This is a genomic window from Sorangium sp. So ce124 (assembly GCF_051525235.1).
In the GTDB taxonomy this organism is placed as follows: domain Bacteria; phylum Myxococcota_A; class Polyangia; order Polyangiales; family Polyangiaceae; genus Sorangium; species Sorangium atrum.
This window is the reverse complement of the sequence record NZ_CP150312.1, coordinates 10663137-10893822: the sequence shown is the minus strand read 5'-3', so window position 1 is coordinate 10893822 and position 230686 is coordinate 10663137. Positions and strand designations below refer to the sequence as shown.

General features: G+C 70.6%; 159 protein-coding genes and 1 pseudogene. 75 read left to right on the top strand and 85 right to left on the bottom strand.

Annotated features, from left to right (window positions below):
• Nucleotides 1-166 precede the first annotated feature (166 nt).
• The 5 genes and pseudogenes from WMF19_RS40880 to WMF19_RS40860 all read left to right on the top strand — a co-directional run bounded on the left by WMF19_RS40880 (nucleotide 167) and on the right by WMF19_RS40860 (nucleotide 10404).
• Nucleotides 167-697, top strand: a complete 531-nt coding sequence (locus tag WMF19_RS40880; protein ID WP_437895329.1) for a CAP domain-containing protein — start codon at nucleotides 167-169, stop codon at nucleotides 695-697.
• 59 nt (nucleotides 698-756) lie between these two features.
• A complete protein-coding gene (locus WMF19_RS40875; RefSeq protein WP_437895328.1) occupies nucleotides 757-1896 on the top strand; it encodes an acyl-CoA dehydrogenase family protein in 1140 nt (379 codons plus the stop codon).
• 225 nt (nucleotides 1897-2121) lie between these two features.
• Nucleotides 2122-4176 (top strand): M3 family metallopeptidase, encoded by a 2055-nt coding sequence (locus tag WMF19_RS40870; protein WP_437895327.1) that lies wholly within the window; start codon nucleotides 2122-2124, stop codon nucleotides 4174-4176.
• A gap of 187 nt (nucleotides 4177-4363) precedes the next feature.
• Nucleotides 4364-4480, top strand: a pseudogene (locus WMF19_RS40865) (ISAs1 family transposase); the annotation flags it as partial.
• 266 nt (nucleotides 4481-4746) lie between these two features.
• Nucleotides 4747-10404 (top strand): AAA family ATPase, encoded by a 5658-nt coding sequence (locus tag WMF19_RS40860; protein ID WP_437895326.1) that lies wholly within the window; start codon nucleotides 4747-4749, stop codon nucleotides 10402-10404.
• A gap of 189 nt (nucleotides 10405-10593) precedes the next feature.
• Here WMF19_RS40860 and WMF19_RS40855 read toward each other — a convergent pair whose 3' ends face one another.
• Nucleotides 10594-12498, bottom strand: a complete 1905-nt coding sequence (locus tag WMF19_RS40855; RefSeq protein WP_437895325.1) for a hypothetical protein — start codon at nucleotides 12496-12498, stop codon at nucleotides 10594-10596.
• A gap of 812 nt (nucleotides 12499-13310) precedes the next feature.
• Complete coding sequence (locus WMF19_RS40850) at nucleotides 13311-13487, bottom strand: hypothetical protein (RefSeq protein WP_272104317.1); 177 nt, start codon at nucleotides 13485-13487, stop codon at nucleotides 13311-13313.
• Nucleotides 13488-13646: 159 nt separating this feature from the next.
• On the opposite strand from WMF19_RS40850, the gene WMF19_RS40845 reads away from it, so the two are divergent.
• Nucleotides 13647-13976 carry a PilZ domain-containing protein gene (locus WMF19_RS40845; RefSeq protein WP_272104316.1) on the top strand — a complete coding sequence of 110 codons (330 nt, stop codon included), beginning with the start codon at nucleotides 13647-13649 and terminating at the stop codon, nucleotides 13974-13976.
• 442 nt (nucleotides 13977-14418) lie between these two features.
• Here WMF19_RS40845 and WMF19_RS40840 read toward each other — a convergent pair whose 3' ends face one another.
• Together WMF19_RS40840 and WMF19_RS40835 are read right to left on the bottom strand one after the other, a co-directional pair.
• The gene (locus WMF19_RS40840) at nucleotides 14419-17106 is read right to left on the bottom strand and encodes a hypothetical protein (RefSeq protein WP_437895324.1); all 2688 of its coding nucleotides are present in this window, start codon (nucleotides 17104-17106) and stop codon (nucleotides 14419-14421) included.
• Between the two features lie 16 nt (nucleotides 17107-17122).
• Entirely contained in the window at nucleotides 17123-17728 is a 606-nt protein-coding gene (locus WMF19_RS40835) for a 5-formyltetrahydrofolate cyclo-ligase (protein WP_437895323.1), read from the bottom strand.
• Nucleotides 17729-18161: 433 nt separating this feature from the next.
• Here WMF19_RS40835 and mscL point away from each other — a divergent pair, with 433 nt between their 5' ends.
• The gene (mscL, locus tag WMF19_RS40830; protein ID WP_272104310.1) at nucleotides 18162-18611 is read left to right on the top strand and encodes a large conductance mechanosensitive channel protein MscL; all 450 of its coding nucleotides are present in this window, start codon (nucleotides 18162-18164) and stop codon (nucleotides 18609-18611) included.
• 136 nt (nucleotides 18612-18747) lie between these two features.
• On the opposite strand, the gene WMF19_RS40825 is transcribed toward mscL, so the two are convergent.
• Nucleotides 18748-19977, bottom strand: a complete 1230-nt coding sequence (locus WMF19_RS40825) for a phospholipase C (RefSeq protein WP_437895322.1) — start codon at nucleotides 19975-19977, stop codon at nucleotides 18748-18750.
• A gap of 207 nt (nucleotides 19978-20184) precedes the next feature.
• Here WMF19_RS40825 and WMF19_RS40820 point away from each other — a divergent pair, with 207 nt between their 5' ends.
• Both WMF19_RS40820 and WMF19_RS40815 read left to right on the top strand, forming a co-directional pair.
• A complete protein-coding gene (locus WMF19_RS40820; protein WP_437895321.1) occupies nucleotides 20185-20904 on the top strand; it encodes a DUF885 family protein in 720 nt (239 codons plus the stop codon).
• Nucleotides 20892-21485, top strand: coding sequence for a DUF885 family protein (locus tag WMF19_RS40815; protein ID WP_437901724.1), 594 nt, complete (start codon nucleotides 20892-20894; stop codon nucleotides 21483-21485). The genes WMF19_RS40820 and WMF19_RS40815 overlap by 13 nt, the downstream gene beginning before the upstream one ends.
• Nucleotides 21486-21631: 146 nt before the next feature.
• Here the strand turns inward: WMF19_RS40815 and WMF19_RS40810 are convergent, their stop codons facing one another.
• From WMF19_RS40810 to WMF19_RS40795, 4 genes are all read right to left on the bottom strand, one after another.
• Entirely contained in the window at nucleotides 21632-22102 is a 471-nt protein-coding gene (locus WMF19_RS40810) for a hypothetical protein (protein WP_437794227.1), read from the bottom strand.
• Between the two features lie 326 nt (nucleotides 22103-22428).
• Nucleotides 22429-23451: an RHS repeat-associated core domain-containing protein gene (locus tag WMF19_RS40805; RefSeq protein ID WP_437895320.1), complete on the bottom strand. Its 1023-nt coding sequence runs from the start codon at nucleotides 23449-23451 to the stop codon at nucleotides 22429-22431.
• A 146-nt stretch (nucleotides 23452-23597) separates the two neighbouring features.
• The gene (locus WMF19_RS40800; protein ID WP_437895319.1) at nucleotides 23598-23954 is read right to left on the bottom strand and encodes a hypothetical protein; all 357 of its coding nucleotides are present in this window, start codon (nucleotides 23952-23954) and stop codon (nucleotides 23598-23600) included.
• Between the two features lie 12 nt (nucleotides 23955-23966).
• Nucleotides 23967-25913, bottom strand: a complete 1947-nt coding sequence (locus WMF19_RS40795) for an RHS repeat domain-containing protein (protein WP_437895318.1) — start codon at nucleotides 25911-25913, stop codon at nucleotides 23967-23969.
• Between the two features lie 216 nt (nucleotides 25914-26129).
• On the opposite strand from WMF19_RS40795, the gene WMF19_RS40790 reads away from it, so the two are divergent.
• Nucleotides 26130-26489, top strand: coding sequence for a transposase (locus WMF19_RS40790; RefSeq protein ID WP_437894425.1), 360 nt, complete (start codon nucleotides 26130-26132; stop codon nucleotides 26487-26489).
• Nucleotides 26489-27619, top strand: coding sequence for an IS3 family transposase (locus WMF19_RS40785; protein WP_437894424.1), 1131 nt, complete (start codon nucleotides 26489-26491; stop codon nucleotides 27617-27619). Before WMF19_RS40790 ends, WMF19_RS40785 begins: the two co-directional genes overlap by 1 nt.
• Here WMF19_RS40785 and WMF19_RS40780 read toward each other — a convergent pair.
• On the bottom strand, nucleotides 27614-36244 hold the full coding sequence (locus WMF19_RS40780) for a SpvB/TcaC N-terminal domain-containing protein (protein ID WP_437895317.1): 8631 nt from the start codon (nucleotides 36242-36244) through the stop codon (nucleotides 27614-27616). The two genes, WMF19_RS40785 and WMF19_RS40780, sit on opposite strands and share 6 nt — an antisense overlap.
• Before the next feature lie 373 nt (nucleotides 36245-36617).
• Here WMF19_RS40780 and WMF19_RS40775 point away from each other — a divergent pair, with 373 nt between their 5' ends.
• The 3 genes from WMF19_RS40775 to WMF19_RS40765 all read left to right on the top strand — a co-directional run bounded on the left by WMF19_RS40775 (nucleotide 36618) and on the right by WMF19_RS40765 (nucleotide 39623).
• Nucleotides 36618-37400: a hypothetical protein gene (locus WMF19_RS40775; protein ID WP_437895316.1), complete on the top strand. Its 783-nt coding sequence runs from the start codon at nucleotides 36618-36620 to the stop codon at nucleotides 37398-37400.
• Nucleotides 37401-37581: 181 nt separating this feature from the next.
• On the top strand, nucleotides 37582-37917 hold the full coding sequence (locus tag WMF19_RS40770; RefSeq protein WP_437895315.1) for a hypothetical protein: 336 nt from the start codon (nucleotides 37582-37584) through the stop codon (nucleotides 37915-37917).
• Nucleotides 37918-37928: 11 nt separating this feature from the next.
• Entirely contained in the window at nucleotides 37929-39623 is a 1695-nt protein-coding gene (locus tag WMF19_RS40765; protein ID WP_437895314.1) for an adenylate/guanylate cyclase domain-containing protein, read from the top strand.
• A 106-nt stretch (nucleotides 39624-39729) separates the two neighbouring features.
• On the opposite strand, the gene WMF19_RS40760 is transcribed toward WMF19_RS40765, so the two are convergent.
• The 3 genes from WMF19_RS40760 to WMF19_RS40750 all read right to left on the bottom strand — a co-directional run bounded on the left by WMF19_RS40760 (nucleotide 39730) and on the right by WMF19_RS40750 (nucleotide 43490).
• Complete coding sequence (locus tag WMF19_RS40760; protein ID WP_437895313.1) at nucleotides 39730-40539, bottom strand: class I SAM-dependent methyltransferase; 810 nt, start codon at nucleotides 40537-40539, stop codon at nucleotides 39730-39732.
• Between the two features lie 588 nt (nucleotides 40540-41127).
• Nucleotides 41128-42111, bottom strand: coding sequence for a phosphotransferase enzyme family protein (locus WMF19_RS40755; RefSeq protein ID WP_437895312.1), 984 nt, complete (start codon nucleotides 42109-42111; stop codon nucleotides 41128-41130).
• A gap of 11 nt (nucleotides 42112-42122) precedes the next feature.
• The gene (locus WMF19_RS40750; RefSeq protein WP_437895311.1) at nucleotides 42123-43490 is read right to left on the bottom strand and encodes an MFS transporter; all 1368 of its coding nucleotides are present in this window, start codon (nucleotides 43488-43490) and stop codon (nucleotides 42123-42125) included.
• Nucleotides 43491-43502: 12 nt separating this feature from the next.
• On the opposite strand from WMF19_RS40750, the gene WMF19_RS40745 reads away from it, so the two are divergent.
• The 8 genes from WMF19_RS40745 (at nucleotide 43503) to WMF19_RS40710 (ending at nucleotide 71473) form a co-directional block, all read left to right on the top strand.
• Entirely contained in the window at nucleotides 43503-44330 is an 828-nt protein-coding gene (locus tag WMF19_RS40745) for a glycosyltransferase family 2 protein (RefSeq protein WP_437895310.1), read from the top strand.
• Between the two features lies 1 nt (nucleotide 44331).
• Entirely contained in the window at nucleotides 44332-45792 is a 1461-nt protein-coding gene (locus WMF19_RS40740) for a C45 family autoproteolytic acyltransferase/hydolase (protein ID WP_437895309.1), read from the top strand.
• Nucleotides 45793-46195: 403 nt separating this feature from the next.
• Entirely contained in the window at nucleotides 46196-48724 is a 2529-nt protein-coding gene (locus WMF19_RS40735; protein WP_437895308.1) for a cytochrome c peroxidase, read from the top strand.
• Between the two features lie 47 nt (nucleotides 48725-48771).
• Nucleotides 48772-49422: a LolA family protein gene (locus WMF19_RS40730; RefSeq protein WP_437324827.1), complete on the top strand. Its 651-nt coding sequence runs from the start codon at nucleotides 48772-48774 to the stop codon at nucleotides 49420-49422.
• Between the two features lie 600 nt (nucleotides 49423-50022).
• Entirely contained in the window at nucleotides 50023-56646 is a 6624-nt protein-coding gene (locus WMF19_RS40725; protein WP_437895307.1) for an amino acid adenylation domain-containing protein, read from the top strand.
• Between the two features lie 3 nt (nucleotides 56647-56649).
• Nucleotides 56650-62079: an SDR family NAD(P)-dependent oxidoreductase gene (locus tag WMF19_RS40720; RefSeq protein WP_437895306.1), complete on the top strand. Its 5430-nt coding sequence runs from the start codon at nucleotides 56650-56652 to the stop codon at nucleotides 62077-62079.
• Nucleotides 62080-62117: 38 nt separating this feature from the next.
• Nucleotides 62118-70580 (top strand): amino acid adenylation domain-containing protein, encoded by an 8463-nt coding sequence (locus WMF19_RS40715; protein WP_437895305.1) that lies wholly within the window; start codon nucleotides 62118-62120, stop codon nucleotides 70578-70580.
• A 65-nt stretch (nucleotides 70581-70645) separates the two neighbouring features.
• On the top strand, nucleotides 70646-71473 hold the full coding sequence (locus WMF19_RS40710) for an FkbM family methyltransferase (RefSeq protein ID WP_437895304.1): 828 nt from the start codon (nucleotides 70646-70648) through the stop codon (nucleotides 71471-71473).
• A 55-nt stretch (nucleotides 71474-71528) separates the two neighbouring features.
• Here WMF19_RS40710 and WMF19_RS40705 read toward each other — a convergent pair whose 3' ends face one another.
• Both WMF19_RS40705 and WMF19_RS40700 read right to left on the bottom strand, forming a co-directional pair.
• Nucleotides 71529-73511 carry a carbamoyltransferase family protein gene (locus WMF19_RS40705; RefSeq protein WP_437895303.1) on the bottom strand — a complete coding sequence of 661 codons (1983 nt, stop codon included), beginning with the start codon at nucleotides 73509-73511 and terminating at the stop codon, nucleotides 71529-71531.
• 185 nt (nucleotides 73512-73696) lie between these two features.
• Nucleotides 73697-74536 (bottom strand): hypothetical protein, encoded by an 840-nt coding sequence (locus WMF19_RS40700; protein ID WP_437895302.1) that lies wholly within the window; start codon nucleotides 74534-74536, stop codon nucleotides 73697-73699.
• Nucleotides 74537-74731: 195 nt separating this feature from the next.
• On the opposite strand from WMF19_RS40700, the gene WMF19_RS40695 reads away from it, so the two are divergent.
• Nucleotides 74732-75796: an amidohydrolase family protein gene (locus WMF19_RS40695; protein WP_437895301.1), complete on the top strand. Its 1065-nt coding sequence runs from the start codon at nucleotides 74732-74734 to the stop codon at nucleotides 75794-75796.
• A gap of 30 nt (nucleotides 75797-75826) precedes the next feature.
• On the opposite strand, the gene WMF19_RS40690 is transcribed toward WMF19_RS40695, so the two are convergent.
• The 6 genes from WMF19_RS40690 to WMF19_RS40665 all read right to left on the bottom strand — a co-directional run bounded on the left by WMF19_RS40690 (nucleotide 75827) and on the right by WMF19_RS40665 (nucleotide 85312).
• Nucleotides 75827-77410 carry a hypothetical protein gene (locus WMF19_RS40690; protein ID WP_437895300.1) on the bottom strand — a complete coding sequence of 528 codons (1584 nt, stop codon included), beginning with the start codon at nucleotides 77408-77410 and terminating at the stop codon, nucleotides 75827-75829.
• 75 nt (nucleotides 77411-77485) lie between these two features.
• Nucleotides 77486-78559, bottom strand: a complete 1074-nt coding sequence (locus WMF19_RS40685) for a hypothetical protein (protein ID WP_437895299.1) — start codon at nucleotides 78557-78559, stop codon at nucleotides 77486-77488.
• Between the two features lie 98 nt (nucleotides 78560-78657).
• Nucleotides 78658-79941, bottom strand: coding sequence for a FecR domain-containing protein (locus WMF19_RS40680; RefSeq protein WP_437895298.1), 1284 nt, complete (start codon nucleotides 79939-79941; stop codon nucleotides 78658-78660).
• Nucleotides 79938-80570 (bottom strand): RNA polymerase sigma factor, encoded by a 633-nt coding sequence (locus WMF19_RS40675; protein WP_437794294.1) that lies wholly within the window; start codon nucleotides 80568-80570, stop codon nucleotides 79938-79940. Before WMF19_RS40675 ends, WMF19_RS40680 begins: the two co-directional genes overlap by 4 nt.
• A gap of 112 nt (nucleotides 80571-80682) precedes the next feature.
• Nucleotides 80683-82548: an ABC transporter ATP-binding protein gene (locus tag WMF19_RS40670; protein WP_437895297.1), complete on the bottom strand. Its 1866-nt coding sequence runs from the start codon at nucleotides 82546-82548 to the stop codon at nucleotides 80683-80685.
• 265 nt (nucleotides 82549-82813) lie between these two features.
• Nucleotides 82814-85312, bottom strand: coding sequence for a penicillin acylase family protein (locus WMF19_RS40665; protein ID WP_437895296.1), 2499 nt, complete (start codon nucleotides 85310-85312; stop codon nucleotides 82814-82816).
• A 467-nt stretch (nucleotides 85313-85779) separates the two neighbouring features.
• Between WMF19_RS40665 and WMF19_RS40660 the strand changes: the two genes are divergently transcribed.
• Nucleotides 85780-86952 carry an SUMF1/EgtB/PvdO family nonheme iron enzyme gene (locus WMF19_RS40660; RefSeq protein WP_437895295.1) on the top strand — a complete coding sequence of 391 codons (1173 nt, stop codon included), beginning with the start codon at nucleotides 85780-85782 and terminating at the stop codon, nucleotides 86950-86952.
• Nucleotides 86953-87024: 72 nt separating this feature from the next.
• Here WMF19_RS40660 and WMF19_RS40655 read toward each other — a convergent pair whose 3' ends face one another.
• The 6 genes from WMF19_RS40655 to WMF19_RS40630 form a co-directional block, all read right to left on the bottom strand.
• Nucleotides 87025-88023, bottom strand: a complete 999-nt coding sequence (locus WMF19_RS40655; protein WP_437895294.1) for a HupE/UreJ family protein — start codon at nucleotides 88021-88023, stop codon at nucleotides 87025-87027.
• A complete protein-coding gene (locus WMF19_RS40650) occupies nucleotides 88020-88838 on the bottom strand; it encodes a peptidyl-prolyl cis-trans isomerase (RefSeq protein WP_437895293.1) in 819 nt (272 codons plus the stop codon). Before WMF19_RS40650 ends, WMF19_RS40655 begins: the two co-directional genes overlap by 4 nt.
• 137 nt (nucleotides 88839-88975) lie before the next feature.
• Nucleotides 88976-90211 (bottom strand): polysaccharide deacetylase family protein, encoded by a 1236-nt coding sequence (locus WMF19_RS40645; RefSeq protein ID WP_437895292.1) that lies wholly within the window; start codon nucleotides 90209-90211, stop codon nucleotides 88976-88978.
• 459 nt (nucleotides 90212-90670) lie between these two features.
• Nucleotides 90671-91558 (bottom strand): phosphotransferase family protein, encoded by an 888-nt coding sequence (locus tag WMF19_RS40640; protein WP_437895291.1) that lies wholly within the window; start codon nucleotides 91556-91558, stop codon nucleotides 90671-90673.
• Between the two features lie 143 nt (nucleotides 91559-91701).
• Nucleotides 91702-92745 (bottom strand): NAD-dependent epimerase/dehydratase family protein, encoded by a 1044-nt coding sequence (locus WMF19_RS40635; protein WP_437895290.1) that lies wholly within the window; start codon nucleotides 92743-92745, stop codon nucleotides 91702-91704.
• 49 nt (nucleotides 92746-92794) lie between these two features.
• The gene (locus WMF19_RS40630; protein ID WP_437794317.1) at nucleotides 92795-93832 is read right to left on the bottom strand and encodes a deoxyhypusine synthase family protein; all 1038 of its coding nucleotides are present in this window, start codon (nucleotides 93830-93832) and stop codon (nucleotides 92795-92797) included.
• Between the two features lie 897 nt (nucleotides 93833-94729).
• Between WMF19_RS40630 and WMF19_RS40625 the strand changes: the two genes are divergently transcribed.
• Nucleotides 94730-98788: a hypothetical protein gene (locus WMF19_RS40625; RefSeq protein ID WP_437895289.1), complete on the top strand. Its 4059-nt coding sequence runs from the start codon at nucleotides 94730-94732 to the stop codon at nucleotides 98786-98788.
• 468 nt (nucleotides 98789-99256) lie between these two features.
• Here the strand turns inward: WMF19_RS40625 and WMF19_RS40620 are convergent, their stop codons facing one another.
• Nucleotides 99257-99943 (bottom strand): TetR/AcrR family transcriptional regulator, encoded by a 687-nt coding sequence (locus WMF19_RS40620; RefSeq protein WP_437895288.1) that lies wholly within the window; start codon nucleotides 99941-99943, stop codon nucleotides 99257-99259.
• A gap of 120 nt (nucleotides 99944-100063) precedes the next feature.
• Here WMF19_RS40620 and WMF19_RS40615 point away from each other — a divergent pair, with 120 nt between their 5' ends.
• Nucleotides 100064-100834 carry an SDR family NAD(P)-dependent oxidoreductase gene (locus WMF19_RS40615; RefSeq protein WP_437895287.1) on the top strand — a complete coding sequence of 257 codons (771 nt, stop codon included), beginning with the start codon at nucleotides 100064-100066 and terminating at the stop codon, nucleotides 100832-100834.
• Between the two features lie 24 nt (nucleotides 100835-100858).
• On the opposite strand, the gene WMF19_RS40610 is transcribed toward WMF19_RS40615, so the two are convergent.
• The 4 genes from WMF19_RS40610 to WMF19_RS40595 all read right to left on the bottom strand — a co-directional run bounded on the left by WMF19_RS40610 (nucleotide 100859) and on the right by WMF19_RS40595 (nucleotide 104114).
• A complete protein-coding gene (locus tag WMF19_RS40610; protein WP_437895286.1) occupies nucleotides 100859-102031 on the bottom strand; it encodes an MbnH family di-heme enzyme in 1173 nt (390 codons plus the stop codon).
• Nucleotides 101995-102528 carry a carboxypeptidase-like regulatory domain-containing protein gene (locus WMF19_RS40605; RefSeq protein WP_437895285.1) on the bottom strand — a complete coding sequence of 178 codons (534 nt, stop codon included), beginning with the start codon at nucleotides 102526-102528 and terminating at the stop codon, nucleotides 101995-101997. The genes WMF19_RS40610 and WMF19_RS40605 overlap by 37 nt, the downstream gene beginning before the upstream one ends.
• Nucleotide 102529: 1 nt before the next feature.
• Nucleotides 102530-103378, bottom strand: a complete 849-nt coding sequence (locus WMF19_RS40600; RefSeq protein WP_437895284.1) for an MbnP family copper-binding protein — start codon at nucleotides 103376-103378, stop codon at nucleotides 102530-102532.
• Between the two features lie 244 nt (nucleotides 103379-103622).
• The gene (locus WMF19_RS40595; protein ID WP_437895283.1) at nucleotides 103623-104114 is read right to left on the bottom strand and encodes a cytochrome c-type biogenesis protein; all 492 of its coding nucleotides are present in this window, start codon (nucleotides 104112-104114) and stop codon (nucleotides 103623-103625) included.
• Between the two features lie 385 nt (nucleotides 104115-104499).
• Between WMF19_RS40595 and WMF19_RS40590 the strand changes: the two genes are divergently transcribed.
• The 3 genes from WMF19_RS40590 to WMF19_RS40580 are packed head-to-tail and all read left to right on the top strand — an operon-like array spanning nucleotide 104500 to nucleotide 105969.
• Nucleotides 104500-105120: an SCO family protein gene (locus tag WMF19_RS40590; RefSeq protein WP_437895282.1), complete on the top strand. Its 621-nt coding sequence runs from the start codon at nucleotides 104500-104502 to the stop codon at nucleotides 105118-105120.
• A complete protein-coding gene (locus WMF19_RS40585) occupies nucleotides 105117-105464 on the top strand; it encodes a copper-binding protein (RefSeq protein ID WP_437895281.1) in 348 nt (115 codons plus the stop codon). Before WMF19_RS40590 ends, WMF19_RS40585 begins: the two co-directional genes overlap by 4 nt.
• Nucleotides 105465-105489: 25 nt before the next feature.
• Nucleotides 105490-105969: a hypothetical protein gene (locus WMF19_RS40580; protein ID WP_437895280.1), complete on the top strand. Its 480-nt coding sequence runs from the start codon at nucleotides 105490-105492 to the stop codon at nucleotides 105967-105969.
• Nucleotides 105970-106031: 62 nt separating this feature from the next.
• Here WMF19_RS40580 and WMF19_RS40575 read toward each other — a convergent pair whose 3' ends face one another.
• The 5 genes from WMF19_RS40575 to WMF19_RS40555 all read right to left on the bottom strand — a co-directional run bounded on the left by WMF19_RS40575 (nucleotide 106032) and on the right by WMF19_RS40555 (nucleotide 111734).
• Nucleotides 106032-107348 carry a c-type cytochrome gene (locus WMF19_RS40575; protein WP_437895279.1) on the bottom strand — a complete coding sequence of 439 codons (1317 nt, stop codon included), beginning with the start codon at nucleotides 107346-107348 and terminating at the stop codon, nucleotides 106032-106034.
• A gap of 34 nt (nucleotides 107349-107382) precedes the next feature.
• Nucleotides 107383-108825, bottom strand: coding sequence for a c-type cytochrome (locus WMF19_RS40570; RefSeq protein ID WP_437895278.1), 1443 nt, complete (start codon nucleotides 108823-108825; stop codon nucleotides 107383-107385).
• A 237-nt stretch (nucleotides 108826-109062) separates the two neighbouring features.
• On the bottom strand, nucleotides 109063-109629 hold the full coding sequence (locus WMF19_RS40565; RefSeq protein WP_437895277.1) for a response regulator transcription factor: 567 nt from the start codon (nucleotides 109627-109629) through the stop codon (nucleotides 109063-109065).
• Nucleotides 109626-110930 (bottom strand): sensor histidine kinase, encoded by a 1305-nt coding sequence (locus WMF19_RS40560; RefSeq protein WP_437895276.1) that lies wholly within the window; start codon nucleotides 110928-110930, stop codon nucleotides 109626-109628. The genes WMF19_RS40565 and WMF19_RS40560 overlap by 4 nt, the downstream gene beginning before the upstream one ends.
• Nucleotides 110931-111008: 78 nt before the next feature.
• Nucleotides 111009-111734 carry a cytochrome c peroxidase gene (locus WMF19_RS40555; RefSeq protein ID WP_437901723.1) on the bottom strand — a complete coding sequence of 242 codons (726 nt, stop codon included), beginning with the start codon at nucleotides 111732-111734 and terminating at the stop codon, nucleotides 111009-111011.
• On the opposite strand from WMF19_RS40555, the gene WMF19_RS40550 reads away from it, so the two are divergent.
• From WMF19_RS40550 to WMF19_RS40540, 3 genes are all read left to right on the top strand, one after another.
• Nucleotides 111733-113322, top strand: a complete 1590-nt coding sequence (locus WMF19_RS40550) for a cytochrome B6 (protein ID WP_437895275.1) — start codon at nucleotides 111733-111735, stop codon at nucleotides 113320-113322. The two genes, WMF19_RS40555 and WMF19_RS40550, sit on opposite strands and share 2 nt — an antisense overlap.
• A gap of 86 nt (nucleotides 113323-113408) precedes the next feature.
• Nucleotides 113409-113648 carry an addiction module protein gene (locus WMF19_RS40545; protein WP_437895274.1) on the top strand — a complete coding sequence of 80 codons (240 nt, stop codon included), beginning with the start codon at nucleotides 113409-113411 and terminating at the stop codon, nucleotides 113646-113648.
• Entirely contained in the window at nucleotides 113645-113944 is a 300-nt protein-coding gene (locus tag WMF19_RS40540) for a type II toxin-antitoxin system RelE/ParE family toxin (RefSeq protein ID WP_437895273.1), read from the top strand. Before WMF19_RS40545 ends, WMF19_RS40540 begins: the two co-directional genes overlap by 4 nt.
• A gap of 48 nt (nucleotides 113945-113992) precedes the next feature.
• Here WMF19_RS40540 and WMF19_RS40535 read toward each other — a convergent pair whose 3' ends face one another.
• Both WMF19_RS40535 and WMF19_RS40530 read right to left on the bottom strand, forming a co-directional pair.
• A complete protein-coding gene (locus tag WMF19_RS40535; RefSeq protein WP_437895272.1) occupies nucleotides 113993-114649 on the bottom strand; it encodes a peptide chain release factor-like protein in 657 nt (218 codons plus the stop codon).
• Nucleotides 114646-115881 (bottom strand): RtcB family protein, encoded by a 1236-nt coding sequence (locus tag WMF19_RS40530; RefSeq protein WP_437895271.1) that lies wholly within the window; start codon nucleotides 115879-115881, stop codon nucleotides 114646-114648. The genes WMF19_RS40535 and WMF19_RS40530 overlap by 4 nt, the downstream gene beginning before the upstream one ends.
• Nucleotides 115882-116081: 200 nt before the next feature.
• On the opposite strand from WMF19_RS40530, the gene WMF19_RS40525 reads away from it, so the two are divergent.
• The 3 genes from WMF19_RS40525 to WMF19_RS40515 all read left to right on the top strand — a co-directional run bounded on the left by WMF19_RS40525 (nucleotide 116082) and on the right by WMF19_RS40515 (nucleotide 119466).
• Complete coding sequence (locus WMF19_RS40525) at nucleotides 116082-117716, top strand: sigma-54 interaction domain-containing protein (RefSeq protein ID WP_437895270.1); 1635 nt, start codon at nucleotides 116082-116084, stop codon at nucleotides 117714-117716.
• Between the two features lie 167 nt (nucleotides 117717-117883).
• Nucleotides 117884-119035 carry a zinc-dependent alcohol dehydrogenase gene (locus WMF19_RS40520; protein WP_437895269.1) on the top strand — a complete coding sequence of 384 codons (1152 nt, stop codon included), beginning with the start codon at nucleotides 117884-117886 and terminating at the stop codon, nucleotides 119033-119035.
• Between the two features lie 26 nt (nucleotides 119036-119061).
• A complete protein-coding gene (locus WMF19_RS40515) occupies nucleotides 119062-119466 on the top strand; it encodes a hypothetical protein (RefSeq protein ID WP_437895268.1) in 405 nt (134 codons plus the stop codon).
• 36 nt (nucleotides 119467-119502) lie between these two features.
• On the opposite strand, the gene WMF19_RS40510 is transcribed toward WMF19_RS40515, so the two are convergent.
• The 3 genes from WMF19_RS40510 to WMF19_RS40500 are packed head-to-tail and all read right to left on the bottom strand — an operon-like array spanning nucleotide 119503 to nucleotide 122632.
• On the bottom strand, nucleotides 119503-120564 hold the full coding sequence (locus WMF19_RS40510; RefSeq protein WP_437895267.1) for an imelysin family protein: 1062 nt from the start codon (nucleotides 120562-120564) through the stop codon (nucleotides 119503-119505).
• 60 nt (nucleotides 120565-120624) lie between these two features.
• Complete coding sequence (locus tag WMF19_RS40505) at nucleotides 120625-122034, bottom strand: hypothetical protein (RefSeq protein ID WP_437895266.1); 1410 nt, start codon at nucleotides 122032-122034, stop codon at nucleotides 120625-120627.
• The gene (locus tag WMF19_RS40500; RefSeq protein WP_437895265.1) at nucleotides 122024-122632 is read right to left on the bottom strand and encodes a hypothetical protein; all 609 of its coding nucleotides are present in this window, start codon (nucleotides 122630-122632) and stop codon (nucleotides 122024-122026) included. Before WMF19_RS40500 ends, WMF19_RS40505 begins: the two co-directional genes overlap by 11 nt.
• 338 nt (nucleotides 122633-122970) lie before the next feature.
• Here WMF19_RS40500 and WMF19_RS40495 point away from each other — a divergent pair, with 338 nt between their 5' ends.
• From WMF19_RS40495 to WMF19_RS40480, 4 genes are all read left to right on the top strand, one after another.
• Nucleotides 122971-124095: a metallophosphoesterase gene (locus tag WMF19_RS40495; RefSeq protein WP_437895264.1), complete on the top strand. Its 1125-nt coding sequence runs from the start codon at nucleotides 122971-122973 to the stop codon at nucleotides 124093-124095.
• A 37-nt stretch (nucleotides 124096-124132) separates the two neighbouring features.
• Nucleotides 124133-125788, top strand: a complete 1656-nt coding sequence (locus WMF19_RS40490; protein WP_437895263.1) for a tetratricopeptide repeat protein — start codon at nucleotides 124133-124135, stop codon at nucleotides 125786-125788.
• A gap of 275 nt (nucleotides 125789-126063) precedes the next feature.
• A complete protein-coding gene (gene zwf / locus WMF19_RS40485) occupies nucleotides 126064-127458 on the top strand; it encodes a glucose-6-phosphate dehydrogenase (protein ID WP_437895262.1) in 1395 nt (464 codons plus the stop codon).
• Nucleotides 127455-128270, top strand: a complete 816-nt coding sequence (locus WMF19_RS40480; RefSeq protein WP_437895261.1) for an HAD hydrolase family protein — start codon at nucleotides 127455-127457, stop codon at nucleotides 128268-128270. The genes zwf and WMF19_RS40480 overlap by 4 nt, the downstream gene beginning before the upstream one ends.
• Nucleotides 128271-128310: 40 nt before the next feature.
• Here the strand turns inward: WMF19_RS40480 and WMF19_RS40475 are convergent, their stop codons facing one another.
• Both WMF19_RS40475 and WMF19_RS40470 read right to left on the bottom strand, forming a co-directional pair.
• Nucleotides 128311-129021, bottom strand: coding sequence for an HdeD family acid-resistance protein (locus WMF19_RS40475; protein ID WP_437324871.1), 711 nt, complete (start codon nucleotides 129019-129021; stop codon nucleotides 128311-128313).
• A gap of 247 nt (nucleotides 129022-129268) precedes the next feature.
• Complete coding sequence (locus tag WMF19_RS40470) at nucleotides 129269-129658, bottom strand: hypothetical protein (RefSeq protein WP_272104191.1); 390 nt, start codon at nucleotides 129656-129658, stop codon at nucleotides 129269-129271.
• Between the two features lie 217 nt (nucleotides 129659-129875).
• On the opposite strand from WMF19_RS40470, the gene WMF19_RS40465 reads away from it, so the two are divergent.
• On the top strand, nucleotides 129876-133049 hold the full coding sequence (locus tag WMF19_RS40465) for a right-handed parallel beta-helix repeat-containing protein (protein WP_437895260.1): 3174 nt from the start codon (nucleotides 129876-129878) through the stop codon (nucleotides 133047-133049).
• Between the two features lie 49 nt (nucleotides 133050-133098).
• Here the strand turns inward: WMF19_RS40465 and WMF19_RS40460 are convergent, their stop codons facing one another.
• Nucleotides 133099-133500: a hypothetical protein gene (locus WMF19_RS40460; protein WP_437895259.1), complete on the bottom strand. Its 402-nt coding sequence runs from the start codon at nucleotides 133498-133500 to the stop codon at nucleotides 133099-133101.
• A 150-nt stretch (nucleotides 133501-133650) separates the two neighbouring features.
• Here WMF19_RS40460 and WMF19_RS40455 point away from each other — a divergent pair, with 150 nt between their 5' ends.
• Entirely contained in the window at nucleotides 133651-134934 is a 1284-nt protein-coding gene (locus WMF19_RS40455; RefSeq protein WP_437895258.1) for a PAS domain-containing protein, read from the top strand.
• Nucleotides 134935-135136: 202 nt separating this feature from the next.
• Nucleotides 135137-136216 (top strand): cyclase family protein, encoded by a 1080-nt coding sequence (locus WMF19_RS40450; RefSeq protein ID WP_437895257.1) that lies wholly within the window; start codon nucleotides 135137-135139, stop codon nucleotides 136214-136216.
• A gap of 117 nt (nucleotides 136217-136333) precedes the next feature.
• Here the strand turns inward: WMF19_RS40450 and WMF19_RS40445 are convergent, their stop codons facing one another.
• Complete coding sequence (locus WMF19_RS40445) at nucleotides 136334-136813, bottom strand: GNAT family N-acetyltransferase (protein WP_437895256.1); 480 nt, start codon at nucleotides 136811-136813, stop codon at nucleotides 136334-136336.
• 621 nt (nucleotides 136814-137434) lie between these two features.
• Here WMF19_RS40445 and WMF19_RS40440 point away from each other — a divergent pair.
• From WMF19_RS40440 to WMF19_RS40430, 3 genes are all read left to right on the top strand, one after another.
• Nucleotides 137435-137842, top strand: a complete 408-nt coding sequence (locus WMF19_RS40440) for a hypothetical protein (RefSeq protein ID WP_437895255.1) — start codon at nucleotides 137435-137437, stop codon at nucleotides 137840-137842.
• A 759-nt stretch (nucleotides 137843-138601) separates the two neighbouring features.
• Nucleotides 138602-139924: a glycosyltransferase gene (locus WMF19_RS40435; RefSeq protein WP_437895254.1), complete on the top strand. Its 1323-nt coding sequence runs from the start codon at nucleotides 138602-138604 to the stop codon at nucleotides 139922-139924.
• Between the two features lie 67 nt (nucleotides 139925-139991).
• Complete coding sequence (locus WMF19_RS40430; protein WP_437895253.1) at nucleotides 139992-141122, top strand: polysaccharide deacetylase family protein; 1131 nt, start codon at nucleotides 139992-139994, stop codon at nucleotides 141120-141122.
• A 124-nt stretch (nucleotides 141123-141246) separates the two neighbouring features.
• Here the strand turns inward: WMF19_RS40430 and WMF19_RS40425 are convergent, their stop codons facing one another.
• Complete coding sequence (locus WMF19_RS40425) at nucleotides 141247-142122, bottom strand: helix-turn-helix domain-containing protein (protein ID WP_437895252.1); 876 nt, start codon at nucleotides 142120-142122, stop codon at nucleotides 141247-141249.
• A gap of 394 nt (nucleotides 142123-142516) precedes the next feature.
• Between WMF19_RS40425 and WMF19_RS40420 the strand changes: the two genes are divergently transcribed.
• Together WMF19_RS40420 and WMF19_RS40415 are read left to right on the top strand one after the other, a co-directional pair.
• Nucleotides 142517-143425, top strand: a complete 909-nt coding sequence (locus WMF19_RS40420) for an SGNH/GDSL hydrolase family protein (RefSeq protein WP_437895251.1) — start codon at nucleotides 142517-142519, stop codon at nucleotides 143423-143425.
• A gap of 80 nt (nucleotides 143426-143505) precedes the next feature.
• Nucleotides 143506-144042, top strand: a complete 537-nt coding sequence (locus WMF19_RS40415) for an adenylate/guanylate cyclase domain-containing protein (protein WP_437895250.1) — start codon at nucleotides 143506-143508, stop codon at nucleotides 144040-144042.
• Between the two features lie 239 nt (nucleotides 144043-144281).
• On the opposite strand, the gene WMF19_RS40410 is transcribed toward WMF19_RS40415, so the two are convergent.
• Nucleotides 144282-145874 (bottom strand): FAD-dependent monooxygenase, encoded by a 1593-nt coding sequence (locus tag WMF19_RS40410; protein ID WP_437895249.1) that lies wholly within the window; start codon nucleotides 145872-145874, stop codon nucleotides 144282-144284.
• Between the two features lie 97 nt (nucleotides 145875-145971).
• Between WMF19_RS40410 and WMF19_RS40405 the strand changes: the two genes are divergently transcribed.
• The gene (locus WMF19_RS40405; RefSeq protein ID WP_437895248.1) at nucleotides 145972-146748 is read left to right on the top strand and encodes a TetR/AcrR family transcriptional regulator; all 777 of its coding nucleotides are present in this window, start codon (nucleotides 145972-145974) and stop codon (nucleotides 146746-146748) included.
• A 12-nt stretch (nucleotides 146749-146760) separates the two neighbouring features.
• On the opposite strand, the gene WMF19_RS40400 is transcribed toward WMF19_RS40405, so the two are convergent.
• From WMF19_RS40400 to WMF19_RS40385, 4 genes are all read right to left on the bottom strand, one after another.
• Nucleotides 146761-148101, bottom strand: coding sequence for a cytochrome B6 (locus tag WMF19_RS40400; RefSeq protein WP_437901722.1), 1341 nt, complete (start codon nucleotides 148099-148101; stop codon nucleotides 146761-146763).
• A gap of 604 nt (nucleotides 148102-148705) precedes the next feature.
• The gene (locus tag WMF19_RS40395; RefSeq protein WP_437895247.1) at nucleotides 148706-149407 is read right to left on the bottom strand and encodes a thermonuclease family protein; all 702 of its coding nucleotides are present in this window, start codon (nucleotides 149405-149407) and stop codon (nucleotides 148706-148708) included.
• A gap of 367 nt (nucleotides 149408-149774) precedes the next feature.
• On the bottom strand, nucleotides 149775-151082 hold the full coding sequence (locus tag WMF19_RS40390; protein WP_437895246.1) for a hypothetical protein: 1308 nt from the start codon (nucleotides 151080-151082) through the stop codon (nucleotides 149775-149777).
• 248 nt (nucleotides 151083-151330) lie between these two features.
• Complete coding sequence (locus tag WMF19_RS40385) at nucleotides 151331-151849, bottom strand: hypothetical protein (RefSeq protein ID WP_437895245.1); 519 nt, start codon at nucleotides 151847-151849, stop codon at nucleotides 151331-151333.
• Between the two features lie 611 nt (nucleotides 151850-152460).
• On the opposite strand from WMF19_RS40385, the gene WMF19_RS40380 reads away from it, so the two are divergent.
• The 3 genes from WMF19_RS40380 (at nucleotide 152461) to WMF19_RS40370 (ending at nucleotide 159048) form a co-directional block, all read left to right on the top strand.
• A complete protein-coding gene (locus WMF19_RS40380; protein ID WP_437895244.1) occupies nucleotides 152461-156789 on the top strand; it encodes a VIT domain-containing protein in 4329 nt (1442 codons plus the stop codon).
• Nucleotides 156786-158039, top strand: coding sequence for a hypothetical protein (locus WMF19_RS40375; RefSeq protein WP_437895243.1), 1254 nt, complete (start codon nucleotides 156786-156788; stop codon nucleotides 158037-158039). The genes WMF19_RS40380 and WMF19_RS40375 overlap by 4 nt, the downstream gene beginning before the upstream one ends.
• Nucleotides 158040-158172: 133 nt before the next feature.
• Nucleotides 158173-159048, top strand: coding sequence for a Uma2 family endonuclease (locus tag WMF19_RS40370; protein WP_437895242.1), 876 nt, complete (start codon nucleotides 158173-158175; stop codon nucleotides 159046-159048).
• Nucleotides 159049-159114: 66 nt separating this feature from the next.
• On the opposite strand, the gene WMF19_RS40365 is transcribed toward WMF19_RS40370, so the two are convergent.
• The gene (locus WMF19_RS40365; RefSeq protein ID WP_437895241.1) at nucleotides 159115-160011 is read right to left on the bottom strand and encodes a dienelactone hydrolase family protein; all 897 of its coding nucleotides are present in this window, start codon (nucleotides 160009-160011) and stop codon (nucleotides 159115-159117) included.
• Between the two features lie 63 nt (nucleotides 160012-160074).
• Entirely contained in the window at nucleotides 160075-160482 is a 408-nt protein-coding gene (locus WMF19_RS40360; protein ID WP_437895240.1) for a response regulator, read from the bottom strand.
• A 1178-nt stretch (nucleotides 160483-161660) separates the two neighbouring features.
• On the opposite strand from WMF19_RS40360, the gene WMF19_RS40355 reads away from it, so the two are divergent.
• From WMF19_RS40355 to WMF19_RS40345, 3 genes are all read left to right on the top strand, one after another.
• The gene (locus WMF19_RS40355) at nucleotides 161661-162581 is read left to right on the top strand and encodes a protocatechuate 3,4-dioxygenase (protein WP_437895239.1); all 921 of its coding nucleotides are present in this window, start codon (nucleotides 161661-161663) and stop codon (nucleotides 162579-162581) included.
• 210 nt (nucleotides 162582-162791) lie between these two features.
• Complete coding sequence (locus WMF19_RS40350; RefSeq protein WP_437895238.1) at nucleotides 162792-164075, top strand: diaminopimelate decarboxylase; 1284 nt, start codon at nucleotides 162792-162794, stop codon at nucleotides 164073-164075.
• A gap of 91 nt (nucleotides 164076-164166) precedes the next feature.
• Nucleotides 164167-166194, top strand: coding sequence for a bifunctional metallophosphatase/5'-nucleotidase (locus tag WMF19_RS40345; protein WP_437895237.1), 2028 nt, complete (start codon nucleotides 164167-164169; stop codon nucleotides 166192-166194).
• Nucleotides 166195-166346: 152 nt separating this feature from the next.
• Here WMF19_RS40345 and WMF19_RS40340 read toward each other — a convergent pair whose 3' ends face one another.
• From WMF19_RS40340 to WMF19_RS40330, 3 genes are all read right to left on the bottom strand, one after another.
• The gene (locus WMF19_RS40340) at nucleotides 166347-167462 is read right to left on the bottom strand and encodes a hypothetical protein (protein WP_437895236.1); all 1116 of its coding nucleotides are present in this window, start codon (nucleotides 167460-167462) and stop codon (nucleotides 166347-166349) included.
• A gap of 616 nt (nucleotides 167463-168078) precedes the next feature.
• Entirely contained in the window at nucleotides 168079-170091 is a 2013-nt protein-coding gene (locus WMF19_RS40335) for a PPC domain-containing protein (RefSeq protein ID WP_437895235.1), read from the bottom strand.
• Nucleotides 170092-170478: 387 nt separating this feature from the next.
• On the bottom strand, nucleotides 170479-171396 hold the full coding sequence (locus tag WMF19_RS40330; protein ID WP_437895234.1) for a prephenate dehydratase: 918 nt from the start codon (nucleotides 171394-171396) through the stop codon (nucleotides 170479-170481).
• 651 nt (nucleotides 171397-172047) lie between these two features.
• Here WMF19_RS40330 and WMF19_RS40325 point away from each other — a divergent pair.
• Entirely contained in the window at nucleotides 172048-172596 is a 549-nt protein-coding gene (locus tag WMF19_RS40325) for an RNA polymerase sigma factor (RefSeq protein WP_437895233.1), read from the top strand.
• 12 nt (nucleotides 172597-172608) lie between these two features.
• On the opposite strand, the gene WMF19_RS40320 is transcribed toward WMF19_RS40325, so the two are convergent.
• Nucleotides 172609-173055 carry a helix-turn-helix domain-containing protein gene (locus WMF19_RS40320; RefSeq protein WP_437324901.1) on the bottom strand — a complete coding sequence of 149 codons (447 nt, stop codon included), beginning with the start codon at nucleotides 173053-173055 and terminating at the stop codon, nucleotides 172609-172611.
• 382 nt (nucleotides 173056-173437) lie between these two features.
• Between WMF19_RS40320 and WMF19_RS40315 the strand changes: the two genes are divergently transcribed.
• Nucleotides 173438-174058, top strand: coding sequence for a hypothetical protein (locus WMF19_RS40315; protein ID WP_437895232.1), 621 nt, complete (start codon nucleotides 173438-173440; stop codon nucleotides 174056-174058).
• Between the two features lie 49 nt (nucleotides 174059-174107).
• Here WMF19_RS40315 and priA read toward each other — a convergent pair whose 3' ends face one another.
• A complete protein-coding gene (gene priA, locus WMF19_RS40310) occupies nucleotides 174108-176555 on the bottom strand; it encodes a replication restart helicase PriA (RefSeq protein ID WP_437895231.1) in 2448 nt (815 codons plus the stop codon).
• Between the two features lie 480 nt (nucleotides 176556-177035).
• On the opposite strand from priA, the gene WMF19_RS40305 reads away from it, so the two are divergent.
• Complete coding sequence (locus WMF19_RS40305) at nucleotides 177036-177632, top strand: DUF2231 domain-containing protein (RefSeq protein WP_437895230.1); 597 nt, start codon at nucleotides 177036-177038, stop codon at nucleotides 177630-177632.
• A gap of 61 nt (nucleotides 177633-177693) precedes the next feature.
• On the opposite strand, the gene WMF19_RS40300 is transcribed toward WMF19_RS40305, so the two are convergent.
• Nucleotides 177694-179160, bottom strand: coding sequence for a serine/threonine-protein kinase (locus WMF19_RS40300; protein ID WP_437895229.1), 1467 nt, complete (start codon nucleotides 179158-179160; stop codon nucleotides 177694-177696).
• A 164-nt stretch (nucleotides 179161-179324) separates the two neighbouring features.
• Between WMF19_RS40300 and WMF19_RS40295 the strand changes: the two genes are divergently transcribed.
• The 4 genes from WMF19_RS40295 (at nucleotide 179325) to WMF19_RS40280 (ending at nucleotide 184271) form a co-directional block, all read left to right on the top strand.
• The gene (locus WMF19_RS40295) at nucleotides 179325-180323 is read left to right on the top strand and encodes a helical backbone metal receptor (RefSeq protein WP_437895228.1); all 999 of its coding nucleotides are present in this window, start codon (nucleotides 179325-179327) and stop codon (nucleotides 180321-180323) included.
• Between the two features lie 104 nt (nucleotides 180324-180427).
• Nucleotides 180428-180694 carry an acyl carrier protein gene (locus tag WMF19_RS40290; RefSeq protein WP_012239660.1) on the top strand — a complete coding sequence of 89 codons (267 nt, stop codon included), beginning with the start codon at nucleotides 180428-180430 and terminating at the stop codon, nucleotides 180692-180694.
• Nucleotides 180691-182496 (top strand): fatty acyl-AMP ligase, encoded by a 1806-nt coding sequence (locus tag WMF19_RS40285; RefSeq protein ID WP_272104110.1) that lies wholly within the window; start codon nucleotides 180691-180693, stop codon nucleotides 182494-182496. The genes WMF19_RS40290 and WMF19_RS40285 overlap by 4 nt, the downstream gene beginning before the upstream one ends.
• Nucleotides 182497-182873: 377 nt before the next feature.
• Nucleotides 182874-184271 carry an MFS transporter gene (locus WMF19_RS40280; RefSeq protein ID WP_437895227.1) on the top strand — a complete coding sequence of 466 codons (1398 nt, stop codon included), beginning with the start codon at nucleotides 182874-182876 and terminating at the stop codon, nucleotides 184269-184271.
• Nucleotides 184272-184457: 186 nt separating this feature from the next.
• On the opposite strand, the gene WMF19_RS40275 is transcribed toward WMF19_RS40280, so the two are convergent.
• From WMF19_RS40275 to WMF19_RS40250, 6 genes are all read right to left on the bottom strand, one after another.
• Complete coding sequence (locus tag WMF19_RS40275; RefSeq protein WP_437895226.1) at nucleotides 184458-185063, bottom strand: HAD family hydrolase; 606 nt, start codon at nucleotides 185061-185063, stop codon at nucleotides 184458-184460.
• Between the two features lie 111 nt (nucleotides 185064-185174).
• Entirely contained in the window at nucleotides 185175-186482 is a 1308-nt protein-coding gene (locus WMF19_RS40270) for a hypothetical protein (RefSeq protein ID WP_437895225.1), read from the bottom strand.
• Nucleotides 186479-187396, bottom strand: a complete 918-nt coding sequence (locus WMF19_RS40265) for a hypothetical protein (protein WP_437895224.1) — start codon at nucleotides 187394-187396, stop codon at nucleotides 186479-186481. Before WMF19_RS40265 ends, WMF19_RS40270 begins: the two co-directional genes overlap by 4 nt.
• Nucleotides 187393-188226, bottom strand: coding sequence for a hypothetical protein (locus WMF19_RS40260; protein WP_437895223.1), 834 nt, complete (start codon nucleotides 188224-188226; stop codon nucleotides 187393-187395). Before WMF19_RS40260 ends, WMF19_RS40265 begins: the two co-directional genes overlap by 4 nt.
• Nucleotides 188201-189010: a ParA family protein gene (locus WMF19_RS40255; RefSeq protein WP_272104085.1), complete on the bottom strand. Its 810-nt coding sequence runs from the start codon at nucleotides 189008-189010 to the stop codon at nucleotides 188201-188203. Before WMF19_RS40255 ends, WMF19_RS40260 begins: the two co-directional genes overlap by 26 nt.
• A 93-nt stretch (nucleotides 189011-189103) precedes the next feature.
• The gene (locus WMF19_RS40250; RefSeq protein WP_272104084.1) at nucleotides 189104-189520 is read right to left on the bottom strand and encodes a hypothetical protein; all 417 of its coding nucleotides are present in this window, start codon (nucleotides 189518-189520) and stop codon (nucleotides 189104-189106) included.
• A gap of 196 nt (nucleotides 189521-189716) precedes the next feature.
• On the opposite strand from WMF19_RS40250, the gene WMF19_RS40245 reads away from it, so the two are divergent.
• From WMF19_RS40245 to WMF19_RS40230, 4 genes are all read left to right on the top strand, one after another.
• Nucleotides 189717-192344 carry a TonB family protein gene (locus tag WMF19_RS40245; protein ID WP_437895222.1) on the top strand — a complete coding sequence of 876 codons (2628 nt, stop codon included), beginning with the start codon at nucleotides 189717-189719 and terminating at the stop codon, nucleotides 192342-192344.
• A complete protein-coding gene (locus WMF19_RS40240; protein WP_437895221.1) occupies nucleotides 192341-193093 on the top strand; it encodes a hypothetical protein in 753 nt (250 codons plus the stop codon). The genes WMF19_RS40245 and WMF19_RS40240 overlap by 4 nt, the downstream gene beginning before the upstream one ends.
• A gap of 10 nt (nucleotides 193094-193103) precedes the next feature.
• Nucleotides 193104-193580: a hypothetical protein gene (locus tag WMF19_RS40235; RefSeq protein WP_437324915.1), complete on the top strand. Its 477-nt coding sequence runs from the start codon at nucleotides 193104-193106 to the stop codon at nucleotides 193578-193580.
• 119 nt (nucleotides 193581-193699) lie between these two features.
• Nucleotides 193700-194638, top strand: a complete 939-nt coding sequence (locus tag WMF19_RS40230; protein WP_437895220.1) for a hypothetical protein — start codon at nucleotides 193700-193702, stop codon at nucleotides 194636-194638.
• 72 nt (nucleotides 194639-194710) lie between these two features.
• Here the strand turns inward: WMF19_RS40230 and WMF19_RS40225 are convergent, their stop codons facing one another.
• The 4 genes from WMF19_RS40225 to WMF19_RS40210 all read right to left on the bottom strand — a co-directional run bounded on the left by WMF19_RS40225 (nucleotide 194711) and on the right by WMF19_RS40210 (nucleotide 198776).
• Entirely contained in the window at nucleotides 194711-195283 is a 573-nt protein-coding gene (locus WMF19_RS40225) for a DUF4215 domain-containing protein (RefSeq protein WP_437895219.1), read from the bottom strand.
• A 106-nt stretch (nucleotides 195284-195389) separates the two neighbouring features.
• Nucleotides 195390-196631 carry a hypothetical protein gene (locus WMF19_RS40220; protein WP_437895218.1) on the bottom strand — a complete coding sequence of 414 codons (1242 nt, stop codon included), beginning with the start codon at nucleotides 196629-196631 and terminating at the stop codon, nucleotides 195390-195392.
• Entirely contained in the window at nucleotides 196628-198139 is a 1512-nt protein-coding gene (locus WMF19_RS40215) for a tetratricopeptide repeat protein (protein ID WP_437895217.1), read from the bottom strand. Before WMF19_RS40215 ends, WMF19_RS40220 begins: the two co-directional genes overlap by 4 nt.
• Entirely contained in the window at nucleotides 198132-198776 is a 645-nt protein-coding gene (locus WMF19_RS40210; protein WP_437895216.1) for an RNA polymerase sigma factor, read from the bottom strand. Before WMF19_RS40210 ends, WMF19_RS40215 begins: the two co-directional genes overlap by 8 nt.
• Nucleotides 198777-199595: 819 nt before the next feature.
• Here WMF19_RS40210 and WMF19_RS40205 point away from each other — a divergent pair.
• Complete coding sequence (locus tag WMF19_RS40205; RefSeq protein ID WP_437895215.1) at nucleotides 199596-199802, top strand: hypothetical protein; 207 nt, start codon at nucleotides 199596-199598, stop codon at nucleotides 199800-199802.
• 323 nt (nucleotides 199803-200125) lie between these two features.
• Here WMF19_RS40205 and WMF19_RS40200 read toward each other — a convergent pair whose 3' ends face one another.
• The 6 genes from WMF19_RS40200 to glgC all read right to left on the bottom strand — a co-directional run bounded on the left by WMF19_RS40200 (nucleotide 200126) and on the right by glgC (nucleotide 205726).
• Entirely contained in the window at nucleotides 200126-200560 is a 435-nt protein-coding gene (locus tag WMF19_RS40200) for a hypothetical protein (protein WP_437895214.1), read from the bottom strand.
• A 119-nt stretch (nucleotides 200561-200679) separates the two neighbouring features.
• Nucleotides 200680-201723, bottom strand: a complete 1044-nt coding sequence (locus WMF19_RS40195) for an alpha/beta hydrolase (protein WP_437895213.1) — start codon at nucleotides 201721-201723, stop codon at nucleotides 200680-200682.
• A complete protein-coding gene (locus WMF19_RS40190) occupies nucleotides 201723-202481 on the bottom strand; it encodes an RsmE family RNA methyltransferase (RefSeq protein ID WP_272104065.1) in 759 nt (252 codons plus the stop codon). Before WMF19_RS40190 ends, WMF19_RS40195 begins: the two co-directional genes overlap by 1 nt.
• Nucleotides 202478-203431, bottom strand: coding sequence for a 50S ribosomal protein L11 methyltransferase (locus tag WMF19_RS40185; RefSeq protein ID WP_437895212.1), 954 nt, complete (start codon nucleotides 203429-203431; stop codon nucleotides 202478-202480). The genes WMF19_RS40190 and WMF19_RS40185 overlap by 4 nt, the downstream gene beginning before the upstream one ends.
• Before the next feature lie 123 nt (nucleotides 203432-203554).
• On the bottom strand, nucleotides 203555-204250 hold the full coding sequence (locus WMF19_RS40180) for a metallophosphoesterase (RefSeq protein WP_272104061.1): 696 nt from the start codon (nucleotides 204248-204250) through the stop codon (nucleotides 203555-203557).
• A 207-nt stretch (nucleotides 204251-204457) separates the two neighbouring features.
• Nucleotides 204458-205726, bottom strand: coding sequence for a glucose-1-phosphate adenylyltransferase (glgC, locus tag WMF19_RS40175; protein ID WP_437331207.1), 1269 nt, complete (start codon nucleotides 205724-205726; stop codon nucleotides 204458-204460).
• A gap of 502 nt (nucleotides 205727-206228) precedes the next feature.
• Between glgC and WMF19_RS40170 the strand changes: the two genes are divergently transcribed.
• Nucleotides 206229-206933: a hypothetical protein gene (locus WMF19_RS40170; protein ID WP_437324930.1), complete on the top strand. Its 705-nt coding sequence runs from the start codon at nucleotides 206229-206231 to the stop codon at nucleotides 206931-206933.
• 30 nt (nucleotides 206934-206963) lie between these two features.
• Here WMF19_RS40170 and WMF19_RS40165 read toward each other — a convergent pair whose 3' ends face one another.
• Nucleotides 206964-207350 (bottom strand): hypothetical protein, encoded by a 387-nt coding sequence (locus WMF19_RS40165; RefSeq protein ID WP_437895211.1) that lies wholly within the window; start codon nucleotides 207348-207350, stop codon nucleotides 206964-206966.
• Between the two features lie 99 nt (nucleotides 207351-207449).
• Nucleotides 207450-207818 carry a hypothetical protein gene (locus WMF19_RS40160; RefSeq protein WP_437895210.1) on the bottom strand — a complete coding sequence of 123 codons (369 nt, stop codon included), beginning with the start codon at nucleotides 207816-207818 and terminating at the stop codon, nucleotides 207450-207452.
• Nucleotides 207819-208055: 237 nt separating this feature from the next.
• On the opposite strand from WMF19_RS40160, the gene WMF19_RS40155 reads away from it, so the two are divergent.
• The 5 genes from WMF19_RS40155 to WMF19_RS40135 all read left to right on the top strand — a co-directional run bounded on the left by WMF19_RS40155 (nucleotide 208056) and on the right by WMF19_RS40135 (nucleotide 215234).
• Nucleotides 208056-209954: a chloride channel protein gene (locus tag WMF19_RS40155; protein WP_437895209.1), complete on the top strand. Its 1899-nt coding sequence runs from the start codon at nucleotides 208056-208058 to the stop codon at nucleotides 209952-209954.
• A gap of 327 nt (nucleotides 209955-210281) precedes the next feature.
• Nucleotides 210282-210749 (top strand): response regulator, encoded by a 468-nt coding sequence (locus WMF19_RS40150; protein WP_437324934.1) that lies wholly within the window; start codon nucleotides 210282-210284, stop codon nucleotides 210747-210749.
• Nucleotides 210750-210802: 53 nt separating this feature from the next.
• The gene (locus tag WMF19_RS40145) at nucleotides 210803-212431 is read left to right on the top strand and encodes a circularly permuted type 2 ATP-grasp protein (RefSeq protein WP_437895208.1); all 1629 of its coding nucleotides are present in this window, start codon (nucleotides 210803-210805) and stop codon (nucleotides 212429-212431) included.
• Complete coding sequence (locus WMF19_RS40140) at nucleotides 212428-213465, top strand: alpha-E domain-containing protein (protein WP_437895207.1); 1038 nt, start codon at nucleotides 212428-212430, stop codon at nucleotides 213463-213465. Before WMF19_RS40145 ends, WMF19_RS40140 begins: the two co-directional genes overlap by 4 nt.
• A 23-nt stretch (nucleotides 213466-213488) precedes the next feature.
• Nucleotides 213489-215234 (top strand): class II glutamine amidotransferase, encoded by a 1746-nt coding sequence (locus WMF19_RS40135; protein ID WP_437895206.1) that lies wholly within the window; start codon nucleotides 213489-213491, stop codon nucleotides 215232-215234.
• A 214-nt stretch (nucleotides 215235-215448) separates the two neighbouring features.
• Here the strand turns inward: WMF19_RS40135 and WMF19_RS40130 are convergent, their stop codons facing one another.
• Nucleotides 215449-217584, bottom strand: a complete 2136-nt coding sequence (locus tag WMF19_RS40130) for a glycosyl hydrolase (RefSeq protein WP_437895205.1) — start codon at nucleotides 217582-217584, stop codon at nucleotides 215449-215451.
• 279 nt (nucleotides 217585-217863) lie between these two features.
• Complete coding sequence (locus tag WMF19_RS40125) at nucleotides 217864-218499, bottom strand: peroxiredoxin (protein ID WP_437895204.1); 636 nt, start codon at nucleotides 218497-218499, stop codon at nucleotides 217864-217866.
• A gap of 615 nt (nucleotides 218500-219114) precedes the next feature.
• On the opposite strand from WMF19_RS40125, the gene WMF19_RS40120 reads away from it, so the two are divergent.
• Both WMF19_RS40120 and WMF19_RS40115 read left to right on the top strand, forming a co-directional pair.
• A complete protein-coding gene (locus WMF19_RS40120) occupies nucleotides 219115-220299 on the top strand; it encodes a thiolase family protein (RefSeq protein ID WP_437901721.1) in 1185 nt (394 codons plus the stop codon).
• On the top strand, nucleotides 220296-221171 hold the full coding sequence (locus tag WMF19_RS40115; RefSeq protein ID WP_437895203.1) for an MBL fold metallo-hydrolase: 876 nt from the start codon (nucleotides 220296-220298) through the stop codon (nucleotides 221169-221171). Before WMF19_RS40120 ends, WMF19_RS40115 begins: the two co-directional genes overlap by 4 nt.
• Before the next feature lie 24 nt (nucleotides 221172-221195).
• Here WMF19_RS40115 and WMF19_RS40110 read toward each other — a convergent pair whose 3' ends face one another.
• From WMF19_RS40110 to WMF19_RS40100, 3 genes are all read right to left on the bottom strand, one after another.
• Nucleotides 221196-221924, bottom strand: a complete 729-nt coding sequence (locus WMF19_RS40110) for a hypothetical protein (protein WP_437895202.1) — start codon at nucleotides 221922-221924, stop codon at nucleotides 221196-221198.
• Between the two features lie 371 nt (nucleotides 221925-222295).
• Nucleotides 222296-223771 (bottom strand): ATP-binding protein, encoded by a 1476-nt coding sequence (locus WMF19_RS40105; protein ID WP_437895201.1) that lies wholly within the window; start codon nucleotides 223769-223771, stop codon nucleotides 222296-222298.
• 326 nt (nucleotides 223772-224097) lie between these two features.
• The gene (locus tag WMF19_RS40100) at nucleotides 224098-227901 is read right to left on the bottom strand and encodes a M23 family metallopeptidase (protein WP_437895200.1); all 3804 of its coding nucleotides are present in this window, start codon (nucleotides 227899-227901) and stop codon (nucleotides 224098-224100) included.
• A 492-nt stretch (nucleotides 227902-228393) separates the two neighbouring features.
• Here WMF19_RS40100 and WMF19_RS40095 point away from each other — a divergent pair, with 492 nt between their 5' ends.
• Complete coding sequence (locus WMF19_RS40095; protein WP_437895199.1) at nucleotides 228394-229236, top strand: PfkB family carbohydrate kinase; 843 nt, start codon at nucleotides 228394-228396, stop codon at nucleotides 229234-229236.
• Nucleotides 229237-229278: 42 nt separating this feature from the next.
• On the opposite strand, the gene WMF19_RS40090 is transcribed toward WMF19_RS40095, so the two are convergent.
• Both WMF19_RS40090 and WMF19_RS40085 read right to left on the bottom strand, forming a co-directional pair.
• Complete coding sequence (locus WMF19_RS40090; protein WP_437895198.1) at nucleotides 229279-229791, bottom strand: hypothetical protein; 513 nt, start codon at nucleotides 229789-229791, stop codon at nucleotides 229279-229281.
• 267 nt (nucleotides 229792-230058) lie between these two features.
• Nucleotides 230059-230298, bottom strand: coding sequence for an MbtH family protein (locus WMF19_RS40085; protein ID WP_437895197.1), 240 nt, complete (start codon nucleotides 230296-230298; stop codon nucleotides 230059-230061).
• Nucleotides 230299-230686: the final 388 nt, after the last annotated feature.

The window sequence follows — 230686 nt, the reverse complement described above, 5'->3', positions numbered from 1 at the left end:
GGTGGGAAGAACGCCCGGACGCGGCCGTCCAGGGACGGCTGCGGGCGCGCCATGACACGGCACGTCGTGGGTACAAGCAGCCTTCATCGAATCGCCGTTGCAGAGCTCGGCCGAGCCGTAGGACAATGGCCCCGTGATGACGCTCGGCCCACAGCTTCCCCGGTTCATGCAGCTCTCTCTCATGCTCGCCCTGACGGTCGGTTGCGGCGCCTCGTCCGACGACGACGCGGGCCCGACGAGCGGCCAGGCCGCCGGCGAGCCGCCGAGGATGATCGGGATGACGGCGGCCCACAACGCCGCGCGCGCCGCGGTCGACCCGCCCGCCGAACAGGGGGTGCCCCCTCTCTCGTGGTCGCCCGAGATCGCCGCGGTGGCTCAGGCCTATGCCGCCCGGTGCACGTTCGGCCATAGCGCGAGCAACTATGGAGAGAACATCTTCGCGTCGACCGGCTCGTCCCCCACACCGGAGGACGTCGTCGCCTCGTGGGTCGACGAGGCGGCCAACTACGATCTTGCGAGCAACGCCTGCAGCTCCACCTGCGGGCATTACACTCAGGTGGTATGGGCCGATTCCCTGCGCCTCGGCTGCGGGGTCGCCGATTGCACGACCGGCTCGCCGTTCGGCAGCGGCACCTGGCAGATCTGGGTGTGCAACTACGATCCTCCCGGCAATTTCGCCGGAGAGCGCCCCTACTGAGCCGGCGCGCCGTCCTCGTCTCCTCCCCGCCCCTCGCCGGCTCTGGTATCGCAGCGGCGATGGACTTCGGGTGGACCCCTTCCCAGCGTGCCGTCCACGACCGCATGCGCGCCCTCGGCGCCGAGGCCGACGCCGCGGCGCCGGACGATCGCATGCGCGTCCTCGCCCGGGGCGGCGCCCTCGGCCTGCCGATCGCCCGCGATCTCGGCGGCGAGGGCCTCGACCTCGTCACGACGGCGCTCGCCTACGAGGGCCTCGGCGCGACCCTGCGCGACGGCGGCGTCCTGCTCGCCGCGGGGGCGCACCTCTTCGGCGTGGCGCTCCTGCTCGCGCGGGTGGGCACCCCCGCGCAGCAGCGCGCGTGGCTGCCGCGCATGGCGAGCGGCGCGTGCATGGCGACGGTCGCCGCGACCGAGGCCGGCGCCGGCTCGGACGTCGCGTCGGTGCAGGCCAGGGCCGACCGCACGGACGCCGGCTACCGGCTCACCGGCGACAAGCGGTACGTGACCTGGGCCGACCGGGCCGACGTGTACCTCGCAATCGCGCGCGACGGCGGCGGCCGCGACGGAGGGGCCCCGGCGCGCGGCCTCACCGCGCTGCTCGTCCCCCGCGCCGCGGGCGAGGGCGCCGCGCGCGTCCTCCCCGGCGCGCCGCTCGCGACCGCGGGCCTCCGGGGCGCGCGGCTCGCGCCCGTCTCGTTCACCGGCTGCGAGGTCGGCCACGACGCGCTCCTCGGCCGCGCCGGCGCCGGCCTCGCCGTCTTCCAGATCGCGATGACCTTCGAGCGCGCGCTCATCCTCGCCTTCCGCCTCGGCGCCATGGAGCGCGCCCTCGGCGAGGCCGTCCGCTTCGCCCGCGAGCGCGAGATCGGCGGCCAGGCGATCGCGCGCCACCAGGCCGTCGCGCACCGCCTCGCGCAGATGAAGCTGCGGCTGGAGACCTCGCGGCTGCTCATCTACCGCGCCGCGTGGGCGCTGGATCAGGGCGAGCGCGGCCAGGCCGAGGCCGCGCTCGCGAAGTGGCACACGGCGGACTCGGCCGTGGCGTCCGCGCTCGACGATCTCCGGCTCCGCGGCGGCGCTGGCTACCTCGAGGACAGCGGCCTCCCCTCCGCCATCGACGACGCCCTGGGCGGCAGCATCCATTCGGGGACGTCCGACGTGCTCGCCACGATCGTCGCGCGGTGGCTGGGCGTCTAGCCGCTCGCCCGCGCTTCACCTCGTCTCACCAAGCTCTTCCCTCGTCGTGACGTCAGGCCCCGGGGAGGGTGCTCGGCGCCCCTCCCACGCAATGAGAAAGAACTTGGACGACGAACTACTGGCCAACCCTCGCCGGCGCCTTTACCAAGGTAGGGCTGCGCGGACCGGCCGAGGGTCGCCGGCCCGCGCCCGTCCGCCGGCCCTTCAAGCCCAACCAGGAACGATATGACCGAAGCGACCGACAATCCCCTGCTCACTCTCGGCTTCGAGATCCCGTTCGATCGCATCCGGAGCGAGCACGTCGAGCCCGCGGTGCGCGCGCTGCTCCAGGACGCCCGCGCCCGGCTCGACGCGCTCGTCGCGGCGCCCGGCCCCCGCACCTACGACAACACCCTCGCCGCGCTCGAGGCCGTCACCGACCGGCTCGACCGCGCCATGAACGTCGTCTCGCACCTCGAATCGACGTCCACCACGCCCGCGCTGCGCGCCGCGTACAACGCCGTCCAGCCGGAGGTCAGCGAGTTCCTGAGCGGCATTGCCCTCAACGAGGGCGTCTACGGCGCGCTCAAGGCGTACGCGGCCACGCCCGAGGCCGCGGCGCTGACCGGCCCGCGGCGCCGCTTCTTGAAGAAGACCCTCGACGATTTCCGGAGGAGCGGCGCCGAGCTCGACCCGGCTGGCAAGAAGCGCCTCTCCGAGATCGACGTCGAGCTCGCCACGCTCACCCTGCGCTTCTCGCAGAACGTGCTCGACGCGACGAACGCCTTCGAGTTCGTGGTCGAGGACGCTGCCCGCCTTGCCGGCCTGCCGCCGAGCGCGGTCGAGGCGGCCCGCCAGGGCGCCAAGGACAGGGGCATCGAGGGCTACCGCTTCACGCTGCAGGCGCCGAGCTACATCCCGGTGCTCACGCACCTCGACGACGCCACGATCCGCGAGCGCTTCTACCGCGCCTTCAACACGCGGGCGACCGAGGGCGACCACGACAACCGCCCGCTCATCCGCCGCATCCTCGAGCTCCGCGGGGAGAAGGCGAGGCTGCTAGGCTACGCGAGCTTCGCCGATCTCGTGCTCGAGGACCGGATGGCGAAGACGGGCGCCGCGGCGCGCCGCTTCGTCGACACGCTGCGGGCGCGCACCGAGCCGGTCTTCGCCCGCGAGAAGGAGGAGCTCGCTGCCTTCCGCCGCGAGATCGAGGGCCCGGACGCGCCGCCGCTCGCGCCGTGGGACGTCGCCTACTACGCCGAGAAGCTCCGCCGCGCCCGCTACGATTTCGACGACGAGGCGCTCCGCCCGTATTTCCCCCTGGATCGCGTCGTCTCCGGCCTGTTCGAGATCGCCCACCGCCTTTACGGCGTGCGCATCGCGCCCTGGCAGGCCGCCCCCACGTGGCACCCGAGCGTCCGCGCCTACCAGCTCGTCGAGCCGGACGGCGCCCAGAGCGCCGCCTTCTATCTGGACTTCGTGCCGCGGGAGCAGAAGCGCGACGGCGCCTGGATGCACGGGCTCGTCACGGGCGCGCCGAGCGAGGATGGGCGCGCGGCCGGCGAGGACGCGCGCCACCTCGAGGTCCTCGCGGGCAGCTTCACCCCGCCGGTCGGCGGCCGCCCCGCGCTGCTCAACCACCGCGAGGTCGAGACCCTGTTTCACGAGTTCGGCCACATGATGCACCACGCCTCGAGCCGGGTGCCGATCCGGAGCCTCGCCGGCACCAACGTCGCCTGGGACTTCGTCGAGCTCCCCTCGCAGATCATGGAGAACTGGTGCTGGGAGCGGGAGGCGCTCGACCTCTTCGCGCGCCACCACGAGACGGGCGCGCCCGTCCCGGATGACCTGCTCCAGCGGATGCGCGCGGCCCGCACGTTCCGCGCGGGTGCCGTGACGATGCGGCAGCTCGGCTTCGCCGAGATCGACCTCGCGCTCCACATGGACTGGACCGGAGAGCAGGGTGATGTCGTCGAGTTCGCGCGCGAGGTCCTCGGGCGTTACTCGCCCGTCCCGTTGCCCGAGGGCTACGCCATGATCGCCGGCTTCTCGCACCTCTTCTCGAGCCCGGTGGGCTACGCCGCGGGCTATTACTCGTACAAATGGGCCGAGGTGCTGGACGCCGACGCCTTCTCCCGCTTCCAGGAGGAGGGACTGTTCAGCCGGAAGGTGGGCGACGCGTTCCGGGGCCAGATCCTCGCGCTCGGCGACACGCAGGACCCGATGGATCTCTACAAGAGCTTCCGCGGCCGCGAGCCCACGCTCGACGCCCTGCTCCAGCGCAGCGGCCTCGCCTGAGCCTCCCTGGGCGGGCCCCTGAGCCTTCGGGCGGCTCCCCGGGCCCCCCGAGCGCCGCGGTCCTCCACGACGCCCCCACGGCCCCTCACGGGCCGCGGGCCCGCTCCCAAGGCGCTCACGGCCCCCCCACGGCTCCCCGACACCTTGGCCCCAGGGCACACGCTACCGGAGCGCGCAAGCACACTTCTTCATCAGCTCCCGCGCCCGGGCCGGTGCAAAAACGATGGCATCCCTGATCCGTGACCACTGGTCTATCGAGAACCAGTGCCATTGGGTGCTCGACGTCGCGTTTCGCGAGGATGAGAGCTGCATTCTGTGACGATGGTGCGGCTGATGACGCGTCGGCTGTCCCACCCGGCGGCGGAATCCGCCCTGCTGCCCACCACGGAACCCACCATCCCGCCGCTGCTGCCGCTCCCATCAGCCCGCCCGATGTTGGCGTTTCCGCCGGCCGGGTTCAACAGCATAAATCAGGCTACTTACTGCTAGACGCGCTCTCAGGGGATCGCGACGATACTCACGGATACACGGGGCAATGCCGGCCGAGGTGGCTCCTGGGCGGGGGAAAAGATGGACGCGACGTACGTCATCAAGGAGGTCCTCTCCACGAGCAAGAGAGCTGTGCTCTATCGCGGAGTCCGCGCCGCAGACGGGCAGCCGGTCGTCCTCAAGGTCCTCGCTCCGCAGCACCGCTCGCAGCACCTCACGTGGTTGAAGAACGAGTATTCGATCCAGAGCGCGCTGAATATCCCGGCCGCCGTGATGCCCATCGCCCTCGAGACCTACGAAGGCAGGCCGGCCCTCGTCATGGAAGACTTCGGCGGCGAGTCGCTCGATCGAGCGGTCGGCCCGCCGATGGACGTCGCGGAGTTCCTGCGGCTCGCGATCCGGATCGTCTCGGCTGTGGCGGATATCCATCAGCGGAACGTCGTCCACAAAGACATCAAGCCCGACAACATCCTCGTCCACCCCACGACGGGCGAGGTCAAGCTCATCGATTTCGGGCTCGCCTCGACGCTGCCGTGCAATTGGCGGGCGAGCGCTGGCCTCCGGCAGATCGAGGGCTCGCTGCCCTATATGTCGCCCGAGCAGACCGGACGAATGAACCGAGCGCCCGACGAGCGGAGCGACCTCTACTCGCTGGGGGTGACGTTCTGCCAGATGCTCACCGGCAAGCTGCCCTTCCAGGCGGCCGACCCCATGGAGTGGGTGCATTGCCACATCGCCCGCTCGCCCATCCCCCCCGCGGAGAGCGCGCCCTGGGTGCCGGACGTCGTCTCGGCCATTCTCATGAAGCTGCTCGCAAAGGAGGCCGACGACAGGTATCAGAGCGCTCGCGGGCTCCGGCACGATCTGGAGAGGTGCCTCGAGCCATGGAGCTCCCGCGGCACGATCGAGCCGTTCCCCCTCGGCGAGCGGGACGTATCCGACCGCTTCCAGATCCCGCAGAAGCTCTACGGGCGCGACAAGGAGATTTCCGGGCTGCTCTGCGCCTTCGAGCGCGTCGTCCGCGATGGAGTCCCCGAGCTCTTGCTGGTCTCCGGCTACGCCGGCGTCGGTAAATCGGCGCTGGTGCGTGAGCTTGAGAAGCCCATCGTCCGCGAGCGGGGCTTCTTCGCCTCGGGGAAGTTCGAGCAATACAAGCGCGACGTCCCCTATGCCACGATCGTCGCGGCGTTCACCGGGGTCGTTGACGAGATCCTCGCCGAGAGCGAGGAGAAGATCGCCGCCTGGAAAGAGCGGCTCCTCTCGGCCCTCGGCGCGAACGGGCAGCTCATCGTGGACGTGATCCCGCCGGTCGAGCTCATCATCGGCCGGCAGCCGAACGTCCCTTCGCTGCCGCCGGCCGAGGCGCAGACCCGGTTCAAGCTCGTGTTCCGGCGCTTCATCGGCGTCTTCGCCCGGAGGCCGCACCCGCTCGCGCTCTTTCTCGACGATCTCCAGTGGGCCGGCCCGGCGAGCCTCGAGCTCCTTCAGGATTTGATGACCCACGCCGAGGCACGCCATCTCCTCGTCATCGGGGCATACCGTGACAACGAAGTGCCCCCCTCGCACCCGCTCACGCTGGCGCTCGACAGGGTGCGGAAGGAGGGCGCGCGCGTCGCCGACATCGTGCTCGGCCCGCTCTCCAGCGAGCACCTCACCGCGCTCGTCAGCGATACCCTCCATTGCTCCCGCGAGCGCGCCGCGCCGCTCTCGCGCCTCGTCGAGGAGAAGACGGCCAGCAACCCCTTCTTCGTGATCCAGTTCCTCACCGCGCTCCACGACGAGCGCCTGATCGAGCTCGACGCGCTCGCGGAGGCGTGGCGGTGGGACATGCGGAAGATCTACGCCAAAGGCATCACCGACAACGTGATCGACCTGATGGTCGAGAAGCTCGCGCGGCTCCCTGAGCGAACCCAGAAGGCGCTGAGGCAGCTCGCCTGCGTGGGGAGCACCGCGGAGATCTCCATCCTGACCCGCGCCTTCGGCCGCTCGGAGCAGGATCTCTACGAGGATCTCTCGCCGGCCGTGCGAACCGGGCTCATCCTCCGCCTGGAGGGCGCATACCGATTCCCCCACGACCGCGTCCAGGAGGCAGCCTATTCGCGGATCCCGGAGCGGCTGTGCGCGGAGGCGCACCTCAAGATCGGCCGCATCCTCCTGTCTCTGCTGTCAGAGGAGACAATCGCAGAGCAGGTCTTCGAGGTCGCGAACCACCTCAACCACAGCGTCGCGCTCATCACCGACCCCCGCGAGAAGGACGCGCTCTACAGGCTCAATTTCCAGGCGGGGAAGAAGGCGAAGGCTTCAATCGCATACGCGTCGGCCCGGCGCTACCTGACGCGGGCGGCGGCCCTCTTGCCGAAGGACGCCTGGACCGCTCGGTATGAAGACACGTTCGCCCTCTATCTGGAGCTCTCCGAGTGCGACTACCTCGTCGGCGAATTTCAATCGGCGGACGAGCTGTTCACGATGCTCCTCGGCCGCGCCCGGAAGGCCGCCGACCGTGCCAAGGTCTACAGCTTGCGCATGAGGCACTACCTGGTCTCGGGGCGATGCGCCAACGCAGCGACGGTCGCGGTCGAGGCGCTGGGGCGCTTCGGGGTGAAGCTCCCCGCGTCGAACGATGAGATAGAGGCGGCGTTCGCCGCCGAGCACGAAGAGGTCCTGTCCCTCCTGCGCGGCCGGCGCATCGCCGACCTGGCCTCTCTGCCGGTGGTCGAGGACCCCGACGTGCGCGCGATCCTCGGCCTGCTCGTCGACGCCATGCCGTGCTTCTTCCTCTCGCGGCCGAAGATGTTTGGCCTGCTCGTCACCAAGATTTTGAGCTTCTCTCTGCGATATGGGAACACCGAGGAGTCGTGCGCCGGCTACACGGGCTATGCCATCATGCTCGTGGCGGTCTTCGGCGACATCCCGTCGGGCTTCGCGTTCTCTGAAATGTCGCTGCAGCTGAACGAGAAATTCGACGATCGCAAGCGGCGGGGGATGTTCCTTCATGTCCACAGCAATCTCAGCTTCTGGCGGAGGCACATCGCGAGCTCGCTCTCGATTCGGGAGCGGGCGTTCCTCGCCTGCCTAGAGGTCGGTGATCTGGTCATGGCCGGGCACTGCGCCTTCGGGCTCGTGTGGCATCTTTTCGAGAAGGGCGACCCGCTCGAAGAGGTCCTCGACACGTCGCGGAGGTATGCCGCCTTCGCCAGGCAGAGCCACAACGACGCTGTGTTCCATACGATCCGGCTCGAGCAGCAGTTCGTGCTGAGCCTGGAGGGCGTGACGCCCTCGTCGGCTGGGCTCGACGACGGCCCCTTCGACGAAGCCGCCTCTGTCGCGGCGATCGTGAGCGCGGCGTTCGGCGGCGGGCTGGCTGTCTACTACGTCATAAAGCAGATATCCGCGTTTCTCTCCGGGCAGTATGCCGAGGCGCTGGAGGCCTCCGCGCTCGCCGCGGGCGTGCTGGCCACCGTAATGACCCTGCCGATCGAGGCCACCCACCATTTCTATCTCGCGCTTACGCTGGCCGCGCTCTACCCCGAGGCCCCGGCGGCGCGGCAGCAGGAATTCGCGCAGACCCTCGAAAAGGAGCTCCAGAAGCTCAAGCTCTGGGCGGACAACTGCCCCGAGAACTCGCTGAACCGCTATGCCCTCGTGGCGGCCGAGGTGGCCCGCATCGAAGGCCGGGAGCTCGAGGCCGAGCGCCTTTATGAGCAGGCCATCCGGTCGGCCGGGGAGAATGGTTTCATCCAGAATGAGGGTCTTGCCTATGAGCTCGCGTCCGCGTTCTACCGCGCGCGCGGGTTCGACCAGATCGCGGATGGGTACCTGCGCGAGGCCCGCGCCCGCTACGTGCGCTGGGGGGCCGACGGCAAGGTGAGGCAGCTCGACAGGCTCTACCCAGGGCTCGTCGAGCGGAGGTCGCTCGCGCCCACCGCCACGCTCGCGGTCGGGGCCGAGCGGCTCGACGTGCTGTCGGTCGTCAAGGCGTCGCAGGCCATCGCGCGCGAGATCGTGCTCGACGACCTCTTGAGGAGGCTCGTCGAGGTCGTGATCCAGCAGGCCGGGGCGCAGAAGGGATACGTGATCCTTTGCCGAAAAGGCAGCCTCATGATCGAAGCCGAGGCCCTCCTCGACGAGAAAGAGGCGGCCTCCGTGAAGCTCCTCGGCTCGCTGCCGGCGACGCCCTCGCCGCTCTTGCCGGCCTCGATCATCAGCTATGTGTCGCGGACAAAGCAGCACGTGCTCCTCGCGAACGCCGCCGAGACGCCGACGTTCTCTTCGGACGAGCACATCGCCCGGACCCGGCCCAAATCGGTTTTGTGCTTGCCGATCCTCAAGCAGGCTGAGCTCGTCGGTATGCTCTATCTCGAGAACAACCTCGTCACCGGCGCCTTCACGAGCGAGCAGACGGAGGTGCTCGAGCTCCTCGCCGCCCAGGCGGCCATCTCGCTGGACGCCGCCCTGTGTCTTGCCGAGGAGCAGGCGGCGCGGGCGGCGGCGGAGGAGGCGGAGCGCCGTATGGCCTTCCTCGCCGAGGCCAGCGTGCTCCTCAACGCGTCGATCGATTACGAGCAGGTCCTGGGAAGGCTCGCCTCGCTGTCTGTCCGCGAGCTCGCCGACTCCTTCGTGATTGACGTCATCGAAGAGGGCGAGGTGAAGCGGATCTCGGGGACGCACGCCGATCCGGCCAAGCAGGTGTTCCTCGAGGAGCTCGCGAGGCGCTATCCGCTCCGGCCCGGCTCGCCGAGCCCGGCTGCCCGCGCGATCCGGACGGGAAAGCCGGTGCTCCTGCCGACGCTCACGGACGCCGAGATCCGGGCCATATGCGCCGACGGCGAGCATGCGAGGCTCATCCGCGCGACGGGGATTCAATCCGCGCTCTCCGTTCCGCTCATCGCCAGGGGAGGGCCGATCGGGGCGATCACGTTCGGCTCCGCCAAGCCGGGGCGCTATGAGAGCGCGGACCTCCGCCTCGCGGAGGAGCTCGCGCGCCGCGTGGCGATCGCGATCGACAACGCGCGCCTCCACCGCCAGACCGTGGAGGCGCTGCGCCTGCGCGAGGAGTTCCTATCGGTGGCGTCCCACGAGCTGCGCACCCCGATGACGTCGCTCACGCTCGCGCTCCAGGCGATGCTGAAGGCAGGTCGCGCCGCAGAGCCTCTCGAGTCTTCGACCCTGCGGAACCGCATCGAGCTCGCCCTCTCGCAGGGCCAGCGGCTGAACCGCCTCATCGACGAGCTCCTCGAGGTCTCCCAGATTGACACGAACGAGCTCTCCCTCGACCTCGCGGAGGTCGATCTCGCGGCCGTCGTCCGCGAGGTCGTCACGCGCCTCGAGCTCAACCTCGCGCGGGCCGGGTGCGAGGTGTCGATCCACGACGAGGGGCCCGCGGTGGGCTTCTGGGATCGGTCGCGGCTCGATCAGGTGGTGACCAACCTGCTCTCCAACGCGATCAAGTTCGGGGCCAGCAAGCCCATCGAGATCCACATCGGTCACCACGCAGGGATCGCGCGGCTCATCGTCAGGGATCATGGCATTGGCATTGAGACGGCCCATACGGCGCGCATCTTCGAGCGCTTCGCGCGCGCCGTCTCCACCAGGCACTATGGTGGGTTCGGCCTGGGGCTCTACATTTCCCGCTCGATCGTCCAGGCGCATGGCGGCTCGATCCGCGTCGAGAGCCAGCTCGGCGAAGGCGCTGCGTTCACGGTCGAGCTCCCATGCGCCGGTCCGCAGAAGGACGGCTGAGCTCTTCGACGCCTGGCGAGGAGCCTCTCGACGTCGCTAGCGGCCGGAGCCGCCCGATCAGGAACCGGGTGAGCGCGTACCCCGGCGGGGCCCCCGCGCCGCGCGAAGAGCACCGTCTCCTCGCGCCGGGCCCCCTTGGACGACCGCCCCGAGGAGGCGCCGGCGCTCATCGCGCCGGCCCCCGTGGGATCACTGTATCTTGAAGTTGCAGGCCGACAGCGTGGCCGTTCCGATCGTCTGCGTCATCGCCCAGTTCGCGAGCGAAGCGACGCTGGCCTGCTCGGACCTGAACGCGTAGTTGTTCGCGAGCTGCACCTCGGCGCCGTTCTTCGGCCGGATGTACACCGAGTACCGCTTCGCCGCCACGTCGACCACCATCCGGACGGTATAGGTCGTCCCGCCGGTGTACGGGAACACCTGGAGCGCCTGGTATCTCGCGCCGTTCCGGACGCGGACATTGCCTTCCTCGTCGAAGATGACGATCGCGGCGAGCTGGGTCCACTGGCTCGCGGAGCTGGTCGAGAGGCCGACCACGGCGTCGATCTTCGACGCGCTCGGCGTCACGTCCCAGGTCGCCGTGAAGGTGCCCCGCTGGGTCGACGGAAGCGACGTATTGAACCACTGGCCAGCGTTGACGACCGAGCACACAGGCGCCGTCGGCGTGGGCGTGGTCGGCGTGGGCGTCGGCGTCGTGGGCGTCGGCGTGGGTGTCGTGGGCGTCGGCGTCGTGGTCGTCGTCCCGAACTCGAACGCGCCGATGTCGACCGCGCCCACGGCCGTCCGCCGCTGCGCGGTGCCGACGGCCTGGAGCGCCGCCCTCGGCGGGTGGTACAGCGGCATCGCCAGCGGCGACGGGAACGTGCGCCCCGAGATCCCCGTCGTCGAGCTGACACCCGTGTTCCGCAGCGGGCTCGTCGAGAGCAGCGTCACGTCGCGGTTGCCGATGCTCGTGAAGCCGGGATCGCTCACGATCAGCGTCCCCGTGAAGCCGGAAGGCACCGTCGTGCCCGTGGGCACCGCGTTGTTGACGCCCTTGATGAGCGGGCTGCCGGTCGTCCAGCTCGCGTCGTCACGGAAGACCTGAACGCTCCCGCCCCCGACGCGATAGAAGATGTTGTTGTGCAGCTCGATGCTCTCGATGCCATCGAACAGGTGGATCGCCGCGCTCGACCCCGCCATCAGCAGGAACGTGTTGTTCACGAACCGATAACGCCCGTTGGTGTCGCCGGTGCCGTCGCCGCCGACGCGGATCACGTACTGCGTGTGCGTCTTGCGGAAGACGTTGCCGACCACATCGGAGTCCTCCCGCGCGAGCCCCGGATCCTGCCCGTCGGGGCCGATGAGCTCGAGGTCCTTGTAGAGCCCGCCCTCGATCCAGTTGTAATAGATCTCGTTCCGCTCCGCGCGGGTCTTCACCGCGTTGCCACCGATTGCATCGTGGACATAGCTGTGCTGCATCCGGAACACGGAACCCGGGTAGGCGGACTCGTCCGTTGCGATGTAGATCGGGTGCTTCTGCGTACCGTTACCGCAGTTATAGACCTCCACGTATTCCACCGTCAGCGAACCTGAATCGCTGTCGGCGCCCAGGATCCCGTGCGATGGGCAATCGTGGATCACGGAGTCACGGATCGTGACATCGTGCCCGTGCTGGAAGATGCACCGCGAGGTGCCGCCCGTCACATCGAACCCCTCGAAGACGATGTGGTTGGCGTTGAGCTCGATCGTGTTGGTCCCGCCCTTCAGGACGGGGCGCTTCCCGCCGACCCGCACGCCGCGGATCGTGATCTTCGAGGTGGGCGTGCCCCATTTCGTGAGCCTGATGTCACCCGAGTACGTCGCGTTGCCGTCGACCTCCACCACGTCGCCCGCCTGCAGTCTGCTGGCTACCTCACCGATGGTCTTGTAGGTGCGCGTGGGACCGACTTGATACGTCGTGCCGGCCGCCTGCTCCTCCGCGTCCAGCTCCTCTGCGGTCACGTCCTCGTCGAGCGGCGCGCAGCCGAAACCGACGATCGACACCGCCACGAGCGAAGCGATGAACTTACCGGCGGCAAACGACCGCGACCCAAAGCCTTGAGAAATCGAATGCATGGCTTTTTCTCCCCCGGCGTCGTCGAACCCCTGTGGTGAACAGGACCGTAACGGGCGAAAGCATCAGGGGGCAGAAGAGGAGCCTCCCGCTGCGTGCCTTCGCGCCGCGAACCATCGGTGCAGACCATTCAGCACCAGAGGGGCGGATACCGGCGCTCTCGTGAAACAACTTATTCCCGGATTAACACGACGGGTCAAGACGAAATGCTTTCGAAAACGAAACGAACACCCAATTAGGTCGCACACCTCGGCCGCTTTTCACATCGCGGTTGCAAATTTTCGATGCAGAACTGCAATGCGCAGTCCGTCCGCTGATGTAAGGAAGGTATAGAGAAGTGGTCGTCCGCTCGCTTGAATCCAGACGAAATCCCCGGGAAATGTGGGTAAACCTCCAATGCGACTGGGTTCTCCATGTCAGTCAACGACCTTTGCCTACCTTCCCCCGCATTCGCTATCTCGGCCGCGGCGCCTGTGAACCGAGCGAGGTCGCGCTTCCTCGGCGCACCGCTGCGCTGCAAGCAAGAAACAGCTCGCAGTCCTGCTCGATTGCTTGGCGGACGGTCCGCTATCCGGGTCGCGGCTGGCCTGCGCCGGTCGAGCGCCGATCGCCGTGTCCTTCGTCCGCGCGGTCGTGAGCCGCGCCGCCGGGGTCCATGCGCGCGACGCGGGCTCGCGGGAGATCGTGGAGAGGGACGACGGGCCGGCGCTCGACGGGGAGATCGGGGCGTCCGCGCGGCGCGCGCGGCTCGCCGAGCGCGGGAGATGGGCGAGAATCGGTGGGAATTGGCGGGAATCGGCGGGCAGGAGAGCGCTCAGCGCCTCCCCTTGAAGCCCATCATCTGCTGCACCACCGCCTCGCTCTCCTCGGCGATCGCGCCCTCCTGCGCCGCGCGGTCGGCGCAGTCCTCACAGACCTTCTTCTTCTTGCTTCCGACCTTGATCGTCTTGAGCTCGTCGACCTCGCTATTGCATTCGCGGCACGTGGGCATCGCCACACCTTCCTTTCGCCGCGCCAGCATATCGCACCGATCCCGCGCGCGCCGAGATCGCGCCGCGAGCGGACCGCGGGGCTCGCCCGCCCGATGTTTGGCCCGGACGAGCCCCGCGACCTAGGCTCGCCGCGTCACGAGGACACCAAGGAGGCTCCCATGGATCGGAGGCAGGGCGCGCGCGCTCAGGTTGACTTCCCCGTCTCGGCGCTCGTCGATGGCCACCGGCACCGGTGCCGCGCGATCGATCTCTCCCCCACGGGTATGGTCGTCGAGCGCGCGCCCGCGCTGGCGGGCCGGGCGCTGCCCGCCGTGACCCCGTTCGAGCTCGACCTCGGGGTCGGGCGCCCCATCCGGCTGCGCGCCCGCCCGGTCTGGGACCGCGACAACCTGCTCGCCGTCCGCTTCGTCGTCATGAGCGACGCCGACAGGCTCACCATCGCCGAGCACCTCGATCAGCGCGCCCACCGCCGCGAACCCCTCCATTAGAGCGGCGGTCTCCCGCTTCGGATACGGGCCCACCTCGACGTTTTCGGTGCTCAGCGCACCGGAGTGCGCTTGCGCGCCGAAAACGCCGATCTGGGCCCGTCTCCTGTGCGGGAGACCGCCGCTCTGCTCGGCATGGGGCAGAGGGGGGCGGAAACCGCTGGAGATGGGGTAGACGCCTGGGGCGTGGAGGCCTTGAGCTGGATCGGGGGGGTACGTCCTCGACACGATGCTCGCCTGCAAGGATGAAATCGCAGGATTGCAACACTGGGAGGATGCGCCCGGGACATCTATGCGAAATTTAAATCTATTTCCATCTTCTCGCAGTGGCATGTGAGCTGCTAATTCACGGACGAGCGTTGCTGGTGTGGCCTCTCCCCCCCGGGCCCCGGCGACGCTTTTTTCTTTTTGTCGCTCGATGGAACGACGAGCGGTGGACCACGCTCTACGTGCGTGGCTCTCTTCGCCGCCGCGCAGCGGAGATCGACGCCCGCGGAATGCTGGCGGCGGAGCGGCGAAGCTCGTCGAGCGCGTGCTCGGGCAGGCGCGGCGCGCGCGGCTCGGCCGCGCCTGGGTCGGGAGGGACGGCGCCTGGGTCGGGAGGGGCGGCGGGCGCGCGGGCGCCCAGGTACGGCCAGAGGCTCTCGCGGATGGGCGCCGGGAGGACGTTCTCCAGGTACTCGAGCGCGGTCCCGCGGAGGTGGGCGTCGTCGGCGTGGAGCGCCCTGTAGGCGATCTCGAGCGGCTCACGCTCGAGGCAGAGGGAGAGGACGCGGAACACGTGCTCCAGGCTGCGGCTCGTCCGCTCGACGAGCAGGCGCTCGGCCAGCGGCGCCTCGACCGGGGGCGCGACGTTGGGGGGCTGGGCGTCCCACACGCGGCGACCGATCGCGATCTCCCGCATCGCCGCCTCGATCACGTCGTCGCGCCGCAGGTGGACAGGCGCGCGCTGCTGGAGGAGCCGCGCGAGCGCGACGCCGCACTGATAACGCACCTCGAAGCGCTCATCGGTGAGGCCGAGCATCAGGCCTTCGGCGGCGCGCTGGGTGGGACAGGCCTGGAGCACCCGCGGGATGCGGCGCCGGAGGGCGACGCTCACGGACGGGTCGAGGAGCGCGTCGAGGAGCTGGCCGGTCGCGCGGGGGGCGACGGCGCGGAGCGCCCGGATCGCCTCGGAGGCGAGCCCCTCGCGCTCCAGGAGCGGGAGGAGGTGCGGCACGAGCGCGGGATCCGGCTCCCGGACGAGCGCACGGCGGATCCGCTCGGGATCACCGGAGCGGAGGTCGGCCGTGGCGGCGAGCACCGGATCCGACGCCAGCGCGGCCGAGGCGGCGCGCGCGGACAGCGGCCCGTCGACGCCCCTGCGATCGCCCGCCGGAGGCCGCGGCGAGCCCCCGGGGGCGGGGCCGGAGAGCGGCGCGGGGCCGGAGAGGGGTGAGCGGCCGGAGAGCGGTGAGCGGCCGGAGAGCGGCGGGCCGGGGTGCGACGTGCGCTCGCCGTCGGCAGGGCCGCGCCCGACGTCGGGCCGCGCCGCCGCGTTCCGGAGCGCAGCGAGCTCGGCGAGGACCTTGTCGCGGCTGAGCGCGTCGACGGTGCCGCTCAGGGTGCGGCGGGTGGTCGCATCGACGACGTTCGTCGGGTCGAGCGAGACGGCGCCGGAGCGCAGGCTGCCCTCGAGCGCGGCGACGTAGCCCCGGTGCAGCCGCGGCGTGAAGAGCAGCGTGACGCCCGCGGCCGCCGCGCCGAGGCCGAGCAGCAGCGGGAGCGACCCGCCCGGGGCGAGCACGAGCAGGCCCATCGCGAGGCCGCTGCCCGCCGCGGTGCCGATGCGGTCGAAGCCGACGTCGATGAGCGTCTTGATCGACCGCTTCTGGTCCGGGGGCAGGGGCGTGTAGAGGAGCTCGTAGCCCGACCGGAACAGCGAGTTCCGGAGCACTGCCTCCGTCGCGCGGACGATCGAGGCGGCCCAGAGCCGCGGCGCGACCACGAGGGAGAGGGTGCTCGTGACGACCGCGGCCGGGAGGATGCCGATGGTGGCGGCGAGCCCGAGCCGGTCGAGCGAGAAGGTGGCGGCGAGCGACTGCACAAGGAAAGAGAGCACGCTCACCGAGAGGTGGAAGAGCGCGAAGAACGAGAGCAACGCGTTGTGGTCGGTCATCGCGGCGGCCGCCTCGGCGCTGAGAGCCACGTCGAACAGCGCGCCGCTCACGGCGCCGAGCCCGACGAGCAGGCCGAGGTCGCGCAGGTGGCTGCTGTCGCGCAGCGCGGCGAGCCCTGACCCGCCGGCCCCAACCTCGGTGCGCCCGGCCCCAACCTCGGTGCGCGCCACCTCAACCTCGGTGCGCGCCACCTCAACCTCGGTGCGCCCGGCCCCAACCTCGGTGCGCGCCACCCCAACCTCGGTGCGCCCGGCCTCAACCTCGGTGCGCCCGGCCCCAACCTCGGTGCGCCCGGCCTCAACCTCGGTCCGCCCGGCCCCAACCTCGGTGCGCGCCACCTCAACCTCGGTGCGCGCCACCTCAACCTCGGTCCGCCCCGCCCCGCCGGCGGCGCCAGCCGCGCGCGCCAGCCCGGCGCCCAGGTGGTGGGTGGCCCAGGCGGTGAGCGCGCTCACCGCGGAGAGGGCGAGGAGCATCGTCGGGGCGTCGATGAGGCGGCTGGCGCGCCAGGCGAACAGGCCGCCGATCACCCCGCCGACCGTCCCGCCGCCCGCGATGCGCCCGATGGAGTGGCGGGCGGTGTGGGGGTCGAAGCGCTCGTTGACGAGCGACCAGAAGGCGGAGATGAGGGTCGCGCCGAAGACGGCGATGTGCAGGTAGAAGACGAGGGCGGCGGCGCCGGGCGCCCGCCGGGCGAGGCCCCACTCCAGGGCGAGGAGCGCGGAGCTCGCGGCGAACGTGGCCGGGACGACGCGCGCGGGAGAGAGCTGGAGGAGCGCGCGCGAGAGCAGGACGACGGCGCCGAACGACAGGACCGCGCCGGCGGCCATGACCTTGGGGACGTCGGCCGCGCCGAAGCTGCCGAGGAAGAGGGCGTCGCGGGTCGCCCGGCCGGCGACCTGCTGGGCGATCATCGCGCCCGAGGCGATGGCCGCGAGGAGAACGGGCCTGTCGCTCGCGATGTCCTCTCCCACCTGTGCCCCGGGCATCCTAGGCCGGTTCGGCGGCGAGCACGCGGGCGTCGGTGACGATGGTCCCGAGCGGGACGTCGCCCGGGGTCGCCGGCACCTCGGCGACGAGCTGGAAGTCGAACACGACGCCCACGGCATGCGCCGGCGGGCAGAAGCGCGGCAGGGTGCTGTCGTAGTAGCCGGCGCCATAGCCGATCCGGTGCCCTCGCGGGTCGATCTGCAGGGCGGGCACGACGATGACGTCGAGCGCAGCGGCCTCCTCGTCGGTCGCGTCGGGCTCGCGGAAGCCGAGGCCGCGCTCCTGCATGGCCTCGGGGTCCTCGACGAAGCGGAAGGTCATGGCGCGCGACTCGGGGTCGATGGATGGGTAAGCAACCCGGGCGCCGCGGGCCCGCAGGAGCGGATCGAGCCCCCGGAGGTCGACCTCGTTGCGCCCCTCGATCGGGTAGAAGAGCGCGACCCGCCGGGCCGCGGCGAGGGCCGGCAGCTCCGCGAGCGCGCGCTGGATCCGGCGCGATCGCTCGAGGATGGCGTCGGCCGGGATGGAGCTGCGGACGGCCCGGGCGCGCTTCCGTAGCTCGGCTTTGGCGCGGTAGCGCAGGGCGGCCTCGGCATCGGGGTCCATGGCTCGGTGGTTCCTCCGGCGCGCATCCTAGAGAGCCGCCCCGGGCCGGGAAACCGCCATGTGCGAAATCGATGGGAGGTGGCGCAGTTGGCCCCAGGTGTGGCGCTCTTGCACCGAGCGCGGGCGCAGCGGCTCGCGCTGCGAGCGCGGGGGAGCGGGACGGCCGGGGGCTCGGTGCGCGCAGGGAGCGGACGGAGAGAGCGGGAGCGACCGCGCGGAGGGCGCAATTGCGAGCGGCTGGCCGGGGTGAGCCCACGGACGAGTCCGGTGGCACCGTTCGTGCTGCTCGCGGCGACCGCGGCGCCTGCGTGGATGGCGGCGACCGCCGCCACCGCGCGATCCGCGCAGGCAGCTGGCAGCACCCTGATCACGGAGAGGCGACTGCGGAACGGGGCCACGGCGAGAGCAGCAGCCCCAGACGCCGGAGGAAGCGATGTTCTGGGAGGATTTCAAGAAGTTCGCGATTCGTGGCAATGTCGTCGACATGGCCGTGGGCGTCGTGATCGGCGCGGCGTTCGGCAACATCGTCAAGGCGCTGGTGGATAACCTGATCATGCCGCCGATAGGCCTCCTGACGGGCGGAATCGATTTCAGCCGGCACTACATCGTCCTGAAGCCCCCGAGCGGCCCCGGTCCGTACGCGACCCCCGAGGAGATGGTGAAGGCCGGCGCGGTGCTCCTCCAGTACGGGGTCGTCATCAACAACCTGGTGAGCTTCTTCATCGTCGCGCTCTGCGTCTTTCTCCTGGTGCGGCTCATGGGGAAGCTTCACAGGCAGCGCGCGGAGGAGGTGACGACGAAGGAGTGCCCCGAGTGCGCGATGAGCATCCCCATCAAGGCGGTGCGCTGCGGGCACTGCACGGCGGCGCTGAAGGGCGCATAACGCATAACGGAGAGAGCACCGCGCGGGCGGCGCTGCGGGCGCGGCTCGCCGGCGAGCGGGCTCCCCGTCGACGCAGCGCCCGTTGACGCCTGTATCGTCCGGAGGAGAGCGCGGCCGCGGAGTGCCGCGCTCTGGCTCAATGGTTCTCGACGGGCACGCCGGCCTCGAGCACGGCCTTCTTCAGCGTCAGAATCTCTTGCTGGCTATCGGTGAGCTCCATCGAATGAAAGCCGGGTGGAGCGGTCGGACCCATGTGGATCGGGGCGACCGCGGTCTCCAGGATCGGGATGCCATCGAGCCGGCGCTGGTCGGTGCGGGGCCTCGGCTCGGTGAGCACGGGGAGCAGGCTCGGAGACGCCGTGACCCGAGGGCTCAGCGCGTTCACGCGATCGGGCGCGAACAGCTCGAGCGCGGTGCGCGCGATGCACGTATGATCGAGTGTGCCGTGGAACGGCACGCCGCGCGGAGCCCACGGCGAGATGACCAGGGCCGGCACGCGAACGCCGAGCGTATCGAACGGCGCCGCCTCGCTCCCGGGCGACGGCGGCGGGCGCACGTGGTCGTAGAACCCGCCATGCTCGTCGTAGGTCACGACCAGCGCCACGTGCGGCCAGGCCGGGCTCGCGATGAGGTGGTTGTAGATGCGCGCGATCAGGTTCTGACCGCGCGCCACGTCGGCCGGCGGATGGTCGTCGTTCGCCCAGTTCAGCAGCGCGTCCACGTCGACCAGCGTGAAGTTCGGGTCGATCCACGAGACGCTGGGCAGCGTGCCTTCGCGGCAGGCCTTGTAGAACGAGGAGATCTTCGCGATCGGCAGCCCGCGGTGGCCCTTGTATTTCTCGACGGTGCGCAAGAACGCGATGTCGTGCGAGTAGTAGCGCCACGAATCGGCCGGCAACAGGTCGAAGAACGTCGCGCGGTCGATCCATTGCAGGTTCCCCGTGCGCCCGGCGCTGGTTCCGCAGAGCGCGAAGAACCGGTTCGGCCACGTCGGGCCCGCGAACGAAGCGAACCACCGGTCGCAAACGACGTACTGGCGCGCGAGGCTATCGTACGTCAGCAGATCGCGCTGGTCGTACCAGCTCATGATCTCGGCGACGTGGCTGTTCGTGCTGTAGCCCTTCACGAAGCCGTCCATCGCGCCGCCGTTGATCTGCCGCACGACGTCCGTTCGGAGATGATGCGGGCGGATCCGGGCTCTCGTGCTCTCGAGATGATATCCCGTGATCGGCGTACCGTTATCGTCCGAGTTCGTCGCGCCGATCACCCCATCGACGTCCATGCCTGTGCTGCGCAGGTAGCCAATCATGTGATCGAAAGAGCGGTTCTCGAGCATCACGATGACCAGATGACGGATGTCTGCCATGTTCCACCGCTCGCTTTCCCATGCGGCTCAGCGCGCTGTCGGCCGACACGGCCGCGCAGGGCCGGTTTCACTATCTTGAATTCATCTACCGCAATCTGCCAGGGGAGAAGAAAATCCAAACATTTCGAAGACGTCAAGCCCCAGCTGCGGGGCCCCGCCCGGGTCGCCCGAACGTTTTCCATGCGCTCCGACATCCCCTGAAAAGCGGTGTCACTTCAACGACTTATCAGGCTCTCGCCAGAGCGCGCCAGCGCGCTGGGGGTCGAGCGCGCCGACCAGGAGATCTCCGATCTGTCGCCCGGCGTCGAGGCGCGCCTGCGCGCGGCGTACCGCGAGGCCATCGCGGAGCTGGAGAAGCGCCGAGCGGCCGAGAAGGACCCGGCGGTCGCCGAGGATCTTCAGATCTTGCTGGACGCTGCGGACCGGGCCGTCCGCGGGTCCGAGCTCGAGGAGAGGACCAGGGTCACCTACGTGCACGCCACGGGGCTCGTGTTCGAGGGCCTCTCGACCCTGCTCGACGACCGCATCCCGCCGCCGCGCCGAGCCACGGCCCTCGCGCGGCTCCGGCGGTACGCCGGGCTGGAGGCGGGCGACGCGCCGATCGCCGAGCAGGCGAGGAAGATGCCCGACCAGGAGCTCGGGAAGCCCGGCTTGCTGGCGCCCTCCAGGATGGAGATCGAGCGGCACCTCGCCACCAGCGCCCGCGTGCGGGAGGGTATCGGTGAGCTCTTCCGAAAATACGCCATCAGCGGCCACGAAGAGCCGCTGGCAGCGCTGAATCGTCAGCTCGAGGCGTACGACGCGGCGCTGCGCAAGGACGTCCTGCCGAAGGCGCGGACCGACTTCGCGGCCGCCGCCGCTCTACGCGTACCTGCTCGAGCTGCACGGCGTCGACATCCCGCCCGCCGAGCTCCCTGGGCCCTCTGACGAGCTGCGGAGGGATCGACGACTTCACCCACGCCGCGGCGTCATGGCCCCTCAGCGCCCACGAGGCGCGCCCCGGGCACGAGCTCCAGTTCGCCTCGCTCGTCGAGCGGGGCGTCTCGCTCGCCCGGGCCGTCTTCGCGGAGAACAGCGCCAACATGGAGGGGTGGGCTCTTTACTCGGAGGCCATCCTGCTCCCGTACATGCCGCCCGAGGGCCAGCTCGTCTCCCTGCAACACCGCCTGGTCCGGGCTGCCCGCGGCCTCCTGGACCCGGAGCTCCAGGCGGGCAAGATCACGCCGGCCGCCGCGCGGGCCTTCCTGGAGAGAGAGGTGGTCCTCTCGCCGCCCCTCGCGCAATCCGAGGTGGAGCGTTACACCTTCCGCGCACCGGGGCAGGCGACGTCGTACCTCTACGGGTTCACCCGGCTGATGGATCTGCGGCGAGAGGTCGAGTTCAGGATGGGCCCGCGCTTCGACGCGCAGCGATCCCACGACTTCGTGCTCGCCCAGGGCATCCTGCCGCCGAAGCTGCTTCGCAAGGCGGTCATCGAGCGCTTCGTGCCGGCACAGCCGGCGCGCTGAGCGGCGGAGGGAACCCGCGCTCGTTTCACTCATGCCCCGCGATGGCGAGGTTCTCGGTGAGCGCGCCGTAACCCATGAATTTCTTGGGACTACTTAATCGGATGCATCAGGCGGTGCCCCTCACCGGCGCCCGACCCCCTGCCGGGTTAGGGAGCGGATTTCAAAAGCGCGTCTACCCGCTCCTCTTCACCGAGCAATCTAAGAACATCGCGAGCGGCCTCTCTTTCACCGTGCATGGCTTCGTCGATGAGAATCCATAGCCCCTCACGTGCCGCGCGGTGACATCGTTCAACGATGTCACCCGGAGTGAAGCTCGAGGATGACGCATACCCCCCGAGAATCTGAAACAGAAGATCGAGCACCGCTATCCTCACGAATCGTGGGCGCAGATCTACGAGACAGGCAACCAGCACGGAGGTACACGCCTCCGCGATCTCATACAACTCGCCCTGAATGACAACGTGATTCTCTATCCCCCAGTAAGCCTTCGTAGACTCCTCAGGACCCTTTGCGTTCAGTAGACCAAGCAACGCATCTCTCACCCTTTCTCCGGTCCCCTCCGCCTCATGAACGCTAGTCCAGTCAATGGCCCCAATGAGACGCTCCGCGACGTTCATATTTTTCATTTGGAACCCGACGTGCCGCCAGGAGCTCGCAGCGTCCCCGGAACGAATCTCTCAGGCGAAAACTTCTGTTGACACGAATTACACACAGGGATCTCGATCCACTCTAGCTTCCCTGTCGATTGATTCCTCCGCCAGCCATTCACCTCGGTCATTGTTCCCCCTGGGAGCTTCCGGTCGGCATCAACTTCCGCGTGAACACGTGGACCAGATCGTCCTACCTCCACTTTCCCGTCACGTGCAATTCCCACGTATGCGGCGCTGCTTCGATCAGGTCTTCCGTCTGGGAGTCGCCCAGCCGCATCGCGAGCGGCACGAGCCTAATCGATCCCTGCAGCTTCTTTGGATGGTGCTGCCTGCTTCACAGGCGTTTTCGCCGCCTCCGCCCCCTGCGGCGGCTTCGCCGCCGGCGCCGGCTGCGGGCCTTTCGCCGGCTGCACAGCCTGCGGCGGTTGCGCCGGTGCGGCGGCTGGCTGCGCCGGCGGCCGAGCAGTTTGCTGCTGCATGACGAACCTGAACAGCAGCCGGCGCATGCCGTCCCCGATACCGCGAGACGTGCGTCCCGCCGCCGCAGCGCCAGCGTTCATCCGCTGCAGCATCTGCTCCTGGTGGAACTTGCCGCCCTCCGGCCCGTTGAAGCAGCTCGGGTGCCGGCACCCATTGGCCCCGGGAGGGAAGTTCCGGCTCGCCCCTTGCGTCTGCCGCCCATCCGGGTCGACGAGGTTCACCGGGTTGTTCAGCGTGTAGCTGTACAGCCCGAGGTTCCCCGGGTTGAACACCCCTCCGCTCGTCCCCCCCTCCATGTACTCGTCCAGGATCGGATCCGGGCTCAGCCACACACTGCTCCTCGGGTCGTAGTACCGCGCCCCGAAGTAGTAGAGCCCCGTCGCTTGGTCGAGCTCCTTCCCGGTGAACACGTACGCCCGCCTGAGCTCGTACCGCGAGTCCGACGCGTCGATCCACAGCTCCCCGCTCGGGAAGTACTCGTCCCGCTGCGTCAGCGTCTGCTCGTTGTTCGACGCGAAGCTCGTGCTGCCCAGGTGGTCCGGGTGGTAGTACAGCGTCGGCGGGTCACGGAACCAGTCCGGATCCATCTTGCTCGCGATCCGCGTCTGCCCCGCATAGATGTGCTTCGTCACGAACCGCCCATCGCGCAGCGTCAGGTGCTGGTCGTGGTACGCCGTCTCCTCCTCGCCGCTCACGTGGTGCAGGTGCACCCGCCGCTCGCCGTCGCCGTCGTACAGCATCCGCGACAGCACCTGACCGTTCTGGCTCACCCGCGTGACCCGGTTCTCCTCGTTCCAGTCCGTCGTCCGCGTGTCCGGCTTCGAGTATGTCTCCAATCCAGGCAGAACGCTTCTCGCTGGCAACTGAGCGGAACAACTCAGCGCCAACCGTCAGAATCCTACTTTCATCCGTAGAACCATCCAATCCTGACACTGCCCTCACCGAGCTGCTACGCCACGACGTCACCCATCTAGCCAGCACCTCAGTCCGATGGTCCCTGGATAGCCAGTACCCCCAGAGCCTTCTGTGCCTCGGCACAAAGCCGCCTCCACGCCTCTGTTTGCATGAATTCTTCCAGCGGAGGAAGCATCTGAGGGGTCTCTTCGGCGATGGCATCGATGATCTTCGAGAATTCTCCGAGCGCACGAATTTCATCGACAGAGAACAGAGCACCAAATTGTGGATTATCTGGCCTGTACCAGTCATCCCATTGATTAAACAGCTCTTCTGCCACGTTCACAGCAGGAACCCGCGCTTGGTATGCGCGCTGCAGCTGCAAGCTCGACAGCAGCGCCAAAACCTCCCGGACACGCTCCCGCACATGCTTTCCGTCACTCATTGACACCACCGCTCAAGGCGCATTCCAGTTTTTCCACTTCAACCAGTCCGACAGTGGGATATGAGCATTGGGATGCTCGCTCAGCGGACCAGGGATCGGCTTTCCGTCAGGCCCAATAATCCGCCCATTCGAATTAACCACGACATGATCTACCTGTTGTAGCGATTGGCTATTGTTCGGGTTACCACGATCGATCCGGACTCCGTTCCCCTGGTTCTTCGGATCTTGCCATCTCACGCCTACCCCCTTCTTTGTCGGATTCCCCGCCCCCCACGAGCCTGGGATTTTGCCTGCAGCCTCGGCCGGCGGAGCCCATCCTCCCCCCTTTGGTGCCGCCTGCGGCGGCTTCACCGCCTCCGCTCCCTGGGGCGGCTTCGCCGCTGGCGCCGGCTGCGGGCCTTTCGCCGGCTGCGCAGCCTGCGGCGGTTGCGCCGGTGCGGCGGCTGGCTGCGCCGGCGGCCGAGCAGCCTGCTGCTGCATGACGAACCTGAACAGCAGCCGGCGCATGCCGTCCCCGATACCGCGAGACGTGCGTCCCGCCGCCGCAGCGCCAGCGTTCATCCGCTGCAGCATCTGCTCCTGGTGGAACTTGCCGCCCTCCGGCCCGTTGAAGCAGCTCGGGTGCCGGCACCCATTGGCCCCGGGAGGGAAGTTCCGGCTCGCCCCTTGCGTCTGCCGCCCATCCGGGTCGACGAGGTTCACCGGGTTGTTCAGCGTGTAGCTGTACAGCCCGAGGTTCCCCGGGTTGAACACCCCTCCGCTCGTCCCCCCCTCCATGTACTCGTCCAGGATCGGATCCGGGCTCAGCCACACACTGCTCCTCGGGTCGTAGTACCGCGCCCCGAAGTAGTAGAGCCCCGTCGCTTGGTCGAGCTCCTTCCCGGTGAACACGTACGCCCGCCTGAGCTCGTACCGCGAGTCCGACGCGTCGATCCACAGCTCCCCGCTCGGGAAGTACTCGTCCCGCTGCGTCAGCGTCTGCTCGTTGTTCGACGCGAAGCTCGTGCTGCCCAGGTGGTCCGGGTGGTAGTACAGCGTCGGCGGGTCACGGAACCAGTCCGGATCCATCTTGCTCGCGATCCGCGTCTGCCCCGCATAGATGTGCTTCGTCACGAACCGCCCATCGCGCAGCGTCAGGTGCTGGTCGTGGTACGCCGTCTCCTCCTCGCCGCTCACGTGGTGCAGGTGCACCCGCCGCTCGCCGTCGCCGTCGTACAGCATCCGCGACAGCACCTGACCGTTCTGGCTCACCCGCGTGACACGGTTCTCCTCGTTCCAGTCCGTCGTCCGCGTGTCCGAGCCACGGTACGTCCAGCCGGTCTGGTTGCCGCTCGCGTCGTACCGCATCTCCCGCGGCCACGGCATCGACTCCGCCACCAGGTGCTCGTCGATACGCCTCGGCGCGTGCGGCTGCGGGCCCGCGTACTGGTACTCCGACCGGTACGTCTGCTCCCGGATCGCGTGGTCCTCGCGCCATCCGTCGCACCCAGCCGGAACCGGCGTGGGGCACGTCTGCGGCACGTACCGGTAGCTCGCCTGGTCCTTGGTCAGGATGTTGCCAATCTCGTCGTACGAGAACGACAGCCGGTACCGGTACTGCCAGTCTCTCCGGTCCTGGTACGTCCCGCTCGCCGAGAGCAGCTGATACAGATCATCGTACCCGTACTGCTGCGTCGTCGGCCCCACCAGGACCGAGCCCGGCATCGACTGGTCGTACGGCACCTCGTTCCGCACGCGCTCCAGGTTGCCCGCCACGTCGTACTCGTACCGCATCCGCTGGAACGCCCTCGCCGGCTGCCCGCGCTCCACGAGGTACCGGTCGCGGTGGTCCGCGTTGATCTGCTGAAGCCGCCGCGACTTCTCGTAATACCGATACGACGTCGCGATCCCGTTGCCGTGCACCACCCTCACCCGCTGCTCGAACTCGTCGTACCCGATGTGCAACAGGTACTGCGTCACAGCCGGCTCGTCCGGGTGCTGCGGGTTGATCTGCGTGTTCGTTCCCCTCTGTGCCAACGTCTGGTGAGACAGGCTCCCCCTGGAAATCTGTGGTGAGAGGGCGGAGAATGGACCTGACCCGTGCCGAAGCCTTCCCATCTCCGATCCGTCGATCCTACCCTCGCCCCAGCGGCGCAGGGCGCTGCTCCACGCGCGAGTGGCGTCGCCGTCGAGACCATGCCGAAGGCGGGCAAGAGGCGGAAGTTCTCGGCGGCTGAGAAGCTGCGCATCGTTCGTGAGGCGGCCGCATGCACCCAGCGCGGCGACATCGAGGCGCTGCTGCGCCGCGAGGGCATCTACAGCTCCCTCCTAACGGCGTGGCGCAAGCAGCTCGCCCTCCACGGCAGCGAGGCTCTCGCGGGGCGCAAGCCCGGCCGCAAGCCGAAGCAGGACGCGAAGGACCGGCGCATTGCCGAGCTCGAGAAGCGCTCGGCCCGACTCGAGGAGAAGCTCGCGCTCGCGGAGAAGCTCATCGATCTCCAAAAAAAAGTCTCTGCCATTCTGGGCATCAATCTCACGAGCGACGAAGAGCGCTGATGGACGCCATCGAAGAGCTCGATGACCCGCACGTCCCCATCGCGCAGGCGTGTGCGACACTCGGCATCAGCCGCGCTACGCTCTACCGGCAGACGCAGCCCGCGAGGCCACCGGCGTTGCAGGGGCCCGTTCCGAGCCCACGCCGGCTCAGTGACCCCGAGCGGCAAGCCGTGCTCGATGTGTTGCACAGCGACGAGTTCGTCGACCAGCCCCCGCCGGAGGTCTACGCGACGCTGCTGTCGCGCGGCGTCTACCTTGCCTCCATCCGCACGATGTACCGCCTGCTCGCGGCGTCCGGCGAGAGCGGCGAGCGACGCGCGCAGCGCGGGCCGATGAAGCATGCCAAGCCGACGCTCACCGCCACAGCCCCCAACCAGATCTGGACGTGGGATATAACCAAGCTGCGCGGGCCGCTGCCCGGGGTCTTCTACTGCCTGTACGTCGTCCTCGACCTGTTCAGTCGCATGACCGTTGGCTGGCTGCTCGCCGAGCGCGAGAGCGCGAAGCTCGCCGAGCACCTCTTCGCAGAGACGGTCGCCCGCCACGGCGTCGAGTTCGGCTCGCTCACGGTGCACGCCGACCGCGGCTCCGCGATGAGGTCGGAGGGGCTCGCTCAGCTCCTCGGCTCGCTCGGCGTCGTTCGTAGCTTCAGCAGGCCTCACGTCAGCGATGACAACGCCTTCTCCGAGTCGCAGTTCAAGACGCTCAAGTACCAGCCCGACTATCCGGACCGCTTTGCCTCGCTGGCGCATGCACGAGCGTGGTGCCAGGAGTTCTTCAGCTGGTATAATGACCTTCACCAGCATTCTGGTCTTGCTCTCTTCACACCTGCTGATGTATTCTACGGCCGCGTCGAAGATATCGCGGCTCGGCGCCAGGTCGCCCTCGACACGGCCTACGCCGCGCATCCGGAACGCTTCCCGAACGGTCCGCCTGTCGTCCGCAGGCCGCCCGCTTCGGTAGCCATCAACCCGCTGTCCGTCGACGACGCTGCCGACGAGGCCGCGGCGCCGCCACACACGGCAACGACCAGCGTCGCGCCCGAGCCCGTCGCTGCGCCAACCGCCGAGACGCAGCGGCCGCTCGGGTGCCAGAGCCGGAACGCGTCCCTCAACGCGATCCACTCATAGAATTCCCGTCCGGCCTGTCTCAAACCTGTTGGCATTTTCCGTTCCCACGGCCGACCGGACCAGGCCACCTCGGTCGTAGCCGTACGTCACCACCTCCGCCCCGGAGCCAGGGAACTTCATCGACAGCAGCCGCCCGAGCCCGTCGAAGTCGTACTCCATCGTCGCCTGGTACGGCCCTCGGTGCGGCTCCCGCAGCCGGGGGAACTCCGTCGTCAGCTTCGCCACGTTCCCCAGCCGATCATAGGAGAACGTCCTCTTCCCCGCCTCGCTCTGCTCCTCCACCAGCCGCCCGGCCCGGTTGCCGTGCTCGTCGCCCGCCTCGCTGGGCGCGCCGTACACATAGGTCACGTCCGCCGAGTCCGGGTAGTTCACCCGCCTGAGCCGGTTGAAGTCGTACTCGTACCGGATCAGCTTGCCCGCGCCCTCCGCCAAGAGCTTCGCCGTCTGCCGCGCCCCGACGTTGCCCGATCGGTCGTAGCGCCACTCCGTACGCCCCATATCCGGGCTCGTCAGCGTCACCATCCGCCCCAGCGTGTCGTACGCCGCGGTCGTCACGTTCCCGCGCGCGTCCATCACCCGCACGAGCTCGTCGACCGCGTTGTACCCGTACCGCGTCATCAGCGTCGTCCACGCCTCCGACCCGCGCAGCCGATTGCGCTCCTCGACCGCCACGATCGCGTTGTCCACGTCCTGGTACGCCTTGCGCACCTTCCCCTTCGGGTCGACCTCCGTCGCCACGAACATCGCCACGCCATCGAGCTCGTCGATATCGTAGCTCGTCGTCGTCACCGCCTCGCCGGTCTCGGCCTCCTCGTCCGGCTCCCTCTGCTCGACGATGCGCGAGAGCACGTCGTACTCGAACGTCGTGGGGTGCTTCAGCGGCACGTCCACGAACGCCGTCGCCTCGCCCGTCGCGAACACCGGCTGCCCCTGCTGCCAGACGCGCCCCCGCTCGTCCAGCACCCTCCGGCCGCTCACGCTCATGCCCACGACCGGCGCGGCCCCCGTTCCCGGGTCCCTTTCCAGATCCTTCTTCGTCTGGATCACCCGGTCCAGCCCGTCCACGAACGTCACCGTGTCGATCGGATCCCCCAGGTGCTGCACGTCCTTGTGCCGCGTCCGCGCCCACGCCGGCACGGCGACGCTCTCCCCTGGCTGGAGCGCATACTCGAACGCGATCGTCGCCTCCGCCGCCGTCAGCGGGTCGTCCGGACCGAACACGGCCCGCAGCCGCCCGAACGCGTCGAAGTCGTAGTGGACCTCATGGCCGTTGACGTCCCGCGCGGCGCTGACCGCGCCGTAGCGGTAGTCCGACGACGTCTCCGAGAAGTAACCGAACGAATCGTCCACCCGGGAGAGGTACGTCTCCGCGACATCGTCGTACTCGTACGTCAGCCTGAAGCCCCGCGGCTCGATCACCTGCTCCAGGTTTCCATACGCGTCGTGCGAGAACTCCCATGTTGGATTCGTCGACGCGTCTCCCGTGTACGGCGCGCCCGTCGCCGGATCCTTGCCGCCGATCACCGTGTTCGTGATCCACTCCACCGCGCCGGTCGCCTCGTTGTACCCGGCGGTGCGCTCCCGCAGCAGCCTCCCTGCACTGTCGCGCACCTCGACGCTGTCCGCCCGCACCACGTGCGGCCCGTCGTACGTCACGTAGTGGATCGTGGTCGTGACGTCGTCCTCCAGCGTGCCTGGCTCGCCGTGCTCGATCACCCCGATGAGGTTGCCGCGGTCGTCCCAGTCCCGCTCCTCGCTCGTCTGCTTGCCAGGCGCGCTCGGGTCCGTCGTCTTGCCCTCATACCACGACATCGTCCGCAGCTCTTCCCTAGGGAAGAACGAGCCCGTCAGCGTCGGCTGCGCCCCGGGCGCGCGGTACGCCACCTGCTGACGGCTGAACAGCCGCCCCTCGGCATCCTGCTCGATCACCTCGGCCACCAGCCCGCGCCGGTAATAGTCCTGGTTGTGGTAACGCGTCACGATCTGCGAGCCGTCCTCGCGCGTGGCCGTCACCTGCGCGAAGCCGTAGTCCTCGCGCTCCGCCCGGTCGTAGAACCCGCTCTGGTGGTAATCGAACGTGTGCACGTAGGCGGGCGTGCCCATGCCGTCGTCCACCTCCACCCGCGACAGCACCCACTTGCTGCCGGGCATGTCCACGCTCAGCTCGCCCGGCCCGCTCGCATAGGCCACCTTGTTGCCCTCACGGGCATAATCCAGCCGGATGCTGCCGCCAAGCGGACGGACCACGCGCGACAGCCGGTTGGTCTTGCCCGTCAGGTTCAGCCGCGCCCGCAGCGCCGTGTCGCTCTCGCGCAGCATCCCCTCGCTCAGCTTCAGCACGTGATCCGCCGTCCCGTCGCCGTCCAGGTCCTCCCATCCGAGCTCGCTCCGTCCATCGCTCAACCCGAGCTGCGCCGCGATCTCGAGCACGATGCACACGTACGGCGTCGTGATCTTGATCGGCACGCCATACCCCGCGTTGAACGCCGTCGTCTCCGAGAACGACAGCGCGTCGTTGCTGCCGTTGATCTCCTTCGTGAACTCCTTCTCGAGCACGACCCCCCACGGCAGCCCGCCGCTCACCGCCGGCGCGCTCCACCTCTCCTCGGGCCCGAAGCGGTCGCCGAGGTTGAGCCGGACCCGGTAATAACCCTGTCCAGGCTGCTTGATCACCCGGTCGGGCAGCCTGTCGCCGTTCAGGTCCACGAAGTCGACGAGCGTCCGGCTCACCGTGTGCGCGATGCCGCCGCCGATCCCCGCATAACCCACCTGCAGGCTGTTCGTGGTGTTGTCCTGCACCCGCACCGACGAGAGCTGCTCCGGAGACCAGACCCGGCTCAGCGCGGTCAGCGGGTCCCCTTCGACCTCCGGCAGCGGCTCGAACGGATCGCCGCTCCGATCGAGCGCCGCCCAGGGGCGCTCGTCCCCGAAGCGGTAGCCGAGGTTCAGCTGCACATGGAGCACGCCGCCCGCGCTCCTCACCTTGTCCGGAAGCCCGTCGCCGTTCACGTCGAGCAGGTCGTGCGTCGTCTGCGACGTGCCCCAGCTCTTGCCGAGCGAGGGCAGCACGCTGAGCACCTCCTTGGTCTCGGCGCTCGCCTCGATCTTCTCCGCGATCGCGGACGCCGCGGATCCGAAGCCGAACCCGAACCGCGCGCTCATGCTCTCGATGACCCGGAAGTCCCCCGGCTCATCGATGGTCAGGGCGCCATACTGCCCCGGCTGCTGTCCGTCGCACCGCCCGCCGCCGCACGTCTGGATGCGCACGCCGCCCTGCGTGACGGCATCGGGCCGCCCATCGCCGTTGACGTCGACGAGCTCCAGCTTCGACTCGGTGGTCCCGGTCGTCACCTGGAACGACCCGATGAGCGCGAGGTCCGCCGAGGCCGAGCCGTTGTGGCTCTTCCTCAGCCCGGGGACGTTGGCCACGTCCTCCGGCCGGACGCCGCCGACGCGCGACGGCTTGAGCTCCCCGGCCCGGATGTACATGTCCGCGCCCGAGCCACGGAACACCGGGCCGCTGACGCTGCCCACGAGAGGAAACCCGGCGTCCCCCGGCGCCCAGCCCGCATGGTACCCCTCCCAGTGCGGCTCGACGCGCGTGAAGTAAGGCGGCCTGTTCGCCTCCGGCCTCCGGCGGAGCTGGTTCTCGTCGAACGGGTACTCCGTCGTCCACTCGCCATAGCTGAAGCCGCGGAACCCGCCCACCATGCGGGCTTCCAGCTTCCCATCCGGGATCGCTCGAGCGTTCACGGCGGGCACGTCCAGCACCGTCCCCGTCTCGTTGAACACGAGCTGCGGCAGCCACGACACCGACGCTCCGGGATCCGACAGCGATGTGTCCATGTCCGCGTCGCTCTCGAAGAACCTCGTGAAGGCGAGCTCCTCGCCCTCCATCACCGGGAACACCACCGGATCGCCCGGGTCAGGCACGCTCCTGGCCGGGGAGATCGCCTCCGCTCCGAGCAGCTCCCGGAACAGCCGCTCGCTCCCGCGATCCACCCGCAGGGTCACCGGCCCCTGCGTCGCTCGCTTGGAGGCGGAGCCGAGCAGGCTGACCGGCCCGCTCTCGGGCATGACCACCCGCGACAGCGAAAGCGCCGTCCCGCCGGTCGTGCTGTCGCTCAGCTGCACGGGCGCCACGATCGACTCCTCGGGCACCGAGATCGGCCCGCGGTCGCCGGGCAACGCGTCGAGCCCGCAAACCCTCTTTCCGGACGGACCACCGGACCTGGGCGCGCACTCGCCTACCGCGCGGCAGGTCCCCGGATCCCCGTCGTGGCCGCACACCTCGGTGTACCGGGCAAACCCCTGGTACTGCACGCGCGACGGGTCGACAACGTTCTCGCCGAGCTCGGCGTACAGGAACAGGAGGTCGCCCTGGAGCACGGACACCGGCCACGCGATCTCGGTGCCGAGCTGCGCGCCCGACACCCTGGTCCGATGGAGCTCGATGCTCTGCCCCGAGTCGACGTCCTGGCGCAAGAGGCGCACATCGAACGCATCGTCCGCGTCGGTCCGGACGAAGCTCGCCTGCACCGTGACCTGCCCGTCTGCCCCCGCGACCCAGCCCGGCACGCTCCGGTCGAGCACGGAGAAGTCGTCCGCGAAGGTGAAGGTGAAGACCGGACGCCCGAGCGCGTTGACGCGCGTCCTCTCGCCCGGAAGCAGCGGTATGCAGAGCTCCGACGAGCAGAGCTCCGTATAGCGGATGCGCGGGTTCCAGCGCGTGATGTCGCCCTCGATGTCCTCCTTCGGGTCCACCCGGAAAAAGAGCGCGTCGGTCCGACGGACCTGGAGGCGGATGCCGCTCCCGCAACCCGCCTGGCCCTCGGGAACACACGCAGGATCGCTCGGCCCGATGTCCCTTTGCCAGAGCGGCTGGTGCTCGCGGTGCGCCCTGTCATTCGCCCGCGGTGCCAACGTCGTCTTCGTGATCGACGCTGTCACCCCGTCTCCCGCGCCGCCCCCGGCCAGCGACACGCCGCCGTCGATGATGACGACACCGTCGTACGGCGGCGCCCATTTTACCAGCGGGCTGGTCCGGTAGAACGCGTTGCGGAGCGCCTCGACCTGCTCGCCATCGCTGAAATCCTCGTCGATCGTGAACCCGGCGCCCCGGGCGCCCGGCCCCAGCCGCGCGTTGTTCGGGTTCAGCGTCGCCCCGCCCCCATCGAGCAGCTCCGGGAAGCCATCCCCGTTGATGTCGAGCAGCAGGCTCTGCGCGGTCGCGGTGCTCCAGGCGCGGTTGAGGCCGACACCTCCGAGCTCCTGGAACAAGTGCACCGCCCCCTGCAGACCGACCGTGATCTGGTGCGTGCTGCCCACGCTCTCCGGCGAGAACGCGTTTCCGCTCGACCGATCCGGGAGCGAGTTCAGCCAGACGCCGTTGCTGCCCACGAAATCCGGGAGCCCGTCGCCGTTGATGTCCGTGAACGCGACGTCCTCGTCGTCCGCCCCGAACGAGACGGAGACCCCCAGCCCGGCGTGCGGATCACACACCGTCGGCCCCACGCCGACGAACGCGCTGAGCCCCCCTTCGATCGAGCTCGTGGCCCCGAGGCCATCGCGCCCTTCCGCAGGCCGGCCCCACTCGGTCGGTGCCGAGAACACCTGCAGCTCGCCGTCGTCTTGCTGGAGGCCGAAGTACTCGAAGCCGTGCTCGTAGAGCGGCTCCTCACCGCCGTTCCCATGGACAGCGATGCTCTTCAGCAACGACTTGTGATGGTGCCGCGGGTCCGGCGTGTCGTATGCGAAATGATAGCTCCGGATGATCTCCTCGGCATCGGGCGCCTGGCCCATGGTCACGTCGATGCGCTCCAGCCTCCGCGTTGTCCGCACCTCGAAGCCAGCGCGCGCCGAGCTGACGACGTCTCTCCGCTGCGCTCCGTCGTCCACGGAGAAGACCACGTGATAGTGCGCTCCAGGGAAGCCGCTCTCGTGCTCCGTGTAGTCGATCCGCCGCGGATAGAGCTGCACCCAGTCCTCGCCCTCGGGCGCGTCCTTGAAGTACGAGATCCGCATCCGGTTGCCGAACGTGTCTTCTACTCGCTCCAGGTTCCAGCGGAAGATCCCGGCGTCGCCGGACCGGTCCTCCAGGCGCGCATCCGCGCTGTCCCCGTAGGTATACCGGGTGCCGTCCTTGTCGGTGACCACCCAGTGAAAGCTTCCGGGATCGGCCCCGAGGCGCTCGATGCGATCGAAGGCACCCTCGACGCGCCGTTCGTACCTGCCCGGCTGCCCGGGGATGGCCCGCAGCATCTGGCCGTCGAGCGTGTAGAGCTCGTCGCCCGTGTACCGCGGCACGCCGAACCGCGTGTCGATCTCGATCGCCGAGACGCGCAGATCCCACCCCACGCCGAGCCAACCATTGCCCAGCTCGCTCTCGTACGTGACCGCCAGATCCGGCGCGATGCCGCGCCGGCCCGGCGGCACCTCGATCGGGAACGACAGCTGCGCCGTGCCCCGGCCGTTCGCCTCCGGCGGCTCGATGAACGACACGCCCGCGGACGGGCTCGCGAGCTGGATCCCCTTCATCGCGTTGGGATCGAACGACTGCGCCCCCGGCTGGTCCGGCATGGAGATCGCCGCGTTGACGAAATCGGTGAAGTGATCCGTCAAGCTCGTGAGCTCCCGGGCCCCGCCCTGCTCGACGCGCCCGAGCTTCGTCCATCGCTGGACCGCCTCGTCGAAGTAGAAGCCGAAGATCTCCCTGGCCCTGGCGCCGCTCGGGATCGCCGCGGCGTCGACCGGCAACGTCAGCTTCACCGGCTTCTTGAACTTGAGCCCGTGCGGCCCGAAGCGGAACGCGCGCCCCTCGGGCGTCACATTGCGCATCGCGCGCCCCATCGGCTGTACCTGGACGGGCATCAGCGGGCGGATCGTGATGCGCGTCGTCTCTTCCAGCGCGTCAGGCGGGATATCGAGCGTGGCGCCCGCGAACGAGAGCACCGCGCCCTCGCCCGGGCTCACCACCGCGCCATAGGGCGCGCCGTGGTCCACGACGAGCCCGCTCGGGGCGGCGCCCGCGGCGCACGGACCGAGCTGGAGCTCGCGACCGAGGCGCGTACCGTCCTCGAGGCGCGCCTCGAGGCGCGCCGTCCACGCGCGGTGACTCGCCCCCTCGGGCTCCGGGAGCGTGAGCTCGAAGCTGCCGTCGTCGCCCAGCGCAACCGGCTCCGGGCCGGCGAACAGCCGTGCTCGCGACGCGTCCTCGCCGGCCAGATCGAGGAACCCGCGCACATGGGCTCTTCCCTCGGCGCACTCGCCGTGCAGCGGCGTGCTCAGCCCGATCCGCCGCGCGCGGGAGGGGACGGAGCTCGCCACCACGGCGACGTCCGACACCTCGGCGTGGCTCCCCTTCACCCGCGCGATCTGCACGGAGGCCGCCCCCGGCCATGTCGCTGACTCCGGGAGATTGAACCGGTGCCAGCCCGGCGGCAGGTCCTTCAGGTCGAAGCGCAGCCCCTTCGCTCCTTCGCCGGGCGCGATCTGGAGCTCTCCTGCGCCCGTGCTGGTCAGCTGGAAGAGGAGCGCGTGCGGCGCCACGCGGGCGCCGAAATCGAGGCTCAGCGCCTCCGTGCGACGCGCGCGCTCGCCGCCGACCGGCAGGGCGCGCGCCTCGGCAGCGGAACGCGCCTCGACCACACCGGCGTGCGGGATCCCGACCACCCGGAGAGCGCTCACGGTGAATCCGTGCTCGTGCTCGGCGGAAGGCCGGAACCGCACGACGTTATCGCCGCGCCTCAGCCATGCGGGCGCGATCTCCTCGACTTGCAGGCCTCCGGTCGCGGCCGCTGCCGCCAGAGAGCCGCCGCGCGGCGCTGTTCCGTTGATCTGCCGGCTCACGCTCGACCAGTGCCCGCGGCCCTCGAGCTCGTAGACGAGGAACGCGCGCGCGAGCGCCCGGGGATCGGTGTCCACGTGGAACGACAACGATCGCTCTCCGCCCGTGCGCGTCACGGTCGCCCGCTCGGACGTCGCAGCGAACCGGTAAGCCCCGGCGAGCTGCCCCGCGAGCACACGATCGGCGAGCTCCACCTCGGAGAGGGCACGCGTGGGCGCGCCGGCGGTCCAGAACAGGATCTCCTGCGGCCCGCGCTCGCCCGAAGGAAGCCACTCGATGACGACGTGCTGGGCCGTGAGCGCCATGGGAAGACGCGTCCAGCGCTCGCCCGTGTCGTCGAGCGGCACGTCGACCAGGCCGGAGGCGGCCTGAAGCTCGGCGGCCTCCTCCGCACGGACCGTGAGCACGCCCTCGCTGCGCCCGTACAGCGAGAGCGCCTCGAACGCGATGGGCTGCGGAAACGAGACCCGGATCCGCACCTTCTCCCCGGTTTCGCTGCGAAGGCCCGTATCGCCTCGGCCATCGAACAGGACCCACGGGTCCGCCCCTGGGCCGGCGCCGGCGGCGCGAACGTCCGCTGGCAAGGCCACCATCGGGACCACGGCGAGGCCGCCAGGGCCGCCGGCGGGGCCGCCCACGCTCGCGAGCACGGCGGCGTCCCCGGCGAGCGCTGCCGCGAGCTCGGCGCCGCCGCGAGCGCCGGTGAGCCGCGCGCGCAGGGGATCGCCTATCCGGCGCAACGTCAGCGCTTGAGCCCACGCGCCGAGGGGCGCGCTCACCACCATGACCAAGAGAACGCAACCCGCGCACCGCCGCCACACCCGTCTCATCCACCCGGACGTCATCGCTTGCCTCCGCGGCCGCGAAGGGAGCAAACGACATCGTAAATAGCAATTACAACCGATAACAGGCGGCGCGTTCTCGCCGCGAAAAGCGCCAGTTTCGGCCGGGTTCCAGCACGATTTCAGCGCATCCTCAGGCGCTCCGTCTCCGAGCCATCGAATTCAGACTACCGGATGCCGAGAAGTTCGTTATCCTGTCACGCTCAAGCAACAATCCTTGGCTCGCCCTCTCGACCGCCCGTGCGGCGTGGGGGGGTGGCCGATCACGCCGTTCACGGAGGTGACCTTGCGCAATCTCACGATAGGGGACATGAAGCTCGCCTTGCGCGATCTCTTGACCGACAAGGCCGATGAGCTGCGCCTGTCGGCGACAGGCAAGCTGTATGAGCCCCGGCTCAGGGCGAAGCAGAAGGAAATCGACGCGATCCCCGACGCCGCGGGCACGCAATCGCCGCTGGCCAGGGAGCTCGCCGAGGCGGACGCCCGGCACGACGGCCTCGGGGCGGCCGTCTTCTTCCTGTGCAAGGCCGTCGAGGCGCACCCCGCCTTGCCGGCGGCGCTCAAGGAAGCGGCGGCGACCGCGCAGCAGGCGTTCGTCCCGAAGCTCGACGTGCTCCGCGCCCCCTACGCGGACGAGGCGTCGGCGGCGCTCGACAACCGGCCCGAGCTGACCCGGCTCAAGGCGGAGCTGAAGGCCGCCGCGACCCCCGGCGGAGGGACCCTGCACGACTGGGTGAAGGCGTTCGTCGCCGCCGGAGACGACATCGACGGCCTGCTGCGCAGGCGCGCCACGCTCCTCGCGACGGGCGAGAACGCCGCGGCCACCGGCCCGCTCCGCGGCGCCGCCGTCGGGCTGCTCGGGCGGTTCCGGGAGGCGCTCCGGGACGAGATCCAGGAAGAGGGCAGCAAGCTGCCGGCCGACCACGAGGCGCGGCTGTTCGCCTACGTCGACAAGCTCAACGCCGATCGCGAGCGGGTCGGGCGCGGGCGCGCGGCGCCCGAGCAGGCCCCGCCCACGCCCCCCAGCCCGCCGACGGTGCCCGGCGCGTCAGCGCCGACCGCGCCGGAGGTGAGCGCCGATCCCGAGCTGTAGCCGGACCGCTCGCGGCGACATGCCGGGGGCGTGAGCGGCGAGGCACCTACCCATGTCCGATATCCCCGGGGGCCTGCTCGGCGAGGCTCCCGCCCATGTCCGACATCCCCGGGGGCCTGCTCGGCGAGGCTCCCGCCCATGTCCGACATCCCCGGGGGCCTGCTCGGCGAGGCTCCCGCCCATGTCCGACATCCCCGGGGGCCTGCTCGGCGAGGCCCCCGCCCATGTCCGACATCCCCGGGCGCATCAGCCAGCAGGCACCTCCCCCTGTTCGACACACCGCCGGAAGGCCCAGCAGCGCCCGCGCCGGATCCCTGCCGAAACACCCCTTCGTGACCTCGGCTCGCTCAGCGCGTTCACGGATGTGCTGACGCGCACCGCTACGTTCATCACCAATGCCCGCTACATCTTGGCCGTCTACACCGAGGCCCTGCTGGTCTCCGTCAAGGAGCGCTCGAACTTCGACGTCAGCTCGACATGTCGAATCGCTGTCCACCGGAAGCCGACTTTGCTTTGATGAAGGCCTTCATGTTCCGCCTCAGCACCGTTCGCGCCAAGCTCACCGTCCTCGTCGCGCTCTCGTCGCTCGCGACCCTCGCGGCCCTCCCCGTGTTGTCCTGGGTGATGCACCGGCAGCTCCTCGCGCAGATCAGCGAGCGCGTGCCGCAGGCGATCCGCAACTTCCGGCTGGAGCTCAGGCAGCAGCAGCGCGCCATCTCGGCGACCTCACGCCAGGCGTCACGAACGCGCGAGCTGGTCGAGGGGCTCCGGCTGCGCAGCGAGACGGCCGTGGGGACGGCGCTCGAGGCCGTCATCGCCGCTCATCCCAACGTCGCCATCGTCGCCTTCGATGAGCTCGGCGAGCTGGTCGCGGCGAGGGGGCTCGACGCGCCGCCGCCGAGCACGGACGAGGTCCCCGGGCTCACCGAGGGCCTCTCGAGCCTCGCCGAGATGGACGACCTGCGGGACGTGCTCGTCCATGGGTGCGATGGACAGCAAGGCTCGCCGCCTGCGTACATGATCGCCCAGCATGCGAGGAGCGACGCCGGATCGCTGCTCGCGTGCATTCCCATCGATCACACCTACTTCGACGAAGTGGCGACGAAGCTCGGCGTGGAGATCGCGCTCGTCGACCCGTCGGGCAAGAGGGTCACGGGCACGGCGCGCTTCCCGACCGAGCTGCTCCAGGGCGCCGCCATCGGCGACGAGACCCACCCCACGATCGTCGAGCACGCGAGCTCGCTGTGGGCACTCTCCCGCTTCGCGCCCCGATCGCTCCGGGGCAAGGCCGGCGATTTCTCGATCGTCATGGCGCTCGACGTGAGCGACGTCAGGAACATCGTGCGCCAGAACCTGATGTTCGCGGCGGGCGTGCTCACCGTCGCGGCGCTCTTCTCGCTGCTCCTCGGCGCGCGCCTCGCAAGCACGATGTCGCGCGCGCTCTCCCGCGTGAACGTCGCCCTCAAGCAGCTCGAGCAACAGCGGTACGTCCACGTGGAGGCGGTGAAGACCGGCGACGAGCTGGAGGATCTCGCCACGGGCTTCAACTCGATGGTCGACGGCCTCAAGGAGCGCGACAAGCTCCGCAGCACCTTCGGCAAGTACATGACCGAATCCGTGCTCGAGCACCTGCTCTCCGGCAAGGTGCAGCTCGGCGGCGAGACGCTCACCGTCTCGATCCTCTTCTGCGATATCCGGAGCTTCACGACGATCAGCGAGCGGATGAACGCCCATGAGCTCGTGGGGCTCCTCAACGAGTATTTCACCGAGATGGTGGCCATCATCCTCGACGAGGGCGGGGTCGTCGACAAGTACATCGGCGACGCGATCATGGCGGTGTTCGGCGCGCCCGTCCCCAGGCCGAACGACGCCGTGCGCGCCGTCCGCGCGGCCGTCCGCATGCGCGCCGCGCTCGAGCGCTTCAACGAGCGACTCACCAGGCGGGGAATCCCGGCGCTGAAGACCGGGGTCGGGATCCACACCGGCGAGGTCGTCGCGGGCAACATCGGCAGTGAAGCGCGGATGGAGTACACGGTCATCGGCGACGCCGTGAACCTCGCCTCGCGCCTGGAGAGCGCGACCAAGGAGCTCGGCGTGAGCGTGCTCCTCAGCGAGGACACTCACCTCCTCGTGAAGGACGTCTTCAACACACGCCCCGTCAGCGAGATCACGGTCAAGGGCCGAGTGCAGCCGGTGATGACCTACGCGGTGGCGGATCTCTGACGAGCGCAAAGGGGCGCAGGGGCGTGCGCGAGGCGCACGTCGTGCATTGTTCGCGGCGACCCGCCGAGGGCCGCCGCCAGGACCACGAGCAAGCGGCTCCGCCGGGTCAGTCGGCCAGCACGTCGCGCGGGCGGCGGGCGATCAGCGCGTGCCCCTCCAGGACCTCGCGAACGGTGCCGTCCGCGCCGGCGTACTTCGCGATGGCGTTGCGGACGTCGACGGCCAGGTCCTCCTCGCGCGACCCCGGCCGGCCGTGCCATGTGGCCGCGAACGACAGGGCGCGGTCGACGAAGCGCTCCACGGGAGTCTCCCGCTGCTCGAGGACGGAGACGCGCTCGAGATGGCTGAAGGCCGAGTCGAGCAGCACGGCTTCGTTCTTCGCGGACTCGCGGATCTGCGGGCGCGCAGGGTCATCGGTTGAGTACTGGTCGATGAGCGCCTGGAACTCCTTGTGCCACGCGTTCGCCGGGACCTCGGGGTAGCTCTCTCCGAACAGCGCCACCGCGCCGCCTCGCTCGAGCAGCGCGTCCAGCGACTTGATGGTCTCGGCGCGATCCATCCAGTGGAAGGCGCGACCGATGGTGACGAGCTTGAATCGGCCGAGGTGGGGTCCGAGCTCATACGAGCTGCCATGAACGAATCGGATCGACACGTCCGCTCGGGCGGCGTTCTCCTTGGCCGCAGAGAGCATCTCGGGCGATGGATCGACCGCGGTCACCGGCCCGGCGAGCGGCGCGAAGTCGATCGCGAGGAAGCCTGGGCCGGTCCCGAGATCGAGCACGCTGGCGCCCCGATCGAGCCCGACCAGCTGGGCCACCCGGCGGCTGAGGAGCTTCGGATAGGAAGGGCGGCCAGTCGTGTAGTACCGCGAAGCGGTCTTGAAGCGTTCCGGGTAGAAGAGTTTGCGTTCTGACATGGCGATGGCACCTCTCCTGGCCTCTGGCCAGCGTCGCGGGCAGCGAGCCCGGCCGCCGACGCTGCTCCTCTGCGAGCACAGGGCCAGCAGCCGAGCGCGTCGGCAGCGCGGATGCGCGGCAGCGGATGGCGCAGGCACAGGGCGTACCACCGGCGAAAGCCGCGCGCTCGCCAGCGCCGCGGCGCGACGCTGCTGCCTCCGGAGCAGCGCTTCAGCAGTGCAGCCGGCCTGGCGCGGGCGGCCGGAAGTCCTCGCACTTCCGCTGTCATGGGTGTGACACGACATTCCCGCGGCGTGCTCAGCGGGTGGTAGTCGTGAACGCGGTCGTGGTCGTTAACGTGGTCGTGGTCGTTAACGTGGTCGTGGTCGTGGTCGTTAACGTGGTCGTGGTCGTGGTCGTCAACGGCTCAGTCGTGAACGTGAACGTCGACCGGAAGTCGACCAAAGATTCGGCAGAACGTTCACGTCCACGGTCGTGTCGTCGACGACCACGACCACGACCACGACCACGTTAACGACCACGTTCACGTTAACGACCACGTTCACGTTAACGACCACGACCACCTTCGTGGCCGCGAACAGGTCCGCTCACCCCCCGGCTAGCAGCCGCGCAAGCTCCCCGCGCTGCCGCCGCGCCGAGCGCGCCAGGGAGAGCTGCCCCGCCGCCCGGTACAGGTTGTGCGCGACCCGCGTCGGGAAACGCGACGGATCCCAGCCGAAGTACCGGTCCTCGAAGGCATCCCGGCAGAACCGCGCCGCGAGCTCCAGCGCGATCCGCTCCGCCGCGTCCACGAGCGCTTCCTGCTCCTCCGCGCCGAACGGCCTCGCCTCGCGGTAGCCAGCGACCGCCGCAGCGAAGACCTCGAGATCGAAGCGCGTCTCGGTCGAGTCCTCCCCGACCGGATTGCACCACGACCGCCACGCGTCGCCGAGCTCCACGTCGATCGACTGGAGCGCCAGCGTGTCGAGATCGAGCAGGCAGATCCCCTCCCCGGCCTCGGAGAAGCGCAGGTTCGAGATCTTGAGGTCGCCGTGGCAGTGCCTGACCGGCAGGTCGAGCCGCCCCCGCCACGTGCGAAACGCGTCGAGGATGGCGTCCGCCAGCCGCCGCCCGTCCCCGCCCGTGGCCGCGCCGTCCAGCCGCTCCATGTGGAGCGCCGTGTCGTGCGCGCCCGCGCGGACGTGGCGGTACACGTGCTCGAGATCGTCCACCGCCCGGTGGAACCGGGCCGCGAGCTCCCCCGCGGCGCGCGCCAGCGCCGGAGAGCCGACCCGGTGGTGCGTCCGGCCAGGGACGAAGTCCATCACCCGCCACACAGCGCCCTCCGCGTCGCGCGCGCACAGGGCGCCGTCGCCGGCGCGCAGCAACCGCGGCGTCGCGAGGCCGCGGGCGGCCAGGTGAGCCGTCACCGCCTCGATGTCGTCGTGGACCTCCGGGGCGAAGATAGGGCTCACCCGCTGGACCACGTACCGCGGAGGGTCGCCGGCCAGCCAGGTGCCGTTGATGAGGCCCTCGTCCTCGCAGCGGCGCACGGAGAGGCCGCTCAGGGGCGCCCACACGTCCGGGATCATCGGGCGGGAGGCTAGCTGCGCTCGGTCTCGGGGGGCAAGGGAGGCGGCGCCGAGACCGCCGAGACCGCCGAGACCGCCGAGACCGCCGCCGAGACCGCCGGGACCGCCGAGACCGCCGAGACCACCGCGGCCCGCCGGCGCAGCATCCACTGCGCCCCGAGCCACGTGACGACGCCGGCCCCGAGGCCGAGCCAGGCGGAAGCCGCGGGGACGCCGGCGCGCTCCACCAGGACCGCACCGCCGAGCAACGTCGCGCACAGGCCCACCGTGAGGGCCAGGTTGTCGACGGCCGAGAGCCGGCCGACGAAGCGATCCGGCGAGAGCCGCTGGATCTCCGAGCTCGACAGCACCCAGTTCGCCCCGCTGCCCAGGCCCCAGACGAGCACGACCGCGAGCAGCGCCGCCGGGTGGCGGGTCACCGCGAACACCGCGATCGCCCCGAACGTCACCCAGACGGCCCCCGTCGCCGCGCGCTCGCCCCGCAGTCCGCGGCGGACCAGCGCGACGCCGACCAGCGGGCCGACCCCCGTGCCCGCGCCGCGCACGCACTGGAGAACCCCCAGCGTGAGCGCGCCCGTGCCCGCGAAAGGGAGCTGCGTCGCGAGCAGGTTGAGCAAGAGGAGCGCCCCGCCGTTCGCCATGTGGACCGGCGTCTTCGCGAGCACCGCGTCGAGCAGCGGAGGACGCTCCCACGCGTGCCGCCACGCGAGCACCATGTCGCGGCGCACCGACGCGAGCGCCGACAGCATGCCGCCCTCCGCCGGCCGCCCCTCCGCCACCATCGGGGGGAGCCCCCGGAGGAACAGCGCCGACAGGCCGAACGACGCCGCGTCCAGGGCGAGCGCCGCCGCAGGGCCGAGCCCCGCGATCAGGCCGCCGAACGCCATCCCGACCGCGAACATGACGCTCCACGTCGCCGACGCGATCGCGTTCGCCTCGAGCAGCTCGTCCTCCTCGACGACATGGCGCAGCACCGCGCTCTGCGCCGGCAACCGCAGCGCGCCCACCGACGCGCGCGCGAAGACGAGGACCTGCAGCCCGACCACGTTGCCGGCGACCGCGGCGCCCAGCATCCCGACCGTGAGCGCGCCCTGCACGACGCTCGTCGCGATGAGCAGCCACCGCCGATCGAGCCGGTCCGCGAGCACCCCCGCCACCGGCGCGAACAGCGCGATCGGGAGGTGATGCCCCACCATCACCAGCGCGAGCGCCACGACCCCGCCCCCCTCGCCCCCGAGCGCGAGCAGGCTCACAGCGACGAAGCTCATCCAGTCGCCGAGCAGCGAGACGACCTCGCTCATCCAGACGCGACGGAACGCAGGACGGCAACGGAGCAGGAGCAGGCCAGGACGGCGCTCCGGGCGGCTGCCGCTGTTCATCCAGGGCACACCATGGTAATCGCGCTCTGTCTCATGCGGATCTGCGCCATCATTCCCGCCTACCAGGCCGAGCGCAACGTGGGGGACGTCACACGGGAGGCGCTCCGGGTCCACGGCGTTGCCGGCGCCGTCATCGTGGTGGACGACGGATCGACCGACAGGACGGCCGAGCGGGCGCGCGCGGCCGGCGCCACGGTGCTGAGCCACCCGGAGAACCAGGGCAAGGGCGCCGCCCTGCGCACAGGGATGGAGTTCGCCCTCGCCTCAGGCTTCGACGTCGCGATCACCATCGACGCGGACGGACAGCACCCGCCGGAGGAGGCGCGGCGCCTCATCGAGGCCGACGCCGACCCCGAGGCGCTGGTGCTCGGCATCCGGGATCTCGTGGGCGCAGGCGCGCCGCGCGCGAACCAGATCTCGAACCGGATCTCGAACTTCTTCCTCTCCCTCTTCGCCGGCCGCCCCTTCGCCGACACCCAGTGCGGCCTGCGCCGCTACCCGCTCCGGAAGACACTGTCGCTCGGCGCCCGCGACGAGGGGTACGCCTTCGAGGCGGAGATCCTGCTGCGCGCGGTGGCCGCCGGCGTCCGCCTCGTCGAGGTGCCGATCCGGGTCATCTACCCGCCCGAGGGCGAGCGGCTCACCCACTTCGACAGCGTGCGCGATCCGGCGCGGATCATCCGCCGGGTGGTGGCGACGCTCGCGCTCACGCGCGGGCTCCGCCACGTGCCGGCCGCGCCGACGCTGTCGCCGGACGACCCGGTCCGCCCGGCCGCGGCGAGCGCGCTCGCCACGGAGCTCGACCCCCACCCGCGGCAGCCGGCGACGGCGCCTCCCTGATTTGCGGCCGTCGCGCCTCGCACGCCACCGCCGCAAGCTCCTCGCGGCCGCCGCGCTCCTCGCCGCGCCGGCCCTCGCGCACCTCGGCATCGCCGCCGCGACGCGGATCGAGCCGCCCCCGATCCGGGCGGCCGCCGGCGAGCCCGAGGCGGGGCCCGGAGGGCTGCGCGTGCTCGGCCCGGCCTACGTGCGCCGCCGCGGGCGGATCCTCGAGGCGCGCCTCTCGGGATCGCCGGAGGAGATCGGGCACCAGCACGGGCGGCTCTTCTACCCGGAGATGGTGAAGAACGAGGGGACCCTCTACGAGCAGTTCCACCACTACGTGCCCGTCGCCCCGCTCCGGTGGCTCATCATGGACCTGTCGCGCCTCGAGTTCCGCGACGTGGACCAGGGCATGACCGAGGGCGTGCGGCGCGAGATCGCCGCGCAGGCCCGCGCCTTCTCGCCCGACCCGTTCGACGGCGTCCTCCCCACGTACCACCGCTTCGTCTTCCTCCAGTCGCTCTACGACATCGCGCTCTCGTTCGAGCACTCGCCGCTCATCGGCTGCACGAGCTTCGCGCTCACCGGGACGGCGTCGGCGGATGGGCACGCGGTGCTCGCCCGCAACTTCGACTTCGAGGCCGGGCCCGTCTTCGACGAGGGGAAGGCGGTGTTCCTCGTCCACGAGCAGGGGAAGATCCCGTACGCCTCGGTGTCCTGGCCCGGCCTGATCGGCGCGGTGACGGGGATGAACGCCGCGGGCCTCGCGCTCGTCGTCCACGGCGGGCGGGCCGGCGAGCCGCGGGCGGCAGGAGAGCCGGTCGTCCACACGATGCGCGAGGTGCTCGGCCGCGCGCGCAATGTCGACGAGGCGCTCGCGATCCTCGAGGCGCGCGCGCCGATGGTCTCGCACCTCGTGATGCTCGTCGACGCGGGCGGCGAGGCGGCGATCGCCGAGCGGGCGCCCGGCGCGCCGCTGCACGCGCGCCGGGGCCGCGGCAAGGTGCCGCTCACCAACCACTTCGAGGGGCCGCTCGCCAGCGATCCGCGCAACCTCCGCGTCCTGGCCGAGACCTCGACCCGCCCGCGGCGCGACCGCCTCGACGAGCGGCTCGCGGCGCTGCCCGAGGGCGCGACGGTCGAGGCGGCGATCGACGTCCTGCGCGACAGGCGCGGGCGCGGCGGCGCGCCGCTGCCGCTCGGCGACCGGCGCGCGATCGACGCGCTCATCGCCACCCACGCGGTCGTCATGGACGCCACGGCGCGCGTCCTCTGGGTCAGCGAAGGCCCGCACCTCGCCGGCCGCTTCCTCCGCTTCGACCTCACCCGGCTGCTCGATCCGGCGTTCGACCCGGCGCTCGACACGGCCGAGCCCGACGCCATGCCCGAAGATCCGCTGCTCACGAGCGGCGACTACGCCGCCTGGGAGCGCGCCGGCTCCCCCCACGAAGGCGGTGAGCGCGGCAACGACAATCCTTAAATAAACAGACGCAACTAAATAACCGCTCCGTCCCTCGCGCAAGCGCGGCGGCGCCGTCTCCATACCGTGACGCCGTTGTGGCGAGCGTGGCGAGCGTGGCGAGCGAGCGCGACAGCCGCGCGCCCGGGATGCGCCTCATCCCGCGGCGAGCACGAAAGCGCCGCGCCGCCGCGATGACGAGGGCCCTCCCCGCAGCGCAGCGGCGACACACCCGACGCGAAATCGCAATTATTTCGGCGTGGTTTCGGGGTGCCATCTCTTCACACGCCCGTACACCGGAGGTGGGACACCTCTCGTCCGGCGTGGCCTTACCGCAAGATTGCCTAGCGCGACCTTCCGTCCGACAATGCGATTCGGGGCGCCAAGGTCGCGGCATCGGAGCGGCGACCGGGTCGACCAGACCATGACGGACATCAACCTGATCAACACGACCCTCGATCAACGGTACCTCATCCTCGGCCTGCTCGGGGAAGGCGGGATGGGGGCAGTCTACGAGGCTCGGCACCTGGGCACGGGCCGCCGCGTCGCCGTCAAGGTGATCACGAGCAAGCTCGCGCAGGACGAGGCGGTGATGGCCCGCTTCGAGCGCGAGGCCAGGGCGGCCGGCGCGATCGACAGCGAGCACATCGCGAGCGTGCTCGATAGCGGCAGGGACCGCGCGACCGGCCTGCCCTTCCTCGTGATGGAGCTGCTCAACGGCGAGGACGTCGACCAGATGCTCCGGCGGCTCGGCCCCCTGCCGCCCGAGCTCGCGCTCTGCATCGTGGCCCAGGCGTGCATGGGCCTCATCAAGGCGCACGACGCGCGCGTCCTCCACCGCGACATCAAGCCCGCCAACCTGTTCCTGGCGCGGCGCGACGGGGGCGAGTACTCGGTCAAGCTGCTCGACTTCGGCGTCGCCAAGATCCAGGCCGACGACTCGTTCGAGCACCACCAGGAGCTCACGGCCACGAGCAACCTGATCGGCTCGCCCATCTACATGTCGCCCGAGCAGGCGCGCAACATGCGGGACGTCGACGGCCGGACCGACGTCTGGTCGCTCGGCATCGTCCTCTTCAAGATGCTCGCCGGGCGCACCCCCTACAGGAACTCGCGGGGGCTCGGCGAGCTCATCGTCGCGATCTGCTCGACCCCGGCGCCGCCCATCCAGAGCCTGGCGCCCTGGGTGCCGTACGAGGTCTCCGAGATCGTGGCGCGCGCGCTCCAGATCGACAGGAACCTGCGCTTCCAGAGCGCGGCGGAGATGCTCGACGAGTGCCGGATGCTGCTGCCGCACGGCATCTCGATCCACGAGAGCATGCTGCGGCCCCTGCCCGACTCGGTGCAGGCCGACGCCCCGCCGCCCTCGCAGGGGCCGCCGAACCCCGACGCCCCGACGCGGCGCCCGCCCACGCCCGTGGGGACGCCCCGCAGCTGGCAGAACAGCGCGGAGCTCTCCCGGCGCACGCCGACGCCCGCGGGCACGTCCCGCAGCTGGCCGGACCCCGGTGACCTCTCGACGCGGCGCCCGCCCACGCCCGTGGGGACGCCCCGCAGCTGGCCCGAGCACGTCACGCACAGCGGGCCCCTCGGCCAGAGCGGTCACCACCACGCGACCCAGAGCGGCCACCACGCGACCCAGAGCGGCCATCACGCGACCCCGCACGGCCTCCTGATCCGCGGGCGCCCGGACGGCCCGCCCTCGTCGACGACCGGCGCCGGCACCTCCGTGCCGTTCCAGAGGACGATCATCGTGGCGGGCGATCCGCCGACCGCCCCCGTGCGGCAGCGCAGCAGGGCGGCCCCGCTCGTGGCGGCGGCGGCGCTGGTCGCGGCGACGGGCGCCGGCGTCGGCGCCTGGCTCGTGCAGAAGACGACGGCGGCGGCGTCCGCCCCGGCGACCGGCGGGACGCAGCCCGCGCCGGCGGCCGCCGCCCCGGCCGCGGCCACCGCGGCGCCGGGGGCGGCCGAGGCGCCGGCCGAGCCGGCCGTGCAGATCGATCCGGAGCGGCTCGGGAGCTTCAACCCGCTGCCGGCGGTCATCACGTCCTCGAGCAACCCGCTCACGGACGAGAAGATCAACCTCGGCCGGATGCTCTACTACGACACGCGGCTCTCGAAGAACCACGACCTCGCGTGCAACTCGTGCCACCCGCTCGACCGCTACGGCGCGGACGGGGCGAAGGTGTCGATCGGGCACGCCCACCAGAGCGGCCGCCGCAACACGCCGAGCGTGTACAACTCCGCGGGGTTCTTCTCGCTCATGTGGGACGGGCGCTTCGACAACGTCGAGGCCCAGGCCAACGGGCCGATGATGAACCCGAGCGAGATGGCGATGACGCCGGTGCGGCTGGAGGCGACGCTGCGCTCGATCCCGGAGTACGTGAAGGCGTTCGGCAGGGCGTTCCCGAACGATCCGTGGCCCGTCAACGCCAACAACACCGCGAAGGCGATCGGCGCGTTCGAGCGCAAGCTGATCACGCGCGGGCGGTGGGACCAGTTCCTGGAGGGGGAGCCCGAGGCCCTGACCAACGCGGAGAAGGAAGGGTTCAACACGTTCGTCGAGGTCGGCTGCGTGACGTGCCATTTCGGCCCGCACGTCGGGGCGACGATGTTCCAGAAGCTCGGCCTCGTGCGGTCGTGGCCGGACACGATGGACCGCGGCGTCTTCGAGATCACGAAGAAGCAGGCCGATTTCATGGTCTTCCGGGTGCCGACGCTCCGCAACGTGGCCATGACGGCGCCGTACTTCCACGACGGGTCCGTCTCGTCGCTGCAGGAGGCGGTGCGGCTCATGGGGAAGCACCAGCTCGGCAAGGAACTTTCCCATGCCCAGGTCGAGCAGATCGTTGTGTGGCTGAAGAGCCTGACGGGCGAGCTCCCGAAGGAGTACATCGCGAAGCCGGACCTGCCGGAGAGCGGGCCCAACACGCCGAAGCCCATTGCGGATTGAGCGCGGCCCGCTCGTCTGACATGAACATGTCAGAGGACGAGACGAGGATGCAGCGACGATCTTTCTTGATGGGGCTCGCGGCGTGCGGCGGGGCGCTGTCGGTCGGCAGCCACGCGCGCCGCGCGCGCGCGGACGAGGTGGGCGACGCGCTCGCCGAGATCACGCGGGCGCGCGCGTCGGTGAAGACGCTGGTCGCGCCGTTCACGCAGGAGCGGAGCATCGGCCTGCTGGCGACGGCGGTGAAGAGCGACGGCGAGATGACGCTGGTGCTGCCCGACCGCCTCCGGTGGGAGCTGAAGCCGCCGGACGCGATCACCTACTGGATCACGCCCGAGGGGTTCGGCTTCGCGACGCCGAAGGGCGCGACGGGCGCGGGGCGGGGCGCGGCGGGGCGCTTCGGGGCGGTGCTGTCGGACCTCCTGGTGCTGCTGGGCGGCGACCTCGGGAAGCTGCGGGCGCGCTACGATCTGTCGATCCCGAGCCGCGCGGACGGGATCACGCTGGCGGCGCGGCCGCGGGCCGAGGAGGTCGCGAAGCACGTGCGCAGCCTCGAGATGACCTCGGGGCCGGAGCTGTGGTCGGTGCGGCGCGTGGTCATCGAGGAGCGGAACGGCGACCGGAGCGTCATCGCGTTCGGCAAGGTGGCGCGCGACGTGAGCGTGGATCCGGCGCGGATGAAGGCGCCGAAGCAGGGCTGAGCGGACGCGAGGGCAACGAGCACGCGGGCGCGCTCGAAGCGCGCGCGGGCGGCGCGCGTGGCGCCGAGGACGCGCGCGCCGCCCGACCAGGAGCAGCGCCTCGAGAGGCCATCGTCGCTCGGCCCGAGGGCGGCTGTGCGCCGCGCGCGGACCATTCGCCAGTTTGCGACAGATCGAGCGTGTGATCTCGTCATGCGACCGCGCTCGTCGGTCGGCGTCGTTCTCAACAATAAATAACACTACTTAACGATTGCTCCCCTGCGAGGCGTTCATGCGGTGAGCGCGCCTAGCACATCACCGCGCCACAGGCCTCTTCCGCATCATCGGGAGACGTCATGCTCCGTCGATGGGTGGGCTAGACAAGCCCTCTCCTTCGTGTCATGACCTGCGCCCGTTGCTCGAGCGTTCCCCGTAACCCACGATCCTCTCGGGCTCGCAGCGAAGCGAGCGCCGAGCCCGGTGAATCACCTCGACCGTTGGCGCACACTGCATCTCCCGCAAAGCATTCGATGCGCTGCGGGCCGCATGCATCGATTCGATGGGTGAAGCGCCTGGGTGCGCGCAGGCGGTCTTGCGTGCTTGAATCGAAAGGAACCGTTCGTGACACTTGGCATGACTTTTTCTGGGCATGCGCCCGGCGCCGCACAGGACGACCTGTCTGGATCTCGGAGCGCCCTGACGTCACTGCCTGAGCTGCTCGCTCGCCGCGCGGAGGAGCTCGGCGACGCGCCCGCGTACGTCCATCTCCACGAAGGCGAAGAGGAGACGGCGGCGCTCTCGTTCGCCGCGCTCCACGCCCGCGCTCAGGCGATCGCCGCCTTCCTCCGCGCGCGTTATCCAGCGAAGAGCCGCGTCCTCCTCCTGTTCGCGCCTGGGCTCGAGTTCATCGAGGCGTTCTTCGGCTGCCTGCTGGCGGACATGGTGGCTGTCCCGACCTCGCTCCCGCGGCCGAATCGGACGGAGTCTCGGTTCGACGCCATCACGGCCGACTGTGCCCCTGCGTGCGCGCTCGCCGCGGGAGCCGCGCCGCGGGAGCGGAGCGCGTCGACCTCGCGCTCCGGGCTCGCGGTTCACACGCTGGAGGAGCGCTCCTCGGGCGCGGAAGCCGGACGCGTGAGCGGAGCCCCCGGCACGACAGACGACGTCGCGTACCTGCAATATACCTCCGGCTCGACCTCCAGCCCCAAGGGCGTGATGGTCAGCCATCGCAACGTCCTGCAGAACTGCCGCATGCTCGCCGAGGGGTTCGGGATCGCGCGCGGCGACACCTTCGTCAGCTGGCTGCCCCACTTCCACGATCTGGGGCTGATTCACGGGATCATGCTGCCGCTCTTCGTCGGCGGCAGATGCATCAGCATGCCTCCGGCGTCGTTCATCTTCCGGCCCATGCGCTGGCTCGAGGCGCTGTCGCGCCACCGCGGCCACCACAGCGCGGCTCCGAACTTCGCCTTCGATCTCTGCGTGACGAGCTCGACCGCCGAGCAGCGCGCCCGGCTCGATCTGTCCGCCTGGAAGACGGTGATCAACGGGGCCGAGCCCGTCCGCGCGGGGACCCTCGCGCGCTTCATCGAAGCCTTCGCGCCGAGCGGATTCCGGCCCGACGCGCTGCGGCCCTCCTACGGCCTGGCCGAGGCGACGCTGGGGGTCAGCGTCTCGCCGAGGCGCCCGCCGCGCGTCGTCCAGGTGAGCTCCACGGAGCTGCAACAGGGGCGGGCGCGCGCCTGCGCCGCGGCGGAGCCCGACGCACAGGAGATCGTGAGCTGCGGCCGGCCCCTGCCCGGCACGCGCGTCGCGATCGTCGATCCAGCCAGCGGAGCGCCCGCGCCGGATCTGCAGGTGGGCGAGGTGTGGGTCGAGAGCAGCGCGGTGGTGGGCGGCTACTGGAAGAACCCGGAGGCGACCAGCGCCTCGTTCGGCGCGCGGCTGCGCGGCGCGGGCGACCTGCGCTTCCTGCGGACCGGCGATCTCGGCTTCTTGCAGGAGGGAGAGCTGTTCATCACAGGGCGGCTCAAGGACGTCATCATCGTCCGGGGGCGCAATTACTATCCGCAGGACATCGAGCTCGCTGTGTGCTCCGCCCACGAGGCCTTTGCGCCCGACGGGGGAGCAGCCTTCTCCGTGGGCCTCGAGGATGGGCTGAGCCTCCCCGCCGAGGAGCCCGAGGCGATCGTCGTCTGCCAGGAGATCAAGCGCGGGCAGCGCGGGCTCGATCTCGAGGCGCTCGCGCGCGCCGCTCGGCGCGCCGTGGCGCAGCAGTTCGGGCTCCCGGTGCACGCGGTCGTGCTCCTCCCCCCGCGCCGCCTCCCCAAGACAACGAGCGGGAAAGTGCAGCGGAGGGCGTGCAAGGCGGCCTTTCTGCGCGGCGAGCTGGAGCCCCTCGGCGTGTTCCACGGCGCGAACGCGCGCGACGGCGCGGCCGCGGCCCAGGATGGGCCCTCCGCGACGGGAGGCGCGCAGCCCGGCGGATCGAGCTGTACCGCGCGCCTCGGGGCGCTCGTGGGAGACGTCCTTCAGGTGGACAGCGCGCAGCTGCGCTGGGACGTGCCGCTCGTCGAGATCGGGCTCGAGTCGGTCAAGGCGATCCGGCTGGCGGAGCGCATCGCGGGGCTCAGCGGCAGGCAGATCTCGCCGGCGAGCTTGATCGAGGGAATGACGTTGACCGAGCTGTCGCGCCTGCTCGCGGGGCCGCTCTCGCCCGGCGGCCGCGAGGGAGAGGCCCCCGTCGTCAGCCCAGCCGACGACGACCCGGGAGCGCCCTTTCCCCAGACCGACGTGCAGCGGGCGTATCTGGTCGGGCGCGAGAGCGCCTTCGACCTCGGGGGCGTCGGCTGTCACGGCTACCTCGAGCGGGAGTGCGATGGGCTGGATCTCGAGCGCTTCGAGCGAGCGTGGAATCGGGTCATCGCGCGGCACGGGATGCTCAGGGCCGTGTTCACCGGAGACGGGCTCCAGCGGGTGCAGCGGACGGTGCCCCGCTTCGAGCCGAAGATCTGGGATCTCCGCGCGATGACGCCGGCCGACGCCGGCCGGGCGCTCGACGATATCCGTCATCGGCTGTCCCACCGCGTGTTCGCGCCCACGGAATGGCCCCTGTTCGACGCCGGCGTGTCGCTCCTTCCGGACGGCCGGCGCCGCGTGCACATCAACCTGGATCTCCTCGCGCTCGACGCCTGGAGCTGCGGGATCGTCTCGCGCGATCTGGAGCGCTTCTACGAGCAGCCCGAGCTCGAACTGCCGCCGCTCGGCGTGACCTTCCGCGACTGCATCCTGGATGCGGAGCGCCATCGGCAGACAGCGGATCACGAGCGCTCGCTCGCGTTCTGGCGCGAGCGCGTGGCGAGCCTCCCCCCGGCGCCCGACCTGCCGCTCGCCAGGAAGCCTCGAGACGTCACGCCGCCCCGGTTCGTGCGGCACAGGGGGCGCCTCGATCGGGCCGCGTGGGGATCGCTGAAGAGCCGGGCGAAGGCGAGCCGCCTCACGCCTTCGGCCGTCGTCCTCGCGGCGTTCGCCCAGGTGCTCGGGAAGTGGAGCGCTCGCCCGGAGTTCTCGCTCACGCTGACGTCGTTCGAGCGCCCGCGGCTGCACGAGGACGTCGCGGCGATCGTCGGCGACTTCACCACGGTGGTGCTGGTGGGCTTCGACGTCGGCGGGCGCAAAGCGGTCTCCGAGCTGGCGCGCGCCACGCAGGACCAGATCTGGAGGGCGATCGAGCACCGGCGCGCGGGGGCGATCCCGGCGCTCCGCCAGGCGCACGCGCCGAGCGTCCCCGTGGTGTTCACGAGCCTGCTGGGCCAGGGAGGGGTCGAGCCGCAGTCGCTGTTCTCCTGGCTCGGCAAGGAGGTCTTCATGGTCACCCAGACACCGCAGGTGTGGCTCGATCATCAGGTCACCGAGGACCAGGGAGAGCTCGCGTTCTCCTGGGATGTCGTCGAGGGGCTCTTTCCCGAGGGGATGGTCGGCGCGATGCTCGAGTCCTATTTGGATCTGCTCACCCGGCTGGCGCGCGGCGACGAGGCGCTCCAGCGGGCGAGGGTCGCGCTCCCGGTCGCGCAGCAGGAGGCGCGCGCCCGGATGAACCGGACGCAGCAAGCCGCGCCGGAGGAGCTGCTCCACGCGGCGTTCCTCCGGAGCGCGGCGGCCCGCGGCGGGGCGCCCGCGGTGATCGCGCCCGAGGGGAGCATCACGTACGGGGAGCTCGACCGGCAGAGCAACGCCCTCGGCCGCGCCTTGCGGGCCCGCGGCGCGCGCCCCGACACCCTCGTCGCCATCGCCTGCGAGAAGGGCATCGCGCAGGCGCTCGGGGCGCTCGGCGTCCTCAAGTCCGGGGCTGCCTACCTGCCGGTGGATCCGGCGTGGCCCAGAGAGCGGCTCTGGGGGATCCTGGCGCAGGGCGAGGTGCAGATCGTCCTTACCCAGGCGCGGTTCGCGGAGCCGGCCCGGTGGCCCGCGGGGACGATCGTCGTGCCCCTGGACGCGCCGGGCGGGCCGTCAGAGGACGAGTCGCCCCTCGAGGCCGTTCAGCGGCCCGACGATCTGGCCTACGTCATCTTCACCTCGGGCTCGACGGGGAAGCCGAAGGGCGTGGCGATCGATCACCGCGGCGCCGTGAACACCCTCGCGGACGTGAACGCGCGCCTCGGCGTGAACGCCTCGGATCGTGTCCTGTCGCTCTCGTCGCTCGCCTTCGATCTGTCGGTCTACGACCTCTTCGGCCTGTGGGCGGCGGGGGGCGCGGTGGTGCTGCCCGAGCCGGGCCGGCTGCGCGATCCCGGACACTGGGAGGAGCTGATGTCCCGGCACGGCGTGACGCTGTGGAACACCGTCCCGGCGCTCATGCAGATGCTCGTGGAGCACCGGGCGGAGCGCCCGGGCGCCCTCGCGCCCCTGCGCGCCGTGCTCCTCAGCGGAGACTGGATCCCCGTGACCCTGCCCGATCGCATCCGCGAGGCGTTCCCGGGCGCGTCGGTGCTGAGCCTCGGCGGGGCGACGGAGGCGTCGATCTGGTCCATCGCCTATCCGATCACCCGCGTGGATCCGAGCTGGAAGAGCATCCCTTACGGCAAGCCGCTCGCGAACCAGCGGTTCCACGTGCTCGACGGGGCGATGGAGCCGTGTCCCGACGGGGTGCCCGGGCGCCTCTACATCGGCGGCGTGGGCCTCGCGCGCGGCTACTGGCGCGATGAAGAGAGGACGCGCGAGCGCTTCGTGACACACCCGGAGACCGGAGAGCGGCTGTACTGGACCGGCGACCTGGGACGCTGTCTGCCGGACGGGAACATCGAGTTCCTGGGACGAGAAGACTTCCAGGTGAAGATTCAAGGGCACAGGATCGAGCTCGAGGAGATCGAGGCCGCGCTGCTGCAGCACCCCGACGTGGCGAGCGCCGCTGTCTCGGTGGGGAGCACGGCGAGCGGTGGAAAGCGGCTCATCGCCCATGTCGTTCCGGCCCCGGGCAGGGCGCTCGAGGCGCCCGGGCTGCGGGCGTTCGTCGCCTCGAAGCTCCCGGACTACATGGTGCCGAGCGCCTTCGTGGAGGCGCGCCGCCTCCCCCTCACCAGCAACGGCAAGGTCGATCGCAGCGCCCTTCCGGATCCAGCGCGGGACCCCGGCGTGGAAGAGCAGGTCATCGCGCCTCCGCGGGACACTGCGGCTGATCCGGGGCGCACGCCCGGGATCGAGGAGCTGCTCCGTGAGCACCCGAGCGTCGCGGCAGCGAGGGTGGAGCGCGCCGCGGGCGAGCGCGCCGGGCTGGTCGCGTACGTGACGGCGCGGGAGGGCGCGGCGGACCCGGAGCTCCCCTTGCTGCAGGATCCGATCGCGAAGCTGAAGTTCAAGCTGAGCAAGCCGGCGCAGCGCGACGATCTCTCCGGGGCCGCCATCCCCCTGATCGCCCGCGCGCGCACGGACGAAGATCTCTCGGCGTTCGCGCGGCGGCGCAGCTATCGCCAGTTCCGGAGCGAACCCATCGCCTTCGAACGTCTGGCGCGCTTCCTGAGGCAGCTGTCTCCGGTGCGGCTGCCGGGCTATCCGCTCGCCAAGCAGCTCTATGCCTCGGCGGGCAACCTGTATCCGGTGCACGTGTACCTGTATGTGAAGCCGGATCGGATCGAGCGGGTCCCCGGAGGGACGTACTACTTCCACCCGGAGCGCGAGCAGCTGGTCGCGATCCAGCCCGGCGCGGACATCGACCGCTCGGTCCACGGAGGCCCCAACGGGCAGGCGTTCGACAGCTCGGCGTTCAGCGTGTACCTCGTGGCGGATCTCGGCGCCATCGAGCCGGTGTACGGCAGCCGGTCGCGGGATCTGTGCCTCATGGAGGCCGGCGTCATCGCCCATCTGCTCGAGTCGACGGCGCCGGATCACCAGATCGGCCTCTGTCAGACGGGCGGATTCGACTTCGCGCAGGTCGCCCACCTCTTCCATGTCGGCCCGCGCCACGAATACCTCCACGGCCTCGTCGGGGGGGCCATCTCGGACGCGGACACCACCCTCGAGGCGCTGGCCCGCGAGTCGGCGGCGCTGGCGGCCATGGTCGACGCCGCGACGCGCGCCGCGCCGCCGCAGGGAGTTGCCCTGGCGAGGCCGGAGCGGCCGCGCGATGGGCTCGCCCGAACGCTCTCGTCGTACGTCGCGGAGCGCTGGACGGAGGAGCCCGTCAGGGTGGTCGTCGTCGACAGGCTCCCTGGCCCGACGGAGGGCGCGCAGCGGTCGGTCCCGGAAGGCGCGCAGCGGTCGGTTCCGGAGAAGGCGCAGCGGTCAGCCCCGGAGGACGCGCCGCCGCCCGCGGAGCGAGCCAGGGTGAGGCCCGCCGCGGTGGAGAGCGACGGGCTGGAGAGCGCCATCGCCGGCATCTGGGCCGAGGTGCTGAGGCGCCCGCGCGTCGGTCACGACGACAACTTCTTCGACCTCGGGGGCGACTCGCTCCTGCTCGTCAGCATGGCGCGCAGCCTCCGCGAGCGCTTCAGCCGCGATGTTCCCCTCGTGCACCTGTTCGAGCATCCGACGGTGTCCCAGCAGGCGGCGTACCTGAGGGCGCTCGGGGTCAACGCGCCCCCCTCGGCGAAAGGCGAGGAGGCGGCGGCGGTCGGGGCCGCGGCGGGCACGGCGGAGGGCGCCCGGTTCGACGCCATCACCGCGCGCGCCCGGCGGCAGCGCGAGCGCGGCCTGGAGCGGCGCGGGCTCGCGCCGGAACAGGCCTCACGCCAGGGCAAGCCGGAGGATTGAGCGATGCAGGACCTCGGAGATCTGCGCGACGCCGTCGCGATCGTCGGGCTGAGCGGGCGGTTCCCGCAGGCGAACGATCCGGAGGCGTTCTGGAGGAACCTGCGCGATGGCAGGGAGTCCATCGCCCGCTTCACGGAAGAGGAGCTGATCGCCGCCGGGGTCCCTCGCGCCCAGGTGAGGGATCCGGGCTACGTCAAGGCGCGACCTTGCCTCGACAGGCCGGAGTGGTTCGACGCCGACTTCTTCGGATACAGCGAGCGGGAGGCGCAGTGGATCGATCCGCAGCAGCGGCTGTTCCTGGAGTGCGCGTACGAGGCGCTCGAGGACGCGGGTCACGACGCCGAGCGGTTCCCCGGCTGGATAGGCGTCTTCGCCGGCGCCAAGATGAACTCGTATCTCCTCTCGCACCACCGCGCGCTGCTCCAGAAATTCGAGTCCTCCGAGGCGATGCAGCTCCTGATCGCGAGCGACAAGGACTACCTGACGACGCGCGTCGCGTACAAACTCAACCTCAAGGGACCGAGCATCAGCGTCCAGACGGCCTGCTCCACAGGGCTCGCGGCGGTCCATCAAGCATGCCAGAGCCTGCGCGCCGTCGAGTGCGACATGGCGATCGCGGGCGCTGCGTCGGTGATGTTCCCGGAGCGGCGCGGGTACTTCTACGAGAAGGGCGGGCCATGCTCCCCCGACGGCCACTGCCGTCCTTTCGACGCCGACGCCGCGGGGACCGTGTTCGGCGACGCGGTCGGGGTCGTCGTGCTGAGGCGGCTCGAGGACGCGCTCGCGCAGGGCGATTTCATCCACGCGATCGTCCTCGGGTCCGCGACGAACAACGACGGCTCCGCCAAGGTCGGGTACACCGCCCCGAGCGTCGACGGGCAAGCCTCGGTGATCGTGATGGCGCACGAGGTGGCCGGCATTCGGCCGGACACCATCGACTACGTCGAGGCGCACGGGACCGGCACGTCGCTTGGCGACCCCATCGAGGTCCGCGCCCTGGAGCAGGCCTTCCGGCGCGCCGCCGCCCCGCTCCGCCGGTGCGCCCTCGGATCGGTGAAAGGGAACGTGGGCCACTCGAACACGGCGGCCGGCATCGTCGGTCTCATCAAGACCGTGCTGGCGCTCCGGCACGCGCAGATCCCGGCCACGCTCCACTACCGGCGGCCCAACGCGGAGATCGATTTCGACGGCTCCCCTTTCTACGTGAACACGGAGCTCCGCGCCTGGCCGAGGGACAACGGCCCTCGGCGAGCCGGCGTGAGCTCGTTCGGGATCGGGGGGGCCAACGTGCACGCGGTCCTCCAGGAAGGGCCGGCGTACCAGCCGACCCCCGCCGGAGAGAGCGAGATCCTGGCGCTGTCGGCCCGGAGCGAGGCGGCCCTGGCAGCGATGCGATCGCGCCTCGCGGAGCACCTCGAGGGACACCCGGAGATCTCCTTGCGCGACGCGGCGTTCACGCTGCTCGAGGGGAGGCGGAGGTTCTCGCACCGCGATTTCGTCGTCGCGTCGTCGTCGCCCGACGCCGTCGCGCGGCTGCGCGAGCCCAGGCCGGGGCGAGGGGCGCGGACGGGCGCCGCCGGCGTGGTGATGCTGTTCACCGGCCAGGGGAGCCAGCACCCCGGAATGGGCCGGTCGCTGTACGAGGAGCACGCCGTCTTCCGGGAGACCCTGGACGAGTGCGCCGAGAGGCTCCGGCCGCACCTTGGCCGCGATCTGCGAGCGCTCCTGTTCAACGGCCCGGCCGAGGAGCTCCGGGAGACGGAGGTCGCTCAGCCAGCGTTGTTCGCCGTCGAGTACGCCGCGGCACGACTGCTGGAGGAGTCGTGGGGAGCGCGCGCCGAGGCGCTCCTCGGGCACAGCGTCGGGGAGCTCGTGGCGGCCTGCGTCGCGGGGGTGTTCTCGCTCGAGGACGGGCTCCGGGCGGTCGCGGTGCGCGCGAGGTTGATGCAGTCGCTGCCGCGCGGGGCGATGCTCGCGGTGCCGCTGTCCGAGGGGGCGACGCTCGAGAGCCTGACGCCAGGTCTGTCGCTCGCCGCGGTGAACGGGCCCGAGCTGTGCGTCGTCTCCGGCCCCGAGGCGGCCATCGCGAGGTACGAGGCGCAGCTCGGCGCGCGCGGGATCAAGGGCCGCCGGCTCCAGACCTCCCACGCGTTCCACTCCGCCGCGACCGAGCCGATCCTGGACGAGTTCCGCAGGGCCATGGCGGGGATCACGCTGCGCGAGCCCCGGATTCCCCTCCTCTCGAACGTCACCGGCGGGTGGATGACGGGCGCGATGGCGCGGAGCGCCCAGTACTGGGCTGACCACCTGCGGCGCGCGGTCCGCTTCGGCGACGGCGTCAAGGCGGCGCTCGAGGGCGAGGGACCGCATCTGTTCGTGGAGGTCGGGCCCGGCTCGACGCTGTGCTCGCTCGTGCGCGCGCAGCTCGGGGGGAGCGCGGAGAGCGCGGCCGTTCCGCTGCTGCCCGGGCCGGGCGACGCCGGGAAGGGCCGCCGCGTGCTGCTCGAGGCGGCCGGCGAGCTGTGGGCGCGCGGCGCCGACCTGCGCTGGCAGGCGGTATTCCCGGACGCCCGGGCGCGCCGCGTCCCGTTGCCGACCTACCCCTTCGAGCGGAGGCGCCACGCGGTCGAGGACGGGCTGCCGGAGCCGTCCACGGGCACGGCGGAGACGACGGCCCCCAAGGGCGCGGAGGACACAGGGGGCGCGGAGGACACAGGGGGAGCGCGGCTGTTCCGGCTCCGCTGGTCTCGTCTCCACGAGGCCGCCCCGGTATCCCGGATCGAGAACGGGGCGCCGTGGCTGCTCCTCACCGACGCAGACGAGGGCGCGGCCGCGCTGGAGGCGCACGTCCGCGGCTCGGGCGCTCGCGTGATCACCGCGCGCCCAGGGCCGGCGTTCGCTGCGTCGGGCGACCTCGCGTTCGTCCTGCGCCCTGACAGCGAGGAGGACTTCCGGGCGCTGCTCTCGACCCTCGACGGGCAAGGCCTCTCTCCCCGGCGCATCGTCCACCTGTGGAGCGCGCTTGGGGGGCCGGGCGAGGGCCCTGGAGCGATCTTGCGGAGGGGCTTGCTCAGCGTGTGCGCCGTCTCGCGGAGCCTCGGCGCCGCGCCGCCTGGGGCGGGGATCGAGCTCGCGATCGTGACCCGGGGAGCCCACGCGATCGCCGGCGAGACGATCCCTTCGCCGGACCACGCCGCGCTCGTCGGCCTTTGCCGCAGCCTGGGCAACGAGCTGGCCGGCGTCCGCTGTCGCGCCGTCGATGTGATCCCGCCGCGCGACGGGGAGGCCGCCACGTCGTGGGCGCGGGCCCTCTTCCGGGAGCTCGCGGGCGAGCCGGAGCACGACCTCGTGCTGCTGCGCGCGCAGCAGCGCTGGGTGCCCGCGTTCCAGGCGATCCTCCCTCCATCGCCGGCGACGGAAGCGTCGCGCCTGCGGCGCGGAGGCGTCTACCTGATCACGGGCGCCTTCGGCGGGATCGGGCTGCGCCTTGCCGAGCACCTCGCGCGCGCCTGGTCGGCGAAGCTCGTGCTGATGGGGAGGACGCCGCTCCCGCCGCGATCGGAGTGGTCGAGCTACCGGGAGCGCGACGGGGCGCTGGCCGCGACCGCCGAGATCCTCGAGGCGCTCGGGCGGATGGAGGCGGAGGGCGCAGAGCTCGTCGTCGCCGCCGGTGACGTCGCCGAGCCGCAGGACGTGGCGCGCGTCTTCGCCGAGGCGAGGGCCCGCTTCGGGCGCATCGACGGGATCTTCCACGGCGCCGGGGTCCCTGGCGCCGGCCCGCTCGAGGCGCGGACGAACGAGGAGATCTGCCGGGTGCTGTCGCCGAAGACCACCGGGACGCGGAACCTCGCCGACCAGCTCGGGCAGGAGCGAGAGCAGCCCTTCCTCGTGCTGTTCTCATCGACGTTCTCGCACCTCGGGGCGATCGGACAGGCCGACTACGCCGCCGCGAATGCGTACCTCGACGCCTTCGCCGGGGCGCACCAGAGCGCGACCGGCAACCCGAGCTTCGCCATCGCCTGGGACGGCTGGGAGCAGATCGGGATGGCGGCGCGGGCCGGGCTCACCCGGCCAGGGCCGTTGCCGCCTGGGCCAGGGTCGAGCCTCCGGGGGCACCACCCGCTGATCGACCGGGTGGACGGCGCGGCGCCCGGGCCGCGGGTGTTCCACAAGCGGTTCAGCCTGGCGCGCGACTGGCCTGTCGCGGAGCACCGGGCGCAGCGCGCCGGGCTGGTCTCCGGCACGACCCTGATCGAGATGGCGCGGGCCGCGGCCACGCTCGCGGGGATGAGCGCCGTCGAGCTGCACGAGGTCCGCTTCCACGCGCCCTGCCGCGTGGAGGACGGAGCGCCGCAGGACGTTTATCTGGAGAGCGAGCGGAGCGGAACGCGGACCGAATTCTCGATCTTCGCCCCAGGCCCCGCCGGGGCCAGGGAGCGGCTCGCGTCGGGCACCTGGACGCCCGCGCTCGACGAGGCGCGCGAGCGCGCGCCTGTCGCGTCGATCCGGCGGCGCTGCCGCCCGGCGGCCGCGCGGCAGCTCTTCGAGGCCGTCAACGCGAGCGGCTTGCTCCGGTGGGGACCTCGCTGGGACTGCATCGAATCGCTCCATGTCGGGGAGGACGAGGCGCTCGCCGAGCTCCGTCTTCACCCGGAGTTCGCGGAGGACCTGTCCGTGTACGGCCTGCACCCGGCGCTGCTCGACGTGGCCACCTCGGCGACCGCCGTGCTCGACCCTCGAGGGATCTACCTCCCCGCGGGGTACGGCCGCGTGGTCTGCCTGGCGCCCACTCCATCGAGGCTGTTCAGCCATGTTCGCCTGCGCCGGGAGGAGACCGAGCCTGGCCGTGTGCTCTCCGCGGACGTGACCCTGCTCGACGAGCAGGGGCGGGTCATCGCCGATGTGACCCGCTTCGTCCTCCAGCGCGTCCACGGCGGCGCCGCCCTCGCCGCGCCGTCGCGGAGGGCGTCGCGCGGCATCGACCCGGAGGACGGGATGGAGGCGCTCGAGCAGATCCTCGCGCTCGCCGGGCCCGAGCAGATCGTGGTCTCGCCGCGCGACTTCCCGGCCCTCGCCGAGCAGCAGCGCCGCGCCCGGCTGGAGCCCTCCGCGAGCCCGCGGCGGCCCCTCGGCGACGACGAGCGGCCTCGCGACGAGATAGAGCGCGTTGTGTGCGCGCAGTGGGAGGAGCTGCTCGGCCGGCGGCCGATCGGCATCCACGACGAGTTCTTCAGCCTCGGCGGCCACTCGCTCCTGGCGATCCAGATCCTCTCGCGGATCAACGACGCGTTCGACGTCGAGCTGCCGAAGCAGGACATGTTCGAGGGGGCGACAGTCGCCCGGCTCGCCGAGAAGATCACGAGCGCTCTCGCCGAGCGCCTCGCGGTGCTCGAGTCGATGACAGACGCGGCCGCGCCCGGCGAGCCGTCCTGAGCCGTGAACGCGCTGGAACCTGGGAGAGGAGCGTCGAGGTGAGCGAGCTAGAGCAGCGGATCAAAGGCCTGTCGTCCCAGGAGCTCAAGGCGCTCGTCGCGAAGCTGAAGGGACAACGTCCGTCCGGCGACGGCGCGGCGGCGGGGCCGCAGCGGACCGGGACGCGGTCGAGGTTCCCCCTGTCGTTCGCGCAGCAGCGGCTCTGGTTCCTGTACCGATATGAGCCCGACAGCCCTGCCTACAACCTCCAGGGGGCCGCGCGGCTCCGGGGCTCGCTCGACGTGGCCGCGCTCGAGCGGGCCATCTCGCTCCTCGTGGAGCGGCACGAGATCTTGCGGACGCGCTTCGGCGAGGACGCCGAGGAGGCTTACCAGGAGGTGCTGCCGCCGTCCGGCGTCGCCGTGGCGGTCACGGACCTCTCCACGGTGGATCCGGCGGCGCGCGAGCGCGAGCTCGCCCTCCGGTGCGCAGAGATCGCCCAGGCGCCCTTCGTCCTGGAGCGAGGCGACCTCCTCCGGACAGCCCTCTTTCGCCTGGCCGCAGAGGAGCACGTCCTGCTCATGGCGACTCACCACATCGCCAGCGATCACTGGAGCTGGGGCGTGCTGCTCCGGGACCTCGGCGCGCTCTACAATGAGCTCGTCGCGGGGCGCGCCCCGCGGCTGGCCGAGCTGCCCGTCCGGTACGGCGATCACGCCGTCTGGCAGCGGAGCCAGTGGAGCCAGGAGCGCCTTCAACGGGCGCTCGCGTACTGGAAGGAGCGGCTGCGCGGCGCGCCGGCGCTCCTCGATCTTCCGCTGGACCGCCCGCGCCCGGCCTCGCAGGCGCACCGGGGGGCGAAGGCGTCGCTCACGCTGTCACCCCGGCTCGGCGCGGCGGTGAAGGCGCTGTGCCAGCGGGAGGGCGTCACCCTCTTCATGGCGCTCCTCGCCGCGTACCAGATCCTCCTCTGTCGCGTCACGCAGAAGCTCGACGTCGTCGTCGGGTCGCCCGTCGCCGGGCGGACGCGGCGAGAGATCGAGCCGCTCGCCGGGATGTTCGTCAACAACCTCGCGCTCCGCGCCGACCTCTCGGACAACCCCAGCTTCGTCGAGCTGCTCCGCCGCACGAAGCGCGACGTGCTCGACGCCTTCGCGCACGACGATCTGCCGTTCGAGCTGCTCGTGGAGGCGCTGCAACCCGAGCGGAGCACGTCCCACGCGGCGCTGTTCCAGACCCTGTTCATCCTGCAGACCGCGGCGGCCGATCTGCCGGCCTTCACGGGGCTCACGGTCGAGCCGGTCGAGGTGCCGGTGACGACATCGAAGTTCGACTGGACCGTCGAGGCCTGGGATCGCCCGCAGGGCCTCCGGCTCGATCTGGAGTACGACACCGACCTGTTCCGCAGCGATACGGCGGAGCGGATGCTCAGGAGCTACGAGGCGCTCCTGCGCGCGGCGGCGGCGCGCCCCGACACGCGCGTGCTCCACCTGCCGGTCGTGCACGAGGCCGACGCGCTGCACCTCGATCAATGGAACCGGACGGAGCGACCTTTTCCCGAGGAGCTCTGCGTCCACGAGCTCTTCGAGCGGCAGGCGCGGCGCCATCCGGGGCGCGTCGCGCTCGCGTTCGGTGAGGACGAGATCACGTACGGAGAGCTCGACCGCGCCTCGTCCCGCCTCGCGCGCCGGCTGCGCGCGATGGGCGTCGGCCCGGACGTCCCGGTCGCGATCTGCATGGAGCGATCGATCGATCTCGTCATCGGGCTGCTCGCGATCCTGAGATCGGGCGGCGCCTACGTGCCCCTGGATCCCGCGCTGCCGGGCGAGCGCATCGCCTATATCCTGCGCGACGTCGGGGCCGCCGTCCTGCTCACGCAGCGCGCGCTGCGGCTCCCGCTCGCCGGCGAGCCGCAGAGGACGGCGTTCTTCGAGGATCTCACCGAGGATTCCGGCCTGGCCGAGGAGCCGCTCGCGGCGCCGCCCTGCAGCCGGAACCTCGCGTACGTCATCTACACGTCGGGCTCGACCGGGCACCCGAAAGGCGTGCAGGTCGAGCACCGCAGCGTCGTGAACTTCCTTGAGGCGATGCGGGAAAGGCCCGGCCTCGACGCCGGCGACGTGCTGCTGTCGGTGACCACGGCGTCGTTCGATATCTCCGTCCTGGAGCTGTTTCTGCCGCTGAGCGTCGGCGGAAGGACGGTCCTCGTGTCCGCCGCCGAGGCGCGGGACGGCGCCGCGCTCCTGCGCGCGCTCGAGCGCTCGGGGGCGACGGTCATGCAGGCGACGCCGAGCACGTGGCGCCTCCTGCTCGCGGCGGGGTGGACGGGCAGCCCGCGCCTCCGCGCGCTGGCAGGCGGGGAGGCGCTGCCGCCGGACCTCGCCCGGGAGATCGGCGCGCGCGCGGGCTGCCTCTGGAACCTGTATGGCCCGACGGAGACGACCGTGTGGTCCGCCGCGGCGCGCGTCGACGATCCGGACAGGATCACCCTGGGATCCCCGATCGCCAACACGCGCATCTACCTCCTGGACGAGCGGCGCGAGCGGCTCCCGATCGGCGTGGCCGGGGAGCTGTACATCGGCGGAGCGGGCCTCGCCCGCGGGTATCACGGCCGGCCTGACCTGACCCGGGAGCGGTTCGTGGAAGACCCGTTCTCGCCGGCGCCGGGCGCGCGGATGTACCGCACCGGCGACCTGGCGCGGATCACGCACGACGGGCGGATCGAGTTCCTCGGCCGGATCGATCATCAGGTGAAGATCCGCGGCTTCCGCGTCGAGCTCGGCGAGATCGAGGCGACCGTGGCGCGCCACCCCGGCGTCGAGGAGTGCGTCTGCGCGGCGCACCGGGACGCGGTGGGCGAGGCGGTGCTCGTGGCCTATTACGTGCCCGCGGCGGGGCCGGTGAGCCCCGAGGCCCTCCGGGCGCACGCGCGCGCGTTCTTGCCCGAAGCCATGCTCCCGGCGCGCTTCGTCGAGCTGCCCCGGATGCCGCAGACGCCGAACGGCAAGATCGACCGCAAGGCGCTCCCGGGCCTGGACGCGCTGGAGCGCGCGCCGGCGCGCGATCGGCAGGAGCCGGCGACCGAGATGGAGAGGCTCGTGGCCGCCGTGTGGGAAGAGCTCCTCGGGCGCGCGCCGGGCAGGACCGACCATTTCTTCGAGCTCGGGGGCCATTCGCTGCTCGCGATGCGCGCCGTCTCCCGCATCCGCGAGCGCGCGGGCGCCGAGGTGCCGCTCCGGTGGCTGTTCGACACGCCGGCGCTCGCCGATCTGGCTCGGCGGATCGAGCAGATCGCGCGTCCGTCGACGCGTCCGGCGCTGCGCCGCCGCGACCCGGGCGGGGTGATCCCGCTGTCGTACGCGCAGACGCGGCTCTGGTTCCTGGATCGGCTGGCGCCCGGAACAGGGGCCTACAACGTCGGCGGCGCGGCCGAGATCGCGGGGCCCCTGTGCGTGCGCTCCCTGGAGCGCGCGATCCACGCCGTCATCGAGCGGCACGAGGCCCTCCGCACCGTGTTCCGCGTCGTGGACGGGGCTCCCGTCCAGATCGTCCAGCCATCGGCGCAGCTCGACTTCGAGGAGATCGATCATCGCGCGCTCGCCCGGGACGCGCGCGAGGCGGCGGCGCTCGCGCGGCTGCGGCGGATGGCCGGACACCCGTTCGACCTCGCCCGAGGCCCCCTGGTGCGGGCCGAGCTCGCGCGGCTCGACGACGAGCGGTACCTGTTCGCGTTCGCGATGCACCACATCGTGACGGACGGCTGGTCGCACGAGATCTTCGTGCGCGAGCTCGCCGCCGCTTATGAAGCGATCTCGGCAGGCGAGCGCCCGCGCTGGGAGCCGCTCCCGGTCCAGCACGGCGACCACGCGGTCCACGAGCGGCAGCGCTGGGACGAGGCGGCGCGCGGCGAGGAGATCGCCTTCTGGAAGGCCGAGCTCGCGGGGGCCAGCCAGACGCTCGATCTCCCGACGGATCACCCTCGCCCCGCGGAGAAGCGGTATCAGGGGGCGCGGCACCACTTCCGCTTTTCGCGGGCGCTGACCGAGGCCGTCGAGGACCTCGGCCGCGAGCGCGGCGTGACGCCGTTCATGGTCCTGATGGCCGGGTTCCTCGCGCTGCTCCACCGGCTCAGCGGGCAGGCGGACCTCCTCGTCGGGACGCCGATCGCTGGGCGCGATCACCGCGAGCTCGAGGGCGTCATCGGGTGCTTCGTAAACACTCTTGTATTCCGCGGCGATCTCGGGGACGACCCGCCCTTCGGCGCGCTCCTCGCCCGGGTGCGCGGCACCGCGGTGCGCGTGTTCGCGCACGCGGACATCCCCTTCGAGCGGCTCGTCAACGCCGTTCGACCGGAGCGAGATCTCGGCCGGACTCCGCTGTTCCAGGTGATGTTCGCCTTCCAGCCCAAGGTGCCAGCGCCGGTCTCGCTGGGCCGGGCGCGGGTGACGCCGATCGACCTGGATCCCGGCACATCTCAGTACGACATCACCCTGTCGATGCAGCGCGATGAAGCGACCCTGAGCGGTCATATCGAGTACGACACGGCGCTGTTCGGCGAGGCGACGATCGCGCGCCACGCCGAGCTCCTCCAGCGCCTCCTCACCGAGGCGGCGCGTGAGCCCGACAAGAGGGTCTCGGCGCTCCTCCGCCGCGAGGCGCTCGGACCCGCGGCGGCAGCGGCCGCGCGCCGGGGGCTCTCGGCGCCTGCGCTCCCGTTCGTGCGGAGCGACCTCGCGGGGGAGCCTCCTCGGCTCGTCCGCCGCGCCCGGCGCGTCGACGCCGGGCTCATCCGCGGGCTCGAGGCGCGCGCGGCGCTCCTCGGCGTGGCCCCGGGCGCCGCCGTCGCTGCCGCCTTCGCGCAGACGGTCGCCGCGTGGAGCACGTCGCCGCTGGCCGTCGTTGTCGGCGCGCCGGGCGAGCCGCCGAGCGGAATGGTGTCCGTCTCCATCGGCGCGGGGAGCGGGCACATCGAGGTGAGCCGCGGCGGCGAGGCGCCGTTCGTCGACCTCGCCCGGGCCTTCGACGAGGCCATCGCGCGCGCCGCACCCGGGGCACCAGCGCCGGACGAAGCCGAGCGGCACCCCGGCGCGACGGCCGCCCGGCTGCGCGTCTGTGCGCCCTTCCGAACCGAGGGAGGAGGACAAGGCACGCAGGCTCCCTGCATCGAGCACGAGATCCAGCAGGACGACGGGGGCTTCGTGCTGCACTTCGGCTCCGCCGACGATCTGTTCCCTGAAGGCCTCGCGGCGGATCTCCTGGACGCGTACGAGGCGCTCCTGAGCCGCCTCTCCCGGGACGGCGCGCCCTGGACCAGGGCGGCGACGGTCGAGCTCCCGGGGCGGCAACGCGCCGTCCGCGCCGGCGTCAACAGCACCACCCGTGAGGTCTCGAGCGATCTCCTGCACAGCGGGTTCATGCGGCAAGCGGCGCTGAACCCCGCTGCGCCGGCGGTCATCAGCCCCGAGAGGACGCTCACCTACGGGGAGCTCGATCGGAAGAGCAGCGCGCTCGCCCGGCGCCTGCGCGCGCTCGGAGCCCGGCCGAACGCGCTCGTCGCGGTGGCCGCGGCGAAGGGATGGGCGCAGATCGTGGCGATCCTGGCGGCCCTCAAATCGGGGGCAGCGTACCTGCCCGTCGATCCGGAGTGGCCCATCGAGCGCATCCGCGCGGTCCTGGATCAGGGGCAGGTGGAGATCGTCCTCACGCAGGAGCGTCTGACCTCCTCGCTGGCCTGGCCCGGGACCCTGCGCCTGATCGCGGTCGACGACGACAGCGCGTCCGCGTCGGAGGACGACAGCCCGGTCGCGGCGGTCCAGGGGCCGGACGATCTCGCCTATGTGCTGTTCACGTCGGGCTCGACGGGGAAGCCCAAGGGCGTGGCGCTCGACCACCGCGGTCCGCTGAACACGATCCTCGAGATCAACGAGCGCTTCCAGGTCTCCCCATCGGATCGCGCCCTCGCGCTCTCCGCCGTTCACTTCGATCTCTCGGTGTACGACGTGTTCGGCCTGCTCGGCGCGGGAGGCGCCCTGGTCATCCCCTCGCCCGAGGCAGCGCGGGATCCGGCGCACTGGCGGCACCTCATCGAGAGCCACCGGGTCACGGTCTGGAACTCGGTGCCTGCGCTGATGCAGATGTTCGTCGAGCACGTCGGCGGCGCTCCTCTGGCGTGCCCCTCGCTGCGCTGGGTCATCCTGAGCGGCGACTGGATCCCCGTGCCCCTGCCCGATCGGATCCGCCGCGCTTGCCCCGGGGCGCGGGTCATCGGCGCGGGGGGGCCGACGGAGACGTCGATCTGGTCGATCTTCTATCCCATCGGAGAGGTGGACTCGACCTGGAGGAGCATCCCTTACGGAAGGCCCCTCCCAAACCAGCGAGTCCACGTGCTCGACGAGCGCATGCAGAGTTGTCCCGACTGGGTCGTCGGCCGCATGTACGTCGGTGGGATCTGCCTCGCCCGCGGCTACTACCGGGATCCTGCGCAGACCGCGGAGCGCTTCCTCGAGCACCCGGAGACGGGCGAGCGGCTCTACTGGACCGGCGATCTCGGGCGATTCCTTCCGGACGGGAACATCGAGTTCATCGGGCGGGAAGACTTCCAGGTGAAGATCCAGGGAAACCGCATTGAGCTCGGGGAGATCGAGGCCGCGCTGGCGCAGCATCCCGAGGTCGAGCAAGCGGTTGTGTGCGTGGAGTCGACCCCGAGCGGGGCCAGGCGCCTCGTCGCCTGCTATGTGGCGGAGCGGGGCGCCGCGCTCGAGCCTCGCGCCCTGGAGAAGGTCGTCGCCGCGAGGCTGCCGCAGTACATGGTGCCCAGCGCGTGGGTCGCGCTGGAGCGCATGCCGCTGACGGCCAACGGCAAGGTCGATCGGAGCGCGCTCCTCGAGCTCGCTCGCCGCCACCCCCAGGGGGCCAGCCCGGCTTACCGGGCGCCGTCGTCGGAGGCAGAGCGCCGCATGGCCGCGCTCTGGGCCGGCGTCCTCAAGCTGGATCGGGTGGGCGTCGACGACAATTTCTTCGCGCTCGGAGGGGATTCGCTCCTTGGCATTGCGCTGGTCGAGCGGGCGCGGGAGGCGGGGCTCGATGTCACGCCGAGGCAGCTCTTCCAGCACCAGACGATCGCGCGCCTTTCGGCCGCCTGCGCCTCCCCGGACCGCGCGGCGGTGGACGTCGAACCAGAGAGTGGGGAGCGGCCGCTCACCGTCCTCCAGCGCTGGTATCTGGAGGAGGCCCGCGGGCGCACCCGCCCGGCGCGCTGGAACGTGAACCTGCTGCTGGAGGCCGTGGCGCCGCTCGATCTCGACAGGCTCGCGCGCGCTTCGCTCGTCCTCGTCAACCACCATGAGGCGCTCCGCGCGCGCTTCGAGCGCGCCCCGAGCGGCTTTCGCCAGGTGATCGACGCGCCGTGGACCGAGGCGCCGTTCGCCTGCGTGGATCTGTCCAGGATCCCGGAGGATCGGCGCCGGGCCGAGCTCGAGCGGCATTGCGACCGCATGCAGGACGAAGTCGAGCTCGAGCGCGGGCGGCTGTTCCGGATCGTGTTTTTCCGGTGGGACGAGCAGGGGCGAGGCCGGTTGTGGCTCAACGCGCACCACCTCGTCGTCGACTGGATGTCGATGATGATCGCCGCGCTCGATCTGCAATCCATCTACGATCAGCTCGCGACGACGGCCACGCCCCGCCTGCCGCCCACGGGCGCCTCGGCCGGCCGCTGGACACGCGCGCTCGAGCGGTGGGTGAGCGACGAGATCCTGCCGAACGAGCGCGCCTACTGGCTCTCGCTGCCCTGGGACGAGATCGATCTCCTCCCGGCGGACCACCCGGCGACGCGTCATCTCTATACGGTGGAGTCGGTCCGCGATCACTGGGCGTCGCTCTCGGAGCAGGAGTCTCAGGTCATCTTGCGGGACTTGCCGGCACGCTTCGGGGTGAGCACGGAGCACGCCCTCATCGCGGCGGTCCTCCGCGGCGTGACCGCCTGGACGGGCCGCGATTGGCAGGACATCATGGTCCTCAACTCGGGGCGTGATCTGATGCCCCATCGCCCGGAGCTCGACGCGTCGCGCACGGTGGGCTGGCTGAGCGCCGAGCGGGTGCTCGTGCTCCGGCGATCGAGCCAGGAAGAGCCGCTCGCGGCGCTGCTCGAGACGAGCCGGCAGATCGATCGCATCCCGAACGGGGGCCACGGCTACAACCTCCTCAAGTACCTGGGCGGCGACGCCCCGCTCAGCGCGGAGCTCGGGCGGCTCCGGAATCGACCGGGGATCCTGTTCAACTACCAGGGGCGCGTCGAGCCGCCTGCGCAGGGCTCGATCCTCCGCGTGGCGACCGAGTCCACGGGGTACGACGAGGCGGCGACGAACCTGCGGTTCAACCTGTTCGAGTGCCACGTCCTCGTCCGAGGAGGGGCCCTGACGTTCCGGTGGCGCTACAGCGCGAACGTGCATGCGCCGGCGACCGCGCAGCGGGTCGCCGGCTGCGTCATCGACGATCTGCGGGCGATCGCGCGCGCGTGCGGGTGAGCGGAGTCCGCGCCCGTGCGCGCGGCGGCGCGAGGGATGAACACACAACGTTTGGATGAGCCCCTATGAAGACGTTCGCAATCGAGTTGCCAGACCAGAGGGTCGTTCACGATCGCGTCCCCGACATGGCGAGGACGCTGCATCTCCAGGTGCAGGGCTACTTCAGGCCTCACGTGCAGAGCCTCCTGGCCAGCGGAGAGGTGACCGTGATCGACGTCGGCGCGAACATCGGACTCTTCGCGCTCGAGGTGCTGGAGCGCACCGGCGGACGGGCGCGGATCCACTGCTTCGAGCCGATCCCCGAGACGTTCGAGCTCCTCCGGATGAACCTGAGATCATCCGGATCGGAGCGCGTGCGCCTGCACCGCGCGGGCCTGGGTCGGGCCGCGGGCACGGCGACGTTTCACTACGCGCCACGCCAGGGCGCCATCTCCAGCATGTACGACATGATGGCGAGCGACGACAAACAGGCCACGCTCGCGGCCATCTACGACGAGCGGATCCGGGAGAAGCACCACGCGGATCTGCCGGCCTACATGAGGCACCTCCCGCGCGCGGTGAACTCGGTGCTCATCGACTGTCATGCCTGGTGGATGAGGCGTGGAATGAGGCGCGTGGAGTGCGCGCTCGAGACGCTGTCCGAGCTCATTGAGCGGGAGCAGATCGGGCAGATCGATTTGCTCAAGATCGACGCCGAGAAGGCCGAGATCGACGTGCTGGAGGGCATCCGCCCCGACGACTGGGGGAGGATCCGGGCCGTCGTCCTCGAGCTGCACGACTTCGGCGGGAGAGGTGAGCGTGTCCGGCGGATGCTGTGTGATCACGGGTTCGAGGTGGAGACTGACCAGATCTGCCCAGAGGACGTGATCATCACCATGGCGGGGTACCGGTAGAATGCGGGGGAGCGCCGTCCGCGGGGCGCTCGGCGGCTCCCCCCCTGCTCCGCCGTCAATCGCCGGTGGCAGGCAGCAGTCGCACTACACGCTGCGACCAGAGCTCGATCAGCTCGGCGATCACCGCCTCCCGATCCTCCACGCCGTCGAGCAGCTCGCGGAGCCGCTTCCGGCCGTCGGCCCGCCAGAGGACCTCGAATGCCTCGGCGGAGACAGGGGTTCGTGCGTCATTGTAGGTCGTGACGATCGCTCGCTCGACCTCGTAGCCGCCCGGCGTGGGCCCTCGCAGCGAGAGCAGCTTCACGAAGGTCGGAAACGAAGGGACGAGCTCCGCATAGGCCGACAGCGGCACCGGCTTCTTGTGGACGAGGTGGTCGCCGACGACGAGCTTGTCGAGCCGCGTCGTCAGAAAACAGGTCACGCAGTCGTCGACCGAATCGACGATCGGCTCGGCGTTGTTGTTGAAGGAGGTGTTGAGCACCACCGGCACGCCGGTGATGTCGCCGAAGGCCCGGATGAGCTGCCAGAAGCGCGGGTTCGTGCGCCTGGAGACCGTCTGGACCCGCGCGGTCCCGTCCACGTGCGTGACGGCGCCGAGCAGCTGTCGCTTCTGTTCGTGGACGGGCACGGTGAAGATCATGAACGGCATGGTCTCCGCGCCGCCGAGATCGAAATAGTCGCGCGCGTCCTCCTCCGTCACCGCGGGGGCGAAGGGCCGGAACTCCTCGCGCTTCTTCACCATGGCGTTGATGATGTCCTTGTTCGCCGCCGGCCTAGGATCCGCCAGGATGCTGCGGTTGCCGAGCGCGCGGGGGCCGAACTCGGAGCGGCCCTGCGCCCACCCGATCACGCTGCCCGCCGCGAGCAGCTCGGCGGCGGCCTTCGGCGCGTCGGCGAGCTCCTCCACGCGGACGAAATCGCGCCACGCGTCGAGCGCTCTCCCGACCTCGCCCCGCTCGCCGATGTGCCTCCCCCAGTACAGGTGGCTCATCGCGGGCATCCGCCGCGCCGGGGCCTTTCGCGCGTGCACGGCCATCGCGGAGCCGAGCGCGCAGCCGGCGTCGTGCGCGGCCGGCTGGACGAACACCCGCTCGAACAGCCCGGAGCGGAGGATCTTCCCGTTCAAGGTGCAGTTGTGCGCGACGCCGCCCGCGAAGCAGAGGCTCCCCTGCCCGGTCTCGCGCTGGAAGTGCCGCAGGCAATGGAAGACGATGGTCTCGAGCGCCTCCTGGAGCGAGGCGGCGATGTCCTTGTGGTCCTGCGTGATCGGCTCCCGCGGCGCGCGCGGCCGGATCGCGCCGTGGAGATCGACGATCTTGTCGAAGTCGATGGCCCAGGCGCCCTCCGGGAGCAGCGCGACCATCGCCTGGAACAGCGCCCGGTACCTGCGCGGATCGCCGTAGGGGGCGAGACCCATGACCTTGTACTCGTCGAAGAGCGAGAACCCGAGGAACCGTATCACCTGGACGTAGAAATTGCCCAGCGAGTCGCGCTCCGGGATGTCTCTCAACGGGTGAAGCTCTCCGCCGGAGCCGATGGAGACGGATCCCGACTCGCCGTCGCCGCAGCCGTCGAGCGTCAGGACCAGGCTGCTCTCGTACCCCGACCCGGTCAGGGCGCTCATCGCGTGGGCCGTGTGATGCTTGACGAACTGGATGCGCTCGGGCCCCACGTCGACGCCGAACTCGGCGAGCACGAGGCGCCTCATGACGTCGTTCGCCGTGCGCAGCTCGGGGCCGGCGGAGAAGAGCCCGCGCTTCACCTGGGCGTCGCACCATTCTTCGCTGATGTAAAAGCAGAGGTGGTCGACCTCGTCGACGCGGAGCCCCCGGCTCTCCAGGCAGAAGCGGGCCGCCTGGAACGGGGCCTTGTTCGAGTGCTTGAGGCGGTTCAGCCGCTCCTGCTCGATCGCCGCGACGACCTCGCCGTCCTCGAGGAGGACGGCGGCGCCGTCATGCGACGTCGCCGCGTTGAATGCTGGTCTCGGATAACCGAGATGGTCCGGCTCGTGACCCCCGCTGATTCCAAGGATTCGCATGAATGGAGGGTAGCCTTCGAATGCGATAAGTAAAGCTCGCTCACGCGCAGATCGACGCGCTGACACGGCGATCCATGCGAGATTCGAGCGGCGCGTTCGACGGGCCGAGCGGGGCTTCTTTTATTTTGCAGGAGGCAATCCGCACGACGGGGTCGTAGAGCGGGCGCCGCGGCGCCAGGCGAAGCTCAGCACTCGCACTCGTCCTCCCCTTCATAGGACTTGGCGACGAAGCTCATGTCGTACGGGTAGTTGGCCTCGGGCGGTCCATAGACGCGGAGCAGCAGATCGTTCGCCGAATCCGCGCCCCCTCCATCGAGCCATACCCGTCCATGATCGCTCTCCTCGGCCCCGAGGAGCTCCATCGTGGCAGCGCTGTAGACCTCCACGATCAACGTGTTCTCTGGGCCGGAGGGCGGAGTATACTGCTCACAACCCGAGCCGCACAGCCCTGCCCCAGAGGCCAGGACGCGAAGGCTCCAGTTGACCTCCTCGATCCCGAGAGAGGTGGTGTCGAGCAGGTACCAGTCCTCGTCGCCCTGGCAGAGGACGAGATCGAGCTTCGAAAACCACGCGCTGGGACCGAGGCTGTCGTCGGTATGGTCATAGGCGAGCGGGGCCGCCGAGGTGGACGCGTCGTTCGCCTCGTAGGCGTCGTCCGCGCAAACAGACGCTCCGCCGCTCCCGGTCGCGGCCCCGCCCACACCAGCCCCACCACTGCCGCCGCTGCCGCCGCTGCCGCCGCTGCCGCCGCTGCCGCCGCTGCCGCCGCTGCCGCCGCTGCCGCCGCTGCCGCCGCTGCCGCCGCTGCCAGCGCTGCCAGCGCTGCCAGCGCTGCTACCGCTGCCGCTGATGCCGCTGCCGCTGATGCCGGTACCGCCGCTGCCGCTGGCATCGCTGCCACCGCCTCCTTCGGCGCCTGGGCCTACGGCATCGTCCAGCCAGCGCGAGCAAGACGGCGTTGCAAACAAAGACGCGTAGAGCGCTGCGACCCCCATGAGACGAACCGAGCTACGAATGAGCGACATAATAACTCCACTGGGCACAGGTGAACGACGAACTCCAGGACAGAACCTCGCCCTCGAGGCGCGAACATCGAGCGTTCGCACGAATCCGCACGAATCAGGCTCAGAAGCCAATCATCAGCTCACATCATTTTCACATGCTCGCGACTCCTTCCTTTTTCATGGCGCCATCCCTGTCACCGCGTATCCTTGTCGGCGATGGATCCGCATCGTTTGATCGTCCCTCATCGCTCTCGTGATCGCCGCCGTCCTCGTCGCCCTCATTCGATGCGCTCGCGCGCCGATCGCGGAGCTCGCTTCCGGAGCATCGCGTGGGGCGCCGCGCTCGCCGCCGCCCTGGGGTGCCGTTCGTCGCCTACTCCGCCGGCCCGTCAGGAAGTCATCGACATCCATGTGCACCTGACGGAGGCCAACGCGGTGGCACCATTGCTCGCGCACATGGCCAAGCATCACATCGATCGCACCGTCATCCTGGCGAGCCCGGACCTGACAAGCGGCCGCGGCGGCTCGGGCCTCTCCGGCTACCGCGCAGGCAACGACATCGTCCTCGACGCCGCAGCGGCTCACCGTGGAAAGCTCATTCCCTTCGTCACCCTGGATCTGGGTCACGACGACCTCGCGTACCTCGCCGAGCTGCGCAGCCGAGGCGCCTGCGGCGTGAAGCTTTACCAGGGGCACAACCTCTTTCACGAGCGTCCCCTCGACGACCCCTCGCACCAGGCGATGTGGCAGGCGCTCGCGGATCAGGCGATTCCGGTTCTCCTTCATGCCAACACCGTCCGTTACAGGAGCGAGCTCGAGGCGGTCCTGCGCGCCTTCCCCGACCTGCAGCTCGTGTGCGCGCACCTCTGCGGCAGCCGCACCGACCTCGCGCGCATGGAGTCCCTGATGGAGGCGTTTCCGCGCCTCCTCGTCGACACGAGCCATGGCTCTGCCGGCCCGGCGACAGAGGGGTTCGCGAGCCTCGAGCGGGATCGCGCCCAGCTCCTCAGGCTGTTCTCTCGCTGGCCCGAGCGCTTCCTGTTCGGGACCGACCTTGTGACCAGCGGACTGGACCCCATGTCCATGGAGCTGTGGGACCTGCAGGCGGAGTCGAACATGGGTCTCTTGAAAGAGGACAAGTTTCGCTTCTTTCGTCAAACCGCCGATCGTCAATCGGCCCGCACCATCGGCACCTATCAGGGCCTTCACCTGCCCCCCGAGCTCCTCGGCCCCGCCCTCGGAGGGAACGCCGCGCGATGGCTCGGCGCCTGCCTGCGCTGAGGGCCATCTCGCGGACCGCCGTCCGCGGCCTCAGGGGCCGAAATTCGCGAGGAAAATCGCCCGGGTAGGCGCCGGAGCCACCAGCGGCCCGGTGCCAAAGTCGATGGTGCCGAAGAACGGGCCGGCGGCGTACACATCGCCGGTCGCGTCCATGGCCGTGGAGTAGCCGTACTGTTGCTCCCTGCCGCCTGTGTGCTTCACCCAGCGGACCGTGCCCGTCGCATCGAGCTTCGCGACGAAGGCATCGCCGTAGGTGCAGTCCATCAGGCCCGTGCCGAAGTCGACGTCGCCGTACATCAAGCCGGTGATCGCGATGTCGCCGTCCACGGTCGCCGCGGCGTCCAGCGCCGACTGCGGGCCATACTGCCCGAGGCGCTTGGCCCAGAGGAGCTCGCCTGCCGGGTTCAGCTTGGTCACGAAGGCGTTGCCGCCCCACGTGACAGAGCCGGACTCGAGAGGACCGTACCCTCCTGCGCTCACCAGCGGACCTGCGCCGAAATCCACGATCCCGAGGAACGTCCCGCTGATGACGACGTTTCCAGCGCCGTCGACCGCGACGCCGTACGCCCGCTGGAGCGCCTCGTCGCCGAACCGTTTGCTCCAGACGTGCTCACCGGCAGCATCGAGCTTCGCCACGAAGATATCCTCGCTGCCCGCGGTGGTCAGCGGCCCGCCGCCGAGGTCGATCGTCTCGGCGTAATAGTCGCCGAAGCTGCCGGCGAGGACGACGCTGCCCGACGCGTCGAGGGCGACGTTGTGGATCTCCGTGTAGCCGAGCTGCTTGCTCCAGAGGCAATTCCCCGCAGGGTCGAACTTCGCGATGAACGAGTCGATGTCACCGACGCTGGTCAGTGAGGCGCCGCAGACGCTGATCTGGCCCATGAACGTCCCTGTCACGACGACGTTCCCGGCTGCATCCATGGCGAGGCTGTCGGCCCATTGATCGCCATCGACGCCGATTCGAGCCGACCAGACGTGATCTCCGTCTGCCGTGAAGACGGCCACGAAGGCATCGCCGTCCGACTCCTGCCCCGCGAGCAAACCACCTCCGAAATCGACGCCGGTCCCGTAATACGTACCCGCCGTGGCAATGAGCCCTGCCTCGTTGACCGCGACGTCACGCGGGTAGGCGGAACCGGAGAATTCCTTGTGCCAGAGGGGTTCTCCTTCGCCGTCGAATGTCGCGAGGGAAAAGACCAGGTTGCCCCCGGTCGAGAGCGGACCGTCGCCGAAGTCGACGCCATCGGCGACCGCCGTCGCGACGACGAGGTTGCCGGCCTCGTCCGCGGCGATGCGGCTGCCCGTCCAGACCAAGGGTTGGCCTCGGTCCGCGGCGAAGTGCCGGCTCCACAGAGGATCGCCGCTGCCGACGGCGCCGCCGGCGCCTGCGCCGCCACTGCCGGCGGCGGCGTCGCTGCCGCCCGCGCCGCCGCTGCCGCCCGCGCCGCTACCGCCGGCCCCACCGCTGCCACCTGCGCCGCCGCCGCCGGCCCCGCCCTCTCCCGTCGCGCCACCTCCGGCGCCATCATCGCGTATGGGATCGAGCGGGATCCTGTCGCATGCGGCGACAAGCGTCATGAGCACGGTGCATCCAGGTACGAGGAGCTGTTTCAAGGAGGTCTCTCCGATCGCGATTGAAGAAGCGCGCGTGGCCTGCTCCTATGAATGGCCGCCTGTCGTGGCGGCGGCTCACCGCTGGACGACGACGCCGAACGAGAACGACGCGAGCGGGCTGAACGTCGAGATCACCCGTCCTGCAAAGCGGATATCGACAGGCGGGATCGCCGCGCCGCCGAGCGCGCCCGCCGTGAGAACCACGGAGTCGATGAGCCGGAAACGCGCCTCGCCTCGCCCGTACACGAGGGCGGTGAACGTGGACTCGTCGCTGTCGATATAGGGCGGTCTCGCATCGCCGGACGCGCTCACGTAGCTGAGACCCACGCCGGGGGAGAGGACGAGTCCGAAGCGACGGCTCCTCTCGATGGGCGCGAGGGCGAGCTCGGCGCCGAAGAGCGAGCGGCGAAAGCGAACCTTGCCTTCCGCCGCCTCGATCTCCGGACCGATGATCGACAGGTCCGCCAGGAGCCCGGCGCCGATCCGGGCCGATGGCCAGATGCGGAGCGAGGCATCGAGCGCCAGCGAGGCGCCGGGCGCCTGCCATCCCAGGGCGATCGCGACACCCACCTCGACGAGCGGGGCCCTGGGCGCCGCGGGCAACGCGAACGGCGGCGAGGGCGGCGCCCAGGCGCGGAGCGGCGGGCTCCCCCACGCCTCGCCGGGCAACGCGGCAGGAGGCGCGACGGGAGAGGGCTGGACCGGAGCCGGCGCGACGGCCGCCGGCTCCGGTCCGACGGCCGCCGGCGCTGGTCCGGCGGCTCCGGCGGGGGCCCCGGCCGTCGACCGGAGCGCCCGCACCAGCTCCGCCGCGCGGAGCACCCGGGTGTCGAGCGGGCCGTCGGGCGCCACGCTCGCGACCAGGTCCGCGCGCCCGCTCGAGTCCGACCAGATCTCGATCGCTCCCTGCTCGCCTTCAGGGATGACGATGAGCAGCCCGCCGGAACCAGCCGCCGCCGGGCTCGCCTCGACCCGTACCTGCAGGCCCGCCGCTTCGAGCTCCTGCGACAGGCGGTACGCCAGCGCCCCGCGCGCGCCGGCGACGACCGTGATCGGCGGCGCCTCGTCGGCGGAGCACGGGGCCGCGAACGCCGCGAACGCCGCGAACGTCAGCGAAGCGACGAGCGCGCAGCAGATCGAGCTCGCCACGGCGCGCGCTCCCGGCGAGCGCAGGCGGCGCCGGCGTGGCGGCAGCGACCTCCGCGGGCGAAGGCTCGATCCAGCGTGCAGGCTGCCGAGCGGAGACCTCAATCGGCCCCATGGACGAGCGTCGCCGCGAGCCCGGCGTGGGCGCCGTTCGGGTACGCCGCGAGGTAGCGCGCGGCGAGCTCGCTGGCGCGCGCGCGGAGCTGGAGGTTCCTCGCGCACTCGATCGAGCGGCCGAGCGCCTCCGGCGCGAGCGCGCCGCGCGGCCTCTCCGCGAGGTACACGGCGAACCAGCGCTCGGCCTCCGCCCAGGCGCCGCGCCCGTCGAACGCCATGCGACCGAGGTGGTACGCCGCTGCGGCCGCGGCGTCGCTCCCGGCAAACCGCTGGCGCGCGGCCTCGTAGAACCGGGCCGCGACGCTCGGCTTGCGCGAAAGCCGCGCCGCGGAGCCGAGATCGACGAGCTCCGCGCCGCTGGCGCGCCCGAGCACCGTGTCGATGCCCAGGAGCTCCACGTCCGCGAGCGCCTCGCCGAGCTTGCCCGCGGCGAGGTGCGCGCGCCAGCGCTCGGCGGGAGAGTCGGCCAGGGGCTCGCCCGCGCGGGCCCGCGGCGAGCCAAGGGACGGCGGCGCGGGAGCGGACGCGGCCGCGCTCGGGCTCGGGAGGGGGGCGGGAGGCCGAGCCGACGGGCTTGCCTCCGGATCAGGCGCCGGCGACGACGCCTGCGGCGCAACGGGTCGAGGAGCCGCGCACGTCAGCCGCGTCGCTTCGGGGGCGGCGACCGCGCGCCCCGATGGGTCGACGCACGGGCCCAGGATGCGCACGCGGCCGGTGATCATCGAGACCGTGAGCTCCTCGGCCTCCGTGTTCCACGTGACGTCGAACTCGGTGCCGATCACGTGGACCTCGAAAGGCCCCCCGGCCACGACCCACCGGGTGTCATCGCGATGCACGACGCGCACGCGCAGCGAGCCGCGCTCGAGGAGGACGCTCGCGCCCCGGGGGCCGACCTCGGTCACGCGGGCGCGCGTCCCGGGCGCGAGGTCCACGCGCGACCCGTCGGAGAAGTCGAGCCCGACCTGCGACGCGTCCGCCGCCACCCACCGGCCGACGGCGCCCGGCGCCCCTGCGACCCGGTAGGTCAGCGGGTCGCCCGGCCGGAACAGCACGAACCAGAGGACCGAAGCGGCGACGCACGCCGCGGCGAGCGCGACGCCGAGCCGCCGTGAGAGGGGAGCCGCCCCGGCGTTCAGCGAGAGCGCGGCCTCCTTGCGGTAGATCGCCTGGAGCCGATCCGTGGTCGACGGCCGCACCAGCCGCTCGAGCGCGGCGTCCTGGTGCGCGGCGACCCGGCGCCCCACGGCCGCGACGTCTTTGGTCCTCACGTCCATCGGTCGCCCTCCGCGAGCCAGGTAGAGAGAACTTCGTCCTTCTTGCAGCGCTCGACGAACGCGAGCTCCGCGCGCTGGATCCGGCGCTTGACGGTGGCGAGCGACACCTTGCACGCGGCGGCCACCTCGGTGAGCTCCTGGCCCTCGACGATGCGCAGCGTGAAGGCCAGCCGATCGTCGGCGTCGAGCGTCTCCAGGGCGCGGTAGAAGGCACGCACGCCCTGCCGGGCCTCCGGGTCGGCGCTGGCCGCGACCTCCGGCATCTCGTCGCTCGCGAAGAATGCGAGCCAGCGGTGCCTGCGCTTCTTGCGGAGCGCCTCGCGCGCGACGAACACGGTGACGCTGGTGATGAAGGCCTTCAGCGCCTCGGGCTCGCGCACGTCGTCGATGCGGGAGAACACCCGGGCGAACACGTCCTGGACCAGATCCTCGAGGCTCCGGACGTCGCCAAGGATGCGAAACAGCATCCGCTCGACGAGGCCCGCGTAAGCGTCGAGCAGGCGGCGCTCCGCCGCGGGGTTCCTGGCGTGCAGGCCGCGCAGGATGTCGGCTGAGGTGAGCTGCGCGCCGGCAGGGCCGTCCGGTGGACGGGGCTTTCGAACGACGCGGAGGTGCGCGGACATCGGGTAGCCTCTAGATGGCCGGCCCCCGCCGCGACGGCTCAGATCGGGCGTGCGGCGTCGCCGTGCGCCCCCGCTCCTGGATCATGCTTCGACCCGGCGCCTCGGGATCCGCTCACGCGCCGGGCACGGCCGCGGCCTCGAGCAGCTCCAGCCCACCCGCTCGGCGGCCGAGGCCTCTCGCCCCGGAGGGCTCGTGCGCCCGCCAGAGATCCATCATCCGGCGGTACGCCCCGCCGCGGCGGAGGAGCGCCGCGGGCGGGCCCTGCTCGACGACGCGCCCGCCGTCGATGACGACGACGCGGTCCGCGCGCGTGGTGGTGGAGAGGCGGTGCGCGATGAGCAGCGTGGTGCGGCCCCGCGAGAGCCCCTCGATGGCCCGCTGCACCGCCGTCTCGCTCGCGATATCGAGGCTGCTCGTGGGCTCGTCGAGGATGACGACCGACGGGTCCTTGAGCAGCGTGCGCGCGATCGCGAGGCGTTGCCGCTCCCCGCCGGAGAGCGCCACGCCGCCGCGGCCGACGAGGGTCTGATACCCAAGAGGGAGCCGCTCGATGAACTCGTCCGCGCAGGCGGCGCGCGCCGCGGCGCGGAGCGCCTCCTTCGTCGCGTCGGGCGAGCCATACCGGAGGTTCGCCTCGATGGTGTCCTCGAAGAGGAACGGCTCCTGCGTGACGATCCCGAGCTTCCGCCGGAGCGCGCGCTGCGACAGCGCCCGGAGATCGTGCCCGTCGATGCGGATCGCCCCGGAGGTCGGATCGTGCAGCCGCAGGAGCAGATCGGCGAGCGTGCTCTTCCCGGCGCCGCTCGGGCCCACGACCGCCACGAACTCGCCGGCCCGGATCGAGAGCGAGATCCCGTCGATGACCGCCCGCCCGGCGGCGCGCTGATAGCGGAAGCTCACCTGGTCGAGCTCGAGGTCGCCGCGGATGTGCTCCGGGCTCACGGCGCGCTCCGGATCGGCGACCGCGACCTCGGCGTCGAGCACGCCGAAGATCGCCGCCAGGCCGACCTCGGCGCGGCGCGCCGTCTCGTAGACGCCGAGGAGCGTCTGCGCAGGGCCGTAGAGGCCGCCGACATAGCCGAGGAACGCGACGAGCGTGCCGACGCCGAGCTCCCCGCGGAGGACGAGCAGGCCCCCCACGCCGAGCAGCACCACGCGGCCGATGTTGACGCACACGCTCCGGCCCGCGGAGAGCCGCGTCTGGAGCCCGATGCTCCGGAGCACCTCGCTTTGTGCCTCCTCGACGGAGCCGATGAACCGGGCGTGCTCGTCCGCCTCGCGCGCGAACGCCTTGACCGTCTTGATGCCCGAGAGCACCTGCTGAAAGCGGTTGTAGATACCGCACCAGCGGTCGAGCACCTCGCGCTCGCGCTCCACGAGGCGCGCGGTGGTCGCCCTGCCGAGGAGCAGCGGAGGCACGATGAACCCGACAGCGACCAGCGCGAGCAGCGGGCTCAGCCGGAGCATGATCCCGAGCGAGACCACGAGGTAGACGAGCGCCGGGAAGAGCTGGAACGCGACAGAAGAGAGGCAGTCCATGAGCGACGTGATGCCGCGATCGACCCGCGTCATGGTCTCTCCGACGCCCCTCTCCTGATGGTACGAGAGGGGCAGCGCGTGCAGCCGCGCGGTGGTCTCGTCGAGCAGGTCCCGGTTGATGCGGAGCCGCACCCGCCAGACGGAGAGCGCCCCCAGGCCCTCCGCGATCTGCCGGAGGACGACGAGCGCGCACAGGGCGAGCGTCATGCCGGCGAGGGCCCGGGCGCCCAGCTCCCCGGGCGCGGCCGGCCCGCTCCCGGGGCCGAAGACACCGGCGCTCGCCGAGATCTGGTCGAAGATCGCGCGGTGCGCGAGCGGCTCGAGCGCGGGCAGGCCGCCCGAGACGAGGGTGAGCGCGAGGCACACGGAAAGCCGGCCACGGTGGGGAGATAGGTAATTCAGACTCCGGCGCAGGTCACGAATCAGGGATCGCTTCACGGCCAATGCTCATTCGCGCCTCATCGCAGCGCAGGAGAAGCGCGCCAGGCGCGCCCCGATACGAGCAGGGGATAGCCCTAGGCGCAACGGCGTTCTCTGCACATTGGAATGGAATCATCGGTGTCCCAAGAACCCGCGGATCCGAGGGAGCCTGGGAGTCTGGATCACGCGCCTGCGCGGGCGGCGGTCGCGATGACCCGCACGCTCGCGCCGGCGGCGACCGGCGACGTGGCGCCGCCGGGGCCCGCCGCGCGATCGCGCAGGGTCAGCGCGCCGGCGAGACGTCCACCACGCTCGCCGGATCCGTCACCGCGCCCGGCCCGAAGTGGAACTCGAGCGGCTCGTTGTCGAGCCATTGCGGAAGGAGGTTGTTGTAGAACGCGCTCTCGCGGTGGAGGTCCGACCCGCCGGGGAGGCCGAAGCGCATCTTCGGGCCCTCCGGATCCGCGTCGATGACGAGGCGGATCGACGGCCCGTTGGCGAACGCGAAGCTGGGCTTCTCGCCGTCCGGCGGGAGCGCGCGCGATCTCGGGCTGGCGACGTTGACGGTGAAGAGCCCGCCCGGCGCGGCGTAAGGCCCCGCGTTGTACACAGCGAGGCCGAAGTTATCGAAGATGCTGCGGAGCGAGAGCGTGTGGACGCGGCCCCAGCGCCAGTCGTCCGCCGGGCCGATGACAGCGAGCGAGGCGGCCGCCTTCGTGAGCGCCCGGAGCACGATGTCGTCCTGCGTCTCCGCCACGCCGTCGGTGGTCACGTCGTCCCAGAGCAGGGGGCCCGAGCTCAGGCGCGCCGGATCGCGCAGCGCGCGCGCCACGACGGCCAGCCCGAACCCGGGCTCATCGACGCCCGCCGCCGCTGCCTCGTCGCCCAGCGCCTCGCTGACGATCGCATAGAACGTCGCGTGGAACGCCGTGCAGCCGATCGACTCGGCGGCGAGCGTCGCGTCCTCCACCTTGCCCGCGCGCGCCGGATCGTGCCCGTCGAGCCCTGTCGGACACGTAGAATCCCAGGCGGCGAGCGCGTCGACGACGGCCTGCTCCTCGTCCGTCAACGTCGCCAGCTCCGCCGCCGAGAGCACGGCAGGCACGACGAAGCTGCCATAGAGCGAGTACGTGTCGCCTTGCATCGCCGTCATGGTGTCGGGCGAATGCGCGTCGCCGCCTTCGTCGAGCAGATCGAGGATCCGCTGCTCGCGCGTCCCGTCGGCCTTGCCCCACGCCTGGAGCGCGCCTTGCCCGTCGTTCGTGGGATCGCCGTCGGCTGTCGCGCCCGTCATGTCGCCGTTCGCCGTCGCGATCGCGGCCGCAGGCGGGTTGAGGAGCTGCGGCAGCTCGGCGAACGGGATCGGGTCGCCCCACTCGGCGCTCCCGTCACCCGGGAGCGGCAGCCACGCGGGCACCTCGGGCGACGCCCAGGGCCGCGCCGGCACCTTGCTGTACGGGAACCAGCCGATGTTCCCCTCGGTGTCGACAACGACGAAATTCTGGCTGACGGTGCTGGTCGCCTCGAGCCCCGTCCTGGCTTCGGCGACGCTCCCGGCGCGCCCGAGGGCGAAGAACGCGTCGAGGTCCGTCCCGCCGTCGTGCCCGCGCCACCGGATGGTCACGGCGGTGCCGGCGTCCGCGTCCTCGCTCACGATGGGCCCGTGGTGCGGGACCCAGCGGAAGGTCTTCTCGATCGTCTCGCCGGAAGCCGCGTCCTTGAACGAGAACTTCTTCTCGACGATCGCCACGTCTTCCCCCTTGAAAGCGACCGACGCGCCGCCCCCTGTGAGCGTCTCCAGGTAGACGTCGGCCAGGTCGTAGTACGCGGTGGTCACGCCCCAGCCGATGGACTCGTTCTGCCCGACTATCACGCCCGGCATGCCCGGAATCGTGGCGCCGGCGACGTGGTATTCGCCGTCGCCCCTGCTCTTGGCGTCGAGCTCGACGGGGAACCAGATGCTGGGATTGCCGAGCAACAGGTGCGGATCGTTCGCCAGGAGGGCGTGGCCGCTCCCGGTGCGGCCCGGGCCGACAACCCAGTTGTTCGACCCGACGTCGCCCGCCATCTTGCTCCGGCCGTCGCCGACCTTCGCCGCGCGCTCCGCCGCGCCCGTGAGGAGCGCCCGGTGCGGCGAGAGCCGCGACACGGCCACCGGCGCGAAGGGCCGCACGAGGTCCGCCGTCTGCGCGGCGGGCACGGTGGACGCGTCGAACACCGGCGCGGGCGAGAACAGATCGGCGGCGAGCGCCGCGTCGAACAGCGGTATCTGCGCCGCGAGCTCGAGCTCTTGCCCGCTGTTGTTCGAGAGGTCGTTGAGCACGTAGAGGCCGACGGCGGTGCTGTCTTCCGGCCTCCAGTCGCGGATCGCCTCCTTCACCATGAGCGCGAGGTTGTACTCGACGGTCAGCGTCGCGCCGTTCCTCTTGTTCCGCATGTCGGCGAGCCAGGCGTTCACGCCGCGCGTATACGCGTCCAGATGCCCTTTCACCTCCGGGCTCGCCTGCTCGTAGAGCGCCCTCTCGAGCGGCTCGCCCTCGCGCGTCGTGAAGAAATGGCGGTTCCGATAGTCCTGCTCGAGCACCCGCGCGCCCGCCTTCACCAGCCCGCCGAGCGATCCCTCGACGAGGTTGCGGATGAAATCCATGAAGAAGAAGCGGTTCTGAGCGTGGAAGTAACCGAGCGCGGCGAAGCAGTCGTCATCGGACGCGCACTCGAGGTGGAGGACCCCGAGCTCGTCGGTCACCGCCCGGACATCCCCGTCGAGATCGGGAATCGTCACGCCGCCGGCGTCCGATCCCCCGGCGCCGCCGCCCGCTGCGCCCTCGCCACCCGCTGCTCCTCCGCCGCCTTCACCGCCATTGCCACTTGCCGCGCTGGACGGGGCTTCGCCGTCGTCGCCGCATGAAACGGCGGCCGCCGAAGCGGCAAAGACGAACGCAAGAACCAGCGAACCGAAACGAGCCGTACGCATCATCAGCGATACTCCTTCTGCCTTCGGGCGCACGATATCACGCGCCTTCGGCGGGAACGGCGATCTGTGCGCGTCGATAGCCTGCCGGAGCAGAGGGCGAGATCTGCAGCGCCACATCGCGGAGCCGGGGCTCCCGGAGAGCGCCCGGCGCGCCGCCGCCCGGAGTTCGCGCGGACCCCCGCCGGACCGCCGCCGGCACGGCCGGAGCGCACGGCGTCGATCCGGGGGCGCGACGCCTGGTTCCCCTCGCCGCGATCTCGACTATGACGCCGGGCATGCGACGCCTCCTGCTCCCCCTCTCCCTCCCCGCCCTCACGCTCGCCGCCGCCTGCTCCGGCGCGCCCCCGGAGCCCGCTCAGTCGGTGCCCTCCCCGCGCGCGCACGACGGCCGACCGCCCGCGGCCGCGGCGCCCCCCGCCGAGCCCGGAGCCGGCGCGCCCCCCGCCCCGGAGGCCGGCGCGCCCCCCGCCCAGGCGGGGACGGCCGGCGGGGAGACCGCCGCCGCCGAGGAGCAGGCGTGCCCGGCCGACATGAAGCTCGTCGAGGGCGAGTACTGCAGCGAGGTCGAGCACAGCTGTCTCCGCAGCTGGTACGACAAGTCGAACAAGAAGACGATCTGCGAGGAGTTCGCCCCCACCCCGGCCCGCTGCACGGGCGACAAGACGAAGAAGCGCTATTGCATCGACACGTACGAGTGGCCGAACAAGAAGGGGGAGCGGCCCGAGGTGATGAACCGCTTCCACCAGGCGCAGGTCAAGTGCGCCGCCGTCGGCAAGCGCCTCTGCACCGAGTCGGAATGGACGCTCGCCTGCGAGGGCCCCGAGATGAAGCCGTTCCCTTACGGGTACTCACGCGACGCGACGAAGTGCAACGGCGACCACATGTGGGACGATCCCGACATGAAGAAGGTCGCGAAGCGCGACCCGACCGAGCTGGCCCGCCTCTGGAAGGGGGTGCGGAGCGGATCGCAGCCCCAGTGCATCAGCGACTATGGCGTCGCCGACCTGCCCGCGAACACCGACGAGGTGGTGGCGAGCGAGACGAGCGGCGGCTGGCGCGGCAAGTTCGACAGCGTCCACACCGGCGGCCCCTGGTACAAGGGCGTGCGCAACCAGTGCCGGCCGAAGATCTACACCCACGACGAGGGGTTCTATTATTACTTCCTGAGCTTCCGCTGCTGCGCCGAGCCCGACGGCAAGGCCACCGAGCCACGGACGCCCCGCCAGGTCCAGGAGGGGTGGGACATGGCTCGCGTCGAGCGGATGGCGCAGTTCACGGTCGAGGAGATGCGCGGGAAGCTCGAGCTCAAGCAGCAGGGCAAGTGCGAGTGCAAGGCGACCGACATCCTGTGCAAGACGATGTGCGGCACGCTGCTCGGGCCGGGCGCGGTGGACGCGACGCCGGGGGGCGGCGCGCCCGCTGCGCCGGGGAACGGCGAGAAGCGGTGAGCGGCGAGGCGCCTGCCGGGCGCTGCGTGGAGCGCGAAGGGGCCGCCTCCACGCCGCAGCCTGCGGGATCCGCTACATGCGGGCGTCCGTCAGCATCGCCACGACGCGCTCGATCGACCAGTAGCCTGCCATTGCGCCCATCGCATACACAACGCCGCGCCTCACCGTCGCCGGCTGCGTGGGGACCCGCGCGGCCAGCAGGCGCAGCGCGACCACCAGCGCGATCACGCCGAGCTGGCCGATCTCCACGCCCACGTTGAAGAACAAGAGCGCGATCGGCACATGCCTCTCCGGCAGTCCGATGTCGAGCAGCGACGAAGCGAACCCGAGCCCGTGAAGCAGCCCGAAGGCGAACGTGACGGCCCAGGGGGCCCGGCGCGTGAGCGAGTCGGTCGACCGTAGGCACTCACCGCAGATCAGCACGATCGAGAGCGCGATGGCCGCTTCGACCGGCGGGGCAGGCAGCGTCAACCAGCCGAACACGGCGCAGGCGAGCGTCAGGCTGTGCGCGACCGTGAAGGCCGTGACCGCGCCGAGCAGCTTCCGGCCGCCGCGCACGAGGAGCGTGAGCGCGATGACGAAGAGGAGATGGTCGAACCCGGTCAGGATGTGCTCGATGCCGAGCCACGTGTAATCGACCATGATAGGCCGGAGCGCGCGGAGCCCGGCGGAGGCGGGGATACCGTAGACCACCAGGCTCGGATCGTTGCCTGTCAACACCCGGACGAGCCGGCTTCCGTTCCGCCACTCGACAACCACCATCACGTTGGTCTCGGTCCCCTCGAGCCAGGGAAGCTCGATGGTGCCGACCAGGCCGTCGTGACCGCAGTCGAGATACGCTCCTTCGACCTTGCAGGCCGGGGGGAACACGGCGGGCGTCGCGAGCTCGGCCGCCAGCGCGGACGAGCTCGCCTGCCAGCGCACGAGGAACCGCCCGTCATGACCTTCCACCTCCGTCAGCGAAAGGAGCGCTGAGTTGAGCGCGTGGCCAGCCGCGGGGACAGGCGCCAGGAGCAGGGCCAGCAAGAACGGCAGCGACCGAGCCAGCCGGAGCAGACGCGAACGATTCAAGGGCTCTCCTTGAATCTGTACTGCGCAAGGAGGCTCTTGACGAACTCGTCGACGGCTTCCTTCTTCCTCGCGGCGGCCCAGTCGGTGGTGAGGATCGCGCGGATCGCCTCGCGGCCGGGCAGCCCCCCGCTTACCTGGTTGACCCGCACGAGCAGCAGGCTGTCCTGGGTCTCCAGGGGCTGCCACGTCGCGAGCGGCGAGCTGCCAATGCTCTCGGAGACCGCCGGTCCGAACTTGTCTGTGAGTGAATCGCGGGTGAGGTTGCCACCCACGATCGGACGACCGAGCGTCCTCGGGTCCGCACCGTCGGCCAGCGCCCGTCGATACGTCGACCGCTGCTCCTCTGCAGCCGGATCGCTCCTGGGAAAGGTCACGACCTCGAAATCGTACCGCAGCGGCGTCTCATACTTGCTCCGGTGAGAAGCCAGCCACGCGTCCAGCTCTGCATCCGTGGGCTCCCGCGCCGCTATCGGCTGAGCCGCCCGTGTCCGCAGCTTCTCGGCCAGCGCGACCCGCACCGTCGCATCCTGCCGATCGAGCCCCTCCCGCAGCGCCTCACGGTAGAGCACCTCGTCCCGCTTCCACCCGTCGAGCGCCTCCGCCAGCTCCGCCGGCGTCGGCGCCCGCCCCATGTTGTCGCGGAACTGCCGTTCCAGGTCCGTCTTCAGCCCCGTGCTGACGACGATCTCCCTGGGATCGCCGGCGACGAGCCGGTGGCCGAGGAACAAGAGCGCGCCGATGAAGAGGAAATGAATGACCGGTTCGCGGAGCAACCGAGCGAAGCTCCCCATCGTACTCCCGCTGGTGTCAGGCATGAAACGCGCTCTCGCTGGAGGAGAGGAGACCCAAACGCTTCGGAGACGTCAAGCTCCAGCTGCGGGACCTGCCGCGGGTGGGGCCGGCTACGCCCGAAGCCGCGCCGGTGACGGCGCGCGGCTTCGGGCGGCTCGCGTCACGGCGAGAGCGTGACGGACTTCGCGTCGAGCGCAACTTCGTAGTAGCCGTGCGGATCCCACTTGAGCGGGGCGCCGTTCTGCTTGAGCGTGCCGCCGGTGACCGTCACGCGCACGTACTTGCCCGGCGGGAAGTTGGTGGGGAGCGTCCAGTTGTAGGTCGTGTCGTTCCCGTTCTTGGTGTTGGTGCCGTCGGTGATCGCCTTCTGGCCGCGCCAGTAGGCACCGATGGTCTCCATGGTGCCGATCCACACGTCGCCGTATGCCTTGACGGCCTTGACGTGATCGACCCAGGCCTGGAACGGGATGGGCTGATAGGCGCCGTCGTTGCCGCCGGTGAAGCCGTGGATGCAGAACGTCCGCCACTTCTTGCCGCTTCGCGCGCTCGAGACCTCCGAGTCCATCTGCGCCTTGGAGGCGTTGGTCGGGGGAATGTAGGTGGGCAGAACGAACGGATTGCTGTTGTCGTTCGGGCCGATCAGGGCGTTGGACACGCCGCGATTGATCATGAAGCGCGTCCGGGCGATGCCCTCGTAGACACCCGCGCCGTTCGGGGCCGCCATCGTGTACGGCGTGACGTCGTACTTGTCCTTCATGTCCTTCGTCGCGGCGTCCGTATCGGAGCCGTTGTCGTTGCTCGAGTGGCTCCTCGTGTGGTTGGCCAGCTCGTGCCCGCGCGTCAGCGCCTGTTTCCAGACCGCGTTGTTCGCTTCCTGCTTACCGGTCCAGACGTAGAAGGTGAACGGCACGTCGAGCGCCATCATCTCATCGAAGTGCTGGATCTGGGTCTGGTTCACGTCGTCGAAGCTGTACGTCACGGCGCCCGCGAAGCCGGCCCAGTCGATGACCTTGAACCCGCCCGCCGCGCCGGCCGGCTTCGGCACATTGCCGCCGCCGGGCGCCGGCGGAATGCCGGAGTCGGGCAGCGATCCTCCATCGCCGCCACCGCCCGTCCCTCCTCCACCCGCACCCGCTCCGCCGGTGCCAGCCGGGTCCGAGCCGCCCGTGCCGGCCGGCTCCGAGCCGCCCGTGCCGGCCGGGTCCGCGCCGCCATCGCCCCCGGTCGACGCCGAGGTCGTGCTGGGCTCCCCGCCGCTGGAGGAGGAGCTCCCCGGCGTGCCGCCGCTGCTGCTGGTGCTGCTCGTCGTCTGCTGGCCACCGGTGGTGCCGCTGGAGGTGTCCTCCCCGTCATCACCGCCGCAGCCGCTGACGTGCAGCGTGCCCAGCAACAACATCGCACCGAGCGCCAAGGACGATGACGCAGGAAAATTTTCGAAGTGGAGGAATCGCAAAGATTTCGGCATGAGGTGAGGATACAAATTCCCGGAAGGCGCTCAAAGGATTATGCACGACGCACGCGGGTCGACGCATCGCACGAATGGCTCACATGTTACCAAAAGTAGCGAGCGGCTCACGTTGCCAAACGTAGCGAGCGGCCCACGTGTTACCAAAAGTAGCGAGCGGCCCAGATGTTACCGAAAGTAGCGAGGGCCGCGTCGGAGCGCTCCGCCGTATCTTTCTAGCGGCGCGGCGACTGCCGAAGCGTACCGGGCTTCGCGTCGGCCTCATGTGCAGCGCTGTCCCCCTGACTCGCCAGGTGTATTCCAACCCGCCTGGACGATCGGCAAAGCAGACGAGCGGCCCCGTGTAGACGGCCGGAGGAACCGCCCGCCGCGTGGGTCCACGGGTCCGCTTCACGGATCCCCCTGGTGTCCGAGCAACACGCGTCGACACCATCGATGCAGGCGCGCGTCGTCGGTCGCGAACGACCAGCGGGCCGCGAGCCATCGCTCTGCAGGCGCGAACAGCGCGTCGAGGTGCTGGGCCAGCAGCCACTCCCGGGCGAGGCGTCGGTCGCGATCCGTGGCGGTCGTGGTGATGAACGGCGTGAGGTAGATAACGGCCGACAGCGGATCGAGTTGAGCGTCTCCCACGATGGGTAGGCCCCCGAAGTCGATCACGGCGCTCACCTCCTGGCCTTCGACCAGCACATTGCCTGGATAGAAGTCCATGTGCACGAAGCTCGGTCGCTCCGGCTCGGGCAGCGCGGCGGCCAGACGCGCCGGATCGATGCCGTCGAACGCGCTCCCGGCGCAGGTCAGGCTCTTCCTTGCGCGCAGCTCGAGGTAAGAGCGGTAAGAGGGCGTCCGGATCGGCTCGGCTTCGCAGAGATCGCCGTACAACGCAGCGCTCACCCGCAGGGCTCTCAGCTGCGTCGAGGCCTCGAGATAGCGGGTGATGAGACGTTCACGCTCGGCGCCGGCCGCCTCGCCGAGCACCTGCAAGAGGGGTCGCCCGGGGAACCGCGGCTCGAACGTGATGAGGCGGCCGTGCAGCTCGGTCATCTCCAGGACACGGGGGATCGAGAACGGCACCGCGCTCGCGGGCTCGTGGAAGTCCTCGAGCAGCTGGGCTCGTCGAACCACCGTCTCCCGGACGGTCCCGGGATGGTGGACGCGCACGACCCGCTCGCCGCCCAGCGCGAACACGCAGGCTTCACCGCCGGTGCCGAGCAGCGCATCCCGGGTCAGGCCGAGATGGCTCATCACCTGCAGCAGGGGGGCGTCGTCCTCGATGCTCATTCCGGGGCCCAGCCTAGCAGCCTCCGCGCCTTCGCGATGTCGGCGACGCGCGAGCTCCCAGCCGTCCAGCCCGGCGGCTCGACGAGCTTCGGGAGCCCGCGCCCTGAGATCGAGAGAACGGCGTTCACCACGCCGCGCGCCCGTCAGAAGAACGTCTTCAACAGGCCGATCGCGCCCTGCTTCCAGGGCACGCGATGGGTCACGCCCGAACGGCTCTCGAACTCGCTCCGGTGCGCCCGGTACCACTCGAGGTTGCGCACCAGCGCGTCCTTGTTCGAGTACTTCGGCGCGTAGCCGAGCACCCGCTCGGCCTTCTCGATCGACACGAACGAGTCCTTCGATGCCGTCTCGTAGACCCATTTGTAGAGCGGCGACACGCCCATCGCCTCGAGCGCGCGCAGGCCGAGCACCGCCGGCGCCGCCGGGAAGGGCACGATCTTCTTGCCCTTGCCCACAGCGTCGAGCACCGCCTGGTAGTCCTCGCCCATGGTGGTGAACTCCTTCGCGCCGATATTGAACGTGTCGTTGGCGACCGACGCATCCTTCGTCATGCACAGGTAGATGGCCTCGCAGAGATCGGCCACGTCGAGGAGCTGGTAGCGGTTCTTGCCGTCGCCGATCATGGGGAAGCCCTTGCCGTCGAGCGCCCAGTCATAGAGCAGGGCGAAGACCCCGAGCCGCTCCGGGCCGATGAAGGACTTGGGCCGGATGATGGGCACAACGAGCCCCCGGCCGCGCTCCTCCAGGCACACGACCTCGGCCTGGATCTTCGCCTGTCCGTACGGACCCACGCCGTCGAGCCGGTCGTCCTCGCAGAGCGGGTGGTGGTCGGGGATGCCGTACACGGCCGTGGAGGAGATGTGCACCGCGCGCTCGACGCCGTGGCGGCGCGCGGCGCTCATGACCACGCGCGTGCCGATCACGTCGGTCGTGTAGATCTCCTCCGGCGTATACAGAGGCAGCGCGGCCGCGGTGTGCACGACAAAGTCCTGCCCCTTCACCGCCGCGTCGACGGTCGCCGCGTCACGGATATCCCCACGCACCTCGCGGATGCTGGACCGCTCGGGGTAATCGAAGTCCAGGAGATCGAGCGACGTGACTTCATAGCCGCGCTCGAGCAGGTGCCGCACCAGATTGATCCCGAGGAAGCCCGCGCCGCCCGTGATCAGGACCTTCTTCTTGCTCATCGTCTTGCAACCTCGCTTCAGGGATACGAACAAGGAAAGCGGCCGACGCTCACGCGCCGCGCGCCTCGATGATGGCCCGAGCCTCGGCCGGGTGGCGCTTGCACTCGAGCAGCGCTCCGAGCAGGAGCGGCGCCACGATGGTGGCGTCCGACTCGATCACGAACATGGGCGTGTCCGCGGTCAGCTTGTCCCAGGTGATCTTCTCGTTGGGCGTGGCGCCGGAGTACGAGCCGTAGGACGTTGTCGAGTCGGAGATCTGGCAGAAGTAGGCCCAGGGCCGGGCCGGTTCGTCGAGATCGTACTTGAGCGACGGCACAACGCAGATGGGGAAGTCTCCCGCGATCCCCCCGCCGATCTGGAAGAACCCCACGCCCGCGCCTGCGCTGAGCGCGCGGTATTGATCGTAGAGCTCGGCCATGTACTCGATGCCTGACTTCACGATGCTCGCGCTGCACTCGCCCCGCTTCACGTAGGACGCGAAGATATTGCCGAAGGTCGAGTCCTCGTGGCCCGGGACGACCAGCGGCAGCCCGGCCTCCGCGGCGGCGAGCAACCAGCACTCCTCGGGCGGTCCACGGTGGAGCGCGGGCTCCACCGCCCGGACCAGCTCGTAGAAGTACTCGTGCCAGAAGCGGCGCTCGCCGCTCGCCGTCGCCCGCTCCCACCTGGGGACGATGTGCTTTTCTACCGCGCGGAAGGCCTCGTCCTCGGGGATGCTTGTGTCGGTCACGCGCCGCATCCGATTGTCGAGGATCCGCGTGTCGTCCTGCTTGGTGAAGTAACGGTAGTCGGGGAAGTCACGGTAGCCGTCGTGCGCCACGAGGCGAAACAGCGACTCTTCCAGGTTGGCGCCGGTCACGGACATGCCGTGGATCAGGCCGGCACGGATGGCCGGCGCCAGCGTGATGCCGAGCTGGGCCGAAGACATGGCTCCGGCCACGGCCCAGAACATCTTCCCCCCTCGCTCGATGTGCTGCCAGTAGGCGAGGAGCGCGTCGCGCGTCGCGCGGGCGTTGAAATTCTTGTAATTGCGGAGAACAAACGTGAGGAGGGGCAGCGTCGTGGCCCCCGAATCCGTCTCAGCCATGTTTCGCCGAGCCTCAGCGACCACAACGGTCGTCCCGGTGGTCTCGGGTCGCGCAGGCCACCAGGGACGCGCTACGGACCGACGCAGGCCGGGCCGCCATCGCAACGTCGGGTGGCTTCGGGGGTACCGTAGCACAAATCGCGTGGATCGTGTCAAGCCCGTCTGAACGGGCGGGAGACGGTCAAGGCCCGGGAGTCCGATTTTAGCGACGTAATCCGCGTGGAATCGTCGTTCTCACGCCCCCACGTCGTGCAGTTGAATCCCCCGAGGAGATCCACGCCGGTCGGCAGCGAGATGGGAGCACGGAACGGCCGGTTGCACGCGAAGACGCGTCCTCGCCCGGTACGTGCGAGCTCGACGCCGCGGTCCAGGCTTGTGACCGGCCTGGATCTCGTGCCGGGTGTTACGTCATCCGCCCCAGGGGTGTAGCCAGCGACGAACACGCCGAAGCCAACCTCCGGAATACCGGCGGCGAGGCGCTCGATACAGCCTGGACGGTACGACCGCTGGCCCTCGTCGTGATCTCGTCGAGATTCCGTTTGACGCCGACCTTGTGATCAGAAGAGTGGCCTGCACGGCGCTGCAACAGGCAGCGGTAGCGGCGGGTGGTCACCGAGATCAGCTCCGGTGGTTGTCCCGGCCTTAAGGGGCCCCAGACCTGCCGCTCGCGCCTGCCGTGGCCTTGGAGCCGGATGGCGCCCCCAGCGGGCAGCTCGCGGTGCCGCGGACGGGGCACAGCGCAGGCCGCGCTTCGACGGCCGTGGGCGGATGCTGCCGCCAGCGCTTGATGTCGATGGCGCTTTGGATGACACTGCGCCCGCTTCGACTCCTGGGCACAGCAACAGGAACACGAGCTCGGACGATTCATCAGCGAATCGACATTGGAGGAGGTAAATCATGGGTAGCGGCATAGTCAAAACCAGCGCTTCTCTGGTCAAAGACACGGTCAGTCTGTGTATTGGGATCATGACCGGGGACGTCCCAAAAGTCGTAAAAAGCATCGCGGGGATCATCAACGATACCTGGTCGCTCACAGATGAAATTGAAAACCTGATCTTTACCCCTTATGTAGAAATCCCGGGGGTGGGCGCGGTGTACTCACGGCCTGCCGTCAACGTGAACGGCAATGTAACGCAAATCTTCTACCAGGGGGCAGCCAACACGCTCTACTGCATCACCAGCACCTCGAGCGTGGCAACCCCAAGCCAGTCACTGCCGGGCCTCATGCCCGTCCTTTGGTCTCCGCCTGCCGCCATCATGTTCAACAACCAGCTGTACGTGTTCTATCAGGGCACGCAGAATGACGGCGAGATCTGGTGCAGCGTCTACGATGGGACCTCCTGGTCGGCGGTGACCGTGATTGGCAACGGGATAGCGCCTGGGACCGCGCCGGCGCCCGTCGTATGGACTTCTCCAGACGCGTCCGGGCCGCAGCTCTTCGTCTTCTATACCACGACCGGCATCGCCTCCCCATCTGGGCCGCCGCTGTCTGCTGTTCAAGGGTACTCCACGAGTGACGGCAAGACGTGGACCTTTTGCGGAGAAGTAATCAGCAACAACTTGCTTTCCACTTGCAGCCCGTCCGCTGTTGCTTATCAGGGGACGTTATACATCTTCGCCGTGGGCGCGGATGACCCGACCTCCCCGCAGGTCGCCTATCCCATGGTTGCGACTTACAGCACGTGGTCGAGCTATGAGTTCGCACAACTGCCAGACCCGCAGCCGCAGGTCGCCTGGGGTGGGAACGTCTTCGCTTTGACCTGTACTCCATCCGGCTCTACTACGCCGCTCCTCTACATATTCTATCCATGGGGAGGCGTTACCGCTTATATGACCTTCGATGGCTCCAATTGGTCGAGTCAGCAGATGGTGAACGCGGCGGTCAACAATGGAAATTCGCCGGCAGCGGCCGTCTTTACGCCGGAAGCATTTTCTGGCGACATGGCTTCTTCGACCGACATCTACATCGGGGCGCCCATTTACAACAACACCATCATGGGCGGCACGATTCAGGTGGGGAGCATGTCCCAGTATGCCGCCGATGATGCGCCATCCCAGGTCGTGAGTTTCGCCCAGTATTCAGGGCCCAGCAACTGCGCCATGTTGCCTGTCTCCTTCTCCTCGGACGCCCAGCCTCAGGCGTGGGTCGTTGCTCAATGGACGTCGCCGCAGTTCGAAGGCCTGGGATACGCCATCTATACCCCCAGCGGATGGGTTATCTACACCATACCGACGACGGCCCCTGCTGGATCACCCTCGGCCGCCACCGTCCCCGGCAGCGGAGCGCTCTGCCTGGCGTACAACACGGCTTCCGGCGCGATTGTCGCTACGTCCTTGGACCCCACCAGCTATGCCTGGGTTCAGCCCACACCCACGAACGTTGCCGCCGTCGAGTCTCCTTCGTTGATCGCCTTCAACAACCTTCTGTATCTCTTCTATCAAGGCAGCGGCAGCCAGGTTTGCTACGCCACATCATCGAATGGTGGCACGAGCTGGACCGATTGTGGAGCGATCACCAACGGCTTGCTGACGGGTTCGCCTTCGGCGGTTGTATTCAATAATGAGCTGTATGTGTTCTACCAGGGTTGCGACAACGCGGGCACACTCTGGTACAACTGCCTCTCCGGCTCCGGGTGGGGCTCGTCGACCCGAGCGACCCCTGTGGGAGCCAGCGGAGTGATCATGACCGGCTCGCCCGCGGCAGTGAGCCTCTATGACAATGCCACCGGCGGAAGCCAGTTGGCTGTCTTCTATGCCAGCCCAAGCGGACAGCTCACCGGCTGCGTGCTGGGGGCAGACAATACCTGGAGCCAGTTCGAGGTCCCCGGCGTGACCATAACCGGATCGCCCTCCGCTTTTGTCGCTCCGGGCAGCAACAAGACCAACATCTTCTATCAGCCATCCACCAATCCTGGCTATTTGTGGTATTCGGTCTTCGACGGCTCGGACTGGAGCCCATCGGCAGCGCTCCCGGTGTCCACCATCAGCGGTACCGTAACGGGCGCGATGTTCCAGGCCGAGAGAGAGCCGGGGCAGGGTCTATTTCTCTTCTACAACAGCAACTATCCTGGATCTGCCGGCGGGCAGCTCTGCTATTGTCAGTGTACACCGCCCACCCGGAGCAATGTCCCGGTCGAGAACGCCTCCTTTATGACCGGAGCGCCGACCGCAGTCACGTTCAATAACTCGACCTGTGTGTTTTACCAGGGCGCGTTTGCCACAGCCGGCATCGTGTGCTATCAAGTGACGCAGTCGCTTTCGCTGTCACCAGCCCTTGCGGCGACGTCAGCGCCTAGCTGGTCCACGACTGGTGCGCTCCCCAATTCTGCCGGAAACGCTGATGGGGCTTACATGACGAATTCGCCGTCTGCGGCCGTCCTTTCATCCTCGGTGTATGTATTTTATGCCGGTTTGAATGGGCAGTTGTTCTGCAGCAGCTCTCCTGAAAGTCTTCAATGGAGCTCCGGTCAGATCCTCTCTATCACCATGAACAGCGCGTGCTCGCCTTCCGCGGTCAATTACAACAACACGCTCTATGTGTTCTATGTAGGAAGCGGCGCCGCCAACTTGGCTTACACCACCAGCACGGATGGCTCCTCTTGGACCGCGCCCTCCCTGACCCAGATTGTCCCCACAAACGAGGGAGTATCTTCCTTTGTATATAACGGGACGCTCTATCTGTTTTATGAAGGTGGAAATAGTAGTGGGGGTGGAACCGGCGAATATTTCTATGCGCCATTTCCCGGAACTGGCACGCCGACCCCTACCCAGATTGGCGCGCTGGCTGTAAGCACCGGCGCTGCCATGGCCGCGTTCAATGGCAGGCTGTGGTGCATGTCGCAGGGCGCAACTTCATCGGGAGGGGGCAGCCAGCAGCTCTGGTACGCGCTTTCTCCGAACGGAGCGCAATACTGGAGCTGGAACAGCAGATTCAACAATGCCGTGATTTCGTCTACAGCCACGCCCGCGGCGGCGGTCTTCCCGCCACAAGGCCCAAGCAGCACCGCCGGCTCGTCGCTACTCTACGTTTTTTATCAGAACAACGGACAGATCTTCTACCACGCCACCGCGGGCAGCGGGACATCCACCACCCCCCAGAACCAGGTGGCGCCCTCCAACGCCGGCGCCAGCACGGCGATTGCGCAGGGCAACCCGTCCGCCGTTGCTTTCCCGCCGTTGGACTCGCCGACAGGCGCGGTCCAGCTCTATGTCTTCTATCAAGGCGCCACTGCGGGACAGTTGTGGTATGTCGTTTATGACGGGTCGAGCTGGGGTGCGCAGACCCAGCTGGTGCCGTCCGGTATAGCCGCCAGCGCCGCCATCATGTCGGGATCACCCGCAGCCGTGGTCTATCCGGCGCTGGGCGCTTCCGGGGGCAGCTCCCCGCAGCTTTATGTCTTCTATCGCGGGCCCGGCAGCGGCTCCGGGGCAGCCACGGTTCCGCTCTTCTACAGTGTCTACGCTGCTGGCTCCTGGACGCAGTCCCAGGTGCCCATCACCTATCAATCCAGCTCAGGCATGGGCGCGGAGTGGCCGCCGCAAGCGGTAGTTTTCAATGACGTGCTGTATGTGTTCTATGTTTGTCCTTACGCGCCGTCCAGCTCGGGAGGGTTGGCGTTCAGCACATTTGATGGCTCGAGTTGGTCTGCCATAACATTCCCGAACGCCGGCGGAACCGCCAACTTTGCCAGCTTCCCATATCCAGTCGTCTTTAATGGGGTGCTGTATGTCTATTTCCAGAACACGCAGGAGGCAGGCGAGCTTTGGTATACGTCAACCTCCGACGGAAGCACATGGTCCAACATTGCTCAAGCCGCCGGCGCGCAGCTCGTGACCTCCAGCGCAGCGGTGCAGATCTCGGAACAGGTTCAGAGCGTCGTCGATAACGCTGCATCGGTGGCGGACGATCTGGGCATACCGGATTTGATCTTTGGCGATGACGACGAAGACGAATGACCCCTCTGTTGATGGCCATCCCGACCCGCAGATTTTTGTCCTTCTCATCGTGACGCCGGGGGCGGGCACAGATCGGCTCGGCTGGATCTGACCGGCGGGGGTCGTGTCGGCGCGGCGGGCGGGCCCTTGGGCCCGCCTCCGCCTCTTGCTCACTCAGCCCTCCCGCGGTGAGCCAGCATCGCTGCCAAGCGCGAGTTCGAAGCTGCCACGCGCGCGCTCGAAGCGCTGGTCGCCTCGTGGGACGGCGAGGCCGAGATCGCCAAGAGGAGCGCGCGAGGCCGGTCCCGGAATGGTCCCTCCTACTCCCATGGTTTCCTGGCGTCAGAAGACGCAGGGCTACCTCTCTCTACGCTCTACAGGCGACGCACAAAGGCCATCGGTGCGCTGCGCGACATCATCGGGCTTCGGGTGACCATGGAGGACTTCGCCCGGAGAGCAAGGTCGCGATGAGCATCAGCGGACACCTCCTCAACCTGGTTTGCCTTTCCTTCTCTCGCCGGCCCGCTGGCGCGGCTCCCCGCCAGCGGCGCGCCGCCCTGTCCGCGCCGCCCGTTTCGCCGGGTCGACCTTGCCCATCGCTGCGCATGCGAGCTCGGGCAGGGTCTCCTTCATCCACGTGGGGTCCACGGCGCCTGAACCGGAGAGGTAGGCGCGGCAGGCCTGGTGCGCCGGCCCGAGCAGCACGACGTCGACCATCGCCTCGGACGAGCACGCCCCGGAGAGGACGCCGAGCTCCGAGAGGTGCGCGACCGTCTCCGCCTTGAGCCGCGCCTTGGTCTCCCGGAGCGCGGCGCGGTGATGCCCGTCGAGCTCCAGCGCGAGCGCCTGGTACATGAAGCGCGCCTCGGCCTCGTGGTCGAACACCCAGGTCAAGTGCGCCTCCACAAGCGCCCGCACCGCCGAGCGCGCCGTCCTCGCGGCGAGCACGCGCGCGGTCACGTACCCCACCAGCCGCTCGAAGGTCCGCTCCAGCAGCGCCGCCACCAGCGCCGGGAAGTCCTCGAACAGGTGGTACACGCTCGAAGGGCTCGCGCCCGCCTCCTTGCGGACGTCCTCGATGCCTGTGCGCAAGAGGCCCCGCTGCTCGAAGCAGCGGAGCGCCGCGTCCAGCAGCGCCTCCCGGCGGGCCACGCCGTTCTGTCGAGCCACGGCCATGGTCCTCCCCTACCCCAGCCGCGCACCGCTGGCCAGCAGGCCCAACTGGAAGATTCTTCCAATTTTATCTTGGAAGTTTCTTCCATTTTGTTTACCTTCCTGTCGAAAGCGAGGTGTCACATGGATCTGGGGCTGGAGAAGAGAGCCGCGCTGGTGACCGGTGGCTCGCAGGGGATCGGCAAGGAGGTGGCGTTGCAGCTCGCGGCCGAGGGGGCCCGCGTGGCGCTCACTTACCGGAGCGAGCGGGAGAAGGCCCGAGAGGTCGTGCAGGAGATCGAGCGGCGAGGCGGCGAGGCGCTCGCGCTGGAGCTCGACCTCGGATCGGTCGAGTCCGCCAAGGGGGCGGTCGCGGCCACGCTGGCGCGCTTCGGGCAGATCGATGTGCTCGTCAACAACGCGGTCCGCTGGAGCGAGCGCTTGCCCTGGGAAGCGCCGCGCTTCGAGGACATCCCGCTCGCGGAGTGGCAGGGCGTCATCCACGACAACATCGACGGCGCCTTCGCCGCTATCCAGGCCGCGGTGCCCTCGATGCGCGCGCGCGGATGGGGGCGGATCGTCAACATCTCCTCGGGCGTGGCGCTCGACGGGGTGGTCGGCGCAGGGCCGTACGCCGCCGCCAAGGCGGCGCTCCACGGGCTCACGTCCGTGCTCGCGCGCGAGCTCGGGCCGCACGGGATCTTGACCAACGTGGTGGCGCCTGGCCTGACGCTGACCGACAAGGTGAGCGCGCATGTATCACCGGAGTTCGTCGCGCAGCGCGGGAAGGCCTATCCCGTGGGGCGGCTGCTGCGGCCGGAGGAGGTGGCGCGGACCATCGTGTTCCTGTGCTCGGCGGCGAACACTGCGGTCACGGGGGAGATCGTCCGCGCGAGCGGGGGCCGGCCGATGTGACCGATGTAACTGCCACCCACCCGGCTACGGCGCCTGCGCGCCGTCCACCACGGCTGCGAACTCCGGATCGGTCAAGCTCTTCATGAAGGCCACGACGTCCGCCTTCTCCTCTGGCGTGATGGTGAAAGCCCTGACGAGCGTGCTCTTGTTCGGGTTCTCGCTGCCCACGCCGGCGAACGGCCCGTCGTCGATGGTCCTGCCTCCCGCGGCGTAGTGGTCGACGACCTCCTCCAGGGTGGCCACGCTCCCGTCGTGCATATAAGGCGCCGTCAGCTCCACGTTGCGCAGCGAAGGCACGCGGAATTTCCCCTTGTCCGCCGGGTCGCCGGTGAACTCGAACAGCCCCTCTCCGCCGGGCGGATAGTCCCCGTCCGAGCCGAGGTTGTAGAGACCGGTGTTGTGGAAATCCATCTCCGCCTGCTTCGTCTCGGCGCTCCGGAAGGCGGTCGTGAGGTTGATCCCGCTGTGGCAGTGATAACACTCGAGCCGCTCGGAGAAGAAGAGGTCCATCCCGCGCAACGCCGCGTCGGACATCGCTCCCGCCTCTCCGCCGTACGTGTAACGATCGTACGCGGAGCGCCCGGAGAGGAGCGTCCTCTCGAACGTCGCGATCGCCTTCACGACGGTGTCGAACGTGATCGGCTCGCTCTCGCCGGGGAACGCGGCGACGAACGCGGCCTTGTACGCCTCATCGTCGCGGAGCCGGCCGAGAACGACGTCCTCGGCCCCGGTGATCCCGAGCTCGACCGGGTTCTCGCCGAACATCGGGACGAGCGCCTGCTCCTCGAGCGACGACAGCGTGGGGTTGCCCCACGTGAGCAGCGGGAAATAGGCGACGTTGGCCAGCCCCATCGCGTTGCGCGGGATCGCGTCCCCTGTCGAGCCTGTCGGGGTAGGCTTGCCGTCGGCAAACCCCCTGTCGCGCTCGTGACACGAGGCGCACGCCATGGTCCCGTTGCCCGACAGACGTTCGTCGAAGAACAGGGCGCGCCCGAGCGCGACCTTCGCCTCGCTCATCGGGTTATCGGGCGGCACCCACGGCTTCGGGAAGCCGACCGGCAAGGCGAGCTCGTAGCTGTCGACCGGCAAGGTCGCTTCCGTCTCGCTCCCACACGACGCCGCCGCGAGCGCGACGAGCGCCGCCGACGTGCTCGCGCGGATCACTCCAGCAGAATGCGGCGCTGTTCGTTGTGACACAGGTTACACGCTCCAGAGATGGATGGAAACGGCATCTCGTTGGTCCCCTCGCCGTCCTGGGACCGCACGAAGAAGAACAGCGCTTGGTCCGGGAAGGGCAGCGGCTCGGTCGTGAAGAAGTTCCCGTTCCCGTCAATGGCAACGGAGAGCACGAGATCTCCCTCGCCTCCCCCGGCCGTGCGGAGCTCGACCGCTCCGCCTGTCACCGGCGCGCCCGACGGCGCGTACACCGTCCCGGCCGTGGTGAAGATCCCCTTGCCAGGCCCGTGGGGCTGATGGCAGCCGAAGCAGTTCTGTCCCATGTTGTGGCTGCGCTTCTCCGCAGCGGCGCTGATGTTCTCCACGTCGAGCGCCGGATCGCGCTCGAAGCGAGGGTCGCCCGGGAGGATCTCCGCGTCGCTCGGGCCATCCATGCCCTCGTCGGAGGCACCGCAGCCGGCAAGCGCACAGACCAAGAGCGGTGCGAGCAGGCAGGTCCCTGTTCTGAGGATGTACATCTCACTCCACCCGGAAGGCGGTCTGCGCAGCGGACGGGTTCACGCCATCGAAGCCCATTCCGAGCGCCTTGAAGACGGGCGGGCACTCCGGGTCGCCCTCGAAGGACATGCAACCGGAGGTTCGATCCGTCTCGCCGTCGATCTGGTGGTCGAGGTCGGACTCAGCATAGAACCTGGCGATGTCGAAGACGATGGTGCTCGACTCCGGGTCGACCCCGTCGATACGTATATCGGCGAGGTTGTCAGCGGCGCACGAGTACCCCTCGCTCACGGTCCCCTCGCACTTCGTACCCCCGAGGTGGAAGAAGTACGTCGGGTTCATCGTCGAGAGGAGGTCGAGGCGCACGAACTTGTAGCCGCCCTTCCACGACCACCACATACCGGGAATGTTCAGGGGCGCCGGGGCCGTCGCCGCGTCCAGGTGGTTCATCTCCGGGGGCAAACCCACGTTGAACCTGACACCGGCGTAATCGCCGGCGGGGGCAGCGCCAACGACCTCGGTCCTCGTCTCCGGGCTGCCGGTCTCGCAGGAGCCCGTGCCGTCCTCGAAGTCGAGGAACGCGATCTTGTCACGCTGCCACTGGCCATCCTGCTCGAGCGAGAGGGGCTCCTCGGACCCGTCGCCGCGAACGAGCCGCACGTCGTAGACGTACATGCGAAAATCGAGCGCATTCACCGACGATCCGGTCGTGCCGACTCCATCGAATGTGTCGGTGCAGGAGAACGGCCTGTCGGCGACCTTGGCGGCGAAGCGCAGCGCGAACGTCTTCGAGATGACGTCCTCATCGCTCCCGCCGCATCCGCTCAGAGCCGCGAGACAGGCCACGCCGAGGAGCGTGACACGAGCCATTGAACAAACCATCAGGCAACCTTTCAAGCTACGAAGCCACAACGTCGTCACCACCGCACCGGAGCGGAGCTTACTCGAAATTCGGCGCCCCTGGGTGCAGCAATTTGTCGCACCTCGTGGCCATCCTTCAAGGGAAACCGGCCGAATCCGGGAGAAGAGTTTTCCGACGCGGCCACTGCGCCGCGGTCATAACGAGATGTCCCTGCTGAGCCTCCTCTCCAATCAACCGGGATGGCAGGTGCACTCACGCGTCGCGCTCCCGGAGCTCGTCGTCGAGGCGCTCGTCGTACTCGTCACGGACAGCGGCAATGGTGCCTCCGGACGGAGCGGCCTGCGCTGCGTTGCTCCGCCACGATCGCAGCAGGGCGAAGATCCCGAGGAAGGTCGCTGCGATGGCCAGCAGCAATCCAAGCGCGACCTTGCCGAGCGTGCCTGACGAGGGCGCCGCGCGGAGGCGCTCGCCGTAACGCGCCACGAGGTCCTGCTCGATGGCGTCGACCGCCTCCCCCCGCCGGAGCCGCGCGTGGATTTCGCGACGAAGATCGCGCGCCACCTCCGATTCGTGGACATCGAGCGTCTGATCCCAGCAACAAGGCGCGAGCAGACGCGCTGCGAGCGCCCTCTCGCCGGGCGCCGGGGTCGAATCGACGAGCTCGGAGGCGGCCTGGCTGGGCGGCGCGGGCTCGGCCCTGCCGGTGAGCGCCACGCCAGCGAGGGCGACGACCAGCGCTGCCAAGCGGCGCCAGCGCGAGCTCCACGGCGATCGGACACGCAGAGGCGAACTCACGTCGCGCGCGCCGTGAGGGGGACGGACCGAGGCATTCGCAGCGCCGCGGTGCTCTCGCTGGCTCATGGCGAAACAGACTACCGCAACCGGCCTCGACGGCCCTGCGACACGATGTCGCGCTGGTCGCCGCACGGCCAGCTGCGCTCTGAAGATAGGAATATCGCTGCATCGTTCGACGAGATGCGACACCGTGACGCATTGCTCGACCTGCACGGCTCGACCTAATGTCGCGCGCATGCCGCACGAGGTTCTCTCCTCCTCCACATCTTCATCTTCGCGGCCATCGCTGGCAGGCGCCGGAGCGCCAGTTCGCCGGCGCGGCCGCCTGCGCCCGGTGCAGATCGGGCTCTGCGTCTCTGCGCTCGCAGGGATCGCCTTCTTCGGCGTGCTGTCGCGTGTGCGCGAGGCGCCCGCCTCGCCGCCCGTGCTCGGCGAGATGCCGGCGTTCTCGATGACGGATCAGGACGGTCGCCCCGTCACGCGGGAGTCGCTCCGCGAGCAGACGTTGATCGTCGACTTCTTCTATGCGAGCTGTCCCGTGTCCTGCCCGAGGCTCTCGGCGCAGATGGCGGCGTTCCAGGAGCGGATCGCCCAGCGCAGCGCGGCGCGCGGACAGGCGCTCCCCATCCACCTCATCTCGATCACGCTGGACCCGGAGAACGACACACCCGACGTGCTGCGCTCGTACGCGGCGCGCTACAGCAGCGGCCGTGGTGCCTGGTCGTTCCTCTCCGGTCGGAGCGAGGAGCTGAATCGCGTGGTCGTGAAGGGGTTCAAGATCCGCTTCGAGCGAGCCGACCCGTCGGCCGGGCTCGGCGCGATCATGCACGGCGAATGGTTCGTCCTGGTCGATGGGCTCGGTCGCGTTCGTGGCTACTATCAAATCGGCGATGAAGAACGAATGAACGAGCTCGTCCGCGACGCGGAGCGATTGGCCTCGAAGGAGCTGACATGAGCCGATCGACGTGCTCTCGTCTCGGCGCCGTTCATCTCGCGCGGTCCCTGCTGCTCGGGGCGGCGATCGCGACGAGCCTCACGGTCTCGTGCTCGAAAGCGTCCACCGCCGCTCCGCGGGTCCACCACGCGACGGGCGCCGTCCGCTCGCTCGGCCCTGGGCGCGCCTATGTCAACATCGCGCACGACGACATCCCGGGTTACATGAGCGCGATGACGATGTCGTTCGAGCCCCAGGGCCCGTCGCAGCTCGACGGTATCGAGGTCGGCGACCGTATCGCGTTCGATTTCTATGAGACGGAGGACGCCCGCCGTGTCCTTACGCGGGTCGAAAAGCGCAGGTGAGCCGACTGCCGGGCGGCGAGCGTGGATGGGGGGCCGCGCGATCGGCGCCGCGTTCGTCGCCGCGGGGCTGGGAATCGTCACGCTCACGGCGCTCTCCTTCGCTCCGTCGGCGAACGGCGCCTTCGCCATTCACGGGATCGAGCTCGGGATGACGGCGAGCGAGGTCGTCCGGCGCTTCGACGCTGGGCCGACCGGACGCTGGAGCGAGGCCACGGGCTGCGCCGGGCCTTCGATGGAGTGGTCGCGGGGCGATGCGGCGGCCGCCAGGGCGCCCCTCTCTGCGCGCTTCGAGTTTCATGAGGGGTTGCTCATGGCCGCGCGGATGCGCGTGACGCCCGAGGACCCGAGCGCGCGCGGCGCGCGGCTTGAGACCTCCGCCCAGTTCGTGCTCGCGCGTGAGGCGCGGGACGACGGCTCCTCGTTGCTCGTGCTCCTCGCTCGCGGATGCCCCGACCACGAGGCAGAGGTCGAGCAGCTCCTCAGCGGCAGCTCTGCAAGGCGCTGAAGCGGCGCAGACCGCGCGCCGCCTCAGCCCCGCACGGCGCAAGTTCTTCAGCGCGGTAGCGCTCAATGCGCCGCTGCCCCGGTCTCCAGCATGTACTCGGCGATCTGCCGGAGGCGCTCGTCTCCGAGCGAGGCGAACGGTGGCATCTGAGGCGCATCAGCGCGCTTCTTCCCGGGTGCCCGGGCCCACGTTACGATGCCGTTCGGGTTGCCTGCGTAGATCTGAGCGATCTCGGTGAGCGACGGCCCGACGATCCGACGGTCGACGCCGTGACAGGCGCCGCAGGTGTTGTGGAAGAGATGTTGCCCATCGCTGACGCCCGCGGCGGCGCGCTCACGTCCCACGCGAAGATCGTACGCCGCTTGGGCCGAGTCATCGACCCACCGGCGAGTCACCTCCTGCATTTCAGCTCGATGCTCGGCGAGAGCGACGCCCCGGTACATGTGTCGACCGAAGGCCATGCAAAACACGGTGAGCGAGATGTACCCGACGATGAGCGGCAGACGTTTGCCGTGCGGCTCGGAGACCGACAGCTCTTTCCACATCATCCAGACCGCGGGGACCGCAACGCCAGCGCCGATCAGGATGGGGGTTACGACCGACACGTGGAAGCCCTTCGAAGGGAGCGTGAATAGCACGAGCGGCCCGACGATGAACTGCGCCAGCGAGACGGCGAACGCGACGGAGTAGAAGATGCGCCGAAGCCGCGGTCGCGCGAGCCGCTCGAAGGTCTCCTCGGCTGGAAACTTGCTCCGGCCGAAGTACCAGACTCCGAAGAGGCTCGTCAGGATGAGTGACGCGCAGAGGAAGTGAAAGTATCGAGGGAAGACGTTCGGCAGCAGAAGCGAGCTGAGAAAACCTCGAACCCCAGTCCAGCGCTCCGGGAACATCATCAGGTTCACATTCGCCAAGAACACGAGCGGGATGACGAGAAAAAGCGCTACCGCGAGTCCGAGGATCGCGATATGAAGCCCCTTCTGTGTCTCGAGCCGATCCCACGTGTACTTGTGGAGGTAGAGGAGAAGAAACGTCGTCGCGATCGCCGGGATCAACAGGATCCACGCCGTACCCGTGAGCGCGTTCGCGGTGTAGAAGTGGATCGTGTACAGAACGTTGATGAGGAGGAGCGGCGCGACGCCGAGCACCACGGCGAGGCTCTTGTTGACCGTGACGGTCGCCGCGAGCGCGCGTGCGAGCTTGTCGAAGTCGCGGTCACGAAGGCCGCGGATCTCGAAGCCGAGCACGAGAAGCGAGCCGCCCACCATCAGGTTGACGAAGAGAATGTGGGCGATGAAGGCAATGACGAGCAGCCCCTCCAGCAGTCCCTGACTTGCTGGGAGCGGGAGGGGAATGTCTCTCGGGATCGGTGTCGGGTTCATGTCCTGCGAATCCTTGAATTCTTGACGGGAGCGGTCACGGGTCGACGGCGAGCGTTCCGTCGCTTCGTCGCTTCGGCCGCGGTGGTGCCGCGACCCCCGTGACCTGCGCTCCTTCGATAACGTCGCGCTGGGTCTGAAGGCTCTCGAGCCACGCTGCGAGAGCCTGCTTCTCCTGTTCGTTCCCGGGGAATGGCGGCATAAAGGGCCGCGCGTTGTGCATCGCCCCGATGTAGCTGGCGATGGCATCACGCCGCCAGGGCTCCGCGTAGCCCCACGAATCGCGGTTGCTGTACATGCCTTCGAGGAGCCCGCGGATGCCGTTCACACCGTCGACCGTGTGACATCTCGTGCATGCGAGGTTGAAGATCTCGCGCCCGGCCTCGAGCTCATTCTCCGGCGTGATCCGGCGGACCGCCGTGTACGTCGCGTGCGCGAGGAGCCCGTCGCGCTGCAGCAGCGGATAGTCTTCCTCACGGAGCCCGTTCGCGTACAGATACCCGGCGATCGCGTACGGCTTTCGAACGAACTCGCGCACGCGCTCGAACGTGCCGAGGAGCAGGACGGTTAGCACCGCGGGCACGACGAACGCCCAGCGACGGAGGCTAGCCGGACGAGCGGCCCCCCAGGCCATCACGAGCGCGATAGCGATGCAGGCGCCACCTAGCACCCACAGCGCAGTGCGCGCCCATCCCTCGAGCAGCTGCGTGAGGAGCGCGACGGGGATGTTCGCCCGCATCGCCGCGGGGACGACGCGCGCATACCACCAGCCGCCCGCGACGCAGGGGAGCGTCCAGAGCAGGGACCAGTGGGCGATCGACCTGACCGCTTGCGCGCGAAGCGCCGATCCGCGCTTGGTGACCCACAGCAACGCGGCGAGGCCGAACGCGCCTGCCATGACCATGGCGAGGGGGGTGCGGAACGCGAGCTGCGGCAGGTAGATCGGGTTGAACATCCCGCTAAAGAGCGTCCGGTCGGTGCGCCACGAGCCGGGGTCCATCATGAATCCGAGGATGGACACGATCAGCGCCATCGTGATCCATGAGGCGATGGAGAGCGCAGCGCCCAGCTTGACGTGCGCCCGCTTGCGCGGCCCGGTCCACCTCTTCCAGCTCAGGTAGTAGGCCAAGATCAGAACGACCTCGGTCACGAACACGAGCCATTCGGTGAACCACGTCCAGAAGAAGACCCGGATCAGGCTCCCGATGGCGTACGGGTTCACGAGCGACGCGGAGAGCCAGATGCCCACGCCGGTGAGCGCGCCGACGGTCGTCGTGACGATGAAGAAGAAGGAGAGGAGGCGGTGCGCCAGAGCGTCCCAGGACTCATCGCCGGTCTGGACGCCCCGTCGTTCGAGGTAAGCCACCAGCGGAATGCCACCGACTGCCATCCCATGGTTGATGACCACGTGCAGCACCGCGATGATCGCGATGAGCATGCGGTTGTTGAGGAAGTCGAGGTGGAATACAGGCAGGTCCATGCCTCACCTATGTGCACGAGCTCGGCCGGCTTTTCAGCGTGGCCAAGGGTCGCGCGACGAAATGCCGCGTGGCTCCAGCCGCGACGCTTGCCCGCCGCGTCGCGGCGTCGGCGGCCGCGTGCCGTCGAGCGCGGCGCGTATTATCGCGGCAGGCTCATCCGGAAGGCGCTCCCGGGCCTCCGCTCGGCGCGGCCCCTCGCCCCGAGCGCGCGGCGTCCGCGAGCCGGCGCTCGATCATCACGGGCTCGGGCGCTTACCGAGCTTGCGCTGCAGTGAGCGACGATGCAGCCCGAGGAGCGCCGCCGCCTGGGTGATGTTGCCACCGCAGCTGACTAGCACCCGGTCGATGTGTTCCCACTCAACACGTTCAAGCGACGGGACCGAGGTCGGCGGCGGCTCGTCAGCGGGCGACCCGTCGTGGTCGAACGCCGCGACAATCTCGTCAATGTCGGCGGGTTTCGTCAGATAGTGGACGGCCCCCGACCGAACCGCGTCCAGGGCCGTCGCGATGCTGCCGTAGCCGGTCAAGACCACGATGCGGGTGGTGGGGTCGAGCTCGTGGAGCTTCCGCACGGCATGGAGGCCCGACGCGCGCGGCATGCGAAGATCGACGACTGCGCACTCAGGAGTTTCGAGCTGAGCGCGGCGAATTGCCTCCTCGGCAGATGGCACTCCGAACGCCTCGAAGCCTCGCTCTGCAAGCGCGCGTACGAGACGGTCACGAAAGGCGTCCTCATCGTCGACGACGAGAACAGAGCGGCCCTCGTTCTCATGGGCGTGCTCACGATGCGCGGTCTGGCTCATGCTTCCCCCCGCAGGGCATCGGGAGCGAGGCAGAGCTCCACGTCGGAGCCTCCGCCTGGCCGAGCCTGGAAGAGTAAGTATCCGCCGGTGCGCTCCGCGTAGGCCCGCGCGAGATAGACTCCGAGCCCCAGGCCGCCGCGGTCCGCCTTCGTCGTCACGAAGGGCTCACCTAGCTTCGCCTGGATGTGTGCCGGGAGCCCGTTCCCCCGGTCCAGCACATGGAAGCAGAGGCGCTCGCCCGCGACGATTCGCAGCTCGACAGGCGCTTCGACATCGGCGTCCTCCTGGGCGTCGAACGCGTTGCGGATCAGGTTGTGGAGCATCTGCGCGAGGGTCTTGACCGGGGCCACGAGCGCGGCAAGGCTGCTGGAGTCGTCGTCGTACGTGAGGCGAAGATGCGGGATGAGCGCCGGGGACGTGAGACGAAGGAGCTCCGCAATTACCCGTTCAAGCGTCACGCGAACCGGCATCTCGCCGACGGATTCGCCCGCGCGCGCGGAGATGTCGGCGAGGATCTCGCGACAACGAGCCACCTCGCGACACACAAGGTCGGCGTCCGCGGCCAGCCCGCTGCTCCGAGGCTCGCGTCGAAGCCCGATCGCCAGCTCCTTCGCGGCGAGGCCGATGGTGGCGAGCGGTGATCCGAGCTCGTGCGCCGCGTTTGCGGAGAAGCTCGAGAGCGTGGCGAGGCGCTCGTTCTGCGCTGCGAGGCTTGCAATCTCTGCCAAGCGCTGATCCCGGCCCCGGATCGCTCGCGACACACGCCCGACGAAGTACGCCACGAACCCTGCTGCGAGGACATAGGCGATCCACATCCCGACCAGGTGCGTCGACCAAGGCCCGTGAGCATGGAACGCAAGGTGTTGTGACGGGATGAAGAAGAGTGCGGCGAAACCCGCGACGGTGAGGACGACAACCGTCCAGGCCAGCTGGGCATCGAGCAACAGCGCCGCGAGCGCCACATGGACAAGAAAGAAGACCGTGAAGGGATTGCTCGCCCCTCCAGAGGCTGCCAGCATCAGCGTGAGGACGACGACATCGATCGCGAGGACCGCAGGGAGTCTCCAGGTGCTGGTAGACGGCTGTCCCCACAGCAGGAGGCCAGCGTTCGTCGCGGCGGTGAACGTCACCAAGCCGAGGAGCGGCACATAGGGCAAGTCGAGCGCGAGGATCACCCGGACCAACACCAGGGCCATGAGCTGTCCGGCGATCGCGCCCCAGCGCAGCTTGAGCAACCAGGACAGCCCGAGCTGAAGCTCCGTTTCTTCTTCGGCAGGCGCGGCCTTCCTGCGCCGTGCCACGATGGGAGCCGCGGAACCTGCTGTCGTGGGAGCGGCCGCATCCAAGCGGCCGACCCGCATGAGGACGCTCATGGGATGCTAGTACCGCAGGAAGTGGACCAAGTCACCGCGGCGTTTCGTCGCGCCGACGTGTCCCCGCGCTGCCCCCTCCCCGGCTTCGCCCTGGAGGAGGCAGCGCCGGGCAGACTTCCTCACCTGCCCATCGCGGTCTCGGGCCGCATCCGGCGCATGTAGTTTCGCGGGAAGCGGGTCCTCGCCGACGGCAAGCTCGCCAGGGTCGGCGGCCCGATCGAGGAGCAGCTCGCCTCGTGCAGGGAGAAGGCGCTCGACACGGACCCGTACGCGAGAGAGCGCGTCGTCGTCGAGCCCCTGGACGTACCGATCGAACGGGGAGTCGCCAGAGACGAGCATACGCTCGAAGGTCGCGAGCGCCTCGACGATACGTAGAAAGGTGAACGGGTCGTCGTCCTTGGGGTAGGCCTCGCGAAACAGCTCCTGGTAGCGCGGATCGCCTCGGAAGCGGGCGAGGATCATCTCCTCGTCGCCCGTGGCGCCGAGCTCGATTGGAAAGTCACCGAAGATGGGCACACGCGCCTGCTCTTCCAGCGACCGGAGGATCGGGTTTGCCCACGTAAAGACGGGCAGGTAGCAGTAGTCTGGGAGCGGCCCGTCCGAGACTCGGCCGGGCTGTTCAAATTCCCGCGGTTTGTCGGGTCCTGCAGTATTTGATTGTGCCCGCGAGGTATCTCGCGCTGTCCGAGGACCGCTCGAGGATCGGTCTGGCGCTTGCAAACGGACGAGCATGAGCAAGAACCGACCAGCCTCGTCAAGGGCGACTGTCGCGCTCTCAGAGAGGCCGATTTGCCGCGGCGTCTTCGCGCTCGTCGCGACATCGCTGGTCGGTTGCGGCATCGCCAGCGTGTGGGCACAGACGAGCTGTCCGACCCCGCCTCCACCCGACGCGATCGCCCGCGCGCAGGAGGCTTGCCAGGTCGCGGTGCAACGGCCGGAGCAGAGGAAGACGGCCCACGACCTCTCGGACATCTTCAACGCGCGGAACGCCGAGCCGTCCTCTCCCGTGTTCCTGAGCCAACCGAAGCAGGGCAGGGTCTCGGGGTTCGACTTCTACCGGGATCCGCTGAACTCGGACAAGCCGAACGAGGATCCCACCGCCATCATGAAGCGGGAGATCGCGAACAAACCCAACGTCATGCGCGCTCAGCAGAAGTTTCTCGAGCAGCGCTACGATCTCACGCCTAGATTCGACCCCGTCGCCAGGATGTCGCGCGGCAAGCCGCTCTGCGTTGGCCCGACGGCGCGGCTCCAGAGCGGGTTGACCTGGGAGAACCTGGCCGCCATGCCTCCCCTGGAGATCAAGCGGCAGGGCGTCTTCCCGTATCCGTCGCTGCCCCATCCCCTGCAGGCGAACGGCGGCCAGGTCTTCCCGAAGATGCAGATCGCGATGTTCCCGCGGCTCGAGCGCTTCGACGTGGACTTCGATCTGCCGGAGGCGTTCCTGCCCGAGTTCCCGCCCGCGATGTTCCTGAGCAACCGGCCGGAGCTCGGCGACGTGTCGCGCGGGGAGGTGGTGTCGATCAACAACTACTACCGGCTCTTCAAGGACATCCTCACGCCGGTGCAGCTCGACGGGCTCCGGCTCCTCCTGACCTCGTTTCCGCAGGAGGAGTTCAACCCGACCGACGATCGCAAGTCGCGTGAGCCGAGCCTCGGCGTGACGTGCCTCGACTGCCACATCAACGGCCATACGACGGGGCAGTTCCACCTGAACCCGGACATGCGCCCCCAGGAGCGGCGCCTCCGCCTCGACACGGTGAGCTTGCGAGGGGTGTTCAACCAGCAGATCCACGGCTCGAAGCGGAGCCTGCGATCCGTCGAAGACTTCACGGAGTTCGAGCAGCGCACGGCCTACTTCAACGGCGATGCCATCCACGCCATGAAGAAGGGCATGAATATCCTCGACCGCATCCAGGTCAGCCACATGGCGCAGCTGCAGAACATGCTCGATTTCCCGCCGACGCCCAAGCTCGACCCGGCGACCGGCCGCCTCGACCGCACGAAGGCGACCCCGAGCGAGCTGCGAGGCGAGCAGATCTTCTTCGGCAAGGGTCAATGCGGAAGCTGCCACACGGCGCCCTTCTATCTGGACAACCAGCAGCACGACTTGCATCTCGAGCGCTTCCTCAAGGACGAGCCGGGGGACGGCCCGATCAAGACGTTCACGCTGCGCGGCATCAAGGACAGCCCGCCGTACCTGCACGACGGGCGTTGTCTGACGCTCGAGGACACGGTGGAGTTCTTCAACATCGTGCTCGGCTTGAACCTCTCGCGCGACGAGAAGAGCGATCTCACCGCCTTCATGCGGCAGCTGTAGCCGTCAGCTGCTGCGGCCGGAGGAGTGGCGCCGACCATCCGCTCGTCGGCGATGCCGATGGGTCGAAATCCTGCTACAATCCCGCGATGTCGTCCAGGAATGCCGTGCTTGCCGAGGCTCTGCAACTTCCGCCGGAGGAGCGAGCAGACGTCGCGAAGCGCTTGATCGCGAGCCTCGACGGACCAGAGGACGAAGACGTTGAGGCTGCCTGGCTCGCCGAGGTTGAGCGACGTCTGCGGGACGTCGATCGTGGCACGGCGAGCGCCGAGCCTTGGGACGCTGTTCGGGAACGGCTCGCCACACGTCTCCGCACGAACCGCAAATGAAGATCGTCGTTCTCGACGAGGCAGACGCCGAGCTTACCGCCGCCGCGGACTGGTATGAGCAGGAGCGAGAGGGCCTCGGTGAGGATCTGCTGGCCGAGGCCGATCGTGTACTGAGTGCAATCGCGGCGAGCCCAACCACATGGCCGCTCGTTGCGGGCAGCGAGATCGTCCGCCGGTTCCTGTTCACACGGTTCCCGTATGTGGCCTACTTCGTCGTCCGGGACGAGCATGTCCTCGTGCTGGCGTTTGGCCACACGAGTCGAATGCCTGGCTATTGGCGGAACCGACTTAAATAGCGAGCGAGAGAGACTACGCCTGTCCAACAAGACGCGAGGCCGCTCTTCTCACCGCCCCTCCCGCGCCTCCTCCACCACGAGCGCGCTCTTCCGCCCCACCCGGTACGTCCTCACCGGCTCTCCCCGGACGATCCGGTCGTGCTCGCTCCAGCGCGCAGCTTCCCCTTCTGCGGCGCGCCGGGCGGCGCGCTCGGCGAGCCGCTCGGCGATGCGCTCCACCCCGCGGCGGACGTTCGCGCGCTGCGAGCGCTCGTCGGCCACGCGCACCGTGATCCCGCTCGGCCGGTGGTGGATCCGGACCGCCGACAGGGTCTTGTTCACGTGCTGCCCTCCCGGCCCGCCCGCCCGGCAGGCCGAGATCTCGAGCTCGCCCAGGTCGACGCCCTCGCCCGCCCCGGCGTCCGCCCCCGCAGCGTGGATCGCCACCCCCGCGAACCACCGCTTGCGCGCCGCCTTCCCCCGCGCGGCGCTCCGCTCGACAAGCGCGTGTGTCCCGAGCTCGCCCTCCAGGCAGCGCCGCGCGTCGCCCTCCACAAGGATCTCGACCGAGGCCGGCGCGCCCTCGTCGCCGTGCACCGTGACGTCGATCACCGCGAGCCCGCGCTCCCGGCAGAGCGCCTCCATGCGCTCGGCGAGCCGCGCCACGAAGCGCCGCACCTCGACCGGCCCCCGCCCCGCGCTGATCTGCACCCACGACCGGCTCATCGCTTCACCGTGACCACGGGCACGAGCGGCGCGACAGGCGTCGCCAGGCCGGCCTCGACAAGGCTCTCGATCACCGGCTCGATCGGCTTGTACGCGTCCGGGTGCTCCTCGAGCAGCAGCGCCGGATCGTCGCACACGACGCGGCCGCCGAGCTCCGTGCGGCCGAGCTCGCGCCTCCGGTACCTGGCCGCGATCTTCTCGCGCGCCTCGCTGCGCCCCATCTTGCGGCCCGCGCCGTGCGCGACGGAGCGCAGCCCTGCCTCCGCGTCGCACGAGCGCATCACCCACGACGGAGCGCCGCGCGACCCGAGCACCACGGTGAAGTCGCTGCCCCGGGCGGGCGCCGCGCCCTTGCGGTGCACCCAGGCCGGCTCGCCGCCCACGGCCTCGCGCGCGACGTCGTTGTGGGTGAGGTCGAGCCCGCCCGTGATCGTCGACGCCCGCGAGGCGCCGAGCGCGCGCAGCATCCGGTAGGCGAGCAGGAGCCGGTTCGCCCGCGCGAAGCGGCACGCGCCGGCGAGCTCGCCGAGGTACGGCTCGGCCGCGTCCCCCTCGAGCACCGCGCCGCCCCAGCGCTGCCCGAGCGCGCCGCCGAGCCCGCGCGAGCCGGAGTGCGCCAGGACGACGAGCTCCCCCGCGGAGAGGCCGAGGGCCTTCGCCGATGCAGGGTCCCGCAGCGCGCCGACCCGGGCGACCTCGAGGAAGTGGTTCCCGCCGCCGACCGAGCCGAGCGCGCCCTCGTAGCCCGCGCGGTACGGCGACGCGTCCCCGCTCGGGCGAAGGCCGTCCTCGGGCTCCGCCGCCGCGAGCCGCGCGAGGGCCTCGGGCACGCCGTCGAGCTCGGCGAGGCCGCGCGCCCCGCGCTCCCAGACCCGCTCGAACACCGCCCGCGGGTCGCACTCGGCGAGCGGATCGTCGTCCATCGCCTGCCGGGCGCGCCGCTCGAGGACGTCCGGCGCCATGCGGCCGATCGACGTCGCGACGAGCCGCACGCCGCAGCCGGCGTCGCCGCCGATGAGCTCCGGGACGACCCGGTCCGCGAAGGCGAACGCCGCGCCGATGGGGATGCCCCGCCCTGCGTGAAGGTCCGGCATGCCCACGGCGCGGACGCAGCCGGGCAGCGCGGCGACGCGCGCGAGCTGCTGGACGGCGTTGCCCTCGAGCCAGACGTCGTCGCGGGCGATGAGGCGGGCGTGGGCAGGAAGGACTGCGCTGTCGGCGGGGGCTTTCATCGAGATCTCCGGGGCAAGCGGCCAATACAGCAAAGGCAGGCGCAAACGCGGATGGGAATGCCCATGGGAATGCGGAGGAGACTTGCGGCTTCCGTGCCAGCGCGCGGCCCGCCCCGACGCCGGCAAAACGCTTCTATGTGGTGCACTGCGCACCAGACAAAGTGATGCATAATGCACCACATCTGGTGTACGGTGCACCAGTGAATCGCCTCCTCCTCACCTGGTCGGACGCGGGCACGCTCGGGCCGGCGCCGGCGCACCACGGCCGCCGGCCCGAGGGCGATCGCGGGCCGGTGCTGCGGCTCCTCGACCAGGAAGAGAGCCGCTACGACGCGATCGTGGTCCTCACCATCCCGGCGGGCGAGGCGCCATCGCGGGCGCTCGTCGAGCGGGCGCGGGCCCGCGCGCCGCGGATCGAGCTCCGCGTCGTGGACGTCGACGATCCGTCGGACCACGCGAAGCTCTTCCGGGCGCTCGGGAAGCTCTCGGCGCAGCTCAAGCGCGCCTTCCCGCCGGCGGCGTGGGCGACGGACGTCCTGCTCTCGGCCGGCACGCCGCAGGCGCAGACGCTCTGGGTCATCCTTGTGCAGGCGGGGATCCTGCCGGCGCGCATGCTCCAGGTGATCCCGGCGGCGTTCGTGCCGCACCCGCACCCGCGGCCGGTGCGCGAGGTCCGGCTCGACATCGAGGGCTTCCCGGAGATCCGCGCGCTGCGCGAGGAGGTCGTGCGCCTGCGGGCCGAGGCGCGCGCGCGCGACACGGTGCTCGTCGGCGAGAGCGAGCCGATGCGCTTCCTCCGCGCCCGCATCGCCCGGGTCGCCGCGACCGACGTGCCTGTGCTGATCGTCGGCGAGACCGGGACCGGAAAGGAGCTCGCGGCCAGGGCGATCCACGAGCACAGCCCGCGGGCGAGAGGGCCGTTCATCGCGGAGAACTGCAGCGTCTTCGCCGAGGGCGTGCTCGCGAGCGAGCTGTTCGGACACGAGGCGGGGGCCTTCACCGGGGCCGCGGGGCGGCGGCGCGGCGTCTTCGAGCAGGCGCACGGCGGCACGCTGTTCCTCGACGAGATCGGCGAGCTGTCCCCGCGGGTGCAGGCGTCGCTGCTGCGCGTGCTCCAGGACGGGACGCTGCGGCGGGTGGGCGGCGAGGCGAAGATCGAGCTGGAGGTCCGCGTCCTCGCGGCCACCCACCGCGATCTCGCGGCGATGGTCGAGCAGGGGACGTTCCGCGAGGATCTGTATTACCGGCTCCGCGGCGCGATCATCGAGGTTCCCCCGCTCCGCGCGCGGGGTGGAGACATCGAGTTGCTCGTCGACGCGTTCCTCGACGAGGTGCAGTCGCGGCGCAAGGGGCGCGGGCTCAAGGTGACGCGCGAGGCGCGGAGGAGCCTTTACCAGCACCCCTGGCCGGGCAACGTGCGCGAGCTGCGCGCGGAGGTGCAGCGGTGGGGCGTGTTCTGCGAACACACGGTCGACGTGGGCGACCTCGCGCCGGAGATCGCGTCGCCGGCGGCGCGGCCGGCGAGCGGCGGCGCAGGCGGGTTCGCGCGAGCGACGGAGTCGGAGGCAGGCGGCCAGGAGGTCGCGCCGCTCGCGGAGGCCGTGGCGTCGGCCGAGCGCGCCGCGATCGGGCGCGCGCTCGAGGTGCACAAGGGCAACCTCTCCCGCGCGGCGCGCGCGCTCGGCATCGACAGGAACACCCTCAAGCGCAAGATGGCGGCGTATCACCTCCGCAAGGGCGGCGCGCCGCGCGACGCCGTGAGGGGCGAGGATCCGAAGAAGCTGAAGCCGCCGCCGTTACCGAACAAAGAGAAGAAGACGACGAACAACCGATGAAAGGGCGAACGGCGCCCGCGCCGTCGGCGTCAGCAGCAATGTCCTCGATGTCCTGAGGCCGTGCGCCCGAAGGCCGGAGGGCGATGCCTACGCCAGGTGCACCCACGAGCGCGCGCGCCTGGTTCACCCCTTGCATTGCTCCACGGGCAGCGTGGGAGGTAGTGCGAATGCTGGCGCTCACATACCATGGGCCGAGGAACGTCCGCGTCGAGGAAAACCCGGAGCCTCGGGTTCAACATCCGAACGACGTGGTCCTGCGCGTGAGTCGCGCCACGATCTGCGGCTCTGATCTGCACCTCTATCATGGCTACGTGCCTGACACGCGCGTGGGGACCATCTTCGGCCATGAGTTCACCGGCGTCGTGGAGGAGCTCGGGGCCTCGGTGCAGACCCTGAAGCGCGGCGACCGCGTCGTGGTGCCCTTCAACATCGCCTGCGGTACGTGCTTCTTCTGCCAGCGAGAACGCACCTCCGCCTGCGAGAACACGAACCCGCTCACCACGCTCGCCAGCGGCATCTTCGGCTATTCGCACACCACCGGCGGCTACCAGGGGGGCCAGGCCGAGCGCGTCCGCGTCCCCTTCGCCGACGTCGGCCCCATGAAGATCCCCGACGACCTCTCGGACGAGGACGCGCTCTTTCTCTCGGATATCCTCCCCACGGGGTACCAGGCCGCGGAGATGGGGGACATCGGCCCCGCGGACACGGTGGCTGTCTTCGGCTGCGGGCCCGTCGGCCTCGTGGCCCAGCGGTGCGCCTGGCTCCTCGGCGCGCGCCGGGTCATCGCGATCGATTCGGTCGGTTACCGCCTCGATTTCGCGCGCCGGCACAACAAGGCAGAGACGCTCGATTTCAGCGAGACCCCTGATGTCGTGTCCACGCTCCGCGACATGACCGACGGCCGCGGGCCGGACGTCTGCATCGAGGCGGTCGGCCTCGAGGCGAACGGCTCGGCGCTGCACGACGTGCTGGGCAAGGCGCTCATGCTGCAGGCCGGGTCGCCCGTCGCCCTCAACTGGGCGATCCAGTCGGTCCGCCGCGGCGGGAGGGTCTCGATCATCGGCGTCTACGGGCCGCCGTGGAACCTCGTCGACGTGGGCGCGGCCATGAACAAGGGCCTGACGATCAAGACCGGGCAATGCGATGTGAAGCGGTACATGCCCCACCTGCTCGAGCACATCCGCAACGGGAACATCGACCCGAGGGCGCTCATCACCCACCGCGTCCCGCTCGATGCGGCCGCGGAGATGTACCGGGTGTTCGCGGCGAGGACCGACGGGATCCTCAAATGCGTGCTCATTCCGCGGGGGGCCAAGTGAGCTCGGTCATCGAAGTGGAGGCGATCATGGAAGCCGAGATCGTATTGCCGAGGGAGCTGCCGTACTGGGGAGTCGATCTTTGCCCCGAGGACAGGCCCGGCGTCCCGAGAGAGGTGCCGCCGCGCCTCCTGGAGAGCGCGCACTGGCTCGAGCCCGAGCAGCAGCCGATCGAGGGGCTGGTGCTCAGACACCCAGGGCGCGCCCGTCCGACGCCGGTGTTCAGCACGGCCTTGCCGCCGAGAGGAGCGAGCGGGGTGCTGCGCCGCGTCGCCTACAAGGTCCCGGATCACCGGCTCTCCCACTGGGTCGCGCTGTTCATCGCGGATCGGGTCGACGTGATCGAGAGCCTCCCCCTCCTCTTCTTCAAGAGACTCGAGAGGCGGGCCGTCAGGGCAGGCAAGCTCAGGCGCCCGGCGTCGCAGCGCCCGTGACAGAGGCCCCCTGAGGTGGGTGTCGCCGTTCGTGGATCATAGCTCCGGGATGCTGAGCAGATCGGCGGCCTCGCCCATGCTGCGGACCAGGGAGCCCTCCACCGCGTCATCGCTCTCGCGCTGAACGAGCGAGAAGAGCTGGCCGAACGGGGTCTCGAGCTGCGCCGCCGTCGGATCCTCGGAGCTCCACAGGTCGGGCACCGGCGGCAGCGCGTCGCCGGGGAGCGCGGCGTACGCATCCTCGAGCCGCTCGAAGCCATCGAGGACCGCCTGATCGACCGCGGCGGCGTCGCCCTCTTTCGAGAGGAGCCAGCGCTGGAACGCCGTGTAGGTCAGCCTCCCGGCCGCCACGTTCGCGCGCATGTCGGCGAGGGTGTACTGCGCATAGCGGGACTCCTCCTCGCCCGTGGCGGCCTTCGCCACCTTCTCGACCTGCTCGCCGAGCGAGCCGATGACCCCCCGGAACGCCGACGGCGCGTCGAGCGCCAGCCCGCGAAAGTCGGATTGCATCTTCCTCGTGTCCGCCACCAGGCGGGCGCAGAGGCCGCGCTTGAACGCCTTGGCCTCAGCCTCGGTCGCGGGGAACGCCGCGGCGCGGTACCTGGCCCCGAGGCCCGACTCGAAGTCGACGACCGCAGGCGGAATGGCGTCGGACCAGAGGATCCGCTCGATGGCGTGGACGCCGGTCACCCCTTCGCCGTCGAACGGATCGGCGTCGGCGGCCGCCTCGATGAACGCGTCATACCGGGCGTCGGTGGACACATCGAGATCCCGGAAGAGGACCGCTATCGCGCCCTCGACGTGCTCATAGGCCCACCGCGCCTTCTTCCACTCGGCCTTCATCGCGTCGACGGCGTCCTTGTCGGCCGCCGCGCTCCATCCGTCCTCGTCCGGCTCGGGCGCAGCGGCCTGCAGCGCCGCCGCCGCGGAGGCGAGGTCGTCGAGGTTCGTCTGGATGAACGCCTTCACGTCGAGCACGGCCTGCTCCTCGTAGCCAGGGGCGGCGAGCGGCCCCTCGCCGTCGCTCCCGCACGCGGCGAGCGCGAACGAGGCGGCGACGGCAAGGCAGAGGGGAAGACGCGCGCGATGGATGACCATGGGGAAGAGCTCCTGTCTTGGGGCGCTCGGGAGGAGCGCGCAGAGTCGAACAGCGCCTCCTCAACGAGCCTTGTAAATGAACGCCATCCTGGCGAGGCACATCTCGTCGAACGCCGTATCCCCGAGGGACACGTCGACCGGGCTCGGCGTGTGTCGCTCTCTCAGCGCCGCCCGCAGATGGGGATTGTCCAGGGAATTGTCGTACGTGCACCTGATCTTCAGCGCGTCGCCCGGCGCGAGCCGCGGCAGATCGTCAATCGCGGCGTCAACCTGGTAGAGGCGCTGCCATGTGAGATCCCAGGACGGGTCCTGCAGCAAGCACTCCTCGGTCTCCTTACCGGAGGCCCCGCCCGCGTGCTCGATGTCGATCTTCACGTCGTTGCCGATGTAGTGCATGTGCGGGCCGACGCCGTAGACGTGGAGGTCCGGCGTCGGGTGACCGTTCATCGTGGCAGGCAGCGTGAAGCGCATCCGCTCGACGTGGTCGTGGGCGCCTGCCGGGATGCGGAAGGAGGCGCCTCGCTCGTCGTCCGGACCGGGCTGCAAGCCGTCGCCGTCCGCGAACTGGCGAGCGTAGTTGCCGACGAGCGCGAAGAGCAGCTCGTACTCGGGGCGCGACGGCGTGAAGCGCATCTGAAAGCGCGTGCTGTCCGGGGCCGCCGTCGCCCCGGCCGGGTGGTAATGGATCTGCATCACGAGCCGTGAGCCCGCCGGTATCGGGGCGCCCACGTTCGGTCCACCGTCGAAAGGCCGGCCGCCGGGCGCCCAGGCCGCGACGACGCCGCCCTCGACCCGTGGGCCTCCGAAGCACTCGTAGCTGCCGTCAGGGCCGGCGAGCGCCTCGCTCTCGCCGCGCTCGTCGAGGAACATCAACGCGTGGTGCACGATCTTCGAGTTTCCGACGAGGAAGCTCCACCCGTTCAGGTATCTCGTGTCCGAGAGCTTCGGATCCAGGACGAAGCAGCGAAACTGATCCGCCTCGCCGCTCGCGACGAACGGCGCCATCGGCGCCAGCTCCTGCTCCGCGCCGTGGAGCTCGTCCGCTCCCGACGCGAGGGGAGCCGGCGAGAGGGCCCGTTCCCCTTCCGGCGCCCCTCCTGCGCTCCACGCCTCGATCGTCACGATCTCCTCGCCGCTGAGCCGGAGATCAGCCTTCCAGCCATGGCGAGGCCTGCACTCGTCCGTCTCGAACGCGCCCCAGGGGGGCATCGTGCGCTCCCTCGTGACCTCGGCGATCAGCTCGGCGACGCTCTTCGCGTCCTCGTAGCTGCCCAGGCCGAACGGGGCGATCCCACCCGTGGAGTGGCAGCCCACGCAGCTACGCTGGAGGAGCGGCTCGATATCGGCGTGGAACGTCGGCGTCCCGCCGGCCGCGTCGGAGCCGCCGGCGCAGCCCGCAAGCGGAGCGGCGGTCAGGATCATCCGCAGGAGGGCGGCCCGTCGCGCGTTCACCGGGTCCTCACGGGTCATACACCTCGGCGTTGCACTCGATGGTGAGCCTCCCCGCGTCCTGCGTGCAGACCGGCGGGCTGTAGCAGTTTCCCACGCTCATGGATTCGGCGGCATCGCCGACGCAGTCGCACGAGGGCTCCGGCATGCAGGGGACAGGGATCGTGTGACAGAAGAGCTGCGGCGGCGGCTTGAACGGCTCTTCGTGGGGCTCGTCGAGGATCTCGCAGTACTGATCGGCCGATCTGCAGAAGTAGCTGCCGCAGGCGAAGGTCCCTGGAGGCGCGGCCGCAGGGGCGCACGTCTCGGCCGCGCCGATGCTCTGTCCTGACCGCTCCGCCTCGCAGGCGCTCGCGTAGGCGCGACCGTCGCAGGCGCAGACCTGCGTGTCGCTCTGACACGTCGTCGGTCGCAACAGGCATGCTCCGTCCTTCCCTCCACATGCCCCCGGCGGATAGTAACAGAACTCGTCTTCGGCGCAGATCGTCCCGCTGCACAGCGCCGCCTCTGCGGGGCTCGGCCCGCTTCCGGCGTCATCGGCTCCACATCCGGCGAGCGCCAGCGCAGAGCTCAACCACAGGAGCCCTCGGGCCACATACATGCACATGGACAGATTCATATCAGGTTCTCCTGTCCGCCCGCAGATCTACCGCGTCGAGCCTGTCAACGAGGAGAGGATCGAGTCGACAGGCTCTTCTATCGGCAGCGACGAGGGCAGCGGTGTGGAGATTGAGTGACGAGCTGAGCTGCTGTACTTCGGCGATGATCTGGCCCCGGCGTCGTGCTCGTCGACCAACTTGAATTCCCATGCAACGATAGCGCAACACAATCTCCATCACAAAAACAAGAGCCCTTGCAATAGGGTAGATTTTCCATCCAGGGGACAGATCTCTCGATCTTGACGGGAACGCCGTGAGCACGGAGCGCCGTGCGCCTGGTGGGGAAGGAACGTATTCCATGGAGACACAAGGAGATAGGGATCAGCAGAAGGAGCCTCGTAAGGCTCCCCTCGCGCGGATGTTCGGCCTCGTGATCGGCGCCATCGTGCTGGCGCTGTCCATGGGGACCGGGGTTTCGGCGTGCGCCGGCGCGGGCGGCGACGAGCGCGCGAACGACGATCCGCAGGGGGTTTACGACGGGCAGGAGGAGGAAGGCGCCCTCGAGCCGAGCGAGACGGCGTCAGCCGCGCTGAACGGAACGGTCTCGACGGATCCGAACCTCAAGATCGCCTTCATCGGGGACACGGGCACGGGGAGCAGCTTCACGAGCGTGCTGAACCTCGTGCTCAGCGAGGGCGCGGCGGCGGTCGTCGTCAACGGAGACATGTCGTACTCTGCCAACCCGACCACCTGGTGGAACCAGGTCGAGTCGGTCCTCGGCACGACGTTCCCCGTGTTCATCTCCCGCGGCAACCACGATGACTCCTCCTGGAGCGGCTATCTGCCCAAGGCGGCGAATCACCTCGGCGGCGCGACCCGGGTCGCCGGCGCGCACGACGCCAACTACAAGACCACCTTCCGCGGCCTCGTGCTCGTGACCGCCAAGAAGGGCGATAACGGGGCGACGCACATCACGCCGTTCCTCAACACGGACACGCATATCTGGAAGATCTGTCAGTGGCACCAGAATCAGGCGGCCATGCAGGTGGGCGGGAAGGGCGACGAGATGGGCTGGGACGTCTACGAGACGTGCCGGAAGCAGGGCGCGATCATCCAGACGGGACACGAGCACAGCTACGAGCGGACGAGGACGCTCACCAACATGACATCCCAGACCGTCGACCCCACGTGCAACGGCGCAGGGGTCCTCTGCGTCGGAGGAGATGGGACGAACGGGCGGACGTTCGTGACGGTCGCCGGCCTCGGCGGGAACAGCATCCGCACCCAGACGCGCTGCACACCGACGACGTTTCCGTACGGGTGCAGCAACACGTGGGGATTCATCTACACCTCGAACCAGAGCGCGAACTACGGTGCTCAGTTCATCACCTTCAACGTGGGCGGCAACCCCAAGGCGGCCACGGGTTACTTCAAGACGATCAGCGGGACGACCGCCGAGACGTTCTCGATCACCCATGACTGAGCGTTCCGGGCGATTCTCCCGATCGTAGCAGGGGTGCATGTTGCGCGAGCTCTCCCCCGGCCGCCGCGGGCTCATGGCCGTCGCCGCGCTGGCCGCCGCTTCCCACGCGACGGCCCTCGGCGGCGGCTACGTCTGGCTCGATCACGCGCACCTCCGTGAGGGGCGCGCGCTCGCGGCGCCCTCCGGCTGGCTCGGGCTGTTCACCCGGGGCTTCGCGGACACCAGCTTCTACCGGCCGCTCATGGCGCTGTCGCTCTCCATCGACGCGGCCGTGTCGAAGACGCCCGGCTTCTTCCACGCGGTCACGCTCGGCTGGCATGCGCTCGCGTCGGTCATGACCACCGTGGCGGCGCGCGCCCTCGGCCTCTCGCCCCGCGCGGCGCTGGCGGCAGGGCTGCTCTTCGCTGTGCATCCGACGACATCCCTGGTCGCTTCCGCGATCGCGTTCCGCTCGGAGGCGATGATAGCGGTCTTCCTCCTTGCGCTCGTCGCCGCGCACCAGGCGCAAAAGCCCGCTCTCGCAGCCGCGGCGCTCTTCGCCGGCGCGCTCACGAAGGAGACGGCGTGGCTGCTTGGTCCGCTGTTCGTCCTGGCGCTCTCCGCCGGGCGACATCGGGAGGGCGGCTCCCCGGCCGATGGGGGAGCCGCCCGGCACGCCGCGCCGCGCCCCCAGGCAACCACCGCCGACGGCGCGGCGCGCCTGCGCCTGCTCGCAGCGGAAGGCGTCGCGTTCGCGGCCGCGACCGGCCTCCGCCTGCTGTATGCGCCCCGCTTCCGGGCCCAGCATCCCGCGCTGCCGCTCGACGAGAGCGTCGGCACGAGGCTCGCTGCGCTCGGGAAGAGCGCCCTGGCGCTGGTCGTGCCGCTCGACCAGAGCATCTGCGATGCGTTCCGGATCACCCGCACGGCGAGCCTTTCGGCCCTCTTCGGCGCCGCCGTGCTCGGTGGCGTCGCCCTGCTCGCGTCACGACGGCGGGGCGTTGCATGGCTCTTCGCACTCTCCCTCCTTCCGTCGCTCCAGCTCGTGCCGATCATGCGCTGGTGGTCGCCCCATTACCTCTATGTGCCGCTTGCGTTCGGCGCGATGCTCCTCGCCCACGCAGCCGACCGCCACGGCCGGCGCCTGTGGGCGCTGGTCCTTGTCCTCGGCGTGCCGTTCACGGCGCTCTCGCTGCGCGAAGGACGAAGGTATGCGAGCGATGAGCGCCTCTGGGCGCCGGAGGTGAGCCGCGAGCCCGCGTGCCGCGAGGGGCAGTTCTTCCTCGGCGAGGTGGCTCGGGACGCCCGCGACTGGGAGGCGGCCGCGTCGCGGTACGAGCGAGCCGCGGCGCCCGACGCCGACCATCTCTCCTACGCCGATGAGCTCGCGGCGCTCCAGAACCTCGGCGCTGTGCGCTTCGCTCAAGAGCGGTGGGCCGACGCTCGCGCTGCGTGGACGTCCGCGCTCGAGCGCTCCGGCGACGATCGAGAGAAGCGCCAGATCACCCATAACCTCGCGGCCGTCGCGCTTCGCAGCGGTGACCCGGCAGAAGCGGCCAGACTGCTCGAGCCGGAGGCGAGCCGCAACGATGCGCTCCCCGAGTCGCTCCTCATTCGAGCCAGGGCATTGCACGATCTCGACCGCGAGGGCGAGGCTGTCGAGCTCGTGAAGAGGCTCCAAGGCATGGCGCAAAAGCGCGCCCGCGCCCGGTGAGCCGCTCGGACCCGCCACATGCGCAGGCTGCACAGGCGTGGTGCGGATCTGCTCTCAGGACTGCGACGGCGGAGCCCCGGAAGGCCTCCCGCTGCCGCGCTCGGCAAGGCGCCCTCGTGCCGATCGAGCGTGGCACACGCGATGCCGGGCCGGACCTGGGCCTCCAGGGCCATGACGAGAGGAGCCGAGCTCATGCGCGCTGGATGGATGGATGGTGAAGGCCAGGAGAGCTCGGGCACGCGGCGCGTGAGGTCCGGCGCCGCCGAGCAGGCGGCATGAAGGCCGCCGACGCGCTCGTGCTCTTCGGAGCGACAGGCGACCTGGCCTTCAAGAAGATCTTCCCGGCGCTGGCCGGGCTGATCCGCCGGCGCAAGCTGGACGTGCCCCTCATCGGCGTGGCCAAGAGCCCGTGGAGCATCGAGCAGCTCTACGCCCGCGTCCGCGAGAGCCTCGAGCGGGCGGGCGTGTTCGAGGCCGGCGTCCATCGCGAGCTGTGCGCGCGGCTCTCGTACGTGAGCGGGGATTACGCCGATCCGGCGACGTTCCACCGCCTGCGCGAGCGACTCGGCACCGCCCAGCGGCCGCTCCACTACATGGCCGTGCCGCCCGCCCTGTTCGAAGAGGTCGTCAAGGCGCTCGACCGCTCCGGGTGCGTGCGGCGAGGGCGGCTCGTCGTCGAGAAGCCGTTCGGCCAGGATCTGGAGTCCGCTCGCGCGCTCTACCGCACGCTCGCGAGCGTCTTTCCGGAAGAGGAGATCTACCGGATCGACCACTTCCTCGGCAAAGAGCCGGTCCAGAACATCGTTTACTTCCGCTTCGCGAACGCGCTGCTCGAGCCGGTATGGAACTCCCACCATGTCGAGAGCGTCCAGATCACCATGGCCGAGAGGTTCGGCATCGAGGGCCGCGGCCGGTTCTACGACGCGACCGGGTGCATCCGTGACGTCCTGCAAAACCATCTCCTGCAGGTGCTCGCGTGCCTCGCCATGGATCCACCCCCGTCCGGCGACGCCGACGCCGTGCGTGCGGAGCGCGTCCGGCTGCTGCGGGCCATCACGCCGCTCGATCCGGCGCACGTCGTCCGCGGTCAATACAACGGGTACCGCGGCGAGCCGGGCGTCGCGCCGGGGTCGCAGGTCGAGACGTTCTGCGCCGCGCGGCTCCGCATCCACACATGGCGCTGGGCGGGCGTGCCGTTCTGCATCCGCGCTGGCAAGCGCCTCGCCGTCACGGCGACCGAGGTGCTCGTCCTGCTGCGGCGGCCTCCGCACGCCGTGTTCGAGGACGTCGGGCGCGGGGCTCCAGACTACGTGCGCATCCGGCTCGCCCCTGCGCCGGAGCTCGCCGTCGGCGTGCGGATCAAGGCGCCTGGCGAGCTGATGGCCGGACAGCCGACCGAGCTGCTCGTGGCGAGCGACCTGTCCGAGGCGCTGGCGCCCTACGAGCGGCTCCTCGGCGATGCGCTCGCAGGCGATCCGACCCTGTTCGCGAGCCAGGCCGAAGTGGAGGCGCAATGGGCCGTTGTCGATCCGGTCCTGGACGAGGCCACTCCGCTCTCGCCCTATGAGCCGGGCAGCTGGGGCCCAGCCGAAGCCGACCGCCTCGTCGCCGACCTCGGCGGGTGGCGTACACCGACCGTGGCCACCCCGCTGGCGAGGAGAGCCGCATGACAGGGATTCGCGTGCTGCTCGCCGACGTGGACGGCGCGCTCCTCACGCCCGAGGGCGTGCTCACCCCCAGGGCGGAGCAGGCGGTGAGTCGGCTCCGCGACGCCGGCGTCGACCTCGCGCTGATGAGCAGGCGCTCGCCGCGCGGCCTGCGCGGCCTGCTCGGGCGGCTGGCGATCGCGACGCCCGTCGCCGCGTTCGGCGGCGCCATGCTGGTGCGGCCGGATCTCTCCGTGATCGAGCAGCACCCGATGGACAACGGCGCGGCCGCGGTCGTCATCGCGACCCTGGAGCGACACGGCGCCGCGGTCTGGGTCTACCAGGGCGATGACTGGCTGGTGCGCCGCGCCGACGCGCCGCACGTCGCGCGCGAGCAGGCGGTCGTGCAGTGTGTCCCCAGGGTCGTCGAGCGCTGGGAAGGCGTCGTGGACAGCGCGGTCAAGATCGTCGGCGTCAGCGACGACGCCGAGGTGCTGGAGCGCGGTGAGTCGGACCTCCGGGGGGCCTGCGCGTTCTTCTCGGCGTCACGCCCCGTCCCTCATTGCATCGAGGTGATGCACCCGCGGGCCAACTCCGGAGAGGTCGCGAGGGCCCTCTCGGCGCGCCTCGGCGTCCCCGGCGCAGCCATGGCCACGATCGGCGAGCTGCCCGACCATGTGCTCATGTTCCGGGAGAGCGGGCTCAGCATCGCCATGGGGCAGGCGCGCGCCGTCGTGCAGCGACAAGCCGACTTCATCACGCTGTCGAACGCCGACGAGGGCTTCGCGCACGCCGTCGAGACCTGGCTGCTCGCCACGAGCGGTGGTGGCCAGTGAGGGACGAGCGTCAGGCGCGGTCTCCGGCCCGGGGCGCCTTTCACATGCTGGCCACCGGCCGCTGTCGCGCGCTGGACCCGATCAGCAGCATCGACATGCCGCTGACGAGGACGTTGACGCCGACGAGCAGCCCGATCGCCCACGCCGCGGTGCTGGGCCAGCGCCACCAGATCAGGACCCCGAGCGCCAGCGCGAGCAGCCCGTCGAACAGGAGCCAACCCCAGCCGGGCATCTCGCGGTGCTGGAGCGCGCGGACGATCTTGAGGAAGCCTTCCGCGAAGAAGAACGCCGCGAGGATCAAGGTCAGCGTGACCGTGCCCGTCACCGGGAAGGCCACGATCAGGACGCCCGCGGCGAGCTGGATCAGGGCGCCCGCGAGCGACCAGGCGGAGTTGGCCCATCGCCGGTGCTGGATGGCGTGGACGCCCTGAAAGAGGCCGCTCGCCACGAGCACGCCCCCGATGGCGACCGCCGTGACCAGCGAGGCGATCACGGGCATGAGGATCGCGAGAGCGCCAAGCACCAGAAGGGCGATGCCGAGCCCGATGAACGAGCCGCGGTTCTCCCGCAAGGTATGGGGCTCGACCAGTTGCAACCCGAAGCTCGTCGTGTGAACAGGGTCCTCCCAGCGATCAGCCATGTGTGTACCCTCCTCTTCCCGGAGCTGGAGTTTCGCCGTAATCGTGAACCGTAACCGTAAATGGAAGCCCAGCGCCTCACCGGCGCGTCTGCTCGCCGCAACGAGCGCCACGCGCTCCGCCGAGAGCGCATGAGTCGGGCGGGGCACGGCAGGGGTCGGGCCACGGCGAACAAGGTGCCGTCCCCGAGCGGTGTCAAGTGACCCCAGAGCGGCCGGTCTCGCGCTCCCGTGATCGGGTTGCTCACCCCCCGCACGCCCAGGGGATGGCGGACGGCCCTCTCCGCGGCGTGGTTCTACCAAGAATCGGCGCGGCCGGGCCGCTCGGCCGGCGAGCCAACGCAGGAGCGCCCGCCCGCGTTCACTCGTACCACGTCGGCACGATCTCCCGCACCTCGGGCAGCGCGGCGATACGACAGACCTGGTCCCATGCCGCGTCCTCGAGCGCGCCATGGCGCGCGGTGCACTCGGCATCTCCCGTGGGGAAGAAGTACAGGGTCTCTTTCGACACATCGCACCTGGCGCGCCCGCCCGACGAGCCGGCCCGGATCGTTGGCGCGATGCCCCGCACGCGCGCGAGGAGCGCCGCGTCGCCCGACGGCAGGCAGAACTCCAGGGATCCATCGTTCACGCACCCCGTGTCCCTGGTGAACGCGAGCTTCTGGGTCGGGCACGACGGCGCAGGGGGCGGAGGCCCCTCGACGACCCCGTCCCCCGGCATGGACGGCGGCGCGGAGGTACAGCTCGCCAAGCACGCTATCAGCCAACGAGAGATCGCGAATCGTCGCATGGATCCACTCCCCATGTGCGCGAGCGGCGCACCTGCAGCCGATATCGCACAGACGTTGGTTCTGTCAACCCGGAGGTCCTGCAGTTTGGGCTTGACGTCCCCAGGACGTTTCGGTGTGCTTTCCCACGGTTTCGGCGGGCTTCAACCTCGACGACCTCGGGCTGGTGCAAGGATGAACGTGCGGCTCCTCCTCTCGCTGTCTGCGCTGGGCGCTCCGCTGCTCGTTGCGACGAGCGGCTGGGCAAAGGACTACTACGTGGCCCCGGCGCCCGCCGGCAACGACGCGAACGCCGGCAGCGAAGACGCGCCGTTCGCGTCGATGGCCAAAGCGCAGAGCGTGGCCATGGCCGGCGACGTCTTCTACTTCAAGGGCGGCACGTACGCGTACAGGGAGGGCACCACCACCTGCTCGAGCGGGACGGCGACCATCAGCGGTGTGGTGCTGAACAAGAGCGGCAGCGCCGGCAATCTCATCAGGTACTGGGCCGCGCCCGGCGAGAAGCCCGTCTTCGATTTCGACGGCATCAGGGATTCCTGCCGTATCAAGGGCATCCTCGTGTCCGGCAATTACATTCACCTCAAGGGGCTCGAGATCAGGGGCGTTCGCCAGAACAACAACCTGAACCACGAGTCCTGGGGAGTGTGGAACCAGGGGAGCAACAACATCTTCGAGGCGCTCGACGTCCACCACATCATGGGCGCCGGCATCTTCATCCAGCGCGGCAGCAACAACCTCGTGCTCAACTGCGACTCGCACGACAACTTCGACGAGCTCACGTCGAACGGCGCGGGCGAGAGCGCGGACGGCTTCGGCTGTCACGTCGGCGCCCGGGAGACGGGCAACGTATTTCGAGGCTGCCGCGCCTGGTGGAACGCGGACGACGGCTACGATTTCATCAACTCCGGCGCAGCCTGCCTCGTCGAGGACTCGTGGGCCTGGTACAACGGCTACAAGCCGGGGACGCAGACCGGCATCGGCAACGGCAACGGCTTCAAGGGCGGCGGCTACGGCGCCGATCCGGCGAAATTTCCGGCCGAGCCCGCGGCGCACACGGTGCAAAACTGCCTCGCCGCCTTCAACAGGGCGGCAGGGTTTTACGCGAACCACCACCCGAGCACGCTCTACTTCTACAACAACACCTCGTACGGCAATCGCCCCGACTTCAACATGCTCGGGATGGATTCGAACGGGAACGACATCACCGTCGGGGTTTACCGGAACAACCTGGCGTTCGGCGGGACGCTGTTCTCGAACCGCAACGGCGCCGACGACGCGAACAACTCCTGGACGGCGGGTGGTGTCACGGTCTCGAACGCGGACTTTCAGAACCCGTCCGAGATGGGGCTGGAAGCTCCGCGACAGGCCGACGGAAGCTTGCCCGTCCTCACGAATTTCCGCCTCGCGCCGGACAGCGACGCCATCGACAAGGGCGTCGACGTCGGGCTGCCCTACGCAGGCTCCGCTCCGGATCTTGGCTGCTTCGAGACGGGGCTGGTCGAGGCCGCGGGGGCTTCCGGCGCTGGCGGAGCGGGGGGCGCCGGCGCGGGCAGCGGCGGCACCGCGGATACGGGGTCGGGCGGCGCAAGCGCAAGCGCAAGCGAAGGAGCCACGAGCGGAGGAGCGACGAGCGGCGACGCAACCAGCGGCGGCACGACGAGCGTCGGTGGCGGCGGAACCTCGGGCACGGGCGGCGGTGGCACCAGTCCGAGCAGCGCCGACGACTCAGCCGGCTGCGCGTGCAGCACAGCTGGCGGACACCGGCCGGGTGCAGCGAGCTTCGCGCTCCTCCACCTCGTGCTGTGGGCCTTCGCAACGCGCCGGAAGCGCCGAGTCCCAGCCATCGCAATGAACCCGAGCTCCAAGCCCCCGCTCCAGACCCGACGCGGCCATCTGTGGCGCCTCCTGTCGGCCGCGAGCGTGTTGTTGGCGAGTGCGGCCTGTTCTGACGGCGGCGCGGCTGACACAGACACTTCAGGGAGCGGCGGGGCTCAGACGAGCGCCGGCAGTGCGGGCGCAGGCGGAACCGTCGCGACGGGTGGCACGACTGCGTCCGGCGGTGGCGCCACGGGCTCGGGCGGCGACGGAGCTGGGGGCGCCAGCGGGGGCGCCACCACGGGGACGGGCAGCGACGGAGCTGGGGGCGCCACAACGGGGACGGGCGGCGGATCGGGAAGCGGCGGAGCGCCCACGATCGACCCCGATGCGCTCTTCGCGGCTCCGGATGGCTCGGCGGACGCGTCGGGAACGAGGAGCGATCCCATGACCCTGGCCGCCGCCCTCCTTCAGGCGGATGCGGGCGACACCATTTACCTGCGCGGGGGCACCTACGCGCTCAAGACGACCCTCAGCCTGGCCAAGGACGGCATGAGCGGCGCAACCATCGAGCTGCGCGCCTACCCCCTGGACAGCGAACGCCCCTTGCTCGACTTTTCCGCCATGGCGGAGAGCTCCAGCAATCGCGGGCTCGTCTTGTCCGGCGACCACTGGCACATCTACGGCATCGATGTTCTCCGAGCCGGCGACAACGGCATGTTCGTCAGCGGTTCGCACAACGTGATCGAATACTCCACGTTCGCCGAATGCGCCGACACCGGACTCCAGCTGGGCGGAGGGGCGGCCGACAACCTGGTGCTCAACTGCGACTCGTATTTCAACGCCGATTCCAGCCTGGAGAACGCCGACGGCTTCGCCGCCAAGCTCGACGTGGGCACAGGCAACAAGTTCGTGGGCTGCCGCGCCTGGAACAACCTCGACGACGGCTGGGACGGCTACCTGCGCCCTGCAGACAACGTCACGACGACCTACGACGACTGCTGGGCCATCGACAACGGGAAGCTCAAGAATGGCTCGGTCGGCGCGGGCGACGGCAACGGCTTCAAGTCAGGCGGCAGCGACGGCAAAGATCTGCGCCACAACGCCGTCTACACGCGGTGCATCGCCGCGGGGAACGTCAACGACGGCTTCGACCATAACAGCAATCGCGGCAGCGTCACGATCCTGAACAGCGCGGCGCACGCCAATGGCAGCAACATCAACTTCAGCACCTCCAGCATCGCGGCCTCGTTGACCATCAGAAACACGATCTCTCTGGGGACGAACGGGTCACTGTCGGCGACGACCACGAACATCACCAACAACAGCTGGCAAGGTGGACTGTCGGCCACGAGCGGCGACTTCGTGAGCGTCGACACGAGCCTGCTCAAGGGCCCCCGCAAGGCCGATGGCAGCTTGCCGGACATCGACTACCTGAAGCTGGTGCCTGGCAGCGATCTCCGCGATGCGGGCATCGACGTAGGCGCGGAGTACAACGGAGCCGCGCCGGATCTCGGCCCCTTCGAGAGCGGAGAGTAGTCCCACCAGCACAGGCGCGTGAGCCAATGTGCTTGGCGCCCTGAATCCATCAAGCCGGCTTCTTGCCGAGCGCGAGCCCGATCCCGACCGCGGCCGCGCCGATCACGAACGGCAGGGCGCCCATCGAGGCGCCGATGGTCACGCACTGATTGGCCTCCTCCGTGCCGACGCGCCGGATCATCTCGCGCTGCGCGGCGTCGATCTCGACGCCGGGATAGCCAAGCGCCTCCTCCACGCGGGCGAGCCCCATGGAGCGGCCGAGCAGCCCGACCGAGACGGCGCCGAGCCCCAGAAGCACGGCGACAGCGCCCGGGATCCAGGCAAAGCCGCGCGCCTTCGTCGCCAGCATCGCCGTCCCCACAAGGCCGGTCCCGATGCCGGCCGTCCCGGCCAGGAGGGCGAGCCACGCTGCCCACCCGCAGGCCTTGAACGCTTCCAAGACGCTGTGCATGCTGTCCCACTAGCGCAGCGCCGGCCCGGAGAGAAGCTCAGGGGGCCGTGCGCCCCGCGCGCCAGGGGCGCTGACGGGCAGACACTGGATACACAGGAAAATTGTGACCCACCTCAGCCCGCAGCTGGGATAACATCCCCTGGGACACCGATGGACGCGCAGAAGACCGTGGCGCTCGAGGCGGAGCTGGACGCATTGCAGAAGGAAGTGCAGCGCCTGCGCTCCCGGGTCGCCGAACTGGAGGGGGCCGACCGCAGCTTCCCGGAGCGCTTGCTCGACGCGCTGCCCAGCCTCGTTTACGTGCTCGATCTCGATGAGGGGCGGTACATCTATCGTAACCGGGAGCTCGCGGACCTCGTCGGAGGGGGCTGCGGAGCGGCCGAAGGCCCGCCCCGCGGTGACGGCCTGTCCCCGACAGTCCATCCGGACGATATCGGTCGCATCGAGGAGTACCGGGCTCGCGTGGCCGCCTCGGAGAGCGGGGAGCAGGCGACGGTGGAGTACCGTGTGCGCGGTCGCGACGGCGGCTGGCGATGGTTCCTCGAGCGAGGCGTCGCGCTCGGCCGCGATCCCGAGGGACCGGGGCGCCGGATGCTGGGATCGGCGCACGATATCACCGCGCGCAAGCATACGGAGCAGATGCTCGAGCGGAGTGAGAGCCTGCTCCATGCGTTCCTCGAATACACGCCGTCCATGATGGTCGCGGTGGACGCCGCGGGCCGCCTCCTCCTCGTGAACCGCGAGATCGAGTCCTTTTACAGGATGAGCCGCGAGGAATTGCTCGGGCGGGTCGTCTACGACATTCTCCCGGCGCCGGCGGCCGCCTCGATACGAAAAGCCAATGAAGAGGTGGCAGCCGCCGGACGCCCGGGCGCATCCGAGCACGTGCTCGTCTTCCCGAGCGGTCCGCGCACCTACCTGTCGACCAAGTTCCCCATCCGCGACGCCGAGGGGACGATCTACGCGGTCGGGACGGTCTCGGTGGACATCAGCCGAACGAAGCAGGCCGAGGCCGAGCGCGCGGAGATGCAGCGTCAGCTCATCGAGATACAGCAGGCGACGATCCAGGAGCTCATCACGCCGCTCCTGCCGCTGGCGCGCGGCGTCGTCGCGATGCCGATCGTCGGGAGCGTCGACCCAGCGCGCGCCGAGCAGATCCTGGCGACGTTGCTTGAAGGGATCGCCGACCGGCGGGCCAAGATCGCCATCCTCGACATCACCGGGGTGAAGTTCGTCGACGAGCGGGTGGCGCAATCCTTCGTCGACGCGGCCCGGGCCGCGGGGCTGCTCGGCACCCGGGTCGTGCTCACCGGGATCAAGCCGCAGATCGCGCAGACGCTCACGACGATGGGCGCCGATCTGAGCGGCATCGTGACCACAGGGACCCTGGAGAGCGGCATCGCCTACGCGCTCGGACGACGGCTCCGCCGGTAACCGAGCGCGCACCCACCAACAGACCGGGTGTACGCCGGTACGCACAAGGCCCTCACCGCATTGGCGGAGCCCGCGAGGATCTCGGAAGAGCAGTATTCTTGCGCCCCTGACGGTGTATCCTATTCATGACATGCGCCTGCGCCCACAATGGGAGCGCGGGGCGCTGTCAATACAACGTGCGATGTGACCCAGGAGGTTGCCTATGAAGCCTGGAGCGATGCCGTTACGTGGCGCGATCGTGGTGACCATGGCCGTCAGCCTTGTTGGAGGCGCGGCGCTGGCCCGCGGCGTGCCAATGCTGGGGGTGGGAGGTTACGATCCGGTGCCCGGTCCCTCGCCGTGGGGCCCTGACGACGAGGCGGGCGCCTCCAACACGCAGACGCCGGACAAGGTCCTCGAGGCCAAGCGCCTGATCAAGGAGGGCAAGGTCTATCGCCTGGGTCACGTCTACGAGCCGGGGATGCCGACGTTCCCGGGCAACCAGGGGCTCTCCTTGGAGGCCGGGCCGACCTCGGTCATCCAGCAGCAGGTCACGAACTCCGAGGTGATGCACGGGGAGTTCGGCCAGATGGGGACGGAGTTCGACGCGCTAAGCCATTTCGGCTACATCCCGCCCGGGAGCACGGACCCCGCCGACGCGCTCTTCTACAACCAGTTCACTGGCGCCGAGGTCCTCACGGAGGACGGGCTCGCGCACCTCGGCGTCGAGCATGTGAAGCCGATCGTCACGCGCGGCGTGCTGCTCGACGTCAAGCGCTACGCGAACGGCGGGCAGACGCTCGCGTTCGGCCAGGAGATCACGCTGGCCATGGTGAAGAAGACGCTGCGCGCGCAGAAGATGGACGAGCGCGACATCGGCGTCGGCGACGTCGTGCTGATCTTCACGGGCTGGGAGGAGAACTGGGAGCTCGGCACCGAGGGGTATTACACGCAGCCGGGCGTGGGGCTGGCCCAGCCGGGGATCGGGATCGAGGTCGCGAAGTGGCTCTCATCGAAGGGCATCGCCTGCGTCGGGTCGGACAATTTCGGCATCGAGGTCACCCCGCCGAAGCCTCCGGTGGCGCCGGGGGTGGTCTTCCCGGTGCACCATCACCTGCTGGTGAAGAGCGGAATCTTCATGCACGAGGTGATGGTGCTCTCGGAGCTGGCCGCGGATCTGGCCGCGGAGCTCCAGCAGCATCCCCACGGCCACAAGAGCCCCTACGAGTTCTTCTACGTCTACAGCCCGCTGCCCCTCCGGGGCGCGTCCGGCTCACCAGGGATCCCGCTCGCGATCCGGTGAGCGGATCGGCGCGCCGGGGCCGCGCGCGCCCCGGTGTCGCCAGTCTCCTCTGGGCCTCTGTCGTTCGAGCTCTCTCTTCAGGGGGCCAGAAGCGCCCTCAGCCACGCCGCGCAGACGTCAACCGAGGCGCTTTCTCATGCTCAGGCTCGTGATCCGGTAGCCGAGCGACTCGTAGAGCCGCCGCGCCCGCGTGTTCTGCGCGAAGACGTGGAGCTCGATATCCCGGGCGCCCAGTCCGCGGGCGGCCTCCTCGGCGAGCGCCATGACCCGGCGCCCGAGGCCCCGGCCGCGGGCGTCCTCACGCAGGTGGATATCGTAGATGAACGCGCTTCGAAACCCGTCCACGCCGGTCATCCCGATCCAGAGGTGCCCGACCACGGCATTCCCTTCCAGCACCGAATAGAGGTGGTGGTCGGGGGTGGCGAGCCCTTGCGGCAGGAGCGCCTCCACCTGGGAGCGCGCGTTGCGCTGCGCGTCCGCAGTCCGGGCGTCCACGGCGCTCGCGCGCTCGCCCGCGTACGAAGAGATCACGAGCTCGACGAACGCATCGAGCTCGATGGCATCGAGCGGCCGCAGGGCGACGAGCAGGTCGGTCATCGGTAGATCCTACTTTCTCCTGCCCGGCCGTGCAGCCGGTCGATGAAGGGCAAGGCCCCTTTCAAACCGCGCGTGTAGCTTCTCGACCTGGATCCGCTCGCCGACGACCCCCCTCGCCGCAGGGATCTAGAGGGTACCGCAGGTGCTTGCATGCGCGCAATCAACGGCGTGGATAGACCGTTGATGGGGCGTCATTCTCAGGGGGTGTCCGATCGCGTAAAAGAGTGTTCTGATGGAATCGGCGAGTGCCTTCGCTTCGTCCGCCTGCCGGCGCATCGCGACCTGAACTTGCATCGCACAGTGTAGGCTCGCGTTCCACGCCGAGGTGGGCGCAGGTCCCGGTTCAGTCCGTCGGCCAGCACGGGCTGAGCGGGAATCGTACAGCGGACTGCGCCGGCCGAGCGCGTCCCTCGCCGCTCCTGTCCGGGATTGCCACTGCGCGTCAGCGCGATTTACGCGGTGGGGCTTGCCGAGCAGGTTTCCAGTACGTGTCCGAGGCGTCGCTTCTGGCGGCGTCGAAGAAACAACCAGGTGGCATCTGCGAACTCGGCAGCTCCACCCGGGGTGCTCGGCCTGCTCGCTCGCCCCGCTGCTCCGGGTCTGATAGAATGGTCGTTGGCCATGCTCGAGCTCCTCCGCAACGCGCACCACACGGTGACGATCGACCCGGCTTCGCAGATCGCCCGGGTCACGCGGAGCGCGCTGCCGTCCGAGTCTGTCGCGGAGTTCGAGGCGCTGTGGATGGAGGTGAGCCGCGCGCTCGACCGGGTCGACCGTCATCGGCTGTGCCTGCTCATCGATCTGCGCGCCGCGGTGGGTCGGAACGACCCGCAGTTCGAGGCGGCGATGCAGCGGATTCGGCCGCCCGTGATGGGCCGCTTCCGGCGCGTCGCCATCCTCGTGCGGACGACCGCGGGGGCGCTGCAGATCCAGCGCCATTTCCGCGAAGACGGCATCGATCGGATGATCGGCAGCGACGAGGCCCGGCTGCTCGATTACCTCCGCGAAGCACCGGCGCGCATCCGTTGATGCGGATCACGATCGGCGTAGCCCCCCAGGCGCGCGCTGCTGCACCGTCGGCGATCTGCATCGAGGTGTCCTCCGTCCGGCAACATCCATCGAGGTGTCCCTTGCTCCGTGCTCCGTGAGGAGACGATGATCCGAAGTCACCCCCGGCGCCGCCGCAAGGCGAGCCGCTGCCAACCATGCTCCATCCCAGGTCGACCCCCCGCCCGGGCCGCGGCACGCCCTCTACAGTGCTCAGACGAGCCGGACGCGGCTCACCTTTCGTGACCAGCCGGCGACGATTTTTGTAACTCAGCGAAAACGAACGACTTTTGGGGCCAGCGACCGCGCCGCCCGCGCCGGCTCTCGGCGACCTCAGGGGCCGGTGAGGTATCGTACTCGAGGGACGTGGCCAGTCGAAGACTGGGACGGATCACCTCTCTTGGACGCCGCAATCCATATCCTTCTTGAGGCTGTGCAGCCCATGAACTTCAGTCTTCTCGTTTGTTGTACGACGTGCTTGTCAGTTCTCGAATTGGCCGTATAGTAGATTCGAGTCGCGCCCCTGCCGTCCGCAATGTAGTCATGCGGCGTGTTGCAGCGCTCGTGTCGATCCGCCAGGTCGAGGCTCCATCCGTCCCAGGTTCGCTCCGGCGATGTTGTGGACGGTGTGTTCCGTACCGGAGAAACACGGCGCGACGGGAGGACAGCGAAGCATGTCCTGGCGCTCGATGAGCGGCCGAGTCGAAAGATTGGCAGTCTACTCGATGGGGGGAGAGGGGTATGGAGGTACGGACCGATTGCGGTATCGAGGCTCGTGATCTCAAGGATTCACGGCCGGCGCGGCGGCTCGCCATCGCGCACGTGGTGAGCAGCTTCCAGACCGGCGGCGCCGAGCAGGTGGTCGTCGATCTCGCCGCGTCCCAGCGCGCCGCGGGCCATGACGTGCTGGCGGTCGCGATCGCGGAGGATCCAGACGGCCCGCGCGCGGAGCAGCTCCGGCGGCGCGGGGTCGAGGTGCACCTCGTGCCGAAATGCCCGGGGTTCGACACGACGCTCACGGCCCGCCTCGCCGCGCTGTTCGCGACGCGGGGCGTCATGCTCGTCCACGCGCACAACGACCTTTCGCTCATCTACGCGGCGCCCGCCGGATGGCTGCACCGGGTCTCCGTCATCCACACGACGCACGGCGTGTCCCAGGGCATGCAAGGACGGAGCTGGCTGCGCCGCGCCGCGTCCGCGTTCGTCGATGCCCATGTCGCAGTGTCGCAGCCGACCGCCGCGGTCGTCCTCGACCGGCGCGAGGTCGATCCGCCGAAGCTGCATGTCGTGGTGAACGGCATCGATCTATCGCGGTTCGCGCCGGATCCGGCGGCCAGGGCGCGGGTGCGGGCCGAGCTCGCGATTCCGCGAGACGCCTGGGTCGTCGGGACCGTGGGGCGCCTCTCTCCCGTGAAGAACCAGGCGCTGCTCGTGCGCGCCGCCGCGACGTCGTTGCCCCGGAACGGACGGGTGCTCCTCGTCGGCGAGGGCGCCGAGCGCGGGCGGCTCGACGCCCTCGCGCGCGAGCTCGGGGTGTCGGAGCGCGTGCTGTTCGCAGGCGAGCGCCACGACGTGCCGGCGCTCCTCGCCGCGCTCGACGTGTTCGCGCTGCCGTCCCTGTCCGAGGGCCTGCCGCTCGCGCTCCTCGAGGCGATGGCCGCTGGCCTTCCGGCCGTCGCGACCGACGTGGGCGGCGTGTCCACCGTGCTCGTCGACGGGGAGACGGGCTTCCTCGTGCCGTCCAACGAGGTGGCGCCGCTCGCCGCAAAGCTCTCGGAGCTCCACGCCAATCCCGCCCGCGCCGCGCAGATGGGCCGGTGCGGCCGGATGCTCGCGCTCCGGCGCTACTCCGCGATCCGGATGGCCGAGCGCTACATGGATCTGTACGCGCTGCTGCTCCTGCGGCATTCGCAGCGTGTCGCCGGTGTGCGCCCGAGCACGCTGCTCGCCCGGTTCTGGGGCGAGAACCAGAGGCCGCGCGTAAACACCGCCGCCGCGCACCGCGACGGGCGAGCGCTCGGCGATCACCCGTCGTCGCGCTCGCCGGCGCCGCTCGCGAGCTGATCCGGCGGCGGAGCGCCGCCATCGCCGAACGCTGCTGCTTTCAAACGCTCTCGAGGGGGGATGACTCATGCCGAACGCAATGCGATGGCTCTCGGATCTCCTGGCCACGCCGTGGGCGACGCGGCCATTCACGCCGATGATGCACGGCCATTCGACCATCGTCGTGATGCATCGGCTCGCGGACCCGGATCGCGGGATCGAGGGCCTCGATCCGCGTGCCCTCCGGCGCGCGCTGCAGTTCCTGAGGCGCGAGCGGTATCCGATCGTGCCGCTCGAGCGGGTGTTCCGGAGCCTCGCGGGCGAGGAGCCGCCCATCGACCGGGCCGTCGCCTTCACGATGGATGACGGCACGATCGACCAGGCGACGGTCGCCGCGCCGATCTTCGCGGAGTTCGATTGCCCGGCCACCATCTTCGTGGTGAGCGGCTATCTGGACGGCGATCTGTGGTGCTGGTGGCACCGCGTGGAGCACGTGTTCGAGACGACGCGGCGCCGCGAGCTCAGCGTGACGGTGGACGGCCTCTGCCACGTGATCCGCCTGGACGCCGGCGTCCCGCGGGCGCAGCTCGCGCGGCGCTTCATGGAGCGGTGCAAGCGCGTGCCCGAGACCGAGAAGCTCCGCGCCATCGTGCGGCTCGCCGCCGCGGCCGAGGTCGATCTCCCGGCGCGCCCCCCCGCGCGTTACGCGCCCATGTCGTGGGATGACGTCCGCGCGTGCGAGGCGCGCGGCATCACGTTCGGTCCTCACACGGTCACCCATCCGGTGCTCTCCAGGACGAGCGACGCGCAATCGAAGCACGAGATCCACGTGTCCTGGGCGCGCCTGCGCGCCGAGGCCAGGCGCCCGGTCCCGGTCTTCTGTTATCCGAACGGGCATGTGGGGACGGACTTCGGTCCTCGCGAGTGCGCGACGCTTCGCCGGCTTGGCTTCCTGGGAGCCGTGACCAACTGGCCTGGTGACTATGCGACCGCCAACGGATTCCGCAGCTCCGCGGACGCGCCGTTCTCGGTGCCCCGGATCGACTTCGGCGCGGATCACCGGAGCTTCATCCGCTCGGTGTCGGGCGTCCTGCGGACCAAGCAGGTGCTGCAGCGGCAACTCGCCCTGCGAGGCGCGGCGGCGCGGGTCGATCCGGGCCTGACGCTCGATGGATCTCAGGACGAAGCCCAGGGCCCGTCGGCCTCGCCGGTCGAGTGATCGTGGAGCTCGCGCGCGGCCGCTCATGCGGTCGCGGACGGCGCAGCCCCGCCGGCGTGCGCCGGAGCGCCACGCGCTGCTCGCCGCGAGTGGATCGCGTGCGCCCGAGAAGCCGGCCGGGCCATCACTTCTTACGATACGCGCCGGGCGTCGTTCCCGTACGGCGCTTGAACGCCGTGGTGAGGTGCCCCTGATTGGAGAAGCCGCACTCCAGGGCGATCTCCGCGATGGACAGCCGCTCGTCCTGGAGCATGGTCATCGCCTTCTCGATGCGGCGTGAAATGACGTACTGGTGCGGAGTCTGGTGAAAGGCGTTCTTGAACAAGCGCGAGAAATGGTCCGGCGAGTAGCCCACCAGCCCTGCCAGGTCGACCAGCCCGAAGTTCGAGGAGAGCTCGCTGTCGACGAATTTTTCGATCTGGGTGCGCTGGCTCCTCGAGAGGCTCGCGTTGCGCAGCGAGATCTCCGCCCCTGATCCCGCGCCGTACCGCGCGGATAGGTAGGAGGCCAGCGCCAGGCAGAGCGACTGCACGTAGACGGCCCCGAAGTACTCCTGGCCCTCGGCCTGCGCCTGCAGGCGATGAACCAGGTCGACGACATGGGCGTCCACCAGGCCGAACCGCGGCTCCCGCTCCGGAACCAGCACGCCCGACGGAGACGCACAGAGCGCCAACATGGATGCTTCGGGGAAGTTCACCGACGTGCACACGGAGGGGCGCCCCCGCCACTCGACGCTGTACAGCCTGGTCCTCCGCGGCAAGAGGTCCATCATTCCCGAGAGCCGCTCGAAGGAATGCTCCCGGACCTCGCCCGAGGTCGGCTCCGCGAAGCGAATGTCGACCCGCGAGGGGCCTCCCGTCCAGACCAGGATCGCATCGCTCTCCGCCGAGAGTCCCTCGAGCCGGCCGCTCTCGGGCACGTGCCCGATCCGGAGGGGCAGCCCCACCCAGTCCGATCCGGTGAGAGCCGCGCCGTACTTCGCTGAAAACTCCGCGGTCATGCGTGGGGTCGCCCAGGAGCATCGTCGGCGTCGAGCAAGACGGGGGTCAAGCCCCTCGTGCGCTGGGCATGTGAGCGCACCCCCACCGGTGCTCGCTGGCGCTGGGCGGATCGGGTCCCCCGCGTCGGGATCCTGAAAACGTTCGCCGGGAATTTGAACGACCTCGCTGCGAGCGCCACGTACCCTTCCCTTCACTTCCTCGCAGAGCCCGAGCGGGTGGTGCGGCGCTGCGCCGAGCCCCCGTCTCCTCTGCCAACAACACAATTTTCTTCGGTCGCTGACCGGGAGCGCTGCTCACATGTCTACCTCGACCTCTCCGCTGCTCGTCCGCCGTGGCGCATTCGGCCCCTTTGCTCGCGGGATTCCGCTCGTGGGCCTTCTCTTGGTCGGCTCTATGGCCTGCTCCAGCGCTTCGGATGGGTCGTCCGACGACTCGACTGGCTCCGGAGGAGGTGCTTCTTCTTCCTCCGGCGGCCCCCAGACGACGAGCACGGGCGAGGGCTCGGGAGTCTCCTCGACCACGAGCGGAGCTGGCAGCACGACGACGGCGGCGACCAGCGGCTCGGGCGGTGGGGATTCTTCCAGCAGCTCGAGCGGCGCCGGAGGGGCTGGGGGCGCGAGCAGCAGCAGCAGCGCTGCGGAGACCTCGAGCGGCAGCGGAGGCTCGCCCGAAACAGGGTTCCAGCCTTGCCCTGCGACGGGCCCTTGCAAGATCCTGCCCCTCGGGGACTCGATCACCTTCGGTCTCGGCTTCGACGGCGGGTACCGGGTCGAGCTCTTCCACCTTGCCACGCAAGACGGCCACGATGTCACGTTCACGGGCACGCAGCAGATGAACGGCCCCGCGATGGTCGATGGCAAGCCGTTCCCCCGCAATCACGAGGGCATCAGCGGAGAGACCATCCAGCAGATCGCCAACCGAGTGCCGACCCCGGCGCTCCGCGACGTGCCGCACATCGTGCTGCTCCACGCCGGCACCAATGACATGTATCAAAGCCCGAACGGCGCCGACACCCGCCTGGGCGCCCTCATCGACGAGCTGATCGCCGGCGCGCCCGACGCGCTGATCGTCGTGAGCAACATCATTCCTTTCCCGAGCGGCGCAAACGCGGTCAGCACGTACAACGCCAAGGTCCCCGGGGTGGTCCAGGAGCGCGCCAACAAGGGCGCGCACGTCATCTTCGTCGATCAGTTCAAGGATTTCCCCACGTCCGAGCTCGGCGACGGGGTCCATCCCAACAAGGCCGGCTACGCCCGGATGGCGGGCCGCTGGTACGACGCGATCTCCGACTACCTGAGGTGAGCCGGGCGCCAGCGCCTCCATCGCTCAGCCCGCCTTTTCCACACCTCTTCTATGCTGAGCCCGCGGCCGCGGCGGCCGTGATGGCCGACATGTCCGCCGGCATCTTCCTGGTTTTCTTTGCGTCGAACTACGCAGTGAACCAGACCGCCAAGCTCCACCGCTACCTCACGGAGTCCGTCCTCCGACGCTACCTGCCGCCGTCGCTCGTCGAGCGCGCCACGGTCGACAAGTTCGTCGGGGATGCCGTCATGATCGTGTTCGGAGCCCCCGATCCCCTCGACCCGGCCGAGCAGGCGCGTCGCTGCGTCGCGCTCGCGCGCGACCTTCAAAGCACGCTGCCGAGACTGGGTGATGGTGTTCGCCTCGTCGCCCGCGCTGGCATCAACACGGGTGACGCCGTCGTGGGCAATTTCGGATCGCTGGCGCGCTCGGACTACACAGTCATCGGGCCTGCTGTGAACATCGCCGCGCGGCTCGAGACGGCGAGTGAGCCGGGCCGTATCCTCATTGGAGAGAGCACGGCGAAGCTGCTGGACGGCGCCGTACCGCTGGAAGCCGCTGGCGAGCTCCGGCTGAAGGGCGTGGCCGCGCCGGTGCGAGCCTTCTACGTCAAGTGACTGGTTCACCGTCTAGAACAACGATCGCGTTGTTCTAGCGAGAAATGAACCACCAAGACGCCATCAGACGCCAAGACGCCATAAAATAAAACAATATCTTGGCGTCTCATGGCGTCTTGGCGGTTCGAAATTCTGCGCATTTCGGGCAGCTTCAACCCGTTTGTCGCTCTAGGTGCCCGGTGCTCCGGGCCAATCGATCGTGCCCCCCCTCGTCGGTCGACCCCGCTGGCGACGAACACCTACTTGATGGCGGCGAGCTTGCCGGTGCGGCGCGCGGCGGACGACACCCGCCCAAGAGCATCGGCGAGCGCGCTAGCCGGATCCTCCGGCAGGTCGAGCGAGCGCCACGCGACGTAGCCGTCAGGGCGGACCAGCGACGCTCCTCCGGCCCCGAGGCCAAACGCTTTGCAGAACGCTCCTTCATCGGATGGCAGCACATCCGCGCCGATGCGGACGCATTCGAGCTCGATGCCCAGCTGCTCGCCGACCTGCGCTGCGGCGGGGCACCACCGCGCGTCCTCGGTGAGCAGCACCCAGCGTCGCTGGAACAGATCGAGCGTCGACAGCCGCTCGCCGCCCCGCACGACCCACGCGTGCGGCGCGCGCGTGCCGGGCTGACCCGCCCATTGCTCGGGCCGCAACGCCGGAGGGAGCCCGTCGCCGGCGCCGAGCACCGCCGTCGATCGGTACAGCTGCCCGAGCTCCATGGCGTCATCGTCGATGATCGGCACGCCTCCGGCCGTCCCGCCCGCATGCGCCTTGTAGTCCTCCCGGGCGAAGATCTGGTGATGCCGGAGCCACGCGATCGGGCGCCGCTCGGCGTCGTACGTGTCGAGCAGCTCCGGCGTCGACGCGCCGGAGAGGACCGCAGAGAGCTTCCACGCGAGGTTGTGGGCGTCCTCGATGCCCGTGTTCGCGCCATAGCCACCCCGGTTGGGCGGCAGCGTGTGCGCGGCATCCCCTGCGAGGAACACCCTGCCGGACGTGAATCGGTCGGCGACGAGGGCGCTGATCTCCCAGCGCCCGGTGGTGACGATCTCGATCTCCAGGTCCGTCCTTCCGATCGCTCTGGATATCAGCGCCCTCAACGTCGCCGCGTCGCGCTCCTCGTCATCCCAGAAGATCAGCACCCAGCGGCCATCGCCGTACGTGGTGAGGAATGCGCTGAGGCCCGGCTGCTCGATCGCGAACTGCGTGACCCCCGTTCGAAGGTACTCCTCGAGCGGAGCCCGGAAGAGGACGCTGCGCGCCGTCCTGATGTGCCCTCGCCCGGAGCGGCCGATCCCGAGCGCCTCGCGGATCGCGCTGCGGTGGCCGTCCGCCGCCACCAGGTAGGAAGCGCGCAGCGCGACCTCTCGCCCGTCGCACCCGCGCAGCCAGGCGGTCACGCCGCCTGGGTCCTGCTCGAAGCGGGTGAGCTCGGTCTCGAGCCTCACGTCGGCGCCGAGCTCGACCGCCCTGTCTCGAAGCCTGGGCTCGAGGCGATCCTGGGCGATCGCGGCGCCAGCGCACGGCGAGCGCTCGATCGCGGGCGCCGCCTGCTCCCCGGGCGTCCACGGGACCTCCTCGAACCACTTCCCCGCGAGGCTCTCGACCCGAGCCCGGCGCAGCCGGAAGCCGGGCGGCACCTGCGGGATGTGCGGTCCAAGCCCGACCGCACGATAGAGCTCCAGCGTCCTCGGCGTGTAGCCGATCGCGCGTGGATGCGGCGAGCTGCCAGCGTGCCGCTCGACCAGCACCGTGCGCACCCCTCGCCAGGCCAGGAACACAGCGGCCGACAGGCCGACCAGGCTGCCCCCGACCACGAGCACCGACGTCGATTCTACGTGCATGAAGACCGTCCTTTAATACAGTGTATCACTACGATACAGTGTATCGCGTCGGGTTTGTTGTCAACCGGGTGCCGATGCGGACAAGACGAGACGAGCGATGACCGCACGGCAGAAGAAACCGCACGCGACCGACGCCCCCCTCATCTGGGAGCGCCCGGAGCCGGCGCTCCGTCCCGCTCCCGGGCCGCTGAGCAGAGACCGGATCGTGCGCGCCGCGATCGCGCTCGCCGACGCGGAAGGCCTCGCCGCGGTGTCCCTGCGCAAGATCGGGGCGTCGCTCGACGCCGGCCCGATGCGCCTCTACGGCTACCTGGACACCAAGGAGGAGCTGCTCGAGCTCATGGTGGACGCGGTGTACGGGGAGATGGCGTCCGCGGGGCCGATCCCCGGCGACTGGCGCGAGGCCCTCCGGACGATCGCCCACCGCACCCGTCGGGCCGCGAGGGAGCACGGGTGGTTCATCGATCTGCTGGGCGGCCGCCCCCATCTGGGCCCGAACGCCCTCGCGCACCTCGAGGCCTCGCTCGCGGCGCTGAGCGGCGCTCCGGGCTTCGAGGACATCGACGCCGTCATGATGGCGGTCGGGACCGTCAACGCCTATGTGATGGGCGCCATCCGCGCCGAGGCCAACGAGCTGCGCGCGGAGATCGCGAGCGGCATGGATCAGACCGAATGGCAGCGGGCGTCGGAGGCGTACATCCGCCGGATGATCGCCACCGGCCGCTTCCCGACGCTCGCCAAGGTGGTCGAGGACGCCACCCACCCGCCCGCCGACGCCGCGTTCGACAGGGGTCTCGACTGCGTGCTCGACGGCATCGCGGCGCGCCTCTCCTGCGGAGCGGCGGCGGGAAGAGGCCTCCGCGAGCGGCGGTAAGCCGCGGCCTTCCTAGAGTACTCGGAGGAACGCCGTGAGGTCGGCCTTCTCCTGCGCCGTCAGCTTCGTGCCGAGCACGAGGTTGAAGAACTCCACGGTGTCCTCCAGCGTGAGCAGGCGCCCGTCGTGCAGGTAGGGAGGGCTGTCCTTGATGCCGCGCAGCGGGAACGTCTTGATGGGGCCGTCCGCGGTCGCCATCCGCCCGTTGATGAGCACGGGCTTGAAGAAGCGCTCCGCCCGCAGGTTGTGCATCAGGTTGTCCGTGTAGTACGGCGCGACATGGCACGTCGCGCACTGGCCCTTGCCGTTGAAGACCGCCTCTCCGCGGAGCTCCTCCGGCGTGGCCTTCGCGGGGTCGAGGCGCCCGTTCAACGCGAGCTTCGGCGCCGGGGGGAAGTCGAGGATCTCCTGGAACTCGGCCATCGCTTGGACCTGGTGCCCGCGGTCCAGGATGTTGATCCCCTTCTTCACGGCGATGACGGGGTCACCGTCGAAGTACGCCGCTCGCTGCTCGAACTCGGTGAAGTCCTCGACGGTCTTGAGCGCGCGTTGCGAGCCGAAGAGGCGCTGGATGTTCACGCCGCGCAGCGTGGGGGTGTCGACGCGATGACGGAACTCCTGCGGCCTGATGTCGCCCACGAGGTGGGTCGCGTTGTTCGTGTGCCCGTTCGCGTGGCAATCGAAGCAGGCGACGCCGAGGCTCGCCTTCTCCGAGCGCCGGTCCGCGGTCGCGTTGAACTGCATCTGCGGGAACGGCGTGACGAGCAGGCGGAGCCCCTCGAGCTGCTTCGGGTTCAGGATACCGTTGAAGAGCTCGTAGAAGTTGTCGATGGTGACGAGCTGCCCCTTGGAGACGTCGCCGAGATCAGGCCGCGTCGTGAGGTAGATCGGCGCCGGGAACTCGGAGATGAGGTGATCCGGAAGATCGAAGTCGAGATCGAAGCGCGTGAGATCGCGCCCGGTCTGGCGCTTCAGCTCCTCGATCTGGAGCTTCGGGAAGACCATCCCGCCTTCCGGCTGGTTCGGGTGGGGCAGCGGCAGGAAGCCCTGCGGCCAGAGCCCCTGATCCCGGATGGCGTCGGGCGTGAGCGCCGCCAGCGACTCCCACGTCGTCCCCTTCTCGAGCTTCACCCGGACGCCGCCCTGGACGGGCTTGCCGCGCGACATGGTGACCCCCGGCGCAGGGCGGTTGGCGAGGTCGTACCGCGCTTCGAGCAGCGTCTGGTGGCGCTTCATCACCGCGGGCTTGTCGGCCTTCATCCGGGCGACCAGCTCGGCGAACGGCTCCTTGTCGACGACCGGCAGGTAGCTCGTGCGCGGCGTGGCGGGGCCGGGCGGCGGATTCGCGTTCATGGGCGCCCTCGGGCCCGTCGGCGCGACCGCCTCGGGCGTCCCCGGCGGCGCGTCGCGCGTGCTGACGGGCTCCAGAGGCACCGCCCCCGGCGTCGAGGCGCAGTGCACGAGGCCGAGGGAGAGCGCCGCAGTGCACGCGACCATGCACGTGACATCCATTCTCTTCACAGGCATAAGAGAGGCTCCTTCACGAGGGGTACGTCGTCAGAAATGGCCGGCCGAGCGCCCCGCCTCTCGGCGCGCGGAGCTCCCGCCCGGTGCACACGAATGGCGGCTCGCCGGGCACAACTGCCGAGGCGCCATGAGCAGTTCCGCCCGCAGGCGACTCCTGTGCCAGGGGCGCGCCCGCCGTGCGCTCCGTCCCTGATCAGGCGCGAAGCGTGGCAATTTGCGCGGGGAGATCGTGCCTCCTCGCTCGAATCGGCGAACGAGCACGCCTCGCGCCATCGCGGGTCACCGTGCCAACGGGGCTCACGAGCGCGCTCCGTCCAGCCGAGGAGCGGGGGTGGCGCGAGGCAAACTGCCACGATCCGTGGCATCATGGCCCGCTCCGTGTGTGCGACCGGGGCGCCGCGGGGGGCGCGCGCCCCCCACGGCGGTCGGTTCAGCCGTCCCGCCGGCGCCGCTCCGGCGTGACGCGGAAGAACGGCGCCTTGACGTCCTTCGCGTCGAAGAAGAACACCCGATCCCAGACGGGGACCCGCTCCCGCTCCGCCAGATCGTACACCTCGCCTCGGGACAGGCTGCCGACGAGCTTCGCGCTCGAATGGCCTCGCATCCTCCACCGGAACTCGTACGGGAGCAGGACGCTGGGGTCGCTGAACATGCCGCGGCGCTCGGCGAAGCTCCGCCGCGCGGCCTCGGAGAGCTCCCGGGCATGACGGAGGTTCGGGGCGACGATGTAGGTCGTCGCCAGGCCCTCCTCGAGCATCTGCCGATTGATGAGCCGACCTCGCGACAGGACGTATCCGAGCACGCGGCCGTAGACGTCGAACGGCTGTTCGTCCGTCTGGATCTCGACCTCGGCGCCGTCAGGGAGCAGCTCGGAGAGCCGCTCTGCGGCCACCTCGGCCCAGTGACCTTGCGAGGCGCCGAGGAAGTGCGTCTCCGGCGTATCGATCGAGAGCATCCGGACAGGATGGGTCACGCCGCGCTCGTCGCGCACGCGGAGCGTGTCGCCGTCGACCGTCCTCACCACCTCGGCGACGAAGCTGTCGCCCGGCAGCTCCCGGCGCAGCCCCCGCCTCCGGGAGACAAGAGACACGTAGTCGATGAACCTCCGGAACTCCGGAAGCAATCCTGCCATCGCCCCCTCCTATGATGGATAGCCCCACAGAAACCGCCGTCCGCGCATCGCGCGGACTTTCGCCCTGCCCAGGCGGCCTGTTCCATGAAGATATAGAGAGGGCCCTGGCCCTAGGAAAGCGCTCGCCGCGCCTGACCCGCGGGGCGCGAGGTGGCCTGAAGCGCCGGTCGGATGGAGAGGGAGATTTGAACGCCAGGGCGCCAAGGCGCAAAGACGCCAAAAGACAAGAGAGATTATTTTACCTTCTTCGCTCCCTTGGCGCGCTGCCGTTGCAATCTTCTTCTGGCGCCTTCGCGAGCTTTTTTCTCTTCTTTTGGCGTCTCTTGGCGTCTTTTGGCGTTCAATTCTTCCTCTCCTATAGCACCGCTCATCCCACCGCCTTCCGGGCCTCGCCGGCGCCGATTTCCTCCAGCAAATCATCCTCGTCCTCTCCCGCGGACACCTTCTCCAGCGCCAGCCTCAGCTTCGGCTCGGCGCTCGCCTCGGCGGCGACGCGGATCCGTTTCTCCACTGCCTCGCCCCCATGCGGGCGCGCCGCGAGCGCCGCAGCGACGCGCTGCTCCGGCGGCGCAGAACCGTCCTCGACGATGCGCAGCACCTCTTCGAGGTCGTTCCCCGCTGTCCGGTATCCGGTCCTGGCCACCAGCGACTGCAGCGATTTCTTCCACTCGGCCAGCGGCCGGCCATTGCGCGCGATGACCTCCAGCAGCCGCGCCCGATCCTGCGTCGCGACGACGGCCTGAGCGGCCTGAATACGCTCGATCAGCGCCGTCGCCTCGGCCCGGCTGGCCGCCGGGACGGTGATCGACTTGCCGTCCCGCAGGCCGATTTTCACGAAATGATAGACGCCGCCAACTCCCCCGTGGGTGAGAGTGACCTGGACGATGGCCCTGTGCGGGAAGAACCGCCGCCGGAACGCGCTCTTGACCATCACTCCGTCGGTGCCGATATGCACCCAGGTCGGCGTCACCTTGGCCCAGAGCCAGGCCGCGACGCCCAGGAGCGGCGCGAGCCCGCCCGTTGCCGTCATCGGAGCGAGGGGCGCGATTGACCATTTCGCGATTGCCGTCAACAGCAGGATCAGCAGCGCCAGCACACACGGAGCGAGGATCAGGACGAAGATGGCCAGGAGACAGCCCGCGATCTTGCGACCGCTGGAGTCCTCGCGGTACGTGCGCATCCGCACCGCGCGCGCCTGCGCCCCCGCCCCGGCCCGCGACAAGAGGTCGACCGCCTCCTCCTCCGAGGCTTGCTCGACGGCGGCGACGCGCCCATCCGAGAACGACAGCACCGCGGCGTGGCCGTTCGGCGTCCGCTCCGTCCAGCCGCCGGCGAGGCGCGCGAGCGGCAGACGGCTCTCCTTCGCTCCCTCCGCGATCAGCAGCCGCTCGCCCTCGATCTTCACGCTGCCGTCGCGGAGGCGGCGCTCGCCCGGTCCGCGGTCCGCGCCGGCGAACGACAGAGCGCTGACGAAGTAGCTGCCGAGGCCGATCAGCGCGGCGAAGAGCGCGGCCTCCTCCATCCCGAGCACGGCTAGCCCCCACGGAGCGGCGAACGTGCCGGCGAGCGATGCGACGACCAGGGACCCGAGGAGGCGCTTGTCGCGGCGGACGTCCTGCACCTCGACCCTGCAGAGTCGCTCGGGCGAAGTCGCGCCGGGAGCGTCCTCGCTCATTGCTGCGGCCGCATCGCCGGGATGTGCTCCCCGTGGTCCGCGGTGGTCATCGCTCGAGGTTAGCCCGGACGCGGCCGCTCGGGGCGGCGATTCAGCCGGACGGGCGCCGGCGCCATCCCAGGGGAGCAGCGCCGGGGAGGCATGAGGGAGGCATGAGCAGGAGAGCGCCGTCCTCGGTCCGGCGTGCTCATTGCCAGGGTGAAGTTGCCAACGCGTGGGCCTGCACGGCGTGTCGAGGCGAGCGCCGGTTATTCACAAGTCCAGGCGCCCGCGCGCACGATCATGCCCGCAGCGCAAGCCCATCGCTCCGCCGTGATGGCCTCGATGAAGCAGGACATTGCTCTCGCGTCGATGTCAGGATCCTGTGTCCCGCCGGCGCAGCCCATCTCATCAAACTTGACCGCGATCCCAGCGCCGCACGGAAAATTCATAGCGATGACGCAATCCTCGCCGATCTCCAGCAGGTGCTCCGTCGCAACGTCGGCGGAGGTGCCTCCAGCCTCGCAGAACACCGGGCGCTCTGCGCAGGGCGTGAGGCCCTCGAGCGGGATGGGATCGAACTCTCCCTCCGAATCGATGATCCCACCGAAACTCCGGTCCGGGGCGCCGCCCTGGCCTCCAGTGCCGCCCGAGACGTCCGGAACACCCGTGCCGCCGGCGCTGACGCCTGCCTCCGGGTCGCTCGCTTCACAGCCGAGACAGCTCACGACGGAAATCACAAGCAATCGATGTGTCCATTGCATCGACAGAGCATAGAGAGCTTCCATGCGGAGCACAACGCGACCCGCCGCGCGGGGTCGCCCCGCCCCCCAACTCAGGTTGGGCGCCCCGGACCCGCGGTTGGGCGAGGCGAGTCACGTCGCGGATTTCCACCCTGATCAGCCGGCCTGCTTCATGAAGATATAGAGAAGGCCCTGGTCCTCTGAAAGCGCTCGCCGCGCCTGACCCGCGGGGCACGAGGTGGCCTGATGCGCCGGTTGGATGGAGAAGAAGAATTGAACGCAAAGGCGCAAAGACGCTAAAAGACAAGAGAGAACATTAGCCTCCCTCGCTCTCTTGGAGCGCTGGCGTTGCGATCTTCCTGCGCCTTCACGAGCTTCTCTCTCCTCTCTTGGCGTCTTTGCGCCTTTGCGCCTTTGCGTTCAATTCTTCTTCTCTTGGCGCCTGGGCGGCTCGCAGCTCGTGCCAGCACCAGGCGGCAGCCGGATGAGCGCCGCTCGCCGTCCCGCTCCGGCTTGGGGCTACGCTTCCTCCGCGCTTTCCCGTTACGATGACCAGCGCGATCGCTTCGGTAGATCGCCGGGGGGCATGGGACGTCTGCATGCGGCCCCGCGCTGGGCTCCCGGGGGCGAGGGCCACCGCGGCGAGGAGGTCTTGGATGTCGTCGCATGAACAGGTAGAGCCGGCCGACACGCCGGCAGAAGAGGGCGCAGCGAGGGCGGGGGCCGAGCTCGCGCGCCGCAGGCGCGGCCTGCGCTTCCGGCTCGCGCTCGGGGCGCTCGCGCTCGCCGCCAGCGTGACCGCGCTCGTCCTGAGCCACGAGACGAAGCCCGAGAAGACCAGCGCGATCGGCGCGCGGCTCGAGCTGTCGTCGGGGGAGGTCACGCTGGCGGCGAGCGCGCAAGACGACAGGAAGTCGACGGTGGTGTCCGGGATACCGGTCCCGGTCGGGGCGAAGCTCGCGACCGGAAAGGGCGCGCGGGCGCTCGTCCGGCTCGCCGACGGTTCGGCGGTGTTCCTCCGCGCAGACTCGGAGATCGCGCTCCGCGCAGAGGGGCTCTCGATCGCCCAGGGCGAGGTCTGGCTCGACGCGCCGCCCGAAGGGCGCGGCGGGCTCTCGCACGCGCTCGGGGACGTCAACGTCTCGGCGGCCGACGCCGGCCTGTCGATGAGGCGCTCGGGCGACGCCGTGAGCGTGTACGTGGCGCGCGGGCTCGCCGTCGTCGCGGCCCCCGGCGGGCGCGTCGAGGTGCACGCAGGGGAGCAGGCGACGGTCGCCGGCAGCGCCGCGCCCAAGGTGGCGCCGCTCGCCTACTGGGAGGACTGGACCGGAGGCATGGGCGACCACCGGCCGCTAGCAGGCGAAGGCAGCGGATCGGGCCGGATCTACGGCGTCGACCTGCAGGGCGCCCCCGGGACGCAGGCGCGCACGCTCGAGATCAGCCGGCAATCCGTGCGGGCCGTCCTGCGCGACGGCATCGCCGAGACCGAGGTGGACCAGACCTTCTCGAACCCGGGCGGACGCCAGGTCGAGGGCTGGTACTGGTTCACCGTGCCCGAGCGGGCGATCGTGAGCTCGTTCGCCGTGGAGACCAACGGCGTGCTCGTCGAGGGCGAGGTCATCGAGCGGAAGGAAGCGGCGCAGCGGTACCAGACCGCCGTGCAGACCGGCCACGAGCCGGCGCTGCTCGAGTGGGTCGACGGGCACAGCTACCGCGCCCGCATCTTCCCCGTGCCCGCCAGCGGCTCCCGGCGCGTCGTGCTGCGCTACGTGGAGATGCTCAGCGCGCCATCGGGCAAGCTTGCTTACGTTTATCCGATGCGCGCGAGCGAGCCCGTGCAGATCGGCGAGTTCTCCCTCTCCGTGGATCTCGGCCAGGCCGGCCAGGGGCTGCAGATCGCGACGCTCGCCGACGCGGTGATCGAGGACGGCGGGCGGCGGGTGAGCATGCGGCGGAGCGGCTACGAGCCGCGCGCGGACTTCCAGCTGGAGGCCGCCGTCAAGGCCAAGCCGTCGCCGCTGCGGGTGTCGCGCTTCGCCGCGGGCGAGGACCGCGCGGACTACGTGATGGCCAGGTACGTGCCCGACGTGGACTGGGCCGAGCTCAAGGAGCTGCCCGCCGACCTGGTCGTCGTGGTGGACACGTCGGCGTCGGCCGACGAGTCGGCGCGGCAGCAGAAGGCCGCGGCGGCCGAGGCGATCCTGCGGGCGATGTCGCCGTCGGACCACTTCGCGCTGATCGCGCTCGACTCGGCGCCGGCCGTCCTGCACCCGAAGGACGGGCTGGCGGAGGCCTCGGACAAGGAGATCTCCGCCGCGCTCACGCGGCTGGCCGAGCACGCGACGGGGGGCGCGACCGACCTCGGCGCGCTGTTCGAGTCGGCGCTCGGGCGGGTGCACGGCAAGGAGCAGCCGGCGGTCATCTACATCGGCGACGGGCTCGCGACGAGCGGCGAGGTGACGGGCGCGCGCCTCGCGGAGCGGCTCCGGCGCTCGCTCACGGGCTCGCGCGCGCGCTTCTTCACCGTCGGCGTCGGCGAGAACTCGAACCACGCGCTGCTCCGCGAGCTCGCGCGCGCCGGGGGAGGACAGGCGTTCCGGATCGACGAGGCCGAGGGCTCGACGTCCGAGGTGCTGCGCCTCGCCGGCGCGATCAAGACGCCGACCATCACCGATCTCGCGATCGACCTCGGCGCAGGGCTCGACGAGCCGATGCTCACCGCGAGCGGCAAGGTGTCGCGCGGCGAGGAGGTGGTGCTGCTCGCGCGCACGCACCACGCGCTGCCCACGAAGGCGATCGTGAAGGGGCGGCTCGCGGGGAAGGAGTACACGCGCGAGCACCCCATCGAGCTCGATCGGGGCGTCGGCGCGGCGCTGGTGCCGCGCTTCTGGGCCGCCGAAAAGATGCGGCGGCTGCTCGCGGACGGCGACGACATCAAGGCGCACCGGGGCAAGGTGGTGGAGCTCGGGCTCGACTACGGGCTGATCACGCCGTTCACGAGCACGCTGGCGCTCGAGAGCGAGCAGGCCTACGTGAACCAGGGGATCCGGCGGCGGCGCTCGCCGCTCCGGGGCGAGCGGCTGACGGCGCTCACGCCCCAGCGAGAGCGCGAGCTCGCGGCGCTGCTCGCGCCGCCCTCCGCGGCCGTCGCCGCCGGGTGCGCGAACAGAGAGCCGAGCGCGAGCTACGAGGAGAGCCCGGCGAAAGAAGGCGGCTACGGCGCGAGGGCGCAGGCGGCGGCGCCAGCGCCGGCGATGGCGCCCGCGATCGCGGAGCAGGGCAACGAGCGGGACCAGAGCGCCCGGGGGGATGTCGCCTCGCCGGGCGCCGCGCAGGCGGCCCCGCCTCCCGCGCCCACCGCGACGGCGGCGCCCCCGGCAGAGGAGGCGGAGATGAAGCAAGAGCCCGCGCGGCTGAAGCAGGAGGCCGCGGCGAACCAGGCCGACGCCCCCCGCCCGCTGGATGCGCCCATGAGCGCACCGGCGGCCGGCGAGCCGCCCGCGCGGCGCGCGGCCGGCGCGCTCAGGTTCAAAGGCACGGTGGGCGGCGGCGGTGCGACCACGCCGTCCGACGCCATCCTGCGCCTGGAGAAGGCCCGCAAGGCAGCGCCCGCGGCGGTGCGCCCCGCTCCCCGGACCTCCCCGCCGCCGAGGCGCCCGCAGGTCGCGATGGCGCCGTGCAGCGACACCGCGCGGCGGCCGCTCGCCGAGCGCATCGTCGTCTGGTCGAAGCGCCTCGCACGCGCCACGGCGGCGGAGGAGCTCATCGCGCGCTACGAAGGCGCGCTCACGACCTGCGAGCTGCCGGACTGGCGTTCGAGGGCCGCGCTCCTCTCGCTCCTCCAGGCGAAGGTGTCCACCGAGGGCGGCGCCGAGGCGCTGCTCGCCCGGTTCGGCGGCGAGCCCGAGGCGCAGCGGTTCATCGCGCACGCGCTCCTCCGGCGAAGCGTGGACCCCGCGATCAACGCGGCGGTGCGGCGCACGCTCTTCGGGGGCGTCGATCCAAGGGCGAGCTGGGCGCTCCTCGACGAGCGGCTCGCGGCGCTCCCGACGGTGGACGAGCGGCTCGCGCTGGTGCGGCAGGCGCTCACCGACCGGCCCGACGATCCGGAAGGGGAGATCCGGCGGGTGCGCCTGCTCGCGGAGGCGGGCCGGAAGGACGAGGCGCTCGCCTACGGGCGGCGGCTGCGCGACCGCGGCTTCATGAGCCCGGCGCTCGCGCTCGATCTCGGCGACGTGCTCGCGTCGAGCGGCTTCGAGGCGGACGCGCTGCGCACGTACTCGGAGGTCGTCGAGTTCGATCCGGCGAGCCCCGCGTCGCGCGCGATGCTCGGCGACGTCTACCTCCGGCACGGCTGGTACGCGGCGGCGTACCGCCAGTACACGACGCTCACGGACCTCGCGCCGGCCGAGCCCCAGGGCTGGCTGAGGCTCGCCGCGGCGGCCGCGGGCAGCGGGCGCGTCGACGAGGCGCTCCGCATCCAGCGCAAGGTCGCCGCCGCGGAGGGCACGCCGGGGACCGACGATCCGCGCGCGTGGGCGCGGCTCCTGTCGGCGGCGCGCATCGGCCGGCTGCTCGCCGGGGGCGGCGGCGCAGGCGCCGAGGCCGGCGCCGAGGCCGAGAGCCTCGCCCGCAAGCTGAAGGAGCTCCAGCTCTTCAGCGGCCCCGGGGCGCTGCGCGTCGTGCTCTGGGAGGACTACGCCGCGGAGCTCGCCCTCGCGGCGCGGGACGGCCAGGTGGACGCGGCGCTCGGCGACGGCACCTTCGCGCCGGCGGTCGGGCTCGCGGCGGTGCAGCTGCCTGCCTCGGAGCTCGCGCGCCTCGAGTGGCGCGTCCGGTTCCGCAGCGATCCGCCGGGGAGGGACGTGCGCTTCGTGGTGACGACGATCGTGTGGGACGGGGCGTCGTTCCAGGTGACGAGCGCGCCGGGGTCGATCGGCGCGAAGGACCGGGAGGTCGCGCTGGCGAGCGGCGCGCTGCGATGATCGACGTCTCGCTGCTCGGCTGGCTCCTCATCACGCTGACCTCGCCGCTGTCGCTCGTCCTGCTGCTCGTGGCGCTCGGCTCGGTGGCCTACCTCGGCGTGACGGCGCTCGAGGCCGCTCCCCGCCAGCGCGGCGCGCGCGCGGTCGGCACGGGCGCGGCGGCCTGCGCGCTCGCGGCCGGGATGATCGGGCTGCGCGTGGGCGCGGGCGCCGGCGCGGCCGTCCCGACGGCCGCCGTGGGGATCGCCGCCGCGGCCGCGATCGGGGCGACCGCGGCGTGCGCGTGGACCTTCGGCGCGCGCGCCGCGGCTGCGCTCGGGGCGGCGCGGGCCCGCCGGAGCGCCGCGGCGCTGCGGGCGGGCGACGAGCGGCGCCGGCTGCTCGCGGCGAGCCAGCGCGCGTACGCCGAGGGAGACGACCTCGCCGCCGAGACGGCCTCGGCCGACGACGCCGTCGCGCGGCTGCGCGCCGCGGTCGGCGCGCTGGCCGACGCGCGCGCCGCGCTCGAGGCGAAGCGCGCCGGCGCGCAGGACGGGCCACGATCGGAGACGCGACCGGAGGCGAGCGCGCTCGCCGAGGACCTCGCGCGCGCGTGCGACGAGGCCGCGCTGAAGCTGTCGATGGGCCAGCGGGTGCTCGCCGCCGCGGAGGCCGCGGCGCTGCGGATCGCATGCAACGCGCCCCTCCGGCGGCTGCTGCGGCGGCGGCCGCGCGAGGCCACGCAGGCGCTCGCGACCCTGGGCGCGGGCGCGCTCGCGCCGGCGGCGGCCTCGCTCGAGGCGTTCCTCGGCGAGGTGCGGGCGGCGCGCGTCGAGGTCATGGAGATCGCGGGGCGGCGCGCGCCGGGGGCGCTCGGTGCCGTCGACAGTGCGGCCGGTCCAGAGGCCGCGGAGGGCCCGGCGGCGCTCGCGCTGCGCGAGCTCGCCGCGATGGAGTCGGCGTACGGCGCGCTGCTAGAGCGGCTGCGCCTGGCGGAGCTCCACGCTTCGACGCGCGCCTCTGTCGAGCAGGTCGAGAGCGCCGCGGGCGCGCTCTCCGCGACGGCGAGGGCAGCGGCGATCGACCCGGCGGCGATCGGCGCGCTCGTGACGGAGATAGCGCGCGCCGAGTCGGCCGTCGCCGCCGCCGCGCCGGAGGCCGGGGGCTCGCGCGCGCTCGCCGAGGCGCTCGCCGCGGGCTCGGTGGCGCTCGATCGGAGCGACGCGACGTCGCTGTCGGAGCTCATCGCAGCGCTGCGCGAGCTCCGCTGAAGCGAGGAGCGACGACCGCCCCTGAAAATCGAACGGAAAACGATGCCTGGCCGTAAGGGGTGCAAGGGATGCCCTTGGCGCGCGGCGCCCTGGGAGCCTCCCCGAGCGAGGTCGGTTGAGCTAGGCTTTGCGTGTGGTTCAGGCCCTCCCTGCCGGTTATCTCTTCGACCCTGCGGACCCGCGCGCGCCGACGAGCGAGCAGTGGGCGCGGATGACCCCGGCCGAGCGCGCGCGCGTCGTCGACATGCTCCCTGCCGAGGTCCCGCTGGAGCTCATGCCTCCCGAAGGAGACGCGCACCGCAAGGCGAAGCGCGATGCGCTCGACGCCCTGGACGGCTTCTTTCGCCGCACCGCCCGCAAGATCTATCTCTCTTCCGAGCTCGCCGTCTTCTATCCCGGCGAGCCGCGGTTCGCGCCCGACCTGCTCGCCGTTGTCGACGTCGAGCCCCACGAGCGCATGCGGTGGGCGGTCGACCACGAGGGCAAGGGGCTCGATCTCGTGATCGAGGTCCACGTCGCCGGCAGCCGCACGAAGGATCACAAGCTCAACGTCGACCGCTACGCCCGGCTCGGCATCCGCGAGTACTTCCTCTTCGACCGCGCCCGCCTGCGCCTGCACGCCTACAGGCTGCCCGCGGCCCAGGAGAGCGATCCCTCACGCCCGCGCGCCTACCAGCGCATCGTGCCTCAGGCTGGCCGGTTCGCCTCCGAGGTGCTCGGCCTCGATCTGCTGCTCGACGGCCCTCGCCTCCGCTTCTTCGCGGGCAACGCCCCTCTCGAGGACGCGGACGAGATGATCGCCCGCCTTGGCGGGATGCTCGATCAGGTCATCTCCCACCAGGAGGACGCGCAGCGCGTCGCCGAGGAGCTGGCCGCGGAGCTCGACAGGGAGCGGCACCTGCGCGAGGAGGAGCAGCGCCTGCGCGAGGAGGAGCAGCGCCTGCGCGAGGAGACAGAGAGGCAGCTTGCGCAGGCGCGCGCGGAGATAGAGCGGCTCAAGTCCCGCTGAGCGCCTGGCCGGCGAGGGGGATGGCCGCTTGAGTCTTCCTCGCCAGCCCCGCCGCCGCGCCGCTCATCAGCCCTTCAGCTTCGCCGCCAGGAACCGCCGCGCCTTCTCCCACGCGTCCGCCGCGGCCTTGGTGTTGTACCGCTCTCCCGACGGGTTCGCGAAGGCGTGGTCGGCGTCGTACCGGAGCACCTCGTGCTCGATGCCCGCGTCATGGAGCGCCTTGTCGAAGTCGTTGACGACCTCGGGCGGGATGCCCTTGTCCTGGTTGCCGAAGATGCCGAGCACGGGCGCCTTGATCGCCTTGAGCTGCGCGGGGTCGGTGACGAGCCGGCCGTAGTAGATGACGGCCGCGTCGAGCTCGGGCTCGTTCAGCGCGAGCTTGAGCGACCACGCGCCGCCGAAGCACCACCCGATCGAGGCCGTGCGGGGCGCGAGGACGCGCGCGTCCGTCGTGAGGAAGCGGTGCGCCGCGCGCACGATCTCGATCCCCTTCGCCTCGTCGACCGCCTTCATCGCCGCCATCGCGTCGTCCGGCGTGAACGCGACCTTGCCGCCGTAGAGGTCCACGGCGAGCGCCGCATACCCGTCCTCCGCGAGGCGATCGGTCCAGTGCTTGATGTGCTCGTTCAGGCCCCACCACTCGTGGATGACGACGACGCCCGCGATCGGCGGCTTCGCGTCCCGCGGCAGGCTCAGGTACGCCTTCGTGCCGGCCACCTCGACCGTCTGTCCTCGCGCGGGCGGGGCCTTGTCCGCCCTGAGCTGGTGGAGGGCCTTGAAGTCCTCCTCCGAGAGCAGCCCGGTCGGGCTGTCCGCAGCGCCGGACGACGTCGGCGCCGGCGCCGCGGCCCCGTTCGGCGGCTCGACGCGGGGCGCGGGGGACGAGGCAGAGCAGGCGGTCGCGACGAGCAGCGCCAGCGGCGCAGCCAAGCGGAGGCGGCGGAGGTGGGACAGGAGCGTCATGGCCCGCACCCTACCAGCTCGGAGCGGTGCGCCGGAAGCCTCGCCGCGAGGCGTCGCGCCCGCCTACGTCGCGACGCGCAGGCGCAGCTGGCTCGACGCGACCCCCCGCCGGACCGCAGACGCCAGCGTATCCGCGGCGAACGGCTTCGCGACGAACGCGTGCGCGCCGAGCCGGAACGCCCGCTCGCGCTCGCGCGGCGAGGACATCGACGAGACGATGACGACCGCGACGTCGCGATGGTGCCGGCTCTGCCGGATGAAACGGATGAGCTCCAGGCCGTCGATGTCCGGCAGGTGGATGTCGATGATCACCGCGTCGTAGGCGCCCCCGTGCATCCGCCGGAGCGCCTCGAACCCGCTCGCCGTCTCGTCGACCGCCACCGCCGGCCCGAGCTGAGGCGCCCCCTCGAGCGCGGCTCGCATGTGCGCCCGCATCGCGGCGGAGTCGTCGATGAGGAGGATGCGGGTCATGCGGGGGTCCGGTTCGAGCTCTCGAGGGGGCGGCCTAGTACACCAAAACCGACAAAATCAGAAGCGTCCGTCGGCTTTCCGACATGCGAGGGCCCCAGCGGCGCCCCTGGCGCCCCTCCACATCCGGGTCCGGCTGCGCCAGCACCGTCATCGCCCGGCAAGGAGGGTCCCACGCCGAGCGGGACCACGGCGATCGTGCCTCGCCTCCCTCGGACCAGGCCCGGCTGGTCCTCTGGCGAGCGAGCTCATCCTCCGGTACGAGCCGACCTGTACAGGCGGTCGCCAGGCCCCGAACCGTCGCCGCCCCGCGCCGGCAGCGCTCCAAACAACGGGATCCGCGCTGGTCAGGTGCCCCGCGGCGGCCTCCGAGGACCGGCATGGCCCCTCCTCGCGCCCGCGGCGTGATCACATCGGCCCGTTCCGGGAATTCGTCTGAGTCACACAGGAAACTTTGTGCGCACCGCGCGCGCTGCACTTCTTCGCCAGGGCTGCTTCGATGAGAGCCCTGGCTCTTCCACGAGAGTTCTGGACGAGGCGAGAGAGAGACGAGATGCAACGAGCCCGGCGGCCAGGGCACGGTCCGTGCTCAGCAAGTTGGCGTGAGATGCTCCCGGGGAGGTCGGTCCTGTCCTCACCCGCCGCCCGCGAGTCGACTCGGCCTCAGCATCGGAACGTCGATTTTTCCCTCGGCCTGGAGCTCAATCTATCCTTTTGACGACGAGATCGAGCGACGATATCCCATTTGTGGTCCGTCGCTCCGCGATCGCGCACCTCGGCGCGTCGCCCGGTTCTTACTTAGGAGGGCCAAGCCCGTATGTCCTTGAAGCACTGTCTCACCGTGAACAGCGGGTGGGGCAGCCTGTCCTCGGGCGGCTTCGGTACCCGTGCTCCCCGACCCATCCTCGGCGCGCTCATCCCGTCGCTCGTCATGGTGGCGTGCCAGTCCGAGACCGGGAACGGCGATGATGCCCCGGATGACGCGGCGTCGACGAGCGCCTCCTCGGGGACCAGCGGCGCTGGCGGCGTCGACCGCGGCCCCACCGCTGGCCGCGGCGCGAGCCTGGGCAGCGCCGGCGCTGGCCCCGACGCTGGCGCAAGGGCGAGGCGCCGCTCCGTGTCCGGCCAAACCAGGGTGATCGCACGGGTCAGATCAGCGACTCATCGAAGGAGACCGTTGTATGGGTAACAGGCAAGGAGCCGTGCCGCGAGATCTGATCGACTGGGTCTTCAACCGTCGGCAGCCCCTCGTCAAGCTCGGGGCGTTCGCCATCACCAAGCCCGTACTCGTGTCCTGCAGAGAGGATGACGAGATCGGCGGCGACCAGCGCGGGAGCGGCACCGGCGGCGGAGGAGGCGCATGGAACGGCCCTGGTAGCACGGGCAGCAGCGCCGCAGGCCCCTTCGCCACCAGCCCGAGCAGCGCCGGCGGCGGCGTGAGCGCAGGAGGCGCCGACGCGCTCGCTCCGTCGATCTTCAAGGGCGCCGGCAGCTGCCGATTGACCGCCACCGACATCGGGGGGTCGTCCTTCATCGACGACAGCGAGATCCCGAACGACATCAGCCTCTTTCGCAACGACATCCGGGACGACCACCCCGGCTGCGAGCTCAGGCTCTATGTCCGCCTGCTCGACGCCCGGAACAACCACGAGCCCATCCCCGATGCCGAGGTCTACATCTGGCACTGTGACGCGGAGGGGCAAACCAGCGGCTTCGAGCATCAGGACCCCTCCACGCCGTCCACGGGCGCGGCCGAGCGTACGCCGGAGAGCCAGGATCGCTTCTGCCGCGGCGTGCAGCTCTCCGACCGCAACGGGATCGTGGGCTTCAAGTCGATCTATCCCGGGTCGGACGCAGGGCGGCCGGTCCACGTCCACATGGTCGCTCGCATCAACGGAGCCACGACCAGGCGGATCACGACGCAGCTCTATTTCGAAGCGGACCTCAGCGCGGAGGTCTTCAAGAAGGAGCCCGCCTACGCGGCTCGCTCGACGAACATCGCGGCATCCAGCCTCAATCCGCCGCCAGGAAGCGTGGTCATGCCGACGACGTACACCTCGGGGCTGGTCACCAGCATTCTCAACATCATCGTCGATGCCTGAGCGCGTGGGAGTCCTCCCAGGGCGCCCGGGGGGCAGCGCCTCATCGCCCCCAGCTCGACCCGGGCCCCCCCTCGGCAACCCGGAACGGCGCCTGCCCGCTGCCTGCCGGACGACACGAAATTTCGAGGAAACAGGGCACCTCTCCCCTTCGCGGCGCCCGCGCGGCGGACAATCTCGCTCCGGGGCGCCAGACTGCGGTAGGGAGGTTCCATGAGCGACACGGATCGGCTGGATCCCGGGAGCATGGCGCGCGCGTTCCGCGAGGCGCGGCGCCGCGGGATGGATGTGGAGCCGGCGGTCCTGTTCCACGACCTGGGGCGCATGCGGGCGCGCATCGGACGGATCGACGCGGCGTTCCCGCCGGGCGCCCTCCACACCGTGGCGATCAAGGCGAACCCCCTCGTCGAGGTCCTGCGGGCGGCTGTCGACTGCGGCGCTGGGCTCGAGGCGGCCTCGCTCGAGGAAGTGAAGCTCGCGCTCGCCGCCGGCTGCCCTCCGGACCGCATCGTCTACGACTCTCCCGCGAAGTCCCGCGCCGACATCGCGGAGGCCCTCCGCCTGGGCGTGCGGCTCAACGCCGACAACCTCGATGAGCTCGCTCGCATCGACGAGCTCGTCCGTCACGAGGGGGCGGCCAGCCGCATTGGGCTGCGCATCAACCCGCAGGTCGGGGCCTCCAGCATCGCCTTGACCAGCGTCGCGGATCGGCGCTCCAAGTTCGGGGTCCCCCTCGAACAGGCCGACGCCGTGCGCGCCGCCTTTGCGCGGTATCCGTGGCTCGCCGGGCTGCACGTGCACGTCGGCTCGCAGGGGTGCGCGCTCTCGCAGCTCGTCGACGGGATCGGCCGCGTCGAGGCGCTGCGCCAGGAGCTCCGGCGCGCGATGGGGCCGCTCGCCGCCGGCACCATGGATATCGGCGGCGGTCTGCCTGTCGCCTACCGGAGCACGGACCGCCCCCCGGCGCTCGAGGACTACGCGGCCGCGCTGCGGCGCGAGGTGCCGACGCTCTTCGAGGAGGGGACCGCGTTGATCACCGAGCTCGGGCGCTGGGTCCAGGCGGGCTGCGGCTTCGCGGTCTCGCGGGTGGAGTACGTGAAGAAGGACTCGGCCGGGCGCACAGCGATCCTTCACCTCGGGGCCGACTTCCTGCTGCGCCGCGCGTATCACCCGGACGACTGGCACCATGACTTCATGGCGCTCGATCCCGAGGCCGAGCCCAAGGAGGGGCCGCTCTCGCCGTGCACCCTCGGCGGCCCGCTCTGTTTCGGCGGCGACGTGCTGGCCCGCGAGCTCGCGTTTCCGGAGCTGTCGCCCGGCGACCTCGTGCTCATCCGCGACACGGGGGCTTACACGCTGAGCATGTGGTCTCGCCATTGCAGCCGCGGCATCCCTGCTGTGCTCGGCGTCGATGCCGACGACATCCGGGTCTTGCGCGAGCGCGAGCTGCCAGAGGACGTCGTCGCGTTCTGGAGCCGCGGCCGCGGCCGGCCATGAGCCCGCCGCGCGGCGTTCACACGGACGTTTCCACGGGAATCCAGCATGTGAGAACATGGCGCGGCGAGCGCTGCGGCGTGGAGGAGCTGAGATGAGATCGAGCGGAGCTTCGTGGGTCCTCGGGCGATGCGCACGAGCGTGGCGGGTCACGCTCCTCGGAGCCGCGCTGTGCGTGCCGCCGGTCGCCAGCGCGGGCTGCGGAGACGACGATGTGACGACCCCCGCCGCGGTGTCCAGCGGCAGCGGCGGCGCGACGGGCACCACCTCGGGCGGAGGCGGCGCTGGGGGCTCGGGTGGCTCCGGCGGCAGTGGCGCTGCCGGCTCCGGCGGCTCCGGCGGCAGCGACACTGCGGGCTCGGGCGGCTCGGGCGGAGGCGGCGCTGCCGGCTCGGGTGGCTCCGGCGGGAGCGACGCTGCCGGCTCCGGCGGCAGCGGCGCCGCCGGCTCGGGCGGCTCCGGTGGCTCGGATGGCACCGGCGGCTCCGGCGGCTCCGGCGGCGACACCGTGAGCGTGCAGATCATCGCCTTCAACGACTTCCACGGCAACCTGGAGCCCCCGACCGGCAGCAGCGGCAGGATCACCGTGCCTGCCACACCCACCAACACCACCGTGGACGCCGGCGGCGTCACTTACCTGGCGTCGCGCGTCGCCGCGCTCCGCGCGACGAACCCGAACACCGTGGTGGTCTCGGCCGGCGACCTCATCGGCGCGAGCCCGCTCGTGTCGGCGCTTTTCCACGATGAGCCCACGATCGAGGCCATGAACCTCCTTGGCCTCGACATCAACGGCGTCGGCAATCACGAGTTCGACAAGGGCACAGCGGAGCTCCTCCGGATGCAGTACGGCGGGTGCAGCCCGGCCGACGGCTGCACGGACGGCACCTTCTTCCCGGGCGCGAACTTCAAGTTCCTCGCCGCCAACGTCGTCGTCGACACGACGACCGGCAGGACGCTCTTCCCGCGCTACGACATCCGCGAGTTCGACGGCGTGAAGATCGCCTTCATCGGCATGACGCTCGAGGACACGCCGTCCATCGTGACGCCGATCGGCGTCGCGGGGCTGTCGTTCATGGATGAGGTCGATACCGTGAACGACATCGTCCCGGAGCTCCAGGCGCAGGGAATCGAGGCGATCGTCGTGGTGCTCCACGAGGGAGGGCTCCCCACCGGCCTCTTCAACGAGTGCCCGGGCATCTCTGGCCCCATCGTCGACATCGCCACGAACATCGACCCCGCCGTGGACGTGATCCTCTCAGGGCACACCCATCAGGCGTACAACTGCATCCTCGGCGACAAGATCGTGACGAGCGCGGCGTCGTTCGGCCGTCTGGTGACTGACATCGATCTGGAGATCAGCAAGAGCACGGGCGACGTGACGGCGAAGACGGCGAACAACGTCATCGTGACGCGCGAAGCGCCCGACGCGGGCGTGAGCACCCTGGTGACGCGCTACAAGGACCTCGCGGCGCCGCTGGCCAACACGCAGATCGGCACCATCACCGCGACGCTCGACCGCGCGGTCCCGGCCATGGGCGCCGGGCTGTTCACGATGGGCGCGGTGATCGCCGACGCCCAGCTCGCCGCCACGCGCGACGCGAGGACCGGCGGGGCCGAGATCGCCTTCATGAACCCGGGAGGCATCCGCGCGGACCTCACCTACGCGGCCTCTGCCACCGAGCCCACTGACGGGGTGGTCACGTTCGGCGAGGTGTTCACGGTGCAGCCCTTCGGCAACAGCCTTGTCGTGATGACCCTCACGGGGGCGCAGATCGACACGCTGCTGGAGCAACAGTTCCGGCTGGACGCGGGGGGCGTGAGGCAAAGCCTGATCCTGCAGATCTCGGACGGCTTCACGTACACGTACAGCCAGAGCGCGCCCGTCGGCGCGAAGGTCGACATCGCCTCGATCCGGATCAACGGCGTTCCGATCGAGGCGGCGCGGACCTACCGGGTGACGGTGAACAGCTTCCTGGCGACGGGCGGCGACGGCTTCACCGTGCTCAACGACGGCACAGATCGGCTCGGCGGCGCGCTGGATCTGGACGCGCTGCGGGACTACTTCGCGGCGAACTCGCCCGTCTCCCCGCCCGTGCTGGATCGGATCACGGTCGTGCCCTGATCGGGGCAGGCCATCGCGTGGCCCCAAGACATTGTCATGAGCAGGGTGTCATCGAACGGACAGCGTCGATGGCGAGGGGCGCCCGCCGGCGCGGCTCGAACGCGCCCGGCGGTCGGTCGACGCAGCTGTGAGAAGGAAGCGAGCCCGCTCTCTCAGGCCGGGTTCACCGCGATCTGCATCTGGGCGATCACGATGTCCCCTTCCATCACGGCCTTCGCACGAAGGCCGCTGTTGCCGGCTTCGTCGGCCTTGATGGCGCCCTGGTAGTAATTCGCCAGGCTGCCGGTGGTGCGCGCCTTGTACGGATCGTACTTGGTATGAACGGAGTCGGTGAAGGCGGGATCGAAGTAGAACTGCGTCGTGAAAATGTGGTCTCCACCCTGGTACGTGGTGCGCCCCTTCGACATCGACCCCTTCTTGAAGCAGACGAAGTGGATGTGAACGTCGCGGCCGTTGTACCAGCCGGGGAAGATGCTCCGGAACGAGACGACGCCGTTCGCGTCCGTGGTCTGCACGCCGCGACAGAAACGGTCCGTGTTGTTGAGATCGTTCTGCCCCGGCCTGCCCGTGTACGGCGCGTCGGGCTTCTGCTCGTTGGCGCCACCCCTCGTCCCGAAGCCGCTGTAGAACCCCTGCCCGTCCGTGTGCCAGATGTAGACCTCCACGCCGGCCAAGCCCACGCCATTGCCGTCGCAATCGGGCTTGCTCATGTCGAGCACGCGCAGGTGGAGATGCATCTCCACGCCGGGCGGCGCGCTCTCATTGTAGCGACCACGAATGTCCTGTCGGACCAGGGAGATGTCGTCGTTCTTCTCGAGCTCGTGAATGAAGAAGGGGCCCTGGCCGGCGCCGTCCGTCTTGTTGAGCGCCCTGCACGTCGGCACATTGTCGAACGGCGGCGCCGTGAGGCCGTCACCGCTGCCGCTACCCCCACCACCTCCCGTGCCCGGCTCGGAGCCTCCCTCGCCTGAGCCGCCCGAGCCCGCCGTGGCGCTGGTGCTGGCCGGTCCCGCGCCGCCCGAGCCCGCCGTGGTGGTGCCAGGGTCGGACCCCCCGCCTCCCGAGCCCGAGCCCGAAGCCGAGCCCGTGGACCCGCTGCTCCCGGAGCTCGTGGAGCTTCCGCCGCCGGTGCCTCCGGGCTCCTCCGACTCGCCGCCATCTCCGCACGACACGGTGACGGCAATCACCCCCAGCCCCAGGAGCGCCTGGCGCCGGTCAACGACCTTGAACAACGGGCCCTGGGTCTCGGTATCTCGTTCCTTGCTCATAAGAAACTCTCCTCAGGTGGTCCGATGACCTGTCCGTCCGGCGGACAAGGCGCCGAAAAGGCGACAGCATCTTCCCAAGAACGGCGACAGTAAAGCATGGCGCCGCGGGGCGTGGAAGGCGGGACCCGAGCTAATCCCACATTCCCGCCCTCATGTAGTTATCCTCCGCTGTTTCACGCGCTTCGGCGCGTCATGGATCGAGGGTGACGGAGGCCTGCGCGCCACCCTGGATCCACGTGCGAAGAACCTCGATCGCCGCTGGGAATCCCGTGGTTCGGGCCGGCATCGGTCGCTTGTTGCATGTCCCCTGGCAGGAGGCCCCGCGGCCAGCGGCTGTGGAGTAGGACGAGGCCCCTTCGATGCACGAGTGCGTTGTGGATACGGCGCACTTTTGCAGAATGGATGCGAGTCGACAAGGGACCTTCTGTCGCCCGAGACGCCAGGAAGGCGGGCTCTACCACAAGCGATGCCAGCACCCGACGTGGTCGACGTGCTTGCAGCCCAGACAGAGCTGCGAGAACGCGGTTTCAATGGGAGTCTTCACGATCCGGGCGTACTGGATGTCGAGCGTCGCGCGACTCCGCCGTTGGCGGGCGGCGCGGCCGAACGGGGGGCGCTAGTCGTTCACCGCACGACCATGATCGGGCAGCGGTGGCCACACCATCCGCTGCCCGGCCGCGAGCGCGGGCGAACGATGGATGGCGGGCGGCGCCGCGAACGACGCCTCCGGCGTGCCGCCGGCCGCGGCGTCCCTCGGCCACCAGTCCATGCTGAGGTGGATGTGGTGATGGTGATATGGCCACCCCTCGCCGTACGCCATCCGGTCCGAGAAGCTCGCGAGCTCGTCGTCGGTGATCTTCCGCCGATCCCGGGCCGGAAGAGCGTTCAGCCTGGCTGCCGTCCTCGAGAGGAACGGCGCGATCACCTTGTCCACGCCGACGACGCGCGTGCGGGGCGAGCGGAACAGCCTGGCCATGAAGAACGCCTCGCGCTCGAGGTCGACGATGTGCTTCCGCTTCGCCGCCGAAGAGCAGTACCCGTCCTCGTGCTTCGACCCGTCTCCGCAGATGATCTGCCCGTCGTTCGATCCGTCGGTCTGGAAATAGGCGATGTCGATGTTGCCACCCTGGTCGTGCGTCGACTCGGGGTGACGCGGGCTGTCGACGTCGTAGCCGGGCGTGACGCCGTTCATCTGGCAGACGTCGATCAGCGAGAGCGGCGTCGTGCCCGGGAACGCCCGCATCGTCTCGGCGAGGGCGTCCCGGACGAGCATGATGAGCTCGCGCCTGGCAAAGCGATAATTGCTGAACGTCTCCCAGACGTAACCGCCGCCGACCACCGAGTCGTCGGGGTCGGGGAACGGGAACGGCAAGAGCCCGCCGCCGGCCTTGCCGAAGCCGGCGCACTCGTCGAACGAGAAGCCGGCGTCCACGCAGCTCGGGCCATCGATATAAGGATATGAGGTCACGTCCAGGCCATAGGCGTTCTGCGCGCCGTCATGGCCGACGACCCGGACGAAGTACTCGGCGCCACCCCGCTCGGAGTAGAATCCATAGAACTCGGTGTCCGTCTCTTGATCGCGGTACGAGTACGGATACTGCGCGCCGTCGCGCGAGCCGAGCAGGCGGCCCACGCCGTCATAGACCACCAGATCGATGTCCCCGGCGGCCTGACGGAACCGGATGCCCACGCGGACGATGGTCCGCTCCGGCACCACGATCTTGAACCAGTCCTCGTCCCCCTCGCAGAGGGTGAGCTCGTTCGTGACGCCCGTGGGCGCGGTCGCCGCTGCTCCCAGGTCGTCGTTGGGCTCGAGGGCGTCGCCCTCGGCGCCGCAGCCGGAGGGGCCCTTGCGGCACTCGCCGCCATCGCAGGTGCTGCCCTCCGGGCACCAGCCGGACGGGACGTCGGGTGAGCACGCGACATCGTCCGATACGCAGAGCTCCCCGAGGCAGGTCGTGCCCTCCGGGCAGGTCGACGCGGCGTCGCAGCCAGCGTAGCAGGCCGACCTGCCCTCGCCGTCGACGGTGTGACACACGTAGCCAGGCCGGCAGTCGAGATCGCTGCCGCAGGTGTTCATGCACACGGGCGAGCCGCCCTCCGCCGCGGGGAAGCAGCCCGCGCCCGGCCCGCACTGGTCGTCGCTCTCGCAGTCGAAGGCGAGGCAGTACCCCTCCACCCAGCCGTTCGGCGCCGAGGGGTCCTCGTCACGATAACAGGTCCCGCCGCGCAGCGAGCACGCCTCCTCGTCGTCGCAGGCCGCGCCGACCTCCTTGGCGCCGACCGTATCCTCCGCGCACGCCGCGCCGCAGGCCGCGTTGCACCCGTCGCCGCGCCGAGGAGAGCACAGGCCATGACGGTTCTGCACGCCATCGCAGGTCGCTGGATCATAGAGGGGATAACACACCCCGGAGTCGGAGAGGATATCCGTGTTGAAGCAGCGAGAGCCGGGCGCGCAGCCCTGCTCGCTGTTCGGCGCCGTACACAGCCCCGCCGCGCGCTGCATGCAGATGCCGAGCATGCAGACGGCCGCCTCGCCGTCGCAGTCCGCATCGCAGCTGCAGCTCGCGCCGACGGGCTGGTGCTTCTGGCCCGCTCCGCCGCTCTGCAGCTTACTGTCGCCCGTCAACTCCGATTCCCATGGGTCCACATCACACGCTTCCAGAGAACCCATGAGCGCCGGCACCACAACGAAGAGCCATCGCCAATGCAGATCCATGTCACCCTGCCTATTGAGAAGTGCGAGACCGCACCTGGCGAGCGTTCTAGTCACAGGCGAGGGGTAACTGGTTATTGAAAAGAGCGCTTGAGTCACGCGGGATACCCGGCGCGAAGATATTCCCAGCTTCGCAGCGGTGTTGTCGTCCCCGCGCGTGGGGGCGCCTACGCGATGAGCGGCAGGCGCACGTCCGCCGCGGCGGACTCGCGGTCATCGGGCATCCTGGCCGCGCCGCGCCGCGCCGCGGGGCCAGGGCCGCGCGGCCAGGCGATCGTCGGCGGGTCGATCCGGGGCGCTCTACTCGTACTTCTGGCTGACGCGGAACGAGCCGAGCGAGCGTACGCCCGTCGCGTGCTGCTCGAGCAGCGCGAGGGCTTCCTTGAACGCAGGCTCCTCCGTGCTGCCCTCGCACTCGACGAGGAAGAGGTACTCTTCAGGGCTGTCGGGCAGCGCGCGAGAGACGATGCGCGTGAGGTTGATGTGGTGTCTCCCGAGCGCGGAGAGCGCCGCGACCAGGGCGCCCGGGCGGTGGTCCAGCCCGAACAGGAGCAGCGTCCGCCCCCCCGAGGCCGGCGGCTCCGCGGTCTTCCCGACGATGAAGAAGCGCGTGATGTTCTCGCCCTTCGCGCCGAGCTTCGGCACGAGGATCTCCAGCTTGTAGATGGCCGCCGCGCCCTTGTTGCCGATCGCGCAGGCCTCGCCGTCCTGCGCCGCGCGCTCGACCGCCTCGGCGGTGCTCTCGGCCTCGAGGATCTGCGCGTCAGGGTAGGTCTCGCGCAGCCAGTCGCCGCAGTGCTTGAGCGGGACGAAGTGCGAATAGATGCGCTTCGGCGCCACGCCCGCCCTGCCGAGGAGCGACAGCGTGACGTGCAGCGAGAGCTCCTCGCACACGGCGAGCGCGGCGCCCGTGCCCTCGCGGCGGATCAGCTGATCGACGGTGTCGTAGATCGGGCCGCCCAGCGCGTTCTCGATCGGCACGACGCCGTAGGTCGCCGCGCCGCCGGCCACGGCGTCGAACACCTCCGAGATGGTGCGCCGGGGCGTGAGGTCCGCGCTCGCGCCGAAGCGCCGGGACGCGACCTCGTGGCTGAACGTCCCGGGCCGCCCGAAGTAGGCGACCCGCTGGCGCGGCGCCGGGACCTCCGCCGCGTCGCTCGCCGCGGGCGCCGCGCCGTCGCCGCGCGCCGTCCCTGGCGTCCCCGCGTCAGCCGACATGAGCGATGGGCGCCCCGCCAGAGCCTGCGCGGACGGTCGCGACACGCCCCGAGCAGGGCGCGCCGCTCCGCCGTGGGGCCGGCATCCTTCGATGGAAGCTGTGCATCGAGCGCCGCCTGTCTACCGGCGCGATGCGGCGGAGTCCAGCGAGGAAAGCGGCGGCGTCTCGTCTGCCTGCCCGCGCGGGAGGCGCCCGCCGCCGCGGTCTGCCCGCGCGGGAGGTGCCCGCCGCCGCGCTGCACCAGGCCGCCGCCGAGCCCGCCCGCGCGGCGATCGCGCCGCAGCTGCCAGGCGGGAGCACCATCGTGCCCGACGATGCCCGAAGGTACCCTGGAGCAGTTCGGATGAGGAACGATCGTTACATCGCAAGAACCATCGTCGAACGGCGCTTTCCCGAGCGATTCGGCCTGCATGCGCGCGAATGCACACGCGGAGGGTGGCGCAGGCAATAGCCACATACGCATACATCCGACCACTTTTTCGATCAAATTTCGCCTGTGATTGCCCCGACCAGTTTTTGCAAGTTCCGTTTCTTGTGATAACGATCGTTACGCGATGTCGGGAACGGGGCGTCGAGGCCACGGTTCAGGGCCGCCGAACGACAGAGAAGGCGCCTATTGGCGGATCTTCAACAAGAAAACGATCGTGCTCGTGCGGCGATGGCTCCGCCTCCTGGGGGTTCCGCGCCGGGATCGCTGGGACATCGCCCAGAACGTGATGCTCGCGGCGCACGAGAGCTTCGGGAACTACGATCCGGAGCTCGGGCCGTCCGATCGCTGGCTGAACAAGATCGCGGTCCACGCCGCGTCCCACTACGGGCTGCGCGAGCGGCGCCGGAGGGAGGAGCCGTTGCCGGACGACTTCGACGCAGAGCTCGACGAGCCCTCGGCCGAGGAGCAGATCATCTCGGAGTGCGATCGCCTGTTCGTGCTCGCGGTCCTGCGCGAGCTCGATGCCGAGTTCGGCGCGATCCTCATGGCCCACGACATCGAGGGCGTCCCGATGGCGGACTTCGCGAGCCGGGCCGGAATCCCCCTCTCGACGGCGTACAAGCGGCGGAGCCGAGCGCTCGCCGCGTTTCAGCAGCTGGCCACGCGGCGCCTCGCGTCGATGCCCGGCGCAGAGACGCGGGGCGGTGGCCGGCAGGAGTCCGGCGCTGGGCCACCTCGCGTCACGGGCTGGTCCGCGCGGACGACGTGAGGGCTCAGGGGCTCATCGCCCGCGCCGGCTCGATGACGAGGGGGTGGAGCCGCGCGACCCGCGCTCCTCCGACCGAGGCCGCGAGCGGAGCCGCGCGCGCTCCGGATCCTCGTTGATCAGCGCGAGGATGGCCTGCTTCTTCGGCGAGTCGTCGGGCTCGATCAACAGGAAGAGGAGCGCCTCCTGGAGAGCCTCGGGCGCGCGATCGAAGCGATCGGCGACGACCGCGGAGACCGGGCTCCTCCCGTCGCCGGGCAGGAGGAGCCGAGCATCGCAGTCGAGCCCCTGTGCGATGAGCGCCAGCGCGCCGAGCCCGAGATCGCGTTCGCCGCGCTCGACCTGCCGCAGGTAGGTCGCCGAGAGGCGCGCTTTCTCGGCGAACTCGGCGTAAGTGAGCCCGTGCAGCTGCCGGAGCACGCGAATGGCCCGACCGACCTCCTTGGGAAGCGCATCGCTCATGGCCGGCGCAGCCTATCAACTCCCGCCGCGGCCGGAAAAGGACGATCGCACGTTTCCCCCTGCATTCACGCGGGACGCGCGTCGATGACCGTTACTTACTATAACTGATTCAGCTCCTCCAAGTGCGCCCGGGAGTGCGAGTTCTCGCGCTTCTCGATCGCTATGTCGGTGAGGAGGGGCGCTTGGCCGCCGCTCGGGTCGAGGCGCGGTCAGCGATGCGATGGTCGCGTCGGTTGCGTCGGTTGCGTCGGTTGCGTCGGTTGCGTCGGTCGCGTCGGTTGCAGCCGCTGGGCGCTTCTGTCATTCCTGGCGCGTTCGCTGGCAGGATGTGCGCTGTATCGAGCGCGCGTCTCGGCCCCTTCGGGGGACGGCAAGGGGTTCGATGATCCGTCTGGAGCTTTCAGGAGAGCACACCCGGCTGCACTCGACGCTGTGCGCCCAGTGCCCGCAAGGCCCCGCGGGGTGCTGCGTCAGCCCGCCCGAGCTCGACTGGACGGACATCGGGCGCATCGTCTCCCTCGACGGCCGTGGCTGGCTGCTCGAGCAGATCGCCGCCGGCAACCTGCTCCCCGTGAGCCGCGGACTCGAGCTCCGGCGCGTGCGGAAGCGGGAGGAGCGCACGGCCCCGCGGCAGTCGAAGTGCGTCTATCACGGCGCGCGCGGCTGCACCGTCCCCGCCGAGCGGCGGGCCGCGACATGCAACTACTTCCTCTGCGAGGACGCCTTCGCCGAGCGCACGGACGGCCAGACGGATCCTGCGTCCGCCGAGAGCCGCCGGGCGCACGCGCTCCTCCGGGACGTCTACGGCCGCTGGGACCGTGAGCTCGCCGAGGCGGTCGCCTCCCGCCCGGAAGGGCCGACGTGGGACGCGGCGTTCCTCGACTGGCTGGGCGCGGAGTTCGAGCGGCTCTCGCGCGCGTCGCGCGACGAGCTCGGCGAGCTCACCGCGCCCGGCCTCACCGCGCCTAACGTCCCCCCGCCCGGCGTCACCCTTCCTGGGTAGAGAGCGCCGCAGGCGCAACGAGCGCGCCCGTTTCCCCGTGGATCGCCCGTCACAGCATGGCGACCGGATCCACGTCGATGATCACCCGGGCGTTCCGATCAAGGCCATCCCTTATCAGCCCGGCCAGCGCCGCGAGCGCCCCCCGGAGCGGACCGCGCTCGCGCGCCCTCAGGAGCACCCGGAACCGGTAGCGCCCGCGCAGGCGCGCGATCGGTGCGGCCGACGGGCCGAGCACCTCGACGCGCCGGGCGAGCCCTTCGGGGCAGGTGCGGGCGTGGGCCGCGAGCTTCGCCGCAGCGCCGCGCCCCACGCCCTCGTCGACCGCGTCGATCCGGAGCAGCGCGAGGCGCGTGGCGGGCGGATAACCCACCTCCTCGCGGTCGCGGATCTCCCGCTCGAGAAAGCCAGGCACGTCGTGCGCCGCGGCGAACGCGATGGCCGGGTGCTCGGGGTTGCGCGTCTGGATGAGCACCCGGCCGGGGCGGTCGCGCCGCCCCGCGCGCCCGGCCACCTGCACGAGCAGCTGGAAGCCGCGCTCGGCCGCGCGGAAGTCGGGCAGCCCGAGCGCGGCGTCGGCGTTCACCACGCCGACCAGGGTCACGTTGGGCAGGTCATGGCCCTTCGTGACCATCTGCGTGCCGACCAGGATGTCGATCTTGCCCTCGCGCATCCTCGCGAGGATCGCCTGCGAGCGATCCTTGCCGGCGACGTCGCGATCGAGGCGCGCCACGCGCGCCTCGGGGAACGAGCCCGCGATCGTGGCCTCGAGCCGCTCGGTGCCGAGCCCCTCGAGCAGCAGGTTCCGCGCGCCGCACGAGCCGCAGCGGTCCGGCAGCGGCCCCGCATAGTCGCAGTAGTGGCAGCGCAGCCGCCCCCCCTCCGGCCGCTCCTCGAGCGCCGGCGCGGGCGCGGGCGCGCCGGCCGGCGAAGGCGGGCGCGCGTCGCGGCGCCGCCCGCGGTGGTACGTCAGCGCGACCGAGCAGGCGTCGCACGTGGTCAGCGTCCCGCACGAGCCGCAGACGACGCTCGGGGCGAAGCCGCGGCGGTTCAGGAAGAGGATCGCCTGCTCCTTCGCCGCGAGCGTCTTCTCGAGCGCGCGGTGCAGCGGCAGGGAGATCAGCGGATCGCCCGAGGGGCCGGCGCCGAAGCGGCGGAGATCGACGAGGGAGACCTCGGGGAGGCTGGCCTCGCGGTGCGCGCGGTCCGGCAGGCGCAGCTCGACGAGCTTGCCGCGGCGCACGAGCGCGACGGACTCGATGGAAGGGGTCGCGGAGCCGAGCACGCACACCGCCCCCGCGCGGTGGGCGCGGAGCAGCGCCATGTCGCGCGCGTGGTAACGCACGCCCTCCTCCTGCTTGAACGAGCCGTCGTGCTCCTCATCGACGAGGATGAGGCCGAGGTCCGGCACCGGCGCGAACAGCGCGGAGCGCGCCCCGATGGCGACGCGCACCTTGCCGACGTGGAGGCTCGCCCACATCGCGTGGCGGTCGGCGTCGCTCAGCCCGCTGTGCAGCACGGCGAGCTCGTCGCCGAAGCGGGCGCGGAAGCGCGCGACGAGCTGCGGGGTGAGGGCGATCTCCGGCACCATGACGAGCGCGCCGCGGCCCCGCTCGAGGCAGCTCTTGATGGCGCGCAGGTACACCTCGGTCTTGCCGGAGCCGGTCACGCCGAAGAGGAGGAACGCGCTCGGCCGAGGCTCCTGGGCGATGCGCCGCGCCTCCTGCCCGACGGGCCGCGGCTCCTGGTGGGTGCTCGCGGGGTGCTCCCCTCCCCCGGGCGGCGCGGGCAGCGCCGCGAGCGCCGCGTCGATGCGCGCCGCGGCCTCGGCCTGCGCCGCGTTGAGCTCGGGGGGCACGTCGCGCTCCTCGGCGCGGCGGAAGAACGGGTCGCGCGGCGGCTCGCGCTCGTCCAGGGTGACGAGGTTGCGCTCGGCGAGCTTCTTCAGCGCGCTGCGCGCGTTGCCGAAGCGCTCCTCGATCCGCGCGACCGGCTGCTCGCCGTTCGCGCGGAGCAGCGCGAGGACCGCCGCGGCCTGCCCGCGGAGCGTGCCGGGCTCCTCGACCACGTCGGTCGCGCTCGCGTACGCGACCTTGCGGCCGCCGACCTGCTTGGCGCGGCCGAGGTCGAGGACGCCGTCGAGCTCCCCCTGGGCCTTGAGCGCGCGCACCTGCTCGCGCTCGATCGCCGGCAGCGCGAGGCGGAGCACCTCGCCGATCGGCGCGAAGTAGTAGGCGGCGAGCTCCTGCAGGAAGGCGAGCAGCTCCGCTGGCAGCGCCGGGCGCGCGTCGACGAGCGCCGCGAGCGGCTTGATCTTCGACGGATCGATGGCCGCGCTGCGCTCGCTGACGGCGAGCACCACGCCGAGCAGCTTGCGCCGATGGAACTCGCAGAGGACGCGCGCCCCCGGTCGCACCTCGCCGGCGAGCGCGGCGGGGACCTCGTAGGTGAAGGCCTGCGAGAGCGGGACGGGCACCGCGACGTCGGCGAGGAGGGGCATCGCTCCGGGAGGGCCGCGCGCGGCGCGGCACGGGCGAGATACCAGAGAACGCCGCCCAGGACGAGGAACGCAGGGCATGCGCGCGGGCACCCGCGCTGGGCCCGGAAAGGAAAGAGTCCAAAAAAAAAGCGCCGCCGGGGCCTCGGGGGGGGGGAAGGCCGCGCCGGCAGCGCTGGCCGGACATAGAGCACCGTCCATGCCATCCGCGAGATTCGCGATCCGAACGTATTTCACTCCAGATGGGTCGCTCGCTGATTTCGAACCTGAAATTTCGGCAGAGCACCCTTGCAGAAGCGAAGTGTGCGGCCAGCTCGCGCGTCGCAGACGCACGCACCGCGGGAGGGGATGGGAACGCCCTACCCGCTCCCGCGGGGTCCGCCGATTGCTCGGGACCCGGTCAGGGGTTCACCGCTGGACGGTCGGCGGGGCGGGCGCCATGCGCTGGAAATCTGCGCAGCCACGCGCCTCGGAGGAGGGGACATGATCGGAACCGCAGTCTTGGGGGGAATCGAGGAGCAGGACTGGATCGACCAGATCGCCGACCCGCTTCAGCGCGGGATCCAGTCCGTGCTGAGGCGAGCGCCCACGGTCGCCAAGGTGCTGCATGGCGAGTTCCTCGGGCACCCCTTGCACCCGGTGCTGGTGACCATCCCCATCGGCGCCTGGTCCTGCGCGCTGGTGCTCGATCTCGCCGGCATCGGCCGCAGGCGGCGCTTCCATCGGGGAGCGGACGCGACCGTGGCCATCGGCCTCGGCGGGGCGCTCGTGGCCACCTTCGCCGGGCTCGCCGACTGGAGCACCACCCTCGGCCCCGCGAAGCGGATCGGCTTCGTCCACGGCGCCTTGAACCTCGCGATCGCCGGCATGTACGGCGCATCGCTCGCCTCCCGGGCGATCGGGCTGCGGCCGCTCGGGATCGCGCTGTCGACCGCGGGGTTCGGCCTCGCGGGGGCGAGCGGCTGGCTCGGCGGAGAGCTCATCTACCGCTACGGCGTCGGCATCGGCAACGACGCGTGCGCGCGGAAGCCGGAGATGCAGGTGCCCGTGCCCGAAGCGCCGATCGCCGACGCGGGTTGACCGCGACGAGCACCGGCGCGCCCGACGGGGGCGAGATACGTCCTCCTCGCCCGGGCGGGCGCTAGCGCGCCGCGAGATAGCAGCCCGCGATGACGAGCGCGGCGAGGACGAACAGCAGCGCGCCGAGCAGGAGCAATGGCACGAGCCTGCGCTGCTGCGGGCGGGCGAGCGAGGGCTGCGCCCTGGCCCAGGGCGGCGGCTCGGCCACGGCCCGCGCGGCGGGCTCTGCGCCCTGCGCGCCGGCCACCCTCGTGAGCAGCGCGGCGGCCTCCATCGCCGGCGGCGCTGCCATCGCCATCGCCGGCGATGCTGCCATCGCCATCGCGCCCTGCGCGCCGCTCTCCACCGCGCTCGGCGTGACGGCCCCCCTCGCGCTCGGCGCGAGAGCCACGGTCGCGATCGGCTCGATCACCACAGGCGGACCGAGCTCCAGCGCGCGCACCGCACGCTCTCGCGCTCGGCGGGGCGCGACCAGCTCCGTGCCGAAGTTGTCCCGCAGCCACGCCCCGAAGCGCAGCGGGCTGGCCGTCAGCTCGGCCGCCGCCGCGTAGGCGACGATGTCCTGGAGCATCGCCGCCGCGCTCGGGTAGCGCTCGTCGGGCGCGACCGCGAGCGCCCGCGCCACGATCGCGTGGAGCGCCGCCTCGTCGGGGAGCCCGCGCTCCACGAGCGGAGGGATCGACGCGCGCCGCGCGAGCTCGAGCAGATCGCCCCGCGCCGCCTCCTTGGAGAGCGCGGCGCCGGGGCCCACGCTGTACATGCGCCGGCCGGCGAGCAGCTCCCAGAGCAGGATGCCCGCCGCGAAGACGTCGGATCGCGCGTCGACCGCGTCGCCCCGGGCCTGCTCGGGGCTCATGTAGCCGGCCTTGCCCTGCAGCGCCTCGTCCATGCTTCCGCAGCGCTCGTGCGCGCGGGCGATGCCGAAGTCGCAGAGCTTGATCTCGCCATCGAAGCTCAGGAGCACGTTCGACGGCGAGACGTCGCGGTGCACGACGCCCTTCCGATGGGCGTACGCGAGCGCCTGGAGCGCCTCGGCGATGATCAGCAGCGAGAACGCGACAGGGAACTTCACCTTCTGGCGCGCGCAGCGGCGGAGCAGCTCGCGAAGGTCGAGGCCCTCGACGTACTCCATCGCGATGAAGAGCGAGCCGTCCTCGCGGCAGAGGTCCTCGACCTGCACGATGGACGCGTGGCGCAGCCCCGCCGCGAGCCTGGCCTCGCCCGCGAGCATCTCGAGGAAGCGCGGGTCGTGCGCGAACCTCGGGGCGACCTCCTTGATGGCGACGAGGCGCGCGGCGCCGAGGTCCGTGCGCACCCGGGCCAGGTAGAGATCGGCCATCCCTCCCTGGCCGATGTGATCGAACAGCGTGTAGCGGCCGATCTGGCACGGCAGCAGCCGCCCTCCGCGGGGCGCCGCCCGGCGGCGGGGAGCCTCCTCGCGCGCGGCGCCGAGGGGGAGAGCGGGCAGGCCGGAAGGCGGGTACGGGAGCGTGCCTCCGCGACGCACATCGAGGCGATCGATCTGCACGAGCCGTCGTCGCAGACTTCGCCCGGGCGGGCCAACTAAGTGGACACCGCGCCGTTCAGGCCCTGCGCCGCGCCGTCCACGTCGGTCCACGTCGGTTCACGCGCAGCGCGGGCGGGCCGCGCAGTTCACGTGCAGCGCGCGCGGCGGCGGGCTACATCCGGCGCATGGCGTTCAGCGCAGGCTGGGGACCGGCCTTTGCCGGGTCGTTCATCCGCATCGTCGACGACCGGGGGCGCAAGCACGAGTGGCGCTCCCCTCCGCGGCGCATCGTCTCGCTCGTCCCGAGCGACACCTACTCGCTCCTCCGGCTGGGCGCCCGGGATCAGCTCGTCGGCCGCACCCGCTACTGCGTCGCGCCCGCGGGGGACGTCGAGGGCATCGAGCTCGTCGGTGGCACGAAGGACGCCGACGTCGACCGCATCGCCGCGCTCGAGCCCGACGTCGTCGTCGCGAACCAGGAGGAGAACAGCAAGCGCGACATCGAGCGCCTCGACGCCGCGGGGCTCCGGGTGCTCGTCTCGTTCCCGAAGCGGGTCGCCGACGGCGTGGCGCACCTCGCCCGGCTGGCGCGCCTGCTCGGGCACGCCGCGGCGAAGCCCGGCGCGGCCGCGTCCCCGGCGCACGTGGAGCACGGCGCCCCGGGCCAGCCGCCGCCGGCCGCCGCGCGCGAGCTGGTCGCGGCCGCCTACCGCGCCCACGCCGCGGCCGAGGCGCGGCGCCGCGAGCGCCCGCCGATCCGCGCCTTCGTCCCGATCTGGATGGACCCGCTGATGACCGTCCACGGCGACACGTTCATCTCCGACGTGCTCGATCTCGTGGGCGCGCAGAACATCTTCGAGGATCGGCCCCGGCGCTACCCGCTCGCGGCCGACCTGGGCAAGGCGCCGCCGCTGCCCCCCGAGCGCGTCCAGGGCCGCGACCTGCGCTACCCCCGCGTGACCCTCGACGAGGTGCTCGCCCGCGCCCCGGAGCTCGTCCTGCTGCCCGATGAGCCGCACGCCTTCACCGACGCCGACGCGGCAATATTTCGCTCCCTCGACATCCCCGCTGCCCGCCGTGGCCACGTGATCAGGTGCGACGGGAAGGACCTCATGTGGTACGGCGCGCGGGCGCTCGAGGGGCTCAGTCGGCTGCGCGAGATCGTCGACGCCGCCCGTCCCTGATGCACGCGCGACCGTCGGGTCAGGGGGTGCGACGCCGAATTCCCGCGGCCTTGCGGCCGAGCAAGCCCCTCCTCGCCACGCCGCAGTTGGGGTAGGAACGTAGGATGACGTGGACACGGGAGACGTTGCGGGCAGAGATCATCCAGCTCCTGGAAGGACACACGGCCGGCGAGGTAAAGATCGAGGAGTCGAGCCACCTCGTCGCCGACCTCAGCCTCGACTCGCTGGGAGTGATGGAGATCGTCGCGGATATGGAGGATAAGTTCGACCTCTCGATCCCCGACGACATGTTGCGCGAGGTCGACACGGTCGCCGACGTCGTCAAGGCCATCGAGCTCCGGCTCAAGAACGAAGGAAGGCTCTCGGGATGACGGCTGTTTGGAAACCGCGGACGGTCGCTCAGGCGATCGAGGACGCAGCGGCGAGCACGAAGACGGGCTATCGCTTCATCGAGGAGTCGAGCGAGAACGAGCCGTTCTTCACGCACGGGGGCATCGAGCGGGCCAGCGCGCGCTTCGGCGGCGCGCTCCAGGCGCTCGGGCTCGGCAAGGGCGATCGCGTCGCGTTGATCCTGCCGGACAACGCCGATTTCATCTTCGCCTTCCTGGGCGCGATCCGCGCGGGCGTCATCCCGGTGCCCATCTACCCGCCGACCGGCCTCGGCAAGCTGACCGGCTACCTCGAGAACACGCTGCACATCGTCGCGAAGAGCGGCGCCAAGGTCCTGCTCACGAGCGCCGAGATCAAGCGGATGCTCGGCACGATCCAGGCGCAGGCGCCGGCGCTCGAGCAGATCGTGGCGGTGGAGGGCCTCCGGGGCGCCCGCGAGGAGCTCAAGCCGGTCAAGGTCGAGCTCGACGACGTGTGCTTCCTCCAGTTCACGAGCGGCTCGACGTCGCGCCCGAAGGGCGTGGTGCTCACGCACGCGAACCTGGCGGCGAACGTGCGGGCGATCGTGGATCTCGGCCTGGGGGTGCGGGAGTCGGTCGATACGGGCGTGTCGTGGCTGCCGCTCTACCACGACATGGGGCTCATCGGCTTCGTGATCGCGCCGCTGTACTACGTCAACACGATCACGTTCCTGCCGCCGCTGCTGTTCCTGAAGCGCCCGGTGCGCTGGCTGGAGACGATCACGCGCCACCGCGGCAACGTGTCGTTCGGCCCGAACTTCGCCTACGCGCTCTGCGTGAAGCGGATCCGAGAGCAGGAGATGGCGGGGCTGGATCTCTCGACGTGGCGGGTCGCCGGGTGCGGCGCCGAGCCGATCCGGGCCGACAACCTGCGCGCGTTCGCCGAGAAGTTCGCGCCGGTCGGCTTCGACGAGAAGGCGTTCGTCTGCTCGTACGGGATGGCCGAGAGCACGCTGGCTGTGTCGTTCAGCGCGCTCGGGGCCGGGCTGCAGACCGACGCGGTGGACGGCGAGACGCTCTGGAAGGAGGGCAAGGCGACGCCCGTCCCGGCCGACGGCGAGGGCGCGTCGTCGCTCGTGCAGTGCGGGTCGGCGTTCGAGGGGCACGAGATCGGGGTCTTCGCGTCGGACGACGCGGAGAGCGCGCGCCCGCTCGGCGATCGCGAGGTCGGGGAGCTCCGGCTGCGGGGCCCGAGCGTGATGCCCGGCTATTTCAACGACCCGGATCTCACGAAGGAAGCGTTCGCGGGCGGCTGGCTGCGGACCGGCGATCTCGGGTACCTCGCGGAGGGCAAGGTCTATATCTGCGGGCGCTCGAAGGAGGTCATCATCGTCAACGGGCGCAACTACTACCCGCAGGATCTCGAGTGGGAGGCGAGCCGCGTCTCCGGGGTCCGGAAGGGCAACGTGATCGCGTTCGGGACGATGAAGCCGCACAACGACCGCGAGCGCGTGGTCATCGTCTTCGAGACGCCGGCGTCGGACGAGCAGGAGAAGCAGGCGCTGAAGGGCGAGGTGCGCCGCGTCGTCCAGCAGGCCATGGGGCTCACCGTCGATGACGTGGTGGCGGTCGGGTCGGGCATCCTGCCGAAGACCTCGAGCGGGAAGCTCCAGCGGAGCAAGACGCGGGAGCTCTACGAGAACGGGGAGCTGCTGATCCGCAGCTCGTCGCGCGAAGGGGACCGGCTGGACGCGGCGAAGGAGTTTGCCAAGAGCCAGATCAACTTCTTCCGCCACGCGATCTTCCGCGGGCGGGGGGGGTGATCCTGGAGGGGGGTCGGAAAGGGGCCCCTGGAGACTGCAGGGGCTGCCGGAGGGGGCAGGGAGCGCGTGCGGCGCGCGTGGGGCCCCGCCGAACTCGCATGACCGGTGAATCGCCCTTGACGGGCGATTCACCGGCCATGCTCAGACACGGCCCGTCCCCACGCGCGCCGCACGCGCTCCCTGCCCCCTCCGGCAGCTCTCAGGACAGCGGGCCGATGCTCCACGGCAGATGACCGCGGCTCTGGTAGCTCTCAGGACAGCGACACGTCACTGAGCGCGCCGCGACCTCACGGACGGAGTTCTAGCGAGCGGGCGAGCGGGGGAAGCGCGAAGGCATGGCCGCTCGTGCGGTGGGCCGTTATCGTCGAAGGGCGTCCATGCCTGCGTGGCTCAATCAGCTGCTGCCGATCCTGCTGCTGCTCACGGCCATCGCGGTGGTCATGCGGCGGCTGCCGAAGATCGATCTCGGACACTCGGAGGAGTTCCGGCGCCGGCGGTTCTTCAACTGGTTTCCGCTCGGGCTCACGTACGCCTTCCTCTACATGGGACGGTACAACCTCTCCGCCAACGCGCCGGAGCTCGGAGCGCTGCACCTCGTCAGCAAGCAGGAGTTCGGGAACATCGACGGCTGGGGCTCGGCCGTTTATGGGGTCGCCTTCCTGCTGAACGGGCCGCTCACCGACCGGTGGGGCGGGCGCGCCACCATCCTGCTCGCCGCGGGCGGATCCGCGCTCATGAACGTCCTCTTGGGCGTGGCCGTCCGGTTCGCTCAGGAAGGGCAGCTCGACCACAGCACCGCCATCACCGCGATGACGGTGCTCTTCTGCGCCAACATGTATTTCCAGAGCTTCGGCGCCGTATCCATCGTCAAGGTGAACGCGCCATGGTTCCACGTCCGCGAGCGCGGGATGCTCGGCGGCATCTTTGGCATCCTGATCTCGCTCGGGCTCTACTTCGCCTACGACTGGAGTCGATTCATCGCAAAGCACCTGCCGATGCCGTGGGTGTTCCACGTCCCCGCGCTGCTGCTGCTCGGCTTTTTGGCCCTCGATGTCTTCCTCATCCGCGACACGCCGGGCCAGGCGGGGTTCCGGGACTTCGACACCGCCGACGCGTCCTCGGGCGACACGGGCGAGCGCTCGGGGGCGATCGACGTCGCGCGGCGCATGTTCTCACAGCGGGTCATCTGGATCATCGTCGCCATCGAGTTCTGCAGCGGCTTCCTCCGCAACGCCGTCATGAAGTGGTACCTCATCTTCGCGGACAAGACCGGGCTCAAGGGCTTCGTGTCGGCGCACTGGGGCGTGCTCCTCTGCATCGCCGGCATCCTGGGCGGGGTGTTCGCCGGATTCATCTCCGATCATGTCTTCGATTCGCGCCGCGGCCCGGTGGCCTCGGTGCTCTACGCAGGCCTCGTGTTCGGCGCGGTCATCGTCCTCTTCACCCTCAGCTTCCCCATCGCCGGGTGGACGGTCGTGTTCATGTCCCTCTGCGTGATCGGCGTCCACGGCATGCTGTCCGGGACCGCGAGCATGGATTTCGGCGGGAGGAAGAACGCCGGCGTCGCGACTGGCATCATCGACGGCTTCGTCTACCTGGGCACGGCGACGCAGTCGTTCCTCTACGGGAGCATCCTGCCCTCGGGGGACGCGGCGAAGCACCCGGGGAACTGGATGTCATGGCCCGCTGCCATGCTCCCGGTCGCGCTCGTCGGCTTCGCGCTGGCGACGCGCGTGTGGAACGCGCGGCCCGCGCGGCGCGCGGCGGCCCGCTGACGCGCGGCCTCCACGCGAGCCAAGCGAGGGTTCCGTCTCGCCCGAGCATCGCGCTGGAGCTGCCGGGACGAACAGACGCCCAGGAGAAGGTCAGTCCATGAGCTTTGCTGCGAAGGCGCCACCCGGCGCAGAGGTCCTGTTCGTCTGACGCCCCCGGCTCAGCCCCGCCGGCCCTCTCCGCCCCGCTCACCCACGCTGGGCGGCGAGCGCCCGGGGATCGACGAAGACCCACGGCATGCCCGCCGCCTGCGCGGACTGGATTCCCAGCGCGGCGTCCTCGAAGACCAGGCACCGCGCGGGCTCGACGCCCAGGCGCTTCGCCGCCTCGAGGAACGGGTCGGGCGCCGGCTTGGGTCGCGCGTAATCCTCCGCCGCGACGACCACGTCGATGTACCCGCGGAGGCCCAGGAACTCGAGCGTCCGTTCCACCGACGCCCGGGGGCTCCCCGAGACGACGGCGCGCTTCACGCGCGGAGGAGCGTCGCGGAGCACGGCCACGACCTCAGGCACGCCTCGCACCGTCGGTATCAGGCGGTGGTACGCAGCTTCCTTCTCCGCGAAGACCTCGGCCACCGGCATCCGCAGCCCGTACTTCCCGTTCAGGCGCTCGACGATCCGGTCGGTCGGCATCCCCGCCCAGCCGTAGAAATCTTCGTCGGAGAACTCGCACCCATACGGGGCGAGCGCCTCGAGCCAGGCCTGGTAATGGACCGGCATGGAGTCCGCGATCGTGCCGTCGCAATCAAAGAGATAAGCGACAAACGAGCCTGAGGGGAATACGAGTCCTGGCATAGGCCACACCTAGTAGCATATCGGCAGGCCTCCCGCCGGTGCGCCGACCATCCCGAAGAGTTCGCAGCTCAAGACCTCATGCTTCGTTTTGCTCGCGGGCGAACGTGAACGTCACCACCTGTCCTCGACCGCCTCCACCCGCACCTCGCACGCGCCATCCCCCCTGAGCGGCGACTTCGTCTCTTGCGCGCGGAACCGCGTCCCCATCTTGAAGAGCCCACCATACGTCTCGGCGTCGATCGGTCGCACCGTCCCGAAATCGACGCGGTGCAGGAGCTGCATGATCGCCAGCGCCGTCCCCTGCTGGAACAGGAGCCGCCCCCGCGCCGTGGACCCGTGCTTCATGGCGTAATACGCGCTCTCGTGCGTGATCGGCGCCCGCAGCACGAGCGCCCGGCCCGGCTGGAACTCCGGCGCGGAGAGCGCCCCCCAGCCGAGCGCGCGGGCGAGCCCGAGCAGCTGCTCGAGGCGCTCGTGCTGATCCCTGCCCACCGGACCGCAGGCCGCCTCGAACGACGAGGACGAGAGCATCCCCCCGAGCAGATGGAACGCGCCCGTCTGCGCCGCCTCCCGCACGAGCGCCTCGAACACCGGGACGAGCTCGGGAGACCGCCGCTCGATGAGGTGCACCGTGTCGAACGTCTTCTGATCGATGTACCCCACCGGCAAGAGCGCCAGGTTCACCCCGTACGCCGAGATGAGGCCGCGCTCGTCGGACCGCAGCGCCCCGAGCTCCTCGAGCATCGCGCCCTCGACGCGCTGCGCACGCGAGAGCGGCCCGCCCTCGGGCTCCCAGCGCACGCGCGCCGCCTCGATCTGCTTGCGCGTCAGCGCCTCGCCGAAGCGCGGCCGCTCCGATCGACGCGTCAGCAGGAAGGTGCAGGCCGCGTCGCCCCGCGCGACGCACGTCACCTCGTCGGCGTCGAGCCGCCCCCAGTCGGACGGGAACGCGAGGCTCGCCGCGGCCGCGCAGTAGCCCGAGGCGAACGCGTCCACCGCCAGCCGGTTCTGGATCCGACCGCCGTACTTCGCGAGGAAGCTCGTCCCGTGGAAGAGCGAGTCCGCGTGCACCGCGCCGCCCTCCGCGCTCACCTCGAACCGCAACCGCCCCTGCCCCATCGCGGCGAACAGCTCGCCCGCGAGCTCGAGCTTCTCCCGCGGAGACGCCCCGTGGCGGTCCTCGTACAGCGGCTCGAGCAGCGCGTGCGCCGCCTCGAACGCCGCCTGCCGGCGCACGCCGCGGCTCTCCCCGCCGAGCGCGTCGAAGATCGTCTGCTCCAGGAAGAGCGCGAAGTGGTGCGAGTGCGCGACCACCAGCTGATCGGCCACGTGGAGCAGGCCGTGCGGGAGGATCGGGCCGACCAGATCGCCGAGCGGGCCCTCGATGCGGCCCCGCAGGCCGTGCCGGAGCGCCGTCACAGGAGCCTCCGGAGCGCGGCGCGCTCCAGGCCGAGGATGTCCGCGACCGCCGTCTCGACGAGCACCATCGCCTCCGCGCCGAGCCCGTCGGGGTGCTCGAGCGCGAGCGGCGTCAGCCCGGCGCGCAGCGCGAGCCGGAGCCGCGCCACGTGAGGCTCCGGCGCGCGCGCCTCGAGCAGCGCGAGCAGCCGCTGGATCCGCGCGACCTCGGCCGACGGCGGATCGACGGGCGGCGGCGTGCCGCTGGTCCGGCGCGCCGGGATGCTGGACGAGCCCCTCGGCGGCGCCGATCGCGCGACCCCCCGGACGAGATCGTCCACCGTGTCCGCGCTGAGCGGCTCCTCGAAGAGCCCCGACGGGTCGCTCAGCATCTCCTCGGGCGGCTCCTCGAGCGGCAGCTCGGGCGCGAGCGTCGCGGCGAGCCGCTGCGCCACGAGCCGCGCCATGCCGAGCGGCATCGTGGCGTCGAACAGGCTCGCGACGACGCACGCGCGGACGCGGCGCAGGAGGACGGTCCGGCCGCTGAGCTCCAGCGTGACCACGGGGTCCGGGAGCTCCTCTGCGCGGCCCTGCGAGCGCGGCGGCTTGCTCGACGATCGCGCGCCTCGGCTCCGGGCGGGGCGGATCGAGCCCTCCCGCTCCGGGACGAGCCGCTGCGCGGCGAGCTGGCTGCCGAGGTACGCGTCGCGCAGCCCCGCGGCCACGTCGCTCGGAGAGAGGGCCGCGCCCTCGCGGACGAACACGGCGTGGACGCGCGCGTCGCCGAGGTGGAACACGACGATGGCGTCGAGGCCGCCGACGCCGTAGCCGAGGCCGTCGAGCGCGATCGGCGCGAGCGGGTCGTCGTCGTCCAGCGCGCCCGCGACGGCCGCGACGCCACGACCGAACGAGGGCTCGCCGTGCTCCGCGCTCACCCGACGACCCCGACCGCGGCGTCGAGCGCGTGCCGGCACGCGATCCGGACGGCGTGCGCCTCGCGCGGCGTGAGCGGGCCCGGGCGCATCAGGCCGACGATGTACGCGGCGGAGCGCACCTGGAACCCGATGAGCTGGAAGAACGGCCCGTCGCCGACGCAGAGCTCGAAGCGCTGCGACGGGGCGCCGGGCAGCGCCGCGACGAGCGAGCCGATCGCCGACGCGATGAGGCCCGAGGCGGCGAGCCTCGCCTCCGTGTCGCGGATCGCGCCGGCGAACGGGAGCCCGGCCGCGTCCGCGAGGAACACGTCCGCGGCGCCCGTCGCCTCGGCGATCCACTCGATCACCCGCTCGCAGCGCGCGACCGGCCCGCCCGCCGCGGCGAGGTCCGGGAAGCGCGGCGCGCGGCCCGCCGAGAGCGCCTCGACGGCGCCGTCGAGCCGCTCCTCGAGGGGCTCGCGCGCCGCCGCGAACGAGGGCGGCGAGGCCAGAGGCCGCAGGTCGAGCGGCGCGCCGCGGCGCGAGTCGACGTCGTCGGCGGACGAGGGCAGCGCGCCCCGGAGCCCGAGCTCGCCGCCCACGCCGGGGCTCGACAGGGGCAGGAGGTCGCTCGAGGGCGCGAGCTCCTCGAACGACGGCGAGAGCGGCGACGAGGACATCGGCTCGGGCTCCGCCCGCGAGGGCGGCGGCCGCGACTCGAACGACACGAGCGGCGGGGCCGCGGGCGCGACCGACGCCGCCCGCGGCCTCCGCGACTTCGACCGCTCGACCAGCGCCGCCGCGGTGACGACGGCGCCGTCGACATCAAAGGAGGAGCGAGATCGGGCCATCGTCGTCGTCCGGCGAGGTGGGGTCCAGGCGAACCAGCACGTCGTTCGCGAGCTGATCGAAGACGCGCGCGAGCGGCGGAGGGCGCTTCTGCATGAGCAGGAGCGGCGCCCCGCGGAGAGACGCCTCGAGGAACGCCTCGTCGCGCGGGATGACCGTATCGAGGATGATCCCGTCGGGGAACTTCGTCCAGAGCGTCTCGGCGACGTCGAGCGACGCGGACGCCTGCCGGTCGAACATCGACAGCACCATGCCGAGCAGCGACAGGTGCGGGTTCTTCTCGGCGCGGACGCGATCGATCACCGCGAGAAGCTGGCCGATCGAGCGGAGCGCGAGCGGCTCGGCCTGGAGCGGCAGGAGCGCGTGCGTCGCCACCTCGAGCGCCCGCGTCGTGACCTTGCCGAGCCCCGCGGGGCAATCGACGACCACGATGTCGAAGTCGGGCGAGAGCCGCGCGAGCACGCTCGGGAGCACGGGCCCTCGTGCGAGCGCGTCCTCGAAGCCCGCGACGGTCGTGGGATCGACCCGGCCGACGGTGAGCACCTGGAGCTGCGGCTCGCGCGTCCGGAGCAGCACGGACTCGAGCCGCTCGGCGCCCGTGAGCAGCTCCGCGACGCCCGGCCGCGCGCGGTCGGCAAGGCCGAGCGACAGCCCGAGGCTCCCCTGCGCGTCGAGCTCGAGGATCAACGCGCGGTTGCCCGCGCGCCCAAGGGCGAGCCCGAGGTTGAGGGAAATCGTGGTCTTTCCGACGCCGCCCTTCTGGCTCGCGACCGCGATGACGTGCATGGACTCCCTGACGGCGCGCTGTCATGGCGCCCGGGGGCCATCCTAACAGGACGGGTGCGGCTGAGAACTAGTCCCGTCCCTGACGAGCGCGAACTAGAGCAGCGAGATCCGCTTCATCAGCGTGCCGCACAGATCGCTCTGGGGGTTGCGCTCGCGCTCGATCTTGAGGCCGGCGCGGAAGATCTTGTCGGCGCTCTCGACGTTGCCGAGCACGACGTGGCAGAGCCCGAGGAGCTCGTGATCGCCGGGATCGCCGTGGATCGACACGAGCTCGGTCAGCGCGGGGACCGCGGCGCGGTGGGCGTCGATCATCGCCTCGGTCGGCGTCGACGGGACGCCCTTGGCGAGGATCATGAGCCGCAGCACCTGGCGCTGATCCTCGGGGCGCTGCTTGAGGAACTCCGGCTTCTGGAAGAGATCGCGGTACCCCCGGTAGGCGGCGTCGAGGTCGCCCCCGCGCGCGAGGGCGACGATGGTCTTGACCGCCTGGACGAGCGTCTCATTCGGCATGACGAGACGATACACGGCCCCGCGCCCGGGGGCGAGACCGCCGCTGCGCCGGCGCGACGTGTCGCCGAAAAGCCGCACGCGTGGGCGCGCGTGGACGTCGCGCGCTTCCGTCACCGTCGTCTGCGCGCGCGGAGCCCCGCAAAGCGGCGCTTGCAGCCGCTGTACGGCGTGGTAGTCGCGTCGAGCTCGGTTGCTCATGCGCTGGTCATCCCTCTGCTACCTCTCCGCGATCGCCCTCGCCGCACCTGCGGCGCTCGGGCAGCCTGAGCCGCGCGCCGAGGCGCCCGTGGCGCCGCAGATCCTCGAGCACGTGGACCCGGAGTACCCGCCCGAGCGGCTCGCGGAGGGCGTCGACACGACGGTCACGCTGTTCGTCACGGTCGAGAAGGACGGCACAGTCAGCGACGCGGTCGTGGCCGAGTCCGGGGGCGCAGCGTTCGATGACGCGGCCATGAAGGCCGTGCGCAGGTGGCGTTTCTCGCCGGCCATGCGCGGCGGCGCGCCGGTGCGGGCGCGGATCCGGGTGCCGTTCCACTTCGCGCCGGGCCCCCACGAGCAGGAGCCCGCGCCGGCGCCGACCGAGGCGCCGAAGGCGGCGGATCGCCCGGCGGCGCCCCCGCCGCCCCGGCCGGCGGCGCCGAAGCCGGTGGAGTTCGCCGGGGGCGTCGCGGGCCCGCACGCGGTGGCCGAGCCCGGCAAGCCGATCGAGATCCACGTGCAGGGCCGCCCGAACCCGCCGCGCCGCGCCGCGAGCGACTTCCGGATCGGCCGCGCGGCGCTCTCCGCCGCGCCGCACGCGACCGCCGCGGATCTGCTCCGCACGGCGCCCGGCGTTTACGTCGCGCACCCCGAGGGCGAGGCGGTCGCGCAGCGCATCTTCCTCCGCGGCTTCGACGCGGAGCACGGCCAGGACGTCGAGCTCCGCGTCGGGCCGATTCCGCTGAACCAGCGCTCGCACCTCCATGGCCAGGGCTACGCGGATCTCAGCGTGATCATCCCGGAGGTGGTGCGGTCGCTCCGCGTCGTCGAGGGCGTCTACGACCCGCAGCAGGGCGACTTCGCGGTCGCGGGCAGCGCGTACTTCGACCTCGGCGTCGAGGAGCGCGGGCTGCTGCTCAAGGGCACGCTCGGCTCGTTCGGCACGCGGCGGCTGCTCGCGCTCTGGGCGCCGGAGGGCCAGTCGGAGGACACGTTCGGGGCCGCCGTGGTGCGCACGACCGACGGCTTCGGCGACGGGACGCGCGGGGCGATCTCCGGGGGCGCCGTCGGCCAGTACCGCGTGCCGCTGCCGGACGAGTACTCGGCGCTGTTGCACGTCGCGGCCCACGGCGGCCGCGCGAACCTCGCGGGCGTGCTCCGGCGCGACGACATCGAGGCGGGGCGCGTCGGCTTCCACGACGCCTACCCGGATCTCGCGGCCCGCGCGCAGTCGGCCGCGTCGACGCGGCTACAGCTCGCGCTGAGCGTCGAGCGGTCCGACGACGACGGCTCTCAGAAGAGCGCCTGGCTCTGGGCGGCGACGTCCGGGTACCGGAGCCGGATGAACTTCACCGGCTACACGCAGCGCTCGCGCCGGCGGCCCGAGTGGGTCGGCAGGGGCGACCTCATCGAGCAGGCGAACCAGGACGCCGCGCTCGGCGGCGGCATCGCCTACCGCACGCCGCGGATCCCGCTCGCGTCCTGGCTCTCCGGCCAGGTCGCCGTGGGCGCCGAGGTGCAGACCGACGGCATCGACCAGGCGCAGAACCTGCTCCAGCCGCCGCAGAACGAGACGTGGGATCAGCGCGTCGACGCGTCGATCCAGCTGACCGGGGTCGGCGCCCACGCCGACGCGCTGCTCGAGCTGTCACATTACGCGCGCCTCCGCGGCGGCCTGCGCGCCGACCTGCTCGTCTTCGACGTGGACGACCGCATCGGCAACTTCATCCCGGCGGCGCAGAAGGAGACGCACATCGAGGGGTTCCGTCGCACGGCGGCGGGCCTGGCCGCCGGCCCGCGGGTGACGCTGGAGCTCGACCCGCTGCCCGCCCTGCGCGTCTCCGCCTCGTACGGGCACGGCTACCGCTCGCCGCAGGCGCGGCTGCTCGAGGACGGGGACAACGCGCCGTTCGCGACCGTGAAGAGCTACGAGGCCGGCGCCACGCTGCGCCCCGGCGGCGGCCTCAGCGTGACCGCGGCCGCCTACGAGACGCGCCTCTCCTACGATCTCGCGTTCGACGCGGCGGAGGGCGCGCTCGTGCGCATCGGCCGGACGACCCGCCGCGGGCTCGTCGCTTACCTGCAGGCCGCGCCGAGCCCCACGCTCACGGCGGGCGTGAGCGCGACGCTCGTCCACGCCACGCTGGACGAGCCGCCCCCGCCCACGCCAGAGAACCCGTCGCCGCCGTACGTGAAGGGACAGCAGCTCCCGTTCGTGCCGCCCGTGGTGGTGCGCGCCGACCTCGCGCTGAAGCGGCCGCTCTTCACGATCGCCGGCGCGCCCGTCGAGGGGCGGCTCGGCTACGGCGCGACGTTCCTCTCCCCGCGGCCGCTGCCGTACGCGCAGACCGCCGCGCCGGTCTTCGTGGTGGACGCGTCCCTTTCTCTCCGGCGGAGCCTGCGCGTCGGCCGCGACGCCGCGCAGGGCGGCCCCTGGATCGAGGTCGGGGTCGAGGCGCAGAACCTGCTCGACGCCGAGTACGCCGACACGGAGTACTCGTTCAAGTCGTACTGGCCGGGCGGCGCGGGCGCGTCGCAGCCGTCGATCCCCTCGGAGCTGCCGGCCCGGCACATCAGCGCCGGGTCGCCGCGCTCCATCCTCGCGAACGTGACGCTCTCGCTATGAACGCCCCGAACCTCTCCCCGGCCGCGCGCCGCCTCCTCGCCGTCGTCCTCCTGGGGTCGCCCGCGTTGTCCGCATCCGCCTGCGCCGGCACAGGCCAGCCCGAGGTCACGTACGCGGCGCACGCCGAGGCCGACGTCCCCGGGGAGATCGCCGCGGGCGCGTGGACGATCGCGCTCGACGAGGCGACGGTCGCCTTCGGCCCGGCCTACTTCTGCGCAGCGGACTCCGGCGCGTCGACGCTGTGCGAGACCGCGATCGCCGAGCTGACCACGATCACGCGGGTGAACCTGCTCGACCCCGCGCCGCAGCCGCTCGGCCTGGTCGACGGCTTCGAGGGCGAGATCCGGAGCGTGTCGTTCAACTACGGTATCCACTGGTTCTCGACCGAGTCGTCGCCCACGCCGGCGCCGGAGGCTCCCGGCGTCAGCTCCGTCCACCTGCGCGGGCGCGCGACGCGGGGCGCGGAGGCGCTCGACTTCGAGGCCGACGTCGACGCCGTGCCGCAGCGCCAAGGGCTGCTCGCGGTCCCGAGCCTCGCGGTCGCCGCGAGCGTCGGCGCGGCGCCGGTCCGCCTCGCGGTCCGCTTCGACGTCGTGGACGAGTGGCTCGCGAGCGTCGATTTCGACGCGCTGGCCGAGGGAGGAGCGACCAAGGTCGCCATCGCGCCGGGGTCGCCCGCGCACCAGCGGCTGCGCTACGACATGATCGCGGTGCACCGGCCGCAGTTCCTCTGGTCGACGTCGCCATGAGGCGGTCTCCTTGAGACGCCGTCCGGCCCGCGTGACGGCCGCCGCGCGGCGGCGGCCTGGCCGGAGCCCGGCTTGCCGGTGGCGAGCGCGCTGGCTCGTGGCGCTCGCGCTCGCGGCGCAGCTGTGCAGCCTGACGCACGCGTTGCTCGTCCGGCACGTCCGCTGCGAGCACGGCGAGCTCGTCCACGCGGCGACGGTCGCCGTCGCCGCGGCGACGCTTCACGCCGAGCGGCGTCCTCCCGGCGACCAGCCCGGCGCGCGGCCCGGCGGGGGTGACGACCTGTGCGACGCGCTCGCGCCGCGCCACGAGGGCGACGAGCACTGCGACGCGTTCGCGCTGCGCGGTCAGCTCGGCGCGCCCGTGCACCGCGTGGCGGAGGCCACGCTGCTCGAGGTCGTCCGCCTCGCCTCGCTCCGACCCTCGCCCGAGGTCCGACCCATCCCCTTGCTGATCCTGGCGCCGAAGAGCTCCCCGCCGGCGGCCTGAGCATCTCACGAGGCCAGAGGGTGATGCGGGCGCTGGGCGCGCGAGGAGCGCGGGCCTGCGCTCGCCGGGCGCGTTCGTGCGCGCTCGTCGGGATTTCGAGACGACTCAGGAGCTTGATCATGATGCAGAGACTGAAGGTGACAGGGTTCATGGTGGCGGCGTGCGCGCTCGCGCTCGTCGCCGGGTGCGGCGATGAACGCGGCGCGACGTCCGAGACCGGCACCGTGCAGATCTTCGTGGAGCCGGAGGACACCATCCCCGAGGGCCTGGAGCCGGGCACAGGCGAGGAGAACATCGCGGACGGCTGGAAGGTCACGTACGAGCGGTTCCTCGTGACGATCGGCAACGTGCGCGCGGCGCGCTCGGATGCCGAGGAGACGCTCGGCGATGAATCGGTGTTCGTGCTCGACCTCAAGAACGCCCCGGCGACGAGGTACGTGATCGCGAATTTCCAGGACGTGAGCGCGGTGCGCTGGGACCGCTTCGGGTTCGACCTCCCGAACGCGAAGGCGGGGGTGAAGACGCTGCCGCCCACCACGGCGGCCGACGTCGACCTCATGGTCGAGGGCGGCTATTCGCTGTTCTTCGAGGGATCCATCGAGAAGGCGGACGGCGAGTCGTGCCCGCCGCCCGGCGGCGCGTGCGTCCCCGCGGCTCGGGTGCGCTTCAGCTGGGGCCTCCCGGCCGGGACGTCGTTCGACGATTGCGCGACCGAGGACGGGATCAACGGGTTCAGCGTGCCGACCAGCGGCACGGTCGCGGTGAAGCCGACCATCCACGGCGACCACTGGTTCTTCGACAACATCACCGCGGGCGTGGAGCTGACCAAGCGCTACGCGCAGTACATCGCGGACAGCGATCTCGACGGCGATGGCGAAACGACGATCGACGAGCTCAAGCAGGTGAACGCCGCCGATGTCTTCGGCGACGAGTACAACCTCGCCGGCGCGTCCGGCGGCCCGATCGAGACGGCGTACGACTACGTGGTCGCGCAGGCGCGCACGCTCGGCGACTTCCAGGGTGACGGAGAGTGCCCGAGGCGCGCCGTGCTGCCGTGATCGGGTGAAGGCGGAGGGCTGCGCCGGTCGCGCCGCGATTCGCTTTACCGCCTCTCCTTTTCAAGCACGGCTCTATGCCGGGCCGAGCTGACAGGCGCTCGTACACCCGTCGCCGTCAGCCGTGTTGCCGTCGTCACATTGCTCCCACTCCGGGTCCACCACGCCGTCTCCGCACACCGCGCCGGCGCTCGCCCCGCCCGCGCCCCCCGCTGCGCGGAGCTGACAGTCGCTCGAGCACGCATCGCCGTCCGCCGTGTTGCCGTCGTCGCATTGCTCCCACTCCGGGTCCACCACGCCGTCTCCGCACACCGCGCCGGCGCTCGCCCCGCCCGCGCCCCCCGCTGCGCGGAGCTGACAGTCGCTCGAGCACGCATCGCCGTCAGCCGTGTTGCCGTCGTCGCATTGCTCCCACTCCGGGTCCACCACGCCGTCTCCGCACACCGCGCCGGCGCTCGCCCCGCCCGCGGCGCTGCCTCCGGTCGTGCAGTCCGTCGAGGAGGAACAACATTCGACACACGCCCCCGTGCCCGTGCTCTCCTCTGGCGAGTCGACCCCTTCGATGAAGCGCACCTCGCACGCGGCCTGCATCAAGAACAGCCCTGCCACGGCGTGCAGCGGACGGCGCGAAAGAAGATGATGACGCATGACTCTCCCTCTCGAAGCGAAGCCGAGTTGTGCCTCGCTCTGGTAAGTGGGCGCGAGCTCCTCTCCGTGGCTCACCAAAATCAACGATTCAGAAGGATCCGGCGACTCAGAAGCTCACCTGCAGGCCGAGGCTCGGGAGCAGCGCCGGGCGCCCGGTGCGGCCCACCTCCACACCTGCGATGGTGAAGACAGGCTGTCTTGCGAGCACGAGGACGTCGAGCGCCGCGTGGGCGGCGAGGGACGGCAGGACGCGGACGCCGACGCCGGCCCCTGCGGAGACGCCGGCGGTGAGCCAGTCCTGACGCCGGTCGCGATAAGGAGGGTTCGCCCGGCCGGCGACCGTCACATGATAGGCGCCCGCGCCGAGCGAGATCACCGGATGGATCCGCCACGCCTGGGGGCCGGCGGCGTACGCCAGGCCGATCATGGCCGCGGTCTGCCGCAGCGCCACGCGCCCGCCGGGAGCGTCGAGGCTCCTGGCCACGACGGCCGGCACGAGGGTCCCGCGCAGGGAGACGCCGGCCGCCAGATCGTATCCCACGCGGAAGTAGGGCCCGGGGACGACCCCGACGTCGCCGGCGAGCGCTGCCAGCCCCGCCTCGACGCTCAGCCGGCGCTCGTCGGACGTGGGCGCCGCGGGCGCCCGGGGCGCGGCGCTCCGGGCGTCGAGCCGCCCGGGCGCGGCCGACCCGCGCGCGGCCCGGGATCCGCTCGCAGGCGCGGCCGACCCGCGCGCGGCCCGGGATCCGCTCGCAGGCGCGGCCGACCCGCTCGCCGCCGTGGTTCGATTCGCGGGCGCGACGGCCGCTCGCGGCTGCAGCAGCGCCGCGTCGAGCGCGATGGCCTCGCGCCCCGCCGGCGCGGCCGCGTCGGCGATCCATTGCGCCACCCGCTCGGGCAGCTCGCGGCGCTGCTCGCCGCTCAGCTCGAGCAGGCTGGCCCGGAGCAGCTCCGCCGACCGCACGGCGAGATCGCTCGCCGCGTTGCTGGCGCCGGGGACGCCGAGCTCCACGCGGCGGACCAGCGTCTCCTTCGTCGCGTGATCCGCGATCCACGCGTCGGCGACGGCGCCGCGGTCGGTCTCGAGGATGGCGATGGCCGCGAACACGCTGTCCGCACCCTCGATCTGCGCGCGCCCGTCGACGCCCGGCGCGCCCTCGAGCGAGCGGACCGAGAAGCCCACGGCGCGCAGCTCGCCCGCGAGGCGCACCGTGGCCTCCTCGACGACCTTCCCGGCGTGCGGCGCGCGCACCACGATCACGCCGATCTCCTCCGCGGCGCTCGCCTCCCGGGACACGAAGAGCGCGGCGCACAGCGCAACGGCAAGCCCGAACCCGCTGCGCCTCATGGGCGGCGGAGGATCTCCGCCGCGGCGGCCGCGAACGCCCCGCGCGGGTAGCGCGCGAGGTACTGCTCGGCGATCGGCCGAGCCGCGCCGTCGCCCTGGGAGGCGCGCAGCACGATCATCTTCCGCCCGAGCGCCTCGGCTGCCAGCGAGCCGGCCGGCGACTCGGCGAGGTACCGATCGTACCAGTCGATGGCCGCCGCGGGCGAGCCCGCCTCCGCGATGCGACCGAGGAGGAACGCCGCCGAGCGCGCCTCGGGCGAGCCAGGGAAGCGCGAGCGCTCGGCGAGCAGCGCGCGCCGCGCGAGGTCGTTCCGCCCCGTGTAGCGCGCAGCGTCGGCCAGCGCGGCGATCTCCGGGAGCGGGCTCGCGGCGATCGTCGCGTCGACGCCCCGCGCCTCCGCCACCGCGATCGCCCCGGCGAAATCGCCGCGGGCAACATGCTCGCTGCAGCTCCCCGAGGCGGGCGCAGGCGCCGCGGGCGCGCGGGCCGCAGCCGAAGCTGGCGCGAGCGTCGCCATCGGATCGGTCGCGACCAGCGCTCCCGCCGCGACCGGCGCTCCCGCCATGGCCGGCGCTCCCGCCATGGCCGGCGCTCCCGCCATGGCCGGCGCTCCCACCGAGACGGGCGCTCCCGCCGCGGCTGCCCCGCCCGTCTCGGCCGGCGCCCCGGCGTCCTCCAGCATGCCCATCTCGGCCGGCGCCCCGGCGTCCTCCAGCACGCCCATCTCGGCCGGCGCCCTGGCGTCCTCCAGCACGTCGGTCCTCGCCGGCGCGTCGGCTTCGCGCAGCCCGCCTCCTTCTGGCGCACGCGCGCCGGCGGCGCTCAGGTCCGCGATCGTGAGCTCGCCGCGGACCACGTCGGCGACCAGGCGCTGGCCGCCCTGGAGCGCCACGCCGCCCGAGGCGAGCGGGCCGCGGACCGCGACCGAGCCGCTCTGCATGGTCAGCTCGAGCCGCTCGCGCTCCCAGCTCAGGTCGAACTCGGTGCCCGTCACCCTGACGGTGAACGGCCCTGCCGCCGCGACCCACTCGGCCTCGGGCAGGTGCGCGACCCGGAAGTGCGCGGCGCCGCCCTCGATGTGGATCTGCGCGCCGCGCGCCGTCACGGCGGTGATGCGCCCGCGCGCCCCGGGCGCGAAGCGGACGGTCGTCCCCTCGCTGAAGCGCGCCGTCGCCCCGCTGGTCCCCCCGCGCACGTAGGTGTCCGCGAGCGCCGCGCCGTCGGCGCGTTCTCCCGGCGCGACACCGTCGACCTGGTACGACAGGCGCGCCGCCGGACGCAGCGCCCAAAGGCCCAGGATCACGAGCAGCGGCGCCAGCGCCGCCGGCAGGAGCCAGCGCCTCCGCGGCGCGAGCGGCAACACGGGGCGCTCGACCTCGTCGATCAGCCGCGCGCGGCCGCGGGCGAGCGCGCGGTCCGCCGGCGGGGCCGCCCCCGCCGCGCGCGCCAGCGCCGCGAGCCGCCGCAGGGCGACCTCCGGCGACACCCCGGGCTTCGGATCAGCCATCGCTCGCCTCCTCCGCGGGCTCGACGTACGCCGCGAGGAGCGGATCCCGCTCGGCCATCGCGTGGACGCGCCCGGTCACCTTGGCCAGGTGGCGCTTGGCCGTGGCCAGGGACATCCCGCTCGCCTGCGCGGTCTCCGCGAGCTCCAGCCCCTCGATGTGCCGCAGCACGAAGAGAAGCCGCGCCCTGTCGTCCAGCCTGTCGAGCAGCGCGTAGAGCCTCGCGACCGCCTCGCGCGCGCCCTCGTCGACGCCCTCGGCCGGCTCGTCCGGCAGCATGCCGCTGTCGGTGAGCGAGAACCAGCGCCGGAACCGCCGGCGCCGCAGCGCCGACCGCGCGACGCGCACGGCGATGCCGAGGAGGAACGGCCGCAGCGCCGCGGGATCCCGCAGGTTCTTCACCTCCCGAAAGAACTGCAGGAACGTCTCCTGGGCGTGGTCCTCGACGTCGCCGCCCGGCCCGAGCACGCGGCGGAGCAGGCCATGCACCAGGGCGCCGTAGCGGTCCCAGACGGCGCCGGCGGCGCCTGGCTGGCCCTCGGCTGCCGCGCGGGCGAGGCCGGCGTCGTCCAGATCGGCCAGGGGGCTGGCGCGGACGAGGGTGAGCCGGGGGGCGAGGGCTGCGCTGGGCAAGACCACGGGAACTGGAATAGGTGGTCGCGAGCGGGTCCCGGTGGCTCACAAAAGCGACGGGGTCGAACGCCGCGCGCGCCTCGCGAAGGGCGCACCGGAGCTCTCGACGGGAACGGGACAGGCGGCGCATCGAGGGGGGAGGCCGACGCCGGAGCCCTGGCGAGAAGGACCGGCCAGGGATCGCGGGGTCGGAGGGCGGCGTCTCCAGCGCGGAGACGAGTGTCGCTCGTCTTTTCTTGGAGGCACGTCCACCCGGAGACGAGTGCCGCTCGTCTTTTCTTGGAGGCACGTCCACCGGGAGACGAGTGCCGCTCGTCTTTTCTTGGAGGCACGTCCACCGGGAGACGAGTGCCGCTCGTCTTTTCTTGGAGGCACGTCCACCGGGAGACGAGTGCCACTCGTCTTTTCTTGGAGGCACGTCCACCCGGAGACGGGTGCCACCCGTCTCTGGCGTCGAGGCGCCTATACCAGGACACAGGTGCCATCTGCATTTCCTGGAGCCGCCCCCCTCCAGGAGACAGGCGCCCCCATCTCCGGCGTGGAGGCGACTGTACCAGGACACAGGTGCACCCATCTTTTCTTGGCGCCGCCGCCTCCAGGAGACGAGTGCCACCCATCTCCCGCGTGGAGGCACCAGCTCACCCGGATGGGTTCACGGCACGTCGCCCGCCCCGGGCGGGGGCCGGGACGGGTTCGGGCCTCCTGGCAGGGGCTGGCCGACGGGACCTCGCCAGGTCGTCGGCCATCTCGACGTAGCGCGCCAGGAGAAGCCACGTTGGCGGAGGGCGTCGACCCGTACGTTGTCACAGCGCTGGGTGCATCATCGTGCTTCCGACGGACATCGTCGAGATGTCTCGAATTTTAACGCAAAGACACAAAGACGCAAAGACGCCAAAAGGCGGAAAGAGAATGTTCGAAGATGAGATAGCCAGGGTCGTCATCGACGCAGCCATCGAGGCGCAGCGTACCCTTGGAGATCCAGGGCTGCTCGAGACCGTCTACAATGAGGCGCTTGGCTTCGAGCTTGAGTGAGCGGGAGGCAGGGCATTCATCGCGTGGTCAATGGGTTGCAAGAATGTGCTCTCTCGCTCTCTTCTTTTTTGCGCCTTGGCGCCTTGACGCCTTGGCGTTCAACTCTCCGGTCTCCTGCTGCGAGTAGACTCGCCCATGCGCCGCTGGATCCGGCGCTCCCCGAGGCTGGCCGTGCGGAGCTCGAAGCGGCGCCGCGGCGGGAACCTCCGCTGCAGCGCTCGCGGAGGCGTGGCTCGGCTGAGGCCTCTCACGCCGCGCGACGCGCGACGCGAACGCCTCGGCAGCGGTCGTCGACACCGAGCGCGAGACAAGCAAGCCTCTCCTCATCGCCTGACGTCGATTCCTTTTTCTCTTAGGCGCCGGATGATGTCCTGGCCGTTCATCTCCCAGAGGTCACCAGGGTCGATCTCTCGCGTTTGGCCGTCCTTCATCTTCACAATCCACACCTCAATCTCGCGATTCTTTCTATCCCTGGCGGTGCCAATCGCGAGGGACGCGACCTCAGCGAGACGAAATCCCTTCACGGTCGGCGCGAACCAGAAACCTGTGGTCTGCTCCAGCTTTTCGTCGTCGAGGACGACCCGATCCTTCGCCAGCATCGGCGCGAAGATGCCACCCGCCAGCGCAGCAACCCCAAATGCGATCAAGGCGATGGTCAGCGGCTGGCGCCTCCACAGCAGGAGCGCGCCGATCGACGCAGCAACGACCGCGATGGCAATCGCAATGCCGGGCACATAGCTTGGGAAGCTGTAGATCATGCTATCTTACCTGACGTACCTGGCGTTCTACCGCGAGACGCGAGCTGCGGCGAGACCCGGGCGAATGTGAGGGACCGGATCGCCTCACCCGCGGGGATGCGGGGTGCTGGCGCGGCGCTCTACCGCGCCTCGTGCTCGCGCCAGAAGGCGAACGCCTCGTCCAGGTACACCTCCTTCGCGCCGTGGCCGAACGGGTGCTCGGCGACGCGCACGGGCCAGCCCGCGCCGCGCAGCACGCCGGCGAGGGCGCGGGCCGAGCCGCCCACCGTGTCGTGGGCCCCGAAGCCGATGTAGAACGGCCTCGGCGCGAGCGTCGCGAGCTGGGGCGTCGCGTGGCCTCCCCCGCCGGACATCGCGCCGAACCCGTCGGCGTCGATCCCGCCGCGCAGCGCGAGCGCCGCGGCGAAGTACGCGCCCGACGACGAGCCGGCGACGTACACCCGCGAGAACGAGACGCCGGTGATCTCCTCGAGCTTTCTCCGCTTCTCCACGAACGTCGCGACGAGCGCGGCGGCGTGCTCCTCGTACGCCCGCTCTCCCGTCGGCCAGCCCCGCCAGCTCGCGTAGCCCTTCGGCGCGAGGCCGACCTTGCCGCGCGGGATCAGCGCGGCGACGCCCGCGCGCCGGGCGGCGCGGGACACGACCGTCTCGACGTTGGTCTTCTGCTCGCTCTCCTTCCCCGGCGGCACGATCCCGTGGAGATAGAGCAGCAGCGTTCGGGTCGGCGCGTCGGGCAGCACGTAGCAGGTCTCCTCGTCGAGCGCGTCGACGCCGGCGATGCACCAGTCCGTCTCGACGCGCGGCGGGCGCGCTCGGGGCCACGGCGCCGGCTCGGGCGGCGCGGTCGCGGCCGCGGTGACGGCCGGGGTCGGCGCTGCAGGCACGAGGCCGGGCTCCGCTGCACCGAGCGCGGCCCCGTCGGGCGCCGGCGCACGCGCGCTCCTCGGAGCATCTGCCGTGTTGCTGCACGCGCAGACCGCGACCGCGAGCGCGCCGAGCAACGCCGCGATCCAGCGCGCCGCACCTCCGGAGCAGCACCCCCTGACGCGACGCTCCGGGCCGGCCAGCTCGTCGCTCGCTACCAGCTCGCCGCTCGCTACCAGCTCGCCGCTCGCTACCAGCTCGCCGCTCGCTACCAGCTCGCCGCTCGCTCGCCGCCCCATCACCCTGCGCGCGCGTCGCTCACCGCGATCAGCGCCCCGAGCGCCGCCGCGCACACCGTCTCCGTGCGCAACGTCAGCGCGCCGAGGCGCACCCGCTCGAACCCGAGCGCCGCGCACATGCCGAGCTCCTCCGGCGTGAACCCGCCCTCCGGTCCGACCGCGAACGCCGCCTCCATGCCCGGCGACAGCGCGGCCAGCCGCGCGCCGAGCGGCGTCTCCGCGTAGGGATCCAGGCACATCCCCAGCGCGCCGCCCTCCGTCGACGGCGCCGCCCGCGCCTCGGCGAGCGCCGCCGCGAGGCTCATCGGCGCCTCCACCCGGGGCGCGTCCCCGCGGCCGCACTGCCGCGCCGCCTCCACCGCGATGCGGCGCCAGCGCTGGCTCCTGTCCTCGGCGGGCCGCGCCACGCTCCGCGCCGAGATCGCCGGGATGATCCGCGTCGCCCCGAGCTCGGTCGCGTCGCGCACCACCGCGTCCATCTTGTCGCCCTTGCCCACCGCCTGGATCCACGTCACGCGCCGGCCAGGCCGCAGCGCTGCCGGGCGGGGCGCGTCGATGCGCGCCTCCGCCCCGCGGCGGCCGATCGACTCGAGCGTGGCCTCCGCCTCGACACCGAGCTCCGGATCGAACACGACGAACCGATCCCCCTCCCGGAGGCGGTGCACCCGCACGACGTAGCTCGCCGCCTCGGGCGGCAGCGCGATCACGCCGGCCGCGATCGCGCCGAGCGGCACCCGCAAGAGCCCCTGCCCGCTCATCCCGGCGAGGACGCCGCGCCGCCCGGCGCGCGGAACAGGAGCGCCACCCAGCCCTCGCCGCCCGCGTCGCCCCGCCCGGCCCTGCGATCGCCGCCCGGCGACGCCGGATCCGGCCGGGTCGCGACGTGCTCGAGCGGGCGCGGCAACGACGTGTACCGCGCGATCAGATCGTCGCGCTCGCTCTCGAGGATGCCCGACAGGATCAGCCAGCCGCCCGGATCGAGCACGCGCGCGAGCTCCGGCGCCAGCGGCCGGAGCACCCGCGCCTCGATGTTCGCGACGACCCACGGGAACCGCCGCGTCACCCCCTCGACCACGCCGGCGCTCGCCTCGATGCGGCCCTCGAGGCCGTTGCGCGCCGCGTTCTCGAGGACCACCTCGATCACATCCTCGTCGTTGTCGATCGCGACCGCCCGCTCCGCGCCGAGCAGCAGCGCGACCAGCGCGAGGATGCCGCTGCCCGTGCCCACGTCGAGGATCTCGCGGCCGCGGAGCTCCGCCGCGTGCTCGTCGAGGAGCTCCGCGACGAGCGCCGTCGTCGCGTGGAGCCCCGTGCCGAACGCCCTGCCCGGCTCGAGCAGCAGCACCCGCTCGCCCTCGCGCTCGGGCGCGCGCTCCGCCCACGGCGGCACGACCGTGATCGTGGGCGTCAGCGCGAACGGCGCGAAGTGCTCCTTCCACGCGTCGCGCCAGGCGTCGCCCACCACCTCCTCGAGCCGCGCGGCGAGCGGCGGCGAGAGCTCCCCGAGCGCCGCGATGGCCTCCATCGCCTCGCCGTGATCCTCGAAGCTGGCGACGAGCGTCACCTGGCCCGAGCGCGCGCCGCGGACGAGCGTCTGCTCGTCGCGCTGCTCGACGCCGCTGGCGCCCAGCTCGAAGAGCAGGGCGCCGATCTCGTCGGCCTCCGGCTCCGGGACATCGACTGCAACGAACGGGTATCGAGGCTCCACCTGGCTTGCTCCGTGACGGGCCGCCGGCCTGAAGAGCGGCCGCGGCGCGGACGGGAGCCTAACGAAATTCCCGCAGAGAGGCGCGGCCGATCGCGCGGAACCGCTGGAACACGCGGAGCATTTTTAACGTCCGACGTAGCGGCGCCGCGCCGGGACCGAGACGAGCACCTCGGAGCGCGACGCCGGCGGCGGGACGCGCTCGCCGTCGTGGAGCACCATCGCGGTGAGCCGCCCCCCGTAGACCGCGCCCGTGTCGATCCCGGTCGCCCACGCGTGCATCTGCGGCTCGCTCCGCGCGTTGTGGCCGAACACCACGTGCGGCGGGCCCTGGTACGTCTGGCCCCACAGCGTCTTGCCCCCGCGGCGCTCGACCGGCTCGCCGTAGCGGCCGAGGCAGCGCACGTACATCAACGTGTGCGGATCCTGTCGCTCGATCGGCAACCCGGGGATCAGCCCCGCATGGACGACACGGAGCCCGTGCTCCGGCAGATCCAGCCAGTACGGCAGCGTCTCGAGCCACGCCCAGTCCCGCTTGCGCAGCTGCTGCGCGGTCTCCTTCGAGAGCTCCCCCAGCGGCTCGCCGCGAGGATCGCTCCGACCGGCACGCCAGCGGAGCAGCCGATCCTCGTGGTTGCCCCGCACGGAGATCGCGCCGACCTCCCGGAGCAGATCGAGCGTTCCGCACGGATCGGGGCCGCGCACGATCAGATCGCCGACCATGACGACCCGATCGCCCGATGCGAGGCCCACGTGCTCGATCAGCCGCGCCAGCTCATCCCGGCAGCCGTGAACGTCACCGATGATGATCGTGCGCGGCATCTCACACCCAACGTAGCAGGGACGCCCGTTCCATGGGGGGCGCCCAGGCCCGTCCCCCCGGGCACGGCAGAACCGCGCGGCCCCGCCGGCGAGCGCGCGGCAGCCGCCACGCGCCTCCGCGCGCCGCGATCGGAATTTTACATGCAATTCAGGAGTTTTGCACGCGGGCCACCTGGACGGCGCCGCGCCGGGCCTCGGTCAGGCGCATTACGGGGAGTCGATCTTGGCGCGCTTCGGGATCACGACGATCCCGCCCTCGCTGACGAACCACTTCTTGCGGTCCTCCTCGAGGTTGAAGCCGATCTCGGCGCCGGCCGGGATCTCGACGTCCTTGTCGATGATGCAGCGACGAAGCTTGACGTGGCGCCCGATCTTGACGTCCTCGAACAGCACGCACTCCTCGATGTGGCTGAAGGAGTTCACGCGGACCCGGTTCGAGAGCACGCTGCGGTGGATCCTGCCGCCGGAGATGATGCACCCGAGCGAGACCAGGCTGTCCGTGGCGATGCCGACGCGCGCGTTCGCCTCGTCGCGGAACACGAACTTGGCGGGCGGGTCGTGGCTGATCCCGGTCCGGATCGGCCAGCGCGGGTTGTAGAAATTGAACGCCGGCTGGATGCTGACCAGATCCATCTGGGCCGCCCAGTACGCGTCGATCGTCCCGATGTCGCGCCAGTACCCCGCGCCCTCGTCCTCGCCGGGGACGCGGTTCTCGTGGAAATCGTAGACGTAGACGCGGCTGCCGCTCTGGACCATGCGCGGGATGATGTCGCGCCCGAAATCGTGCGCGCTGTCCTCCGTCGCTGCGTCGTGCTCGAGGACGTCGAGCAGCGCCTTCGTCTTGAAGATGTAGTTGCCCATCGACGCGAGGCACATGCCCGGCCTGCCGGGCATGCTCGGGGGATCCTGCACCTTCTCGTGGAAGGCGAGGATGCGCCCCGACTCGTCGCACTCGATGACGCCGAAGGCCCGGGCCTCCTCCTTCGTCACCGGGATGGCGGCGACGGTCACCTCCGCGTCGCGCGACAGGTGATCGTGCAGCATCTGGCGCACGTCCATCTTGTAGACGTGGTCGCCGCCGAAGATGCAGAGGTGCTCGGGCGACTCGTCCGTGATGACGTGCTGGGTCTGGTAGACGGCGTCCGCCGACCCCTTGAACCAGCTCTTGCCCGTGCGCTGCTGCGCAGGGACGGTCTCGATGAAGCTGTCGAGCATCGGCGAGAGGCGCCAAGCTCGGGCGATGTGCTCGTCTAGCGACGCGCTCTTGTACTGCGTGAGGATCTTGATGCGGTGCAGGCCGGAGTTGACGAAGTTCGAGAGGACGATGTCGATGATCCGGTACCGGCCGCCGAACGGCACGGCAGGCTTCGCCCGGTCGTGCGTCAACGGGCCGAGCCGGCGGCCCTCGCCGCCAGCAAGGATCATCACCAAGACCTTCGACGCTTCGAAAGCGGCGCGCAGGTTCGTCTCGCGCATGGGACGGAGAGGGTACTCGATCGATGTTGCCATCGCGAAGAGCGGAAACGCGTCCTTCGCGTATTCGAGGCAACCCGGGGACCGGGAGAACGCCGCGGAGAGCCGCGCAACCCGGCCTGGCGGCGCCGAGCCCAGCCGGGCGGGTCGCGCTGCGGGCCCCGCCGAGCGCGCCTCTCGCGCCCTCCTGCCCCGCGATCGGGCGGCGCCGGCAGCGGCCCGTCGCGCTCTACCGCCCTCCGCCCCTCCGCCCGCCCTCCGCCGCGGTGCGCTGCCGCGCGACGATGCGCGTCGATGCGCGACGATGCGCGACGATGATCGATGAAGAGAGGGGGACGTCTCCGTTTCTCTTTACGATCGAGTCGCGGCCGTGTTAGCCGTTTCCGCCGTCGCGCGCGCATGCGAGAGGCGCCTGACCCGCACGCGGCGCACCGCTGTCCGAGGGCTATTCCAGCGCTGGATCTTTCCTGCTGGAGGTGCCCGTCACGCTGACCTTGGAGATGCCATGAACGCCCGATTCGGTCGAACCCTCCTCGCCGCCATCCTCCTCGTCGCGGGCACTTCAGGGTGCGGAACGGACGAGCAGCCCTACCAGGCAAAGCCCGCCTTCAGCGGCCGCAAAGCGACCCTGCCCGCGGTGCCGACGCTGCCCGCAAAGAACAAGAAGCAGGGCGACGCATACACGGTCTGGGGCGTCACGCACGACCTCCGGAGCCGCGTCCACTTCGAGGACGTGAACGGCAAGAAGATCTCGATCGTCGGCTACATCGTCAAGACGAACCTCGCCGAGGCCCCCGCCTGTGCCGTGCACAAGACGGGCAAGGGTGACCCGCCGGACTGCAAGGCGCCGGTCCCGAGCTTCGCGATCGCCGACGAGAAGGGCGAGACCAAGGACATGATCGACGTCATGGGCTGGGCCTCGAACTTCGCGCAGATCTACAGCATGATCGAGGCGATCGACAAAGCGCCGCGCGGCAAGGAGGGCGAGGCGAAGCTCACGGACGAGTTCTGGGGCCAGGAGCTGCCGAACCCGATCCCGGGCGTCGGCGCGAAGGTGAAGGTCACCGGCACCTACGGCGTGACGTTCACGAAGTCGACCGGCGGCGCGGCGGCCAACCCGAAGTACGGCATCATGTCCGCGGAGCAGATCGAGTTCCTCGAGCCGCCGCCCGAGAAGGCCACCCTCCCCGGCATGAAGCGCAAGCCCTGACGCCGTCGCGTCGGGCCGCTTCACGCCGCTTCACGTAAGGATGGACCGGATCCCGCTGCTCGGCTCGGTCGCCGCCGACTCGAAGACGGCATCGACGAGCAGCCGCCGCGCGCACTCGTCGTCCGCTTCCCTGCGATCGACGCGCACCAGCGACGCCGGCGCCTGACGGGTGATCGAGTCGAACGCCTCCCGATCGAACCGGTACAGCTCCTCCATCACGATCACGGCGTACGGCTGCGACGCCGCGCTCGTCGCCCGGAGCGAGCGCAGATCGCACTCACGCACCACCACCCCGAGCCGGGCCCCCGCCTCCCGGCACACGGCGACGAGCTCGGCAGGACAACCGGCCACGATCACGAGCGGAGCGGGCGGAGCGTTCGGGACCACGGCCTTGCGGGGCTTCGTACCGTCCTCCATGGGCGCCTCAACGTAGGCCATGAGTTGAGTACGCCGGCAAGGGAATTGTTTCGTCAGGCACGACTGGCGAGCCGGTCTTTCTGCGCGAGACAGCGGCGATCAACGCACACCGGGTCCCTGCTGGATGTGCCACCCCCGGCCCTCTGCCACGCCGATGAAACGGATCCGCCCCGACCGCTCCATATCGTCGACAAGCTCCTCCGCCTCGAGCTGCGAGATGTCGATCCGGTCGCAGAGCACGTCCCGGAACCGGGTCTTGCCCGGCACGTAATCCTCGTCGATCAGCGTGCCGAGCGAGCTCGCCAGGATCTCGGCGGCCAGGTCGAGCGCCACCACGGGCGTGACCACGGTCTCGGCGGTCGTGCGGACGCTCTCGTCCGTCGTCTGGACGGCCGCGTCGCCCATCGTGACGCTCGCGTCTCCGGTGATGAGGGTGCCGTACTCGACGGTGCTCCGATCGGTCGTCATGACTCCACCTCGTCCGGGCTCGGGCGGGTCCGGAGGCCGCGCCCGCGCCAGGCTTCCTTCCTCGCTATGGAGCGCAGGAACGCCGATCGGAAGCCGAGCGGACGCTGACACCGCGAGGGCGCCTCCGGGGACGCCGATCCTGGCGGCGATTTCAGGCGGCAATCCGCCGAAGATCAGGGAAGCTACCGCTCCTGCCAGGCCCATCGCTCGAGGGGGGAGGCCCTGGGCCACGAGATCATGATGTCGTCCCGCGAGTACTCCCCATCACGCCCCAGCCGCGCGGGGGCGGCGCGCACGCCGATCCCCCGCGCGCGGGGGCTGATCCCGTTCCAGCTCGTCGGTCGGGTGCTGCTCCACGCGATCCTCGTCGGCGTGACGGCCGGCATCGCCGGCTCGCTGTTCTTCGCCGCCCTCGAGCTCGCCGAGCACGAGCTCTTCATCGCGGTCACCGGCTACGAGCCGCTCCGCGCCAAGGGCGAGGCGGTGCTCTCGAGCGCGCGCATCGGAGCGTTCCGGCCGTGGCTCGTCCTCGTCCTGCCGGCTTTCGGCGCCCTCGTCGGTGGGGTGCTCACGACGAAGCTCGCGCCCGAGACCCGCGGCGGCGGCGGCGACGCCTTCATCCGGGCGTTCCACCACCTGGGCGGCAACTTCCGCCGCCGCGTCCCGCTGGTGAAGGCGATCGCCTCGATCTTCACGCTCGGCTGCGGCGGCGCCGGCGGGCGCGAAGGGCCGACGATGCAGATCGGCGGCGCGATCGGCTCGATCATCGGCCGCGCGCTCCGGGTGGACACGCGCGAGCGGCGGATCCTGCTCATCGCCGGCGCGGCCGCGGGCATGGCGGCCGTGTTCCGGACGCCGCTCGGGGCCGCGCTCCTCGCCGTCGAGGTGCTGCACCGCGACGACTTCGAGGCCGACGCGCTCATCCCGTCCATCCTCGCGAGCGTCGTCTCGTACTCGGTCTTCATTTACTTCTTCGGCGAGTCGACCCTCTTCGCGCACGCGCCCCGCTACCCGTTCATCCCGAGCCACCTCCCCCTCTACGCCGTGCTCGCGCTCGTCGTCTCGCTCGTGGCCACGGTGTTCCTCCGGACGCTGCACGCCGTGGAGCACACGGTGCACCGGATCCCGCTGCCGCCATGGGCGAAGCCCGCGCTCGGCGGCCTCGCGCTCGGCGCGCTCGTGACCCCGCTGCTCATGCTCCTCGGGCCGCGCTTCGACAGGCCGGGGCAGGGGTTCGGGATGCTGGGCGCGGGCTACGGGGCGGCCCAGATCGCGATCACGGGGGCCGCGTGGCTGCCGAGCGGGTGGACCGCGGTGCAGCTCCTGCTCGTGCTGCTCGCCACGAAGATCGTCGCGACCTCGCTCACCGTCGGCTCGGGCGGCAGCGCGGGGGACTTCGGCCCCTCGCTCGTGCTCGGCGCGCTCACGGGCGGGGCCTTCGGGCGCGCCGCGGAGCTCCTCCTCGGCGACCCGCGCATCGATCCCGGCGCGTTCGCGCTCGTCGGGATGGGCACGTTCTACGGCGGGATCGCGCACGTGCCCATCGCCTCGCTCGTCATGGTCTGCGAGCTCGCCGGCAGCTACGACCTGCTCGTGCCGCTCATGCTCTGCGAGGGCATCGCCTTCGTGGCGCTCAGGCACAGCACCCTGTACCGCGCGCAGGTCGCGACCAAGCGCGAGTCCCCGGCGCACCGGGACGAGCTCATCGTCGACGTGCTCCGCAGCATCCGCGTCGCCGACATCGTCATCCGCAGCCGCCCGTTCGTGTCGTTCGAGGCGCGGACGCCCGCCTCGATCGTCGTCGAGCGCATCGCGGCGTGCGAGTGGCAGGACACCTTCCCCGTGCTCTCCGAGGACGGCAAGGTCGTCGGCACCATCGACGCCGAGATCCTCCGCGCCACCGCGACGAGCCCCGAGCTCTCGGGGCTCGCGATCGCGCACGACATGATGGCGAGCCCCGCCTCGGTCAGCGAGGCCGAGGACCTGCACCACGCGCTCCAGGTGCTGCTGGAGCTGCGCGTGCGGGAGCTCCTGGTCACCGACGCCGAGGGCAAGATCGTCGGCATCCTCGACGAATCCGACGTCACGCGCGCCTACCACGACGCGACGGCGGAGCTGGAGAGCGCGGTTCAGTAGGGCTCTCGGAGCAGGCGACAAACGACGGCGCGAGGCGGACGCATGGCGCGCTCGCCCTGGAAATTCGGGAATGGCCAGCTTTCCGACGCCTGCGCGGCGGCGCGGCGGACACGCGCGTGTCACGGGCGTCCGCGCGCGGACGTCCCGGTCGCGCAGCGCGCCCGATCGTGGTTCGGGCGTAATGAGGCAAGCGCGCGGACCCCACCGCTTTCGGGAGTCTCCTGAGCTTTCAATCTTGGATTCCACGCAGCGACGGAACGGAGCGCGTGGGGAATACTCTCGTTCATCCGGGGAATTCGGGGTCCGGACAGCGCGAGGGAGAACGGCATGCTGGTCGATACGCTCGGAGGTCGGACGGTGCGGCGCAACGCGGAAGTACGAACACGATCGAGCGCGCCGAACAGCCGCGCCAAGCTCGTGGTCGTCGTGGACGACGAGCCCAACATCCAGGAGGTCGTGAGCATGATCTTGGAGAGCGAGGGTGGCTACGAGGTGCGCTGCGCCTCGAACGGCGAGGAGGCGCTGGCGCTGCTCGACCAGATCGCGCCGCCGGATCTGCTCGTCGTCGACATCATGATGCCGGTGATGGACGGCTGGGGCCTGCTCACGGCGCTCCGGCACAACGAGAAGACGGCCCGTATACCAGTCATTGTTTCATCCGCGTCTTCAAAACATGACGCGACGAGCCTCGGTGTCGCTAAAGTGCTGCCCAAGCCGATCGACTACGACGCCTTCCTCGCCGCCGTCGACGAGCTCACGCGCTCCAGAGAGCGCCAGATCCTCGACGCCGAGTAGGCAGAGTCGATCGGCCGACCGCGCCACTGCCTCCATCACGGCAGAAACCGCAAATGGCCCATGGACCTCGGGGGCCGTCCAGCGGTAGCTTCACTCCAGTGTTGTTAGAGAACCCGGGTGCCGGCCTCTTCGCCGGCTACACTCCCCTCCCCGGCGCCTACGACGAGCTGTTTGGTCGAGACGGCGCTCCTCGCCCCGAGTTCCTGCGCACTGCCACGCTCCTCGGCGCGCTCGCGCCGAACGAGTTCGCGCGCGCGCAGCACCTCGCGGAGCTCGCCCTGCTCAACCAGGGCGTCACGTTCTCGGTCTACGCGGATCAGCGCGGCGCGGAGAAGATCTTCCCGCTCTGCCTCATCCCCCGGATGCTCTCCGCGGCGGACTGGGCCCACATGGAACGGGGCCTCGAGCAGCGCGTCCGCGCGCTCGGCCTCTTCCTCGACGACGTCTACGGGGACCAGCGCATCCTCAAGGAGGAGCGCGTCCCCCGCGACCTCGTGCTCGGCTCCGGGCAGTACCTGAAGCAGGTCCACGGCCTGCGGCCCCCGGGCGGCGTGCGCATCCACATCGCGGGCGTCGACATCATCCGTGATCCGGCCGGCACCTTCCGGGTCCTCGAGGACAACCTCCGCACGCCGTCCGGCGTCTCCTATGTCCTGGAGAACCGGCTCATCAGCAAGCGCGTCCTGCCGCACCTGCTCGATAAGGCGCGCGTGCAGCGGGTCGACCATTACCCGGCCCGGCTCGCCGAGACGCTGCGCTCGGTGTCGCCCGCGAGCCCGAGCGGCACGAGCGCCGTCGTGCTCACGCCGGGGCCCTACAACTCGGCCTATTTCGAGCACAGCTTCCTCGCGCGCACGATGGGGCTCGAGCTCGTGCAGGCCCCCGACCTGTTCGTCGACCAGGACCAGGTCTTCGTCCGCACGACGCGCGGCCCCCGCCGGGTCCACGTCATCTACCGCCGCATCGACGAGGCGTTCCTCGACCCCGAGGCCTTCCGCCCCGACAGCCTGCTCGGCGTTCGCGGCCTGATGCGCGCCTACGCCGCCGGCAACGTCGCGCTCGCGAACGCGCCCGGCAACGGCGTGGCCGACGACAAGGCCGTGTACCCCTTCGTGCCGGAGATGATCCGCTATTACCTCGGCGAGGAGCCGGTCCTCGAGCAGGTCCCCACCTACCTCTGCATGCGCGACGACGACCGCCGCTATGTGCTCGACCACCTCGACCAGCTGGTCGTCAAGGCGGTCGACGAGGCCGGCGGCTACGGCATGCTGATGGGGCCGCAGTCGACCGCCGCGCAGCGGGACGAGTTCCGGGCGCGCATCCAGGCGACGCCGCGCCGCTACATCGCCCAGCACCGGATCGAGCTCTCGACGAGCCCCACCTGGGACCCGACCGCGAAGACCGCGGTCCCGAGGAGGCTCGACCTGCGCCCCTACGTGCTGACGGGCCGCGACGGCTCGTGGGTGCTGCCCGGCGGGCTCACGCGCGTCGCGCTTGTGGCCGGCTCCTACGTCGTCAACTCGAGCCAGGGCGGGGGCTCGAAGGACACCTGGGTCCTGAAGGGCCCAGGGGAGAACGCGCAGCGCACACCCTCGGTCGGCGCTCCCGGCGCGGGCCCCGCTGCCGCGAACAACGACCCTCCCGGCGCGGCGCCGGGCTCTGCCCCCCCGGAGGCCCCGTGATCTCCCGCGTCGCCGATCACTGCTTCTGGTTCGGCCGCTACCTCGAGCGGACCGAGAACATGGCCCGCATCCTCGCCGTCACGCAGAACCTCGCGCTCGACGCCGAGATCCCGACGCAGCAGTGCTGGCTGCCGGTCATCATCGTGGCCGGGCAGAAGGCGCACTTCGGGGCCGAGCACGGCGAGGAGGCCGCGGCCGACGGCGAGCTCGTGCAGCGCTACATGAGCTTCGACGAGGACAACCCGACGAGCCTCCGCAGCTCGATCTCGGCCGCGCGCTGGAACACGCGGTCGATCCGGGAGGTCGTCAGCCTCGAGGTGTGGGAGACCGTCAACGAGCTCCACCTCTGGGTGAACAGCGAGGAGGCGCGGGAGGAGTTCAGGTCGAGCCGCTACGCCTTCTACCGGCGCGTACGCCAGCTCACACAGCTTTGCCTCGGGCTCACGCAGAGCACGATGCTCAACGACACGCCGCTCGATTTCATCTGGCTCGGCGTGCTGCTCGAGCGCGTCGGGCAGACCGCGCGCACGCTCGACGTGCACCACCACGCCCTGACCAACCTGCCGCCGCCGCCGCCGTCCGAGATGAGCGCCCAGGCGCAGGGCGCGCTGCGCAGGCAGCACCGGGTCGTGGAGACGGCGCTCTGGCTCTCGCTCCTCCGCGCCTGCTCGGGGTTCGAGCCGTTCATGAAGCTCAACCAGGGTCAGGTGAGCGAGCAGGCTGTCGCCCAGTTCCTCCTGTACGAGCCGCGCTTCCCGCGCTCGATCCGGCACTGCGTCCACGCGGCGTTCGCGCGCCTCTGCGAGATCCGGCCGCCGGACAGCGTGGCGCTCCCCGGCGGCGAGAGCCTCGAGCGGCTCCAGCTCCTGCACCAGTGGGTGGCCGACAGGGCCACCGAGGCGTTCGACCCGATGGCGGTCCACGCGGCGCTCACCCATGTGGTCGACGAGACGGCGATGATCTGCGACGGTATCGGTCGCGAGCTGCTCGGTTACGGGCCGCCCGACAGCAACCCCACGGTCACGAGCCAGTAGCCGCAACAGTCGCCGACGCACCCATGCCGAATCTCCTCGCGATGTCGTTCGAGGGCGAGCTCGCCCCATGCTTCGATCTCACCTGCCTGCGCCCCGGACGCAAACTGCCTGACGGCTGGGGCATCGGTTACTACCCCGGCGGGGAGCCGAGCGCCTCGGTGCTCAAGGAGCCGGCGCCGCCGCAGGGGAGCATCCGCAGCGAGCTCGTGAAGGCGTGGGAGCACCTCGAGTCGTCGCTGCTCGTGCTGCACATCCGCACGGCGACGTGGGGCAGCGTCAACGACGCCAACACGCAGCCGTTCAGCCGGAGCTGGGGCGGGCGTGACTGGCTGTTCGCGCACAGCGGCAGCCTCGTCGACCGGATCGAGGTCGATCCGAAGTCGCTCTTCCAGCCGGTCGGCTCGACGGACACGGAGCTCATCCTGTGCGAGCTCATGCGCTGGATGGCGTCCGAGGGCCTCCGGAGCATCGGCGACGTCGATCCGGCGGTGCTGCGCGACTGGTTCGACGAGATGAACGAGCACGGCCCCCTGACGTCGGTCCTGGCCGACGGCCGCGATCTGGTGGTCTACGCCGATCGCGATCGCGAGGGGGACGCCTTCCTGTGGGAGGTGCTGCCGCCGTACGAGCGCCTCGCGTTCGGGGACGACGATCTGGAGGTCGACCTGACGCGCCGGGGGGTCAAGAGCCGCAAGGGCGTCATCGTCTCGTCGGAGGAGCTCAAGGTCCACGCGGGCGGGCGGCCGGCGGCCTGGAAGCGCGTGCCCCCGGGGCACCTCGTGGTGCTGCGGCAGGGGGCGCTCCGGGCCACGGCGTCCCCGCGCACCGACCGGCGCAAGCCGTCGTCGTCCACGCCGCCGCTCTCGTCGCGCCCGGTCCGGCGCCCCGTGCACGCGGCGATCCGCCGCTTCCAGGTGGTGCACCGCACGTCGTACCACTATGCGACCGCGGTGGAGCGCAGCACGCACCTCCTGCGGCTGACGCCGGCGCACGACCGGATGCAAACCGTGCTGCACAACGAGATCGACGTGTCGGTCGAGGGCCAGCATCGCGAGTACGACGACGTCTTCGGCAACCGCGCGCGGCGGGTGCTGCTCGACACGCCCTTCAACGATCTCGTCATCGAGTCGAGGTCGCGGGTGGAGCTGCTCGACACCGATCCGCTGAGCTTCCGCCCGCTGCGCGCCCGGTCGACGATCCCGCTCGTGTGGATGCCGTGGCAGCGCCAGATCCTGCAGCCGTTCCTGCTGCCGCCGGAGCTGCCCGAGAGCGAGCTCGCGGAGCTCAGCGAGTACGCGATGACCTTCGTGGAGCGGAACGGCTACGATCTGCTCGACACGCTGCTCGACCTGAACGCGTCGATCTTCGAGGAGTACGAGTACAAGCAGGGGTCGACCAACCTGTTCACGACGGCGTTCGACGTGTACGCGAACCGCCGCGGCGTGTGCCAGGACTTCACGAACCTGTTCATCTGCCTGACGCGGCTGCTCGGCGTGCCGTCGCGCTACGTGTGCGGGTACATCTACACGGGGCCGAAGCACGAGAACCAGCGGCAGAGCGAGGCGTCGCACGCCTGGGTCCAGGTGTACCTGCCGGAGATCGGGTGGAAGGGCTTCGACCCGACGAACGGGATCCTGACGCAGACCGATCACATCCGCGTCGCGGTCGGGCGCAACTACGTGGACGCGACGCCGACCTCGGGCACGATCTACGTGGGCGGAGGGGCGGAGCGCCTCGCGGTCGATGTGCGGGTCGAGCCCATCGATTGAGGAGTGAGGGGCGGCCGGCTCACGGCCGCGGGCGGCAGGGTGGTACTTTGGCTGAAGGTGGGGGTCTTTTGAACCGCCAAGCGCGCCAAAGACGCCAAGAACACCACAGAGTTCTTGGCGTCTTATGGCGCCTTGGTGGTTCCATCATTCCCGGAGGGTGGGGGAATTCCCCCACCACCAGGCCGCGGGGCGATCGGTTGCGAGGGCGGCCGGCTCAGGGCCGCGTGGCGATCCAGTAGAGGAGCGCGGTCCGGCTGAGGCCGTCGTCGAGCTCGGTGAGCGCCTGCGCGTCCTCCCAGGCCGCCTCCTTGTCGACGGTCGCGTGCGCCGCGATCAGGAACGCTTTCCAGGGGTCCTCCGCGGCTGCCGTGGTCTCCGAGATCGTGGGCCACGCGTCCTCGATCCAGTCCTTGGAGATGAGCGACTCCGAGATCGGCGTGATCGGGAGCAGCTGGATCCCATAGACGTACTCGGGGTTGGCGCCGAACCACGTCCCGAAGTCGGCCTTCGTGGACCAGAGCACGCCGACAGCGCCGTTGTTCTTGAACGGCTCGGGGTAAACCGTGCTGTCCGCGGTCACCTGCCAGTACGTCTGCGCGGAGGCCGTCTCCAGGGCGAGGAGCACCCGACCGAGGTTCTCCACGTCCTTGTTCTCGAGCGCCTCGCCGAGGAGCTGCATGCTGTACCAGGCGTTGACGGCCTCCGAGGTCGACTCCTGGTTGCGGCCGTCCGCGAACGGGAACAGCCCTGACGCCCACGAGTGGCCTCTGAACCAATCCATGTTGCGGAACGGCGTGAAGAACTTGTCCTTGGCGCTCGGGTTCGCGATGTCCCGGACGAGCCAGAGCGCCTTGTCCCCGTACTCCTCGCGCCACGCCTCATCGCTCTTCGCGAGCACGGCCGCCGCGTAGAGGAAGTAGCCGTAGTGGAAGTGGTGATCGTTGTAATACCCCTGGCCGAAGTCGGCGGCCTGGTCCGTCAGGCCCTTGGTCGTCACGAGGCCGCCCCAGGTCGTGTCGTAGACGAGGGGGTTGTCGTTCTGGCCGTTGAGCCACGGGTTGAGGCGCGACTTGAGCCGCGCCCTGAGCTCCTCCGCGAGGTCCGCCTTGCCGACCACCTCGGCGATCTGCGCGAGGCGCGCGAGCTTCGCGATCTGCTTGCCCCCGAAATAGGGGTCTGTCCCGGCGACCGCCTCGTCGGGCATGAAGCCCTTGTCCTCCTCGAGGGCATCGACGACGGCATCGCCCCACTCGTCCGAGACGCGGCGCGGCGCGTCCCAGCCGATCGTGCTGAGCGGGTACTTGAGCTCCCAGCTCGCGCCGGACATGCCCTTCATCTGGCCGATCACGGTCGGGTACGAGACGTCCGCCGGCTTGAACATGTTGAGGTGATCCAGATGGTGCGGCAGCGCCATGGTCAGGAGATCGCCCTCGCCCTCGGTCTTCCAGACGAAGCGCACCGTGGCCTCGTCCTCGGTGACCGAGGCCTCGATGTCGCCGCCGACCGGGATGACAGCGGCGTGGTCGTCGAGCTCGGCCGCGGCGTTCGGCCCGGGGACGAGCGCGAGGCGGAGCGAGCCCTCGTACGGCTCGTCCGCCGTCATGGAGAGGGCGTCCCACTCGAGGCTGATCTCGGGGAACGCATAGAGCACCCACGTCTGGCCGTTGTTGAGCGAGATCTCGAATCGGTCGCCCGTGACCGTGGTGGGGCTCGTCGACTCGCCGTTCACCTCGGTGATCGCCACGCCGTCGCCGGCGCGGACGGAGGGGGCGAGCCCGTCGTAGGTGGCCGTCACGTACGGCATCCCGTACACGATGGGCGCCGTCATCGTGCCGCCCGGCGCCGCCCACTCCACGGTGACCGAGAGCAGATCGGCCGACTTGACGGTATGGCCGGAGAAGGCCTGGCGCGCGCTGAGCGCGAGCTGCGTCAAATCCGCCGAGGTGACGGCCTTGCTCTCCACCACGACGGCGGGCCGGGCGATCGACAGCGCCTGTCGGACCGCCTTGAGGTCGTACGGCGCGGCGTTGATCCGCTGATCGCCCTCACCGAGAGCGAAGTTCATCCAGGTGGCGTTCGTGGGGAGCGGGGCCTTGAGACCGGCCAGCACGGCGCCCGGCGCGAGCGGGTGCTCCGCCTCCGTGAACTCCGGAGCGACGTCCGACAGCGGCTTGCTGCGGTCGAGATCCCACGTCTCGGGCGGCACGCCGCCGGTGCCGCCGGTGCCGCCGGTGCCCCCTCCCCCGCTGCCTCCGCCGCCGTCCCCCTCGGTCACCTTGGGCGGCGGCTCGTCGTCGCCGCACGCGGCGATCGCGGAGAGGCAGCTCAGCAAAGCAAAAGTCCGTAGCATCGGATGCTTCAACATCATAATCCAGCTCCCTCGCTCCCTCGCTCCAGCGCTCATCGCTCCACCTGACACGAAGCGGATCGAGAGATGAGCCCTGGTATCGTGGTAGTTTCATCGATTTGCAAGCAACGGCACAGATTCTTTCATGAAGCGCGGGGCCCGTCCAGCTTGGCGAGCGCGCCGTCCACGCGCCCGAGGCCCTCGCGATGCCATCCATCAGGTGATCGACAGCCCGGACGCCGCGAGTCGGCTATGTCGTTGTCCGACGGTTCATGCGGTCCCTTATCGAGTCTTCGCAGGCGCCTTGGCCGCGCTCTTCGCAGGCGCCTTGGCCGCGCTCTTCGCAGGCGCCTTGGCCGCGCTCTTCGCAGGCGCCTTGGCCGCGCTCTTCGCAGGCGCCTTGACCGCGCCCTTCGCGGTCGCCCCTGCCAAAGGCGCGGGCGGCGCCTCGCCTCTGCCGCCTCCGCGCACGAGCGCGAGCACCTCGTCCGCGTGTCCGTCGACCTTCACGCCGCTGAAGGCGTGCTTCACCGCGCGGTCGGGGCCGATGATGAAGGTGCTCCGGATCGTGCCCATCACCTTCTTGCCGTACATCGACTTCTCGCCGTAGACGCCGTAGGCGTTGTGCGCGGCGAGATCCGGATCGCTGAGGAGCGTCACCCCGAGATCGTATTTGTCCCTGAACTTCCGGTGGCGTTCGACGGAGTCGCGGGAGACGCCGAGCACGACGGCGCCGGCCTCGGCGAAGGCGCGCAGGGCCGCGGAGAAGGCCTGGGCCTCCCGCGTGCAGCCGGGCGTGTCGTCCTTTGGATAGAAGTAGAGGACGACCGTCTTGCCCGGGAAATCCGTGAGGCCCACCGTCTTACCGCTGTCGCTTTCGAGAGAGAAATCGGGGGCACGATCGCCTGCATTCACCATCGCTCGTTCGCTCCTTGTCCGCCCGGGCGCAGGGAGGACAGCCCCCCTTCCCCATCGGCGCGCACGGTAACACGCGACGTCCCCGGCGTACCACATAGCGCCCGCCGGCCCACGCCAGCGTCGCCGCGCGCCGCGCCGAGGCGACGAGTCGGCGGGGCCTCGGCCCGGAGGGCGCTCAGGGCCAGCCCGGATCCGGCTCGGGCGGAGCTTGGATTCCGTCCGAGGGCGTCCGCACGACGACTGCGCTCCACTCCCGGTTTCCCGCGCCCGCGCGCGGCCGCGCCGTCCCTCCCGCGAGGCGCGGCGCGCGGCGGCTGGGTGGCGACACACGATCTCGGAGCGAATCGCGAGGAGCCGGTCGCGAAGAGCCGGGTCGCGAAGAGCCGGGTCGCGAAGAGCCCGGCCGGCGGCGCGAGGCAGGGGGCGATCGATGTGAACCCGCAAACCGAACGAACCGAGCGAACCGCGCAGGCAACCGTGCACGCCGCCGCGCAGGCAGCGGAGCGCCCGGGGCCGGCTTGCCCCCCCGGGGCAACCGAGGTACCCAAGGCCTATTCGCAAGGCGCATGGACGGCGTCTTCGAATAACATGGCATCAGCGCTGCTGGAGGAGATCATGACCCTGCCCGTCCCCGTGTACATCGTCGCAGCGGCCCGGACGCCGATCGGCGCGTTCCAGGGCGCACTCTCGCCCTTGCCCGCCCCCCGCCTGGGCGAGGTCGCCATCCGGGCGGCGCTCGAGCGGGCAAAGCTGTCTCCGGAGGCCGTCGAGGAGGTGTTCCTCGGCAATGTCCTGTCCGCGGGTATCGGGCAGGCTCCGGCCCGGCAGGCCGCCATCTTCGCCGGCATCCCGAGCAAGGTCCCGGCCACCACCGTGAGCAAGGTCTGCGGATCGGGCCTCCAGGCCGTCATCTTCGGCGCGAAGACGGTGGCGCTCGGCGACGCGGACGTCGTCGTCGCCGGCGGCATGGAGTCGATGTCGAACGTGCCCTACTACCTCCCGCAGGCGCGCTCCGGCTACCGCATGGGCGACGGCAAGCTCGTGGACGGCATGATCCACGATGGCCTGTGGGACCCGTACGGGAACTTCCACATGGGCACCGCGGGCGACGCGTGCGCCAGGGAGCACGGCTTCTCGCGGGAGGCGCAGGACGAGTACGCGAAGGAGAGCTTCCGCCGCGCGGTCGCGGCCCAGCGCGAGGGGCTCTTCGCCGCGGAGATCGCGCCCGTCTCCGTCCCGCAGAAGAAGGGCGACGCGGTGGTCGTGAAGGAGGACGAGGGCCCGCCCGCGGGCAAGCCCGAGAAGTTCGCGTCGCTGAAGCCCGCGTTCCAGAAGGACGGGACGATCACCGCGGCCAACGCGTCGTCGATCAACGACGGCGCGAGCGCGCTCGTCCTGGCGAGCGAGCGCGCCGTCAGGGAGCACAAGCTCACGCCGCTCGCGCGGATCGTCGGCTATGGCGGCGCCGCGCAGGCGCCCGAGTGGTTCACGACGGCGCCGGCCGCGGCCATCGCGAACACCACGAAGAAGCTCGGCATCCCGACGGACCAGATCGACCTCTTCGAGGTGAACGAGGCGTTCGCGGTGGTGGCGCTCGCGGTGAACAAGCTCTCCGGGCTCGACGCCCAGAAGGTCAACGTCCGCGGCGGCGCGGTCGCGCTCGGCCACCCGATCGGCGCGAGCGGGGCGCGCATCCTGACGACGCTGCTCTTCGCGATGAAGGACCGGAACGCGAAGCGCGGCCTGGCCACGCTCTGCATCGGCGGCGGCGAGGCGCTCGCGGTCGTCGTGGAGCGGTGATCCGCCCGCAGCCCGTCGGGCCCGGCGTGCGCGGCGTGGAGGCCTTCCCCGCGCGCACGCCGACCCTGCCGCCCGCGACCCACACGAACAGCTATGCGCTCGGCGGCGGCGAGGTGCTGCTCGTCGAGCCGGCCACGCCGTACGAGGACGAGCGCCGCGAGTGGCTCGCGTGGGCGCGCGGCTTCGCGTCCCAGGGGCGGTCGCTCGCGGCGATCGCGGTGACCCACCACCACGCCGACCACGTCGGGGGGGCGCGCTTCTTCGCGGCCGAGCTCGGCCTGCCGGTCTGGGGGCACGCCGAGGCGGCCCCGCGCCTCCCGGGCGTCCCGCTCGCGCGCCGCCTCGCGGACGGGGAGGTGGTGCGGCTCGGCGGGCCGGAGCCGATGGCGCTGCGGGTGCTCCACACGCCGGGGCACGCGCCCGACCACCTCTGCTTCCTCGACGAGGCGCAGGGCGCCCTGGTCTGCGGCGACATGGTGGCCGGCGAGGGGACCATCCTGATCGATCCCCGGGAGGGCGACATGGCGGAGTACCTCGCGCAGCTCGAGCGGCTCGCGGGGCTCGGGGCGCGGGTCGTGCTGCCGGCGCACGGCGGGCCGATCGACGCGCCGGAGGCGCTGTTCCGGCGCTACATCGCGCACCGGCTGGGGAGGGAGCGGCTGGTGCTGGCGGCGCTCGAGGCGGCCAGCGCGGCCGGCGCGAGCGGCACGTCGATCGAGGCGCTCTTGCCGGTCGCCTATGCCGACACGGCGCCGCTCGTCTGGCCGCTCGCGCGGCTGAGCCTCGAGGCTCACCTGATCAAGCTGGAGCGCGAGGGGCGGGTGGTGCGCCGCGAGGACCGCTGGCGGCGCGCGGCGGGAAAGGACGCCTAACCGTACGGTCGGGCGGAGCGGGGGTCACTTCGCGGAGGCGTCGCCCTTCGCGCGCCGCGCGTCGCGGTCGCGCTGACGCTCGGCGATCCGGCGTGCCCGCTCGGCCCGCTCGGAGGCGATCACGCTCGGGGATTTCGTGCCTGCCTTGATGGATTCCGCAGCCCAGAACTTCGCCGCCTCCTTGCTGGACATGGCGCAGTCGTCGCCCTCGTTGCAGCTCATGCGCGGGCTCTGCCGCTGCGCGCTCTCCGGCGTCAGGGCCGCGCGCTCCTTCCCCTGGGCAGCGGCCGCCCCTGCCGACCGCCCTGCCCACGCGCGGCGCGCCCCGGCGCTCGAGGCGGCGCACTCCCCGGCCTCGCTGCAGTTCATGCGCGACTCGGCCTTGGTCTTGAGCGGCGAGGCGCTCGTGCGGGCCGACGCCCCGCGCCCTGCGGCGGCGCGCGCCTCTCCGCGGGTCCGGTGGGCGGTCACCGCGCGAGAGGGGCAGTCCGCGCCGGTATCGGAGCAGCGGATCCGCTCCTGTCCCTGGGAGAAGCGGCTCGGCAACGCGCGCTCGGCGCGCTCAGAGCGCCACTGCCGCCCGGCGGCCTGGTCCCGCGGCTTGTAACGGTAGATCCGGTCCACCGTGTCGCCGCGCGACCTGAGGACCTCGATGTGCCGCGGCGCGCGCGCGGCGCGGCCGCCCTCGGCGAGCGCCACGCCGGCGCAGAGGGACACGGCGACCAGGGTGGTGACCACGGCGGATACTTTCATTGGTGCTCCTCGCTCTCCAACAGAATGGGTGGACGACCCACATCGTTCCCACGAGCCTTGCCTGCATGGGCTCGCCGGCCGTGAGCGAGACGCAAGCAAGAGTGACACCACCACGGAAATACGGGAAATCAGGCTGATCTAGAGCGAGGCCGTCACACGGTTGACGCCGCCACCGGGAGCGGGCCGTCAGCGCGCCGCGCCTGGGTCGGATCCATTGCATCTGGAAACAGGTGAGTGACCCACTCAGCCAAGCTGGAGGGATTGCAGCGCAGGGGCTGCTCGAAGCGCCCGACCTGTTGCGGTCGACATCAAGGGTGTTGTCGCATCGGTCTCCAGGCCAGCAGCGAGCGCCTCGAGCGCCGCGTCTCCCCTCAGGAAGCACGCGGCAGCTCGACCCGGAACACCGAGCCGGCGCCCAGCTCGCTCTCGACGAGGAGGCGGCCGCCGTGCGCCTCGACGATGCGCTTCGCCACGGCGAGCCCGAGGCCCGTCCCGGGGATCGCGCCCGCCGACGCCTTGAGGCGCCGGAACGGCTCGAAGAGGTGCGCCAGATCCGCCGCATCGATCCCGACCCCGCGATCGCGAACCGCTATCTCGGCGCGGCCCGTGCCGCCGTGGACCGTCACGTCGACCTGGCCTCCGGCGGGAGAGTACTTGAGCGCGTTCGACAGGAGGTTGTTGAGCACCTGCAGGACCCGCGTCGCATCGCAGCGGACGAGCACCGGCGCTTCGGGGAGCGAGAGCTCGATCGGATGCTCCGGCGAGACCGGGCGGTAGAGCTCGACCGCCTCCTGCACGAGCTCGCGCAGATCGCGGTCCTCGACCCGGAGCTCGAGCTTGCACGCCTCGATCTGTGACGCGTCGAGGAGGTCCCCGACCATGCGCTCGAGGCGATCGACCTGCCGTCCGACGAGCGCCATGGTCCGCTGCACGCGCGGCTCCGACGGCGGGCCTCCGTCGTTGAGGAAGCCGACCGACAGCCGGAGCGCCGAGAGCGGGTTCCTGAGGTCGTGCGCCACGCCGCCGAGGAACGCGAACTGCGCCTCGCGCTGGCGCTCCAGCGACTCCGCCGTGCTGTTGAAGGCCCGCGCGATGTCCCCGAGCTCGCGCGGCCCGACGAGCGGCGCGCGCGCGGCGCGGTCCCCCGCGCCGTAGCGGCCGATCGCCTCCTGGATCGCGACGATGGGGCCGTAGACGAGCCGCCGCGCGCTGATGAGGACCAAGGACGCGCCGGCCATGAAGAAGATGACGGCCGCGACGCCGGCGGCGGTCGCGCGCCCGCCCAGACGCTCGATGAGCGCCTTGGACGCACGGGCCTGATGGAGGTTGATCTCGACAAGGCGGTCGAGGGCCTTGAACGCCTCGTCGAAGGCGAGCGAATCGATGGCCGGCGCCCGCGCGTCCGACGAGGGGGGTGGGCCGCCGGCATCGGCGGCTCGACGCCCGACGAGGTATTCATCGACGCGCTGCTCCGCGTCGATGAGCACGTCGCTCTCTTCCTGGCTGCTCACGTAATGGTGAGCCTCCGCAAGGCCCTTCCGTAGCTCGCTCTCCCACTCGTGGAAGGTGGAGCTCGGCCCGCCGCTGGCGGACCCGGCGTCGCGGTTGCTCTGATGTGCATCGAGGAGGAGGTCGATCTGCAGGCTGTGCACCAGGCGGACGCTCTCGATCGCGTCACCGAGGATCCCGGTGGCCTGCTGCATGGTCGTCGCGGCGACCATGAGCGCGGCGGCCACGGCGATCGCCGCGCCCGTGAGGAGAAATGTCGCGATCCCGAGGAGCGTGCTCAGGCTTACCTGCCCTGAGGAGCCGAGCTCTGACGGGCGCCGCGCCGCTGCTGATTCCATGGTCTCGATTGGTCCGATTTTGCGCCCGAGGCAACTCGGACGCACCGTCGCCCCCGAGCGGCGGCCCTCCGCGCTCGCCAGCGGGCGCCGCGCGCCTCCGCCGAGGCGAGCGACGCCCGAGGCTGTCCGTCGTGCGTCGCTGACGCGAAGCCGCCTGGCACGCGTCAGGAGCCGTCGCGACGCCCTGCGCTCGAGAGCGAGCGGTCCGCCCGGCGCAAGCTCGATCGAGGTGCCGGGGCCACGGCCCCAGGGCCCCCAGGGCGGCGGCGCCGGTGAGCTCGGCTCAACGGCGCACGCCGATGATGGGCGGCGTCACGGCGCGGGCGTCACGGGCACGCCTGGGCGGCCGTGTTCCGGCGGAGCCCGCAGGCGAAGGTGCCGCCGCCGCAGCTGAATACGCTGCAGTACTCGTGCACCTCCCTGCGCCCGTTGGGGTAGGTTTTTACCTCGCAGTCCGCAGGGCTGTAGTCGCACACCTCCTGGCAGCGGATCGGGCCGGTCGTCCCGTCGTTCGCGTCCGTGCACGGCCGCTCATCGAGCTGGGTAGTCGACGTGAACCCCACGTCCGCTTGATCATCGAAGTGCCCCGTGCAGAAGTGCGCGTCGGTGACGGTGCCCTCGAGATAGCCCCGGATGTCCGGCGAGAAGAACGGCACCGGGTTCGGCGCCTTGTTGTCGGCGACGCGGCGGACCTCGAAGTGCAGGTGATCGTTGTTCGGCCAGTCCGACGACTCGCCGATCTCCTGCCCCGGGACGACGAGATCGCCCTCCGCGACGAGGGTCGACGCGGCGTGCCCGTAGATGACGTAGACCGAGCCATAGCGGATCGTCAGATCGATCTGGGCGGGCGCGCCCCGGGCGGTGGGGTACCTGCCCACGCAGGCGTCTGGCCCGGCGCACATGACCTTTCCATAGCCGACCGAGTACAAGGGGCTGCGCGCCGGGACGGAGAAGTCGAGCCCGCTGTGGTTGCCGGACGTGTGCGTGTAATAGACGGTCTGGAGCACGACCGAGGTGCACGTATGGCCGAAGTACTGCCCCATGGGCGGCGCATCCCCGCTCGGCATCGTGGTGGGGTGATTGCAGAACGTGGGCACCTTCGTGTCGCTGAGCTCGTCGCCGGGCCTCACCTCGCCGCAGCCGGTGGTCGGGTCCCCCCCGCTGCCTGCGCCCGAGACCGACGCGTTCGTGATGGTCGCGCCCTCATCGAACAGGCTGGTGTCCAGCTCGAGCGGATAGGTGGGCGTTGCGCTGCTCGTGTGGAACACGGCCCCGTTCTTCAGGTACCGGACCAGGCCGCTCTGCACGTCGACGCGGAAGACGTCGCCCGCCTGGTAGGTCCCGAAGTAGCCCTGTCCGTAGCCGTTCTCCACGACCTCCAGTCCCCCGTCGCCGCGCAGGTAGATCGCGTAATCGATGTCTCCGTACCCCTGATCGGCGTCGCCGTGGCCGAGGCCCGCCATCTTGTACCGGTTCGTCTCATTCGTGGAGAACTCCACGTAGCCGTCGTCCGACGCGATCTGCTGGACCGACGAGGCCCCGGCATGCCAGCCCCAGCCGGCGGCGCGCGTCAGCGAGCCCCCGCTCGCCGGCGCATGGCGGACGTTCTTCCAGAACCCCGGCGGCATGCAGCTCGTGTCCCCGGCCGCGCAGCTCACGACCTGGGCACCGGTAACGGTCGCGCCCCCGTCGTTCAGGCTGGTATCGAGCCTGAGCGGATAGGTGGGCGCCGTCAGGCTCGTATGGAACGCCAGCCCGTTCTTGCGGTACCGCACCTGGCCATTGAACACCTCGACACGGAAGACGTCGCCAGCCTGGTAGGTCCCGAAGTACCCCTGTCCAACGCCCTGCTCGTAGATCTCCAGGCCTCCATCGGCGCGCAGGTAGATCGCATAATCGATGTCCCCGAAGCCCTGATCGACGTCGCCGTGGCTCAGGCCCGCCATCTTCTGGAGGCTCGCCTCGTTCGTGGAGAACTCCACGTAGCCGTCGCCCGCCTCGATCTGCTCGGCCGACGAGGCCCCGGCGTGCCAGCCCCAGCCGGCGCTTCGCGTCAGCACGCCTCCGTTGGCGGTGGCATAGCGGACGTTCTGCCATAGCCCGGGGGGCATGCAGCTCGTGTCCCCGGCCGCGCAGCTCACGACCTGGGCGCCGGCGACGGTCGCACCCTCGTGGTTCAGGCTGGTGTCGAGCCCGAGCGGGTAGGTGGGCGCCGTGGTGCTCGTGTGGAACACCATCCCGTTCTTGCGGTAGCGCACCTGGCCATTGAACACCTCGACGCGGAAGACGTCCCCGACCTCGTAGGTCCCGAAGTAGCCCTGTCCAACGCCCTGCTCGTAGACCTCCAGGCCCCCGTCGTCGCGCAGGTAGATCGCGTAATCGATGTCTCCGAAGCCCTGGTCCGTGTCGCCGTGGCCGAGGCCCGCCATCTTCTGGAGGTCCGCCTCGTTCGTGGAGAACTCCACGTAGCCGTCGCCCGCCTCGATCTGCTCGGCCGACGAGGCCCCGGCGTGCCAGCCCCAGCCGGCGTCGCGGGTCAGCAGGCTTCCGTTCGCCGTGGCGTAGCGGACGTTCTTCCACTCCTGCGGCGGCATGCAGGCCTCGTCCCCGGCCGCGCAGCTCATGATCTGGGCCCCGGTGACGGTCGCGCCCTCGTGGTTCAGGCTGGTGTCGAGCCCGAGCGGGTAGGTGGGCGCCGTGTTGCTCGAATGGAACACCATCCCGTTCTGCCGGTAACGCACATGACCGTTGAACACCTCGACGCGGAAGACGTCGCCCGGCTGGTACATCCCGAAGTACCCCTGCCCAACCCCCTGCTCGACGATCTCCAGGCCTCCATCGGCGCGCAGGTAGATCGCGTAATCGATGTCCCCGAAGCCCTGATCGGCGTCGCCGTGATTGAGGCCGGCCATCTTCTCGAGGTTCGCCTCGTTCGTGGAGAACTCCACGAACCCGTCGCCCGCCTCGATCTGCTCGGCCGATGAGGCGCCGGCGTGCCAGCCCCAGCCGGCGCTTCGCGTCAGCGCGCCTCCGTTGGCGGTGACGTAGCGGACGTTCCTCCACAGCCCCGGCGGCATGCAGCTCGTGTCCCCGGCCGCGCAGCTCGCGACCTGAGCGCTGGTGATGGTCGCGCCCTCGTGGTTCAGGCTGGTGTCGAGCCCGAGCGGGTAGGTGGGCGCCGTGGCGCTCGTGTAGAACACGAGCCCGTTCTTGCGGTAACGCACCTGGCCGCTGAACGCCTCCACGCGGAAGACGTCGCCGGCCTGGTACGTCCCGAAGTAGCCTTTCCCAACCCCCTGCTCGACGATCTCCAGGCCTCCATCGGCGCGCAGAAAGACCGCATGGTCGATGTCCCCGAAGCCCTGATCGGCGTCGCCGTTGCCGAGGCCCGCCATCTTCTCGAGGCTCGCCTCGTTCGTGGAGAACTCCACGAACCCATCGCCGGCCTCGATCTGCTGGACCGATGAGGCCCCGGCGTGCCAGCCCCAGCCGGGGCTGCGCGTCAGCAAGGTCCCGTTCGCCGGGGCGTAGCGGACGTTCTTCCAGAACCCCGGCGGCATGCAGCTCTCGTCCCCGGCGGCGCAGCTCGTGACCTGGGCGCTGGTGACGGTCGCGCCCTCGTCGTGCAGGCTGGCGTCGAGCGCGAGCGGGTAGGTGGGCCCCGTGTGGCTCGTATAGAATACGCCCCCGTTCTTGCGATAACGCACCTGGCCATCGAACACCTCGATGCGGAAGACGTCGCCGGCCTGGTAGGTCCCGAAGTAGCCCTTCCCGTGCCCCTGCTCGAGGATCTCCACACCCCCGTCGGCGCGAAGGAGCACCCCGTAATCGATGTCCCAGAACGACGGGCTCTCATCGCCGTGGCTCAGCCCGGCGATCTTGGTCCGGTTCGCCTCGTTCGTGGAGAACTCGACGAACCCGTCGCCCGCCTCGATCTGCTGGACCGACGAGGCGCCGGCGCTCCAGCCCCAGCCCGGACCGCGGGTGAGGGCGCCGCCCGACACCTGGACCTCGACGGCGTTGCTCCAGAAGGCGGTGGCGCCCTCTGTGGCCCGCGCGTCTCCCGCGCTCGCGATGGTGCTCCCGAGGGCGAGCGCCGCGAGGAGCGCGCCTTTGCAAAGCCTCCTCATGATGCGCCCGTCCTCCCGCGGCCCGCGACGAGCGCGGCGGCGGGGCGTGGCGCAGGGTACCGGATGGATCTGTCGAATGCGTGAGTAAGCACGGTGTTGATCTCCTCTGGACATGGATCGTTGATGAGAAGCCGGGCAGACGAAGCCCTTCGGCCAGCGCTCCGCCGCGGGTCGCGCGTCGCGTGTCGCGCGGCCGTCGCGCGTGCGCCTCCGTTCACCAGCGCGCGACGGCGGCTGGCACCGGCGCGCAGGAGCGCGCTGCGACGCGGATCAGGTGTGGCTCTCCGGCCACCCCCGTTCCTACGCCGCGGCCGTCCGTCTTCTGACAGACACCGAGCCTCTTTTCCCGCGCGCGCCGCCGGCCATGCCCGGCGAGGGGCGCCGCCCGGCATGGCGGGCGGCGCGGGGGGCTGGGGAGGCGGGCGTGCTCCGGCCGGGCGACGGCCAGGACGCGCCCGCGCGGCGCGGCACCGCCGTGCTATGTCGAGCGACATGGCAGCGCCGCGCATCGCCGTCGTGGGGCACGTCGAGCACGTGACGCTCGGCCGCACCGAGGGCGTCCCTCAGCCGGGCGACATCGTTCACCTGCTCGACGCGCGCTTCCTGCCCGGCGGGGGCGGCGGCCTCGCCTTCGCGCAGCTCTGCCGGAGCGACGCCGAGATCCACCTCTTCACCGCGCTCGGGCGCGACGCGGCGGCGCGCGCCGTCGAGGAGCGCATCCGCGTCGCGCCGGGGCGCGTGCACGTCCACGCGGCCGTGCGCGCCGTGGACCACCCGCGCGTGGTCGTCGTCGTGGACGCCGAGGGCCGTCGCACCATCATCGTCACGGGGGCCCCGCTCCAGCCCGCCGCGACCGATCCGCTCCCGTGGTCGATCCTCGCCGGCTGCGACGCCGTCTACTTCACCGGCGCCGACCCCGAGAGCCTGCGCCTCGCGCGCGCCGCGCGCCGCCTCGTGGTGACGGCCCGCAGGAGCGCGGCGCTCCGGGCGGCGGCGATCGCGCCCGACGTGGTCATCGGCAGCGCCTCCGATCCGCGCGAGAACGCCCCGCTCGACGCGTACGACCCCTGCCCCGGCGCGCTGGTGCTCACCGACGGGCCGCGCCCCGTCCGCGTCCTCCGCCCGGGGGGCGCCGCGCTGGTCGACGCGCCGCCCGCGCCCGCCCGCGTCCTCGGCGAGTACGGCGCCGGCGACAGCTTTGCCGGGGCGCTCACCTTCTATCTCGCCCACGGCCTCCCGGTCGAGGAAGCCTGTCGCCGCGCCGGACCGCACGGCGCCGCCGTGCTGGGCGGGATCGATCCGCTCGAGACGCAGATCCGCCTCGTCGCGCCGTGACTCAGAGCCACGTCTGCGGGGCGGTATCCTGGCGCTTGTTACCTAGATGCAGCACCAGGGGTAGAATTGTGATACCGCCCATGTCTTGTCGTCCTGACAGCGCAGCGCTGGACCGCAGTTGACGCTCCCAGACTCGGCCTCGCAAACATAGCCGACAGCATCGCACGGCTCGCCTGGGCTGGCGCCCTCACATGGGACGCAGCGCGCGTCGGCCCCGGAGCATCCACCACACGCCGATTGCTCCGTCTTGAGCCAGGCTGCCGGCCGCGCTGCGCAGCTGTTCTGGGTATCGTCGGGATCGCCCATGTTGGGTTTGCATTCGAACGCGAGAGCGCAATCGCCCGTCGTGTACGTGCAGATCTTCCCGATCTCCGGACACGCTGTCGACTCGATCAGCACCTCGCTCGGGCACCCGGGCGAGACCACCGTCTCCCCGCTCGGCGCGCCGCCGGCGCCACCCGCTGGAGCGCTCTCCGCGTCGAGGTCGACGTGCGAGGAACAGCCGATGAACAGGGGCACAGCGAGGGCAACACCGACGAGAGAGAGGTGACGCATCAACTCCTCCGGGCCTGCCCTCAGCAACTGCCGTTCCGCAGCGCTCCTTGCCTTGTTTCCGGCAGCTACGTCGACCGCTGGAGTTCCCCTCTGGCCCAGGTTGGCACGCTTCGGCAGGCCCCCATGGCGCAAGGACCTCCGTCCAGCCAGCGTGCTCCTGGTCCAGCCACCCCGGTCCGGCCTGAGCAGGCTGCCGGGCGAACGGCACAGACTCCGCTTTCATGGCCACGTCGCCCCCGTCGCCGCCATCCTCGCATCATGACGGCGTCAGGAGAGCCACTCCGCGCGCGCTCGGGCGACCTCCGCCGGGGCGCATCCCTCCGCCGGGGCGCGCAGGCGCTCCCATGCCTGCTCGATATAGGCGAGGCACTCCATGATGGATCCCTGCTTGCCGGCCTCCCGCGACCCGCGGGGGATCGCGCGCTCGACAGGGCAGACGGTGTACTGCTTCTCGTGATCGACGACGACGCGATAGGTGGCTACGTCCTGCCGCTCTTCCTGGTCCATCTTCCCCTCCACGGGTCGGCCCGACTGCGCTGCGGGGTCGCACCATAACCTCGGCCCCCGCGCCGTCGAGCCGGAATTTCCGAGCGCGGATCGCAGGATCAGGCCGTCTCCGCCCGAGACGGCATCACGCCGGGATCGATGCCCGTGTCACGACATCGCGCCAGCGAGCCGATGCCTCATTGATCGACGCCTCACGCCGCGGGAACGGGCCAGGAGCCTCAGCCCGTGTCTTGTCGTGCGCGCAGCCACCGGTGGTTCACATCGACGTTCAGTCACGCGCTGCTTGCTGGGCGAGGCGGCCGACGCTAGCGTGGCACACCTGCGGAGGTACGAAGGAAGCGACCGAGAGGACCGAGCCATCATTATGGCGGTAGGCGCCGATGGCTTC

Bases quoted from the DNA above. Each gene is read 5' to 3' on its own strand.
- WMF19_RS40800 (WP_437895319.1), bottom strand. From the start codon at position 23,954: ATGAGTGACGGAAAGCATGTGCGGGAGCGTGTCCGGGAGGTTTTGGCG.
- WMF19_RS40120 (WP_437901721.1), top strand. From the start codon at position 219,115: ATGACCCTGCCCGTCCCCGTGTACATCGTCGCAGCGGCCCGGACGCCG.
- WMF19_RS40635 (WP_437895290.1), bottom strand. From the start codon at position 92,745: ATGAGCAAGAAGAAGGTCCTGATCACGGGCGGCGCGGGCTTCCTCGGG.
- WMF19_RS40215 (WP_437895217.1), bottom strand. From the start codon at position 198,139: ATGGCTGATCCGAAGCCCGGGGTGTCGCCGGAGGTCGCCCTGCGGCGG.
- WMF19_RS40520 (WP_437895269.1), top strand. From the start codon at position 117,884: ATGCTGGCGCTCACATACCATGGGCCGAGGAACGTCCGCGTCGAGGAA.
- WMF19_RS40810 (WP_437794227.1), bottom strand. From the start codon at position 22,102: ATGAACGTCGCGGAGCGTCTCATTGGGGCCATTGACTGGACTAGCGTT.
- WMF19_RS40535 (WP_437895272.1), bottom strand. From the start codon at position 114,649: ATGAGCCGGTCGTGGGTGCAGATCAGCGCGGGGCGGGGGCCGGTCGAG.
- WMF19_RS40420 (WP_437895251.1), top strand. From the start codon at position 142,517: ATGGCCTGCTCCAGCGCTTCGGATGGGTCGTCCGACGACTCGACTGGC.
- glgC (WP_437331207.1), bottom strand. From the start codon at position 205,726: ATGCGCGAGACGAACCTGCGCGCCGCTTTCGAAGCGTCGAAGGTCTTG.
- WMF19_RS40550 (WP_437895275.1), top strand. From the start codon at position 111,733: ATGAGCAAGAACCGACCAGCCTCGTCAAGGGCGACTGTCGCGCTCTCA.
- priA (WP_437895231.1), bottom strand. From the start codon at position 176,555: ATGCCCCTCCTCGCCGACGTCGCGGTGCCCGTCCCGCTCTCGCAGGCC.
- WMF19_RS40200 (WP_437895214.1), bottom strand. From the start codon at position 200,560: ATGATCTACAGCTTCCCAAGCTATGTGCCCGGCATTGCGATTGCCATC.
- WMF19_RS40345 (WP_437895237.1), top strand. From the start codon at position 164,167: ATGAGATCGAGCGGAGCTTCGTGGGTCCTCGGGCGATGCGCACGAGCG.
- WMF19_RS40415 (WP_437895250.1), top strand. From the start codon at position 143,506: ATGGCCGACATGTCCGCCGGCATCTTCCTGGTTTTCTTTGCGTCGAAC.
- WMF19_RS40295 (WP_437895228.1), top strand. From the start codon at position 179,325: ATGGCGTTCAGCGCAGGCTGGGGACCGGCCTTTGCCGGGTCGTTCATC.
- WMF19_RS40695 (WP_437895301.1), top strand. From the start codon at position 74,732: ATGGATCCGCATCGTTTGATCGTCCCTCATCGCTCTCGTGATCGCCGC.
- WMF19_RS40360 (WP_437895240.1), bottom strand. From the start codon at position 160,482: ATGACCCGCATCCTCCTCATCGACGACTCCGCCGCGATGCGGGCGCAC.
- WMF19_RS40135 (WP_437895206.1), top strand. From the start codon at position 213,489: ATGCCGAATCTCCTCGCGATGTCGTTCGAGGGCGAGCTCGCCCCATGC.
- WMF19_RS40650 (WP_437895293.1), bottom strand. From the start codon at position 88,838: ATGCCTGACACCAGCGGGAGTACGATGGGGAGCTTCGCTCGGTTGCTC.
- WMF19_RS40600 (WP_437895284.1), bottom strand. From the start codon at position 103,378: ATGGCTCGTGTCACGCTCCTCGGCGTGGCCTGTCTCGCGGCTCTGAGC.
- WMF19_RS40625 (WP_437895289.1), top strand. From the start codon at position 94,730: ATGGGTAGCGGCATAGTCAAAACCAGCGCTTCTCTGGTCAAAGACACG.
- WMF19_RS40605 (WP_437895285.1), bottom strand. From the start codon at position 102,528: ATGTACATCCTCAGAACAGGGACCTGCCTGCTCGCACCGCTCTTGGTC.
- WMF19_RS40250 (WP_272104084.1), bottom strand. From the start codon at position 189,520: ATGCCGAATGAGACGCTCGTCCAGGCGGTCAAGACCATCGTCGCCCTC.
- WMF19_RS40460 (WP_437895259.1), bottom strand. From the start codon at position 133,500: ATGCACAGCGTCTTGGAAGCGTTCAAGGCCTGCGGGTGGGCAGCGTGG.
- WMF19_RS40190 (WP_272104065.1), bottom strand. From the start codon at position 202,481: ATGAGCGGGCAGGGGCTCTTGCGGGTGCCGCTCGGCGCGATCGCGGCC.
- WMF19_RS40365 (WP_437895241.1), bottom strand. From the start codon at position 160,011: ATGACGCTCCTGTCCCACCTCCGCCGCCTCCGCTTGGCTGCGCCGCTG.
- WMF19_RS40455 (WP_437895258.1), top strand. From the start codon at position 133,651: ATGGACGCGCAGAAGACCGTGGCGCTCGAGGCGGAGCTGGACGCATTG.
- WMF19_RS40565 (WP_437895277.1), bottom strand. From the start codon at position 109,629: ATGAGCCAGACCGCGCATCGTGAGCACGCCCATGAGAACGAGGGCCGC.
- WMF19_RS40355 (WP_437895239.1), top strand. From the start codon at position 161,661: ATGGGTAACAGGCAAGGAGCCGTGCCGCGAGATCTGATCGACTGGGTC.
- WMF19_RS40490 (WP_437895263.1), top strand. From the start codon at position 124,133: ATGTTGCGCGAGCTCTCCCCCGGCCGCCGCGGGCTCATGGCCGTCGCC.
- WMF19_RS40770 (WP_437895315.1), top strand. From the start codon at position 37,582: ATGTCCGACATCCCCGGGGGCCTGCTCGGCGAGGCCCCCGCCCATGTC.
- WMF19_RS40875 (WP_437895328.1), top strand. From the start codon at position 757: ATGGACTTCGGGTGGACCCCTTCCCAGCGTGCCGTCCACGACCGCATG.
- WMF19_RS40705 (WP_437895303.1), bottom strand. From the start codon at position 73,511: ATGCGAATCCTTGGAATCAGCGGGGGTCACGAGCCGGACCATCTCGGT.
- WMF19_RS40085 (WP_437895197.1), bottom strand. From the start codon at position 230,298: ATGGACCAGGAAGAGCGGCAGGACGTAGCCACCTATCGCGTCGTCGTC.
- mscL (WP_272104310.1), top strand. From the start codon at position 18,162: ATGTTCTGGGAGGATTTCAAGAAGTTCGCGATTCGTGGCAATGTCGTC.
- WMF19_RS40430 (WP_437895253.1), top strand. From the start codon at position 139,992: ATGCCGAACGCAATGCGATGGCTCTCGGATCTCCTGGCCACGCCGTGG.
- WMF19_RS40130 (WP_437895205.1), bottom strand. From the start codon at position 217,584: ATGCTACGGACTTTTGCTTTGCTGAGCTGCCTCTCCGCGATCGCCGCG.
- WMF19_RS40410 (WP_437895249.1), bottom strand. From the start codon at position 145,874: ATGCACGTAGAATCGACGTCGGTGCTCGTGGTCGGGGGCAGCCTGGTC.
- WMF19_RS40570 (WP_437895278.1), bottom strand. From the start codon at position 108,825: ATGGACCTGCCTGTATTCCACCTCGACTTCCTCAACAACCGCATGCTC.
- WMF19_RS40350 (WP_437895238.1), top strand. From the start codon at position 162,792: ATGAGCGACACGGATCGGCTGGATCCCGGGAGCATGGCGCGCGCGTTC.
- WMF19_RS40730 (WP_437324827.1), top strand. From the start codon at position 48,772: ATGCAGCGACGATCTTTCTTGATGGGGCTCGCGGCGTGCGGCGGGGCG.
- WMF19_RS40330 (WP_437895234.1), bottom strand. From the start codon at position 171,396: ATGTCGGCTGACGCGGGGACGCCAGGGACGGCGCGCGGCGACGGCGCG.
- WMF19_RS40620 (WP_437895288.1), bottom strand. From the start codon at position 99,943: ATGGCCGTGGCTCGACAGAACGGCGTGGCCCGCCGGGAGGCGCTGCTG.
- WMF19_RS40545 (WP_437895274.1), top strand. From the start codon at position 113,409: ATGTCGTCCAGGAATGCCGTGCTTGCCGAGGCTCTGCAACTTCCGCCG.
- WMF19_RS40785 (WP_437894424.1), top strand. From the start codon at position 26,489: ATGGACGCCATCGAAGAGCTCGATGACCCGCACGTCCCCATCGCGCAG.
- WMF19_RS40755 (WP_437895312.1), bottom strand. From the start codon at position 42,111: ATGATCCCGGACGTGTGGGCGCCCCTGAGCGGCCTCTCCGTGCGCCGC.
- WMF19_RS40145 (WP_437895208.1), top strand. From the start codon at position 210,803: ATGGCCCATGGACCTCGGGGGCCGTCCAGCGGTAGCTTCACTCCAGTG.
- WMF19_RS40515 (WP_437895268.1), top strand. From the start codon at position 119,062: ATGGAAGCCGAGATCGTATTGCCGAGGGAGCTGCCGTACTGGGGAGTC.
- WMF19_RS40095 (WP_437895199.1), top strand. From the start codon at position 228,394: ATGGCAGCGCCGCGCATCGCCGTCGTGGGGCACGTCGAGCACGTGACG.
- WMF19_RS40710 (WP_437895304.1), top strand. From the start codon at position 70,646: ATGAAGACGTTCGCAATCGAGTTGCCAGACCAGAGGGTCGTTCACGAT.
- WMF19_RS40510 (WP_437895267.1), bottom strand. From the start codon at position 120,564: ATGGTCATCCATCGCGCGCGTCTTCCCCTCTGCCTTGCCGTCGCCGCC.
- WMF19_RS40835 (WP_437895323.1), bottom strand. From the start codon at position 17,728: ATGGACCCCGATGCCGAGGCCGCCCTGCGCTACCGCGCCAAAGCCGAG.
- WMF19_RS40845 (WP_272104316.1), top strand. From the start codon at position 13,647: ATGGATCGGAGGCAGGGCGCGCGCGCTCAGGTTGACTTCCCCGTCTCG.
- WMF19_RS40340 (WP_437895236.1), bottom strand. From the start codon at position 167,462: ATGAGCAAGGAACGAGATACCGAGACCCAGGGCCCGTTGTTCAAGGTC.
- WMF19_RS40305 (WP_437895230.1), top strand. From the start codon at position 177,036: ATGATCGGAACCGCAGTCTTGGGGGGAATCGAGGAGCAGGACTGGATC.
- WMF19_RS40580 (WP_437895280.1), top strand. From the start codon at position 105,490: ATGGGGGGCCGCGCGATCGGCGCCGCGTTCGTCGCCGCGGGGCTGGGA.
- WMF19_RS40870 (WP_437895327.1), top strand. From the start codon at position 2,122: ATGACCGAAGCGACCGACAATCCCCTGCTCACTCTCGGCTTCGAGATC.
- WMF19_RS40260 (WP_437895223.1), bottom strand. From the start codon at position 188,226: ATGGCCCGATCTCGCTCCTCCTTTGATGTCGACGGCGCCGTCGTCACC.
- WMF19_RS40320 (WP_437324901.1), bottom strand. From the start codon at position 173,055: ATGAGCGATGCGCTTCCCAAGGAGGTCGGTCGGGCCATTCGCGTGCTC.
- WMF19_RS40315 (WP_437895232.1), top strand. From the start codon at position 173,438: ATGATCCGTCTGGAGCTTTCAGGAGAGCACACCCGGCTGCACTCGACG.
- WMF19_RS40445 (WP_437895256.1), bottom strand. From the start codon at position 136,813: ATGACCGACCTGCTCGTCGCCCTGCGGCCGCTCGATGCCATCGAGCTC.
- WMF19_RS40280 (WP_437895227.1), top strand. From the start codon at position 182,874: ATGCCTGCGTGGCTCAATCAGCTGCTGCCGATCCTGCTGCTGCTCACG.
- WMF19_RS40425 (WP_437895252.1), bottom strand. From the start codon at position 142,122: ATGACCGCGGAGTTTTCAGCGAAGTACGGCGCGGCTCTCACCGGATCG.
- WMF19_RS40615 (WP_437895287.1), top strand. From the start codon at position 100,064: ATGGATCTGGGGCTGGAGAAGAGAGCCGCGCTGGTGACCGGTGGCTCG.
- WMF19_RS40170 (WP_437324930.1), top strand. From the start codon at position 206,229: ATGAACGCCCGATTCGGTCGAACCCTCCTCGCCGCCATCCTCCTCGTC.
- WMF19_RS40555 (WP_437901723.1), bottom strand. From the start codon at position 111,734: ATGCTCGTCCGTTTGCAAGCGCCAGACCGATCCTCGAGCGGTCCTCGG.
- WMF19_RS40245 (WP_437895222.1), top strand. From the start codon at position 189,717: ATGCGCTGGTCATCCCTCTGCTACCTCTCCGCGATCGCCCTCGCCGCA.
- WMF19_RS40450 (WP_437895257.1), top strand. From the start codon at position 135,137: ATGAAGCCTGGAGCGATGCCGTTACGTGGCGCGATCGTGGTGACCATG.
- WMF19_RS40160 (WP_437895210.1), bottom strand. From the start codon at position 207,818: ATGACGACCGATCGGAGCACCGTCGAGTACGGCACCCTCATCACCGGA.
- WMF19_RS40760 (WP_437895313.1), bottom strand. From the start codon at position 40,539: ATGTCAGAACGCAAACTCTTCTACCCGGAACGCTTCAAGACCGCTTCG.
- WMF19_RS40480 (WP_437895261.1), top strand. From the start codon at position 127,455: ATGACAGGGATTCGCGTGCTGCTCGCCGACGTGGACGGCGCGCTCCTC.
- WMF19_RS40180 (WP_272104061.1), bottom strand. From the start codon at position 204,250: ATGCCGCGCACGATCATCATCGGTGACGTTCACGGCTGCCGGGATGAG.
- WMF19_RS40530 (WP_437895271.1), bottom strand. From the start codon at position 115,881: ATGAAAGCCCCCGCCGACAGCGCAGTCCTTCCTGCCCACGCCCGCCTC.
- WMF19_RS40440 (WP_437895255.1), top strand. From the start codon at position 137,435: ATGCTCGAGCTCCTCCGCAACGCGCACCACACGGTGACGATCGACCCG.
- WMF19_RS40255 (WP_272104085.1), bottom strand. From the start codon at position 189,010: ATGCACGTCATCGCGGTCGCGAGCCAGAAGGGCGGCGTCGGAAAGACC.
- WMF19_RS40100 (WP_437895200.1), bottom strand. From the start codon at position 227,901: ATGAGGAGGCTTTGCAAAGGCGCGCTCCTCGCGGCGCTCGCCCTCGGG.
- WMF19_RS40505 (WP_437895266.1), bottom strand. From the start codon at position 122,034: ATGACCCGTGAGGACCCGGTGAACGCGCGACGGGCCGCCCTCCTGCGG.
- WMF19_RS40390 (WP_437895246.1), bottom strand. From the start codon at position 151,082: ATGAGCGAGGACGCTCCCGGCGCGACTTCGCCCGAGCGACTCTGCAGG.
- WMF19_RS40225 (WP_437895219.1), bottom strand. From the start codon at position 195,283: ATGCGTCATCATCTTCTTTCGCGCCGTCCGCTGCACGCCGTGGCAGGG.
- WMF19_RS40775 (WP_437895316.1), top strand. From the start codon at position 36,618: ATGAAGCTCGCCTTGCGCGATCTCTTGACCGACAAGGCCGATGAGCTG.
- WMF19_RS40630 (WP_437794317.1), bottom strand. From the start codon at position 93,832: ATGGCTGAGACGGATTCGGGGGCCACGACGCTGCCCCTCCTCACGTTT.
- WMF19_RS40240 (WP_437895221.1), top strand. From the start codon at position 192,341: ATGAACGCCCCGAACCTCTCCCCGGCCGCGCGCCGCCTCCTCGCCGTC.
- WMF19_RS40880 (WP_437895329.1), top strand. From the start codon at position 167: ATGCAGCTCTCTCTCATGCTCGCCCTGACGGTCGGTTGCGGCGCCTCG.
- WMF19_RS40495 (WP_437895264.1), top strand. From the start codon at position 122,971: ATGGAGACACAAGGAGATAGGGATCAGCAGAAGGAGCCTCGTAAGGCT.
- WMF19_RS40155 (WP_437895209.1), top strand. From the start codon at position 208,056: ATGATGTCGTCCCGCGAGTACTCCCCATCACGCCCCAGCCGCGCGGGG.
- WMF19_RS40150 (WP_437324934.1), top strand. From the start codon at position 210,282: ATGCTGGTCGATACGCTCGGAGGTCGGACGGTGCGGCGCAACGCGGAA.
- WMF19_RS40575 (WP_437895279.1), bottom strand. From the start codon at position 107,348: ATGAACCCGACACCGATCCCGAGAGACATTCCCCTCCCGCTCCCAGCA.
- WMF19_RS40850 (WP_272104317.1), bottom strand. From the start codon at position 13,487: ATGCCCACGTGCCGCGAATGCAATAGCGAGGTCGACGAGCTCAAGACG.
- WMF19_RS40105 (WP_437895201.1), bottom strand. From the start codon at position 223,771: ATGGAATCAGCAGCGGCGCGGCGCCCGTCAGAGCTCGGCTCCTCAGGG.
- WMF19_RS40405 (WP_437895248.1), top strand. From the start codon at position 145,972: ATGACCGCACGGCAGAAGAAACCGCACGCGACCGACGCCCCCCTCATC.
- WMF19_RS40195 (WP_437895213.1), bottom strand. From the start codon at position 201,723: ATGGGGCGGCGAGCGAGCGGCGAGCTGGTAGCGAGCGGCGAGCTGGTA.
- WMF19_RS40640 (WP_437895291.1), bottom strand. From the start codon at position 91,558: ATGAGCATCGAGGACGACGCCCCCCTGCTGCAGGTGATGAGCCATCTC.
- WMF19_RS40090 (WP_437895198.1), bottom strand. From the start codon at position 229,791: ATGCGTCACCTCTCTCTCGTCGGTGTTGCCCTCGCTGTGCCCCTGTTC.
- WMF19_RS40435 (WP_437895254.1), top strand. From the start codon at position 138,602: ATGGAGGTACGGACCGATTGCGGTATCGAGGCTCGTGATCTCAAGGAT.
- WMF19_RS40860 (WP_437895326.1), top strand. From the start codon at position 4,747: ATGGACGCGACGTACGTCATCAAGGAGGTCCTCTCCACGAGCAAGAGA.
- WMF19_RS40540 (WP_437895273.1), top strand. From the start codon at position 113,645: ATGAAGATCGTCGTTCTCGACGAGGCAGACGCCGAGCTTACCGCCGCC.
- WMF19_RS40675 (WP_437794294.1), bottom strand. From the start codon at position 80,570: ATGTCCGCGCACCTCCGCGTCGTTCGAAAGCCCCGTCCACCGGACGGC.
- WMF19_RS40230 (WP_437895220.1), top strand. From the start codon at position 193,700: ATGATGCAGAGACTGAAGGTGACAGGGTTCATGGTGGCGGCGTGCGCG.
- WMF19_RS40380 (WP_437895244.1), top strand. From the start codon at position 152,461: ATGTCGTCGCATGAACAGGTAGAGCCGGCCGACACGCCGGCAGAAGAG.
- WMF19_RS40645 (WP_437895292.1), bottom strand. From the start codon at position 90,211: ATGTTGTTGCTGGGCACGCTGCACGTCAGCGGCTGCGGCGGTGATGAC.
- WMF19_RS40385 (WP_437895245.1), bottom strand. From the start codon at position 151,849: ATGGAAGCTCTCTATGCTCTGTCGATGCAATGGACACATCGATTGCTT.
- WMF19_RS40700 (WP_437895302.1), bottom strand. From the start codon at position 74,536: ATGTCGCTCATTCGTAGCTCGGTTCGTCTCATGGGGGTCGCAGCGCTC.
- WMF19_RS40855 (WP_437895325.1), bottom strand. From the start codon at position 12,498: ATGCATTCGATTTCTCAAGGCTTTGGGTCGCGGTCGTTTGCCGCCGGT.
- WMF19_RS40275 (WP_437895226.1), bottom strand. From the start codon at position 185,063: ATGCCAGGACTCGTATTCCCCTCAGGCTCGTTTGTCGCTTATCTCTTT.
- WMF19_RS40825 (WP_437895322.1), bottom strand. From the start codon at position 19,977: ATGGCAGACATCCGTCATCTGGTCATCGTGATGCTCGAGAACCGCTCT.
- WMF19_RS40790 (WP_437894425.1), top strand. From the start codon at position 26,130: ATGCCGAAGGCGGGCAAGAGGCGGAAGTTCTCGGCGGCTGAGAAGCTG.
- WMF19_RS40125 (WP_437895204.1), bottom strand. From the start codon at position 218,499: ATGGTGAATGCAGGCGATCGTGCCCCCGATTTCTCTCTCGAAAGCGAC.
- WMF19_RS40735 (WP_437895308.1), top strand. From the start codon at position 46,196: ATGACGGACATCAACCTGATCAACACGACCCTCGATCAACGGTACCTC.
- WMF19_RS40585 (WP_437895281.1), top strand. From the start codon at position 105,117: ATGAGCCGATCGACGTGCTCTCGTCTCGGCGCCGTTCATCTCGCGCGG.
- WMF19_RS40745 (WP_437895310.1), top strand. From the start codon at position 43,503: ATGGTAATCGCGCTCTGTCTCATGCGGATCTGCGCCATCATTCCCGCC.
- WMF19_RS40290 (WP_012239660.1), top strand. From the start codon at position 180,428: ATGACGTGGACACGGGAGACGTTGCGGGCAGAGATCATCCAGCTCCTG.
- WMF19_RS40500 (WP_437895265.1), bottom strand. From the start codon at position 122,632: ATGAATCTGTCCATGTGCATGTATGTGGCCCGAGGGCTCCTGTGGTTG.
- WMF19_RS40660 (WP_437895295.1), top strand. From the start codon at position 85,780: ATGCGACGCCTCCTGCTCCCCCTCTCCCTCCCCGCCCTCACGCTCGCC.
- WMF19_RS40395 (WP_437895247.1), bottom strand. From the start codon at position 149,407: ATGGCAGGATTGCTTCCGGAGTTCCGGAGGTTCATCGACTACGTGTCT.
- WMF19_RS40285 (WP_272104110.1), top strand. From the start codon at position 180,691: ATGACGGCTGTTTGGAAACCGCGGACGGTCGCTCAGGCGATCGAGGAC.
- zwf (WP_437895262.1), top strand. From the start codon at position 126,064: ATGAAGGCCGCCGACGCGCTCGTGCTCTTCGGAGCGACAGGCGACCTG.
- WMF19_RS40765 (WP_437895314.1), top strand. From the start codon at position 37,929: ATGTTCCGCCTCAGCACCGTTCGCGCCAAGCTCACCGTCCTCGTCGCG.
- WMF19_RS40375 (WP_437895243.1), top strand. From the start codon at position 156,786: ATGATCGACGTCTCGCTGCTCGGCTGGCTCCTCATCACGCTGACCTCG.
- WMF19_RS40165 (WP_437895211.1), bottom strand. From the start codon at position 207,350: ATGGAGGACGGTACGAAGCCCCGCAAGGCCGTGGTCCCGAACGCTCCG.
- WMF19_RS40750 (WP_437895311.1), bottom strand. From the start codon at position 43,490: ATGAACAGCGGCAGCCGCCCGGAGCGCCGTCCTGGCCTGCTCCTGCTC.
- WMF19_RS40220 (WP_437895218.1), bottom strand. From the start codon at position 196,631: ATGAGGCGCAGCGGGTTCGGGCTTGCCGTTGCGCTGTGCGCCGCGCTC.
- WMF19_RS40400 (WP_437901722.1), bottom strand. From the start codon at position 148,101: ATGAACGCGAATCCGCCGCCCGGCCCCGCCACGCCGCGCACGAGCTAC.
- WMF19_RS40110 (WP_437895202.1), bottom strand. From the start codon at position 221,924: ATGAAAGTATCCGCCGTGGTCACCACCCTGGTCGCCGTGTCCCTCTGC.
- WMF19_RS40720 (WP_437895306.1), top strand. From the start codon at position 56,650: ATGCAGGACCTCGGAGATCTGCGCGACGCCGTCGCGATCGTCGGGCTG.